Annotated in this window: 210 protein-coding genes, 3 tRNA genes and 3 pseudogenes (2 of these 216 only partly in view); 83 read left to right on the top strand and 133 right to left on the bottom strand. The window is 56.6% G+C overall.

All coding sequences use genetic code 11. The annotated features are described in order from the left end of the window. The 3 genes and pseudogenes from LT85_RS07850 to LT85_RS07840 all read left to right on the top strand — a co-directional run. Positions 1-773 (top strand): annotated as a pseudogene (locus LT85_RS07850) (carotenoid oxygenase family protein); it begins 606 nt to the left of the window's first position. A gap of 884 nt (positions 774-1,657) precedes the next feature. After that, the gene (locus LT85_RS07845; RefSeq protein ID WP_156117465.1) at positions 1,658-2,953 is read left to right on the top strand and encodes a hypothetical protein; all 1,296 of its coding nucleotides are present in this window, start codon (positions 1,658-1,660) and stop codon (positions 2,951-2,953) included. Positions 2,954-3,340: 387 nt separating this feature from the next. Further along, on the top strand, positions 3,341-3,910 hold the full coding sequence (locus LT85_RS07840; protein ID WP_038487212.1) for a DUF4272 domain-containing protein: 570 nt from the start codon (positions 3,341-3,343) through the stop codon (positions 3,908-3,910). A gap of 186 nt (positions 3,911-4,096) precedes the next feature. On the opposite strand, the gene LT85_RS07835 is transcribed toward LT85_RS07840, so the two are convergent. Both LT85_RS07835 and LT85_RS07830 read right to left on the bottom strand, forming a co-directional pair. Further along, positions 4,097-4,173 (bottom strand) — tRNA-Met (locus LT85_RS07835). Positions 4,174-4,255: 82 nt separating this feature from the next. Continuing rightward, positions 4,256-4,332: transfer RNA gene (locus LT85_RS07830), tRNA-Met, on the bottom strand. 185 nt (positions 4,333-4,517) lie between these two features. On the opposite strand from LT85_RS07830, the gene LT85_RS07825 reads away from it, so the two are divergent. From LT85_RS07825 to LT85_RS07810, 4 genes are all read left to right on the top strand, one after another. After that, the gene (locus tag LT85_RS07825; protein ID WP_038487210.1) at positions 4,518-5,102 is read left to right on the top strand and encodes an NUDIX hydrolase; all 585 of its coding nucleotides are present in this window, start codon (positions 4,518-4,520) and stop codon (positions 5,100-5,102) included. Positions 5,103-5,120: 18 nt separating this feature from the next. Beyond that, positions 5,121-5,858, top strand: a complete 738-nt coding sequence (gene aat / locus LT85_RS07820) for a leucyl/phenylalanyl-tRNA--protein transferase (protein WP_038487208.1) — start codon at positions 5,121-5,123, stop codon at positions 5,856-5,858. 135 nt (positions 5,859-5,993) lie between these two features. Next, complete coding sequence (locus LT85_RS07815; RefSeq protein ID WP_038487206.1) at positions 5,994-6,719, top strand: arginyltransferase; 726 nt, start codon at positions 5,994-5,996, stop codon at positions 6,717-6,719. An 87-nt stretch (positions 6,720-6,806) separates the two neighbouring features. Next, positions 6,807-7,850, top strand: coding sequence for a quinone-dependent dihydroorotate dehydrogenase (locus LT85_RS07810; RefSeq protein WP_038487204.1), 1,044 nt, complete (start codon positions 6,807-6,809; stop codon positions 7,848-7,850). A gap of 255 nt (positions 7,851-8,105) precedes the next feature. On the opposite strand, the gene LT85_RS07805 is transcribed toward LT85_RS07810, so the two are convergent. The 4 genes from LT85_RS07805 to cysT are packed head-to-tail and all read right to left on the bottom strand — an operon-like array spanning position 8,106 to position 12,011. Further along, positions 8,106-9,098, bottom strand: a complete 993-nt coding sequence (locus LT85_RS07805) for a CysB family HTH-type transcriptional regulator (RefSeq protein WP_038487202.1) — start codon at positions 9,096-9,098, stop codon at positions 8,106-8,108. Positions 9,099-9,108: 10 nt separating this feature from the next. Then, the gene (locus LT85_RS07800) at positions 9,109-10,188 is read right to left on the bottom strand and encodes a sulfate/molybdate ABC transporter ATP-binding protein (protein ID WP_038487200.1); all 1,080 of its coding nucleotides are present in this window, start codon (positions 10,186-10,188) and stop codon (positions 9,109-9,111) included. Beyond that, positions 10,185-11,126, bottom strand: coding sequence for a sulfate ABC transporter permease subunit CysW (cysW, locus tag LT85_RS07795; protein WP_038487198.1), 942 nt, complete (start codon positions 11,124-11,126; stop codon positions 10,185-10,187). The genes LT85_RS07800 and cysW overlap by 4 nt, the downstream gene beginning before the upstream one ends. 9 nt (positions 11,127-11,135) lie before the next feature. Further along, positions 11,136-12,011 (bottom strand): sulfate ABC transporter permease subunit CysT, encoded by an 876-nt coding sequence (gene cysT, locus LT85_RS07790; protein ID WP_038487196.1) that lies wholly within the window; start codon positions 12,009-12,011, stop codon positions 11,136-11,138. A 388-nt stretch (positions 12,012-12,399) separates the two neighbouring features. Between cysT and LT85_RS07785 the strand changes: the two genes are divergently transcribed. The 5 genes from LT85_RS07785 to LT85_RS07765 all read left to right on the top strand — a co-directional run bounded on the left by LT85_RS07785 (position 12,400) and on the right by LT85_RS07765 (position 16,228). Continuing rightward, positions 12,400-12,723, top strand: a complete 324-nt coding sequence (locus LT85_RS07785; RefSeq protein WP_038487194.1) for a hypothetical protein — start codon at positions 12,400-12,402, stop codon at positions 12,721-12,723. Positions 12,724-12,781: 58 nt separating this feature from the next. Beyond that, positions 12,782-13,066 (top strand): hypothetical protein, encoded by a 285-nt coding sequence (locus tag LT85_RS07780; RefSeq protein ID WP_038487192.1) that lies wholly within the window; start codon positions 12,782-12,784, stop codon positions 13,064-13,066. Between the two features lie 106 nt (positions 13,067-13,172). Continuing rightward, on the top strand, positions 13,173-14,633 hold the full coding sequence (locus LT85_RS07775) for a sensor histidine kinase (RefSeq protein WP_038487190.1): 1,461 nt from the start codon (positions 13,173-13,175) through the stop codon (positions 14,631-14,633). A 105-nt stretch (positions 14,634-14,738) separates the two neighbouring features. Further along, a complete protein-coding gene (locus LT85_RS07770) occupies positions 14,739-15,455 on the top strand; it encodes a head GIN domain-containing protein (RefSeq protein WP_052134838.1) in 717 nt (238 codons plus the stop codon). A 20-nt stretch (positions 15,456-15,475) separates the two neighbouring features. Next, positions 15,476-16,228, top strand: coding sequence for a LytR/AlgR family response regulator transcription factor (locus LT85_RS07765; protein WP_038487188.1), 753 nt, complete (start codon positions 15,476-15,478; stop codon positions 16,226-16,228). Positions 16,229-16,284: 56 nt separating this feature from the next. Here the strand turns inward: LT85_RS07765 and LT85_RS07760 are convergent, their stop codons facing one another. The 3 genes from LT85_RS07760 to LT85_RS07750 form a co-directional block, all read right to left on the bottom strand. After that, positions 16,285-16,515 carry a hypothetical protein gene (locus LT85_RS07760; RefSeq protein ID WP_367379793.1) on the bottom strand — a complete coding sequence of 77 codons (231 nt, stop codon included), beginning with the start codon at positions 16,513-16,515 and terminating at the stop codon, positions 16,285-16,287. A gap of 86 nt (positions 16,516-16,601) precedes the next feature. Further along, on the bottom strand, positions 16,602-17,297 hold the full coding sequence (locus tag LT85_RS07755; RefSeq protein WP_038487186.1) for a GntR family transcriptional regulator: 696 nt from the start codon (positions 17,295-17,297) through the stop codon (positions 16,602-16,604). A 124-nt stretch (positions 17,298-17,421) separates the two neighbouring features. Beyond that, positions 17,422-18,744, bottom strand: coding sequence for a C4-dicarboxylate transporter DctA (locus LT85_RS07750; RefSeq protein WP_038487184.1), 1,323 nt, complete (start codon positions 18,742-18,744; stop codon positions 17,422-17,424). 186 nt (positions 18,745-18,930) lie between these two features. Between LT85_RS07750 and LT85_RS07745 the strand changes: the two genes are divergently transcribed. Then, on the top strand, positions 18,931-20,178 hold the full coding sequence (locus tag LT85_RS07745) for an allantoate amidohydrolase (protein ID WP_038487182.1): 1,248 nt from the start codon (positions 18,931-18,933) through the stop codon (positions 20,176-20,178). Between the two features lie 18 nt (positions 20,179-20,196). Beyond that, a complete protein-coding gene (locus LT85_RS07740; RefSeq protein WP_038487180.1) occupies positions 20,197-21,828 on the top strand; it encodes an HAL/PAL/TAL family ammonia-lyase in 1,632 nt (543 codons plus the stop codon). A 15-nt stretch (positions 21,829-21,843) separates the two neighbouring features. Here LT85_RS07740 and LT85_RS07735 read toward each other — a convergent pair whose 3' ends face one another. The 11 genes from LT85_RS07735 to LT85_RS07685 form a co-directional block, all read right to left on the bottom strand. Further along, positions 21,844-22,419: an RBBP9/YdeN family alpha/beta hydrolase gene (locus LT85_RS07735; protein WP_052134836.1), complete on the bottom strand. Its 576-nt coding sequence runs from the start codon at positions 22,417-22,419 to the stop codon at positions 21,844-21,846. A 2-nt stretch (positions 22,420-22,421) separates the two neighbouring features. Next, entirely contained in the window at positions 22,422-23,321 is a 900-nt protein-coding gene (locus LT85_RS07730) for an EAL domain-containing protein (RefSeq protein ID WP_081992148.1), read from the bottom strand. Between the two features lie 35 nt (positions 23,322-23,356). Next, positions 23,357-23,572, bottom strand: a complete 216-nt coding sequence (locus LT85_RS07725; RefSeq protein ID WP_038487178.1) for a TOBE domain-containing protein — start codon at positions 23,570-23,572, stop codon at positions 23,357-23,359. A gap of 46 nt (positions 23,573-23,618) precedes the next feature. After that, positions 23,619-23,834 carry a TOBE domain-containing protein gene (locus LT85_RS07720; RefSeq protein ID WP_038487176.1) on the bottom strand — a complete coding sequence of 72 codons (216 nt, stop codon included), beginning with the start codon at positions 23,832-23,834 and terminating at the stop codon, positions 23,619-23,621. Positions 23,835-23,984: 150 nt separating this feature from the next. Further along, positions 23,985-24,821, bottom strand: coding sequence for an ATP-binding cassette domain-containing protein (locus tag LT85_RS07715; RefSeq protein ID WP_038487174.1), 837 nt, complete (start codon positions 24,819-24,821; stop codon positions 23,985-23,987). A gap of 44 nt (positions 24,822-24,865) precedes the next feature. Continuing rightward, entirely contained in the window at positions 24,866-25,708 is an 843-nt protein-coding gene (gene ssuC / locus LT85_RS07710) for an aliphatic sulfonate ABC transporter permease SsuC (RefSeq protein WP_038487173.1), read from the bottom strand. Positions 25,709-25,718: 10 nt separating this feature from the next. Then, on the bottom strand, positions 25,719-26,867 hold the full coding sequence (gene ssuD, locus LT85_RS07705; RefSeq protein ID WP_038495418.1) for an FMNH2-dependent alkanesulfonate monooxygenase: 1,149 nt from the start codon (positions 26,865-26,867) through the stop codon (positions 25,719-25,721). 46 nt (positions 26,868-26,913) lie between these two features. Beyond that, positions 26,914-27,927: a sulfonate ABC transporter substrate-binding protein gene (locus LT85_RS07700; RefSeq protein WP_052134834.1), complete on the bottom strand. Its 1,014-nt coding sequence runs from the start codon at positions 27,925-27,927 to the stop codon at positions 26,914-26,916. An 11-nt stretch (positions 27,928-27,938) separates the two neighbouring features. After that, a complete protein-coding gene (locus LT85_RS07695) occupies positions 27,939-28,925 on the bottom strand; it encodes a sulfonate ABC transporter substrate-binding protein (RefSeq protein ID WP_038487169.1) in 987 nt (328 codons plus the stop codon). A 109-nt stretch (positions 28,926-29,034) separates the two neighbouring features. Next, a complete protein-coding gene (gene ssuE / locus LT85_RS07690; RefSeq protein ID WP_038487167.1) occupies positions 29,035-29,625 on the bottom strand; it encodes an NADPH-dependent FMN reductase in 591 nt (196 codons plus the stop codon). A gap of 69 nt (positions 29,626-29,694) precedes the next feature. Then, the gene (locus tag LT85_RS07685) at positions 29,695-30,711 is read right to left on the bottom strand and encodes a sulfate ABC transporter substrate-binding protein (protein ID WP_038487165.1); all 1,017 of its coding nucleotides are present in this window, start codon (positions 30,709-30,711) and stop codon (positions 29,695-29,697) included. Positions 30,712-30,949: 238 nt separating this feature from the next. Between LT85_RS07685 and LT85_RS07680 the strand changes: the two genes are divergently transcribed. Beyond that, complete coding sequence (locus tag LT85_RS07680; protein WP_038487163.1) at positions 30,950-31,423, top strand: DM13 domain-containing protein; 474 nt, start codon at positions 30,950-30,952, stop codon at positions 31,421-31,423. Here the strand turns inward: LT85_RS07680 and LT85_RS07675 are convergent. From LT85_RS07675 to LT85_RS07665, 3 genes are all read right to left on the bottom strand, one after another. Continuing rightward, entirely contained in the window at positions 31,401-32,558 is a 1,158-nt protein-coding gene (locus tag LT85_RS07675; RefSeq protein WP_038487161.1) for an MFS transporter, read from the bottom strand. The genes LT85_RS07680 and LT85_RS07675 overlap by 23 nt on opposite strands. A gap of 22 nt (positions 32,559-32,580) precedes the next feature. Continuing rightward, a complete protein-coding gene (locus LT85_RS07670) occupies positions 32,581-33,357 on the bottom strand; it encodes a DeoR/GlpR family DNA-binding transcription regulator (protein WP_038487159.1) in 777 nt (258 codons plus the stop codon). 110 nt (positions 33,358-33,467) lie between these two features. Further along, on the bottom strand, positions 33,468-33,902 hold the full coding sequence (locus tag LT85_RS07665; RefSeq protein ID WP_052134833.1) for a diacylglycerol kinase: 435 nt from the start codon (positions 33,900-33,902) through the stop codon (positions 33,468-33,470). Positions 33,903-34,140: 238 nt separating this feature from the next. Between LT85_RS07665 and LT85_RS07660 the strand changes: the two genes are divergently transcribed. Continuing rightward, positions 34,141-34,923: an IclR family transcriptional regulator gene (locus tag LT85_RS07660; RefSeq protein WP_038487157.1), complete on the top strand. Its 783-nt coding sequence runs from the start codon at positions 34,141-34,143 to the stop codon at positions 34,921-34,923. A gap of 135 nt (positions 34,924-35,058) precedes the next feature. On the opposite strand, the gene pbpG is transcribed toward LT85_RS07660, so the two are convergent. Next, entirely contained in the window at positions 35,059-36,228 is a 1,170-nt protein-coding gene (gene pbpG / locus LT85_RS07655) for a D-alanyl-D-alanine endopeptidase (RefSeq protein WP_038487155.1), read from the bottom strand. A 168-nt stretch (positions 36,229-36,396) separates the two neighbouring features. Continuing rightward, complete coding sequence (locus LT85_RS07650) at positions 36,397-37,164, bottom strand: class I SAM-dependent methyltransferase (protein ID WP_038487153.1); 768 nt, start codon at positions 37,162-37,164, stop codon at positions 36,397-36,399. A 174-nt stretch (positions 37,165-37,338) separates the two neighbouring features. Here LT85_RS07650 and LT85_RS07645 point away from each other — a divergent pair, with 174 nt between their 5' ends. Next, positions 37,339-38,121 (top strand): helix-turn-helix transcriptional regulator, encoded by a 783-nt coding sequence (locus tag LT85_RS07645; protein WP_038487151.1) that lies wholly within the window; start codon positions 37,339-37,341, stop codon positions 38,119-38,121. A gap of 15 nt (positions 38,122-38,136) precedes the next feature. Here the strand turns inward: LT85_RS07645 and LT85_RS07640 are convergent, their stop codons facing one another. Beyond that, entirely contained in the window at positions 38,137-39,039 is a 903-nt protein-coding gene (locus tag LT85_RS07640) for a DMT family transporter (RefSeq protein WP_038487149.1), read from the bottom strand. Between the two features lie 57 nt (positions 39,040-39,096). After that, the gene (locus LT85_RS07635; protein ID WP_156117651.1) at positions 39,097-39,939 is read right to left on the bottom strand and encodes a histone deacetylase family protein; all 843 of its coding nucleotides are present in this window, start codon (positions 39,937-39,939) and stop codon (positions 39,097-39,099) included. Between the two features lie 367 nt (positions 39,940-40,306). Between LT85_RS07635 and LT85_RS07630 the strand changes: the two genes are divergently transcribed. After that, complete coding sequence (locus tag LT85_RS07630; protein WP_038487145.1) at positions 40,307-40,873, top strand: phasin family protein; 567 nt, start codon at positions 40,307-40,309, stop codon at positions 40,871-40,873. Positions 40,874-41,010: 137 nt separating this feature from the next. Here LT85_RS07630 and LT85_RS07625 read toward each other — a convergent pair whose 3' ends face one another. The 6 genes from LT85_RS07625 to LT85_RS07600 form a co-directional block, all read right to left on the bottom strand. After that, positions 41,011-43,548: a DUF349 domain-containing protein gene (locus tag LT85_RS07625; protein WP_038487144.1), complete on the bottom strand. Its 2,538-nt coding sequence runs from the start codon at positions 43,546-43,548 to the stop codon at positions 41,011-41,013. A 95-nt stretch (positions 43,549-43,643) separates the two neighbouring features. Next, complete coding sequence (locus tag LT85_RS07620) at positions 43,644-44,444, bottom strand: competence/damage-inducible protein A (RefSeq protein ID WP_038487141.1); 801 nt, start codon at positions 44,442-44,444, stop codon at positions 43,644-43,646. A 46-nt stretch (positions 44,445-44,490) separates the two neighbouring features. Further along, positions 44,491-45,363: an EI24 domain-containing protein gene (locus LT85_RS07615; protein WP_038487139.1), complete on the bottom strand. Its 873-nt coding sequence runs from the start codon at positions 45,361-45,363 to the stop codon at positions 44,491-44,493. Beyond that, positions 45,363-46,349: a sterol desaturase family protein gene (locus LT85_RS07610; RefSeq protein ID WP_038487137.1), complete on the bottom strand. Its 987-nt coding sequence runs from the start codon at positions 46,347-46,349 to the stop codon at positions 45,363-45,365. Before LT85_RS07610 ends, LT85_RS07615 begins: the two co-directional genes overlap by 1 nt. Beyond that, a complete protein-coding gene (locus LT85_RS07605) occupies positions 46,346-47,146 on the bottom strand; it encodes a polysaccharide deacetylase family protein (RefSeq protein WP_437177293.1) in 801 nt (266 codons plus the stop codon). Before LT85_RS07605 ends, LT85_RS07610 begins: the two co-directional genes overlap by 4 nt. 59 nt (positions 47,147-47,205) lie before the next feature. Beyond that, positions 47,206-48,216, bottom strand: coding sequence for a beta-propeller fold lactonase family protein (locus tag LT85_RS07600; protein WP_052134830.1), 1,011 nt, complete (start codon positions 48,214-48,216; stop codon positions 47,206-47,208). Between the two features lie 256 nt (positions 48,217-48,472). Here LT85_RS07600 and LT85_RS07595 point away from each other — a divergent pair, with 256 nt between their 5' ends. From LT85_RS07595 to LT85_RS07585, 3 genes are read left to right on the top strand one after another with little or no spacing between them, the layout of a single operon-like run. After that, the gene (locus LT85_RS07595; protein WP_038487135.1) at positions 48,473-48,829 is read left to right on the top strand and encodes an FKBP-type peptidyl-prolyl cis-trans isomerase; all 357 of its coding nucleotides are present in this window, start codon (positions 48,473-48,475) and stop codon (positions 48,827-48,829) included. A gap of 30 nt (positions 48,830-48,859) precedes the next feature. Further along, complete coding sequence (locus tag LT85_RS07590) at positions 48,860-49,084, top strand: hypothetical protein (RefSeq protein WP_038487133.1); 225 nt, start codon at positions 48,860-48,862, stop codon at positions 49,082-49,084. 34 nt (positions 49,085-49,118) lie between these two features. Then, entirely contained in the window at positions 49,119-49,373 is a 255-nt protein-coding gene (locus LT85_RS07585) for an acyl-CoA-binding protein (RefSeq protein WP_038487131.1), read from the top strand. Between the two features lie 70 nt (positions 49,374-49,443). On the opposite strand, the gene LT85_RS07580 is transcribed toward LT85_RS07585, so the two are convergent. The 6 genes from LT85_RS07580 to LT85_RS07555 all read right to left on the bottom strand — a co-directional run bounded on the left by LT85_RS07580 (position 49,444) and on the right by LT85_RS07555 (position 55,362). Continuing rightward, positions 49,444-50,454 (bottom strand): 2-hydroxyacid dehydrogenase, encoded by a 1,011-nt coding sequence (locus LT85_RS07580; RefSeq protein ID WP_038487129.1) that lies wholly within the window; start codon positions 50,452-50,454, stop codon positions 49,444-49,446. Positions 50,455-50,464: 10 nt separating this feature from the next. Further along, complete coding sequence (locus tag LT85_RS07575) at positions 50,465-51,874, bottom strand: sodium:proton antiporter (protein WP_038487127.1); 1,410 nt, start codon at positions 51,872-51,874, stop codon at positions 50,465-50,467. A gap of 97 nt (positions 51,875-51,971) precedes the next feature. Beyond that, entirely contained in the window at positions 51,972-53,168 is a 1,197-nt protein-coding gene (gene pncB / locus LT85_RS07570; protein ID WP_038487125.1) for a nicotinate phosphoribosyltransferase, read from the bottom strand. A 95-nt stretch (positions 53,169-53,263) separates the two neighbouring features. After that, positions 53,264-53,785, bottom strand: a complete 522-nt coding sequence (locus tag LT85_RS07565; protein ID WP_038487123.1) for a hypothetical protein — start codon at positions 53,783-53,785, stop codon at positions 53,264-53,266. 10 nt (positions 53,786-53,795) lie between these two features. Continuing rightward, positions 53,796-54,233, bottom strand: coding sequence for a hypothetical protein (locus LT85_RS07560; protein ID WP_038487121.1), 438 nt, complete (start codon positions 54,231-54,233; stop codon positions 53,796-53,798). Between the two features lie 199 nt (positions 54,234-54,432). Next, positions 54,433-55,362: a cation diffusion facilitator family transporter gene (locus tag LT85_RS07555; protein ID WP_038487120.1), complete on the bottom strand. Its 930-nt coding sequence runs from the start codon at positions 55,360-55,362 to the stop codon at positions 54,433-54,435. Between the two features lie 309 nt (positions 55,363-55,671). On the opposite strand from LT85_RS07555, the gene fdxA reads away from it, so the two are divergent. From fdxA to LT85_RS07540, 3 genes are all read left to right on the top strand, one after another. Beyond that, positions 55,672-55,995 carry a ferredoxin FdxA gene (fdxA, locus tag LT85_RS07550; protein WP_038487119.1) on the top strand — a complete coding sequence of 108 codons (324 nt, stop codon included), beginning with the start codon at positions 55,672-55,674 and terminating at the stop codon, positions 55,993-55,995. Positions 55,996-56,182: 187 nt separating this feature from the next. Further along, positions 56,183-57,268, top strand: coding sequence for an NAD(P)/FAD-dependent oxidoreductase (locus tag LT85_RS07545; RefSeq protein ID WP_038487117.1), 1,086 nt, complete (start codon positions 56,183-56,185; stop codon positions 57,266-57,268). A 179-nt stretch (positions 57,269-57,447) separates the two neighbouring features. Then, entirely contained in the window at positions 57,448-58,584 is a 1,137-nt protein-coding gene (locus LT85_RS07540; protein ID WP_038487115.1) for a Fic family protein, read from the top strand. Positions 58,585-58,673: 89 nt separating this feature from the next. On the opposite strand, the gene pnp is transcribed toward LT85_RS07540, so the two are convergent. Next, positions 58,674-60,821, bottom strand: a complete 2,148-nt coding sequence (gene pnp / locus LT85_RS07535; RefSeq protein ID WP_038495408.1) for a polyribonucleotide nucleotidyltransferase — start codon at positions 60,819-60,821, stop codon at positions 58,674-58,676. 466 nt (positions 60,822-61,287) lie between these two features. Further along, complete coding sequence (gene rpsO / locus LT85_RS07530; RefSeq protein WP_014007042.1) at positions 61,288-61,557, bottom strand: 30S ribosomal protein S15; 270 nt, start codon at positions 61,555-61,557, stop codon at positions 61,288-61,290. A 179-nt stretch (positions 61,558-61,736) separates the two neighbouring features. Between rpsO and LT85_RS07525 the strand changes: the two genes are divergently transcribed. Both LT85_RS07525 and LT85_RS07520 read left to right on the top strand, forming a co-directional pair. Then, positions 61,737-62,234, top strand: coding sequence for an outer membrane protein assembly factor BamE (locus LT85_RS07525; RefSeq protein ID WP_038487113.1), 498 nt, complete (start codon positions 61,737-61,739; stop codon positions 62,232-62,234). Positions 62,235-62,276: 42 nt separating this feature from the next. Further along, a complete protein-coding gene (locus LT85_RS07520; protein WP_038487111.1) occupies positions 62,277-63,176 on the top strand; it encodes a YihY/virulence factor BrkB family protein in 900 nt (299 codons plus the stop codon). Between the two features lie 19 nt (positions 63,177-63,195). Here the strand turns inward: LT85_RS07520 and lolD are convergent, their stop codons facing one another. After that, positions 63,196-63,906, bottom strand: coding sequence for a lipoprotein-releasing ABC transporter ATP-binding protein LolD (gene lolD, locus LT85_RS07515; protein ID WP_038487109.1), 711 nt, complete (start codon positions 63,904-63,906; stop codon positions 63,196-63,198). Then, entirely contained in the window at positions 63,899-65,164 is a 1,266-nt protein-coding gene (locus LT85_RS07510) for a lipoprotein-releasing ABC transporter permease subunit (protein WP_038495405.1), read from the bottom strand. Before LT85_RS07510 ends, lolD begins: the two co-directional genes overlap by 8 nt. Before the next feature lie 260 nt (positions 65,165-65,424). Between LT85_RS07510 and LT85_RS07505 the strand changes: the two genes are divergently transcribed. Continuing rightward, complete coding sequence (locus tag LT85_RS07505) at positions 65,425-65,877, top strand: thioredoxin family protein (RefSeq protein WP_038487108.1); 453 nt, start codon at positions 65,425-65,427, stop codon at positions 65,875-65,877. 133 nt (positions 65,878-66,010) lie between these two features. Here LT85_RS07505 and LT85_RS07500 read toward each other — a convergent pair whose 3' ends face one another. Both LT85_RS07500 and LT85_RS07495 read right to left on the bottom strand, forming a co-directional pair. Next, on the bottom strand, positions 66,011-66,778 hold the full coding sequence (locus LT85_RS07500; protein ID WP_038487106.1) for an SDR family NAD(P)-dependent oxidoreductase: 768 nt from the start codon (positions 66,776-66,778) through the stop codon (positions 66,011-66,013). An 18-nt stretch (positions 66,779-66,796) separates the two neighbouring features. After that, a complete protein-coding gene (locus LT85_RS07495; protein WP_038487104.1) occupies positions 66,797-68,464 on the bottom strand; it encodes an AMP-binding protein in 1,668 nt (555 codons plus the stop codon). A 175-nt stretch (positions 68,465-68,639) separates the two neighbouring features. On the opposite strand from LT85_RS07495, the gene LT85_RS07490 reads away from it, so the two are divergent. Beyond that, entirely contained in the window at positions 68,640-69,653 is a 1,014-nt protein-coding gene (locus LT85_RS07490; protein WP_038487102.1) for an AraC family transcriptional regulator, read from the top strand. 158 nt (positions 69,654-69,811) lie between these two features. Then, positions 69,812-70,030, top strand: coding sequence for a zf-TFIIB domain-containing protein (locus LT85_RS07485; RefSeq protein ID WP_437177306.1), 219 nt, complete (start codon positions 69,812-69,814; stop codon positions 70,028-70,030). A gap of 34 nt (positions 70,031-70,064) precedes the next feature. On the opposite strand, the gene LT85_RS07480 is transcribed toward LT85_RS07485, so the two are convergent. The 9 genes from LT85_RS07480 to LT85_RS07440 all read right to left on the bottom strand — a co-directional run bounded on the left by LT85_RS07480 (position 70,065) and on the right by LT85_RS07440 (position 84,380). Beyond that, complete coding sequence (locus tag LT85_RS07480; RefSeq protein WP_038487100.1) at positions 70,065-72,329, bottom strand: ATP-dependent DNA helicase; 2,265 nt, start codon at positions 72,327-72,329, stop codon at positions 70,065-70,067. After that, positions 72,329-74,002: a VRR-NUC domain-containing protein gene (locus LT85_RS07475; protein WP_038487098.1), complete on the bottom strand. Its 1,674-nt coding sequence runs from the start codon at positions 74,000-74,002 to the stop codon at positions 72,329-72,331. The genes LT85_RS07480 and LT85_RS07475 overlap by 1 nt, the downstream gene beginning before the upstream one ends. A 284-nt stretch (positions 74,003-74,286) precedes the next feature. Then, positions 74,287-76,596, bottom strand: a complete 2,310-nt coding sequence (locus tag LT85_RS07470; RefSeq protein ID WP_038487096.1) for an NADP-dependent malic enzyme — start codon at positions 76,594-76,596, stop codon at positions 74,287-74,289. A 319-nt stretch (positions 76,597-76,915) separates the two neighbouring features. Then, positions 76,916-77,359 carry a dihydroneopterin aldolase gene (locus LT85_RS07465; protein WP_038487094.1) on the bottom strand — a complete coding sequence of 148 codons (444 nt, stop codon included), beginning with the start codon at positions 77,357-77,359 and terminating at the stop codon, positions 76,916-76,918. 238 nt (positions 77,360-77,597) lie between these two features. Next, a complete protein-coding gene (locus LT85_RS07460; RefSeq protein ID WP_038487092.1) occupies positions 77,598-78,203 on the bottom strand; it encodes a sarcosine oxidase subunit gamma in 606 nt (201 codons plus the stop codon). Further along, the gene (locus LT85_RS07455) at positions 78,193-81,198 is read right to left on the bottom strand and encodes a sarcosine oxidase subunit alpha family protein (protein ID WP_038487090.1); all 3,006 of its coding nucleotides are present in this window, start codon (positions 81,196-81,198) and stop codon (positions 78,193-78,195) included. Before LT85_RS07455 ends, LT85_RS07460 begins: the two co-directional genes overlap by 11 nt. Beyond that, the gene (locus tag LT85_RS07450) at positions 81,195-81,497 is read right to left on the bottom strand and encodes a sarcosine oxidase subunit delta (protein ID WP_038487088.1); all 303 of its coding nucleotides are present in this window, start codon (positions 81,495-81,497) and stop codon (positions 81,195-81,197) included. The genes LT85_RS07455 and LT85_RS07450 overlap by 4 nt, the downstream gene beginning before the upstream one ends. A 63-nt stretch (positions 81,498-81,560) precedes the next feature. Then, a complete protein-coding gene (locus tag LT85_RS07445; protein ID WP_038487086.1) occupies positions 81,561-82,805 on the bottom strand; it encodes a sarcosine oxidase subunit beta family protein in 1,245 nt (414 codons plus the stop codon). A gap of 183 nt (positions 82,806-82,988) precedes the next feature. Beyond that, a complete protein-coding gene (locus tag LT85_RS07440) occupies positions 82,989-84,380 on the bottom strand; it encodes an L-serine ammonia-lyase (RefSeq protein ID WP_038495403.1) in 1,392 nt (463 codons plus the stop codon). 514 nt (positions 84,381-84,894) lie between these two features. Here LT85_RS07440 and LT85_RS07435 point away from each other — a divergent pair. After that, positions 84,895-85,983: a threonine aldolase family protein gene (locus LT85_RS07435; RefSeq protein ID WP_038487084.1), complete on the top strand. Its 1,089-nt coding sequence runs from the start codon at positions 84,895-84,897 to the stop codon at positions 85,981-85,983. Positions 85,984-86,040: 57 nt separating this feature from the next. Here the strand turns inward: LT85_RS07435 and fdhA are convergent, their stop codons facing one another. The 5 genes from fdhA to LT85_RS07410 form a co-directional block, all read right to left on the bottom strand. Then, positions 86,041-87,243: a formaldehyde dehydrogenase, glutathione-independent gene (gene fdhA / locus LT85_RS07430; protein WP_038487082.1), complete on the bottom strand. Its 1,203-nt coding sequence runs from the start codon at positions 87,241-87,243 to the stop codon at positions 86,041-86,043. Positions 87,244-87,342: 99 nt separating this feature from the next. After that, entirely contained in the window at positions 87,343-88,251 is a 909-nt protein-coding gene (locus LT85_RS07425) for a choline ABC transporter substrate-binding protein (protein WP_253273734.1), read from the bottom strand. 218 nt (positions 88,252-88,469) lie between these two features. Then, a complete protein-coding gene (locus tag LT85_RS07420) occupies positions 88,470-89,567 on the bottom strand; it encodes a GlxA family transcriptional regulator (protein ID WP_052134825.1) in 1,098 nt (365 codons plus the stop codon). A 97-nt stretch (positions 89,568-89,664) separates the two neighbouring features. Continuing rightward, positions 89,665-90,561, bottom strand: a complete 897-nt coding sequence (choW, locus tag LT85_RS07415; protein ID WP_038487078.1) for a choline ABC transporter permease subunit — start codon at positions 90,559-90,561, stop codon at positions 89,665-89,667. Further along, positions 90,554-91,744 (bottom strand): quaternary amine ABC transporter ATP-binding protein, encoded by a 1,191-nt coding sequence (locus LT85_RS07410; protein ID WP_038487077.1) that lies wholly within the window; start codon positions 91,742-91,744, stop codon positions 90,554-90,556. The genes choW and LT85_RS07410 overlap by 8 nt, the downstream gene beginning before the upstream one ends. Before the next feature lie 589 nt (positions 91,745-92,333). Here LT85_RS07410 and LT85_RS07400 point away from each other — a divergent pair. Next, on the top strand, positions 92,334-93,197 hold the full coding sequence (locus LT85_RS07400; protein ID WP_038487074.1) for a TorF family putative porin: 864 nt from the start codon (positions 92,334-92,336) through the stop codon (positions 93,195-93,197). 129 nt (positions 93,198-93,326) lie between these two features. Here LT85_RS07400 and LT85_RS07395 read toward each other — a convergent pair whose 3' ends face one another. Further along, a complete protein-coding gene (locus tag LT85_RS07395; RefSeq protein ID WP_038487073.1) occupies positions 93,327-94,604 on the bottom strand; it encodes an amidohydrolase family protein in 1,278 nt (425 codons plus the stop codon). Positions 94,605-94,803: 199 nt separating this feature from the next. Here LT85_RS07395 and LT85_RS07390 point away from each other — a divergent pair, with 199 nt between their 5' ends. The 3 genes from LT85_RS07390 to LT85_RS07380 are packed head-to-tail and all read left to right on the top strand — an operon-like array spanning position 94,804 to position 99,493. Beyond that, a complete protein-coding gene (locus tag LT85_RS07390; protein WP_038495397.1) occupies positions 94,804-96,000 on the top strand; it encodes an efflux RND transporter periplasmic adaptor subunit in 1,197 nt (398 codons plus the stop codon). Between the two features lie 2 nt (positions 96,001-96,002). Then, on the top strand, positions 96,003-98,012 hold the full coding sequence (locus LT85_RS07385) for a MacB family efflux pump subunit (RefSeq protein WP_038487072.1): 2,010 nt from the start codon (positions 96,003-96,005) through the stop codon (positions 98,010-98,012). Next, positions 98,009-99,493 (top strand): efflux transporter outer membrane subunit, encoded by a 1,485-nt coding sequence (locus tag LT85_RS07380; protein ID WP_052134823.1) that lies wholly within the window; start codon positions 98,009-98,011, stop codon positions 99,491-99,493. Before LT85_RS07385 ends, LT85_RS07380 begins: the two co-directional genes overlap by 4 nt. Here LT85_RS07380 and LT85_RS07375 read toward each other — a convergent pair. Both LT85_RS07375 and LT85_RS07370 read right to left on the bottom strand, forming a co-directional pair. Continuing rightward, positions 99,487-99,756 (bottom strand): hypothetical protein, encoded by a 270-nt coding sequence (locus LT85_RS07375; RefSeq protein ID WP_156117463.1) that lies wholly within the window; start codon positions 99,754-99,756, stop codon positions 99,487-99,489. The genes LT85_RS07380 and LT85_RS07375 overlap by 7 nt on opposite strands. Positions 99,757-99,798: 42 nt before the next feature. Then, positions 99,799-100,398 (bottom strand): LysE family translocator, encoded by a 600-nt coding sequence (locus LT85_RS07370; protein WP_038487066.1) that lies wholly within the window; start codon positions 100,396-100,398, stop codon positions 99,799-99,801. A gap of 122 nt (positions 100,399-100,520) precedes the next feature. Between LT85_RS07370 and LT85_RS07365 the strand changes: the two genes are divergently transcribed. Continuing rightward, positions 100,521-101,429 carry a transcriptional regulator GcvA gene (locus LT85_RS07365; protein ID WP_253273690.1) on the top strand — a complete coding sequence of 303 codons (909 nt, stop codon included), beginning with the start codon at positions 100,521-100,523 and terminating at the stop codon, positions 101,427-101,429. 22 nt (positions 101,430-101,451) lie between these two features. Here LT85_RS07365 and LT85_RS07360 read toward each other — a convergent pair whose 3' ends face one another. The 10 genes from LT85_RS07360 to LT85_RS07315 form a co-directional block, all read right to left on the bottom strand. Further along, on the bottom strand, positions 101,452-102,309 hold the full coding sequence (locus tag LT85_RS07360) for a glycine betaine ABC transporter substrate-binding protein (protein ID WP_038487062.1): 858 nt from the start codon (positions 102,307-102,309) through the stop codon (positions 101,452-101,454). A gap of 203 nt (positions 102,310-102,512) precedes the next feature. Beyond that, on the bottom strand, positions 102,513-103,634 hold the full coding sequence (locus tag LT85_RS07355; protein ID WP_038495392.1) for a hybrid-cluster NAD(P)-dependent oxidoreductase: 1,122 nt from the start codon (positions 103,632-103,634) through the stop codon (positions 102,513-102,515). 26 nt (positions 103,635-103,660) lie between these two features. After that, positions 103,661-104,968: an aromatic ring-hydroxylating oxygenase subunit alpha gene (locus LT85_RS07350; RefSeq protein ID WP_172656955.1), complete on the bottom strand. Its 1,308-nt coding sequence runs from the start codon at positions 104,966-104,968 to the stop codon at positions 103,661-103,663. A gap of 140 nt (positions 104,969-105,108) precedes the next feature. After that, on the bottom strand, positions 105,109-105,894 hold the full coding sequence (locus LT85_RS07345) for a drug:proton antiporter (protein WP_038487060.1): 786 nt from the start codon (positions 105,892-105,894) through the stop codon (positions 105,109-105,111). Beyond that, the gene (locus LT85_RS07340) at positions 105,891-107,054 is read right to left on the bottom strand and encodes an electron transfer flavoprotein subunit alpha/FixB family protein (RefSeq protein WP_081992141.1); all 1,164 of its coding nucleotides are present in this window, start codon (positions 107,052-107,054) and stop codon (positions 105,891-105,893) included. Before LT85_RS07340 ends, LT85_RS07345 begins: the two co-directional genes overlap by 4 nt. A gap of 2 nt (positions 107,055-107,056) precedes the next feature. Next, the gene (locus tag LT85_RS07335) at positions 107,057-108,973 is read right to left on the bottom strand and encodes a (Fe-S)-binding protein (protein WP_038487058.1); all 1,917 of its coding nucleotides are present in this window, start codon (positions 108,971-108,973) and stop codon (positions 107,057-107,059) included. Positions 108,974-108,975: 2 nt separating this feature from the next. Continuing rightward, positions 108,976-111,039: an NADH:flavin oxidoreductase gene (locus tag LT85_RS07330; protein WP_038487055.1), complete on the bottom strand. Its 2,064-nt coding sequence runs from the start codon at positions 111,037-111,039 to the stop codon at positions 108,976-108,978. Between the two features lie 14 nt (positions 111,040-111,053). Then, positions 111,054-111,578, bottom strand: coding sequence for a DUF5943 domain-containing protein (locus tag LT85_RS07325; RefSeq protein WP_038487053.1), 525 nt, complete (start codon positions 111,576-111,578; stop codon positions 111,054-111,056). Positions 111,579-111,629: 51 nt separating this feature from the next. Beyond that, positions 111,630-112,601: a dipeptidase gene (locus LT85_RS07320; protein ID WP_038487051.1), complete on the bottom strand. Its 972-nt coding sequence runs from the start codon at positions 112,599-112,601 to the stop codon at positions 111,630-111,632. A 10-nt stretch (positions 112,602-112,611) separates the two neighbouring features. Continuing rightward, entirely contained in the window at positions 112,612-113,880 is a 1,269-nt protein-coding gene (locus LT85_RS07315; RefSeq protein ID WP_038487048.1) for a serine hydroxymethyltransferase, read from the bottom strand. A 473-nt stretch (positions 113,881-114,353) separates the two neighbouring features. Here LT85_RS07315 and LT85_RS07310 point away from each other — a divergent pair, with 473 nt between their 5' ends. Then, positions 114,354-115,373 (top strand): GlxA family transcriptional regulator, encoded by a 1,020-nt coding sequence (locus tag LT85_RS07310; protein WP_038487046.1) that lies wholly within the window; start codon positions 114,354-114,356, stop codon positions 115,371-115,373. Between the two features lie 38 nt (positions 115,374-115,411). Here the strand turns inward: LT85_RS07310 and mgrA are convergent, their stop codons facing one another. After that, the gene (mgrA, locus tag LT85_RS07305; RefSeq protein WP_038487044.1) at positions 115,412-116,446 is read right to left on the bottom strand and encodes an L-glyceraldehyde 3-phosphate reductase; all 1,035 of its coding nucleotides are present in this window, start codon (positions 116,444-116,446) and stop codon (positions 115,412-115,414) included. A gap of 194 nt (positions 116,447-116,640) precedes the next feature. Here mgrA and LT85_RS07300 point away from each other — a divergent pair, with 194 nt between their 5' ends. Genes LT85_RS07300 through LT85_RS07290 form a run of 3 tightly spaced genes read left to right on the top strand, consistent with a single transcriptional unit; the run spans position 116,641 to position 120,975 of the window. Next, a complete protein-coding gene (locus LT85_RS07300) occupies positions 116,641-118,845 on the top strand; it encodes a TonB-dependent siderophore receptor (RefSeq protein WP_081992137.1) in 2,205 nt (734 codons plus the stop codon). An 11-nt stretch (positions 118,846-118,856) separates the two neighbouring features. Beyond that, positions 118,857-119,897: a PstS family phosphate ABC transporter substrate-binding protein gene (locus tag LT85_RS07295; protein ID WP_038495380.1), complete on the top strand. Its 1,041-nt coding sequence runs from the start codon at positions 118,857-118,859 to the stop codon at positions 119,895-119,897. A 19-nt stretch (positions 119,898-119,916) separates the two neighbouring features. Next, complete coding sequence (locus LT85_RS07290) at positions 119,917-120,975, top strand: PstS family phosphate ABC transporter substrate-binding protein (protein ID WP_052134821.1); 1,059 nt, start codon at positions 119,917-119,919, stop codon at positions 120,973-120,975. Positions 120,976-121,000: 25 nt separating this feature from the next. On the opposite strand, the gene LT85_RS07285 is transcribed toward LT85_RS07290, so the two are convergent. Both LT85_RS07285 and LT85_RS07280 read right to left on the bottom strand, forming a co-directional pair. Further along, entirely contained in the window at positions 121,001-121,498 is a 498-nt protein-coding gene (locus LT85_RS07285; RefSeq protein ID WP_038487042.1) for a DinB family protein, read from the bottom strand. 233 nt (positions 121,499-121,731) lie between these two features. Continuing rightward, positions 121,732-122,583, bottom strand: coding sequence for a PIG-L deacetylase family protein (locus LT85_RS07280; protein WP_038487040.1), 852 nt, complete (start codon positions 122,581-122,583; stop codon positions 121,732-121,734). A gap of 178 nt (positions 122,584-122,761) precedes the next feature. Between LT85_RS07280 and LT85_RS07275 the strand changes: the two genes are divergently transcribed. Both LT85_RS07275 and recJ read left to right on the top strand, forming a co-directional pair. Further along, positions 122,762-123,835 carry a hypothetical protein gene (locus tag LT85_RS07275; protein WP_038487039.1) on the top strand — a complete coding sequence of 358 codons (1,074 nt, stop codon included), beginning with the start codon at positions 122,762-122,764 and terminating at the stop codon, positions 123,833-123,835. Continuing rightward, positions 123,832-125,526, top strand: a complete 1,695-nt coding sequence (gene recJ, locus LT85_RS07270; protein WP_038487037.1) for a single-stranded-DNA-specific exonuclease RecJ — start codon at positions 123,832-123,834, stop codon at positions 125,524-125,526. The genes LT85_RS07275 and recJ overlap by 4 nt, the downstream gene beginning before the upstream one ends. Before the next feature lie 32 nt (positions 125,527-125,558). On the opposite strand, the gene LT85_RS07265 is transcribed toward recJ, so the two are convergent. Then, a complete protein-coding gene (locus tag LT85_RS07265) occupies positions 125,559-126,566 on the bottom strand; it encodes a GlxA family transcriptional regulator (protein WP_052134819.1) in 1,008 nt (335 codons plus the stop codon). Next, positions 126,554-127,156 carry a DJ-1/PfpI family protein gene (locus tag LT85_RS07260; RefSeq protein WP_038487035.1) on the bottom strand — a complete coding sequence of 201 codons (603 nt, stop codon included), beginning with the start codon at positions 127,154-127,156 and terminating at the stop codon, positions 126,554-126,556. The genes LT85_RS07265 and LT85_RS07260 overlap by 13 nt, the downstream gene beginning before the upstream one ends. 177 nt (positions 127,157-127,333) lie before the next feature. On the opposite strand from LT85_RS07260, the gene LT85_RS07255 reads away from it, so the two are divergent. Continuing rightward, positions 127,334-127,711, top strand: a complete 378-nt coding sequence (locus LT85_RS07255) for a type II toxin-antitoxin system RelE/ParE family toxin (protein ID WP_052134815.1) — start codon at positions 127,334-127,336, stop codon at positions 127,709-127,711. Next, on the top strand, positions 127,708-127,989 hold the full coding sequence (locus LT85_RS07250) for a helix-turn-helix domain-containing protein (RefSeq protein WP_038487032.1): 282 nt from the start codon (positions 127,708-127,710) through the stop codon (positions 127,987-127,989). Before LT85_RS07255 ends, LT85_RS07250 begins: the two co-directional genes overlap by 4 nt. A gap of 24 nt (positions 127,990-128,013) precedes the next feature. Here LT85_RS07250 and LT85_RS07245 read toward each other — a convergent pair whose 3' ends face one another. After that, positions 128,014-128,721 carry a hypothetical protein gene (locus LT85_RS07245; RefSeq protein WP_052134814.1) on the bottom strand — a complete coding sequence of 236 codons (708 nt, stop codon included), beginning with the start codon at positions 128,719-128,721 and terminating at the stop codon, positions 128,014-128,016. A 251-nt stretch (positions 128,722-128,972) separates the two neighbouring features. On the opposite strand from LT85_RS07245, the gene prfB reads away from it, so the two are divergent. Beyond that, positions 128,973-130,077, top strand: a protein-coding gene (gene prfB, locus LT85_RS07240) for a peptide chain release factor 2 (RefSeq protein WP_156117462.1) whose coding sequence is annotated in 2 segments (ribosomal slippage) — positions 128,973-129,053 and positions 129,055-130,077 — 1,104 coding nt in all. Because the reading frame shifts where the segments join, the coding sequence is not laid out codon by codon here. A gap of 87 nt (positions 130,078-130,164) precedes the next feature. Continuing rightward, a complete protein-coding gene (gene lysS / locus LT85_RS07235; protein ID WP_038495368.1) occupies positions 130,165-131,691 on the top strand; it encodes a lysine--tRNA ligase in 1,527 nt (508 codons plus the stop codon). A 195-nt stretch (positions 131,692-131,886) separates the two neighbouring features. Here lysS and LT85_RS07230 read toward each other — a convergent pair whose 3' ends face one another. From LT85_RS07230 to LT85_RS07205, 6 genes are all read right to left on the bottom strand, one after another. Beyond that, positions 131,887-133,512: a GMC family oxidoreductase gene (locus LT85_RS07230; RefSeq protein WP_038487026.1), complete on the bottom strand. Its 1,626-nt coding sequence runs from the start codon at positions 133,510-133,512 to the stop codon at positions 131,887-131,889. After that, positions 133,512-134,756 (bottom strand): mandelate racemase/muconate lactonizing enzyme family protein, encoded by a 1,245-nt coding sequence (locus LT85_RS07225; RefSeq protein ID WP_038487024.1) that lies wholly within the window; start codon positions 134,754-134,756, stop codon positions 133,512-133,514. The genes LT85_RS07230 and LT85_RS07225 overlap by 1 nt, the downstream gene beginning before the upstream one ends. Next, positions 134,753-136,054 carry an MFS transporter gene (locus LT85_RS07220; RefSeq protein ID WP_038487021.1) on the bottom strand — a complete coding sequence of 434 codons (1,302 nt, stop codon included), beginning with the start codon at positions 136,052-136,054 and terminating at the stop codon, positions 134,753-134,755. The genes LT85_RS07225 and LT85_RS07220 overlap by 4 nt, the downstream gene beginning before the upstream one ends. 58 nt (positions 136,055-136,112) lie before the next feature. Continuing rightward, entirely contained in the window at positions 136,113-137,537 is a 1,425-nt protein-coding gene (gene aldA / locus LT85_RS07215) for an aldehyde dehydrogenase (RefSeq protein ID WP_038487019.1), read from the bottom strand. 95 nt (positions 137,538-137,632) lie between these two features. Next, positions 137,633-138,136, bottom strand: a complete 504-nt coding sequence (gene fae, locus LT85_RS07210; RefSeq protein ID WP_038487017.1) for a formaldehyde-activating enzyme — start codon at positions 138,134-138,136, stop codon at positions 137,633-137,635. Positions 138,137-138,175: 39 nt separating this feature from the next. Then, positions 138,176-139,171 (bottom strand): aldo/keto reductase, encoded by a 996-nt coding sequence (locus LT85_RS07205; protein ID WP_038487016.1) that lies wholly within the window; start codon positions 139,169-139,171, stop codon positions 138,176-138,178. A gap of 243 nt (positions 139,172-139,414) precedes the next feature. Here LT85_RS07205 and LT85_RS07200 point away from each other — a divergent pair, with 243 nt between their 5' ends. The 4 genes from LT85_RS07200 to LT85_RS07185 all read left to right on the top strand — a co-directional run bounded on the left by LT85_RS07200 (position 139,415) and on the right by LT85_RS07185 (position 143,879). Next, a complete protein-coding gene (locus LT85_RS07200; protein WP_038487014.1) occupies positions 139,415-140,866 on the top strand; it encodes an NAD-dependent succinate-semialdehyde dehydrogenase in 1,452 nt (483 codons plus the stop codon). A 112-nt stretch (positions 140,867-140,978) separates the two neighbouring features. After that, a complete protein-coding gene (locus LT85_RS07195; protein ID WP_172656954.1) occupies positions 140,979-142,007 on the top strand; it encodes an ABC transporter substrate-binding protein in 1,029 nt (342 codons plus the stop codon). A 144-nt stretch (positions 142,008-142,151) separates the two neighbouring features. After that, entirely contained in the window at positions 142,152-143,024 is an 873-nt protein-coding gene (locus LT85_RS07190) for an ABC transporter permease (RefSeq protein ID WP_038487012.1), read from the top strand. A 3-nt stretch (positions 143,025-143,027) separates the two neighbouring features. Then, on the top strand, positions 143,028-143,879 hold the full coding sequence (locus tag LT85_RS07185; protein WP_052134812.1) for a quaternary amine ABC transporter ATP-binding protein: 852 nt from the start codon (positions 143,028-143,030) through the stop codon (positions 143,877-143,879). Positions 143,880-143,894: 15 nt separating this feature from the next. On the opposite strand, the gene LT85_RS07180 is transcribed toward LT85_RS07185, so the two are convergent. Further along, complete coding sequence (locus LT85_RS07180; RefSeq protein ID WP_172656953.1) at positions 143,895-144,863, bottom strand: LysR substrate-binding domain-containing protein; 969 nt, start codon at positions 144,861-144,863, stop codon at positions 143,895-143,897. Positions 144,864-145,160: 297 nt separating this feature from the next. Here LT85_RS07180 and LT85_RS07175 point away from each other — a divergent pair, with 297 nt between their 5' ends. Then, a complete protein-coding gene (locus LT85_RS07175) occupies positions 145,161-146,168 on the top strand; it encodes a porin (protein ID WP_052134809.1) in 1,008 nt (335 codons plus the stop codon). A gap of 367 nt (positions 146,169-146,535) precedes the next feature. Then, entirely contained in the window at positions 146,536-147,225 is a 690-nt protein-coding gene (locus tag LT85_RS07170) for a glycine zipper 2TM domain-containing protein (protein WP_052134808.1), read from the top strand. Between the two features lie 255 nt (positions 147,226-147,480). Here LT85_RS07170 and iscX read toward each other — a convergent pair whose 3' ends face one another. From iscX to iscR, 9 genes are all read right to left on the bottom strand, one after another. Beyond that, positions 147,481-147,675 (bottom strand): Fe-S cluster assembly protein IscX, encoded by a 195-nt coding sequence (gene iscX, locus LT85_RS07165; RefSeq protein ID WP_038487008.1) that lies wholly within the window; start codon positions 147,673-147,675, stop codon positions 147,481-147,483. 19 nt (positions 147,676-147,694) lie between these two features. Continuing rightward, on the bottom strand, positions 147,695-148,033 hold the full coding sequence (gene fdx, locus LT85_RS07160) for an ISC system 2Fe-2S type ferredoxin (RefSeq protein WP_038487006.1): 339 nt from the start codon (positions 148,031-148,033) through the stop codon (positions 147,695-147,697). Between the two features lie 44 nt (positions 148,034-148,077). Further along, positions 148,078-149,943, bottom strand: a complete 1,866-nt coding sequence (gene hscA, locus LT85_RS07155) for a Fe-S protein assembly chaperone HscA (RefSeq protein ID WP_038487004.1) — start codon at positions 149,941-149,943, stop codon at positions 148,078-148,080. Between the two features lie 28 nt (positions 149,944-149,971). Then, entirely contained in the window at positions 149,972-150,586 is a 615-nt protein-coding gene (locus LT85_RS07150; protein ID WP_038487002.1) for a LysE family translocator, read from the bottom strand. Positions 150,587-150,614: 28 nt separating this feature from the next. Continuing rightward, positions 150,615-151,130 carry a Fe-S protein assembly co-chaperone HscB gene (gene hscB / locus LT85_RS07145; protein ID WP_038487000.1) on the bottom strand — a complete coding sequence of 172 codons (516 nt, stop codon included), beginning with the start codon at positions 151,128-151,130 and terminating at the stop codon, positions 150,615-150,617. 99 nt (positions 151,131-151,229) lie between these two features. Further along, entirely contained in the window at positions 151,230-151,553 is a 324-nt protein-coding gene (gene iscA, locus LT85_RS07140; RefSeq protein ID WP_014007106.1) for an iron-sulfur cluster assembly protein IscA, read from the bottom strand. Between the two features lie 15 nt (positions 151,554-151,568). After that, complete coding sequence (gene iscU / locus LT85_RS07135) at positions 151,569-151,967, bottom strand: Fe-S cluster assembly scaffold IscU (protein WP_038486996.1); 399 nt, start codon at positions 151,965-151,967, stop codon at positions 151,569-151,571. 58 nt (positions 151,968-152,025) lie between these two features. After that, positions 152,026-153,279, bottom strand: coding sequence for an IscS subfamily cysteine desulfurase (locus LT85_RS07130; protein WP_038486994.1), 1,254 nt, complete (start codon positions 153,277-153,279; stop codon positions 152,026-152,028). Between the two features lie 17 nt (positions 153,280-153,296). Further along, positions 153,297-153,779: a Fe-S cluster assembly transcriptional regulator IscR gene (iscR, locus tag LT85_RS07125; RefSeq protein ID WP_038486992.1), complete on the bottom strand. Its 483-nt coding sequence runs from the start codon at positions 153,777-153,779 to the stop codon at positions 153,297-153,299. A gap of 336 nt (positions 153,780-154,115) precedes the next feature. Between iscR and LT85_RS07120 the strand changes: the two genes are divergently transcribed. Next, positions 154,116-154,877, top strand: a complete 762-nt coding sequence (locus LT85_RS07120) for a TetR/AcrR family transcriptional regulator (protein ID WP_038486990.1) — start codon at positions 154,116-154,118, stop codon at positions 154,875-154,877. Here the strand turns inward: LT85_RS07120 and LT85_RS07115 are convergent, their stop codons facing one another. Together LT85_RS07115 and uvrB are read right to left on the bottom strand one after the other, a co-directional pair. Then, positions 154,878-155,669, bottom strand: a complete 792-nt coding sequence (locus LT85_RS07115; RefSeq protein WP_038486987.1) for a uracil-DNA glycosylase — start codon at positions 155,667-155,669, stop codon at positions 154,878-154,880. 100 nt (positions 155,670-155,769) lie between these two features. Then, positions 155,770-157,851, bottom strand: a complete 2,082-nt coding sequence (gene uvrB / locus LT85_RS07110; RefSeq protein WP_038486984.1) for an excinuclease ABC subunit UvrB — start codon at positions 157,849-157,851, stop codon at positions 155,770-155,772. 127 nt (positions 157,852-157,978) lie between these two features. Between uvrB and LT85_RS07105 the strand changes: the two genes are divergently transcribed. The 4 genes from LT85_RS07105 (at position 157,979) to LT85_RS07090 (ending at position 161,149) form a co-directional block, all read left to right on the top strand. Then, the gene (locus LT85_RS07105; protein WP_038486981.1) at positions 157,979-159,196 is read left to right on the top strand and encodes an aromatic amino acid transaminase; all 1,218 of its coding nucleotides are present in this window, start codon (positions 157,979-157,981) and stop codon (positions 159,194-159,196) included. Positions 159,197-159,305: 109 nt separating this feature from the next. Then, positions 159,306-159,381 (top strand) — tRNA-Asn (locus LT85_RS07100). 310 nt (positions 159,382-159,691) lie between these two features. Next, positions 159,692-160,327, top strand: coding sequence for a LysE family translocator (locus LT85_RS07095; protein ID WP_052134806.1), 636 nt, complete (start codon positions 159,692-159,694; stop codon positions 160,325-160,327). 372 nt (positions 160,328-160,699) lie between these two features. Then, positions 160,700-161,149, top strand: a complete 450-nt coding sequence (locus tag LT85_RS07090; protein WP_052134805.1) for a nuclear transport factor 2 family protein — start codon at positions 160,700-160,702, stop codon at positions 161,147-161,149. 87 nt (positions 161,150-161,236) lie between these two features. On the opposite strand, the gene LT85_RS07085 is transcribed toward LT85_RS07090, so the two are convergent. The 4 genes and pseudogenes from LT85_RS07085 to LT85_RS07065 all read right to left on the bottom strand — a co-directional run bounded on the left by LT85_RS07085 (position 161,237) and on the right by LT85_RS07065 (position 163,464). Continuing rightward, positions 161,237-161,458 carry a hypothetical protein gene (locus tag LT85_RS07085; protein WP_038486979.1) on the bottom strand — a complete coding sequence of 74 codons (222 nt, stop codon included), beginning with the start codon at positions 161,456-161,458 and terminating at the stop codon, positions 161,237-161,239. Between the two features lie 37 nt (positions 161,459-161,495). Continuing rightward, positions 161,496-161,924: a pilin gene (locus LT85_RS27295; RefSeq protein ID WP_038486977.1), complete on the bottom strand. Its 429-nt coding sequence runs from the start codon at positions 161,922-161,924 to the stop codon at positions 161,496-161,498. Between the two features lie 310 nt (positions 161,925-162,234). Beyond that, a pseudogene (locus LT85_RS27465) lies at positions 162,235-162,540 on the bottom strand (addiction module antidote protein). Positions 162,541-162,681: 141 nt separating this feature from the next. Continuing rightward, on the bottom strand, positions 162,682-163,464 hold the full coding sequence (locus tag LT85_RS07065; protein WP_038486975.1) for an SDR family NAD(P)-dependent oxidoreductase: 783 nt from the start codon (positions 163,462-163,464) through the stop codon (positions 162,682-162,684). A 96-nt stretch (positions 163,465-163,560) separates the two neighbouring features. On the opposite strand from LT85_RS07065, the gene LT85_RS07060 reads away from it, so the two are divergent. Beyond that, positions 163,561-163,872 carry a helix-turn-helix domain-containing protein gene (locus LT85_RS07060; RefSeq protein ID WP_038486974.1) on the top strand — a complete coding sequence of 104 codons (312 nt, stop codon included), beginning with the start codon at positions 163,561-163,563 and terminating at the stop codon, positions 163,870-163,872. 150 nt (positions 163,873-164,022) lie between these two features. Here LT85_RS07060 and LT85_RS25290 read toward each other — a convergent pair whose 3' ends face one another. The 3 genes from LT85_RS25290 to LT85_RS07045 all read right to left on the bottom strand — a co-directional run bounded on the left by LT85_RS25290 (position 164,023) and on the right by LT85_RS07045 (position 168,777). Continuing rightward, positions 164,023-165,636: a reverse transcriptase domain-containing protein gene (locus LT85_RS25290; protein ID WP_052134803.1), complete on the bottom strand. Its 1,614-nt coding sequence runs from the start codon at positions 165,634-165,636 to the stop codon at positions 164,023-164,025. A gap of 600 nt (positions 165,637-166,236) precedes the next feature. Continuing rightward, positions 166,237-167,994 carry a DUF4236 domain-containing protein gene (locus LT85_RS07050; RefSeq protein ID WP_038486971.1) on the bottom strand — a complete coding sequence of 586 codons (1,758 nt, stop codon included), beginning with the start codon at positions 167,992-167,994 and terminating at the stop codon, positions 166,237-166,239. A gap of 72 nt (positions 167,995-168,066) precedes the next feature. After that, positions 168,067-168,777 carry a hypothetical protein gene (locus LT85_RS07045; RefSeq protein WP_038486969.1) on the bottom strand — a complete coding sequence of 237 codons (711 nt, stop codon included), beginning with the start codon at positions 168,775-168,777 and terminating at the stop codon, positions 168,067-168,069. 325 nt (positions 168,778-169,102) lie between these two features. On the opposite strand from LT85_RS07045, the gene LT85_RS07040 reads away from it, so the two are divergent. The 3 genes from LT85_RS07040 (at position 169,103) to LT85_RS07030 (ending at position 171,814) form a co-directional block, all read left to right on the top strand. Beyond that, positions 169,103-169,999, top strand: a complete 897-nt coding sequence (locus tag LT85_RS07040) for an SPFH domain-containing protein (RefSeq protein ID WP_052134798.1) — start codon at positions 169,103-169,105, stop codon at positions 169,997-169,999. A gap of 446 nt (positions 170,000-170,445) precedes the next feature. Then, positions 170,446-170,733 (top strand): hypothetical protein, encoded by a 288-nt coding sequence (locus LT85_RS07035; protein WP_253273688.1) that lies wholly within the window; start codon positions 170,446-170,448, stop codon positions 170,731-170,733. Positions 170,734-170,998: 265 nt separating this feature from the next. Then, complete coding sequence (locus LT85_RS07030; protein WP_216595048.1) at positions 170,999-171,814, top strand: CVNH domain-containing protein; 816 nt, start codon at positions 170,999-171,001, stop codon at positions 171,812-171,814. A 340-nt stretch (positions 171,815-172,154) separates the two neighbouring features. Here the strand turns inward: LT85_RS07030 and LT85_RS25285 are convergent, their stop codons facing one another. The 6 genes from LT85_RS25285 to LT85_RS07000 form a co-directional block, all read right to left on the bottom strand. Then, positions 172,155-173,258 carry a T6SS immunity protein Tli4 family protein gene (locus LT85_RS25285; RefSeq protein WP_052134793.1) on the bottom strand — a complete coding sequence of 368 codons (1,104 nt, stop codon included), beginning with the start codon at positions 173,256-173,258 and terminating at the stop codon, positions 172,155-172,157. An 85-nt stretch (positions 173,259-173,343) separates the two neighbouring features. After that, the gene (locus tag LT85_RS25280) at positions 173,344-174,450 is read right to left on the bottom strand and encodes a T6SS immunity protein Tli4 family protein (protein ID WP_052134788.1); all 1,107 of its coding nucleotides are present in this window, start codon (positions 174,448-174,450) and stop codon (positions 173,344-173,346) included. Between the two features lie 328 nt (positions 174,451-174,778). Next, a complete protein-coding gene (locus LT85_RS07015; protein WP_038486965.1) occupies positions 174,779-175,165 on the bottom strand; it encodes a hypothetical protein in 387 nt (128 codons plus the stop codon). 15 nt (positions 175,166-175,180) lie between these two features. Then, positions 175,181-176,488 (bottom strand): SEL1-like repeat protein, encoded by a 1,308-nt coding sequence (locus LT85_RS07010; protein WP_253273687.1) that lies wholly within the window; start codon positions 176,486-176,488, stop codon positions 175,181-175,183. Positions 176,489-176,491: 3 nt separating this feature from the next. Next, positions 176,492-178,381: a phospholipase D-like domain-containing protein gene (locus LT85_RS07005; protein ID WP_038486960.1), complete on the bottom strand. Its 1,890-nt coding sequence runs from the start codon at positions 178,379-178,381 to the stop codon at positions 176,492-176,494. 3 nt (positions 178,382-178,384) lie between these two features. Continuing rightward, positions 178,385-181,063, bottom strand: coding sequence for a type VI secretion system Vgr family protein (locus tag LT85_RS07000; protein ID WP_038486957.1), 2,679 nt, complete (start codon positions 181,061-181,063; stop codon positions 178,385-178,387). Positions 181,064-181,977: 914 nt separating this feature from the next. On the opposite strand from LT85_RS07000, the gene LT85_RS06990 reads away from it, so the two are divergent. The 4 genes from LT85_RS06990 to LT85_RS06975 all read left to right on the top strand — a co-directional run bounded on the left by LT85_RS06990 (position 181,978) and on the right by LT85_RS06975 (position 187,080). Continuing rightward, positions 181,978-182,301: a hypothetical protein gene (locus LT85_RS06990; protein WP_038486949.1), complete on the top strand. Its 324-nt coding sequence runs from the start codon at positions 181,978-181,980 to the stop codon at positions 182,299-182,301. 420 nt (positions 182,302-182,721) lie between these two features. Beyond that, positions 182,722-184,947, top strand: a complete 2,226-nt coding sequence (locus tag LT85_RS06985; RefSeq protein WP_253273732.1) for a M9 family metallopeptidase — start codon at positions 182,722-182,724, stop codon at positions 184,945-184,947. A gap of 378 nt (positions 184,948-185,325) precedes the next feature. Continuing rightward, a complete protein-coding gene (locus LT85_RS06980) occupies positions 185,326-186,138 on the top strand; it encodes a class I SAM-dependent methyltransferase (RefSeq protein WP_038486943.1) in 813 nt (270 codons plus the stop codon). A gap of 351 nt (positions 186,139-186,489) precedes the next feature. Continuing rightward, on the top strand, positions 186,490-187,080 hold the full coding sequence (locus LT85_RS06975; RefSeq protein ID WP_038486940.1) for a hypothetical protein: 591 nt from the start codon (positions 186,490-186,492) through the stop codon (positions 187,078-187,080). 115 nt (positions 187,081-187,195) lie between these two features. On the opposite strand, the gene LT85_RS06970 is transcribed toward LT85_RS06975, so the two are convergent. Continuing rightward, the gene (locus LT85_RS06970; protein ID WP_038486937.1) at positions 187,196-187,495 is read right to left on the bottom strand and encodes a hypothetical protein; all 300 of its coding nucleotides are present in this window, start codon (positions 187,493-187,495) and stop codon (positions 187,196-187,198) included. 57 nt (positions 187,496-187,552) lie between these two features. Further along, positions 187,553-187,936 (bottom strand): hypothetical protein, encoded by a 384-nt coding sequence (locus LT85_RS06965; RefSeq protein WP_038486934.1) that lies wholly within the window; start codon positions 187,934-187,936, stop codon positions 187,553-187,555. 315 nt (positions 187,937-188,251) lie between these two features. Here LT85_RS06965 and LT85_RS06960 point away from each other — a divergent pair, with 315 nt between their 5' ends. From LT85_RS06960 to LT85_RS06950, 3 genes are read left to right on the top strand one after another with little or no spacing between them, the layout of a single operon-like run. Continuing rightward, positions 188,252-188,926: a glutathione S-transferase family protein gene (locus LT85_RS06960; RefSeq protein ID WP_038486932.1), complete on the top strand. Its 675-nt coding sequence runs from the start codon at positions 188,252-188,254 to the stop codon at positions 188,924-188,926. Continuing rightward, a complete protein-coding gene (locus LT85_RS06955) occupies positions 188,923-189,261 on the top strand; it encodes an ArsR/SmtB family transcription factor (protein WP_038486929.1) in 339 nt (112 codons plus the stop codon). The genes LT85_RS06960 and LT85_RS06955 overlap by 4 nt, the downstream gene beginning before the upstream one ends. Beyond that, complete coding sequence (locus tag LT85_RS06950; protein ID WP_038486926.1) at positions 189,258-189,725, top strand: SRPBCC family protein; 468 nt, start codon at positions 189,258-189,260, stop codon at positions 189,723-189,725. Before LT85_RS06955 ends, LT85_RS06950 begins: the two co-directional genes overlap by 4 nt. A gap of 20 nt (positions 189,726-189,745) precedes the next feature. Here the strand turns inward: LT85_RS06950 and LT85_RS06945 are convergent, their stop codons facing one another. Continuing rightward, complete coding sequence (locus LT85_RS06945; RefSeq protein WP_216595047.1) at positions 189,746-190,429, bottom strand: hypothetical protein; 684 nt, start codon at positions 190,427-190,429, stop codon at positions 189,746-189,748. A gap of 142 nt (positions 190,430-190,571) precedes the next feature. Here LT85_RS06945 and LT85_RS06940 point away from each other — a divergent pair, with 142 nt between their 5' ends. Next, positions 190,572-190,988: a winged helix-turn-helix transcriptional regulator gene (locus LT85_RS06940; protein ID WP_038486924.1), complete on the top strand. Its 417-nt coding sequence runs from the start codon at positions 190,572-190,574 to the stop codon at positions 190,986-190,988. 136 nt (positions 190,989-191,124) lie between these two features. Here LT85_RS06940 and LT85_RS27660 read toward each other — a convergent pair. After that, positions 191,125-191,415, bottom strand: a pseudogene (locus tag LT85_RS27660) (GlcG/HbpS family heme-binding protein); the annotation flags it as partial. A gap of 546 nt (positions 191,416-191,961) precedes the next feature. On the opposite strand from LT85_RS27660, the gene LT85_RS06930 reads away from it, so the two are divergent. Together LT85_RS06930 and LT85_RS06925 are read left to right on the top strand one after the other, a co-directional pair. Next, a complete protein-coding gene (locus tag LT85_RS06930) occupies positions 191,962-192,330 on the top strand; it encodes a c-type cytochrome (RefSeq protein WP_038486918.1) in 369 nt (122 codons plus the stop codon). A gap of 147 nt (positions 192,331-192,477) precedes the next feature. After that, positions 192,478-193,857: a DUF945 family protein gene (locus LT85_RS06925; RefSeq protein ID WP_038486915.1), complete on the top strand. Its 1,380-nt coding sequence runs from the start codon at positions 192,478-192,480 to the stop codon at positions 193,855-193,857. Between the two features lie 194 nt (positions 193,858-194,051). Here the strand turns inward: LT85_RS06925 and LT85_RS06920 are convergent, their stop codons facing one another. From LT85_RS06920 to LT85_RS06900, 5 genes are all read right to left on the bottom strand, one after another. Then, positions 194,052-194,876, bottom strand: coding sequence for a DUF2182 domain-containing protein (locus LT85_RS06920; RefSeq protein ID WP_038486912.1), 825 nt, complete (start codon positions 194,874-194,876; stop codon positions 194,052-194,054). 8 nt (positions 194,877-194,884) lie between these two features. Beyond that, complete coding sequence (locus LT85_RS06915) at positions 194,885-195,682, bottom strand: DUF899 domain-containing protein (RefSeq protein WP_172656952.1); 798 nt, start codon at positions 195,680-195,682, stop codon at positions 194,885-194,887. Between the two features lie 135 nt (positions 195,683-195,817). Next, positions 195,818-196,489: a Vgb family protein gene (locus LT85_RS06910; RefSeq protein ID WP_052134783.1), complete on the bottom strand. Its 672-nt coding sequence runs from the start codon at positions 196,487-196,489 to the stop codon at positions 195,818-195,820. 47 nt (positions 196,490-196,536) lie between these two features. Then, positions 196,537-197,757: a hypothetical protein gene (locus tag LT85_RS06905; protein WP_038486909.1), complete on the bottom strand. Its 1,221-nt coding sequence runs from the start codon at positions 197,755-197,757 to the stop codon at positions 196,537-196,539. Between the two features lie 71 nt (positions 197,758-197,828). Continuing rightward, positions 197,829-198,722 carry an SDR family oxidoreductase gene (locus tag LT85_RS06900; protein WP_038486906.1) on the bottom strand — a complete coding sequence of 298 codons (894 nt, stop codon included), beginning with the start codon at positions 198,720-198,722 and terminating at the stop codon, positions 197,829-197,831. Positions 198,723-198,862: 140 nt separating this feature from the next. Here LT85_RS06900 and LT85_RS06895 point away from each other — a divergent pair, with 140 nt between their 5' ends. Further along, complete coding sequence (locus LT85_RS06895; protein ID WP_038486903.1) at positions 198,863-199,837, top strand: AraC family transcriptional regulator; 975 nt, start codon at positions 198,863-198,865, stop codon at positions 199,835-199,837. A 54-nt stretch (positions 199,838-199,891) separates the two neighbouring features. Here the strand turns inward: LT85_RS06895 and LT85_RS06890 are convergent, their stop codons facing one another. Continuing rightward, entirely contained in the window at positions 199,892-200,785 is an 894-nt protein-coding gene (locus LT85_RS06890; RefSeq protein WP_038486900.1) for a LysR family transcriptional regulator, read from the bottom strand. Between the two features lie 85 nt (positions 200,786-200,870). Here LT85_RS06890 and LT85_RS06885 point away from each other — a divergent pair, with 85 nt between their 5' ends. From LT85_RS06885 to LT85_RS06875, 3 genes are all read left to right on the top strand, one after another. Then, positions 200,871-201,647, top strand: coding sequence for an NAD(P)H-dependent oxidoreductase (locus LT85_RS06885; protein WP_038486897.1), 777 nt, complete (start codon positions 200,871-200,873; stop codon positions 201,645-201,647). A 179-nt stretch (positions 201,648-201,826) separates the two neighbouring features. Beyond that, positions 201,827-202,306: a hypothetical protein gene (locus LT85_RS06880; protein ID WP_038486894.1), complete on the top strand. Its 480-nt coding sequence runs from the start codon at positions 201,827-201,829 to the stop codon at positions 202,304-202,306. 68 nt (positions 202,307-202,374) lie between these two features. Next, positions 202,375-203,265 carry a sel1 repeat family protein gene (locus LT85_RS06875; RefSeq protein ID WP_156117459.1) on the top strand — a complete coding sequence of 297 codons (891 nt, stop codon included), beginning with the start codon at positions 202,375-202,377 and terminating at the stop codon, positions 203,263-203,265. 51 nt (positions 203,266-203,316) lie between these two features. Here LT85_RS06875 and LT85_RS06870 read toward each other — a convergent pair whose 3' ends face one another. From LT85_RS06870 to LT85_RS06855, 4 genes are all read right to left on the bottom strand, one after another. Continuing rightward, on the bottom strand, positions 203,317-204,051 hold the full coding sequence (locus LT85_RS06870; protein WP_253273686.1) for a formylglycine-generating enzyme family protein: 735 nt from the start codon (positions 204,049-204,051) through the stop codon (positions 203,317-203,319). Positions 204,052-204,093: 42 nt separating this feature from the next. Beyond that, positions 204,094-204,609, bottom strand: coding sequence for an O-acetyl-ADP-ribose deacetylase (locus LT85_RS06865; RefSeq protein ID WP_038486889.1), 516 nt, complete (start codon positions 204,607-204,609; stop codon positions 204,094-204,096). Positions 204,610-204,728: 119 nt separating this feature from the next. Beyond that, positions 204,729-205,853 (bottom strand): agmatine deiminase family protein, encoded by a 1,125-nt coding sequence (locus tag LT85_RS06860; RefSeq protein ID WP_038495312.1) that lies wholly within the window; start codon positions 205,851-205,853, stop codon positions 204,729-204,731. 44 nt (positions 205,854-205,897) lie between these two features. After that, a complete protein-coding gene (locus tag LT85_RS06855; RefSeq protein ID WP_038486886.1) occupies positions 205,898-207,037 on the bottom strand; it encodes an agmatine deiminase family protein in 1,140 nt (379 codons plus the stop codon). A gap of 211 nt (positions 207,038-207,248) precedes the next feature. Here LT85_RS06855 and LT85_RS06850 point away from each other — a divergent pair, with 211 nt between their 5' ends. Then, on the top strand, positions 207,249-208,148 hold the full coding sequence (locus LT85_RS06850) for a LysR family transcriptional regulator (protein WP_038486883.1): 900 nt from the start codon (positions 207,249-207,251) through the stop codon (positions 208,146-208,148). A 124-nt stretch (positions 208,149-208,272) separates the two neighbouring features. On the opposite strand, the gene LT85_RS06845 is transcribed toward LT85_RS06850, so the two are convergent. Beyond that, entirely contained in the window at positions 208,273-209,694 is a 1,422-nt protein-coding gene (locus tag LT85_RS06845; RefSeq protein ID WP_081992126.1) for a cytochrome-c peroxidase, read from the bottom strand. A gap of 76 nt (positions 209,695-209,770) precedes the next feature. Here LT85_RS06845 and LT85_RS26470 point away from each other — a divergent pair, with 76 nt between their 5' ends. The 3 genes from LT85_RS26470 (at position 209,771) to LT85_RS25275 (ending at position 213,963) form a co-directional block, all read left to right on the top strand. After that, the gene (locus tag LT85_RS26470) at positions 209,771-209,923 is read left to right on the top strand and encodes a hypothetical protein (protein ID WP_156117457.1); all 153 of its coding nucleotides are present in this window, start codon (positions 209,771-209,773) and stop codon (positions 209,921-209,923) included. A 183-nt stretch (positions 209,924-210,106) separates the two neighbouring features. Beyond that, complete coding sequence (locus tag LT85_RS06840) at positions 210,107-211,957, top strand: phospholipase C (protein WP_081992123.1); 1,851 nt, start codon at positions 210,107-210,109, stop codon at positions 211,955-211,957. A 92-nt stretch (positions 211,958-212,049) separates the two neighbouring features. Continuing rightward, positions 212,050-213,963 (top strand): alkaline phosphatase family protein, encoded by a 1,914-nt coding sequence (locus LT85_RS25275; RefSeq protein WP_052134781.1) that lies wholly within the window; start codon positions 212,050-212,052, stop codon positions 213,961-213,963. 85 nt (positions 213,964-214,048) lie between these two features. Here LT85_RS25275 and LT85_RS06830 read toward each other — a convergent pair whose 3' ends face one another. From LT85_RS06830 to xylA, 8 genes are all read right to left on the bottom strand, one after another. Next, a complete protein-coding gene (locus tag LT85_RS06830) occupies positions 214,049-215,095 on the bottom strand; it encodes an OmpA family protein (RefSeq protein ID WP_052134780.1) in 1,047 nt (348 codons plus the stop codon). A gap of 542 nt (positions 215,096-215,637) precedes the next feature. Next, positions 215,638-216,753 (bottom strand): alpha/beta hydrolase, encoded by a 1,116-nt coding sequence (locus tag LT85_RS06825; protein ID WP_038486880.1) that lies wholly within the window; start codon positions 216,751-216,753, stop codon positions 215,638-215,640. A gap of 304 nt (positions 216,754-217,057) precedes the next feature. Beyond that, complete coding sequence (locus LT85_RS06820) at positions 217,058-217,699, bottom strand: LysE family translocator (protein WP_038486877.1); 642 nt, start codon at positions 217,697-217,699, stop codon at positions 217,058-217,060. A 192-nt stretch (positions 217,700-217,891) separates the two neighbouring features. Continuing rightward, complete coding sequence (locus tag LT85_RS06815; protein WP_038486874.1) at positions 217,892-219,031, bottom strand: sugar ABC transporter permease; 1,140 nt, start codon at positions 219,029-219,031, stop codon at positions 217,892-217,894. Continuing rightward, positions 219,028-220,608 (bottom strand): D-xylose ABC transporter ATP-binding protein, encoded by a 1,581-nt coding sequence (gene xylG, locus LT85_RS06810; protein ID WP_038486871.1) that lies wholly within the window; start codon positions 220,606-220,608, stop codon positions 219,028-219,030. Before xylG ends, LT85_RS06815 begins: the two co-directional genes overlap by 4 nt. Before the next feature lie 83 nt (positions 220,609-220,691). Continuing rightward, positions 220,692-221,672 (bottom strand): D-xylose ABC transporter substrate-binding protein, encoded by a 981-nt coding sequence (gene xylF / locus LT85_RS06805; protein WP_437177292.1) that lies wholly within the window; start codon positions 221,670-221,672, stop codon positions 220,692-220,694. 146 nt (positions 221,673-221,818) lie between these two features. Further along, the gene (gene xylB, locus LT85_RS06800; protein WP_038486865.1) at positions 221,819-223,321 is read right to left on the bottom strand and encodes a xylulokinase; all 1,503 of its coding nucleotides are present in this window, start codon (positions 223,319-223,321) and stop codon (positions 221,819-221,821) included. 2 nt (positions 223,322-223,323) lie between these two features. Continuing rightward, complete coding sequence (xylA, locus tag LT85_RS06795) at positions 223,324-224,640, bottom strand: xylose isomerase (RefSeq protein WP_038486862.1); 1,317 nt, start codon at positions 224,638-224,640, stop codon at positions 223,324-223,326. 310 nt (positions 224,641-224,950) lie between these two features. Here xylA and LT85_RS06790 point away from each other — a divergent pair, with 310 nt between their 5' ends. The 5 genes from LT85_RS06790 to LT85_RS06770 all read left to right on the top strand — a co-directional run bounded on the left by LT85_RS06790 (position 224,951) and on the right by LT85_RS06770 (position 230,368). Continuing rightward, positions 224,951-226,216: a XylR family transcriptional regulator gene (locus LT85_RS06790; RefSeq protein WP_052134779.1), complete on the top strand. Its 1,266-nt coding sequence runs from the start codon at positions 224,951-224,953 to the stop codon at positions 226,214-226,216. After that, positions 226,213-227,280 carry an aldose epimerase family protein gene (locus LT85_RS06785; RefSeq protein WP_038486857.1) on the top strand — a complete coding sequence of 356 codons (1,068 nt, stop codon included), beginning with the start codon at positions 226,213-226,215 and terminating at the stop codon, positions 227,278-227,280. Before LT85_RS06790 ends, LT85_RS06785 begins: the two co-directional genes overlap by 4 nt. 256 nt (positions 227,281-227,536) lie before the next feature. Further along, on the top strand, positions 227,537-228,352 hold the full coding sequence (locus LT85_RS06780; RefSeq protein ID WP_038486854.1) for a creatininase family protein: 816 nt from the start codon (positions 227,537-227,539) through the stop codon (positions 228,350-228,352). A gap of 57 nt (positions 228,353-228,409) precedes the next feature. After that, entirely contained in the window at positions 228,410-229,627 is a 1,218-nt protein-coding gene (locus LT85_RS06775) for a YncE family protein (RefSeq protein WP_081992120.1), read from the top strand. A 225-nt stretch (positions 229,628-229,852) separates the two neighbouring features. Beyond that, positions 229,853-230,368, top strand: a complete 516-nt coding sequence (locus tag LT85_RS06770; protein WP_038486851.1) for a hypothetical protein — start codon at positions 229,853-229,855, stop codon at positions 230,366-230,368. 7 nt (positions 230,369-230,375) lie between these two features. Here the strand turns inward: LT85_RS06770 and LT85_RS06765 are convergent, their stop codons facing one another. Continuing rightward, positions 230,376-230,686, bottom strand: the 3' portion of a protein-coding gene (locus tag LT85_RS06765; protein WP_038486849.1) for a GNAT family N-acetyltransferase. Its footprint extends 178 nt past the window's final position; only the last 311 of its 489 coding nucleotides appear in the window; the start codon falls outside the window, past its right edge; the stop codon is at positions 230,376-230,378.

The raw sequence follows: 230,686 nt of genomic DNA, 5'->3' as shown, positions 1-230,686 counted from the left end.
ACCGCTACCCGCAGTATCTTGACGTTGCATTTGACTTCTCGATGTTATCCCACGGCTATCGCATGCCCTTACGCTGGCATGACGAGCGCAAGGCGCGGATCGGCGTAACCCCTCGCCATGGCGGCCAGATTCGCTGGTTTGAAGTAATGCCCTGCTTTATCCTGCATGTAGTGAATGCATACGACGCAGATGAATCGACAGTTGTCCTGGATGTCGTTCGGTATCCATGGTATTTGCGCCTCGCGAGCGGCATTGCAGCTTTCGAGGAAAATCCGCCAGGAGTTCTGTGGCGCTACGTCATCGACCTGAAGAGCGGAACCGTAGCCGAAAAGCAGATTGATGATGCAGGTATTGAGCTGCCTCGCATCAACGAAAATCGAACAGGTCGTCCCTATCGCTTTCTCTATGCAGTAGAGCAACCGACAAATATAGAGATGCGAGGCATTGTTCGCTATGATCTCGAATACGGTTCGATGCAGCGATATGCAGTTCCAGCGGGCGACCAGAACAGCGAACCGGTGTTCGTTCCGCGTTCCACTGCCACTGATGAAGATGATGGCTGGCTACTCGTCTGCGTTTATCGCCATGCAACGGACACCACCGATTTGGTGATACTTGACGGCCAGGATATCGAAAAGGACCCGCTCGCGACGGTACGGCTACCCAGACGAATTCCCGCAGGATTTCATGGAGCCTGGCTGCAAAAGACTTCAAGGTCACGACGAAGATGTTCCTGGATTAAGTCCAAGAGGATGAAGTCCAGGTCAAAATGAAAACAGACCGACTGCTAAAGCTAGTAGCTGGTCCGTTTTTTCTGGTTGTGCGGGGACAGGATTTGTACCTTACCTATCTATCCGCCTGAAATAGCGTGTCAAGCAGCAGCAGCTGGTTCGATTGCCGCCGCCTCCACCATTACAAATCACGTCAGACCAGCGCAGATTCCGTAAATACTAGAAATTGCAAAAACCGCAAGGTCTGGCGACGGATGGGAAGGCCTCTCCTTTCACTCAAATTTCACCTATGTTTTACATGGATGATGTCAAAGATATACCTCGCTACGGCATGAGCACGGGCGACACCTGATCTAAAAACTCCCTCCGTTACAACATGGCAGCCAGCTGAGTTTTGCGTTTTACCAATACTCGGTATTAGCGGCGATCGACACGCCAGGCAAGTGTGAGCCAGCGCACTGCTGGCCCCGCTTCAAGCTGGTCAGTGCGGGGGCGTTACACACCGCATTGCCAAGGACCTGCGTCCCAGCCAGACGCAACGCCGGCATGTGCGGGCTGAGGAAACCAACAAGACTACAGCCAAGCGATCGCGCCCGAAAAACGCAGGGCGCACACCCTGAGCGGTGACTGCAAAGTCTCCTAGCTTACAAACACTTACAAATTTTCCCAAGAAAACATGCCCCCTTTTTTCTTCTCGACGGGCATGACTAATAAGAGCACATCAACAGAAGCCAGCTTCATTGGCGTTCTACACACATGAATTTCAGTTATTGGATGCAAGACGCTTTGCATTCGCCGGGGGAAGTCGTTTCCAGTGAACACGACTTCGTTTTACACAAAAATCAGGTGCTGGATTTGCTATCACTGCCATGGCAGTCGTCGCGGTAGTGCAGCCGGAAAGGACAGGTAAGTACAGACGGGCCCATTTGAACTGGATTTCGCTAACGCTCATCGCGGTTGTTTGCCTTCAGCGTCGCCCGCGACACACACATCAAGAACTGTTTGATCAACAATTCCATTTGATAGAGAAAAAAATGCACTCATTTACAAAAAAGAGCACATGTTTTTTTGCGACAGCTTTCGCTATCGCTATTGCGACCAGTCCAGTCACCGCTGTGGCAGCCGAACCCGTCGTTTTGAACAGCGCCGTGCTTTCACCCACGGCAGCCGTCAATGCTAATCCTGAGCTGGTTGCGGAAACACCGGCACTGCAGACCTGGCACGAAAAAATGAAGAAAATTGGTCCGCCTGCAGCGGGTTGTTTTCATGCTTCCTATCCTAGCGCCAACTGGGAGAAAGTAACTTGCGGGCCACGCCCGACCTATCGCTCCAGCAGGCCGGTTCTGCCCTCGCCTGTCCTCCGCTCCTTAAGTAGGGAAGAGGTAAAACCACAGACAGTTGGCAATGGCACCGATTATGCCGCGCAGGCAGCGGGAATCATTCAATCTGCGACGGGCAGCTTTCCGGTGGTAAGCGGCGTGAAATCTGAAAAGGGAGTCAATGTACTGTTCGGTGGCTCAATGTCCAATGGAACCATCGGTGCCAATCAATATACCTTGCAGCTCAATACGGATATAAATGCATCATCGACTGCATGCGCAAAACTTGGCTACGGCTCTTGCAACGTTTGGGAACAGTACCTCTACTCGACGGATGCCTATACGGATGGAACTCATCCCATGGCCTTCATACAAAGCTGGGTGTTCCCTTCGCAGGCTGACTACAACAGCGCCGGCTGCCCAGCCTCCGCTGGCTGGGATGACGCCACGGATAGCAATGGCCCCGCGTGCGTTCATAACAGCAACGGCATCAGCACCCCTCAATTCGCCATCTCTCAGCTAGCCAATATGAAACTGTCCGGCTCCGCGTCGTCGACTGGTAATGACGTGGTGACCCTGACTGTTGGCAAGGATGTCTATGCTGATAGAGTTTCTGACAGCACGGTTTTTGCCGCACTCTGGTGGAAGCAAGCGGAATTCACTCTGGTGGGTAACGGCGGAGGATCCCAGGCATCCTTCAACAAAGGCTCCTCCATCAGCGTGAATCTCGCCATAAACGATGGCGGCACCCATGCACCGACATGTCTTGGCCCAGCCGGACATGGGTCCACTGGAGAGACCAATAATTTGACCTTGGGCAAATGTACCGCCAAAGCCGGAACGGCTGCCAATGGCAGCGTCGCAGCAACGAATCCCTACATTCAATTTACTGCTGCTAACTGAGACAGGCTGAAAAAAGTGGAAACCAACGCCAGTCATTGGGCGTTGGAAGGCCGCTGCTTACAACTTGCAGCGGCAGCTCTACTTGAAGGAGATCAAGGCTAAAACGTTCTGACGAAAGTAGTCCGTCCGGGCTGCTGAAATCATTGATGACTTCGAAATCAGCGGTTACCGCGAAATAACTCCGACTAAACGCAAGACATTCTGGAGATGTAAGCAAAGGCAGAAATGAAAACGGACCAACTACTTAGCAAGTAGCTGGTCCGTTTTTATTGGTTGCGGGGCAGGATTTGTACGTTATATACCTATCCGACTGAAATAGTCGTACCCGCTCTATGGTCACGGCTTCGATTCACGTCAACCGATTAATTAGAATATCAGGGGTCATACATGGATGAGGTTTTTGAAGAGGACGCACATAAGCCACGATCTGCCAAAGATGTGGCTGAAAGACTATTAGCACTAATGGCAATAACAAGCCGCGCATTTGAAGACGTTGCAGAGCAAAGCCTATCCTGGGTTAAGGAAAACAAAATTGATTTGTATTTTTCAAGTGAGGAAAAGAGCTTTTACTTCAGCCAAATCAAGCCGCGCGACAAAGATCGAACTAATTTTAGCTGGCGTCTGGAAGCGGCAATTCCGTTGATATGGGCGCTCGGAGGCATGGAAACACTTCCGCCGTTAACAGAAAGTGCGAAAATTAGCGATTACGAAATTACTAATTTAGCGTACGACAATCCGCAAAAATTTTTAACAAGCGCAGAACTTCGGCCCAATGCCGAAATAGAAGAAGCCGAGTCGGAGCATTACAACCAGCATTGGCGAGTGCGAGATGCCCAGCTTTTTAAGAAACCCATGCCTATGGAGCTTGACCCAAGTATCGTCTATGAGCGTCGTTATGCCTTGAGCTGGCTCGTTGGTTATGGCGATGATTGGGATAACGTACCAACAGACACCTGACGGGTCTCTACAAAAACTGCGTGATCTGGTGATGGCTCAAATTGTCCCCATTTTTGCCCAGGATTACGGCTTGGCGATAAAGCGGCTAGTTTCGGGAAAATTCAAATTGAACTGCGAGGTGACGAAGTCTGAGCCAAAATGAAAACGGACCGGCTACTAAGCTAGTAGCCGGTCCGTCTCTTACATTGGTTGCGGGGGCAGGATTTGAACCTACGACCTTCGGGTTATGAGCCCGACGAGCTGCCAGACTGCTCCACCCCGCGTCTGAATATAAAAAGCCTTAAGCGTTTTGCACTTAAGGCTTGATGCGCAAGAAAACATGCATGCCGGCTTTCTTGCTGTAACTGGTTGCGGGGGCAGGATTTGAACCTACGACCTTCGGGTTATGAGCCCGACGAGCTGCCAGACTGCTCCACCCCGCGTCTGAAGAATGAAAGTATATATCGTATTGCAGTGCAATGCAACCAATACTGACAATTGTATTAAGAAAGCATATCGGGATTAGCCAATGCTAAACTCTTTAGCTACCCTGTTATGCTAGACGTTATTCCCATTCAACACGATCAGGAATGCACTTCCTGGTCATCCAAACTACTTACCGGTGCCTATGAAATTTTGTTCCGAATGTGCGCATCCCGTCAGCCTGCGGATTCCGCCGGACGACAACCGCATGCGTTATGTCTGCAGCAACTGCGGCGCCATTCACTATCAGAATCCTAAAATGGTGATCGGCTCGATTCCGGTCTGGGAAAAGGACGGGGAATTGCGTGTGCTGCTGTGCAAGCGTGCGATCGAGCCGCAATACGGTTTCTGGACCTTGCCGGCCGGCTTCATGGAAAATGGCGAGACCACCAGCGCTGCGGCGCAGCGTGAAACCGAAGAAGAAGCCGGTGCCCGGATTCAATTGCATGAGCTGTTTTCCTTGCTCAACGTACCGCATGTGCATCAGGTCCATCTGTTCTACCGCGCTACCCTGCTGGACATCGATTACGCCGCCGGCGCCGAAAGCCTGGAAGTCGCCATGTTCACGGAAGCGGAAATCCCGTGGGATGAAATTGCTTTCCCGACGGTCGAGATTACTTTGCGTGCATTCTTTGCCGACCTCAAAAAAATTCGCCAGGGAGATGATCACTTCAGCTTGCATACGCAGGACATTTTCAAACCCATGCGCCCTGGCCTGGCGCCCAAATAAAACTGCGCTGGCGCCACAATGATCCCCTGGCTTGAACTGGACAGTCCATTTCCCGACGTCAGCACCGCGCTGACCGAGGAAGACGGCGCAGGCGGTTTATTGGCTGCCGGAGCCGACTTGTCGCCACGGCGGCTGCTGGATGCGTATCGGCATGGCATCTTCCCCTGGTTCTCGGAAAACCAGCCAATCCTGTGGTGGAGCACCGATCCGCGCATGGTGCTGCAAACTGAAAAATTTTCGATCTCGGCCAGCCTCAACAAAACCTTGCGCAAGGTGCATCGCAGCATGCACGCCGCAGACGGCGACCGCCGCTGGCAAGTCCGCTTCGACTTCGCTTTCGAACGCGTCATGCGCGAATGCGCGGCGCCGCGGCGCGATGGCGCCGGCACCTGGATCTCGGAAGATATTGTCGCCGGCTATCGCGCCCTGCATCGGCTCGGCTACGCCCATTCATCGGAGGTCTGGCTGGACGGCAAACTGGTGGGTGGCGCCTACGGCGTCAGCATCGGCCGCATGTTTTATGGCGAATCCATGTTTACCCGGGTCAGCGACGCTTCCAAGATTGCCCTGGCTTACTTGGTGCATTTCTTGCGAAAGCATGGCGTCAGCATGATCGATTGCCAGCAAGAGACCGACCACCTGGCATCGCTGGGCGCACTGCCGATCGCGCGCAGCGAGTTTCTGCAACATCTGCAACAGGCAACCGCGCATCCGCAAATTCATGGCTGGCATCCCTTGCCGCTATTTGCCGATTGATTTCGCGATTTGTCGACAGTAAATCCCGGCGCGCTCGCCTCCCGAAACCAAACGTCGACAAGCCCTTATGCAAACTGAAATTACGGTGTAAATTATCAGTCATATATCTACATCCCCAGATCCGCTGGAATGCACATGACGCACTTAAAAGATCTGCCATTTTCGACCTTGCAGTTTTACGCTACCGCGCCCTATCCGTGCAGCTATCTGGAGCACCGTCAGGCGCGCTCGCAAGTGGCGACGCCGTCGCACCTGATCAATGCCGATGTCTATTCGGAACTGGTGAAGAACGGCTTCCGCCGCAGCGGCATTTTTACCTATCGGCCGTATTGCGACGGTTGCCAGGCATGCACCCCGGTACGCACGCTGGTGGCTTCGTTCCAGCCGAACCGTAGCCAGCGCCGCGCCTGGGACCGGCATAGCCATCTGACCACGCTGGTGACCAACCTGGCGTATGTAAATGAACATTACGATCTGTACCTGCGCTACCAGACTGCACGCCACAGCGGCGGCGGCATGGACCAGGACAGCCGCGACCAATACGCGCAGTTTCTGCTGCAGAGCAAGGTAAATACCCGGCTGGTGGAATTTCGCGATACCGATGGCACATTGCGCATGGTCAGCATTATCGACGTCTTGAATGATGGTTTGTCTTCGGTCTATACCTTTTATGACCCGGATGTGCCAGGCGCGTCCTATGGCACCTACAACGTGTTGTGGCAAATCGGCCAGGCCAAACAGCTCGGCATGCCCTATGTCTACCTTGGCTACTGGATAGAAGAAAGCCCGAAAATGGCTTACAAAGTCAACTTCCAGCCGCTGGAAGCGCTACAGCAAGGGCAATGGAGTGCGTTAGAATAGCCAGCCGCGGATTTATCGGGGTCGCAGCTTCGCTTGCCTGCCCGTTTTTCCGTTTATTTCCTATTATCTTACTCAGCTGCCCTTATCGTGCCCGCCAAACTCCTGTACGCCTTTGCCCGCCCCGCTCTGTTCTCACTCGATCCGGAAACTGCCCACAACCTGACCCTGCCGGCATTGCGCCGCGCCGCCGCACTGGGCCTGACCTCGTTGCTGGGTAAAACACCGGCCGATCCGCGTACCGTGATGGGCATCACCTTCCCCAACCCGGTCGGGCTGGCAGCTGGACTGGACAAGGATGGCGCGTATATCGACGGCCTGGCAGCGCTCGGATTCGGCTCGATTGAAATCGGTACGGTGACAGCGCGCGCGCAACCTGGCAACCCGAAGCCACGCATGTTCCGTCTGCCGGCCGCCAACGCCATCATCAACCGCATGGGCTTTAACAACGGTGGCGTCGATGCCTTCGTCGCCAATGTCCAGGCCTCGCGCTTTTATCAGGAACGCGAAGGCGTACTGGGCCTGAACATCGGCAAGAATGCCGATACGCCGATCGAACGTGCGGCGGAAGACTATCTGCATTGCCTGGAAAAAGTCTATCCCTACGCCAGCTACGTGACGGTGAACATTTCATCGCCCAACACCAAGAATTTGCGGCAATTGCAAGGCGCGTCGGAACTCGACGCCCTGCTCTCGCAGCTCAAGCAAGCGCAGCAACGGCTGGCCGATTTGCATAAGCGCTATGTGCCGGTCGCCCTGAAAATAGCGCCGGATATCGACGCCGAACAAATCAAGACCATCGCCGATGCCTTGCTGCGGCACAAAATCGACGGCGTCATCGCCACCAACACCACCATCAGCCGCGACGCCGTGCGCGGCTTGCAGCACGAGAACGAAGCCGGCGGCTTGTCCGGCGCGCCGGTGCTAACCTTGTCCACCAGAGTGGTGCGGCAATTGCGTGGCGAACTGGGAGATGCTTTGCCGATTATCGGCGTCGGCGGGATCTTCAGCGGCGCCGATGCGCAAGCCAAGATCGCGGCCGGTGCTTCGCTGGTGCAGTTATATAGCGGCCTGATCTATCGCGGTCCGGCGCTGGTGCGTGAATGCGCTGCTGCATTGCGCCAACAATCTTAGGATTTTTCCAGAGTTACCCACAGAAATTGTGGGTAGGCCTGTGGATAACCTCCACAAAATATGGCTAAGCCATTGATCTGCTTGATTTTTTTCGCGCTGGTACGGAAGCATGCAAAGAAAAGCCCGCCAAGCCTTGCGGCGGCGGGCAAAATCCAAATCCCAGGGGATCGGAGGAGACAAACGAATCGTATCGCCGCAATATGACAGCAACGTGACTTATGCGTGGAGAAATCCGGTTTAGAGCAAGTTCTCGACTCAGGCGATTTTCAGGATACGCTGCTCAAAATCCACATTGTGTACGGCACTGCTACCGGCGCTATGCGGCTCCGCATGCAGCGCTTCGATGATATCTTCGCGCTTGAGCTGCGGCGCAAACTGCAAAATGAAGTCATATGTATAAGAACGCAGATAGGCGCCGCGCCTTACCGCCAGCCGCGTCACGTTCGAGGCCAGCAAGTGCGATACCTCGATCGACCGCAAACCGTTCTGGCGGCTATGTTCAGTCGCCATCGACGCCACCAGGCCGATGCCTAGTCCCAGCGCCACATACTGCTGGATCACATCCGAATCCATTGCCGTCAACACAATATCCGGCGCGATGCCGGCCTTACGGAAGGCGTCATCGATATGGCCGCGGCCGGTGAAGCCGATGTCGTAGGTAATCAATGGATAAGCGGCGAGATCAACCAGGCTGATCGGCGCATCGATCGCCAGCAGCGGATGCCCTTCCGGCACGACCAGCACGTGACTCCACTCGTAGCATGGAAAGGAAATCAGCTCCTTGAACTGCGTCAGCCCTTCGGTGGCGATGCCGACATCGGCCTTGCCGGAGATGACCCAGTCGGCGATATGCTCCGGCGAACTCTGTTGCAGAGCGATGCGCACATCCGGAAAACTGGCGCGGAAGCCCTGCACCACACGCGGCAAGGCATAGCGCGCCTGGGTATGCGTAGCAGCGACGGTCAGGGTGCCGCTGGTTTCACCTGAGTATTCCTGGCTGGCCTGGCGCAGGTTTTCTGCTTCCTGCAGCAATCTTTCTACGATCTTCAGGATGCCTTTGCCGGGATCGGTCAGGCCGATCAGGCGCTTGCCGTTGCGGATGAAGATATCGACGCCGAGCTCTTCTTCCAGTTCACGGATCTGGCGGCTGACGCCGGGTTGCGAAGTAAATAACACGTTCGCCACTTCGGTCAGGTTGAAACCGCAACGGGCTGCTTCGCGGATCGAGCGCAATTGCTGAAAATTCATACTGTTCTCCTTAACGTTCTAGAGGTTGATCTACGAATACGTGCAGGCGGCGCGGACGCACCAACAGGGTTTCGCCATCTTTTAAATTGAGCTGCTGGAAGCGTTCGCTGGAAATCACGGCTTCGATCAAGCCAGCATCGGCGTCATCGCTACGCTGCAGTTCCAGCTGCGCCAGCGGGCCGATGGCGTGGGCGCGCTTGAGCTTGACTACGATGCCTTCGGCGCCTGCGCTGTAGCGGTCGATCTCCAGGTCATGCGGCCGCACATAGCCGATGCCTTGCGCGTCTTCGGTTTCGGCATAGTTGGGCGCATCGAAGCGCATGCCGGCGCTATCCAGCACGCCTTGATGCACGCGGCCATGGAACAGGTTGACGTTGCCCAGGAAGCCATAGACAAAAGGCGAAGCCGGATTGTCATAGACTTGCTGCGGCACGCCGATCTGTTCGACATTGCCCTTGTTCATCAGCACGATCTGGTCAGCCACTTCCAGCGCTTCTTCTTGATCATGCGTTACAAAAATACTGGTGACATGCAACTCATCGTGCAAGCGACGCAACCAGCGCCGCAATTCCTTGCGCACTTTGGCGTCGAGCGCACCGAACGGTTCATCGAGCAGCAGTACGCGCGGCTCTACCGCCAGCGCCCGCGCCAGTGCGATCCGCTGGCGCTGGCCACCGGACAATTGCGGCGGATAGCGGTCGGCCAGCCAATCCAGCTGCACCAGCTCCAGCAAGCGCATGACTTTTTCACGGATCACGCTTTCGCTCGGACGCTGGGCACGCGGCTTGACGCGCAGGCCGAAGGCGATGTTCTCAAACACGGTCATGTGCTTGAACAAAGCGTAATGCTGGAACACAAAGCCGACCTGGCGTTCGCGCACGTGGCGCGAGGAGGCATCTTCTCCTTCCAGCAAAACTTGGCCGCTGTCCTGCCCTTCGAGGCCGGCGATAATCCGCAGCAAGGTGGTTTTGCCGCAACCGGACGGACCTAGCAACGCGGTGAGTTCGCCAGTGGGAAATTCCAGCGAGACATTATTGAGGGCGACAAAATCGCCGAAACGCTTGTTGATGTTGCTTACCTGGATGCTCATGCTTGTTCCTGACTTGTATAGTGCGGTGCGACGGTTTCACGCAAACGCCATTCGATGAATGATTTCAGCGCCAGCGTCAGCAACGCCAGGAACGCCAGCAACGACGCCACCGCAAACGCGGCCTGGAAGTTATATTCGTTGTACAGAATCTCGACCTGCAAAGGAATGGTGTTGGTCTCGCCGCGGATATGGCCGGACACCACGGACACCGCGCCGAACTCTCCCATGGCGCGCGCATTGCATAAAATCACGCCGTACAGCAAACCCCACTTGATATTCGGCAACGTCACATGGCGGAAAGTCTTCCAACCGGAAGCACCCAGCACAAGGGCCGCTTCTTCCTCTTCGCTGCCTTGCTCCTGCATCAACGGAATCAGTTCGCGGGCGACAAACGGAAAAGTCACGAATATGGTCGCCAGCACAATGCCCGGTACGGCAAACAGGATCTTTATGTCGTGCTCGCGCAGCCACGGACCAAACCAGCCCTGGGCGCCAAACAGCAATACGTAGATCAGGCCGGAAATCACAGGTGAGACCGAGAACGGTAAATCAATCAGGGTCAGCAAGATATTCTTGCCACGGAATTCAAACTTGGCGATGGTCCAGGAAGCGGCGATGCCGAACACCAGGTTGAGCGGAACAGCTATCGCGGCGGTCAGCAACGTCAGCTTGATGGCGCTAATGGCGTCAGGCTCGATGATTGCCGCCAGATAGGCTTCCCAGCCCTTTTTAAATGCCTCGGCAAACACCGACAACAGGGGCACGACCAGGAACAAGGCGAGAAACAGCAGCGCTACCGTCATTAATAAAGTACGCACCCAAAGCGGCTCCAGCGTCGCATTGGGAACGTGGACCGGCTCGCCTCTGAATTGCGGCCTGGAGACCGCAGTTGCCGAAAGGGCCGCAGAGGGAGTGAAATTGCTGATCGTCGCGCTCATATCCGGTTCCTATGCGTTGGCCGACTGACCGCGTTTGCGAGTCCAGGCTTGCAAGACATTAATAGCTAACAGCAGCAGAAAAGATACTGTCAGCATGACAACGGCAATCGCGGTGGCGCCGGCGTAATCGTATTGTTCAAGCTTGGTAATAATGAACAGCGGGGTAATTTCCGACACCATGGGCATATTGCCGGCAATGAAAATCACCGAGCCGTATTCACCGGTGGCACGCGCAAAGGACAGCGCAAAGCCGGTCAGCAATGCCGGGAACACGGTTGGGAAAATAACCCGGATAAAAGTCTGCCAATGATTGGCCCCGAGACTAGCGGCAGCTTCTTCCAGCTCCTTCTCGGCATCTTCCAGCACCGGCTGCACCGTGCGCACCACGAATGGCAAGCCGATAAAGGTCAGCGCTACTAATATACCCAGCGGCGTAAATGCAACTTTGATCCCTAGCGGCTCCAGGTATTGTCCAATCCAGCCGTTGCCGGAATACAGCGCGGTCAAGGCAATGCCAGCCACTGCCGTTGGCAGCGCAAACGGCAGGTCGACCAGGGCATCGATCAGTTTCTTGCCCGGGAATTGATAGCGCACCAGCACCCACGCCACGATGCCGCCAAAAAAGGCATTGATCAGCGCTGCTAATAAAGATGTGCCGAAAGTCAGGCGGTACGAGGCCATGACCCGTGGCGAAGTAACGGCGGCGACGAAACCGTCCCAGCTTAGCGTGAAGGTCTTGAGGAACACCGCCGACAAGGGGATCAATACGATCAAGGCGAGATAGAACAGCGTAAACCCGAGCGACAAGCGAAACCCCGGCATCACACGAAACGGTGCGGCGGGCTTGCTTGCGAGACTGTGAGCGGGAAGTGCTGCAGCTGTCATACATCGTCCTCTTATTACAAATACGGCTAAAGAACGAAGATAATCTCACTGGTTTGTTATAAAGAGAACGAACTTTTTTGCATGTTCATAGAATCAATTTGCATAAGAGAAATACCGAATATCCCTATACTCATCCAAATTTGGTTGCCATTAAATCAATTCAAGATTACTAAAAATTGATGGAAAAACGGCAGTCTGTGGGGCTAGCCAGGCGCAAACCCGGCAAAAGCAAGATAAATCCGCTGCAGCCCAGGCTCGCTTTTTTGTATTCTGTCCCGCATTTCCTGCAACTTGTCGCAAGCAGCTGGCGACTTGCCCTCCCCCTCCCTAAAGTGACGACATGCAACAACGTCAGACACACAAACAAATCACTCAACGGAGAATACAAATGAACACAACAAACAAAGCACTGATCGCCATCCTGTCCATCGCTACCCTGGCTTGCGGCATCACCACAGCACAAGCAGCACCGCAACAAACCGAAGTCTCGACGCTGCCAACCATCACCATCATCGGCAAGCGCCCAGTCCACACCGAATTGCTGGCAACCGTGACGATCGTCGGCAAACGCCTGACAGCGCAAGAAAAGCTGGCCCTGGCGCAGAAAGACGACTACCTGCCGACCATCACCGTCATCGGCAAACGCCTGAACCGCGAACAAAAAGCCATGCTGGCGCAGCAAGAAGGCAACCACAAGAAAGCAGTCATTTAAGCAGTATCTCTGCAACTTAAGCATCGTTTAGTCGCAGATCCATCCCCGGAGAATGCAAATGAACACATTGTCTAAATCACTGGTCGCAGCAACGCTTTTAGCGACCATGAGCATGAGCGCAGTACCCGCCATGGCCGCCGGCGCTGCCAAGCAAGCCGCCGTCAAACCGGCCGCGAATTCAACCGGCATTCCGCTGCTGATGCCACCTATCGTCATCATCGGCAAACGCCTGACTCCAGAAGAAAAAGCCATGTACGCAGCGCAGGACCGCGCGCAAAACATGAAGAAGATAGCACGCAAGAAAAACGCGAACACCGCGACAGCAGCGCTCAGCGCGCTCTAATACCCGCCGTTCATACGGTATGGCAAAACGACCAGACTGCTGCGTCCGTTCCGTTTAAAATGACGACAACTTTATAAAGTTGCCGCACAACCTGGTTCCCCATTCTATGAATCCTGATACGCTCGCCTCGTTGAAAAAAAATACCGCCACTGCTTCAGGCTACCTGTCACAAAGTTTCGACAAAATAGCGAGCTGGGTTACACAACTCTCATGGTGGAAATTTTTCTTGTTTGCGGTGCTGGTCATGATTGGCGCCAGCATTTTGCAAGACACCTTGTTTTCGTCCAGTGAAGTAGTGCTGATCGACCGCGTCAGCCAGCATCCGAGCAAGGGCACCAAAGTAGTGGTGATCGGCCACGACGGCCGGGATTCGAGCAAGGCCAGCAATCCTGGCAAAGGCAACACCGATATCCGTATCGACGACACTGGCGTACATATCAAGGCCTATACCTATGACGATAGCAACGATGCCGGCAGTACGCCTGCTGCTGCTTCTGCTGCTTCTGCTGCTTCAATTGCCAGCGCAGCGTCCGATGACGACAGCGACAGCGATTCCAGCAAGCCCGTAGCGGCGGCAGCACCGCCCGTATCCGGCGTAAAACCGGAATCAAGCGTCTCGCCAAAACCGCCGTTGCCGCCTGTGCCGCCTGTGCCGCCGGTACCCAACGCCGCCAGCCTGGATCTGAAATTACCGCCTGAAGCGACTGCGGACGTCAACCAGGCGATCAACGATGCAGTTGCAGCCATCCATGAAGCTGCCGCTGAAAAAGCCGAGCAGCAGGTTGCCCGCTACCAGAAAAAATCGTCCGAATGGTTTGTTAATTTTGTCCTGCTGCTGATGCTCGGCCTGTTCGGCACCAAGGCTCTGATGGGCGGCAAGAAACGTGCTGAAGCGCGAGCCCAGGCCGCCAACGCCGCTGCCGAACACGCCAACCTGCAACGCGAAGTATCGGAAGCCAAGATGCAGATGATCCAGGCCCAGGTTGAACCGCATTTCCTGTTCAACACCCTGGCCTCGGTCGAGTATCTGATCGAAACCGATCCGCCGCGCGCCTCGGCCATGCAAAAGCGCTTGATCCAGTATCTGCGTGCGGTCTTGCCGCAAATGCGGGAAACCGCCACCGTCACCACGCTGGGTCGCGAAGTCGATATTGTGAAGGCTTACCTGGATCTGTTGAAGATGCGCATGGAAGAGCGCCTGGTTGTCGATCTCCAGATATCGGACGGGCTGCGTAGCGCCGCGTTCCCGCCGATGATGCTGCAATCGCTGGTGGAGAACGCCATCAAGCACGGCCTGGAAAGCAAGACCGATGGCGGCACCCTGCGCATCAACGCAGAAGTGGCTGACAACAAGCTGCGGGTAAGCGTGACTGACGACGGCCTCGGTTTTGGCGCCGTTCCCAGCAACGGCACCGGGCTGGGATTGCAAAGTATCCGCGATCGCCTCAAACTGTTACATGGCGCCGCTGCACAACTGGTGATTGCTCCCAACAGCCCGAGCGGCGTACGTTCCACGATTGAAGTGCCTTACCAGGTTGTCGGCAACGGTAACGGTAAAAAAACCTAAGAGGCTGTTGCACACACAAATGGCTAGGCGGAGCAACAATGCCAGGTGTGTTTGCAGCAGCCTCCGAGACTCGAACTCGCCACAGAAGTAACAGGAAACACGTATATGAAACCGCTCTCACGCTTTGCCTTCGTTTTTACATTAGCTACCGCCGCAATGATTCCTTTGCTCAGCTGCAGCGCCAGCCTGGCTGCCGATGTGGTCAAGGTTGAGCGGCCGGTAGGCGATTTCCAGCAAGTCGAAATCATGGACGCCGTGAATGTATTTCTGACCCAGGGTCCAGCCAAGCCGGCGATCATCGAAGCGGAAAGCAACGCAGGCTCGCGGGTTGAGTTTGAAACCAGCGGCGGCGTCCTCAAAGTGTTTTTGAAAGGCAGTTCTTTTTTCAGCCATCATGACGTCAATGTCTACCTCACCGCGCCGGATGTAAACGGTTTGAGCATCTTCGGTTCCGGCGATCTCAAAGTACTCGGTAAATTGAGCGGAAAAGATACGATCAAGATCTCCATCGCCGGCTCCGGCAACATCAGCGGTGAACTGAATGCGCCTAACGTCAATGCCTCGATCGCCGGCGCCGGCGATATCAAGGTCAAAGGCAAGACCCGCAATCTGCGCGTCTCGATCGCCGGCAGCGGCGATTACAACGGTTTTGACCTGATGGCGGAAAACACCAATGTATCGATAGTCGGCAGCGGCGACGCCCATGTGTATGCCAGCAAGATACTGTCAGTATCCACAGCCGGCTCCGGTGATGTATCCTACTTGGGAGATCCGCAGGTGCACTCCAGCATCATGGGTTCCGGCTCCGTCAAAAAACGTTAAATTCTTGATAAAACCTGCCTATGCCTACTGCAATCATCGCCGATGACGAACGCCTGATGCGCGACCAGATCCGCCTGCGCCTGAGCCAGGCGTGGCCGGAACTGGAGATCCTCGGCGAAGCCAAGAACGGCGATGAAGCCATCGAACTGGTCGACCAGCTGGAGCCGGATTTCACTTTTCTCGACATCCGCATGCCAGGCAAGACCGGTCTGCAGGCGGCGCAAGAAATCGGCAGCAAAAGCCATATCGTTTTCATCACGGCTTACGACGAATACGCGATTGAAGCATTCGAACAAGGCGCCGTCGACTATATCCTGAAGCCTGCTGAAGCCGAACGCTTGAAGCTGACGGTAACCCGCCTCAAGGCGCGCCTGAGCTCACCGCCGACCGACATGGGCTCGATGCTGACGCAGCTGGCCAAGCAAATGGGTATCGCCACCAAACCGGTCTATCTGCAATGGATACAGGCCAGCATCGGCCAGCAGCTGCGGCTGATTCCTGTGCAGGAAATCCTGTTTTTCCGTTCCGATGAAAAATATACCAGCGTCCAGACTGCCACCTACGAAGCCTTGATCCGCAAGCCGGTGCGCGATCTGGCCGAAGAACTGGATCCGGATTTGTTCTGGCAAATCCACCGCGCCACCTTGGTGAACGTGAGCGCCATCGACGGCATCACGCGCGACATGCGTGGCCGTCACCAAGTGCTGGTCAAGGGACATACTGAAAAACTGGAAGTGAGCCGCAGCTTTATCCATCTGTTCAAACAGATGTAGCGCCAACCCGCCGGACCGTTTTCCTCTGTGGCCGGCGTTACCAATCGAGTGGCTGATCAGTTCATGCGCTTCAGCCGTTGGCCGTGAATACCCCAAATGCAATCGACGCCATTCACGGTGCTGCACAAGGCCCAGCCGGTGCCGATCTTGCGCACCGTCGTTTCGCTGTCGATTTCAGCCGCCAGCCGTTTAGCCCAATGCTCGGCTGCGCCCTTGCCTTTGAACAGTTCGTTTCCTTCAAATATGACGGTGGCGTCGAACACTGGAACTGCAAATAAATCCATCATCGTTTTTCTCGATTCGTTCAATGAGGTGAAAAGAAAAAGCGAACGCAAAGCTGGCTCCGCAGACCGCGGAAAGCTCTCGACGCGTTCTATGCCAGCAGCGCCTTGACGAAATCCTTCTTGGCGCCCGGCGGAGGTATTTCGAACTGCAGCGCGGACTCTACATGGTGCAGATGATGCAGCATCAGCTCAACCGCTTTTTCGGCGTCGCCTGTTTTGGCTGCCTGCAGAAATTCGACGTGTTCGTCCGATGAACAGGCCGCATCCCGGGTGGATTGATAGAGCATGGTAATCAGGGAGCTACGCCCGGCCAGCTTGGTCAGGACATCGGTCAGTACCTGGTTGCCAACGGCGCGCGCCAGCAGGATATGGAAATCGCTCAACAGCCGGGAGCGGATTTGCGGATTTTCTTTGGACAGCGCCTCGCGCTCCTGTTGCAAGTGTTGCTCCAGCAATGCATAGTCGGCGGCGGTGGCCTTGGCGACAAACTCGCGCACCAGCGCCGCTTCTAGCACGCGCCGCACAAAAAATATCTGGCGCGCTTCTTCTTCGGTCGGACGGCTTACGAACGCGCCCTTGTCGGGCACAAGGTCGATCAGCTTGTCTTTTGCCAGCATCACCAGCGCCGCGCGGATCTTGGTGCGGCTGACGGAATACAGGCGCGCCAGGGCTTCTTCCCGTAATTTGGTGCCGGGCGGCAGACGCTGCTCGGCGATCGCCGTCGTGATGTCGGCGGCGATATCGTCAGAACTGTCGGCGCCGGTTGGGCTGGAAGACAGGCTCATGTTGTTGCATTCCTTGAGACATGGTTCTAAAGAGCAAAATTGTACTTGTAAATGCGACACCTTATAGAAAAATAAGAAATCGAACCAGCCAGCGGCAAGCGCCGCCAGCCGTATTGCTTACTACTTACGCCGGCCGGCTGTCGCCCGGTATGTGCAGCACATCCGGCAAGTCATCCTCCACCGGCGGCCGTGCGCCGTTCAATACGGCATGGGCGCGAGCGCGGTCGATATCCTTTTCCCACACCGCCACCACCACGGTCGCCACGCAATTGCCAAGCAGATTGCCGAGCGCGCGGGCAATCCCCATGAACCAGTCGATCGACAACACCAGCACCAGACCCACCACCGGGATCGCCGGAATGGCGGACAAGGTAGCCGCCAGGATCACGATGGCCGAACCCGGCACGCCATGCGCTCCCTTGGAGGTAATCAAGGCCACTGCCAGGATCGCCAGCAAGTCGGTAATCGCCAGTGGCGTATTGGTTGCTTGCGCGATGAATACCGCAGCCAGGGTCAGGTAAATGGAGAAGGCATCGAGGTTGAAGGAATAGCCGGTCGGAATCACCAGGCCGACGGTCGAACCCTTGATACCCATGTATTCCAGCTTGCGCATGATTTGCGGCAATACGCTGTCCGACGAGGCAGTCGCCAGCACCACCAACAATTCAGCGCGCAGATATTTGATCAGCTTGAAGATGCTGAAACCGGCGAGGCGCAAAATCGTACCAAGAATCGCAAAGACAAAGATCACCACAGCAAAGAAATACAGCAGCACCAGGAAACCTAGTTGTTGCAGCGAGCTGACGCCGTATTTGCCGACCGTAAAGGCAATCGCACCGAACACGCCCAGCGGCGCCAGACGGATGATGAAGGACATGCATTTGAAAAATGCCTCCGACATGCTGTGCACGATAGTGACGATAGGCGCCGCCTTTTCACCGATCAGCGACAGGGCCGAACCGAAAATAATGGAGAACAGCAGCACTTGCAGCACATCGCCGGAAGTGAAAGCGCTGACCACGGTGTTAGGAATGATTTGCATGACAAAGTCGGCAAAACCGGCGCCCTTGACCTGCTTGGCAGTCTCAACGTAGCTGGACAAGGCCTTGGCGTCCAAGGTGCTGGCGTCGATATTCATGCCGACCCCGGGATGGAACACAAACGCCAGCAACAGGCCCAGCACCAGGGCGATGGTAGTAACCACTTCAAAATAGATCAACGCCTTCAAACCGACCCGCCCGACCTTCTTCAACTCGCCCGCACCGTAGATTCCGTGCACCACCACGCAGAACACGATCATCGGAATGATCATCTTGACCAGCTTGATAAAGCCATCCCCCAACGGCTTCAAGCTCTCTCCAAATTTGGGGAACAACACCCCAACCGCAATACCTATCACAAGTGCCACCAGCACCTGGCCAAACAGTGATTTAAAAAAGCGCCGCACGTCTGTCTCCTAATTGTTTTGTTTGGTTTATACCAATTGTGTGGGTCGCACCTTGATGAAATAAGTGGCATCCCGGATTCAATATAATGCATTCACTTATTGTATGCAATAATTGAATTCAAATGAATTCGAGCGTATGATCGCAAAAAAACCCATAAACAACGGCCAGTTGGCAAGGAGACAATCATGCAGCGAAATAGCGAATTGTGGAACGGAAGCGGGGACCAGATCATGGCCTGGGCGGACGATCTGGCGCAGCACAGCGACGCCCCGGACATGTTCACCCGCACCTACCTGACCGCAGCGCACCATGCGGCGGCGGCGCAACTGGCGGAATGGATGTGTGCTGCCGGCATGAGCGTGCGGCGCGACATGGCCGGCAATGTGATCGGCCGCTATGACGGCCTGACCGCAGACGCGCCTGCCTTGCTGACCGGCTCGCATTTCGATTCGGTGCGCAATGGCGGCAAATACGATGGCAACCTCGGCATCCTGCTGCCGCTGGCCTGCGTCCAGCAATGGCATGCGGCCGGCAAACGCTTTCCGTTCGCGCTTGAAATCATCGGTTTCGCCGAGGAAGAAGGCGTACGCTTCAAAGCTACCCTGCTCGGCAGCCGCGCCGCCGCCGGTACGTTCGACATGAGCGTGCTGGACAACCTGGATGAAGGCGGACAAAGCATGCGCGACGTCATGGCGGCCTCTGGCTTCCATGCAAGCGGACTGGGCAAAGCCGCCTATGCGCCGGAAACCGTGCTGGCGTTTGTTGAAGTGCATATCGAGCAAGGCCCGGTGTTACTGAACGAGGGGCTGCCGCTGGGCGTGGTGACCGCTATCTCGGGCGCATCGCGGTTCATGGTCGAGGTTGAGGGCCTAGCCGGCCATGCCGGCACTGTGCCGATGGAGATGCGGCGCGATGCTGCCATGGCCGCCGCCGAAATCGGCCTGTATATAGAACAGCGCTGCCACGGTACGCGCGGGCTGGTCGGCACGGTCGGCCAGTTCAATGTGCCGAACGGCGCCGCCAATGTGGTGCCAGGCAAGGCCGTCTTCTCGATCGATATCCGCGCTGAACAAGATGAAATCCGCCTGGCCGCAGTCACCGATGTGCTGAAACAGATCGAACAGATTGCCGCACGCCGCCATGTGGCGATCCAAACCCGCAAGACTCATGAGGCGTCTAGCGTGCCGTGCGCGCCCTGGTTGCAGCAGCAACTGGCCAGCGCCATCGAAGAAAGCGCCCTGCCGGTGCGCCACCTGCCCTCTGGTGCCGGCCACGACGCCATGGCGATGGCGGCCATCACCGACGTCGCGATGCTGTTCGTCCGATGCGGCAACGGCGGTATCAGCCACCACCCGGATGAAATCATGACTGCTGCCGACGCCGCGCTCGGCGCCCAGGCATTCAGCCACTTTGTTGAAAATTTTAAAAACTGACCACCATTGGATTTGAACATGACAACTACAAACATCACCATCGACGGTTTCAACCTGACTGCACAGCAAGTAGTCGACGTCGCCCGCGCTCCGCACCTGCCGGTGACGCTAGCCGAGTCGTCGCGCGCCGCCCTGAAAGAAAGCCGCGACTATATTGAATCGACCTGGATGCACGACGAAGCGCCGATGATGTACAGCTTCAACACCGGCGTCGGCCTGCTGAAAGATACCCGCATCAAGGTCGAACATATCGAACTGTTCCAGACCCAGCTGATCAAGGCCCATTGCGCCGGTATCGGCGAGCCGTTCTCGGAAGAAGTCAGCCGCGCCACCATGCTGCTGCGCGCCAACGCCTTCGCCAGCAATTATTCGGCGCCGCGGGTGGAAGTGGTCGACCGTCTACTGGCCTTCCTGAACGCCGGCATCCATCCGATCATGCCGCAAAAGGGGTCGGTCGGCGCCTCCGGCGACCTGGCGCCTTTGTCCTATCTGGCTGCCGCGATTGCCGGTTTCGATGAAGCCGAAGTCATGTACCAAGGCCAACGCATGAGCGCGCCTGAGGCGATCACCAAGGCCGGCGTCGGTCCGGTCAAGTTCGATCTCAAGGCCAAGGATGCATCGGCCCTGATCAATGGCTGTACCGCGTCGCTGGCGGTGGCTGTGCTGGTAGCGCACGATTCGCGCAACCTGCTGAGCGATGCCTGTTTGTCGCTGGGCCTGACGCTGGAAGCGATGCGCGCTGAAATGGCCGCCTTCGACCACCGTATCCAGCAAGCCCGTCCGCATGCCGGCCAGATCAAGACTGCCGCCATCATCCGCAAGCTGCTCTCCGGTTCGACCCGCACCACGCATGAAGCGCGCGCGGTACAGTTTCCGGAAGAATCGCGCCGTACCGATATCCCGTACAGCTCGCGCATCCAGGACGTGTATTCGCTGCGCTGCTCGCCGCAAGTCTACGGCCCGGTGTTCGATGCGCTTGATTACATCGACAACATCGTCGACAAGGAAATCAACTCGGCCACCGACAATCCGCTGATCTTTGACAAAGAAGGCGGCGGCTTTGAAATCATCTCCGGCGGTAACTTCCACGGCCAGTACCTGGCGCAGGCAATGGATCTGCTGGCGATGGCGATCACCGACCTCGGCAGCATTTGCGAACGGCGCATCGCCCGCCTGATCGACCCGACCTTGTCATGGGGCTTGCCACGCAACCTGATGAGCGGCGTGCGCGGCGTCAACACCGGTTATCCGGTGGTGCAATGTTCGATGAGTTCGCTGGTGATGGAAAACCGCACCCTATGCATGCCGGGCAGCGTCGACAGCATTCCGGCCAAGGGCAACAGCGAAGACCACGTCTCCAACTCGACCTGGTGCGCACGCAAGGCGGCCACTGTGGTGGCCAACACGCAATACATCATCGGCGTGGAAATGCTGCTGGCGGCGCAGGCGCTGACCATGACGGAAGATCTGCTGCCAGGCTTCGTGCTGGGCGAAGGCACGCAGGCGGCCTATCAGGAAATCCGCAGCCAGATTCCAGCTTGCCTGGATGGCGACCGCTGGTTCCACAACGATATCGCGGTGGCGCAATCGTTCGTGGTCAGCGGTTCGGTGCGTGCAGCCGTGGTCAAGAAGATCGGCGAATTTGCCTGATCGTCCAGGCGCCGGCTAACGCGTGGCGATAGGAAGCGCGCGGCCGGCATCGCGCCTGGGTTCGGCAGACAAAGCCACCAGGCGTTGCAATAAAGACTGGCCGTAAAGCCAGTCGCCCAGATTGGATTCGGCGTTGATGTGGCCAAGGGCTCCGGCATCAATGAATTCGGCGCCCCAGATTTTTGCCCAATGACGGGAACGACCGCTTTCCATCCACGGGTCGTTGAGGCTGCCGACCACGATCGCCGGCACAGGCAGGCGCCCGTGGACCGCTGCGCTGACGTCGAACTTATCCGGATCGGCCGGCGCCACCAGCAATGCGCCTGCCAGGTTCGGCGCATCGTTCAAAGCGCTGTGTATGGTCGTCAGGCAGCCGAAACTGTGCGCTATCGCCAGGACCGGTTGCTCCGAGCGCCGCAACTGTTCTTGCAGACGCCCGGACCAGACGTCCAGCACCGGCGCATCCCAGCGTTCCTGCTCGACCCGTTCAAAGTTCGGATACAGACGCTGCCACCGCGATTGCCAATGCTGCGGGCTGCTGTTATACAGCCCCGGCACCACCAGGACACGAAACGATGACAGTGTCGCCATGATCAGCTCCTTTCCGTATCCAGCGTTGCGGCTGGCAATCCGTCGTCCGGCACTTCAGATGTGGTAAAGGCGTGCAACGCTGCCTGCGGCAAATCCCACAGAAAGCCCTGCGCATGCAGGGGCAACACTGCGATTCTTGCCAGTTGCTGCAAAGTTTCCAGGTCGCGCGCTTTTTCAAGACGCTTGAAAATCACCTGTATGCCGCGTGCCGTGCAAACTTCCAGAAAGCGCGTTGTCTGCTCATCATGGGTGACGCCGCGCGCATCGATCTTGATCACGTCCGGCCTTACCCTTTCCAGCAGACTTGCGGCTTGAGTCACATCGTCGGCATTCACCGCCAGCCGGAAATTGTTGCGCCGGTAATTGTCCAGCACATAATTCAGCAGCCAGCCCTGGTTTTCGGTGATGGTCGGCAGTTGCAGCACAATTTTTTCATGCGGCAGCTCCAGCAGATTCAGGATACGCCGAAACGCCATGCCATGGTTGCTGTCGACCGCCGCCAGCAAACGCGCATGCACGCTCAGATACAAGTCGCCAGCCTGCGCCTGTTCCTGCCGATAGAAATTGATCGAGTGCAGCATCCGGCATAGCCGGTCCAGTTCGATCGACTCGTCATCGCTGGCGGCATGATCCAGCAATTTCCATAAATACAGGCCGTTGTCGCTGGATGAGTAACTGTGCGCAAACCCTTCATAGCCGATGATCGCGCCCTTGCGGGCCAGCGCATCTATCTGTCGCACGGGCTGGAACACGCTCGTCAGCGTGGTATTGAAATAACGCCCCTGGGCTCGGCCGTCGGCATCCAGCCAGACCCGGCAATCGCTGCGGACCGCATCGTGAGTGGTGCCGTGGCTGGCATTGTGCAGACGGGCGAGATATTGCTCCAGAGCAGGAAAGGTCATGGCTTCTCCGTGATCGAGACAGGAACGGACGGTGATCAGATCTTGGCGATCGACACTTCGGTGGCCTTCACCAACGCAACCACTTCCGTACCGATCACCAGCCCCAGATCCTTGACGGAACGGGTGGTGATCACAGAGGTTACGATACCGGCCGGCGTCTCGACGTCGACTTCCGACACCACTATGCCTTCGATGATGGCCTTGATCTTGCCCTTGAACTGGTTACGTACATTGATGGCTTGGATAGTCATGATGTTTTCCTGAAAAGATGCAGTGAATAAATAAATGTTGTAAAAATTAAAGCTTGGCGATCGACACTTCGGTGGCTTTTACCAACGCAATCACCTCGGACCCGACCACCAGCCCCAGATCCCGCACCGAGCGCGTGGTAATCACCGACGACACGATGCCGGACGGAGTTTCGATATCTAGCGCGGATAACACGTCATCCTCGGTAATGCTGTGTATCTTGCCGCGGAACTGGTTGCGGACATTAATTGCCTGGATGCTCATGGTTTCTCCTTTGATAATGCGGTTACGGATTTACATCAACGGGACTTACGCAAAATCGTCCTGACAAGGCGCACCGACGAAGACAGTACGAATGGTCGGCTAGGTGATGCAACGCGGTCAGGGCGATTTTGTGTAAGTCCTGATCAAAATTTAAATAGCCCAGCCGACCTGGTTCACCGTGCGCTGCAGCGAAATATCGCCCAGTGCGGAATCCAGCCCTGGCGCCGGATGTTTCAATACGCGCGCCAGTATTCTTTCTTCCAGCTGCGCAAAAGCCAGGTTGCCGCGCGCCCGGGGACGCGGCAGGCTGATCCGTTCATCCAACGTGATTTCGCCGTCTTCGATCAGCAACACCCGATCTGCCAAGGCAATCGCCTCTTGCACGTCATGCGTCACCAGCACCGCGGTAAAGCCACGCGCCTTCCACAACGATTCGATCAGTTGCTGCATCTCTATACGCGTCAAGGCGTCCAGCGCGCCCAGCGGCTCGTCCAGCAATAACAATTCCGGCTCATGCACCAACGCCCGCGCCAGCGCCACCCGCTGCCGCTGGCCGCCGGAAAGCACCGCCGGCCATTCATGAGCGCGGTCTTCCAGCCCGACCTGCGCCAAGGCCTTGACTGAAGCCTGCGAAGCGCGCGGCAGACCGAGGCCGACGTTGCTCAATACCCGCTTCCACGGCAGCAAACGCGAATCCTGGAATATGATGCGAATCTCTGGCTCTTCCGCGCCGAAACCGATGCTGCCGTTGCTGGTTTGCTCCAAACCGGCGATCAGGCGCAACAAGGTGCTTTTGCCGCAACCGCTGCGTCCCACGATGGCGACGAATTCGCCAGCGGCGATATCGACATTCAAGGTCTTCAATACTTCCCTGCCGCCATACGCTTTAGAGACGGATTGCACTCTGACGCCTATGCCGCACGCGCCTGGCGCACCAAGTTGCGCGGCAGCTTCCAGCTCGGCATTTTCAACAGGATCAATTTGCATGTTCAGGTCCACCCTTGTTAAAGCTCGTTCGTAATACATGGCATTCACTGATATCCCGGATGCCAGCGCAACCAATAACGTTCAAGGCCACGCGCCAGCATGTCGGCCAGCTTGCCCAGCAAGGCGTACAGTAATATCCCGACCAGCACCACATCGGTCTGCAAGAACTCTCGCGCATTCATCGTCATGTAGCCGATGCCGGCTTGCGCCGAAATAGTTTCCGCGACGATCAGCAACACCCATACCAGCCCCAGCGCGAAACGCACGCCCACCAGGATCGACGGCAAGGCGCCCGGCAAGATTACGTCACGGTACAAAGGCCAGCCGGACAGGCCGTAGCTCCTGGCCATTTCGATCAATCCTTTGTCGACGGAACGGATGCCGTGAAAAGTATTCAGGTACACCGGAAAGAACACGCCTATCGATACCAAAAAAAGCTTCGACGACTCATCGATGCCGAACCACAGGATCACCAGCGGAATCAACGCCAGCGCAGGAATGTTGCGGATCATCTGGATACTGGTATCGAGCAGGGTTTCCGCCTGCTTGAACGTTCCCGTCAACAGGCCCAATAGCAAACCGAGACCGCCGCCCACCGCAAAGCCCGAAATTGCACGCCAGGCGCTGATGCGGACATGGGTCCACAGTTCGCCGGAGACGGTCAGCGACCAGGCGGCGCGCGCCACCGCCCAAGGCTCCGGCAAGATCCGGCTCGACAGCCAGCCAACCCTGGCAGCGAATTCCCATGCCAGGATCAACGCCACCGGCAACAGCCATGGCAGCAGACGCTCTTTCCAGACCTCCGCGCCGCGGCCTTTCCGCGTCGCAGCGGCCTTCGGCTTATGCGTCGACGCCGTCGCAGCATTGTTTGTAATGATTGCGCTCATACCGCCTCCTTCAGCTTTGCGATACTTTCGGCAGCAAGCCGTTGGCGATGACTTCGCCAAACGGTCCGGTCAACGCCTGTTCGCTGGTCGACGCACGGCCTTTGCCCAACAACGGAAATACCAGTTCGGCGAAGCGATAGGATTCTTCCAGATGCGGATAGCCGGACAGGATGAAAGTATCGATCCCCAGATCGGCATATTCCTGCATCCGCGCCGCGACGGTTTCCGCATCGCCCACCAATGCGGTGCCGGCGCCGCCGCGCACCAGGCCGACACCGGCCCACAGGTTGGGCGAGACTTCCAGCTTGTCGCGCCGGCCGCCATGCAATGCCGCCATGCGCCGCTGGCCCTCCGAATCCATCTTGGAAAAAGCTGCCTGCGCCCGGGCGATGACATCGTCGTCGACATGGCTGATCAGCTCCTCAGCCGCAGCCCAGGCGGCCTGGCTGGTCTCCCGCACAATCACGTGCAGGCGAATTCCGAAGCGTACTGTGCGGCCATGCTTGGCGGCGCGGGCGCGGATATCTGCAATCTTTTCAGCGACCGCCGCCGGAGGTTCTCCCCAGGTCAGATACACATCCACCTGTTCCGCCGCCAACTCATGCGCCGGTTCCGATGAGCCGCCGAAATACAAAGGCGGATACGGTTTCTGTATCGGCGGATAAAGCGTCTTCGCTCCCTTGACCTTGATATGCTTGCCGATGAAATTGTAACCACCCTCGCCGCCTTCACCGGACAAGGCGCCACGCCAGACCTTGAGAAATTCCGAGGAAATCTCATAACGCTCGGCATGTTCCGCAAACAAGCCGTCAGCTTCCAGCTCCGCCTGGTCGCCGCCGGTGACGACATTGATCAGCAGACGGCCGTTGGACAGGCGGTCGAAAGTCGAGGCCATGCGAATGGCCAGCCCTGGGGCGCTCAGGCCGGGGCGGATCGCCACCAGGAACTTCAGGCGCTGGGTGAAGCCAAGCAAGCTCGATGCGACTACCCAGGCGTCTTCGCAGGATCGCCCCGTCGGCAGCAACACGCCGTCATAGCCGAGCGTGTCGGCGGCGACCGCAATCTGCTTCATGTAGTCGAAATTGACCGGACGTGCGCCCTGCGAAGTACCGAGGTAGCGACTGTCGCCGTGGGTCGGGATAAACCAGAAAACGTTCATGGCTGCTTCCATAATGATTGATGATGCTGCTGACTGATTGCGCCTGTTATTGTTTGGCGATGGCTGCGTTCTTCGGATACCAGACGATGTCGGCCACCTTGACGGCACGCGGAATCAGGCCGATCTCCTTGAAATTGTCGGCAACCCGTTGTTGGTCTGCCACCATGGCAGGATCGATCACGGTGGTCGGCGAAGGGTTGGAACGACGGCTCAGGAATAGCTGCACGGTAGTCAGGTTCAAGCCGCTGACATCGGCGATCAGTTGCGCCACTTCCTTGCGGTTCTGTTGCACGTAGCGGTCGGCTTTGGTCAACTCGTCCAGCAAATTCAACACTGTGCCAGGATAGCTTTCGGCAAAATTGCGCGACGCCAGATAGAAAGAATTGTTATTCGACAAACCACGGCCAGTGCTGAGCACACGCGGCTTGAAGCTCAGTTCGGCGGCGCCGTAGTAAGGATCCCAGATAGCCCATGCATCGACGCTGCCACGCTCAAACGCTGCACGTGCATCAGCCGGCGCCAGGTAAATCGGCTGCATATCGGTCCATGCGAGACCGGCTTTTTTCACTGCCTGCACCAGCAGGAAGTGGGCGCTGGAACCTTTTTGCAAGGCGATCCGTTTGCCCTTGAGATCTGCCAGCGTCTTTATCGGGGAAGCGGCTTGCACCAGGATCGCCGAACTTTCCGGCTTCGGCGGCTCCGCGCCGACGTACAGCAAGTCTTTGTTGGCCGCTTGTGCAAATACCGGCGGACTGTCGCCGGTCAGGCCGAAATCCAGGCTGCCGGCCGACAAGGCTTCCAGCAATTGCGGACCGGCGGGAAATTCCAGCCAGACGATCTTGCTGCTTTTGAAGCGTTGCTCCAGCGTGTTGCGTTGCTTCAGCACCACCAGGTTGACTGCACTCTTTTGGAAGCCGATGCGTATCTGCTCCGGCTCTTTTTTATCTGTCTCCGGTTGGGCATGCACATTCTGCAACGGCAAGATAGCGCTCGCTGCCAGCAGCAAGGCCACGCGAATTTTTTTCAGAAAGCGCCGACGGAAAACGATGGTGTTTTTCATGATGTACAGCCTCAAGTCTTGCCAGACAACACTGCATCGTGCGTCGAGATTTTCTTCGGAATCAGCTTCAGCTCATAAAATGTGTCGGCAATTTTTTGTTGCTCATCCAGCACCTTGCTATTGACCGGTTTGTAGATGTGCGCGTAATGCTTTAGGCCGACTTCGATCACTTCCGGATCGAGTCCTTGGATCGGCGCCAACTGAGCCGCCGCGTCCTTGTAGTTGGCGCGTATCCACTGTCCTTCCTTGCCGACTTCCTCAAGAATCGCATCCACCACCGCCTGGTTCTTCTCGGCGTATTTACGCGCACTCAAGAAGAACTGATGATGGCTCACGACTCCAGCGCCGTTCGCCAGAACGCGGGCGTCGATCTGCTTGATCGCCGCGGATTGGAATGGATCCCAGATCGCCCAGCCGTCCACCGCACCGCGCTCGAAAGCAGCGCGCGCATCGGCCGGGGCCAGATAGATAGGCTGGAACTCGTTGTAGCCGACCCCGCCTTTCTTGAGCAGGCTGATCACCAGCCAGTGGACGTCAGAACCTTTGTTAAAGGCGATTTTCTTACCCTTCAATTCGGCCAGCGACTTGATTGGAGAATTCTTCGGCACCAGAATGCTTTCCGCCTCCGGCGTCGGGATTTCATAAGCGCTATAGACAAAGTCGGCGCCGGCGGCCTGCGCCACAATCGGCGGCGCTTCGCCGACATAGCCGAAATCGACTGAGCCGACATTCAACGCTTCCAGCAGTTGCGGCCCGGCGGCAAACTCCGCCCACTTCACTTCAATGCCCTGCGCCGCCAAGCGCTTTTCCAGCGTTCCGTGCGCCTTCAGCAGCACCAGTGTGCTGGCAGCTTTCTGATAGCCGATGCGCAGCACCTGTTTGGTTTGCGCTTGGGCCAGCTGTGGCGCGCCGGTGACAAACGCGCCGGCGGCGACAGCGGACAGCAGAGCCAATACATGGCGTCTTGTATGCAGTTTATGTGTAATCGAATCAATCATTGCTGGCTTTCCGGTTGATGCCTGTTTTTTTGGACAAAGCGCTCCCCGTCCACTGATTACAGCGGCTTTTGAAAAAAATCGGAGCGGGACGTTATTTAGTCAGATGAGGCTATACGCTACATCGCACCTGTGAAAATGGAATCGGGCTGAACTGATGGGTACCGGCCTTTTTCAGCGCCAGCAAGCTGTCAGACAATTGCTGCACACCTTCGCTGATCCGCTGGAAAATATTCTGGTCCAGGCTCAATCCTTCCTGCTCCGACCATTGCACCTGCGCCTCGGTCGCGTATATGCTTGGCAGTACGTGGCGCGCCGCCAACGACGACAAGACCGGCCGCAAGGCATAGTCCAGCGCCAGCATGTGCGACTGGCTGCCGCCGGTCGCCAATGGCAGCACCAGCTTATCGGTCAGGCCGAATTGCGGCAGCAGATCCAGAAACGCCTTCAGCACGCCGCTGTACGCTGCCTTGTAGACCGGCGTCGCCACCACTACCGCGCTGGCCCCGGCTACCTGCGCCAGCGCTGCTTGAATCGCGGGATGGCCGAAGTCTGCGCGCAACAACGCATCGCCGGGTAAATCCCGCACATCCAGCTTGCTGTAGCGATGCCCCAGCAGCGCCAGTTTTTCACCTGTGTAATGCAACAAGCGGGTAGAACGCGAGGGAGCGGATGGGCTACCGGCCAACAACAGAATAGTCATGTATAGCAATCTTGAAACCGGCACCGCAATTCACCTGCGGAGCCGTGAGGGTAAGTACAAGCGGATGGGTTATTTAACGCCAGGCTGATAGATCTTGTCGAACACGCCGCCATCGCTGAAATGCACTTTCTGCGCTTTGCTCCAGCCGCCGAACGTATCGTCGATCGTGAACAGGCTCAGCTTCGGAAACTTGGTTGCATACTTGGCGGCGACTTTAGGATCGATCGGCCGGTAATAATTGTGTGCAGCGATTTCCTGGCCTTCCGGCGAGTACAAATACTCCAGGTAGGCTTGCGCGATCTTGCGGGTGCCACGCTTGTCGACCACCTTGTCGATCACCGCCACCGGCGGCTCCGCCAAGATGCTGAGCGACGGGAACACGGTATCGAACTTGCCTTTGCCGAATTCGGCTTCCACCAGATAGGCTTCGTTTTCCCACGACAGCAAGACATCGCCGACACCGCGTTCAGCGAACGTCACCGTGGAGCCTCGGGCGCCTGAATCGAGCACCGGTACATTTTTGTACAGGCGCGTGATGAAGTCGCGTGCCTTGGCATCGTCGTTATTGTTCTTCTTCAGCGCATAGCCGTAAGCCGCCAGATAAGCCCAGCGCGCACCGCCAGAAGTCTTGGGATTTGCCACCACCACCGAAACACCCGGCTTGACCAGATCGTCCCAATCCTTGATGCCCTTTGGATTACCCTTGCGTACCAGCAGCACAATGGTCGAGGTATACGGTGTGCTGTTATGCGGCAAGCGCTTTTGCCAATCGGCCGGCAGCAGCTTGGCCTTCTCGGAAATCTCGTCGATATCGTAGGCCAGCGCAAGCGTCACCACATCGGCTTCCAGGCCGTCGATCACTGAACGCCCCTGCTTGCCCGAGCCGCCGTGCGACGCCTTCAGCGTCAGATTGTCGCCGGTCTTGTCTTTCCAGTATTTGGCAAAGGCCTTGTTGTACTCCTGGTATAGCTCACGCGTTGGATCATATGACACGTTCAACAGCGAAAAATCTGCGGCATGAACCAGTTGCGCGCTCTGGGCGACCAGAGCGAAAGCGATAACCGACCTGACGATTTTCTTCAACATATTCCTCTTCCCTCGTGAATGATTTTTTGTTTTGAGGAATACAGATTAATGAGACGGGCTGGAAAACAGAACGAATACTTTCTTCTCTCCTTATGCAAAAAACAGATATGCATGGACCCGCGCAATGAATAAGGACAAAGGATATTCCTGCCGAATTAGCATAAAGCCGATAGATAGCATGTAAGGAATCAGGCTCCGGGACGACTAGACGAGATAGCAATGTTCAACAGGAGACCGCATGAAGAAATTCCTCGCCTACCTCGCCTCTCACCTGCTCGCGCTTGCCATCGGTTTTGGGGCCGGGGTTTACTTCTTGCCGATACTGACGGCAGGCGATGGCCCGAGCGCCGCGCAGGTAACCCAAGCGGTCGGCAAGGCAAGATACTCCGCTGTGCTCAAAAAAGATTTACCCGGCAGCGATTTCCTGCACTGGGCGCAAGGGACGGTCGCCATCAGTGAAACAATGATCGCCTTTGAAGGCAAGATCGCACCCGGCCCCGACTACAAGGTCTACCTGACGTCGGAGTACACGGGCAGCAAGGAAGATTTTATGAAAATCAAGGAGCGGGCCTTGCGCGTTGGCGAGGTGAAGACGTTCGAACGTTTCATTGTCGACATGTCGCAGCAGCCAGTCGACCTCTCTAGATACAACACCGTGGTCATCTGGTGCGAGACATACTCGCAATTCATCAGCGCGGCGCAGTTTCGTTAGCGTGGCCGGAGGCGCCCAGATAGGCGCTGGCGGCCACCAGTAACAACGCACAGCCAAGTCCGGAGAAGGCGATATTCAAACTACTGGCGTGTGCCACAAAGCCGATCAAAGCGGGACCTGCTAGGATGCCGGCGTAGCCGATCGTGGTAATGGCGGCAATCGCCAGGCTGGATGGCATCGCCGACTGCTTGCCGGCAGCGCTGAACAGGATCGGTACGATGTTTGATGCCCCCAGGCCGATCAGTACAAAGCCGATCAGCGCCACCGCAGCGTTCGACGCCGAGACGGCGACGAAGAAACCGCCGGCTGCGCACAAGCCGCCAAGCAGCAGCACGCGCTTGCCGCCGAAACGCCGGACGATACGGTCGCCGGTCAGGCGGCCGCATGTCATGGCGATGGCAAACGCTGCATAGCCGAGGCCGCCTTTGCTGGCATCCAGACCGCGCGTAGCAGTCAGGAACAATGCACTCCAGTCAAGGATCGCACCTTCGACCAGGAAGACGATAAAGCACAGCACGCCGATAAAAATCACGGTGCCGTGCGGCAGTACGAACAGCGCGCCGCGCCCGGCCGATTCCGGCTCGCGCAGCAAATGCGGTGCGGCAGTCATCAAGGCCACTGCGACGACAACTGCGGCGATCGCGCTAGACCAAAGCGGACTCAAACCCAGCCACAGCAACAACGCCATGCCGCCGGCGCCGACAAAACCGCCGACGCTGAACATGCCATGAAAACCGGACATCTGCGCGCCGCCGCTGACTTTTTCTACCATTACCGCCTGCACGTTCATGGCCACATCCAGCGAACCGATCGCAGCACCGAAGAAAAACAGGCCAATGCCGAGTTGCGATGGACTCGCCGCCAGCGACAAACAGGGTAGGATCAGGCAAGCCAGCATGCCGGCCGCCAGGATCACGCGGCGGCAACCGAGACGCGCCGCCAGCATGCCGGTCACAGGCATCGCCAGCAGCGAGCCGACGCCGAGGCACAACAGCAACAGGCCGAGCTCGGCCTCACCGACGCCGAGCCGTGCTTTCACATACGGCACCAGCGGCGCCCAGGCTGACATTGCGAGACCGGCAGAGAGAAACGCCAGACGGGTAGCGGTGCGTTGTTTGGAACCGATGTGATTCATGGCATGGCCTTCAGGAACTGCGTTATTTGGAAGCTGCGTACAACAGTTGCACGCCCTGCCGGTCGAATCCGGCGGCCTGGGTGCGGTCGGCGTCATGTTCCAGCACCAGATGCGTCAGATGGGCTGCCGGCAGCACCGCAAACGGCGCGGCAGTGCCGAATTTCTCTTTGGTAGCTGCCACCAGCACCGCCCTGCTCGCGGCAGCCAGGCTGCGCTTGAACTCTGCTTCTTCGTAGTTGAAACAAGTGAGCCCTGCCTCAGCATCGACGCCGCAAGCGCCGAGGAAAAAAATGTCCGGCCGCATGCGCTCGGCATCGCGCAAGGCTACCGCACCCAAATTGGCGCCGCTGCGCGCATCCACGCGGCCGCCGACCATGATCAATTCAATGTGTGGCTGTACCAATAAGGCCAGCGCGACGGTTGCCGCATTGGTGATCACCGTTAGCGGCACTGGCGGCAAGGCTTCGGCAATCGCCAGGTTGGTTGAACCGGCGTCAATAAACAACACGTCGCCGGCATTCACCAGCGTAACCGCCGCTCGCGCCAGGCGCGCCTTGCGCGCAGGGCCTTGCGTACGGCGTTCAGCCAGAGGCGCGGTGGCGGGCGACAAGGGCAACGCGCCGCCATAGACCCGCTTGCACAAGCCGGCTGCGGCCAGGTCGCGCAGGTCGCGCCGGATAGTATCTTCGGAGACATTCAGTTGCTGCGCCAGATCCAGCGCCAGTACCCGGCCGTCGGCCAGTAGCCGCTGCTGGATCAGGGCGTGGCGCTCCTTGAGAAGCAGGTTTGCGGTATTCATATCAGCTCACATCATGCATAAACACGTATAAATATACACAAACGTGCAAACATGGGCAAGCTCAGGCCGCCAGGATTTTCCCCGGCAATATTCAATATTGGATTGTTTGCTTACATCAGGATGGGATAAAGAATCACTGCCCAGGTAGCGACAGCAAGCACGCAGGTCAGCAACACGGCGGCGCTGCCGAAATCCTTGGCGTTCTTGGAGAGAGGATTACGTTCCAGCGAGACCCGGTCCACCACGGCTTCGATCGCCGAATTGATCAGTTCGATGATGATGATCCACACCAGCACCGCGATCAGCATCAGCTTTTGCAGCGCCGATACGGGCAACAGCAACGCGACGATGATGCCAGGAATCACGATGACCAGCTCCTGGCGGAACGCATGCTCGTTTTTCCAGGCCGAACGAAAGCCTTCAGCAGAATAGAAGAATGCGGAAAAAATCCTCTTGAAGCCGCTGGTGCTCTTGAATTCGCTAATCGGCTGCGGTTGTGGTTCCTGCGCTGGCGACGATTGCGTGGATTGCGTTTTTTCGCTCATGCTGTACTGGATCTTGAAGGCAAGGCTGGCTTGCTTTGATGGAAATGCAGGAAGGCGTGCATCTTAACTTTTGCATTTTACCAGTCTTGTTGCACTGCACGCATGCGGTTTTGACTGTGTTTTCTCGGCATTCTGCAATTGATGCGCGTTCGTAGCTGAACTCTAATCGATGACAATAGCGCAGCGCAGCTTTTCACATTATGATATAAACATTCCATTGCAATGCACCATTACTCCAATGAAAACAGCTACTCCCGACGACGCCGACAAGATTTCCATCCAGGTTATCGAACGCATGATTTCGCTGCTGGATACGCTTGCGCTCTACCCAGATCCAGTAAGCCTGAAAGAACTATCGGCAGTGACCGGCTTGCACCCATCGACCGCACACCGGATTCTCAACGACCTGGTTGTCAAACGCTTCGTTGATCGCTCGGAGCCTGGCAGCTATCGGCTGGGGATGCGTCTGCTGGAACTGGGCAATGTAGTTAAGAGCCGCCTCAATGTGCGTGAAGCCGCACTCGACTTCATGCGCGGACTGCACCGCAAGACGAACCAGACCGTGAACCTGTCAGTGCGCCAGAGCGATGAAATCGTGTATATCGACCGCGCGTTTTCTGAGCGTTCAGGGATGCAGGTGGTGCGCGCCATCGGCGGCCGTGCGCCTTTGCATCTGACCTCAACCGGTAAACTGTTTTTATCCATCGACGATCCGAAGATGGTGCGTGCCTACGCCACCCGTACCGGGCTGGCCGGACACAACAAGAACTCCATCACCGATCTCAGCAAGCTGGAGCGCGAGCTGAGCCTGGTGCGAGCGCTCGGTTATGCACGCGACAATGAAGAACTGGAGCTGGGTGTTCGCTGCATGGCGGCAGGCATCCGCGACGATTCCGGCAAGATGATCGCAGGCTTATCGATCTCGGCGCCGGCCGACCGCCTGCAGGAAGAATGGGTCGAGGATCTAATCAGCACCGCGAATCAGATTTCCGCAGTGCTAGGGTACGCCACACAACAGTAATCAGTAATCGCAGCGTTATCCCGCAAAGGCATCAAGCGGAATCAAGAAAAAAGCTGCACATAAAAAAAGAGTTTATTCAGCGATGAATAAACTCTTTTTTCATTTCAACACCGGCCAGGCTGCGACCGGATCTTATCAGGCTCCGCTGCGGCCGTCGGCAACCTTGATGCGCGTCAAAGCAGGCGGATGCGAATCGGCGGCAAGCCACTTACGGACACGGTCGGCATCTGCCTGGCGCGAGTATTTACCACGCCCGTCCAGCAGCACCATAACGATCTGGCGGCCGTCAATCGTCGCCTGCATGACCATGCAGCGTCCTGCTTCATTGATGAAACCAGTCTTTTGCAAACCGATCTGCCACGAAGGGCTGTCGACCAGATGATTGGATGTTGAATACTGCAACGGCCGCCCACCCGGCTCGACCACATATTTGGAATCGGTAGAATATTCGCGAATGACCGGATGCTGGTAGGCCGCAATCACCAGGCGCGACAAATCACGGGCGCTGGCAACATTCAGGTGCGACAAACCGGTTGAATCGACATAGTGCGCTTCGGTCATGCCAAGCGCCTTGGCCTTGGCGTTCATGGCGGCCACAAAGGCCGGCAAGCCGCCTGGATAATTACGGCCAAGCGCAGACGCGGCGCGATTCTCGGAACTCATCAAGGCAATGTGCAGCATGTCGGCGCGCGTCAGTTGCGAACCGATCCGCAAACGTGAGCCACTGTGCTTTTCGCGATCGATGTCATCATCGGTCACGGTCAATACTTCGTTCATATCCTGTTTCGCTTCGACCACCACCATGCTGGTCATCAGCTTGGTGAGCGACGCGATCGGTAACGCAACTTGCGAATTTTTATCCAGCAGAACTTCCGAACTATTCTGATCCAGCACCAGCGCGACGCTGGATTGCAGTTCAAGCGGATCGCGGGTCAGGTTCAGGCCGGCTTGTTCGCCCGCAGACAACACCGGCGGCAAGGCTGGCACAACTGGCGCAAACGCCACGCGCTGATACGTCACTTTGCGGCGGCCATGCACCATCACCACTTTCTTCACCAGTTTTTCATTCTTCAGCGACGCCACACTGCTGCTGCGGCCACGCGCGGCAATCACGGTGTGTTTTCTGGAGCCGGCTTTAGCGACAGTTTTCTTGTGGGAAGACGCAGATGCAGATTTGGCTGCCGCAGCTTTTTTTGCGGTTTTTTTAGCGGTAGTCTGTTTGGTTTGGGCAGAAGCAGGAGCGACGGGCGCAATCGCGAGCACGAGGAAGAGTGACAAAAAAACAATTAACGCGGATTTGCCCATTTGCGGCTCCAATATGCGACGATCTATAACTTTGTGGCAGTGTAGGCAAATATCGGAAAAATCGCAAGAGAATTAGGCAGTTAGCGCACTAAATTAAACAACTTTCGATGTCTGGACGACGATTTGCGACATAGATTTTACCGCAACTCGCCGCCCTGACCTCACGGCCTATTTGTAACATTCAAGAAGTACGGCGTCGATAGAAAATGAATAATCTTTCTGTAAATCGAAGTAAGCCTGCACTTCCGAGGGCGCGCTATTCCACAAAGACTTGATTGCGACCACTCGTTCCTGCGGCGTACGCATGCGCGCTACCCAGGTATCGAATTGCAAGGGCAACTTCCAGCTATGATCGGTAACGCGGCGCAAGCCAGCCTCGTCCAGCAACTGGCGCCAGACCGACATACTGCGATTGCGCACGTGCGACGTGTCGCGCAGCAATTCGATCGACTGGAAATAAGTATCGGTCAATATATCTTCCGGCGAGGCCGTATCGATCACAATGCATTTGCCGCCCGGTTTCAATACACGGGACATCTCGGTCAGTGCCTGCGGCAGGCTTTTCCAGTGATGCGCGCTGTAGCGGGTGCAGACCAGATCGAAAGTAGCGTCGGCAAACGGCAACTGATCGGCGCTACCCTGCTGTACATACAAGTTCTTCAAGTCACGGTCGGCGGCGGCGTCCTGCACTACCGCCAGCATCTCCTCGGATAAATCGTAGGCAATCACGGTGCCGATGTGCGGCGCGATGGCAAACGCCGCGTGTCCGGCGCCGCAGCCGACATCAAGTGCCTTGCCTTGCCGGAACGGCTTGGCGTATTCAGCCAGTTGCTGCAGGTCTGCGCCTTGGGCATGGACGGTACTAGTCAAATAGGCGGCGGCAGTACTGCCGAATTGCTCGGAAACTACCTTGTCATGATTGCGTGCAACGGTCATCAGCTTCTCCTCAGAATGGGTAATAGCGGGGTAACGGGCGTTCATACAAATTGCGGCCAACATCTCAGGGGGAAGTCCCAAAGAAAAGTCCAGGCTGCCAGTGTAATTATTTCTTATCCTGTTACAAGTCTAGTGTTTATACTATTACTTTCAACAACAGGATAAACACACTCCATGGACGATGCAGGCAAACGGAAGGCGCTGGGCGAATTCATTAAAACCCAGCGCAGCCAACTCTCGGCAGCCGAGCTGCGGCTGGGCGGCAGTACGCGCCGCCGCACTCCCGGCTTACGCCGCGAAGAAGTGGCGCAGCTGTGCGACATCAGCGTCACCTGGTATACGTGGATTGAACAAGGGCGCACCGTTTCGGTATCGGCGGCGGCGCTGGCCCGGATCGCCGAGGCTTTGCACTTGTCGCGCGCCAAGCGCGCCTACCTGTTTGAACTGTCCGGCAAAAAGGATCCGCAGGCCCAGGATATGCAAAGTGAAGAAATCCCGGAGGAATTTCTTGCTGTCACCGGCAACATCAAGGCGCCGGCCTATTTGCTAGACCGCCACTGGAATGCGGTTTCCTGGAACCGCGCCGCCAAGACCCTGTTCGTCGGCTGGCTGGATCAAAAGGATGGCAGCAAGAATCTGCTCGAATACACCTACTGCGCACCCGAAGCGACGCGTCTGATCAGCGACTGGGAACAGCGCGCCAGCCGCCTGGCCGCTGAATTTCGCGCCGATTGCGGCATGTATCTCGACGAACCTGACATTGCCCAATTGGTGGCTCGCCTGAACAGCGCCAGCACGGCTTTCCAACGCGCTTGGAATATGCACGACGTAGTGGAAAAAGAAGGCGGCGAACGCCGCTTCACGCATCCGACCCTGGGTCAGCTGGCTTACCGCCAGGTCAATTTGCGGGTCGCCAACCGGCCGGAACTGAAACTGGTGATGTTGCTGCCGGCTTAGGGCCGCTAGGCAGCCCTATTTTTTCATGACGAAAATCACACCCAGTATCGCTACCACCATGCCGGCGATTCCCATCAGATTGAAGACTTCGCCAAACATCAGCCACGCCATCAGCGCCGTGGTGGGTGGCGTCAGATAAAGCAAACTGGTGACACGGGTTGCCGCGCTTTTGCGTATCAACGCAAACAGTAAAAAGATGGCGCCAATCGACAAGGCGAATATCGACCATAGCAAAGCGCCGATAAAGCGCGAGGTCCATTGCACCGCATCCAGCGCCGGCGTCAGGTGCTCGTAAAAAATCGCAAACGGCAACAACACCACAAACGAGGCCGCAAACTGGATGATGGTGCCAGTGCGCAGATCGAAATGCGGACAATAGCGTTTCTGATACAAGGTACCGGCCGTCATCGAAACCAGCGCCATCAGGCATAGTCCGATGCTGGTCCAGGACAAGCCGACCAGGGTGATTTTAGCGGCCACCACCAGCCCCACTCCGCAGATACCCAGCAGCAGCCCCAGCCACTGTCTCGGCCTGACCGTTTCACCGACAAAGGGTGCGGCAAAAGCCGTCAAGATCGGCTGCATGCCGACAATCAGCGCCGACAAGCCCGCTGGCATACCAAGCTTGATGGCGCACCAGACACCGGCCAAATAGCCGCCTTGCAACAGAATGCCAGCGAAAGCAATATGCAGCAGCCGACCGTGCGGCCAGGGAGCGCGCATCAACAGCACCAGAGGCAGCAACACCAGCAGCACGCCGCCAAAGCGCAGCAGCAAAAACGTCAGCGGCGGCGCATACGGCAAGCCGAACTTGGCGACGATAAAGCCGGTGCTCCAAAGTACGACGAACACCATCGGCATAGCTGCGAGCAAGGGATGGGCGGGTTGCACCACCGGTGACGAACTGGCTGTAGACATGAATTATCCGGGTTGGGTAAGCGACGGTAGCAAGGCATCAACGGCATGCCCGGTTGCCTAGCGTTTTGCAAATGTAGCCGCAAGCGCGATAGTTTGCAGGTGTACCGCTACCGTGTCTTGTATATTTTTGCCATAACCGCCAGCCATGCTGATGGCCACAGGTATCGCATGACGGCCGGCAGTCTCGAGCACCATGGCGTCACGCCGGGCCAAGCCATCGAAGCTAAGCTTGAGGCGTCCCAGCCGATCGCCTTCGTGCGGATCGGCGCCAGCCAGGAAAATGATCAGCTGCGGTGTAAAACGCGCCAGCATGGTTGCCATCGCGTCCTGCAATGCGCTGAGGTAAGCAGCGTCGCCGGTGCCATCCTCCAGCGCGACATCGAGATCGCTCTGCTCCTTGCTGAAAGGATAGTTGTGTGCGCCGTGCAACGACAAAGTGAAAATTGAATCGTCATTGGCAAGGATCGAGGCGGTACCGTTGCCTTGGTGAACATCGAGATCGACGATGGCGACTCGCCGCAGCCGCCGTTCGGCCTGCATCAGCCTGGCGGCGATCGCCGCGTCGTTGAACACGCAAAAGCCGGCGCCCTGGTCGGCAAAGGCGTGATGCGTGCCGCCCGCCAGATTGACCGCGATCCGCCCGGGATCATTCAGGGCCGCGCGGCAGGCGGCAATGGTAGCGCCGGCCGAACGCCTGGAACGCTCCACCATCTGCGGCGTCCAGGGAAAGCCGATAGCCTTCTGCACCGCCGGCTCCAGGCTACCGTCGCTGACCTGTGCGATATAACGCGGATGATGCGCCAGCGCCAGCAAACCGTCGCTGGTGGTTGGCGCTTCGTGGAATTCGATGCCCTCTATGGTCGCCAAAGCGCCTTCGTGGATGAGACGATATTTCTGCATGGGGAAGCGATGACCGGCCGGCAGAGGCAACACAAAATGATCGCTGTAGAAGGCTTTCAAGGGAGACGTGGTAGATGCCAAAAAACAACAGTCTAACACTGGTAAATGTAACAGGCAGCATACTAAAAAAACAATGCATTTCCGCTCTAAACAGCAGATTTCATGCGCTTTGGATCAAATTATCTAAAATTTATATTGCAACGCACAAAAATGTACTTGACAGCGTTTCAGGATAATTTACAATCAAATTGTTGCGTCGCACAATGCACATTCAAAAGCACTGCGACGTAGTCAACGGCTAGATGTTAGCCACCCTTAGTTGCCCTACCAATTTCGTTTTTTATAGTATCGAACCCTAGGAGAAGCCATGTCTACCGTTGCAGAACAATTTTCAGCCGCTACCAAAGCCAATTTCGAAGCTAACCTGGCACTGTTTACAGATTTCACTACCAAAGCATTTGCCGGCGTGGAAAAACTGATCGACCTCAACCTGACTGCTGCCAAGGCATCGCTGGAAGATTCGAACGCCACAACCCAGAAATTGTTTGCGGCTAAAGACCCACAAGAATTCTTCGCCCTGAGCGCATCCCTGGCCCAGCCGAACACTGAAAAGGCAATTGCCTACGGCCGTCATTTCGCCAGCATCGCTTCCAGCACACAAGCTGAACTGACCAAGGCTGCTGAAGCCCAAGTCGCAGAAACCAAGCGTAAAGTCATCGAATTCGTTGACCAAGCGTCGAAATCGGTTCCTCCTGGCGCAGAAGGCGCAGTTGCTTTCGTCAAATCGGCCATCGGCAGCGCTAACGCCGGTTACGAGCAGTTTGCAAAAAACACCAAGCAAGCTGTTGAAACATTGGAAACCAATGTCAACAACGCGGTCGACCAACTGTCGCAAGCTGCTAGCAAGACAGCCGCAAAAACTGCCAAGAAGTAATTTTGTAATGCCGGTGCGCTACGGCGCGCCGGCTTTGTATCTCCTCGCTACCCAATAGCTGGTATCGTTGCTTACCCCGGATTACCGGGGTATTTTTTTGCCTGGACGCTTTGTGTCGTCCACGCCTGCATGACAAATTACGAATTGGCCAGAGCAACCAGTTTCAGCAAGCGTTGCAGCGACGCGTCATCCATCAGTGCCGACAAGCCGCAGATATGCAACAACTGCTGATCGACATTTTTCGCCGCCGCGCCGGCCTTGAGCGAGGCTTGCAATACTTCTACCTGTAACTGCAGGCGTTCACGCGACAATTCGGCCGGACTGTCGCCGCCAGCCAGGATTTCAGCACGCAATAACTCTTGCGCCAACAGCGGACGGCCTGCTTCAAGTGCTGCAGCGTAGCCACTAGCATTTTGGACAGCGCGCGCAAAACGCGCAGCAAGGGCTTTCTCAAACGCCGGCGCCAGCGCCGGCAGTGCTTGCCAGTCTTCGGCGCCCAACCCGCCAGCTTCGCCGCTGACAATGCTAGCTTCAGCTTTCTGGCACAGGACCAGCTTGGCGCGCAGTGCATCGGCTTGCGCCAGCGCGGCCTGACGGCGGCTTTGATCGAGTACTGCCTGCGCCGCCATTACCGCAGCCTGGAAACGCGCATCGATTTGCGCCTGGGCAGTACGCGGCACTTGGCCGCCACGCGTCCAATCCTGTTGCGCTTGCTGCAAGATTTTCGCTAGGCCCGCCTCGGGCTGTGTCAGTGCAGCTTCCAGGGCGGCGCATTGTTCTTCGCGCAAACGCAGATTGTCGCGACGTTCGGCATCGGCGCTGGAGGCGGCTTCCTTGCGCTGGGCAAAGATGGCGTCACATGCGGCGCGGAAACGCAGCCATAACTCCTGCTCTTCCTGGCGCGGCAAAGGCAGGGCTTTGGCTTGTTCTTGCCAGCGCGCCTGCAATTCTTTGACGCGATCAGCGGTATCGCGCTGGTTGGCCGGCAATTCCGCGGCTTCGGTGATCAGCTTTTCGCGGCGGGCGACTTCAATCGCTTGTTGTTCTGCCAGTGGTGCCAGCAAGATTTGCAGTGCGGCGGCAAAGGCGCTGTCGAGCAATTTTTTCTCGCTGCGGTTGATCGCTCCCAGTGCTTTCCACGCCTGCTGCTTTTGCTGGCAAAACTGCGCAATCAATTTCCAGTCTGGCGTTACGCCGCTGGCGGTATCTGCGGCCAACGCGCTTTCCGCATGCTGCAACACCTCATCAATCAATGCTCGCGCATTAACTTGATTCGCCTGACGCTGTTCGGCTTGCTGCTGGAAATGCGCGGCTACCGGCGCATAGGCAGCGGTGCAAGCAGCATCAAACCCTTCCCATAAGTTCTTTGGCGCGGATCCGGAACTCACATCCAGGGATTTCCAGCGCGCACGCAAACTGCCGATTTTCTTTGCCAGCTCAGCCGGCGCCAATGCTTGCGCCGGCAGTTCCAGCGCAGCCTTGATCAATTCTTCACGGGATACATTGCCACCCCAGCGCGCCCAGCCTTGCAGGCGGGTCAATTCGCTACGCGCCTGGGTCAGGCGGCTGAGTTGGGCCGTGCTCGGTTTGTGTTGTTTGAAATCAATCGCGCGCAGGGTTTTATCGAAATCCACCGCCAGTTGCAACGAACCGTCTTCCAGCGCTTTTTCGAGACCATCCAGGGCTTCGGCGATGTGCGCACCGTCGCCCGGCTCCGCTACGGTTGCCGTAGCTTGTGGCTTTGCTTGCTTGACCACCACCACGGTATGTTGTTTCAGAAGCGCCTGATAACGTTGTTCCAAGCCGTCATCCAGCAAGGCTGCCGGTAATCTTGGCAACCCTGACCATGCTCCTTTCAAAGCTGCCGGATCCAGCGCATCGGTCGACGCTTCCCAGTTCGCCAGCAATGCACCGCGTGCCTGCAACGCGGATTGATGTTGCTGCAAATCGACAAGCAGTTTGCGCAGAGCTTGCGCTTCCTGCGCAAAATCGGTCGCCAGATGACGTGGCAAGGTCAAGGCTTCGGCATGGCTGACGCACGCCGCCATCTGCGCTTCCAGCGCATCCAAAGCCGACAGATTTTCCGCCTCGCCGTCGAATGCTGTTTTAGCTTGCAGATGCAGAGCCCGGACACTGCCCAGCAAGCCGATGGCATTGTGCTGCAAGCTTGCCTGCGAAGTCAGGCGATCCGCCAGCGCGGCCCGCAATTGCACGAATTGCTGCTGCATCTCCGGCGGCACGTCTTTGCCATCCCAGCTACGATCCAGTTCTGCAACCTGGTTCGGCATCAGCTGCCGCTCTTGCTGCAAACGCTGCGCCTGCGCAATACAGGCGGCCGCCTTGCCGGCAATGACTTGCTGCTGCCGTACGCTATCCAGCCGCGCCTGCATTAATTTGGCAACGCGCCGGTCGGTATTGCGGCAAGCCTGCAGAACCTGCTCCAAAGCCGCTGGCGACTGCACCTGTTGCGCCGCTGCCAGACGGGCGTCGGCAAACGTCGATTGCACAATAAAAGCAACCGCCGCGGCTTCATCGTTCAAGGCTTGCGCCTGTTGCAGCGCTTGCTGCCGCGCCTGATCAGAAACCTGCTTGGCTTCCGCACGCAAAGCGGCCTGAGGAGCGACTACAGGCTGGGGTGCGGCGCGGTCTGCGCGTTTGAAGAGAAATCCGAACATGTGAATTCAATCAGATAGAAGCAGATCGCCGCTAGTCGCTAGCGGCAAACGCAATGGTTGAGATGAAAGGGATAAGTGGTGGTGGATTGAATAGATTAAGCGGGACGGTATTCTGCCTTTAGCTGGTCAAGGCCTGCCAGCATCTTCTTGAACGCCGCAGCGCTTTGCACCGGTTCGCCTTTGACGCCAAGATCGATATGACGACGGATGCCGGCTTCCCCTACGTGCGGCAGGCTGAATACTTTCACCAGGGGAAACTCCGCTTCGATGGCTTCCATCAGCGGTGTCAGGGTCGACTCCATGGCTTCGAATACCAGCACCGATTGTTCCAACTGCGGATTCTGGTGGAACTGGTCAGCGTAATAGGTATCCAGTACCCATTCAAACATGGGCCAGGCCATGACCGGAAAACCTGGGGCGAAATAATGTGCGCCGGCGCCTTTGTGGCGAATCGAAAAACCCGGGATCTTGTTAAAAGGATTAGGAATGATATCCGCGCCCTGAGGGAACTCGCCCATCTTCAAACGGTGCAGGTTGTCGGGCGTATCGTAATCGAGCGTGACGCCGGCATCGCGTGCGGTATCGGCAATCCGCTCACGGATTTTCTCGCGCGCCTCTGGATGCAGTACCAGCGGCACGCCAAGCGCGGCGGCTGCACACTGGCGGGTGTGGTCATCCGGCGTAGCGCCGATGCCGCCGGTGCAAAACACGATGTCGTCGCTATCCAGCGTCCGTTTCAGCGTGGCGGTAATGCGCGCTGGATCATCGCCTATGTATTCTGCCCAGCTCAGCGTCAAACCGCGCACCGTGAGCATTTCCAGTATTTTCGGAAAGTGTTTATCAACCCGCCTGCCTGACAGGATTTCGTCGCCGATGATGATAAGTCCGATTGCCATGGGGATCGCCGTTTAGCTGAAGATGAATGAAATAATGACAAAACCTTTAGGATTGCGAGGTATCGGACAACTGATGAATCACCTGGCCGTCATCGCGCCCGGCCATAATCATAGCAGCCTGCGCCGCCGCCCGATATTTCTCCAGTGCGGCCAGGCAATAATACTCAAACCAGAGGCCGGTGAATACAAACACCAGCACGTACAACCAGATCGATCCGGCCGCCAGCAAGGGAAAGATCACCAGCCAGAGCGCACCGCCCAGCCACAAGATGGTGGGCGCGGCGCCGAGTGCGCCGGTAATCACGCCGATCACCAGCAAAGGCCAACGGTGAATCTTCAAGATAGCCTGCATTTCTTCCTTGTCGGCGTGGGCAGCCAGCGCTTCATAGGCGAACACACGATAAGTCAGCCAGCCCCACAGCACCAGCGGAATCAGGAAAGCAAACGGCGGGATCAACCACAAGGGCAAGGTCAGCAGCCATACCACGCAGAAAATGATAAAGGCCGACAACGAGGTCCAGACACTGCCAAGCAGCGAACCGCCTTTGCGCAGTTCCAGATCTGGAAAATGACGGCGACCGACGTGGCGCGCCGTCGCCGGCAACGCAAATGCACCAACAAACAGCAAGGCGGTCAGGATCATCAACGGCAGCAAGGCCCATAGCGCCAGCCAGGGAATGATCACCGTCTTGAGCGCTCCCAGACCGAGCCAGGCCGGGATGTAGTTGGCGAGGCCCATGCCGTCATTGCCGGCAAAATAATTCTTTTGCAGCCAGTCGATCATCGGTTGCAGTCCCCACCACAGGGCTAGACCCCACAGCAGCACCGACAGCAGGAACGGCAGGAAAGTCAGCATCAGCATGCGGTAATGCAGCTGCGACAAGAGCGCCCGGCCGAAGGCTACCAGTAGCGGGCGCATTAGCGGCTACTCCTTCTGGAAAACTCGACCATGCGCTTCAGACCCAGCCACTGCTGTGCCCAAAAACCGCTGCCATAATCGCGCGCCGGTCTGGTTGCGGTCGGCAACTGGTCGCGGATACCGGTATGTTCGAAGGTCTTGCCGAAATGAGCGCTACGAAACAGGATGTCCCAGAACGAGAACAGGACGCCGAAATTGTGGCCGCCCAGCGTGCCCTTGCCGTTGCTTTCATGACCGATGCCGATAGCGTGGTGCCAGCGGTGAAAGCGCGGCGAAACGACCAGCGCATCGCCCAGCCGGCCGAAATGAATCCGCACATTGGCGTGCTGGAGACTTTGCAACATACGTGTGATCGACACCAGCAGCACATATTGCGCAGGTTCGACGCCGATGACCAGCGCCACCAGCGCCATGACCACGTCATGGATGACGCCGTCCAGCAAGTGGTTGCGGTCGTCACTCCACATGTTCATGTTTTGCTGGCTGTGATGCAAGCTGTGCAAGCCCCATAGCCAGCCGAAACTGTGTTGCGCGCGGTGATACCAATACTCACAGAAATCCAGCACCAGCAGATAAACCAGGAACGTAACCAGCGGTTTGTCGGTAATTCCGGGCAGCAGGTTTTCCAGATTGAACGGGTTAATCCCTTCCAGATGCAACAGCTCGGTAATCTTGGCCATCAGAGGATCGATCAGGAAAAACACCAGTACCGAGAATGCGCCCAGGCGATACAGCACGGTATAGATGAAATCAATCCAGCGCGCCCGCTTGTCATTGAACGCATGCACCGGAATCATAGCTTCCAGCGGGCGCAGGATGAGGAACAGCAGGACCAGTTCGCAAACGCCGATCAGGAACCATTCGGTGCCGTCGAACGCATCTTCCAGGTATTCGCTGAAGCCTGCATGGAACATGAACGGCTGTACCACGACCTGAAACAGCCAGGCCTGGACAGTCGCAAACCAGTTGATCAAGGTATCTGTCATGAGCCCTTATTCGCCTTTGCTGTCTTGTTCAGGATGACCGGCCCGGTCAGCTTGCCCTGGTATGCAGGATGGTCACGCAGAGTGGCGAAGCAAAATCCCTTCTTCTCCAGGCCAGAGATCAACGGATCCAGCACTGCCGGCGCCCACGGATCCTTGCGTGACCAGATACCCAGATGCGCCATGACAATATCACCATCTTTGAGATTTTTCAGGCTGCGCTCCAGTAGCACCTGGTTCGGCCATTTATCACTAGGCAATTCATCGCCGGAAAAACCAGCCTCGGCCCAGGCCACATGTTTGTAGCCGCAGGCCTCCCCTGCCGCCAGCGTATGCGGCGTCAGGTGGCCGCCGGGAGTGCGCCAGAAATGATCGATATGCTTGCCGGTCAGCGTCTGGAAGCGCTGGTCGACACGGTTCAGCTCGTCGCAATATTGCTGCGGAGTCCAGGCCAGCAGTTTGCCGGCATTGGCGCCGAACTGCGGCTTGACTTCAATCTTGCCGTTGGCCAAATCGCGTTTAGCGTATACGTGATCGAAGGTGTGGCTGCCGAAGGCATGGCCATCCGCCACCAATGATTTCCAGAATGGCGCCCAGCTCGGATCCAGCGTGTAGTCACCATTCACGGTTTTTTCATTGGCCATGAAAAAAGTGGCCTTGATATGATGCTTGCGCAAGGTCTGAGCGATGTACTCGGCTTGCGACTGGCTGCCGGTATCGAAACTCAGGTAAACCGTGCCGGCGCTGCAAGACTGTGCCGCAGTTGCCGCCGGCTGCGCCAGCGACAAGCTCGCCGGCATCAGCGCGGCCAGCGCTAACGCAGCTGCCAAGCCCAGCTTGCCGGAAGGGAAAATACGCATCACAGTTCCGAAGCCCGGTTATTGAAATAGATGCCGTGCGGCGAGCGGCCTACCGGGATCGACTTGATCACCTTCCGGGTCGCCAGATCCACCACCGATACCTTCTTGAGCCAGCGCTGGGTGACCCACATGGTCTTGCCGTCGGCAGTGATTTCCATGCAGTCCGGACCGCCCGGAACGCTGATGCTGCCGACGCTTTCCAGGCTGTTCAGATCGAGTATGTTAATGGTGCCGGCGACCCGGTTGGAAACGAATATATGGCGATTGTCGCCTTGCGGACGGAAGTTGTGCGCACCATCGCCGGTCTTGATTTTCTTGACAATTTTCTGCGTACGCCAGTCGATCACTGCAACATAGTCGCTACCCATGACGCCGACCAGCAAATATTTGTTGTCCGGCGTCATGTAGACACCTGCCGGCTGCTTGCCGACCGGCATGATCCATTTGACTTTTTGTGTCGTCAGGTCGACGGCGGCCAGCTCATCACTGCCCTGCAGGCTGATGAACGCCAGCGAACTGTCGGCGGTAAACGCCATGTGGCTTGGCATCGACGGTAATGGCAGGCGTTTCGCCAGCTTCAGGTTCTTGCCGTCGTAACCATAGATATCAATACGATCCAGCCGCAGCCCATTGGAGATAAACCACTTCTGGTTGGGCGAAAAACCAATCTGGTAAGGATCGACGATGTCTTTCACCTGGCTCTGGATCTGGCCGCTTTTCGGGTCCAGGAACAATAGCGAATTGCCGGTCGCGGCAGCCACGATCAGCGATTTGTTGTCCGGCGTCGGCATCAGGTGATGCGGCTCTTTCCCCACCGGGTAAGTACCGATTTCCTGGTAAGTTGCCTGGTCCAGCAATGTAACTGTGGCGTCGCGCGAATTCAGTACGACGACGGTATTGGCGGCAGGTGCCGCGATGGGTGAAGATGGTGCAGCGAAACTGGGAAATGCAGTCAACAAACCACAAGCAGCTACAGCGCTCACAACAGAACGACGAACAAAAACAGACATAAAACCACTCTGAAAAGCGAAAAGGACTATTTTACCGCGCATGAATCATACCTATAGATTTAAATGACCTTGCCTGACATAGCGAGGCTCCCTACTAGTTTGGCGGCGAACACCGCTTGGCTGCCGGATTTTCGATTACACTGCACTACCCGACGCAGCATGGATGCTTGAATGCACCCGGTTAATATTTTTGCGATTTGAATAATGCTCAAATATTTAACATTTTACAACTTTACCAAATTTAAAAAGGATACCCATGTCGACCATCACTACCGTTTCCGGTCTGCAGTACGAGGAAATCACCGTTGGCGACGGCGCCGAAGCAAAAGCCGGTAATCACGTGACCGTGCATTACACCGGCTGGTTGCAAAATTCAGACGGCAGCGCCGGCAAGAAGTTCGACTCCAGCAAGGACCGCGGCGACCCGTTCGAGTTTCCACTGGGCGCCGGCCATGTCATCAAGGGTTGGGACGAAGGCGTACAAGGCATGAAAATCGGCGGCGTACGCAAGCTGGTTATTCCTGCATCGTTGGGTTATGGCCCGCGCGGCGCCGGTGGCGTGATTCCACCGAACGCAACCTTGATTTTCGAAGTTGAACTACTCGGCGTATAACGCCTGTGCAGAACCTGACGCCGCCGACCAATGAACCATTTCAATCTATCTGACCTGTCGCCAATAGCGCGCTGGCCAGCAGCATTGCTGCTGGCCGTACCCCTGCTGGGCGGCTGCACCGTGGTAAGCGTCGCCGGCAGCGTAGTGGGCGCCGGCGTCAGCGTCGGCAGCGCCGCAGTCGGGGTAGCCTCCACCGTGGTGGAAGGCACCGTGAAAGCAGGTTCTGCCGTGGTCGGCGCCGTCACGCCCGACTGATCCGATTTTCTCACTTCATTCCTACGAGACTCTCATGACCCTTCAAGCTCAATTTGCACAAGCGCAGGCCGACTCAAAGACACTCAGCGAGCGCCCTGACAACATGACCATGCTGAAGCTGTACGCGCTGTTCAAGCAAGGCAGCAGCGGCGACGTCGAAGGCGATCGCCCTGGTATGACCGACTTTGTCGGCCGCGCCAAATGGGATGCCTGGAACGAGCTGAAAGGCACTTCCCAGGATGCAGCGCAGCAGCAATACATCGATCTGGTCGAAGGATTGAAAGACTAAGTCCTGCTCGTACAAACAAAAAAGGCGCGAAATAGAAATCTATTTCGCGCCTTTTTTGTTTTGGAAGATTTTATCGACCGGCCAGCGTTATCTTTCCCAGCACTTCAGGATTCAGCAGGTTAGGCGGGAACATCCTGTCCTTCCCGGGCAACAAGGCCGCCAGCAGATTATCCGCCGCGCAGTCCGCCATCGCCCGCCGCGTCGGCTCCGAGGCGCTGGCGATATGCGGCGTCAGCACCACATTCGACAAACCCAGGAAATCAGGATGCAATGCCGGTTCGTTCTCGAACACGTCAAGTCCGGCAGCCGCAATTTTCTTGTCGCGCAAGGCGGCGATCAGCGCCAGGTCGTCGACAATGCCGCCGCGCGCCAGATTCACCAGGGTAGCGCTCGGCTTCATCAGACCCAGCTCGGCGCTGCCGATGGTGTGGTGCGATTCCTTCGAATAAGGGAGCACCAGGATCACATGGTCGGCGGCGCCCAGCAATTCCTCCTTGCTGACATAACGCGCCTGGTTAGCGCGCGCTTCCAGCTCGGGCGCCAGGCGCGAGCGGTTGTGATACAGCACCTGCATGTCGAACCCCATCGAGCGCCGCGCAATCGCCTGGCCGATGCGGCCCATGCCAATGATGCCTAGCGTGGCGCCATGCACATCTGCTCCGAGAAAACTATCGTAGCGCCATTGCTTCCAATGCCCGGCACGCAGCCAGTGTTCGGCTTCCGTCACCCGCCGCGCAGTCGCCATCAACAAGGCCCAGCCGAAATCGGCCGTGGTTTCGTTCAGCACATCCGGCGTATTGGTGACCATCACGCCAGCCTTGGTAGCTGCCGCAATATCGATATTGTTATAACCAACAGCCTGGTTGCAAACCGCTTTCAGGCGAGGACTGGCTTGTAGCAGTTCGGCTGAAATGCGTTCGCTGGCCGTCGCAATCACGCCATCCTTATCGTGCAGTTTTTCAGCCAGCTCGGCCGCGCTGAAAATGCGGTCTTCCTGGTTGCTCTCGACCTCGAAGTACTGCTGCATTCTTGCAATCACTTCGGGAAACACTGCCCTCGCCATCAATATCTTTGGTTTCATCGCTCTGTCATCACCGGAAAAAAATGAAGGCCATCACCACAAACAGCGGCAACAACACCACGCAGGCCCAAGCCATGTAACCGAAGAAGGACGGCATCTGGATGCCGCGCTCTTCAGCGATTGCCTTGACCATCAGGTTGGGCGCATTGCCGATGTAGCTATTAGCGCCCATGAATACAGCGCCGCAGGAAATCGCCGCCAGGGTAGACGCCAGCCGCGTCATCAGCTCGGTCGCATCGCCAGAGGCGGTATTGAAGAACACCAGATAGGTCGGTGCATTGTCGAGGAACGACGACAATATGCCGGTAGCCCAGAAATACATGGCATTGTGGGGTTCCCCATCACTGCGGGTAACCGCGCTCACTATCGCCCCAAACGCACCATGTTCGCCGGCGCGCAACATGGCGATCACCGGTGCGATGGTGACGAATATGCCGGCGAACAGCTTGGCCACCTCAAGGATCGGCCCCCAGCTGAAATCATTGCCTTCACGGGCAACTTTCGGCGTCAGCCAGAGCGAGGCCAGGATCACCAGCACTAGCAGGCCATCACGCAACAGATTCTGCAGCTCGACCACGGTGCCGTAAATGTCATAGCTGATCCCGGGTTTCCAGAAGCCGCTCATCAGCACCAGCGCCACCACTACCGCCAGCAGGACAAAATTGACTTTGCCTTCGAAATGCAAGCTGACGCCCGGCAGCGAAGGGTCCGGCTTCGGCGGCAGTTGCTCGCCTTTGGTGTGGAAATAATAATTATCCAGCAGATAGAAGATCACCAGCAGCGCGCCCCACATGAACATGGTCTGGCCGAAGATGTTTTTAAAGGTCCAGGAAAAATCGACACCCTTCAGAAATCCAAGGAACAGCGGCGGATCGCCCAATGGCGTCAGGGCGCCGCCGGCATTCGCTACCAGGAAAATGAAAAACACGATGATGTGCACGGTGTGCTTGCGGTTTTCATTGGCATTGATGACCGGCCGGATCAGCAGCATCGCGGCGCCGGTGGTGCCCATCAGGCTGGCCAGCACGGTGCCCAGCGCCAGCAAGCCGGTATTCATGGCAGGCGTACCGCGCAAATGGCCGCGCAGGCAGATGCCGCCAGCCACCACGAACAAGGCTGTCAGCAAAATGATGAAGGGGAAATACTCCGCCAGGAAGGCATGCACCACGCCGGCAATCGCAGTCGGCATGCCAAATCCGAACGCACATGGAATCAGGAAAGCCAGCGACCAGACCACTGAAATCTTGCCAAAATGATCGTGCCAGAAAGCCGGAGCCAGCAAGGGACCGAGCGCAATCGACAGCAACAGGCCGATAAACGGCACGCCCCACCAGACTGACAGCTGGGCGCCGTCGAGTTCTGCGGCTTGCGCCATCATCGGTAGGCAGGTGATCAGAATCGCGAGTATTTTTTTATGCAATGTAGTCTTCCGGATAATGTAAATGAAACAAAAACAGGGGTCATTTTAATCGGAAATGCATGCCAAACAAATAACAAACAAACAAACACTACTCGCACTACTGGCCGGCTGCCTTCACCGGCTCGGCAATCTCGAACACTTGCCTGAGGTAATTCAGGTAGGCCTGGTCATCGCACATGTTCTTGGAGGGTGTATCTGACAGCTTCGCCACCGGCTGGCCATTGCACCGTACCATCTTCATGACGATTTGCAAGGGTGTATAGCCGAGGTCGTTGGTCAGGTTGGTGCCAACGCCGAAAGCGACGCGCGCGCGGTCCTTGAAGCGCAGGTAGAGCGCGTTGACCTTGCCGAAATCGAGACTATCGGAAAACACCAGCGTCTTGGTCGAAGGGTCGACACGGTTATCCTGGTAATGCTTGATCAGGCGCTCGCCCCATTCGAACGGATCGCCGGAATCGTGACGCGCGCCGTCGAACAGCTTGCAGAAATACAGGTCGAAATCGCGCAGGAAGGCTGCCATGCCGTAGACATCGGACAAGGCTATCCCGAGATCGCCACGGTACTCCTTGGCCCACATTTCAAAACCGTAGATCTGCGAATCGCGCAGCCGCGGACCGAGCGACTGGCAAGCCTGCAAATATTCGTGGGCCATGGTGCCGAGCGGCGTCAGGTTGTACTTCATGGCGAAATACACGTTGGAGGTGCCGACCAGATGCTGCGTGAAATCACTTTGCAAGGTCTGCACCACTTCTTCGTGCCAGCTGCGGGAAAAACGCCGCCGCGTGCCATAGTCGGCCACTTTGCAGCCGGCCATCGCCGGATCATCGCGGATCAACGCCATCTTGCTTTGCAGGCGATGCCTTCCTTCGGCGTGATCCGGTGCAGTCTGGGTGGCACGAAAATACACTTCGTTGACGATCGCCAGCACCGGCACTTCAAACAGGATGGTATGCAGCCATGGTCCCTTGACCACGATATCGATCTCGCCGTTATCCGCCGCGGACGGCTGCACGCTGATGTATTTTTGCTGCAGGTGGAACAAACTCAGGAAGTCGATGAAATCGTTCTTGATGAAACGCATGCTGCTGAGATAGGCCAGTTCCTGTTCCTGGAACCGCAGACGGCACAGACCGGCGATTTCATCGCGGATTTCATCGACATAGGGCCGCAAATCGACGCCCTTGTTGCGGCATTTGTAGCGATACTCCACTTCAGCCGCCGGAAAATGATGCAAGACCACTTGCATCATCGTGAATTTATACAAATCGGTATCGAGCAGCGAAGTGATGATCATGGTCTTTGAATACAGGGCGGTGATGGAAGGCTGCCAGCGAATCCGGGACTAACTGTAGCGGTCACGTATCTTACAACAGCGTCTGGCTTGCGGTCTCATTTGGCGCATGCGGAGGAATAGCGCGTCCGCAGCCGCTCGCGTTCACTTGGTGGAGCGTGATTCGACCCGAGGAAAAAATCTAGCAATGAGCTGTCGCGCTGAATACTATCCGGATTGCGAACGCCTGGCCTGGGCCCGTTCGGATCGCGATACGGCTCGCCGGGATAGGTTCGCGACAGATCCGCATTCGGATAAAAATCGGGCACGATGATCGGCTCGCGGTACACCACGCCTTTGTATTGCTGCTCCAAGGCCTCGCAATTGCGCTCCTTGCCCCTGTTCCAGTCGCGCCGCGCACGTTGCGGCTGCGATTGTTCTGCCGGCAGCGCCACCAACTCGCTCCGTTCCGCTGCGGACAAACTGTTAAAACCCATGTTGCCGCCAGCAAGGTTGAAATGAATTGGGCCGCCGATATCGGCGGGCTTTTCGGCAGCCAGTGCGGCCCGTCCGAAGATGCCGGCCAAAGCGAATAATGCAATTAACTGCAAACACAGGAACGAAGCGGAACGGAGGTTCATGGCGGGGACCTTATTTATTGCACTCACTGTGATAGCGCGCTTCCAGCTTGCTGCGCTCGTCGTAGACCAACACATTGCCGCCGCTTGCCTGGTACGGCCGGTTCGGATCGTTGCGCGCGATTCCTTGCGGATAGGAATCCGGCACCCCTGCCGGCGCGGAAGTCTGGGCGCGCTTGATTTGCTGCTGCAGCTCGATGCAATGGCGATCGTCTTTCAGGTTCATGCCGTTGCCGGTCGCGTTTGACGGAAAATCGGTTTCCGGCGCCGCCAGCAATTTCTTGCGGTCTTCGGCGGACAAGCTGTTGAAGCTAGTGCCGGCGGCGGCCGCGTTGGACTGGATGACGCCATTGGGAATGGCGAGTGGGCCGGCCGCCTGCGCCGACAATGCCGGCAAGCAGATCAGGGCGATGGAAGCGGAACGAAGAAACAAAGGGAAACGCTGGTTCATGACAATCCTCCGTGAATCAAAAGGGTGGAGTATCGGCCGCGCAATCGTGCTTGAGACACGCGGGACACGCAGATTTGCGTCGCTTGTCGTATAAAAAGATCTTCGTTTGGCGTATGGCTGGCAAAGCTTGGGACAAACATCTCCGGGGAGATGGCAACGTGACAATTCTAGCTTACTCGTCGCGTTGCCAGCACTTTTTTTACCCGCGCTGTAGTACGGACGACGCGTGATCAGGCTCGAAGAAACACCAGTGGACTTGCGGCCAGCGCTGCTGGATCCCTGCCTCGATCCGGTTGATGGCGTCGACTAGCGCCACATCCGACGGCTGCGGTCGCATCACGGCTTGCACCGCGATCATCACCTGCTCGCCCCATTGCATCGAAATCAGGTTCCTGACGCCGGCGACATCGGTATCGGCTTCGATATACGCCTTGATGGCGGCGTGCACTTCCGGCGCCGCCGACTCGCCCGTGACCATCGCCTTCACCTCACGGATCACCGCCACGGCCACAATCATCAGCAAGATACCCACCGCAATCGTACCGCAGGCATCCCACAACGGATTTCCGGTGATGACGGTCAGGGAAACCGCAACAAACGCCAGCGCCAACCCCGCCAGCGCAGCGATATCCTCCCCTGCCACCACCATCAATTCCGACTGCCTGGTTTCGCGAAACCATTGCATAAAGGACTTGCCGGACGAAATCTTGCGTATTTCCACCATGGCGCCACGCAGGGAAAAAGCTTCCAGCACGACCGACACGCCCAGCACGCCCAAGGCAATCCAGGGGGTGCTGATCGCCTGCGGATGCTTCAGATGTTCGATGCCTTCCATCACGGAAAATGCCCCGCCCACAAAAAACAACAGCAAAGCGACCATCATTGCCCAGAAATACACCACCCGGGCGTAGCCCATGGGATGGGCTGCGTTGGCTGGCTTCTTGGCCTCTTTCAAGCCGATCAGCAAAAATACCTGGTTGGTGCAATCCGCCAGCGAATGGATGGCTTCCGCCAACATCGCGCCAGAGCCGGTATAGGTGGCGGCGGCAAATTTCGCCAGCGCGATGCCGCCATTGGCGCCCAAAGCGTAAAAAATGGCCTTAGTGGAGCCTTCATTCGAAGATGACATAATGATTCCGAAGCAACGAAGACAGCTACGATAGCCAGTTTGGCAAGTTCATGCAAGCAACTCTAGCGTAGCGAAAACGCTGGCCGCGAATGTGGTAAAACTGCGGAATGAGCAGATTTACCGCTAATGTGATTTTCACATTTGCTTATATGGATTCTATATAACAGCAGTTTGTGAGAAAACCCGAATTACCTTAAAATACAAGGCTTTGCGACAGGGTAAATATAGAGGCAGGCAATACCCCCTACAGCCCCTGTCGCAGCCTCAAGACCCGCATCAAGACCATTATTTACAGATAGGACTGTTGTTATGACCCACGTTGTGACCGAATCTTGCATTCGCTGCCGCTATACCGACTGCGTGGATGTGTGCCCGGTTGATTGCTTCCGCCAGGGCCCGAATTTCCTGTCGATCGACCCCGATGAGTGCATCGATTGTGCGGTGTGCGTCGCCGAATGTCCGGTCAATGCTATCTACGCAGAAGAAGACGTGCCAGCCGACCAGCAACAATTCATCAAGCTGAATGAAGACCTGTCGCGCCATTGGCCGTCGATTACCAAGACCGTCGCACCTTTGGCCGAAGCCGAAGAATGGAAAGATGTGAAAGATAAATTGGAATTTTTGCAGCGCTGAGCCGTACCAGGCCGCCAGAACAGCGGCGGCCGATGCAACCCCAATTCTCCGATTTAAGCCAGGCCATCGCCCCCAGCCATAGCGCAGCACTTATCGCCGTCAACAACAACGCGAAAAAATTAATCCAATCGCCGTCGCAGCCACGGCGTTTTGGGGGACCCAACTGAAACAGGAATCAGATCGTCGTATGGATACCACCGTCAAGCACGCAACAGCAGTCAACTCCACCAACAATGTTATCGAAACCGATGCAGTCATCGTCGGCGCCGGTCCGGTTGGCCTGTTCCAGGTCTTTGAACTCGGCCTGCTGGAAATCAAGGCTCACGTCATCGACTCGCTGCCTGTAGTCGGCGGCCAGTGCGTAGAACTGTATCCAGACAAGCCGATCTATGACATTCCTGCAGTACCGGTCTGCACAGGCCAGGAACTGACCGACAACCTGCTCAAGCAGATCGAGCCGTTCGAACCGACTTTCCACCTGAATCAGGAAGTTACGCTGGTGGCGCGCCGCGAAGACAACCGCTTCGACCTGGAAACCTCGGCCGGCACCCGTTTCATCACCAAGACCATCTTCATCGCCGCCGGCGTCGGTTCGTTCCAGCCGCGCACCATCAAGGTCGACGGCATCGACCAGTTCGACAACACGCAACTGTTCTACCGCGTCAAGGATCCTGTGCAATTCCACGGCAAGAACCTGGTGATCTGCGGCGGCGGCGATTCCGCGCTGGACTGGGCATTGGATCTGGTCGGCAAGGCCGAGTCCGTGGTCCTGCTGCATCGTCGCGAAGAATTCCGCGCTGCCCCTGCTTCGGTCGCCAAGATGAAAGCCTTGTGCGAAGCCTATGAAATGCAATTCCTGGTCGGCCAGGTCACCGGCCATGAAGTCAAAGACGGCAAGCTGAGCGAAATCAAGGTTACCGGCCCTGACGGCGTCACCCGCCGCCTGCCGCTGGATACCCTGCTGGTGTTCTTCGGCCTCTCGCCAAAACTCGGCCCTATCGCCGAGTGGGGCCTGGATATCGAGCGCAAGCAATTGAAAGTGGTCGATACCGAGAAGTTTGAAACCAACATTCCGGGTATTTTTGCCGTGGGTGACATCAATACCTACCCAGGCAAGAAGAAGCTGATCCTGTCAGGTTTCCACGAAGCGGCGCTGGCTGCCTTCGGCGCTGCGCCGTACATCTTCCCTGACAAGAAAATCCATATGCAGTACACCACTACATCGCCGAAGCTGCATAAGATTCTGGGTGTGGAATCGCCTGTATTTGATTAAACCCAGGCTCGAAACATTAGAAAGCCGTCCGGGAAGCAATCCCCGGACGGCTTTTTTATCGCCGCAAGCCCGGCTTCGGTCCCCTCTGCGCGCTGATGAGTCGATTTCATATAATATTCACCTCATATATTGAGTCGATTATGAGATACAATCAACTCATTATTTGAGTCGATAAAACCATGAAATCACCTCATCTCATCTGGCAAGACCCCAATTGGCCCCGAATGCGCTATGACGACGCACGAGTCAATGCTGAAATCGTCCTCGCCAAACACGCCCAAGGCGTCATTGAAGGAAAGCTGGCCGCGCTCGGATTCGAGCAACGTCAAGAACTGGCAGCAGAGGCCTGGACCCAAGAGGCAGTTTCAACCGCCGCCATCGAAGGCGAGCGCCTAGACCTGCAGGCAGTCCGCTCATCAGTCGGTCGCAGACTCGGCGTCGCCAGCTACAAAGGCCCAAATGCACTGCGGCATATCGATGGCTTGCTGGACATCATGGATGATGCCGTCAGCAATGCCGCCGCGCCGTTAAGCGACGAACGCCTGCAGGCTTGGCAAGCGGCGTTGTTTCCTACCGGTTTTTCCGGCATGAGCAAGATTCGCGTCGGTGCCTACCGCGAACACGTCGAGCCAATGCAAATCGTCAGCGGCCGTCTTGGACATGAGAATATCCATTTCGAAGCGCCGCCATCGGCCCAGGTTCCTGCTGAAATGGGACAATTTCTTGCCTGGTTCAACAGCCGACAGGAATCGGATAGCCTCATCCAGGCTGCGCTGGCCCATCTTTGGTTCGAAACCATACACCCGTTCGAGGACGGCAATGGCCGTGCCGGCCGCGTCGTCGTTGATTTGGTGCTGGCGCGCGACATCGGCGAAACCAGCCGCCTGATTCGCATCTCGCAACGCCTGCTGGAACAACGCGATGACTATTACGAGCAACTGGAACGTGCACAGCATGGCTCGCTGGACGTGAGCAACTGGATCGCATGGTTCGTCACGCAAGTACGGATCGCCTGCGAACAATCCTCGCTGGTCATTGACGAGTCGCTGGAGAAGGCGCGATTCTGGTTCACTCACCGCGACAAAGAACTCGCACCACGCCAACGCAAGCTGTTAAATGCCTTGCTGGACGCCGGGTCCGGTGGATTCGAAGGCGGAATGAGCACGAAGAAATATGAAAGCCTCACCGGCGCCTCGCGGGCGACGTCGTCACGCGACCTGATTGAGCTGGAGCAAATGGGCCTGCTACGCCAAGCCGGCGCCGGCCGCTCAACTCGCTACTATCTCAACATCGACGGATGGGACGCTCAGCAATAGCATTGCGCTTCTATGCTGCCCTTTCCGTCGCGCAAACGTAAAAACGCCCGGGATGCAGATGCATCCCGGGCGTTTTCGTTACAAGCAGATTACTGTGCTGTCGGCTGGGTCGCTGCCGGAGCAGCTTCGCTACCTTCGTCAGCCTGCGCTGCCTTCATCGACAGTTTCAGACGGCCGCGGTCGTCGGTTTCCAGAACCTTGACACGTACTTGCTGGCCTTCTTTCAGGTAGTCGGCAACAGCATTCACTCGCTCATTGGCGATCTGGCTGATGTGCAACAAACCGTCTTTGCCTGGCAATACCTGCACGATCGCACCGAAGTCCAACAACTTCAGTACGGTGCCTTCGTAGACCTTGCCTACTTCAACCGAAGCAGTCAGTTCTTCGATGCGGCGCTTGGCTTCCTGGCCTGCAGCAGCATCCACCGAAGCGATCGTCACGACGCCTTCGTCGCTGATATCGATCTGGGTGCCGGTTTCTTCAGTCAGCGCACGAATCACAGCGCCGCCCTTGCCGATCACATCACGGATTTTTTCCGGATTGATCTTGATGGTGATCAGGCGCGGTGCGAAATCGGACAGCTCGGTTTTACCGTGCGGTACCGCTTCTTGCATCTTGCCGAGGATATGGATACGGCCTTCTTTGGCTTGCGCCAATGCGACCTGCATGATTTCCTTGGTGATGCCTTGGATCTTGATATCCATCTGCAATGCAGTGATACCGTTGGCTGTACCAGCTACCTTGAAATCCATGTCGCCGAGGTGATCTTCATCGCCCAGGATGTCTGTCAGGACTGCGAACTTGCTGCCGTCCTTGATCAGGCCCATGGCGATACCTGCCACGTGCGCTTGCATCGGCACGCCGGCATCCATCAACGCCAGGCAGCCGCCGCAGACCGAAGCCATCGACGACGAACCGTTCGATTCGGTGATTTCCGACACCAGACGCACCGAGTAGCTGAAATCTTCCGGCGCTGGCAATGCAGCTTGCAATGCACGCTTGGCCAGACGGCCATGGCCGATTTCACGGCGCTTTGGCGTACCAACGCGGCCGGTTTCGCCAGTGGCGAACGGTGGCATGTTGTAATGCAGCATGAAGCGGTCAGAATATTCGCCCATCAGCGCATCGATCTTTTGTTCGTCGCGTGCGGTGCCCAGCGTGGCAACTACCAACGCTTGGGTTTCGCCGCGGGTGAACAGTGCCGAACCGTGGGTACGCGGCAAGACGCCGGTACGGATGGTGATCGGACGCACGGTACGTGTATCGCGGCCGTCGATGCGTGGCTCGCCTTCGAGGATCTGCGAACGGACGATCTTGGCTTCCAGATCGAACAGGATGCCGCTGACTTCCGACGAGTCAGGCGCAGTGCCGCCAATCGATGCGGCTTCAGCAGCCAGCGCAGCGTTGACTTCTGCAGTAGCGTCTTTCAGCTTGGCAGTACGAGCTTGCTTGTCTTTGGTTTGATAGGCTTCACGCAACTTGGACTCACCGAAATGCGCAACGCGTGCGATCAGTGCGTCGTTCTTCGGCGCCGGGCTCCATTCGACTTCAGGCTTGCCGCCATCGCGCACCAGTTCATGAATCGCATCGATAACTGCCTTCGATTGCTCGTGGCCGAATACAACTGCGCCCAGCATGATTTCTTCCGACAATTGCTTGGCTTCCGATTCCACCATCAGCACGGCGGTTTCAGTACCAGCCACCACCAGGTCCATGGCCGACTTGGTCAGCTGCGAAGTGGTTGGGTTCAATACATACTGGCCGTCGATATAACCGACGCGCGCAGCGCCGACCGGGCCGGCGAAAGGAATACCGGCAACCGACAGGGCGGCGGATGCGCCGATCATGGCGGCGATGTCTGGATCGATTTCCGGATTGACCGACAGCACGTGGATGATGACCTGCACTTCATTCAGGTAGCCTTCCGGGAACAGCGGGCGGATCGGACGATCGATCAGGCGCGACGTCAGGGTTTCTTTTTCCGAAGGACGGCCTTCGCGCTTGAAGAAACCGCCTGGGATACGGCCGGCAGCGTAAGTTTTTTCAACATAATCAACGGTCAGCGGGAAAAAATCCTGACCTGGCTTGGCATCTTTGCGTGCCACAACGGTAGCCAGCACAACGGTATCTTCGATCGATACCATTACTGCGCCGGAGGCTTGGCGAGCGATCTCGCCGGTTTCCAGCGTGACTTGGTGCTGACCATACTGGAATGTCTTCGTAACTTTATTAAACACAATATATCCTTTCATTTTGCCGACAGATTTTCAGGCGCTGTCGTTCACCTCACCACAGACGATTCATCGCTGGCTGTTGCCAATGAATTGCCGTCTCCTTGCTTGGAACCTATTCGAAATCTTACTGCGAGGCCGTCAGCGTAGCTGAGGCTACAGATTTCGAACAGGTTCTTGGAGGCTGTCGCAAAATTAACCTGGCGTTGTTGCGTCTCCTAGCCGTACTGCTCGTACTGTCTTCGTCGACGCGCCTAGCCATCTTGATTTTGCAACAGCCTCTTGGGACTAACTTCTTGAAACTTGTGCGGGTAAGCCGCAAAAACTGCTGCCAAAAGCAAAAATGCCCGCATCAGAAACTGATACAGGCATTTTTTTCAACTTATCGACGGACCACGGACATCGTTGCGAAATATCGAAACAGGATGTCGCAAAAAATAACGTCGGCCGACGATAAGTCGCGCACTGACTATTACTTACGCAAGCCGAGTTTTTCGATCAGCGAGCGGTAACGGTTCAGGTCCTTACCTTTGAGGTAGGACAGCAGGCTTTTACGACGGTTAACCATCATGATCAGTCCGCGGCGGGAATGGTGATCCTTGGCGTGGGCTTTGAAGTGACCGTTCAGGTCGTTGATACGGGCTGTCAGCAGCGCAACTTGCACTTCCGGGGAGCCGGTGTCGTTTTGACCGCGCGCATTATCAGTGATAATAGCGGCCTTGGCTGTTTTTTCGATAGTCATGCTTTACCTTTCACAAGCGGTGTACAGAGTAAGTAACCCTATGCACCGTGAACAAACAATTAAAAAATCCGGTCAAAACTTGACCAGACGCGCAGTATATAGCAAAAAACCTGCTGATTCAAATACTTAGCGCGCCATTAACAACAATTAAGTACAACAATTAAATTTGGAGTGTAGCCATGAAGAAATTCCCCCTCGCCCTGCTAGCCGGTTTGCTGCTTAGTCTTGGCGGCTGCGCCTCGCTACTGGCGCCGCCGGTCAATCCTGGCGAGCCCGAAGCACAGGTGCTGGCGCGCCTGGGCAAACCCACCGGAACTTATCAAGACGGCAATGATGTATTATTGGAATATGCACGCGGCCCGTTCGGCCAGGCGACCTATATGGCGAAAATCAGCCCTGACCACAAACTAATTTCCTACGAGCAAGTTCTGACATTGGAAAAATTCGCCACCATCAAGGTCAACCAGTTCAACCAGGCCGATGTCTTGCGCACCATAGGCAAGCCCTTCGAAACCGTCTATTACGACCGGGTCAAGCTGAACGGATGGAACTACGCCTATAAGGAAGCCGGCGTCTGGAATTCGGAGATGACCGTGTATTTTGACGACAGCGGCATTGTCCGCAAGCTGGAAAACGGCCCCGATCCGCGCTTCGAGCACAGCCGCTTCGGCAGGTAGGACGGCTGGCAACTCTGAAATCTTTAAAACAAGGCCCCATACATGATCAAACTCCCCGAGCGTCAACGAGTCCAGGCGATGCTGTCCAGCACTCTGCAGGAATGGTTCAAGCAGCGCTCGGGCAGCAAAGGCGCCGCCCTCGCCTTCTATACCCTGTTCTCGATGGCGCCGATGCTGATACTGGTGATCGCGATTGCCGGCGCGGTATTCGGCGAACAGGCGGCACGCGGGGAAATCTTTGGCCAGCTGTCAGGCCTGATTGGGTCGACCGGCGCCGACGCCATTCAGCTGTTGCTGGCAGCGGCGCACAAAAACCAGTCCGGACCGGTAGCAGCACTGATCGCCGTGATCGTGCTGCTGGTCGGCGCCACCACCGTATTTTCCGAACTGAAAGATAGCTTGGACGAGATCTGGTACGTCGAGCGCACCCGCCAGTCCGGCATCATGTCGCTGATACGCACCCGCCTTCTGTCGTTCGGACTGATCCTTGTGCTGGCGTTCCTGCTGTTGACGTCATTGGTGGTAAGCGCGGCGCTAGCGTTGCTGTCCAAATACCTGGGTGGCATATGGGTCAGCGTGACGATGATTTTTTCGCCGCTATCGCAACTGTTTGCGTTTGCAGTGATCGCCAGCCTGTTTGCCTCGATCTACAAGATGCTGCCGCAGACCAAGCTGCCCTGGCGCGATGTCTGGATCGGCTCGATCGGCACTGCCGCCCTGTTCGTGCTGGGCAAATATCTGATCGGCATCTACCTTGGCAACAGCGGCGTCGCCTCCAGCTATGGCGCGGCCGGCTCAGTGATTGCATTGCTGCTGTGGATTTATTATTCGGCGCAGATTTTCTTTTTCGGCGCCCAGTTCACGCGCCAATACGCATTGTTTTTCGGCAGCTTGCAAGACCAGAATAAAAAAGCCGGCAATCTCGCGACGCCGGCCTCCTGACTGCAGCTCAAACCCAGTCTTAGTCCTGATACGGCTCCAGTCCACGATCTGACAGCCGCAGGATGCGGCCGCAGCGACGCGCCAACTCGATGTCATGGGTAACGATCACAAAAGCCGTTCCCAGCGTCTGCGACAGCTCCAGCATCAGGTCGAACGTCATCTGTGCGGTAGCGCGGTCCAGATTGCCGGTCGGCTCATCGGCCAGCACGCAGGCCGGCTTGGTCACCAGCGCCCGCGCCAGCGCTACCCGCTGACGCTCGCCGCCGGACAATTCGCCCGGCACGTGGATCACGCGCTCCGCCAAACCGACCCGCGCCAGGATTTCGCGCGCCAGTTGCTGCGCATCGCTGCGCTTGAGGCGTCGGATCATCAACGGCATGGCGACGTTGTCCAAGGCGGAAAATTCCGGCAACAGGTGATGAAACTGATAAACAAACCCAAGCGCATTGTTGCGCAAATCGCCGCGTGTCTTCTCGCCCAGGGTCGTAAAATCCTTGCCCAGCAGGCTGACATTGCCCGCCGTCGGCGTGTCCAGCCCGCCCAGCAAATGCAGCAAGGTCGACTTGCCGGAGCCGGAAGCGCCGACAATGGCGACCTGCTCGCCCTTGGTGACATCGATATCGATGCCGTTGAGGACCTTGACCGAATAACTGCCCTGAGTAAAAGTCTTACCCAGGCCGCGGCAGGAAAGCACCACCGGATTATTGTTTGAATTAATTGTATTACTCATAACGCAATGCCTCAGCAGGTTTCACCCGGGCAGCCCACCAGCTCGGGTACAAAGTCGCCAGGAAAGCCAGAACCACAGCGACGCCGCCGATGGTCCCGACATCCGGCCAGCGCAAATCTGACGGCAATTCGGTAATGACGTAGACGCTCTTAGGCAAGAACTGCACATGGAACAGGCCTTCGATAAACGGCACGATGACGTCAATATTCAAGGCTACCAACACCCCCGCGCCGACTCCGATGGCCGTGCCGATCAAACCCACCAGCGCGCCCTGGATCATGAAAATCTTCATGATCGAGCCGGGCGATGCGCCCAAGGTGCGCAGGATCGCGATATCAGCCTGCTTGTCGGTCACCGTCATTACCAACGTCGAGACAAGATTGAACGCGGCTACCGCAATGATCAGGGTGAGGATGATGAACATCATGCGTTTCTCGGTCTTGACCGCGGCGAACCAGTTGCTGTTCTGCTGGGTCCAGTCCCGCAGGTACAAGTTCGGCGGCAGCGTAGTCGCCAGCTGCTGCACAATCTGCGGTGCCTCCAGCATGTCGGTTACCTTCAGCCGCACGCCGGAAGGCGAATCCTGGCGGAACATCTTTTCCGCATCTTCCAGCTGGATGAAAGCGAGGGTTGAATCGTATTCAAAGTGACCGGCTTCAAAAATTCCCACGACCGTGAATTGCCTCACGCGCGGAACCACTCCGGCGGGCGTCACCTGCCCTTGCGCCGCCATCATCGTCACCTTGTCGCCAACGCCGACGCTCAATGCATGCGCCAACTCGATCCCCAGCACGATATTGAATTCGCCCGGCTTCAAGTCTCCGAAACTGCCTTGCGTGACTTTCTTGGCGACATCCGACACTTTCGGCTCTTCAGACGGCAGCACACCGCGTATCGCCACGCCGCGCAAGACACCGTCGCGCACCAGCATTGCCTGCGCGTCGACATATGGCGCGGCGCCAATCACTTCCTTGTTCTTGAAGGCCTGCTTGGCGACCTCTTCCCAGTTCGGCATGGAACCGGAAGCGTCGAACACTTCGATATGCGCCAACACCGACAGCATGCGGTCTCGCACATCCTTCTGGAAACCGTTCATCACCGACAGCACCACGATCAGCGCAGCTACCCCCAGGGCGATGCCGGCCATCGAAATCAGCGAGATGAAGGAAATAAAGCTGTTGCGGCCACTACGCTTACCCGCGCGGGTATAACGAATGCCGACCAGCCACTCAAATGGTAAGTTTTTTATGATGCTCAATGCGAGGCTCCCAAAATCAGCCCGCAGTTTGCCATAATTGGCAGATTTACGGGGCTTTGCAGCGGAATGCGCATGCTCTGATCCGAAGAATGCGCTATCGTTCAATAATGAACGGCGCCGCCATCAAGACGGCACCATCAATTGCCAAAACGAAATATACTCTCAGAAACAAGGCCATAAGCCGACAATATTTGCAGACATCCTGCTAATGACGGATGTCTGACCAACCAGAACTAACCAAAACTATTGAGGACTGCATCATGAAAAAATTCTTTGCGTTGTGCCTGGGACTCTTTTTGGCGCAAGCGGTAGCCGCAGCAAATCTGCCTTACGACGAAAAGGCCGACGCCAAGGCGGACGTCAGCCAGGCCTTAAGCCAGGCCCAGGCCAGCCATAAGCAAGTGATCCTGGTATTCGGCGCCAACTGGTGCACCGATTGCCGCGAACTGGACAAAGCCTTGCACGGCAAAAGCGCAACGCTAATCGACGGCAAGTTCATCCTGGTGAAAGTCGACGTCGGCAATTTCGACAAGAATCTCGACGTTGCGCAGTCTTACGGCAACCCGATCAAGAAGGGCATTCCAGCGGCAGTGCTGCTCAGCCCGGACAATAAAATCATCTATTCAACCAAGGCCGGCGAACTGGCCGATGCCCGCCGCATGGGCGAGAACGGCATCTATGATTTCTTCAATAAAGAAATCGTTAAACGGTAGGATTATTTTTTTCCAAAATAATCAAGCTTATTCCGATTTGCATCAGAGCCGAGAACAAGGCACAAAGCCGTAGACAGTGCTTTAGCACGGCAAGGCGAAGCAACGCAGTTATCGGTTCTGATGCAGATCGGAATTATTTCGGCGCCAGCCGGATGCCGCCGTCGAGGCGGATCACTTCCCCGTTCAGGTAAACCGTCTCAACGATGGTCTTCACCAATGCAGCAAATTCCGCCGGCTTACCCAGACGTGGCGGGAACGGCACCATTTTCCCCAGCGCTTCCTGTACGTCACCCGGCATGCCCAGCAACATCGGGGTTTCCATGATGCCCGGCGCAATCGTCATCACACGGATGCCGTGACGCGACAATTCGCGTGCCGCAGGCAAAGTCAATGCCACCACCCCGCCTTTGGACGAAGCATAAGCCGCCTGGCCGATCTGGCCGTCGAATGCGGCCACCGATGCTGTGTTGATGACCACGCCGCGCTCGCCATCGGCGTTCGGCTCACCCTTGCTCATCGCATCCGCAGCCAGGCGCATCATGTTGAACGTGCCGATCAGGTTGATCTGGACCACGCGACTGAAATCTTCCAGCCCATGCGGACCTTCCTTACCGACGATACGCTTGGCCGGCGCTACACCGGCGCAACTGATCAAACCATGCAAGCCGCCAAACACCGTGAGCGCCGTATTCACGGCTTCCTGCGCGCTGGCTTCGCTGCACACATCGGTGGCAACGAAACGGGCATTCGCGCCCAGATGCGTCGCCAGCGCTGCGCCGGCTTCCTGGTTGATGTCGGCGATGACCACCTTGGCCCCGCCCTGCACCAGCATGGCGGCGGTCGCCGCACCTAAACCGGAACCGCCGCCGGAAATCAGGAATACATTATTTTCGATTTGCATATTTCTACTCTTTCTTCTTTACAGTTTAGCTTTAGCGATTTCCTGGTTGCGCAAGATGAAGCGCTGCAGTTTGCCGCTGGGGGTTTTGGGTAATTCTGTTAAAAACTCGATTTCACGCGGATAGGAATGCGCCGCCAGCCGGCGTTTGACGTATTGCTGTAACTCTTCCGTCAACGCGGCGCTAGGCTGATGATCCTTGCTTAAGACGATGAAGGCCTTGACCAGCTCAGTGCGCTCCGGATCCGGCTTGCCGACCACCGCCGCCTCAACCACCGCCGGGTGTTCCAGCAATGCGCTCTCGACATCAAACGGCCCGATGCGATAACCGGAGGAGGTAATGATATCGTCGCCACGGCCGATAAAGCTGATGCTGCCGTCCTGGTTCAATTCCACCGTATCGCCGGTGACGTAGTAAGCGCTTCGGTCGCCTCTGGTGTCCTGCTGCCAGTATCCCTGGAACCAGTAGATCGGCGAGCGCGGACGGTCGACTGCCATCACGCCCGGCTGGCCCACGCCCAGTTCATTTTCATCGTCGTCGATCACCGCCAGCCGATAGCCCGGCATCGCCAGACCAGCCGACCCCATGTGTACGTCATGCTGCAAACCGTGATGGTTGCACAGGACCATGCCGGTTTCGGTCTGACCGTAATGGTCGTTGATCAGGCAGTCCAGATGCTCGCGGAACCAGCGTATCACCTCAGGATTCAATGGCTCGCCAGCGCTGCTGACCGCACGCAGACGGCCTTTGACCGGCGCTGCGGCGGCTGCGCCTGCTGCAATCAACATACGGTACGCAGTCGGCGAACCGGTGAGATTGGTGATACCGTATTTTTCGATAATCCGATAGGTGCTCTCCACCGTGAACGAACCTTCGTAAAGGGTGATGGCATGCCCCATCATCAATGGTCCGGTCACGCAGTAATACAGGCCGTAGGCCCAGCCCGGATCGGCGATATTCCAGAAAGAATCTTCCGGTCGCAGGTCGACCGCGTAGCGGGTATACACATAGAATGACAGCATTGCCCGCAAGGGCACCGCAACGCCTTTGGCCGGACCGGTGGTGCCCGAAGTGAACAACATGATGAAGGCATCATCAGCTTTACGCATTACCGGCTCGAATTCAGCCGGCTGCTTGTCCATTTCGGGCCAGAAAGCAAAGTCACCGGCTTCCAGCGCGCTGTCGCCATGCACCGTCATGATCGGCGGACAATCAGGAACTTCCTTCAGCTTATGGCGATTATCGGCATCGGTAATAATCAGCCTGGCTTCGCTGGCAGCGACGCGGTGTTCAATCGATTTCGAGCCAAACGCCGTGAACAGCGGTTGGTACACCGCACCGGCGCGCCAGGTGCCGAGAATTGCCACCAGCAGTTCTGGCGTGCGCGGCAGCAGGCCCGCGACACGGTCGCCCGGCTGCACACCCTGCGTTTTGAGGAAATTGGCAAAACGACCAGACAACTCTTTGAGCTGGGCGAAGGTATAACTGGCGCTGCGGCCGTCCTTGCCTTCCCAGTTCAAGGCAATGCGGTCCGGAGTAGCGTGGCGGTCGCAACACTCTACGCAGGCATTGACACCGGTTTGCAGGTTTCCGGAAAGTTCGGCGGCCACACTGTCGATGTTGAAATCGGCATAGAACTGCGCATAGTCCGGAACTGCATTGGCTGCGGCTGGGAAACCAGATGACATGAATGTTCTCCTCTAACTTAAAATGACTGGCTGGGCCAGTTCTTGTTATGTTGTTATGAGAAATGGAAATATCCGAACTAAAACTGCAGCTTAGTCTAGGATATTTGGTGACTTGGAGCCATGTTAAAAGCGATCATTGCAGTTGATCGGAATTGCAATAGCATCACTAGGAATTATGGAAGACTGGGAAAAAGGAACAATCGCCATCGGGCTCGTCAGCGAAGCGCTGCACAATATGCACCAGCGCGGCATGGATACCGATGCGCTGTTGCTGCAGGCAGGGATATCGCCGCGCCTGCTGATGGCGCCGCACGCCCGGGTAGCAGCAGCCAATTACGGCCGGCTGTGGTATTTGATCTCGCAAGTCACGGATGATGAATTCTTCGGCATGGATAGCCATCCGATGCGGGTCGGCAGCTTCAACCTGCTATGCCGCAGCGCCCTGCACAGCGCCACTTTGGGCAAAGCCCTGGAACGCATTCTGGATTTCCTGCGGCTGGTGCTGGACGACATGTCCGGCACCTTATCAAAGCAGGATAGATTGACGCATATCGCTATCAATGAAAGCGGCAGTCCGCGCCGCATGTTTACCTACGCCACCTTCCTGCTGTTCGTGCACGGCGTAGGCAGCTGGCTGATCGGCCGCCGCATCAAACTGACGTCAGCCGATTTCCGCTGCAGCGAGCCACTTTCGAGCCTCGACTATAAGATCCGCTTTTGCGACCACGCGCACTTTGAACAGCCTCAGACCAGCATTACCTTCGATGCGGCCTATCTGGATCTGCCGATAGTGCAAAACCAGCGCACGCTGCAATCGTTCCTGCGCGAAGCACCCGGCAATTTGCTGGTCAAATACAGTAATCACGATGGCCTGGCCGCCACCATCCGGCGCCATTTGCGGCAGTTGCCCATGAATGAATGGTCTGACTTTGACAGTTTGTCGGAAGAACTGCAAACGCCGGCCTCAACGCTGCGCCGCAAGCTGAGCCAGGAGGGGCAGTCGTATCAGGCGATCAAGGACAATCTGCGGCGCGACCTTGCCATCAATTACCTGAGCGGCTCTTCCAGAAGCATCGAGGAGATTGCTGTCAGCCTTGGCTTCGCCGACCCGAGCGCCTTCCATCGGGCTTTCAAGAAATGGACCGGCAGCAGCCCGGGAGAACATAGGCGCGCCTCTTCGGCGTCATAGCGTGGCGTCGCAGTTCCCTTTGCGCCGCACCGGGGTACGCATCAGCATCATGCCAGGTCCCTACCAACCCTCACCATATTGGAGAACATCTATGTATGCCCGGTATGTAAAGACAAGGAGCTAGTCATGAGCGAGCGCCAAAGTATTGAAATCGATTATTGCCCCGGCTGCCGCGAGTCTGGCTGGACCGAAGCGAGCTGGACAAGATCATCCAGCAATCGACGCAAGAACTGACCAGCGTGCAGGCGCCGGCATCGATGCGGCAATCGCACCCGGAATTCCGTGCGCCGCAGCATGGTTCGCGCCATGACGAGTACCGGTCCGACTATCGCCGTTCCAAGAAAAAAGAAAGCTTCTGGCAAGAGCTGTTCGACTAAGTAAAGAGCCTACTAATTTGAGTAAAGGACCTACTCATGCAAGTTGCCACCACGCAGGCAGCAACTGCTTGATTTCCGGCCGCGCAAAACGGTCGTCGATCAGGTAGACCACGCCGCGGTCCTGCTGGGTGCGGATCACCCTTCCGGCAGCTTGCACCACTTTTTGCATGCCCGGATAAAGATAAGTGTAGTCATAACCGTTACCGAAAATCTCGCCCATGCGCCGCATGATCTGCTCATTGACCGGGTTGATCTGTGGCAAACCCAGCGTCGCGATGAAAGCGCCGATCAGGCGCGCGCCAGGCAGATCGATGCCTTCGGCGAAGGAGCCGCCCAGCACGGCAAAGCCGACGCCTTGCGAGGTGTCGGTAAAACGCGCCAGGAAATCCTCCCTTTCCTGCTCATTCATGCTGCGCGCCTGCAGCCACAGTGGAATCTCCGGATAGCGCTCGGCGAACAGCGTCGCAACCTTTTGTAAATAGTCGTAACTGCTGAAAAACATCAGATAGTTACCCGCCCGTTGCCGGTATTGAAGCGCAATCAGGTCGGCGATAGGCGCCAGCGAGCGCTCGCGATGCTGGAAGCGGGTCGAGATACCCGTCACCAGCTGCACCTTCAGTTGGTCCGCAGTAAAAGGCGAAGGCACGTCGATCCAGACGGTGTCGGCCGGCATGCCCAGCGTGTCGCTGTAAAAATGCCATGGGTTCAAGGTGGCGGAAAACAACACCGTGGAACGGGCGGCGGCAAAGCGTTGCTCCAGGAAAGGCGCCGGCACGATATTGCGGATGCACAAAGTACTGCCGTGCGCGCCCTGCCGGGTGATATCAAATAGCGAATGACTGCCGAACAGTTCGGCCATGCGTGTGAAATGCAAGGCATCGAAATAGAATTGCTGCAAATGGCTATCCATCGCGGCAGGATGGTCGACCATATAGTCGGTGATATCGGCCACCGCCTTGAGCAGTGCCCCAACAAACGCCTCCGGTATCTCCGGATAATGCTGGTAGTCGCAGTCCTGTTCCTTGCCCAAGGCATTCCATTGCCGGCTGACCCGGTCCAGCCCGCGCTTGAGCGCCGGCGGCGCGGTTTTGCGCAAGCTCTTCAAATGGATGTACGTCATTTCAGCGGAATACATCTTGCGCGCGCGGTCGATCATGTTGTGCGCCTCATCGACCAGTACGCCGACCCGCCACTGGCTGGCGCTGGTCATGCCATACAACATGGCGCTGACGTCGAAGTAATAGTTGTAGTCGCCGACAATCACATCCGACCAGCTGGCCATTTCCTGGCTGAGGTAATACGGGCAAATCTGATGCGAAGCGGCGACCTGGCGCAGGCTTTCCCGGTCCAAGCCGCCGGCTTCGATCGCAGCTTTGCGCGCCTGTGGCAAACGGTCATAGAACCCTTGCGCCAGCGGGCAGGATTCGCCATGACAGGCTTTGTCGGGATGTTCGCAGGCTTTATCGCGCGCCACCAGCTCCAGGACCCGCAGGGGCAACAGCGGCGCGCTTTGTTTAATCCGCGTGACGGCGTCCAGCGCCAACGCCCGGCCGGAAGTCTTCGCCGCCAGGAAAAAAATCTTGTCCATCCCCTGCCCCGGGCTCGCTTTCAACATCGGAAACAAGCTGCCGATAGTCTTGCCGATACCGGTGGGCGCTTGCGCCAGCAAACAACGGCCGCTGGTGGCGCTTTTGTAGACCGCTTCCGCCATGACGCGTTGGCCGGGGCGAAAATCGGCGTGTGGAAATGGCAAAGTGAGTAGCTGTGCATCACGCATCGCACGGTGCGCCATTTCCTGTTCGGCCCAGGCCAGGAAACGCGCGCAGTGGTCTTCAAAGAATTGCTTTAGCAGTCCTGCAGTCAAATGTTCTGTCAGCAGGGTTTCCTTCTGGCTACCGATATCGTAGTACACCAGCGCCAGCTGCAACTCATCCAGTTGCCGGCTCTGGCACAACAAGTGACCGTAGATCCGGACCTGCGCCCAGTGCAGATGGCGATGGTTCTCCGGCATGCGGCCGAGATCGCCGCGGAAAGTCTTGACCTCTTCCAGCCGGTTCAAGCCCGGGTCATAGCCATCGGCGCGCCCGCGCACCAGCAAGTGACCAAATGATCCGCTTAGGCTGACCTCGGATTCATAAGAGGCATTACGGCGCGACGCCACGACGGCATGGCCAGTGATTCCCTCTTGTGCGGTTGGCGACGGCGTGAAGCGCAGGTCGAGATCGCCCTGCTTGGCCGTGAATTCGCACAGGGTGCGCACGGCGACCACATAGCTGGAGCTGGATGCAGCGGCATTCATCACGCCGTCTCCCCGACCCATTGCACGTAGTACACCGCAACCGGGATGTCATGGCTGGCGAAATAATCCAGCCAGCGGATCTGATTGTCTTGCAAGCGGTCGCCAGGCCCCTTGACTTCAATCATCTGGTAACGCCTCTCCGCCGGCCAGAATTGGATCAGGTCCGGCAGACCGGAGCGGTTGCTCTTGATGTCTTGCAGGATCCGCTCAAAACACTTTTCCAGGTGCGGTGCGGGGATGCAATCCAAGGCCAGCGTCAGTAATTCATCATCGATTGCACCCCAGAACACGAACGGCGACTGGGTATTTTCCTTGGCATGGAAACGATGCAAGATGATCTGCTTGTAGCCGCCGTTGCGTAGCATGGCAAAGCCGGCATCAAACTGCGCGGTCCGCCGCAAACGGAAATCGGGGCTGTGCAAATCGGCCGGACCGCTCTGGAACGGATGAAAAAAAGCGCCCGGCACCGGCGTAAAGATCGCATCCCAGAACAACAGGCCGAACAGGGAATTGATCAGCGCGTTTTCGACATAGACTGCGGGCGCATCCTCTCGGGCAAGATACTGGCCGAGCGCGGCCTCGACCGACATGCCAGAATCGGGAGGCATCAATTGAATCTGATGCTGGACGATGCCAACGGCAGCAGCTTTAGCCAGTTTTGGATAGCCAAGCACACGCCGCAGGCGCGGCATCACACGCAGCAACTGTTGTTGTTCGGCTTCGCTTTCCGCCTGCCCTTCAGCCTGCTGCGCCAACGCAAACGCCGCTTCGGGTTCCCCGCAACGTTCCAGCACCCGGATTGCCCGCAGACGCGCTCCGGGCCGGCTGTTATCGGCATACAGGCGCAAAGCCAGCGATAGCTCGCCGATGCGCTCGCAATGTTGCGCGATGTGGAACAGCAGCTTGCTGCGGCGCTCCTCCAGCCAGGTATTGGGATAAGGCTCGGCGCAGATATCGGCCACTATGGCGTGCGGCATTTCGCCGTTGTAAAACCGTTCGCGGCAAGCATGCAGATGCAGGTAATCGTCAAGATCCTGGCGGCAGCTGAAACCTTGCGCAGCGGGAGATAAATCGACCTGTTCATACTTGAAAATACCTAGCTCCGACAGCACGAATTCCGACCAGTCCTGATACAAGTTACCGAAAAACATCAGGCGCAGACGATCGCACAGCGCAACAACCGGCGCACTCAGCTGTAACAGGCTGTCGCTGGCGCTGGGACACCAATCGGTAAAACTGCGCGTGCGCGCAGCGCTACCGTCCACGCCCTCCGCCGCATGCAGCAAGGCCAGCTGTTCACTCTTGCGCGCGCCCTTATTGGTCTGCAACAGCAGGAAAGCTGCGATGATTTCAGTTTTAGTTAACACGCTGAACAACTGATCCAGATCCAGCAAGGGCTGCGGATCGATCCAGCCAGCCGCTACCAGAGCCGCAGCTGCGTTGCCTGCGCAACCGATTTCGTCGTAACGCAGTTTGCTGAGCCGGAACAACCCGCCTTTGCGCATCACCATCCGTACCAGTAACGCCGCCGAAGCTTGAGGCAAACTGCCGAAACCATCGACGAACGCCTGCTCCTGCGGATTCAACAGATGACGATAACGAGTGCGTACCGATTCGACAACGGTGACAAAATTGTCCAGGTAGTAAAAGCGGTTTTCCAGCGGTTTTTTCATGATCCGGATGCAATGACATTCAAGCAATGCGGCTCAAGCGGTGAGCAGTCACTTTAGATGATTTTTACACTGTACAAACGTACAGTTATTCGTAGTATATACGAACGCTCGGTGTTCAATTGATGGGAAACATGCGCAGCCGTCAAAATATGAAAAACTGGCTGAGGAGCGGAGGACGCCAAAATTGAAGATTCTTATAAAAAATCCCCGTCGCTGCAGATGCAGGTACGGGGATTTTTTCAGGCTGGTTTCTACTGATCGCTTACCAAAGCATTACTTGCCGATCAGACTTTCTGTTTTGCAGAAATCGCATTGGCCACGACCAGCGCCGTCATGTTGACGACACGGCGCACCGTGGCGGATGGGTTCAGGATATGCACGGGAGCAGCCGCGCCCAGCAGTACCGGCCCTACCGTCACGCCTTGACCGCCGGTCATCTTCAACACGTTGAACAGGATATTGGCGGAGTCCAGATTCGGCATGACCAGTACATTGGCGTTGCCTGTCAGGGTCGACTTAGGCAAGAACTGCGCACGCAGCTCGGCGCTCAGCGCGGCATCGCCATGCATCTCTCCATCGGCTTCGACATCCGGCATGCGCTTGACGAACAGGTCGCGTGCGGCGCGCATCTTTTTCGCCGATGGACGATTACTGGAACCGAACATCGAATGCGACAGAAAGGCCACTTTGGGCGGCACTCCGAAACGCCGGACTTCTTCCACCGCCATCGCGGCGATATCGGCCAGTTGTTCGGCGTCCGGATCGTCATTGACGAAGGTATCGGCGATGAACAAGGTGTGTTTATCCAGCACCAGGCCGTTCATGGCGGCAAAGCCCTTGGCGCCTTCGCGCAGGCCGATGATGTCGCTGACATGTTCCAGATGGCTGTCGAAACGGCCGACTAGGCCGCACAGCATGCCGTCGGCATCGCCCAGCTTGACCAGCATCGAAGCGATGGTCGTATTCGAACGGCGCAATGTCGATTTCGCCATCTCAGGCGTCACCCCATCGCGCGCCTTGATCTCGTGATAGGCCTCCCAGTACTGGCGGAAACGGCCGTCGTCTTCCGGGTTGACCAATTCGAAATCGCGGCCAGCCTGCAAACGCAAACCGGCGCGTTTGATGCGCGCTTCGATCACCGCCGGACGGCCGATCAGGATTGGCCGCACCAGCTTTTCTTCCAATGCGATCTGTACCGCGCGCAACACGCGTTCATCTTCGCCTTCAGCGTAGACGATGCGCTGCGGCTCACCGCGCGCAGCCAGGAACACCGGACGCATGAACATGCCGGTGTGACTGACGAAACGCATCAGCGACTGGCGATAGGCATCCATGTCCTTGATCGGGCGCGTCGCCACGCCAGACTCTTCGGCGGCGCGCGCCACTGCTGGCGCAATGCGCAAGATCAGGCGCGAATCGAAAGGCTTCGGAATGATGTATTCCGGGCCGAACTGCAGTTCCTGGCCGGCATAGGCGGAAGCCACTTCTTCGCTGATCTCAGCCTTGGTCAGGTCGGCAATCTCGCGCACGCAAGCAACCTTCATGGCTTCGGTGATGCTGGTGGCGCCGCAATCCAGAGCGCCACGGAAAATATAGGGGAAGCACAACACGTTGTTGACCTGGTTCGGATAATCCGAACGGCCGGTGGCGATGATGCAGTCCGGGCGCGCTTCCAGCGCCAGTTCAGGGCGGATTTCCGGTTCCGGGTTGGCCAGCGCCAGGATGATAGGCTGGCTGCCCATGGCCTTCACCATATCCTGCGTCAAGACACCAGGTGCGGAGCAACCGAGGAATACGTCGGCGCCAACAATCGCGTCTGCCAGAGTGCGTGCGTCGGTAACTTGCACATAGCGCTGCTTGGATACGTCGAGCTTGTCTTCGCGCTTGTCATGGATCACGCCGCGCGAATCGCAGACGAAAATGTTTTCGCGCTTGACGCCCAGCTCCACCATCAGGTCGAGGCAGGCAATCGCCGCTGCGCCAGCCCCGGAAGCCACTAGCTTGACTTCACCGATCGCTTTGTTGACCAGTTCCAGGCCGTTCAGCAATGCTGCAGAGGAAATGATGGCGGTACCGTGCTGATCGTCATGGAAGACCGGAATCTTCATGCGCTCGCGCAGTTTCTTCTCGATGTAGAAACATTCCGGCGCCTTGATGTCTTCCAGGTTGATGCCGCCCAGGGTCGGCTCTAGCGCAGCAATGATCTCGACCAGCTTGTCCGGATCGCGCTCTGCCAGTTCGATATCGAACACATCGATGCCGGCGAAATTATGGAACAGGCAGCCCTTGCCTTCCATGACCGGCTTGCCGGCCAGCGGGCCGATATCGCCCAGGCCCAGCACAGCGGTGCCGTTGGTGACCACGCCGACCAGGTTGGCGCGCGAGGTATATTCCACAGCCATTTCTGGATCTTCGTGGATCGCCAGGCAGGCATAGGCTACGCCAGGCGAGTAAGCCAGCGACAGGTCGCGCTGGTTCGACAAAGGCTTGGTCGGCACCACGGCGATCTTGCCGCGCGTCGGGCTGCGGTGGTATTCCAGCGCAGCGTCGCGCAGAGCCTGTTCGGCTGCTGAAAGAGTGGTGGGGGTGCTCATTGATGGTCTCCTGGATACGTAACGAAAATTCTGTGGCAGCGACATTAGCACAATGCCTATCGATTCGGTTTCTCGGTAACCGATACCTCTGCCTATGAAGATGCTTTTGGGAAAGGAAATTATTCTGTAGGATTACCGCTTCAATAGTACTGCCGATACAAATGGTAGACGAATCCGGCGCAATTTGCAGCGCCCCCGTTAAAGAAATCACAAGCAGCAAGCACTGAATCTGGACACATAAAACAAAAAGCCCGCATATGCGAGCTTTTTATCGGTAGATAGAGACATAAATAAATTATTACGGTCATCCACCACCGCGTCAGGCCACCACGCTGCTCTCCGCGGGTTGCTGCAGCAGCAATGTTTCATAACTCCAGCGTGTCCAGCTTGATGCAACTCCCAGCCTGGCGGTATTGGGCCGGATCTTCGGCTTGTGGATCGCCACCCGTATTTCATCCAGCATGGCGAATTCCCGAAACGACAAGCTGGCGACTTCCGAGGCGAGCGTCTCCAGCAAACGCGTATGCGGCTTGCCTTGCAGGAAAGAAGACACTACCGTGCAGTAGTGATCGTAGTCGATGACTGAAGCGGCATCGTCAGCGTGCATGCCGCGGCCGCCGGTCTTGTATGACAACTCGATATCCAGCTCGACGGCTTGCGGCTTTTCATGTTCAAGCGGATACAAGCCGACGCGCGTCATTGCAGACAAACCTTCCACGAAGATCTGCCAGCGCACGCCGCTGGCGATGTTTTCATTCTTCATAATCCTGGAATCCTCAGTTGAACAGGCATGAGTGTGCGCTTTTTCGGTTCTCTGGCTAGGCGCGACGACGACGCGGACTGTAGTCCGCTAGGAGAAGCAACAACGCCAGAGGATCGGGAAAAGGTGCAATCGCGTCTGTAGCGCTGGCCATCCAACTGAATGCGTTCATCGAACGAAAATAAATCAGCATTCATCGGTGCTTCAGACAGATATAAGCGGTCAATTGAGGAATCTAGGATCATAAGTACTCCTGGCAGGCATCCAGCAAGATACGGCCAAAATAGTCGGCAAAACTGCGCCTTACAACCAGCTCATAAGCGCCATCCGCCAACGGTCGCAGCAGGATACCGGCCTTGAAGTAGTGACTTTGTGCACATTGGCCGGATTTAAACACGCTTGCATGAAAATCCAGCGGACAGCCCTTCTGCAATACCTCGCGCGCTTTCGCACCGCTTAGCACTAACGCGGTGTTGCCGCTGCTGACATCCACCATCGACGCAAACTCCCCCGCCAGCGAGGTCGCCAGATCGGCACAAAGCGCCGGCAAGCGCGGCTGTTTGGATTGGATCAGCCATTCATTCGGCGCTAGCCAATAAATGACGAACTGCTCGCTTTCGGCGGTCGTATTCGGCTGCGTCGGCAAACTTGCTCCGGTGAGATGCTTGACCGCCCGCAACAACGCCAGGGAATCCGCTTTACCCTTGAGATTGATCAGTTCGAGAAATGGCTTTTCTTCCAGATTGATCGCCTGGCTGACGCCCGCAGTAAGCGGCGTCAGCAACTGCCCTAGCTCGGAAAACGGCGATTCCTGCTGCACCTGGAAAAGCTGGGTTTCATTCAACATGTTGACGGACTCCTTCTGCATCGTAGAACACCAGGCTGCTGATTTTTGCTGCGATATTGCGTCCGTTTGCCAGCGGAATACTCACCTCCTGCCCCATCTTGCCCAGACCGCCCTTGATCAGCGCGAACGCAATCGAGCGCCGCAGGATCGGACTGAAATAGCTCGATGTCACGTGACCGATCATCGTTGCGGTAGGCCCGCTGCTCGGCTCGGCCACGATCTGGCTGCCTTCCGGCAGTACGAAGTCTTTATCGGCGCTGAGCAAGCCCACCAGCTGCTTGCGGTTTTCCCCAGCCGTATCGGATCGCGACAAGGAACGCTTGCCGAGAAAATCCTTGGACTTGGCGACCAGGCCGCCCATGCCAAGGTCGTAAGGCGTGACCGAGCCGTCGGTATCCTGGCCGACGATGATGTAGCCCTTCTCCGCCCGCAGCACATGCATGGTTTCTGTGCCATAAGGCGTGATGTCGAACTCCTTGCCGGCATCGATGATCGCGTCCCAGATCGCCCGCCCCATATTGGCCGGCACGTTCACCTCATACGACAGTTCGCCAGAGAAGCTGATGCGCATGATGCGGGTGAATACGCTGTTGATGCTGCCCTCGCGGAACGACATGAAGGGGAATTTCTCGTTGGAGAAATCGATATCCTTGCACACCTTTTGCAGCACGCGCCGGGCATTCGGCCCCACCACTGCGAACGTCGCGAAATGGTCGGTGACCGAAGTCAGGTTGACTTTCAGGTGCGGCCATTCGGTTTGCAGCCAGCGCTCCATCCAGTCCAGCACGCGCGCCGCGCCGCCAGTCGTCGTGCTCATCAGGAAATGCTGTTCACCCAGGCGCACCGTGACGCCGTCGTCGAACACCATGCCGTTTTCATCCAGCATCAAGCCATAGCGACACTTGCCGACTTCCAGCTTGTTCCAGGGATTGGTGTACATCCAGTTCAACAAGGTCACGGCGTCGGGTCCTTGCACATCGATCTTGCCCAAGGTAGATGCGTCAAGGATGCCTACGCTGTTGCGCGCTGCCAGGCATTCGCGCGCCACCGCCGCATGCAGGTCTTCCTTGCCGCGCGGGTAGTACCATGGCCGTTTCCAGTTGCCGACGTCCTCAAACAGTGCGCCCTGCTCCTGATGCCATGGATGGATACAGGTCTTGCGGATCGGTGTCAGGAACTCGCCCAACTCGCGCCCGGCCACTGTCCCAAAAGTGACCGGCGTGTAATTCGGGCGAAAGGTAGTGGTGCCGGTTTCCGGGATGCTCTTACCCAGCACTTCGGCCAAGATCGCCATACCGTTGATGTTGCCGAGCTTGCCCTGGTCGGTACCGAAGCCCAGCGCTGTGTAGCGCTTGACGTGTTCTACCGAGTGATAGCCCTCGCGCGCAGCCAGGTAGATATCGGCAGCGGAGACATCATTCTGGTAATCGACGAACTGCTTGGGACCGCGACCGACATGCTTACGCTCGCCTACCAGCCACAGTGGCATGATGGGGGCTTCGGACAATTCCGCTACTTTCCAGTTAGGCAGCTCCACCGGCTTCAAGCCGGCAGAAACAATGGCCTGCTGCGCAGCCAGCGCGCCGTCACGCAAGGCGCCGCTCAGACTGAAGTCGCCATTGGCGGCGCCGGCGCTGGTTTCCTTCTGCATTGCCGAGCCGGGGACAAAACAGGCTTTGTCATTGTTCCAGTGCGCCTTGCCGCCAGATTGGGCGAACAAGTGGATCACCGGATTCCAGCCACCGGACACACCCAGCAAGTCGCAGTCAAGCGAAGTAATGAACTGCCCCGGCACGCCATCCCTGTGGTGCGCTACTTCCACCGCCTTAACATGGCGGCTGCCGCTGGCCGCGACCACCACGGCGTCGTTGATGATATGGACACCTTGCCGTTTGGCGGCAGCCGGCAAACTGCTGTTGCTAGCCGCGCGCGGATCGACCACGGTCACTTCCGCGCCATTGCTCTTCAAGTCAAGCGCTGTCTGGTAGGCATCGTCGTTGTTGGCGAAGACCACCGCTTTGCGTCCGGGCAGCACGCCATAACGATGGATATAGGTCGATACCGCCGAGGCCAGCATGATGCCGGGCAAATCGTTATTGCCGAACACGATAGGCCGCTCGTGCGCGCCGGTGGCCAGGATCACATGTTTGGCGCGCACTTTCCACAGGCGTTCGCGTACCTTGTTGCCGCGCCGTTGCGCCAGCGGCAGATGTTCGCTCAGGCGCTGGGTAATAGTCACCAGATTATGATCCTGGTAGCCGAATGCGGTGCTGCGCGACAGGATCGTGACTTCAGGCAGAGCCCGCAAGTCGGCGCTGATCTTGCTCACCCAGGCCGCTGCCGGCAAGCCATCGATCACGGCCGGACCGGATAGCAGGCTGCCGCCGAGTTCCGACTGATCGTCGACCAACATCACCCGCGCCCCTGAATTCGCCGCCACCCACGCGGCCGCCAGGCCGGCCGGACCGGCACCGGCGATCAGCACGTCGCAATGGGCGTAGGTCTTTTCGTAGCGGTCGGGATCCAGTTCGGTCGGCGCCTTGCCGAAGCCGGCTGCTTCGCGTATCACTTCTTCGTACTTGCCCCACCAGCTGCGCGGCCATTTGAACGTCTTGTAATAGAAGCCGGCAGGGATGAAACGAGCAAACAGCTGGTTCACCGCCATGCGGTCATTCTCGATGCTAGGGCTGGCGTTGACGCTGGTGGCGCTCAAGCCGTGGTAAAGCTCGATTTCAGTGGCGCGAGCGTTCGGCACGGTATAAGCGCCCGCCTCCAGCTGCACCAAGGCATTCGGCTCTTCCACGCCAGCCGTGACGATGCCGCGCGGCCGGTGGTATTTCCAGCTGCGGGCAACGAAATGCACGCCGTTCGCCAGCAGCGCCGAGGCGAGCGTATCGCCCTGGAAACCGTCATAACGCTTACCGTTGAATGTGAAAGTGAGGGGAACGCCGCGGTCAATGCGGCCGCCGCTGCCCAGTCTGTGGTTCTGGCTCATGTTGCACTCCCTGCCTGTGCAGCGGTGTCTGCGACCGGCTTGGCTTCGAACTTGCTGTAGCTGAGGAATTCATAGGTGACTGTGTCGCGCTCTGCCATGAACCAGCGGCGGCAACCCTGGTTATGCACCCATTGCTCGCGGTGTACGCCGCGCGGATTCTTGCGCATGAACAGATAGTCGCCCCAGGCTTCGTCGCTCAGTTTTTCGGTCTCCAGCGGACGTGCGATATCGGCTTCGCCGCCGCAATGGAACTCACTCTCGGCGCGCGGCCCGCACCAAGGGCAGGTGATCAATAACATGGTGGTTCTCCAGACAGGTGGCGGATTGAATCCAGGATCGGTAAGCAGACTAAGCAGATAGACTCAGTGTGCGACAGCGGCTGCGCCGTGTTCGTCAATCAGGTGGCCGTTGTAGAAACGGTCCAGCGCGAACGGTGCGTTCAGGGGGTGCGGACTGTCGTTGGCGATCGTATGCGCGAACACCCAACCCGAACCCGGCGTGGCCTTGAAGCCGCCGGTGCCCCAGCCGCAGTTGAAATACAAACCCTTGACCGGCGTCTTCGATATGATCGGGCAGGCATCCGGCGAAACATCGACGATCCCGCCCCATTGGCGGTTCATGCGGACCCGGCTAAACACCGGGAACATTTCGACAATTGCCTGCAAGGTACCTTCAATCACGTGATAGCTGCCGCGCTGGCCGTAGCCGGTGTATTGATCGACGCCGGCGCCGATCACCAGGTCACCCTTGTCGGACTGGCTGATGTAGGCATGCACCGCATTCGACATCACCACCGTATCGATGACCGGCTTGATCGGTTCCGACACCAGGGCCTGCAGCGGATGGCTTTCCAGCGGCAGGCGGATGCCGGCCATCTCGGCCAACACGCTGGAATGGCCGGCCGCAACCACCGCCACCTTCTTGGCCTTGATAAAACCCTTGACGGTGTCGACGCCGGTGACTGCGCCGTTCTCGCGCCGGATTCCGGTGACGCCGCAATTTTGCAAGATATCCACGCCACGCTCGTCGGCGCCGCGGGCAAAGCCCCATGCCACCGCGTCATGCCGCGCCACGCCGCCACGGCGCTGGAACGAGGCGCCGAGCACCGGATAGTGGCTATTCAGATTGATGATTGGAACGATTTCCTTGACTTGGGCCGGCGTCAGCCATTCGGCGTCGACGCCGTTGAGACGGTTGGCGTTGATGCGGCGATCGGTATCGCGCACGTCTTGCAAGGTATGCGCCAGGTTCATCACGCCGCGCTGGCTGAACATGACGTTGTAGTTCAAATCCTGCGACAAGCCTTCCCATAGCTGCATGGCTTTTTCATACAACATCGCCGATTCGTCCCACAGGTAGTTCGAACGCACGATGGTGGTGTTGCGGGCGGTGTTGCCGCCGCCGATCCAGCCTTTTTCGATGACGGCGATATTGCGCAAGCCGTGCACCTTGGCCAGGTAATAAGCGGTGGCCAGGCCATGGCCGCCGCCACCGACGATCACGATGTCGTACTCTTTTTTCGGTTCCGGGCTTTTCCAGGCTCGCTGCCAGTTTTCATGGTAAGAGAGGCTATTTCGGATCAGGCTGAATATCGAATAATTGCTCATAAAATCCTCAAAAATAAGCTCTCAAACTTCCGGAACCGTTAAGGACAGCTCTCTAAACCTGCTGCGCAACTCCCTTTCTGGCCTGTGATGCTCACTGTGCATCCGCACAGCTGCGCTTCTCGATCAAACAGAAAGTTGCTCGCCACGTTTTTGAGAACTGTCCTTGTTATCGCTGACGACTACTCAGCACTCAATGACATTTACCGCCAAACCACCACGTGATGTTTCCTTGTACTTGGTCTTCATGTCGGCGCCGGTCTGCATCATGGTCTTGATGACTTTGTCCAGCGATACATAATGTTTGCCGTTGCCGCGCAAGGCCATGCGGGCGGCGTTGATCGCCTTGACCGCACCCATTGCATTACGCTCGATGCAAGGAATCTGCACCAACCCGCCGACCGGATCGCAGGTCATGCCGAGATTGTGTTCCATGCCGATTTCGGCCGCATTCTCGATCTGCTCCGTACTGCCGCCGAGCACCGCAGCCAGCGCCCCGGCCGCCATTGAACAAGCGACGCCGACCTCGCCCTGGCAGCCGACTTCGGCGCCTGAGATCGATGCATTTTCCTTGTAGATCAGGCCGATCGCCGCCGCCGTCAGCATGAAGGTCATGACGCCGTCCTTGTTCGAACCCGGAATGAATTTGGTGTAGTAATGCAGCACCGCCGGCAATACCCCTGCCGCGCCATTGGTCGGCGCCGTGACGATCCGTCCGCCGGCGGCGTTTTCTTCATTTACCGCCATGGCATACAGGTTGACCCAGTCCAGCATCGACAAGGGATCGGTCAACGACTCCTCCGAGCGCTCCTTCAGCTGACGGTACAGTTCGGCAGCGCGTCGCTTGACCTTCATCGGACCGGGCAGTTCGCCATCGATGGAACAGCCGCGCTTGACCGCCGCCGCCATCACATCCCAGATACCCAGTAGCTTGGCGCGCACTTCTTCCGCCGAACGCCAGTGCTTTTCGTTTTCCATCATCAGGGCCGCGATGGTCAAACCGCTTTCCGCTGACATGCGTAGCAAATCGTCGCCGGAATGGAAGGGGTAAGGTAATTCATCATCCGACTGCACGCTGCCGGCCTGCACCAGGTTGACGCGCTGGCCTTCCTTGCTGACCACGAAACCGCCTCCGACCGAGTAATACTCTTTTTCCGCAATCACGCTGCCGACACCGTCGAGGGCGACAAAACGCATGCCGTTGGGATGCTGCGGTAACGCTTCGCGGCGGAAAAACAGCACATGCTCTTTTTCCACGCAGCCGATCGGATGGGTACCGTTCAACAGCAGCGTCTTGGAACTGCGAATTTCGGCGAGACGCGGTTCGACATGATCCGGATCGATATTGTCCGGCAGGTTGGCTTCCAGCCCCAACAACACCGCCTTATCGCTACCGTGACCCTTGCCGGTGGCGCCCAGCGAGCCGTACAGCTCGACACGCACCGCGTGTACCGCATCCAGCAAGTTCGCGTCGTGCAAATAGGCAGAAAAACGATTGGCGGCAATCATCGGTCCCACCGTATGCGAACTGGATGGACCGATGCCGACCTTGAATAAATCGAATGTGCTGATCTTCATTTGCTTCTCGATAAACGATGCTGGCAAAACAATGTAAAACCGTTCATTACAACTCCTGGATTGGTTGAAGTACTTTTCCCGGCAAACAACAGCAAAGGCACGAGGTACAACCACGCCAGGGAGCAGTGCAAACTTGCCGGCCAGGCTGCCTGAACAAGGCCCCCATCAACGACAAATTGCAGTGCTATTCCTTGGCATCATTTTGTCCTCGCACCGGACTCGCTATTTTCCGTAGCTGACAAGTGTTTGTCCTTTTCCGACACACACGACAATTTTAATTTTACGGCCAAGTTGCAGCCATGATGCGATGACATTTCCTTGTAGGGCATAAATCAAATGCTGAAATATTATCAATTAGATATTTTTAGATTGATTTCGCAAACTTGCCGGCACTTTGGCCCGCAACGGGAAATTTTCTGTTTCCAAAGAGAGCGCCTGGACGGCGGTAACGTCAAAACGGAGTAGGATAGCAAGCCCTCATTCTCCAACCCAGTCAAAAGAGCCTCCGCAAGATATGCCAAACGCCAATCTACGCAGTCAATGCCACACCTTCTTTTCTGCCACGCCGCCACGCCCCGCCGCCAAGGATTTTGCCGAGATGGCTGCATGGTGCGAAGCACATGATGTCCAGCACGACAGCTACGGCGAAGGCAAGCTGGTCCAGGATTTCGAAAACAAGATCGCAGAGTTGTTGGGCTTTGAGGCTGCCCGCTTTGTGATTACCGGAACGATGACACAGACAGTGGCGCTCAGAATCGCCTGCCAGGACAAGAACAACCGGCTGGTGGCACTTCATCCGACGGCGCATATATTGCGTCACGAAAGCAGCAATTACCAGTTGCTCGACCATTTCACCGCGCTCAACGTCGGCAGCCCGTTCCGGCCATGGACGGTGGACGACCTGAAAGCCTTGCCTGACCGGCTGGGAGCCGCGCTGTATGAATTGCCCATGCGTGAAATTGGCGGCCAGTTGCCTGCATGGGAACAGCTGGAGGCAATCAAGGAATACTGCAGGGAAAAGAATATTCACTTGCATATGGACGGCGCCCGCCTGTGGGAAGCCGCTACCGGCTACGGCCAATCCCTGAAAAGCGTCGCGTCCGGCTTCGACAGCGCCTACGTCTCGCTTTACAAGGGCATAGACGGCTTGGGCGGCGCCATGTTGCTCGGCAAGCGCGACTTCATCGACCGTTCATCCGAATGGATAAAGCGCATGGGCGGCAACGTCTATCAGCGCTCTCCCTACGTAGTGGCGGCGGCGATGCGGATGGATGAAAAACTGGCAAAGATGCCTGCCTACCTGCACCGTACGCGTGAGGTGTATCAATTGCTGACACGTTATCCGCTCTGGCAAGTCAATCCAAAGCAACCGCACTGCAATATGCTGCATCTTTACCTGCCTGTGGATCGCGAAGCCGCGAATGCCGCGCGCGACCAGTTGGCCAGGGAACATGGAGTCTGGCTGTTTGGCCGGGCCAGCGACGCCGCGCTACCGCAGCAATGTTATATCGAGTGGTATGTGGGAGAGGGCCTGCTGTCCTTGTCCGACGAACAGGTCATGACGATTCTGGATCAATTCCAGGTCTTGCTGACAACTGCTTGAAAACTGCCTGCTGCCGGTGCGATAAGCAAGGGCAGCAGACCTTTGTGGCTGGATTGCTCAGGCGGCCTGTTTCAGCAGATGATGCGGATCGATGACGAATTTCTTAGGCGCACCGGCATCGAACTGCTGATAGCCGGCAGGCGCCTGGTCCAGGGTAATCACTTCCACGCCGACGATGTCGGCGATCTTGATGCGATCCCACAGAATCGCTTGCATCAGTTGCCGGTTGTACTTCATCACCGGCGTCTGGCCGGTATGGAAGCTGTGCGACTTGGCCCAGCCAAGCCCCAGACGAATGCTCAGGCTGCCGCGCTTGGCGGCGCTGTCGACTGCGCCCGGATCGTCGGTTACATACAAGCCAGGAATACCGATCTTGCCCGCCACTCGCGTGACTTCCATCAGGGAATTAAGTACGGTGGCCGGCGCTTCCACCTGCGCCCCGGCATGGCCGTGGCCGCGCGCTTCGAAGCCGACGCAATCGATTGCGCAATCGACTTCCGGCACCCCGAGTATCTGGGCGATCTGATCGCTGAGCGGCGCATCGCCGGACAAATCGACCGTCTCGAAACCGACGCTGCGCGCATGGATCAAACGCAAGGGATTGACATCGCCGACAATCACCACCGCCGCACCCAGCAAGCGTGCCGAAGCCGCCGCAGCCAGGCCTACCGGGCCAGCGCCAGCGACATATACCGTCGTTCCGGGGCCAACGCCGGCAGTCACCGCACCGTGATAACCGGTCGGCAAGATATCCGACAAACAAGTCAGGTCGCGGATCTTGGCCATCGCTTGCGCCTTGTCAGGGAAGCGCAGCAGGTTGAAGTCGGCATAAGGCACCATCACATACTCAGCTTGACCGCCGATCCAGCCGCCCATATCGACATAACCATAAGCGCCGCCCGCCCGCGCCGGATTCACCGTTTCGCAAACGCCAGTGTGCTGCTCCTTGCAGGTACGGCAGCGACCGCAGGCGACGTTGAACGGTACCGACACCAGATCGCCCTTTTTGATGGTTTCGACATCGGAACCGACCTCAATGACTTCTCCGGTGATTTCATGGCCGAGCACTAGTCCGGCCTGCGCAGTTGTGCGGCCGCGCACCATGTGCTGGTCGGAGCCGCAGATATTGGTGGATACCACTTTCAGGATGACGCCGTGCTCGATTTTCTTGCCCTGCGGATTATCCAGTTTGGGAAACGGGATCGACTGTATTTCTACCTTGCCCTGCTCGATATAAACCACGCCACGATTTTCAGACATGTTGTCTCCTTGTGTCAGATTATTATGTGGAACTGCTTAACAGTCGGGTGGTATATCCCTGCACTTCGCAGCGCTTGCCACCCGGTTCAATCTTGTCGATCAGATACCGAGTGAAGCCTTGACCGCAGGCAAACCCTCCTTGCCGTCGAACGTCTTGACGCCGGCCAGCAATTTATCGAGGACCTGAGGGTTCTTTTTCAGCCACTCTTTCGCCGCATCCTTGGGGTCTTCCTTGTCCATGATGCGTCCCATCAACTGGTTTTCGATGCCGGTGGAAAATTGCAAATTGGCTGCCAGCTTGTCGGCGTTCGGGCAGCGCGTCGCATAATCGGTCGCTGTCACGGTATAGACCTTGGCTTCGCCATAATTCGGACCGAAGACGTCGTCGCCGCCGCTCAGATAGCTGATTTTCTGCTGCACGTTCATCGGATGCGGTTCCCAACCCAGGATCACGATCCATTTCTTTTGCTTCACCGCACGGCCCAGTTCGATCAGCATGCCGGCCTCGCTGGATTCCACCATCTTGAAATTCTTCAGGTTGAACTGGTTCTTGCTGATCATTCCCTGGATTAGCGCATTGCCGTCATTGCCCGGTTCGATGCCGTAGATCTTGCCATCGAGCTCCTTGGAGTACTTTGCGATATCGGCGAAGGTCTTGAGGCCGGCATCGTAAGCGTAGGTAGGCACCGCGAGCGTATATTTGGCACCGGTCAGGTTTGGCGTGGCCAGCACCTTGACCGAGTTGTCCTTGACGAAGGGCGCAATGATCGGATCCATGGTCGGCGCCCAATAGCCGAGGAACAAGTCGATCTGCTTGTTCTTGACGCCGGCAAACGTGATCGGCACCGAAGCGATGGTTTTGGTGGTGTGATAGCCCAGCCCTTCGTACATGGCGGAAGCGAGGCCGGTGGTGGCGGCAATATCGGTCCAGCCGACATCGGCAAAGCGTACGTTTTTACACGACTGCGGCTCCTGCGCCTGCACCGGCCCCAGCATGCTGCACGCCATGCTGACGCCGATGAGCACTAGCTTGAATGTTTTCATTGCATTTTCTCCTGTGGCAAAGACCAAAGTCCGACGCACTTCGGGGAACTGCATCGGCATAAGTTAAGTGAAAATTTTGCACACCGACGCATCGCCCGCAGCAACCGGAGAAAACCATGCGTACCTGTACAAACAAGAAATTACATTGCATGCGCGCTGCGGCTTAGACCGATTGCGACATGCTATTGCCTGCTGGCGTCAAGTAGCGCGTCCGGCGCCAATGACAACGGCGGTAGCGGCGGTAGCGGCGGCAGCTCATCGACGGCGGACAGGTAGGGATGACGCAGATGCCGCTCGCTGCTGGGAGACCGGCCGAACTGGTTGCGGTAAGCCTTGCTGAAATGGCAGGATGACTGGAAGCCGCAAGCCACGGTAACGCTCATGATCGACATCGTAGTCTGCAACAGCAGTTCACGGGCGCGCCGCAAACGCAGCTGCAAATAATAATGCGTCGGCGTGACGTCCAGGTAATACTTGAACATGCGCTGCAATTGCCGTTGCGACAAGCCCACCAGCCGCGCAATTTCTTCAAACGACAAGGTTTCTTCGATGTGGGTTTCCATCAGCCGCGCCACTTCGATCAACTCCTTGCGGCTGAATCCCAGGCGCGCTGCAATCGGAATGTGCTGCTGATAAGCGCCATCGCGGATCCGCTCCAGGATGAACTGCTCGGAAATTTCTGCCGCCAGCGTCTTGCCATAACGATTGGCGGTCAGGTTGAGCATCAGGTCGATCGGCGCGGTCCCGCCAGAGCAAGTGAGGCGATCGCGGTCAACCGCAAACAAACCCTCGGTAAACAACACCCGCGGAAAATCTTCGCGCAACGCCGATATATTTTCCCAATGGATGGCGCACTGGTAGCCGTTCATCAATCCCGCTTTGACCAAGGCGTAGCTACCGGTGCAAATCCCGCCCAGCATGACATTGCGCCGCGCCAGCTGCGTCAGCATGGCATTGAGCTTGTCGTTGACCGCTTCGTGGATCTTGACGCCGCCGCAGACGAACAGGATGTCGGGTGTTCCGGCCTGCTCCAGTGTCAGCGTCGGGGTGATCGGCAAACCGTTGCTGGCCAACGCGGGCAAGCCATCGACGCTGATCACCGACCAGCGATACAAGGTCTGGCGGCTGATGTAATTGGCCATGCGCAGGACTTCGATGGCGCTGGCAAAGGCGATCATCGAGAAATTCGGCAAGGTGAGGAAACCGAAATAAACCACCGCCGACGGCGCCGCTGGCTGTTGCATCATCGGCTTTAAAACTGATTGCTGCTGCGAAGACATCCTGCCTCCATCTATGGCTACCGGCGATGGCGTTTCATCGCCCGGATCACGTTGCTGCAATATTGCGCAATTCTCTCTTCTGCGTCAGGCCAAGGCGCTAACCAGCGGCCAGCGCCGGGCTCTTCCGAAACCATTTTCGCAGGCGGAAGAAACGCTGCACTTTACCGGCTTCCGGCGTGCGGCCGAAACTTTCGGTAATCCGGTCGAGAATGATCGCCAGCAGCACCACGCTCAGTCCGCTTTCAAAGCCGAGGCCGATATCCAGCCGCTGGATGCTGGCCAGCACGTCGTTACCCAAGCCCCCAGCACCCACCATCGAAGCGATGATCACCATCGACAAGGCCATCATGATGGTCTGGTTGATGCCCGCCATAATCGACGGCAAGGCGTTCGGAAACTGTACCTTGTACAGCAGTTGCCAGCCGGTGCAGCCAAAGGCTTGCCCGGCTTCGACGATTTCATTGTTGACCTGGCGGATGCCGAGCGCGGTCAGGCGCACCGCCGGCGGCATGGCGAAAATCACGGTAGAGATAATGCCCGGTACCCGGCCCAGGCCGAACATCATGGCGGCCGGAATCAGGTAGACGAAGGCTGGCATGGTCTGCATCAGATCGAGGATGGGACGCACCACCATCGCCACCCGCTTGCTCTTGGCGGCCCAGACGCCGACCGGAATCCCCAGCGCCAGACTGATCAGCGTGGATGAAATAGTCAGCCCCAAGGTAACGACAGTCTGGTCCCAGAAACCGGTGTTGTAGATGACGAAGAAAGAGACCACGGTGAACAACGCAAATTTGAAGCCGACGCGCCAGATGCCCAGCACGATGAAGAAGCCCATCAGCAGCCATAACGGCAGCGCTTGCAAACCGTGTTCTATGGATTCGGCAAACCAGCTGATGGCGTTGCCAAAGCTGTCGAAGCTGTTGCCGTGCTTATCGAGTATGTAATGGACGAACTGGTCGACCCAGCGCCCCAGCGGAAGATGCTCAGACATGCGAACCTCGGGATTTTGACAAAGCTTGGAGAACCATGGACTGGCTGATCGCGCCGCAATAACAGCCGTCGCCATCCACCACCGGTAAGGGACTGCGGCTGCCGATCAGCTTGTCCATCACATCTTCCAGATTGCTGCGGTGATGGATCACCTCGATCCGGTCCATGCCGCTGGCCTGGATATTGCCGCCAGCGTCGGCATGACGGCGGGTAGCGACGATGCCCTGCACCTTGCGCCCGGCATCGACCACGAAGGCGTAGTCAGAGCGGCTTCTGTTATACAGATCGCCATTGGCGTGGATCTCGCTGGCGGAGGCTACCAGCGGCACCGCGTTGGCTTGCATCAGGTCGCCGGCGGTCAGGTAGCGGTTGGTGTCGACGCCGTCGAAGAAGGCGCGCACATAGTCTTCGGCCGGATTGTCGATGATTTCCTGGGCGCTGCCGACCTGCACCAGGCGACCGCCTTCCATGATGGCGATGCGACTGCCGATGCGCAGCGCTTCTTCCAGGTCATGCGAGACAAAAATGATCGTACGGCGCTGTTCTTTTTGCAAATCCAGCAACACGTCCTGCATTTCCTTGCGCTTGAGCGGATCGAGCGCGGAGAATGCTTCATCCATGATCATCAGCGAAGGATTAACCGACAAGGCTCGCGCCAGGCCGACCCGCTGTTGCATGCCGCCCGATAGTTCGCACGGCAGCTTGTTTGCAAACGACGCCAGGCCGACTTGCTCCAATACCGTCATGGTGCGCCGTTCGCGCTCCTTCTTGCCGATCCCGGCCACTTCCAAACCAAATGCAGCGTTCGACAATACGGTCCGGTGCGGCATCAGCGCAAACGACTGGAATACCATGCTCATGTCGCGCCGGCGCAGTTTGATCAATTGCGAATTCGTCATCTGCGCCACATTCTGGCCATCGACCAGAACGTTGCCGGCGCTGGGATCCACAAGCCGGTTGATCAGGCGTATCAGCGTCGATTTGCCGGAGCCCGACAGCCCCATCAACACGAATATCTCGCCCTCCTGCACCTCGAACGAGACATTCTGGACGCCGACCACCTGCCCGGTTTCGGCGAATATCTTGTCTTTGGAATGCCCTTTTTCGAGCATGCTCAAGGCCAACTGCGGGTTGTTACCGAAGACCTTGTACAAACGGTCGACTACCACTTTTGCAGACTTCATTACCTGTCTCCTGATAGTGCATGCGGCCTGTTGCCGGTCAGGCAATTCCTGATTGCAACATGTCGCTAGCGTGCGGGTCTAGCCTGACGGTCATTGCCCGCTTTTTTGAAATCCACTGCTGCAGAGTGTATGTGCAGCACAGCAGGAAAGACAAGCAGCAGCGACATCTAGGCGACCATCACGATCATGGGGAATTCACGGAAAACTTCGTCCTCAATTAATTACATAGTCGCGACAATGGTCTTTTATCGAATGACGATATACGACAAGCACTTAATCAAAAACGACGAAGCACGTGTCGTGCCATGACTAGCGCACGCTAGCCAAGATCAGGTATGTCGCAATTCCATCATTTTTAGTCGCAATTGCAGGGAGTTGCGTTTGGACGCCGGGACAATAATTATCGGCAGGTATCGAAGCAAGTGCGCTATCCAAGGCGCCACGGCGATCGTTATCCATCCGGCACGGTAGCCGTTCATCTGGCGCCGCATCCATGCAGTTGCGTTTTCTTTTTTGCCATCGGCGCCGACGGCCACCATACTACGCGGCCGATGTCAAAATAGAAACGCATTAACAGGGAGTAGTAGACATGCTTCAGAATTTCAACAAAATCAAAATTTCTCTATGGCTAGCGGCTACCTTGCTGTCCGGTTTTCAAGTATCAGCCATTTCCCAGACCGTCGATCCGGCCGCCACGGCAACCGCCGCACCTGCTGCGGCCGCGGCAGCGCCCGCATCGCCCTTCACCGCCAACGTCACGATCGCTTCGCAATATGTCTCGCGCGGCTTCCGCCAGACCTGGGGCAAGCCGGCGATCCAGGGCGGCTTTGACTACGCCAATCCGAACGGCCTGTTTGCCGGCACCTGGATGTCCACGGTCAGCGATCACTTTATCGAAGGCGGTTCGGTCGAATGGGATTTGTACGGCGGCTATACCGGCAGTGCAGGCGACCTGACCTACACCGGGCAAATCTATTACTACGTCTATCCCGGCGCCGAAGTGGCTTTCGCCAACACCAAATACAACTATGGCGAAGCAGTCGCTTCGCTCACCTATAAATGGTTCAACGTCAAATACTGGCTGACCTACACGCCGGATTATTTCGGCTACAACAGCGCCACGCTCGGTATCGGCAACGGCCAACACAGCCGCGGTTCCGGCTACCTGGACTTGAACGGCACTTTCGACCTGGGCAGCGGCTACAGCTTGCTGCTGCATTACGGGAATGAACGGGTGCGGAATTTTTCAGCCTATAGTTTCCAGGATGGCAAAGTGGCGCTCTCCAAGGCTTTCGACGGCGGCTGGACCGTGACCGGAGCGGTCACCAAAGGCTGGAACAAGAATGGCGTGTATGACCGTTACACCACCGGCGTCCTGAACTCCGCCGGCGTGGCGGATGTCTCCAATCCGCTTGCCACCACGCTCGTACTGTCGCTGACCAAGACCTTCTAGCAATCCTGCTCTCCTGACGCTTCGCAAAGAATATTGCTCCCCTGGCAAACGCGAAGCGCATTGCCGAAGTCATCTACTGCAGCATGACTTCGGTTCTTTTCAGCGACACGTTTCCCAGCCGGTTTGCGCTCAGGCGGAATGCAAGCGAAAGTCAACCAATGGCGGCCGCCCCGGCAACGTCAATGTCGCCTGCGCCGCCGGTGACTGGCTGATAATCTTGCCGCGCCGGATTACATATCTTCTGCCGGCGCGCAAGCGGATAGCCTCGACCGTGCAACCCGCATCCAGCACCACCAGATCGGCGTTGCAGCCAGGCGTCAAGCCATAACCGCCAAGCCCCAGTATCCGCGCCGGAGTTTCCGTCACTGCCATGAAACACTCGTGCATCGCATCCTGCCCGGTCATCTGCGCTACATGCAGGCCCATGTGCGCCACCTCCAGCATGTCGCCGGAACCCAGGCTGTACCAGGGGTCCATCACGCAATCGTGGCCGAAGGCGACATCGATGCCGGCCGCCAGCATTTCCGGCACGCGCGTCATGCCGCGCCGCTTAGGGTAGCTGTCGTGACGGCCTTGCAAGGTGATGTTGATCAGCGGATTGGCGATCGCCGCCACCCCGGCTTCGCGGATCAGCGGCAGCAGTTTGCTGACATAGTAGTTATCCATCGAATGCATCGAAGTCAGGTGCGAACCGGCAACCAGGCCGTGCAAGCCAAGCCGCTGTGTATGGAACGCCAGGGTTTCGATATGGCGCGACATCGGGTCATCCGATTCATCGCAATGCATGTCGACGCGCAAGCCCTTTTCGGCAGCGAACTCGCATAGCAGGCGGATCGATTCCGCGCCGTCCGCCATGGTCCGTTCAAAATGCGGTATGCCGCCCACCACGTCGACGCCCATGGCGATCGCCCGTTTCAGGTTGGCGAAAGCGCGCGGGCTGCGCAGCAAGCCGTCTTGCGGAAAAGCCACCAACTGCAAATCCAGATACGGCGCCACCCGGCGCTTGACTTGCAACAGGGCTTCCACCGCCAGCAAACGATCGTCGCAAATATCGACATGCGAACGGATCGCCAGCAAACCGCGCGCCACCGCCCAGTCGCAATACTGCATGGCGCGGGCGAACAAGGCTTCCTGCGTCAGCGCCGGCTTCAGCTCGCCCCACAACGCAATGCCTTCCAGCAGCGTGCCGGAACTGTTGACGCGCGGCAGGCCATAGCTCAGGGTCGCATCCATGTGAAAGTGGGCATCGACAAACGGCGGCGTCACCAGATTGCCGCCAGCGTCGATCACTTGGTCGGCATTAACCGCCAGCGCCACGCCGACCGCATTGATGCGCCCCCCGGCAATGGCAATGTCGACACCGGTCCTGCCGCTCGGTAGCGCGGCATTTCGAATTAACAGATCCATAGGCATCCTCTTTTATGCGATACAAACCCGCCTGCCGATACGGTGCCAGCATGGCGATCAGCCATCTTAACGGCAAAAGGAAATCTGGATGTGTAAAAAAATGGGATGTTAAGATGCAAAAAAACTGCCATTTTCTCTACTCTTTATTTCAACAGAGTCTCTGAGGAGATTGCAATCCGGCAATCAATCCACTTTTATCATGCGTTCATTGAAAAAAAAATCCATCGTTTACCTGGTGTCCGCAGCCTTGCTCCTGCTGTTCGTTTTTGGACTCTATCGCCATTTTTTCTCAGGCGGCAAGGAAACCGACTATCTCACCGCAACGGTCGCCAAGAGCGATATTCAGGATACTGTGCTAGCCAGCGGCTCGCTGGAAGCCTTGCAGCAAGTGAGTGTGGGCGCGCAAGCATCCGGCCAGGTAAAATCGTTGAGAGTTTCCCTTGGACAAGATGTTAAAAAGGGCCAGTTAGTGGCCGAGATCGATTCGCTGACGCAACAGAACGCCTTGCAAAACGCCGAGTCCGCACTGACGCAGGTGCGCGCCCAGTTACGCTCGAAACAAGCGGCGCTGGTCCAGGCCCAGCTCAACTTCACGCGCCAGCAACGGTTGCTGGCAGGCGACGCCGGTTCACGCGAGAATTATGAAACCGCGCAAGCGACGCTGCAATCGACGCAAGCCGACATCGATTCCCTCAACGCCCAGATCGAACAAGCCAAGATCACCGTCAGCACCGCCATGCTCAATCTCGGCTACACCAAGATCACCGCGCCTATGGATGGCAAGGTTGTCTCTATCGTGACCAAGGAAGGGCAAACCGTGAATTCCGCCCAGTTGGCGCCGACCATCATCATCCTGGCCGAGTTGCGCACCATGACGGTCAAGGCGCTGGTGTCGGAAGCAGACGTGATCCGCGTCAAGCCGCAACTGCCGGTATTCTTCACCATACTGGGCGATCCGGACCACCGCTACCACGGCACCCTGCGCACGGTCGAGCCGGCGCCGGATTCGATCAGCAGCGACGGCAGCGACAACAAGAGCAAAAGCAATGCCGCTGCGGCGCCGGTGTATTACAACGCCTTGTTCGATGTCCCCAATCCGGACAACAAGCTCCGTATCTCGATGACCGCGCAGGTCTCGATCGTGCTCAATGAAGCCAAGAATGCCTTGGTGATTCCATCTACCGCCCTGGGTGAACGCAGCAAGGACGGCCGCTATCAGGTCAAGGTACTGCAAACCAAGGATGGCAAACAGACAGTCGCCACGCGCCAGGTGCGGATCGGCATCAACAACATACAGGCGCAAGTACTGGACGGCTTGCAGGCAGGCGAAAAAGTGGTCGTCGGCGAAGCCGGCGCCGCTCCTGCGGAGGACCAGGCCGTCATGGTTGCGGGTTAAACATGATGCCTGCCTTGCTAGAACTGAACGGCCTGTACCGGCGATTCCCGTCGGGAGAAGAAACCGTCACCGTCCTCAACAATATCAACCTGAAAATCAACGCTGGTGAAATGGTGGCGCTGGTCGGCCCCTCCGGCTCGGGTAAATCGACGCTGATGAATATCCTCGGCTGCCTCGACCGCCCCAGCAGCGGAAGTTATCTCGTCGCCGGCCAGGCCACCGGCGAGATGCAGCCGGACGCGTTGGCGCAACTGCGGCGCGAGCATTTCGGCTTCATTTTCCAGCGCTATCATTTACTGCCGGATCTGGACGCCCTGAGCAATGTCGAAATCCCGGCGATCTATGCCGGCAAGCCGGCCGCTGTGCGCAGACAGCGCTCACTCGATTTGCTGGCGCGACTGGGCCTGGCCAAGCGCAGCCACCACCGGCCCAGCCAGTTGTCCGGCGGCCAGCAGCAACGCGTCAGCATCGCCCGTTCGCTAATGAATGGCGGCCAGGTGATACTGGCTGATGAACCGACCGGCGCCCTCGACAGCCACAGCGGCCAGGAAGTCATCAAGATCTTGCAGGAGCTGCACGCCGAGGGCCATACCGTGATCATCGTCACGCATGACATGCACGTGGCAGAATATGCCCAGCGCATCATCGAGATCAGCGACGGCGAGATCATTGCCGACCGCCTACGCAGCGACAGCAGTACAGAGGTCTCCACGTCCGATTCAGCACCGGCCGCCGCCAGCGCCATAAGCACTATCAGTCCGCCGCAAATAACCCTGGCGCCGGAGTCTTCGTGGCGCGCCACCGCCGCAAGCCTGCTCGAAGCCTGCCGCATGGCTTCGCTGGCCATGCGCTCGCACCGGCTGCGCAGCTTCCTCACCATGCTCGGCATTATCATCGGCATCGCTTCCGTGGTGTCCGTGGTGGCGCTGGGCGAGGGTTCGCGCCGGCAGATTCTCAAGGACATCAGCTTCCTCGGCACCAACACCATCACGATCTATCCCGGCAAGGGCTGGGGCGATGAAAAAGCAGCCGCCGTGCGCTCGCTGATGTCCGCCGACGCCGACGTTCTGGCGCAGCAAAGCTATGCCGATAGTGCGACCCCTGGCGTCACCACGTCGGCCACGATACGCTATCGCAACATTTCCGCCAGCGCCACGCTGCAGGGCGTCGGCGATCAGCATTTCCGCGTGCACGGCATAGAACTCGCGGAAGGCATGTCGTTCACTCCTGCCAGCGTCAAACACCAGATGCAAGAAGTGGTGATCGACCACAATACCCGCCAAAAACTGTTCGGCAAGACAGATAACCCCATCGGGCAAGTCCTGATGCTAGGGAACATTCCCAGCCGCATTATCGGGGTCGCCAAGAAGGAAAAGAATTCCTTTGGCGGTGGCGGCGGCAGCCTGACCTTGTGGGTGCCCTATACCACCGCCCTGACCCGTATCATCGGCCAGTCCTATCTGCAATCGATCTCCGTGCGCGTCAGCGATAGCGCCTCGCCGGCGGCAGCCGAGCGCAGCATCGCCAAACTGCTCACCCAGCGCCATGGCAGCAAGGATTTCTTTATCCAGAACAGCGACAGTATCCGCAAGGCCATTGAATCAACCACTGCCGTCATGACCCTGCTGGTGTCGACGATTGCGCTGATCTCGCTGGTGGTGGGCGGCATCGGCGTGATGAATATCATGCTGGTGTCCGTGACCGAGCGGATCCAGGAAATCGGCGTACGAATGGCGGTCGGCGCGCGCCAGGGCGACATCATGCGGCAGTTCCTGATCGAAGCGGTCTTGGTCTGCCTGCTCGGCGGCATACTCGGGATTGCGCTGGCGCTCGGTATCGGCGCGCTATTCTCCAGCATCGTCGGCGCCGACGGCAGTTTCCAGATGCATTACTCGCTCACCTCCATCGTAGTGGCTTGCACATGTTCAACCTTGATCGGCATCATCTTCGGTTTCCTCCCTGCCCGCAACGCGGCGCGTCTGGATCCGGTAGAAGCCCTGGCACGAGAATGAAAAATATCACCATGTACCCGACAATCGCCGTGCTTGCCGGTAGCCTGCTGGCAGGCTGTACTGCCTTGCATACGCCCTACCAGCAACCACCGTTAGCCACACCGGCGAACTGGCAGAATCTACCTCCGCAAACTGCTGGCGACGCAACCCTGCACGACCGCTGGTGGCGGCGCTTCAACGATCCTCAATTGAACCAGCTGGTCGAGCTGGCGCTCGCTCGCAACAATGACTTGGCGGCGGCGGCCATCCTGGTGCGCCGCGCGCAATTGCAAGCCGGCTTGGCGGTCACCAATCCGACAGTATCGCTAGGATTCAGCACCAGCAATAGCCGCAACCTGGGCGGTACGTCGAATAACTTGCCGGGCCTCCCCGGCGCCCCGGCCAGCAGCCATAGCCAGTCGTTGAGCGCCAGCGTCGCCTATGAAGTCGACCTGTGGGGCAAGCTGGCCAGCCAGCGCGACGCCGCGCAATGGGAAGCGCTGGCGACTGTGGAAGACCGCGACAGCACGGCCCTGGCGCTGGTCGGCACAACCGCCGGCCTGTACTGGAAAATCGCCAACCTGCAGCAACGCATCGCTCTCAGTGAACAAAGCATCGCTTATGTCGCCAAGATCCTGGAACTGGTCCGTGTGCAATACGATGCGGGTGCGGTATCGTCGCTGGAAGTGCTGGAAGCCGAACGTTCGCTTGCATCGCAACAGGCCAGCCATACCCAGTTGCTGCAAGAACTGGTCGAGACGCGCACAGCATTGGCGATCCTGTTCGACGGCCCACCGGAAACGCTCGACAACCGACAGTACCAGCTTGCTGTCGCCACCGTGCCGGCGGTCGAAGCCGGACTGCCTTCAGAATTGCTGGCGCGGCGGCCGGATTTGCGGGCGGCGGAACTGCGCCTGCGCAAGACGCTGTCTGGCGCAGGCGCAGTTCGCGCCGGCTATTACCCCTCGTTCACCCTGACCGGCACGCTCGGCAGCGGCAGCAGCAGCTTGCAGAACCTGCTGCAAAATCCGCTGGCGACGCTGGCCTCCAGCCTGACTTTTCCATTCCTGCAATGGAACCAGATGCAATTGAATATCGCGGTCTCCAAGACCGACTATGAAAAGGCCTCGATCGATTTCCGCCAGACTTTTTATAAAGCCCTCGGCGACGTTGAAAACGCACTCTCCGCACGCAGCCAGTTCCAGGCGCAAGGGCTCAAGCTGGAGCAATCGCTGGCGGCGGCGAAGCGGATCGAAAACCTGTACCAGGAACGCTATCGCGCCGGTTCAGTGGCGCTCAAGATCTGGCTGGACGCGCAGGAGACCTTGCGTTCCGCCGAAATCGCAGTGGCCGACAATAATCTGAATCTGCTCAACAGCCAGGTCAAGCTGTACCAGGCCCTGGGCGGCGATATGGTCGACACCCAGGCAAGTCCAGCCAACGAGGAGCGGCCGGTTGCTTTGCGGCGCGCCGACAATCCAGCCGACGCGACGCTTCAGTAAGGCTTGTCTTCCTGCGGGTCTGCCGGCGGCGGCAATGCATCGATAAAGCCGATATCGCGCAACACATGGTCACTCAGTTCGCGGGTGCTGGACAGGCGCCGTCGCTGCTCCGTTGCCGGACGCGCCGGGATCTGCCGTTGTCGCCACCAGCCGGCTGCGCGTTCCGTCAGCTTCCCAAACTCTTCCAATAACCGCCGCACGGCCGGCGATGTAGCTAATGCGGATTCAGGCAAGGGTTGGCGAATTGTCGAGATACATATCATGGCGGCCTCATTATCAAATTAAATTCTTTATCGTGGCGAGGACTAAGACAGCGCAACGAACAACGCAACCAGCAGCATGCAAGCAGCAAACACATAACCTTGCACCTGCATTGCCCGCGCAGTCCTGATCCGGCTGAAAATGATCTTTCCCGCAAAAATCCAGGGAAAATGGCAAGCCACGCAGACCAGCATGAACACACTGGAAATTTGCAGCACCTGATCGAATAGCGGCATGGCCGGATTCATGAACTGGGAAAACATCACCAGGATCATCGAATGAATCTTCAGGTTCAGCGATACCGAGACAAAGCCATCGACGGCGTTCAGCCGCTTTACCTCCTTTCCGGCCGGGAGCGGCGCCGACTGCAAAAATCCGTAGGCCAGGTAAAGGAGGTACGCCGTTCCAGCCCATTTCATTGTCTGGTTCAGAAGCGGATGCAGCCGGAAAACCTCGCTCAGGCCCATGCCGTAGATCAGGCACCAGAACAGGTTCGCCGCTTCGAATCCGATCCAGAACGACCGGCTGCCGCGCAAGCCGTACCTGGCGCCGGCAGCCGCCAGCACCGTATTGCCAGGACCGGGGCTGATGACCATCGGCACTACAAATCCCAGCAGCAGCAAGCAAGTCTCCCAAGCTATCATTTCCACGTCCCCTTCTTACGATTTCATCAATGAAATACAGCACCTTGTCCGACGCAAATTAGACCGTATTTACCTATCCCGGCAAAACGAAGTATTCTCATGGCTTCGATAAGAAAAATTGATTGAAGAGAATTGACTGGACCATGCGCCGACTACCTCCCCTCACCTCCTTGAAAGCCTTCGAAGCGGCCGCCCGGCATCGCAATTTCACGCGCGCCGCCGCCGAGCTTTTCGTCACGCAGGCGGCGATCAGCCATCAGGTCAAGCAGCTGGAAGAATGGTTGGGATTGAAACTGTTCGAGCGACGCGGCCATGCATTGACGCTGACCGCGGACGGCAAATCCTATCTGCCGGAGGTGGCGGAGGCGCTCGACCGACTGGTAGCGGCGACTGAGCGCTTGACCAGCAATTTAGCGGCCGGCACTTTGCGCATCACGGTGTTGCCGTCCTTCGCCGCAAAATGGCTGATGCCGCGACTAAGCCGGTTTCACGCCGCCCATCCGGAGATCGAGCTGGATCTGGTCAGCAATGAGGAGAGTTGGGATTTTTCAAGCAAGGATTTCGATCTCGGCATTCGTCTTGGCAACGGCCGCTGGCCCGGTGTGCAAGCCGATCTGATCGCCGATGAGTGGCTGACACCGATGTACAACCAGGCGCTGGATGCGCGCACACCGTTGCAGAAGCCTGCCGACCTGGCGCACCACGCGCTGCTACATGATGCACCGCGCGACAACTGGCCGCGCTGGCTGGAATTGGTCGATGCTCCTGCGGTGGATGCACGCAAAGGCGCCAGCTTTACCGACGCCAGCCTAGCGCTGCAAGCCGCCATCGATGGCCACGGGGTGCTGCTGGGCCGGCTGTTTCTGGCCGCCGACGATATCGCCGCCGGCCGCCTGTTGACGCCCTATCCGCAACGCCTGAAAAACGATTACTCCTATTGGCTCGCCTATCCCAAGGCATCGGCGCTGAAACCAAGAATCGCGGCGTTCCGCTCCTGGTTGCTGAGGGAAGCGGAAGCCTGCCGCAACTGACCCGGTTTAACGTCAGGTGCTTTTACTTCTGCAGCCATTCGCTGACGCGCTGCGGATGCACATCGACCCACTGCTTGGCGGCGACTTCCGGCTTGGCGCCGTTTTCCACCGCCAGCATGACGCTATCGATCTCTCCCGGTTTCCATGAGAAATTCTTCAGCAGATCGTTGACCGGCCTGGCCTTCGCCTCCAGGCCGGGATTGGCGATACTGTCGACATGCTCGGCTTCGCCATAGACTTTCTTCGGATCGTCCAGGAACTTGAGTTTCCACTTGGCGAACATCCAGTGCGGTACCCAGCCGGTGACCGCAATCGCCTTGTTGTTCCTGATCGAGCGCTCAAGCTCGGCCACCATACCGCTGCCGGAACTCGGCAACAGTTTGTAGTCCAGACCGTACTCCTTGATCGCCAGCTCGGTCTTGGTCATGACGCCGGCGCCGGCATCGATACCGACGATGCGGCCATCGAAAGCCTCTTTCTGCGCAGGCAGATCGGCGATGCTGCTAGCGTTGACATACGCCGGCACGATCAGTCCTATCCTCGCGCCCGGAAAATTGACGCCGAGGTTGACCACCTTATCTTTCAGTTTTTCGTAATAGGCGCCCTGGGTAGTCGGCAACCATGCCGACATGGTGGCATCCAGATCGCCACGCGCCACGCCCTGCCACATCAAGCCAGCGGAAACCGGGATCAGCTTCACTTCGTAGCCAAGATCCCGACGAATGATCTGCGCCGCGACATAAGTCGTTGCGACACTATCCGACCAGCCTTCCACGTAACCGATCTTGATGACCGGTTTGCTCTCAGCCGCCGCCACTACGGCATTTGTGAAACAAGCCAGAATTGCAACAAGACAGCATAATGTCCGTATCAATTTCATGTCTAACCCCTATCAACATACCGTGGTTTATCTTGCCAAAAACAATTGGGGTCAGAGGCGCTCGGCTAGAGGCGCTCGGCTAGAGGCGCTCGGCCAGAGTCGAATTATTGGATTGCTTTCTAATTAATTCGACTCTGACCCCGATTATTAATTAATTCGACTCTGGCTCCGATTACTCGATTATTTCCAATTATTGACCCCGACTATTTGTCCACCACCAAATTGCTCAGCGGTTTGCTGCAGCACAGGAGCACCATGCCCTGGTCAATCTCCCGTTGGCGGATACCGCCTTTGTGTTGCATGTCTACCGTACCGGAAATCAGCTTTACCTTGCAGGTGCCGCACATGCCTTGAGCGCAAGACGATGCCAGTCTTACCCCTGCGCTGCGGGCTGCGTCGAGCACATGTTGCTGCGGACCGCAGACGATTTGACGGTTGCTTTTCTGGAAGTTGATTTCGAAGCCGACCGATGCCAGTGATTCTTTATTAGCCGTTGCCGCGCCGTTTACCGCGATAGCCTGCCCTGTCTCTTGCTGCAAAGTCTCGAAGGAAAAACTTTCTTCGTGATAGCGGACGCGATCGAAGCCTGCTTCGTTCAGCATGTTGCGTACCGCTTTCATGTAGGGCGCGGGGCCGCATACAAAAATTTCTCGTTCCATGAAATCCGGCGCCATCAATCTGAGCGCAGCCAGCGACAACATGCCGGTTGGCCCCGACCACTCGCGGCGCTGGCCCAGCTGCTCGCAGATGAAGCGCGTGCGGAAATTCTGCTGGTTGGCAGCGATCAGGCCGAGTTCGCGCTCGAAGATGATGTCATCCGGCGTGCGTGCGCTGTGGATGAAGACGATGTCTCGGTCATCGGAGAGGTCATGATGGGCGCGCGACATCGACATCAACGGCGTGATGCCGGATCCGGCTGACAGGAACAGATATTTTTCCGCCGGATGCGCTGCGCAGGTGAATTCGCCGGCGGGGCGCATTACTCTGACTTTGTCGCCGGCTTTCAGATTATCATGCAGCCAGTTCGATACCGGCCCGCCGGGAACCCGCTTGACTGTGATCGAGATCGTATGCGGCCGCGCAGGCGACGACGAAATTGTATAGCAGCGATTGACCGGCTCGCCATTGATTTCCAACTCCAGCGTGATGAACTGGCCAGGCTGAAAAGCAAACGCGCTGCCATCCGGTGTAGCAAAGAAAAAACTCTTGACGTCGTGCGTCTCGACACGCACCTGGCAGCAATCCAGCGTGTCCTCGCTCTCGCTGTTCCACAGCGATGGCAGCGTATCCCAGAAATTCCGGCGATTCAGTTTATTGGCGTCCATGACCGGCCCCGGCAATATTTCGGATTTCAATCGATTCTCCGCAGCATGGTCACCGGGCTACCCGCCGACTGTTCCGCCAGGCCGGCTGACAAGCGGCCGATATACCAGGTACAGAATTTTTCCACCAAGCCTTCGGTAAATGGCGAATAGGGTCCGGGCTGATAAGCGCTGCTGCGCGCTCCTTGCTGCGACAACTCGACCAGTCGCTTGTCCTGGTCATTGGTCGCGTTCCATACCGCAGTCAGGTTGTCGAGCTGATAGTCGATGCCTTCACGCGCATCTTTATGCACCAGCCACTTTGTGCGTACCAGCGTACGTTCAGCCGACAGGGGCAGGACCGAAAAACTGACGATGTGGTCGCTCATGAAGTGATGCCAGGAATTGGGCTGGGTCCAGAACGACAGCCCTCCCAGGTCGGCGCGTTCGAACTCTCCCAGCAACTTGCCGGAAGCAACCTTGCCGTCCAGCGTTTGCGATTCGCCGGCGCGGTCCAGCGGCAAGCGCTGGGTTCGAAAACCGGTAACAAGTTCGTCCAGCCGTTCTATCTCTGCGGAAGGCAAGCCGCCGCGCTCCCACTCGCCGCAGCGCTCCGCCGCCAAGCGGTTGAATTCCGCGATCTGTTCGGCATTACCAGGCGCGGACTGATAACCGAAACCGAACTCGAACAGCGACGCCGTCAGTTCCGGATGGTTGGTCGCACAGTGATAACACTCGCGGTTATTTTCCATGGTCAGCTTCCAGTTGCCCTCTTCGATCAGGTCAACCTGCTTGGCGATCTTGCAATCCTTCAGCCCGTGCGGCAGCAGATATGGCGCCATGGCGTCGCGCATTACGGAAAAATCCTGCGGTGGTTGTTCCGCCAGGCAGATGAAAATCAGCCCCGCCAGGTTCTCCACATGAACGGATTTGAGACTGTGCTTGGAGCGGTCGAATTTCTCACCCATGTGCTCGGCATAGATCAACTCTCCACCGATGTTGTAGGTCCATTGATGGTAGGGGCAGACCAGGTTACCAACCGAGCCTTTGTGTTCCGAGCACAGGCGCGCGCCGCGATGGCGGCATACATTGTGATAGGCGCGCACCGCCATGTCGTCGTCACGCACCACCACGATGGAATTGAGACCGATCTCAACTGTGACGTAATCGCCCGGCTCGGGAATATCCGGCTCAACTGCGACATGGATCCAATGCTTGCTGAAAATCTCCCGGATATCCAGATCGAAGATTTCCGGGCTAAGGTAAAACGGCGCGTCCAGGCTATGCCCCGGCAGGCGCTCGGCGATCAGTGATTGGATCTCTTTAGACACTTTCAATTTCTTCTCCATGTGATGCATTTATGGAACCACCGCTTGTGCAGCCTTTGAGGCGGCTTCAACATTAAGCTGGCCAGGTGCTCCGGCGAAGACAGTACGAGTGATACAGCCAGGAGAACCAACAACGTTAGATTGATGTTGAATAATGTTGAGACCACCTCTTAATAATCGACCAAATGATGTTCACGTAAATAGGTAAGAACAACTTGCGCCTTGTCGGCGGCGCTGCCTTCATGCACGACCTTGCCGCCGCGGCTTTCTGCCACCGTGGCCGCTTGCATGCGTGCGTGGCCGGAACGCTTCTCCGGCGCGGCCAGCTTGCGCGGCTTGACCTTAGCTGCTTCGACTGTCCACTCTTCGGCGCTCTCGCTGCTCGCGCTGAGAAACGTCCGTTTCGTCATTTGGCCGCTGCGCAAGCTAGCGTAGGCATAACGCAGCCTGCACGGCGCTAATGAATGCACCGTCAGCAAGGCAGGCAATCGCAATCCGACTTCGCGTCGCCGTCCTTTCGGCAGGAATTGTTGGGCGACGATGCCAGTGCTGCCTGGCGTCACGGCGATCACACCGGCCAGCAAAGGCAAATTCAAGCGAGCTGCCAGTTGGTAAGGCAACGTGCCGCTTGCGTCCCCGCTTTCCGCGCGGCTGCCGCATAACACCAGGTCATAAGCTTGCAATTGCTCCAGCAGCGCAGGCAGGACGTCCTGCGCCGTAGTCGTCTCGATCACGTTGATCTTGGTAGCGCCTAAGGCCAGGTACTCCGCCAGCGCTGGGTTGTCGGCCGGGCCGGCATGAATCACGTCGATAGTTGCGCCCGTCGTGCGCTGTATCAATTCGGCCGCCAGTCCCAAGGCAGCAGCATCGTTGCGGCTGTAGCGCGGCACGCCGCTGACCGGATTCCGGCCTATGGAAACCAATACAGCGATACGCTTGATAATTTGCTGGTTCATGCCGCCAACTCCACTGCCCGGGCTTGCCGGACTTGTTCAAGCAATGCCCCCATCAACTCTTGGGCGTCACCGATAATGCTGAGGTCGGCGCGTTTGATCATCGGTGCGCTAGCGTCCAGATTGACCGCGATCACATGGCGGCAATCCTTGATGCCCTGCAAATGCTGGACCGCGCCGGATATACCGAAGGCCAGGTAAGCGCTGGCGCTGACGGTTTTACCGGTGGCGCCGATCTGCTTGTCGCGCTTGAACTTGCCGTCGTCGACCGCAACCCGGCTGGCGCCTACTGCGGCATCGAGCGCATTCGCCAAGGCATTAAACAGCGCAACGTCGCCGACGCCGTTGCCTGCGGAGACGATGAAATCGGCTTCATCCAGTTCCATCTGCGATGCCGCCATGGTTTTGACGCCCATATCCGCAAATGCGCTAACACTATTGGATGCACTGCCGACATTGCCGAGAGTGAGTACCAACTGCTCTGCCTGCTGACCGCGTCCGAGAAAAGGCAAGCGCGCATCCACCGCATCAACTTCCAGCAAGATGATCCTTGCCAGGCTACGTCGCGCCAACAGGCTGCCCTGCTGCCGATAAACAGCCAGGCCCGCATGGCTGATCTCAACCACATTGGCGGCCAGGCTGGCAGCATTCAAGGCTGCGCCCAGACGTCGTCCCAGATCACTGTCGGCCACCCCGTTATCCGGCATGAAAACATGGGCTGGCCGTAATTCTTCAAGCAAGGCAACCACAATCGCCAACTCGGCTTCCGGCGCGAACAGATGATTGCCATATTGCGGCAGCACGACGCACCGGTCGACTCCCAGCGTTGCCGCTTCCTCCTTCAGCTCACCGAACACCAGCAGCACTACTTCGGTGGCGTCGTCGGCGAGCAAGGCTGCGACAGCTACCACCTGGCGCGCGTGTTCATCCAATGTGCCGCGATCGCTATGAGCTATCGCCAACAGGCAACGTGTGACCACTGCATCGACAGCCAGGCGCACAGGTTTTAGCGCCTGATGGAGCAGACTTTGATGTGCTAAAGAAAAATCAACACTGCCGCCACCGATCTGCCCCAGCACGATGCGCTTGAGTCCCTCCGCGTTGACCGTGAACGAACGGCGTGGATCCACCCGCTTGATGCCGCCATGTATCGTCATGTCCATGCTCAAGTCTCCAAGGCTGAGGCAAGCAATTCCGCAATGTCGCGTATCTCGGGCCGGGGTCCTACGACGCCTTCCAGCATCGCCGTGCAATTCGGACACGCCACCACCACTGTATCGGCGCGTACTGCGCGCGCATCGTGGATACGGATATCCGGGATCCGCTGCTTGCCGGGGATATCGGTCAGAGGCGCTCCGCCACCGCCGCCGCAGCAGCGGCCACGCATACCGTTGCGCTCCATTTCATGCAAAGACAGATCCATCAGTTTGAGCAGTTCGCGCGGCGCTTCGATTTCTCCGTTGTAGCGGCCCAGGTAGCAAGGATCGTGATAGGTAAAGCGTTGTTCCTTGTCGGCAGCGGCACGCAATTTGATCTTGCCGGCGCTAACCAGCCCGGCCATGAAGGCGGCGTGATGAAAAACCTGATAATGACCGCCCAATGCAGGATATTCATTGCGCAGGCAATGCATGACATGCGGATCCGCAGTAACGATTCTTTTAAATGTGAATGCTGACAATTGCGCAATCATCTGCTGCGCCATGTTCTGGAAGGTTGCTTCGTCGCCCAGACGACGGGCGACGTCGCCGGTATCCGTTTCCAGCGCGCCAAGCACGGCGAAATCGACATTCGCTGCCTGCAGCACCTTGACCAGCGCACGCAGCGTGCGCTGGTAACGCATGTCGAAGCCGCCCTCGCCAACCACCAGCAATACGTCAACCGCTTGCCCGGCGCTAATCTGCCTGACATCAAGATCGATCGCCCAGTGATAGCGCACACCCAGATCGAAACCGCCCGCGCTGCCGGTCTCGCGCAAATTGGCCAACACTTCCGGTCCTTTACCCGGCACCGCACCAAACTGCAGAGTCTGGTGACGTCGCATGTCGACAATTGCATCCACGTGCTCGATCAGCATCGGGCACTCCTGCACGCAGGCACGGCAGGTAGTGCAGGACCATAGCGTTTCGGGCGAGATCAAGCCTGGCAGGATCGGGGCTTGGGGCTGGCCTTGATGCGCGCCAAGCGGCATTCCTGGATAAGGACTGCCGGCAAAGCTGGCGTCACTGCCACCGGCCATGCCGGTGACCATATCCTGTATCAGTTTCTTCGGATTCAAGGGCTGGCCCGCGGCGAACGCCGGACAGGCCGCTTCGCACTTGCCGCACTGGACGCAGGCATCGAAACTGAGTAATTGATTCCAGCGGAACTCAACCGGCTTACCGACGCCCAGTTCGCCCTGCTCCAGCTTTAGCGGCTTGAGTGCGGTGGTCGGCGTACCGGCTTCAGCGCCAGCTTCCGTCTTGCGGAAACGTTCAGGGCGTGGATGAAAAGCCAGGTGCAACAAACCGGCCAGCGCATGTTTCATCGGCCCGCCGCGGGTAGCGCCTACAGTCAGCGTCCACGCCCCAAGCCCCAGCAAAGCCACGACCACCAAGGCGCTCAAGCCCGAAACGAACTGCAAGGGAATCAAACCCAGCGCCAGCAGGCCGATTGCGAACGCCGCCAGCATCCACGGCAAGCGCATCCAGACGCCACGCGACAGGCGCGCAGGCGGCGTGCGGCGGCGATGCCAGACGAACAACACGCCAACCAGCATTACCAGCGCAAACAGGGCAATCGCCGTATTCAGGAATGAGGCGTACAACATCAAACCGTAATTGACCGCCACCAGCGCCATGGCCGCAATCGCTCCGCCGGCGGTAGCGATGTGTGTGCGCGCAATATAAGGATCACGCGCCACCACATGGTGCAAGTCGACGAAATAGCGTTTGGGAACCGCCAGCAAGCCTAGCCAGGCTATCGGCGCTTCACGGCCGGCGCGCCACAGCGCCGCCCGCCGCAACATGCCGGTCGCCAGTCCCGCCACGGCCAGCCAGAACAGGAAGGTGATGGCCAGATTGAGAGAAGAAGCTGCGGCGCTCATGGTCAGAAATCTTTGCACAGACGCAGCGAATCGTAGATCGCAGCGTGGATGTTATGCATGGAAATGCAGTCGCCAACCCGGAACAGCAGAAAGCGCCCATCGCCCAAGGGTTCCGACAAGGCCGGTTGCGGTTCGGCGGCAAACAGCTTGTTGACATCAATCTGGCCACGGTTCAGTGATTGCGGCTTGAGCGACCAGTACAACTGATCGTTGGGCAGGATGCCGTTTTCAATCACCACCTGGTCGACCACCCGCTCTTCCTGCACCTCGGTATATTCGTTGCGCAACACGGCAACCTTCTTGTCTCCTTCGGCATAGACCCGGTCCAGCCAGTAATTCGGCGTCGGAATCACGCCTTGCGCATACAGGCGGCGATAGAAAATCGGGAAAGTCGTGCCGCCGGTGTCGTCGGCAATTTTGACGTCGGGTGTGACGATTTCCACCAGGCTGCCGCGGCTGGCCAGGAAATCGGCTACGCCGAAGCCGGCGTGGGTGCTGATACCGTCGTACACAAGTACGTTCTTGCCCGGCGCAACGCGTCCTTGCAAGATATCCCAGGAGCTGACCGATAAGCCCTCGGCGATGCCCCATGCCGCAACCTGGCTGGTGTAGTTGCTGCCGCCGGTGGCGAGCACCACGATGTCGGGTTGCTCGGCCAGGATCATGGCTTCGTCGGCATCGACGCCAAGCCGGCGGTCGACGCCGAGGCGCTTGGTTTCCATATCGAACCAGCGCACGATGCCGGCCATTTGCTCGCGCTGCGGCGCCTTGGCTGCCAGGTTGATCTGGCCACCGACCACCTCGCTACGCTCGAACAGCACCACCTCGTGGCCACGTTCGCGCGCCACGCGCGCCGCTTCCAGTCCTGCCGGGCCGGCGCCGACGACAACCACCTTGCGCTTGGCGCCACGGCTCTTGGCAATTTGATGCGGCATGCTTTGCTCGCGCGAGGTGGCGGCGTTCTGCACGCACAGCACGTCGAGACCGTTGTATTGGCGGTCGATGCAGTAGTTGGCGCCGACGCACTGCTTGATTTCATCTTCGCGGCCATCGCGGATCTTGATCACCATGTGCGGATCCGCAATCTGGGCGCGCGTCATGCCGACCAGGTCGACCATGCCAGAAGACAGTATGCGCTCCGCCTGGCCGGCGTCGCGTATGCTTTGCGCGTGCATTACCGGCACCTTGGACACCGCCTTGATGCCCGCCGCCAGATGGACGAACGGCTCCGGCGGCAAGGCCATCGGCGGCATGCAGTTGGCCAGCGTATTGTGGGTATCGGCGCCGGAACCGACCACGCTCAGAAAATCGATCAGGCCGCTGGCCGACATCGCCTGGGCGATCTGCTTGGCGGTTTCGTGGTCCACGCCGTCTTCATGGAACTCATCGCCGCACATGCGCATGCCGACGCAGAAATCGCTGCCCACAGCTTCCCGCACCGCCGTCAAGACTTCGATGCCGAAGCGCATGCGGTTTTCCAGGCTGCCGCCGTATTCATCGGTGCGCTGGTTGACGCGCGGGCTCCAGAACTGGTCGATCAACTGCTGGTGGGCGGCCGATATTTCAATGCCGTCCATGCCCGCCTGCTTGACTCTTTTGGCGGCTGCCGCAAAGTCGGCGACGATGCGGCGGATTTCTTCAATTTCGATGATCTTGGCATTACCACGATGAACCGGCTCGCGAATCCCGGAAGGGCTGACCAGATGCGGCCAGTTTTCACCATGCCATGCCGTGCGCCGCCCCATATGGGTCGCCTGGATCATGATCTTGGCGCCGTGCCGGTGCATCGCTTCCGCCAGACGCGCCAGCGGTTCGATGACTTTGTCGGTAGTCAGGTTGACTGATTTCCACCAGCCTTGCGGGCTGTCGATCGACACCGTGCTGGAGCCGCCGCAAATAGCCAGGCCCAGGCCGCCCTTGGCCTTTTCTTCGTAGTAACGGATATAGCGTTCCCCCGGCAAGCCGCCGGCGTCCGCATAGACTTCGGCGTGTGCGGTGCTGACCACCCGGTTACGCAGGGTTACCTGGTTCAGGGTCAGCGGCGAAAACAAAGTCGGATAGCGCATGACACACCTTGTCTCTAAGCGGAAAGCGATTTGACCGTAAACACACAATGATCGTGGCCTTCACCGCCGCATTGCGTCTCGCTGCACACAGATTTGCGCGGGTTGCCGGTGGTATCAGACACCCAGTCCATGGCGCCGGCGAACCAGCCCGCGAACATGTAGCACAACTTGCCGTGCACTTCCGGTTGCTGCAGCACGAACGAGGAATTGCGCAGCTCGATGCTGGCGCTGGCGTTGGCGGCGTCGACTTCGGTAAAGGAGAACAAGCCCCAGCCGCGCTGCGACAGCCGCTTCAGGTAGTGCTTGTAGACGTCGAGGCCGGACATATCATGCTGTTTAGCTTCCTTCTCGCACCAGTAATAGGCGGACTTGTGGCCGGCGTCGTAAAGGATTTGCGCATATTTTTCGCGCCCCAGCGCCGCTTCCACAGCGGTATGGTTATTGGTGAAAAAATGACGCGGCACGTACAGCATCGGCAGCTTGTCGGTGGTCCAGACACCGCTCTCGGCATCGACTTCAATCGGCAATTGGGGTTGCATCGCTACTCCTCAGTATTTCAACTATGTCACTTGGTCAACCCTGGATTGAAATCAGGCGCCCCAAACCTCACCGAATACCCGCAGCCAGTTCTCACCCAGCACTTTGCGTATCCGGCTTTCTTTCCAGCCTGCCCGCTCCGTCGCAGCGGTAAGGTTCGGGAAATCGCCTATGGTGCGAAAACCTTCCGGATTGATCACCGTACCGAAATCGGTCAGGCGGCGATGGCGGCCCTTGTCGTGCGTCAGCCATTCGAAGAACGGCTTTCCGTAGCCTTGCGTAAAGTCAGTGCCGATACCAACGCAATCGTCGCCAACCAGGTTGATGATGTAGTCGAACGCTTCCACATAGTCGTCGACGTTGGCATTGCTGCCGCGCTTGAGGAAAGGCGGGAACATGGTGACGCCGATGAAGCCGCCATGGTCGGCAATGAATTTCAACTGCTCGTCGCTCTTGTTGCGCGGATGCTGTTTCAGGCCGGATGGCAGGCAGTGTGAATAACAGACCGGCTTGGCCGACGCCAGGATCGCTTCGCTGGAAGTATTGCCGCCGACATGCGACAGATCGACCATGATGCCGACCCGGTTCATTTCTGCAATGACTTCACGGCCGAACCCGGAAAGTCCGCCATCGCGTTCATAACAACCGGTGCCGATCAGATTCTGTGTGTTGTAGCAAAGCTGCACCACCCGCACGCCCAGTTCGGCGAACACTTCGATATAGCCGAGGTTGTCTTCAAACGCATGGGCGTTCTGGAAACCGAGAATGACGCCGGTGCGTCCTTCCTTCTTTGCCCGCTTGATATCCTCGACGCCGCGCACCAGCGTCAGCAGGTCGGCGTTGTCGCGAATCAGGTTTTTCATGTCGACCACATTGCCGACCGTGCCCTGGAAATTCTCCCACACCGAAATGGTGCAGTTGACGGCGCTCAAGCCGCCTTTCTTCATGTCTTCGAATACCAGCCGTTCCCATTTGGAGATATTCAAGCCGTCGATAACCAGGCTTTGCTGATGCAAATTGCTCATGACGATCTCCTTAATAAATCGGGAAGCGCTTGCACAGCGCCTGCACTTCGGCCAACACCTTTTTCTCCACCTCGGTATCGCCTTCAGGTTTGCGCGCCAGGGCATCGAAAATCTCGACAGTCAGGCGGCCGATGGTGCGAAACTCTTCAATGCCGAAACCGCGTGCGGTGCCGGCTGGCGTGCCAAGACGAATCCCCGACGTCACAGTCGGCTTTTCGGTATCGAAAGGGATACCGTTCTTGTTGCAGGTGATGCCTGCGCGTTCCAGCGCATGCTCCACCTGCGTGCCTTTGAGGCCCTTCGGACGCAGATCCACCAGCAGCAGATGGTTTTCAGTACCGCCGGTGACAAGGTCGACGCCGCCGGCCAGCAGCACTTCGCCCAACGCTTTCGCATTGGCGACCACATTGGCGATGTATTGCTTGAATTCCGGTTCCAGCGCTTCACCGAAAGCAACGGCCTTGCCGGCGATCACGTGCATCAGCGGGCCGCCCTGCAAGCCCGGGAACACCGCGGAATTGATTTTCTTGGCGATGTCCTCATCGTTCGTCAGCACGAAGCCGCCGCGCGGGCCGCGCAAGGTCTTGTGCGTGGTAGAGGTAACCACATGCGCATGCGGAACCGGACTTGGATGATGGCCGGTCGCCACCAGTCCTGCGATGTGCGCCATGTCTACCATCAGCAGAGCATCGACGCTATCGGCGATGGCGCGGAAGCGGGCGAAATCCAGCTGGCGCGGATAGGCGGAATAGCCGGCGATGATCAGACGCGGCTTGTGCAACTTCGCCAGCGCTTCGACTTCGTCATAGTCGATCAGGTAAGTATCGCGGTTGACGCCGTATTGCACGGCGTTGAACCATTTTCCAGACATGGCCGGCCGTGCGCCATGCGTCAGGTGGCCGCCGGCGTCGAGCGACATGCCCAGCACGGTCTCGCCCGGCTTGACCAAAGCCAGCATGACCGCGCCATTGGCCTGGGCGCCGGAATGCGGCTGCACATTGGCAAACTTGGCGCCGAACAGTTGTTTGACGCGGTCGAGCGCCAGCGTTTCCACCTGGTCGACAAATTCGCAGCCGCCGTAATAGCGTTTGCCCGGATAGCCCTCCGCATACTTGTTGGTCAGCACCGACCCCTGCGCTTCCAGCACGGCGCGCGAAACGATATTTTCCGAGGCGATCATCTCGATCTGGTTTTGCTGGCGCGCCAGTTCGAGGGCGATGGCTTGCCGGATCGGTGCGTCGCGTTCGGCCAGCGACTGGGAAAATGCAGGAAGTGTCATTTTTGGTGTCCAGGAAAAGGTTGTATGTCAATACGTAGCAAGGCGCCGCTGTTGACATCATTCTTCTCCCAAGCCCCCACCCGCTATTGACTTGATCTGACGGGAACCTTTCAATTTGCGACATTGCTGTCACTTTTAGGCAAGCGCCGGTTTTGCGGCGCTCACGGAACGCCTGCGAGGACGCTTGCGCCGAAATGGATCACGCGCACAAAAACCGGGATCGGTTATGTGGTGTTTTCACAACTTCTGCAATCAAAAACGACAAATTCTCTTGCCCCTTCCTCCGCACTGCATACCTGAATAATCTGCCTCAGATAGTGCTGCGCTCTTCCCAGAGGCGCATATCAGGACCACGTAAATAAATCATCTGGTCGACTTGGCATGCTTATTGCGACGCACAACCGAAAGCGTTTGTGAGTCCGCCATTTCAACGTTACATTGTCCATCGCTGATGTTTGCCAACGGAGCAGGTCATGTCTAAAAGCACTTCTACTTCCTTCACCCACTTTGCTTTCATACCGCTCAACAATTTTACGATGCTGGCGTTTTCAAACGCCATCGAAGTACTGAGAATGGCCAACTATCTCGAAGGAAAAACGATGTATCGCTGGTCGATCATTAGCCCCGAAGGCGGGCCAGTGGCTGCCAGCAATGGTCTTTCCGTCACCACCGTGCGCGCCGACCAATGTGCAGCGGTCGATGCCGCATTCGTTTGCGGCGGCACCGAGATTGCAGCCGCCATCAACACCGCTACGCTGGATTTACTAAAGCATCTGGCAATGCAGGGAATCACGCTGGGTAGTTTATGCACCGGCGCTTTGGCGCTGGCCGAGGCTGGCCTGCTGGATGGCTATACCTGCGCCACGCACTGGGAAAACTTGTCCGCGATGAAGCGTTCCTATCCGTCGATTGCCTTCGCTCCCGACCTGTTTGTCGTGGACCGCGATCGCATCACCTGCACCGGCGGCATTGCGCCGCTGGATATGATGCTGAACCTGATTTCAGGCCAGGTTGGGAAAACCACGATTGCGGCGATTGCCGATCAGTTCATCCTGGAGCACGTGCGCGATCACAAGGATCAGCAACGCGTGCCGTTGACAGTGCGCATGACGTCTGCCCGTCCGGCCATGGTGGAAGTGGTGTCGCTGATGGAAGCGAATATAGAAGAACCGCTGTCGCTGGATGAGCTGGCGCAGTTGTCGAACTCCTCGCCACGCCAGCTGCAGCGCATGTTCAAGGAACACATGGGCATGTCGCCCACCCATTACTACCTGACGCTGCGTTTGCGCAAAGCCAGAGAATTGCTGCGCCAGACCGACATGTCGATACTCAGCATCACGGTCGCCTGCGGCTTCCAGTCGGCCTGCCATTTCAGTAAAACCTATCGCGAGATTTTCAACGTGGCGCCGAGCACGGAACGCCGCCAGCAAGCACCGGTGCCGGCTGCGCTGCTAGCGGCTCAAACGCATCAACCTGCGGCTTTCATTTCGTAGGTCTGGACAAAAGGGAACAGTCCAAACCTGCGGTTTCATCAACCGTTGGAGGATCGTTCCCACAGATTGATGCCGCCTTCTTGCGCCTGCACGTCGATCGCCGCCAGTTCTTCTTTCGAAAAATCCAAACGCTGCAAAGCTTCCACGTTTTCCCGGATTTGCGCCGGACTGCTGGCGCCGATCAAGGTTGTGGTCACGCGCGGATCGCGCAGCACCCAGGCCAGCGCCATCTGCGCCAGGCTCTGCCCGCGGGTCTTGGCAATCTCGTTCAAGGCCCGCACCCGCGCCAGGTTCTCCGGACTCAAATGCGCCTGCTGCAATGACCCGCCGCCTTCGCGATTGATGCGCGCATCTTGCGGAATCCCGTTGAGATATTTATCGCTCAGCAAACCCTGCGCCAGCGCGGTAAACGTAATACAGCCCATGCCTTCCTGCTCCAGCGTATCCAGCAAGCCCTGTTCGATCCAGCGATTCAGCATGTTGTAGGACGGCTGGTGAATCAGGCAAGGCACTTTCCAGTCGCGCAGCAGCTGGGCGGCTTCCGCAGTCTTGGCCGGCGAATAGGAAGAGACGCCGACATACAGCGCCTTACCTTGTTGCACGGCAGTCGCCAACGCACTCATGGTTTCTTCCAGCGGCGTCTCCGGATCGAAGCGATGCGAATAAAAAATATCGACGTAATCCAGACCCAGCCGCTGCAAACTCTGGTCCAGGCTGGCCAGCACATACTTGCGTGAACCGCCGCCCTGTCCGTAGGGGCCCGGCCACATGTCCCAGCCGGCCTTGGTGGAGATAATCAGCTCGTCGCGGTAAGGCCTCAGATCTTCCTTCAGGATGCGGCCGAAATTGGTTTCGGCGCTGCCGTATGGCGGTCCGTAGTTGTTGGCCAGGTCGAAATGGGTAATCCCGAGGTCGAATGCGGTATGCACCATTTCACGCTGGCGCGCCAGCGACGTGGTGTCGCCGAAATTATGCCAAAGCCCCATGGACAGCAGTGGCAGCTTGAGACCGCTACGTCCACAAAATCTGTACTGCATGCTCTCGTAACGCTTGCCTGATGCGTGGTAAGTCATGGTCGAAATAATCCTTTTAATGTCGTAGTTGGTGCAGCCCTCCGATTATAGAAGCAGTGGCGGCAAGCCGCTGCCGCGCACAAAATCCTACCCATCAATAACGATAATGATTCTCATTTATGTATAATGCCGGTATAAATAAATCATGAAATCATAAAATCATAAAATCATCAACAATCGGCGAGGATAACGTTTTGAAGAAGCAGATAGCAGGCATATGTTCGGTCGTGCTGGCCCATGGCGTCATGGCGACAGAGATAGCAAACGACGATACAGCGCGCAAGACGGGGAATCCGACGACGCAGGTTGGCAGCACACCAAAAGCGGCCGTGACCAATGAGAATGTCCTTCCAGTGATTTCAGTCAAAGCGACCGCCGATTCCCGGCCGCAGGCAGAAAACGGCTATCAGCCTAAACGCGCCTCGATTGCCAGCCGCAGCGACGCCGCCCTGATCGACGTACCGCAGGCGGTCAGCGTAGTCACCTCGCAATTCCTGCAAGACCGCCAGCCAGGCAGCCTGGCCGATGCGCTGGATACCGTCTCCGGCGTCCGCATGGGCAACACCCTGGGCGGCACGCTGGACGCAATCATCAAACGCGGCTTCGGCGATAACCGCGACAATTCCATGCTGCGCGACGGCATGCTATCGGTACAGCCGCGCAACTTCACCCCTACCACCGAACGCGTCGAAGTGCTGAAAGGCCCGTCATCGATGCTATACGGCAGCATGGATCCGGGCGGCGTCATCAACGTCATCAGCAAAAAGCCGCTGCTGGAAGCGCAGCATTCGGTCACGTTGAGCGGCTCCAGTTATGGAGGCCTCAACGAACAGATCGATCTCACCGGACCTATCGGCGATTCGGGACTGGCTTACCGGTTAATCGCCGATCACCGGCGCAACAATTACTGGCGCAATTTCGGCGAAATCACCCAATCGGTGGTGGCGCCATCGCTGGCCTGGTATGGCCGTGATACCACCTTGTCGTTCGCCTACGAACACATGAACTATTCGGTGCCGATCGACCGCGGCACCATCATCGATCCTCGCACCGGCAATCCGGTCGCGGTTCCCAAGGAACGTCGCTTCGACGAAAACTACAATGCCTCCGCCGGTCGTTCCGACGCAGTCAACCTGCGCTTCGAGCACCAGATCAACCAGGACTGGACTGTGCGCGGCGGCTACGGCTTCAGCCGTAGCTACTACAACGACTGGCAAGCCCGCGTGCTGTCAGTGAACTACGCCACCGGCATCGCCACCCGCCGCGTCGACGCTACCCAGAACGGCGTGCAGTCCGCGCATACGCTGACCTTGAATGCAGAAGGAAAAATCCGTTGGGGCGGCATCTTGCACGATATCGTCGGCGGCGTTGACTACATGCGCAACTACCGCGTGCTGGGCGACCTCTATCGCGGCCCCAGCAATAGCCAGTTCAATATTTACAATCCGGTCTACGGCCAGCTAACGCAGGCCGGCAGCAAGATCAGCCCGGCCGATAGCGACCAAACCGACAAGCTGATCTCGCGCGGCGTTTTCCTGCAGGATTCGATGCATCTGGATGAGCGTTGGATTGTGCTGGCCGGCCTGCGCTACGAATACTTCAACGAACTGACCGGCAAAGGCCGCCCGTTCAAGGTCGGCAGCGAAGTTGCCGCCGGCCGGACGACGCCGCGCGCCGGCGTGGTCTATAAGCTGGCGCCGGACTGGTCGATGTACGCCAGCTACAGCGAATCCTTCAAGCCCAACACCTCGATCGCCACCCCCATCGGTACCCTGCCGCCGGAACTAGCCAAGGGCTACGAAATCGGCTCCAAGCTGGAGACAGACAATCTGACTGCCACCGTCGCCGTGTTCGATATTCAAAAGCGCAACATCCAGACCACCGAGACCATCGGCGGCATCAACTACACACGCAATGCCGGCAAGGCCCGTTCCCGCGGATTGGAGATGGACGCTAGCGGCCGCCTCACGCAAAATCTGAGCGTGGTGGCCAGTTATGCTTACACCGAAGCACGTTACGCAGATGATCCAAAGCTGGCAGGCAATCCCTTGCCGAATACGCCAAAACACGCAGCGTCCCTGTATCTGACGCGCGATTTCGGCGTCTCCCATGTCGGCCCGGTTGAAGGCCGCATCAGAGCCGGCGTGGGTGCACGCGTGTTCAGCAGCTTACCGGTAGGCGACGGCACCGGCAAGGTCTACCATCTGCCCTACGGGCGCGTGGCTGACGCCTTCGTTTCCTGGGATACCCTGGTCGCCGGCCAGGCTATCGACTGGCAATTCAATGTAAAGAACCTTTTCGATTCGACCTACTACACCGCCAGTTGCTGCAGCGGCACGCCATTCGTCAACATCGGCGCAGGCCGCGAATTGACGCTTAGCGCCAAGCTGAATTTCTGAAGATGATCGAGATGAATCCACTTCAGAAAGTGAAAAAATGCAAAACAGCTGCCCTGCTGGCCGGCGCGCTGTCGCTCCAGGGCAGCGCGGCGCTCGCCGCTGCGCCGGAGTCGCTTCCGGACTATCTGCCGCATGCCGTGCGCCTGCCGCCGCAAGCCAGTTATCTGGACGAGACGGGCGCCATCCGCATTGGCGGCGCCGAACACGCGCAGTTCATCATCGATCGCTTTAACGCCTTGTTCAGCGCCAGTCATCCGGGCCTGCGCTTTACCGATCACATCAAAGGCACAACCGCGACCATCCCATTGCTGACTTACGGCCGGATGCTATTCGGCCCCATGGGACGTACGATCAATAACCTCGAACTGCAAGCCTATGAGAAAGCAGTCGGCGCCGCACCATTGGAAATTCGTATTGCCCACACCTCCGACAATGCGCAACAGGAAATGTCATATTCGCTCGGCATCTACGTCAATCGCGCCAATCCGGTCGAACGCATGAGTGCGTGCCAGGTAGCGCGCATATTCAGCAACGGCAATCCGGAGGGAGACCTGTCGCGCTGGGGTCAGCTAGGCGTCGGCGGTGAATGGAAAGAACGCATCATCCATCCTTTCGGAACGCCAGAATATACCGGCATGGGAACGTATATGCAGTCCGAGCAATTGCAAGGCCGCACTTTCGCATCCACCTACGAACAATGGGGCAGTACCGAAGCCATCTTGAAAAGGCTGGAACAAGATCCGGCCGGCATTGCGTTTGCCGCCATCGGACGCGAGAGCGCGACACTCAAGCAGGTAGTCATCGTCTCTGAAGATGGTCGCACCGAGACGCGCGGCAGTCGTCAGGATGTCTCTTCCAGCATTTATCCTTACGGTCGCTATGTCTATTTTTACTTGCAGCGCGTGCCAGGCCAGCCGCTTGATCCTGTCGCTAAAGAATATCTGCGCATGGTGCTGTCACGGCAAGGCCAGCAGATCATTGCCAGTCAGCCGGACGGGTACATTCCGCTCACCGCTGCCGAAGTCAGCACCGAGCTGCGCAAACTAGACTGAACCGGACTCCACTATCGTCATGCCAACAAAATCACACAAGCATATTCGCGTGCCGTCGCCGCTGTCCGTGCCGCTAATCACCCTACTGGCGCTCTGCGCTTTTACATTTAATGCGAACGCCGGCCCGGCTGCCGCGAACATCCCTGACACCGCTGAAACAAATTTTGGCGATCGCACCGCTAACGAGTCATATCTGCTGCTGGCTGGCGCGGACGACATGAATGATATGCTTAAGCAGTTCAATCTCCGGTTTGCCGCTGCACAGCCAAACGTCAACGTCAAAATGGTGCTCAAGGGTAGCGTGACCGGATTACCGGCACTGACCGCCGGCGCAGCCTCCATGGCGCTTTTGACGCACGATCCCAGTCCGGCTGAGATTTCCGCCTTTCGACAGGTGTGGGGCTATGCACCGCAAGCGATCCGTATCGGCTACGCCGGCTTCGGGCCAGACTCCCGGCACAAGCTGCCGCCCGCCGTGTATATCAACCAGCGTAATCCTTTGACCAGCCTGACTACGCAACAGCTGACGCAGGTATTCACAGTCGGAAGCGTCGCGGGCGATATCAATTTCTGGTCCCAACTGGGACTCAAAGGCGCGTGGGAACAACGGCGCATTCACCTGTATGGTTTGCGCGACAATGGCGGCATCGCCACCGCCCTGCGCAGCGAACATCTAGGCAAACAGCCATTTTCTCCACAGTACGAAGCACTGGCCAGTCCGCAAGCCGTGCTCGATGCGGTCGCCGACGATCCTTACGGCATCGCCCTGCTTGGTCCGGCGACCATCGGCCCAAATGCTGCAGCGCTACGCATATTGCCTCTGGCGTCGGCAAACGGCGCAACACCCATTACCCCTTCTCGCGGAAATGTAGCCGCTGGAAAATACCCACTCTCGGTGTATGTTCGGATCTATGTCAATCGCGCACCTGGCAAGGCACTGGATGCATCGGTCAAAAATTACCTGGAAACGTTGTTGTCTCCCGCAGGACAGGGCTTGATAGCAGATGTAGCAGAAGCTACCGGCTATTTGCCATTGTCTGCCGACGATCTGCTGCAAGAAAAGAAAAAACTGGACTAGCGGATTCAGGGCCAGTACAAACCATTCAGCTGGAATGTTTACCGCTGTGCAAAAAAACAGTGAGCGTATCCCGTTGCGGCGGCACGCCGATTTGCGTCAGGATCCGCCCAACTGCGCCACGATGGTAGTTGCCATGCGTGACCACATGCATCAGCATCTCGGCCCGCGACATCCGTCCAGGCGATCCGTCGACGAATGTGAAATCCACATTTTCAGCAAGTTCTGCTTCGGATACCTCGCTTGCATATGACAACAGCCACCGATCCATCTCGGCGACAGCATCGCGCAGATCGGCAAGTACCGGCGTGGCTTCCGTATTCAAACCCTTGTATGTGTGCCGCTGGCGTTGCAGGTTGGCTTTGAAGATGCAATCCACCACATAGACGTGATTGAGGATGCGGATGACGTCGTGAATTTCACGCTCATGGGCATCCTCGGGCAAGGCGCCGATGGCGGAAAACAAGGTGTCGTTGGCCCAGGTTTTGTATTCAAACAGGGTGGTAAACAGGTTTTGTGCGTTCATGATGGCTAGCGTCGCATAGCTAATTGAAAGATGTACAAACGGATAAAAAAGCAAGTAATATCTACAAGAACCTATTGTGTTTCCCAAATCGTCATATTTCTTTCTCGGCCAACATTTGGCTAAGAAAAACCTCCAAATACACAAGAGTTCGCTGCCCAGTAGCCACGTTCTTCAAAACAGGAAAATAGCAGATAAAATATATTTCTCTGCCAAAGAATTTAATCGATAAGCCACTAGAGATCAAAAAATTCTCTCGGGTCACTATATGCTGCGTCAATCAGCGAAGCGACACTCAAGTAACCTAATCCATATCTTCCTGCATCAGGGTCCCACAATTTGTATTGATCAAGAGCTTTCCGCTTCAATGTCATCCATGCATCTGGAAGATTAACAACATACTGTCCGCCTCTTTGCGAATATGGTTTATTAAATTCATAAATTCTATAAAAACGAAAATCAGAAGAAACGCCTTTGTTTCGTACTATATTCGCAGCCTCCCAGCAAGCTAGATGAGTAGGATTGGCGGGGAACGGTTCAGCGCATGAAGTACAACCATCATTCGCAGCCAATTTATGAGATGCCCCAGGGTACTGCTTCTCGAAAGACTCAATGATTGACGCGACCTTTTGAACAAAGGCGGGATAAGTATTAGCATCATACGCGTTACGATCGTCAAGCCCTTGAGCAAAATTAACAATAAAAACCTTATCAACTCCAAGAGCCAATCCGCTAGCAACAAACTCAGATCGGCGGCCCCACATCATTTGTTCAAGCGTAATTGGGAGCCTCCCGATATTTCCCAACTTCAAATTAACCAGGGTCAAAAGACCATCATTCACTCCATTCGTTAAAAGGACGAGGAAGACCTTGCGGCCGGCAGCCTTGTGTTCTGCTATCGCACCAGCCATGCCAATGGCCTCGTCGTCTTGATGCGGTGAATAAAATATAGCGGGCGAGCTAATCGGTTGTCCTACTACAGAAGTAATTCCGAATGCATAAGTTGCACCTCCTGCTAACAACCCGTTTCCAATTTTCTTCATCAACTGCCTTCTAGATATCGGAATATTTAGGGCTTCAAATTTCATATAGATCTCCGAAATTAAAATATTAATTGTGCACTAAATCTTCCCTTTATCTGATACACAATCTCTTGCTAAAGAAAAAAGTTCTTTACTGACTTTCTGGATATGTAGCTTTGAAGTCTGGCAATCAGATCAAACAAAGGATTTCTCACGCCGAGACTGTTTGCCCTACAATCTCGCCATGAGTCATTTAACTATCCTATTGCCATTTGGCCTGCCGCGGCCGGAACTGGCACGCGATTTACTGCGCGAATTGAAGCTGCCAGCCCTTGCCACTCTGGTGGCACGCGCCAAAAAAGAGGATTCGCGCCGCGAATTCGACGAATTCGCGCGCGCCTTGCCACATGAAATGTGGTTAAGCGCGCAATTTCCCTTGCTTTCGTTTGTTCCAGCGAACCTCTTGCCAGGACAGGATGTGCAAAACAGTCCCGCCCTCGCCTGCGCCGCCATGCGCGCGCTGAGCTTACCTGTGGAACAAGGCAACTGGTTCATGCTGCATCCGGCGCACATCCATATCGCCCGCGACCATCTGGTGCTGACGGACATCCGTCAGATCGACTTGTCCGAGGTAGATGCGCGTGAATTGTTCGATGCTGCGGCGCCGCTGTTTGCCGAGGTGGGCAGAGAGCTGCTGTATGGCGACGCCAACACCTGGTTCATGCGCGCCGATGGCTGGCACGGCTTGCTGACCTCGACGCCGGACGCCACTTGCGGGCACAACATCGATATCTGGATGCCGCAAGGCGAAGGCGCCCGCGACTGGCGCAAGTTGCAGAATGAAGTACAGATGCTGTGGTTTGCCCATCCTTTGAACGAACGTCGCCAGATACAGGGCAAGCAGGCTGTCAACTCCTTGTGGCTGTGGGGTGGCGCGCCAGCTACCGTATCAAGCCCCGGCCAGCGCGAAGTATTCAACCTACCGGACGGCTTCCGCGGCCTTGGCCAATATGCCAGGACGGTGCTGGCCAATGCCAGCGCCGCCGACGTCATCGCGGCCAGGCCGGAAAACGGCCTGCTGACGCTGGATCTGCTGATCCAGCCGGCGCTCACCGGTGAATGGTCAAGCTGGCTGGAACAGCTGCAAACTCTGGAAAGCAATTGGTTCGCGCCTCTTCTGCAAGCCATGCAGCAAGGGCAACTGGATCAGCTCTCGCTAATCGTCACCGATAGCAGCCACGTGCTTGAACTGCACACCAGCCGCTTCTCGCTGAAAAAATTCTGGCGTAAGCCAAGTCTAACCAGATTGCTGCCATGACGCGTATCACTACCCGCCCCTACTCTTTTCGCGACTCTGAACGGCTGCATCAAAGCGGCATTCATCCGGTCCTGGCGCGCGTATATAGCGCGCGTGGTTTGCTTGATGTCAAGGAACTGGAAAGCGAACTGACGGCGCTGATACCGCCTTCAGGGCTGTTGCATATCGACGCCGCCGCCAGTTTCCTGGCCGACGCCATCGCTGCGCAAAAGAAAATGGTGATCGTCGCCGACTACGATTGCGACGGCGCCACGGCATGCGCAGTCGGCCTGCGCGGCCTTCGGCTGCTGGGCGCCAATATCGACTTTATCGTACCGAACCGGTTTGAATATGGCTATGGCCTGACGCCGGAAATCGTCGAACTGACCGCGCGCGAGAAATCGCCCGATATCATCGTCACCGTCGACAACGGTATCGCCAGCATCGATGGCGTCGAGGAAGCCAACCGGCGCGGCATCGAAGTAGTCGTCACCGACCATCACTTGCCTGCAGATACCTTGCCGGCGGCGCGCGTCATCGTCAATCCGAACCAGCCTGAATGCGGCTTTCCAAGCAAAAATCTGGCGGGCGTCGGCGTCATGTTTTATGTCTTGCTGGCGCTGCGCGCCGAAATGCGCAAGCGTGGCGTGTTCGACGCCAAGAGCCAGCCGAAACTGGACGTGCTGCTGGATCTGGTGGCGCTCGGCACCGTGGCCGACGTCGTCAAGCTGGACGCCAACAACCGTATCCTGGTGGCGCAAGGCCTGAAACGCATGCGCGCCGGCCGCATGCATGCAGGCATTGCCGCCCTGTTCCGCGCCGCCGGCCGAGAAGCACGCCGGGCCACTCCTTTCGATCTGGGCTTTGCGCTGGGACCGCGCCTGAACGCCGCCGGCCGCCTGGCCGATATGGCGCTCGGAATCGAATGCCTGACTACCGACGATGAAGGCCGGGCCTGGGCCATCGCTCAGCAACTCGACACCATCAATCGCGAACGGCGCGATATCGAGGCCGGCATGCAGGATACCGCGCTGGCTTTGCTGGACGATTTCAAGCCGCAAGATAGTACGACCATCAGCGTCTTCGACGCTTCCTGGCATCAGGGCGTGATCGGTATCGTCGCTTCACGCCTCAAGGATAAATTCTATCGGCCGACGATTACCTTTGCGCCGGGAGGCGAAGGGCTGATCAAGGGTTCGGGACGCTCGATTCCCGGTTTTCATTTGCGCGATGCGCTGGATCTGGTGTCCAAGCACGCGCCTAGCCTGATCCAGAAATTCGGCGGCCATGCGATGGCCGCGGGACTGACGATTCGCGCAGATGCGTTTGACGCCTTTGCCGAAGCCTTTGAAAAGGTCGGTCGCGAATGGCTCGGAAAAAGCCAGCTGGAGCGCGTGGTGGAAACCGACGGGCCGCTGGAAGACGCTTACTACACGACGCAATTCATCGAACTGATGGATGGACAGGTATGGGGCCAGGGTTTTGCGCCGCCACTGTTCTGCGACGAATTCAGGGTGGTCAGCCAGCGCATCTTGAAGGAGAAGCATTTGAAACTTCAGCTGGAGCGGAACGGCACGCGCTACGACGCGATCTGGTTCGGTCATACTGATGAGCTGGGGAGCAAGGCTAAGGTGGCGTTTCGACTGGATGCCAACGAATATAACGGTGTGACCAAGGTGCAACTGATGGTCGAACATGCCGAGCCAATGTAGTCTCCAGGAGAAGGGAAATTCTCCTACCCTTTTTAAGCGTTCGCCTGCCGTTGCTGGCTGGGTGGGAAATTTTCGAATTTGCTCCACACTCGCCGTAACTGACGGGTTGAATTGAAGCCAGCCTGTTGCGCTACCTGCTCCATGTCCAGCTTGGACTGGGTGAGTAACTCCCGCACCAGCGCAACGCGGATGCGCTGGATGTAATCAACCAGGCTGCTGCCGGTATGTTCGCGGAACAAGCGCGTCAGGTGCCTTTCGCTGGTGCAGGCGATCTCGGCCAGTTGCGGCAAATCCCAGTCGTTGGCGGGATCGCGGATCACGGCATCTTGCACCCTGTGCACCGCAGGATGCAGATGATTGCGGCAAGCGAGCCAAGGCGACAACTGCGGATCACTGCCGGCGCGCCTCATGTACACCACTAGTGAACGGGCTATCGAGGCGCTGCGGGCGTGACCGGTAATTTGCGCCACGACATGCAGGGCCAGGTCGATACCGGTAGTGACGCCGGCGCTGGTGTAGATATTGCCGTCTTCAACAAATATCCGGTTTTCCAGCACATGCGCACGTGGCGCGATACGTCGCAGGTCGTTGCAATGACTGTGATGCGTGGTGCATTGACGGCCATAGAGCAACCCTGCATAACCGGCCAGCAAGGCGCCGGTACAAATGCATAGCAAACGATGCGAGTCCCGCCAGTTGGCGCGCAGCCAGGCTACCGCACGCTGATCGGCAGCGCTGCTGAAATCGTCGTCGCTACCGGTACAGCCGTTCAGTATCAGGATCGCGTTGGCAGGAAGGCTGTCTGGCAAGGGCTCGAACCCGCTCAAACTCAATCCGATGGATGTGCTGATGCTGGGCGCGGCGCTGATATAGCGCACGTCGAAAAAATCGGCCCGCTCTTCACGCTGCGCAATCCGGTTGGCATAGCGCAGCACTTCCGCCGGACCGATCAGGTCAAGCGCCATGGTAGCGTCCCGCAGCAAAAAATAGACCGGAATGGCTGCTGCGGCAGCATGCATGTTGTCGGCTATTGCAGCCATCGATACTCCATCTGTTTGGCGGTGGCTTCGGCGAGCGGACGGCCGGCCAGGCGTTCGACCAGATGCAAACTCATGTCTATACCTGCCGAAATACCGCCGGAAGTCACCACTTTACCGCAATCCATCCAAGGAACGTTACGCTGCACGTTCAAAGCCGGAAAACCGGCTTGCAAGGCATCCTGGTCTTCCCAATGCGTAGCAACATCCAGTCCATTCAACAAACCTGCCTTGGCCAGCAAGAAAGCGCCGGTGCAAACCGACGCCGTGATGACCGTACCAAGCGATTGGGTTGCAATCCAGTGAATTACCGCGTCGTCATTGAGGATTGCAGCAACGTCGCCGCCCGGTACCAGCAGCACGTCAATGTCTGCAGATGGCGCCAGCACGCAGTCGGGTAATACTTTCATCCCGCCTCTTGCACGCACCGGCCGCATGGCTGGCGCTACAAGGAAGCACTTGAACAGGTTTGCCGCTGCGCCGTTGCCGTTGCTCCGGCCATGGACCCTCGCAGCTGTCGAAAACACTTCATACGGCCCTGAAAAATCCAGAATCTCCACATCGTCAAATACTAGTATTCCTACGCTCAACATCTTTTTTCCTCATCTGCTTTACATGCAGCCCGAAGACCGGACTGCCCCCGTTGAGATCGATGTTAGGTCAGCAGCCAATATCCTGAAATGCTCGCTGTAGACATAATGCGGACAAAACCGGACATCCTTGAAACAGCCTGATGGAAGCCGTCAGCGACACTATGAAACGGATACAGCATGTCAATCGATGCCAATTGCAAAACATATCCAGTTCAGTATAATCAACCTGTCAAACCCGTATGTTTTCTTGGAGACTCGCTGAAACGCTTACGCGAATTCCCCGAAGATGCGAGGCAAGATACGGGGTATCAATTGGATAAAGTGCAAAGAGGCAAGCAACCGGACGATTTCAAACCGATGCCGTCCATAGGCAAGGGAGTAGAAGAGATCCGCGTTCGGGATCTGTCCGGCATTTATCGAATCGTGTACACAACCCGGCTTGTCGATACCGTATATGTGTTGCACGCCTTCCAAAAGAAGACGCAAGCCACACCTAAAAGCGATATTGAATTAGCCAGGAGTCGCCTCGCGCATTTGATGAAAGGCAAAAAATGAACAAGACTGAAAACTACGCAAGCATCTGGGACGCAATCGCCGATTCGCCTGAACAGGCTGCGAACCTGCGCACCCGCTCTGAGTTGATGCAAAAAATCGCCGAAATCGTCCGGCAAAGCGCATGGACGCAAACAGAAGCCGCCACTCATTGCGGTATCAGCCAGCCCCGCATCAACGATCTTCTGCGCGGCCGCGTATCGCGTTTTTCTCTTGATGCATTGGTGAACATCGCCACGGCGCTGGGCCGCCGCGTGCATCTCGAACTGGAAGTTGCCTGAAGCCCGCGCCTCCTACTTTCCCCCTTAACGCACCGGCAAGAATTGCAGGAATGTCCCGCCCACCAGATTTTGCAGATAACTGATGCCGGCGCGGCGATACTTCTCGGTGGTCATCTCGGCCAGCAGGTCGATACGGGCAATGATCTTGCCGAACTCCCGCTCGAAACTGATGTTGTGTTCACTCTCGCTGATATCGTTGGAGAGTAACAAGGGCTGGCCCGCCGCATTTTTTCGGCTATTAAGTATCCAAGAGGCAATTTCCATATTGCGCGCTGCGTTGTAGAGATACTGGGCATCGAAACTGTCGATCAGGTAGAACTTGGTCTTGCCGCCGTGGGCAACGATGATCATGTCCGCAGCGCCATAAATGAATGCCGCCGCGCGGTCGCCACTGAAATCCGGCGTCAGCGCCAGTGACAACGCCTGGATATCGTGCTTGCCTTGCAATTCGGGCCAGGGCTGGCGCGATTCGATGGCGTCGCGCACGCGCTTGATCGCCAGTTCCCGGTTGGTAGCCGTTTTTTTCCACTCCGCCGGGTTGCGCCGGTACAACTTATCCAATAAACGATACAAGCTGTCCAGGTTGTCATGCATGCCGAGGGTGGCGATGCGATTGACATCGGACTGCGCCAATTCTGTACCGCTGGTAGACGCACCCTGTACTTCGCCATGCGGCGCAGGCGTCGGCGCCATCAGGCCGCAGGCGCCGAGTGCAAAGCATAGCGGAATCATCCGTATCGACGATGGCAAAAAGGCATTACATCGTAACTTAAGCGGCATAAGCGTCAGAGCCGGGCTTGAGAGTTATCAAGCGCAATCCATTGTAAAGAAGACCCCGCTTCGATTACCGCCATATCGCAATGGTTCACATTCCTTACGATTTGAGACAAAACCAGCCCGTATCCATGCCAAATGGCAAACAGCGGCGCCATCTACCATGCTGCTGGCGTATAATTTAGGGTTTGATTGCAAAAGAGCCAAAAATGGAAGCCGAACGCTTAAATTCCCTGCAAAACCTGCTCGCGGACCTGACCAGCCGCGAAGCCGAACTTCGGAGGTATCTTTGACTTCGATACGAAGTTAGAGAAACTCGACCAGGTCAATGGCGAACTGGAAGATCCGGAAGTCTGGAATGACCAGAAACGCGCCCAGGACCTGGGTAAAGAAAAGAAATCGCTGGAAGCCATCGTCCTGACGCTGACCAAGATCGAAGCCGATCTGCGCGACACCTCGGACCTGTTCCAGATGGCCCGCGAAGAACAGGATGAAGACACGGTAGAGGCTGTCGAAGCCGATACCGAGACATTGCGCAAGCTGGTGGAAGGCATGGAATTCCGCCGCATGTTCAGCAACCCGATGGACCCGAACAACTGCTTCATCGATATCCAGGCAGGCGCTGGCGGTACCGAAGCGCAGGACTGGGCGTCGATGCTGCTGCGCCAATATCTGCGCTATTGCGAACGCAAGGGTTTCAAGGTCGAGATCCTGGAACAGTCCGACGGTGAAGTCGCCGGCATCAAGACCGCAACGCTGAAAGTCGAAGGCGAATATGCCTACGGTTTCCTGCGCACGGAAACCGGCGTCCACCGCTTGGTGCGCAAATCGCCGTTCGATTCCGCCAACGGCCGCCACACTTCGTTTTCCAGCCTGTTTGTGTATCCTGAAGTGGATGATTCGATCGACATCGATGTCAATCCTGCCGACGTTCGCGTTGATACCTACCGCGCGTCCGGTGCAGGTGGGCAGCACATCAATAAAACCGACTCCGCCGTGCGCCTGACGCATATGCCGTCCGGAATCGTGGTGCAATGCCAGAACGACCGCAGCCAGCACCGCAACCGTGCCGAAGCATGGGACATGCTGAAAGCCAAGCTGTACGAACTGGAATTGCGCAAACGCATGAGCGAGCAGCAAAAGCTGGAAGATTCCAAGACCGACGTCGGCTGGGGTCACCAGATTCGTTCCTACGTGCTGGACCAGTCGCGCATCAAGGATTTGCGTACCAACTTTGAGAGCGGCAATACCAAGGCCATTCTCGACGGCGACCTGGATGACTTCATCGCGGCATCGCTTAAGCAAGGCGTTTAATTTATCCATGCAGCCACGGGCCATGCCCGTGGTATGCAACGCATTGCTCCACAGACGTTTCACTGCATCACTTATAAAGACACTGACATGACGACAGACAATCAGCAACCACCTGTCCCGCAAGACGAAAATAAAATCATTGCGGAACGCCGCACCAAGCTCGGCGCTTTGCGCGGCCAGGGCGTGGCCTTCCCGAACGACTTCCGCCCTACGCATAAGGCTGACGCTATCCAGGCTGAATACGCCGCTCAGGATAACGAGACGCTGGACGCCGCCGCAGTCAAGGTCGTCGTAGCGGGCCGGATGATGCTGAAACGGGTGATGGGCAAAGCGTCCTTCGCTACCTTGCAAGATGCCTCCGGCAGCAAGGCCGACGGCCGCATCCAGCTGTTCATCACCAAGGAAAACATCGGCGAAGCCGACTACGACAGCTTCAAGCACTACGACCTGGGCGACATTCTCGGCGCTGAAGGCACGCTGTTCAAGACCAAGACCGGCGAACTGTCGATCAAGGTAACGACCCTGCGCCTGCTAACCAAGTCGCTGCGCCCGCTGCCGGACAAATTCCATGGCCTGGCCGACCAGGAAACCAAGTATCGCCAGCGTTATGTCGACCTGATCATGAACGAAGACACGCGCCGCACTTTCAAGGCGCGCACCGCCGCGATGTCGTCGATCCGCCGCTTCATGGAAAAGAACGACTTCATGGAAGTCGAAACGCCGATGCTGCACGCCATTCCCGGCGGCGCAGCGGCCAAGCCGTTTATCACGCATCACAACGCACTGGACATGCAAATGTTCATGCGTATCGCGCCTGAGCTGTATCTGAAGCGCCTGGTGGTCGGCGGTTTCGAACGCGTGTTTGAAGTCAATCGCAACTTCCGCAACGAAGGTGTGTCGCCGCGCCACAATCCAGAATTCACGATGATGGAATTCTATGCGGCTTACGTCGACTATCAATGGCTGATGACCTTCACTGAACAAGTGATTCGCCAGGCAGCGGAAGATGCGCACGGCACCGCCACCCTGACCTACCAAGGCCGCGAGCTGGACCTGAGCAAGCCGTTCCAGCGCCTGACCATCGTCGGCGCGATCAACAAATATGCACCGCAATACCAGGATGCACAGTTGCAAGACGCCGAGTTCATCAAGGCTGAACTGAAGAAATTCGGTGTCAAGCCGCACGCTCACGCGGGTCTCGGCGCGCTGCAACTGGCGTTGTTTGAAGAAACCGCAGAATCGCAGTTGTGGGATCCGACCTACATCGTCGACTATCCGGTTGAAGTATCGCCATTGGCGCGTGCTTCCGACACAGTGCCAGGCATCACCGAGCGCTTCGAACTGTTCATCACCGGCCGCGAAATCGCCAACGGCTTCTCCGAGTTGAATGACTCGGAAGACCAGGCCGCCCGCTTTCAGGCGCAGGTTGCCGCCAAAGACGCCGGCGACGAAGAAGCCATGTATTACGACGCCGACTACATCCGCGCGCTGGAATACGGCATGCCACCGACCGGCGGCTGCGGCATCGGCATCGACCGCCTGATGATGCTGATCACCGACTCGCCAAACATCCGCGACGTGATCCTGTTCCCGCACCTGCGCCGCGAGGACTGATATGCAGCATATGCGCTAGCGGCTTTCTCGCCACCATGCGCAGTTTAAATGGGGCCCGAGTAATTTACGACAGACTTTACCGTCGTAAATTACTCGGGCCCCATTTCACGTCCCACAGAGCAAAAATCTTGATAATCAGTAAAATTAATCCGACTCTGACCCCAATTGTTTTATTGGGGTCAGAGTCGAATTGTTTTACACTGCGCGCTGGCGGTGATCGGCCAATATCTGCTCTGCGCCCTTTTCCGCCACCATCATCACCGCGGCATTGATATTGCCGGACGTGATGTTGGGGAAGATCGACGCATCGATCACGCGCAGGGCTTTGACGCCATGCACTTTCAGCTGGTTCGATACAACAGACTTCTGCTGGTCCGGCCCCATCGCGCATGAGCCGCACAGATGATAGATCGATCCGGCCTGCTCCCTGAAAAATTGCAGCATGCTGGCGTCATCGCTTACCGCAGTCGCGGGCGATACCTCTTCCACGATGATTTTCTTGAAGGCCGGCGCCTCGATCAGCTTGCGTATCAAGGCGCCGCCCTGTATCGCCTCGTCTATGTCCTTTTGCGTGCTCAGGTAATTCGGCATGATCCTGGCTGGCACGCCGACATCTTTATCCGCAATCTCGATGGCGCCGCGGCTGCTGGGACGGCATGGATTGAAGAACAGCAGGAAGCCGGAATACGGGTCCGGCTTCAGTTTCGCCTTCGGATTCTTGGGAATCTGGTAGGACAAGGGATTGAAGTATAGCTGCAGGTTCGGATGCTGCTCCTGCATGCTGCCTTTGAAAAAACCGCCGGCCTGGTTGACGCTCATCGCCAGCGGACCGCTGCGCTTGAACAGGTATTGGATCCCCGCCCGCGCCTGTCCGAACAGCGATCCCAATTCGTCATTCAAGGTCTTTTTATTCGCCTTGAAATAAAACGATACGCACAGATGATCCTGTAAATTCTTCCCCACTGCGGGCAGATGCTGGACCAAGGGAATCTCATGCCTAGCAAGTAATTCGGCATCGGCAACGCCGGACAGTTGCAGCAGTTTAGGCGAATCGACCGCACCCGCCGCCAGGATCACTTCCTTATTGGCAGTAAATACCCTGCGCAGACCGTTTTGTAACACTGCGACGCCGACTGCGCGCTTGTCCGGATCAAACAGGATCTGTTCAGCCTGGGCGCGGCATTCCAGCGTCAGGTTAGGCCGCTTCAAGGCCGGATGCAGGTAAGCGTAGCTACTGGAATCGCGTCTGCCTTTACGTATATTGGCTTCGTAGATACCCGCACCCTCGAAGCTGGCGCCGTTGAAATCATCATTCAACGGATAGCCGAGTTCCTTACAAGCCTGGAGGTAGTCCTGACAGATGGGATGCGCATCGTGCTTCATCTGGGTGATGCCGATCAAACCCTTGGCATTGTGATAGGCGGTATCGCCGAGCGGATGCGCTTCCAGTTTCTTAAAGTAAGGCAGCACATCTTTATAACCCCACCCCGGATTCCCGGCAGCTTCCCAATCGTCAAAATCACAAGCCTGGCCGCGCACATAAATCATCGCATTGATATTGCCTGACCCACCCTGCACCTTGCCACGCGGCGCATACAGGCGACGCCCTGCCATCTGCGCTTCCGGTTCGCTGTAGTACATCCAGTTGTATTCCGGGTTGTAGTATGTCCGGGCGAAACCGACCGGTATCTTCAGCCAGTAGGAATTATCCCTGCCCCCCGCTTCCAGCAGCAACACACTGTACTTGCCCGATTCGCTCAGGCGATTCGCCAGAATGCAGCCAGCTGAACCAGCGCCGACAATGATGAAATCGAAAGCCATTATTTACTCTCTGCGCGCCAACGGTTTTTCCAGCTATCGGAAGATTGATGCTTGACGTCAAACGGCTTGGGGTCCATCGAAATATGCAATTTATCGCCGGTGTAGGGCGAATTGGCCGCCACGACATCCATATTCAACTCTACCCCAAGACCGGGCTCGGCCGAAGGAATAATGAAACCGTCTTCCCAGACTATCGGCTTCTTCAGGATCTCTGAATGGAAACCGTCCCAGTTGCGGATGCTTTCCTGAATCAGGAAATTCGGCGTCGCCGTGGCCAGCTGGATGCTGGCGGCGGCGCCGATCGGGCCGTTGTACAGATGCGGGGCAATCTGCGCGTAATACACTTCGGCGATGGCAGCGATTTTCTTGGCTTCCAGGATACCGCCGACGCGGCCCAGGTTCATTTGCAGGATCGAAGCGCCGCCACGGTTCAACAGATCGAAGAATTCATACTTGGTAGTCAGCCGTTCGCCGGTGGCGATCGGGATGCTGGTCTTGCCGGCCACCACTGCCATCGCATCCGACTGCCCGGGCGGCACCGGCTCTTCAAACCACAGCGGATCGTATTTTTCCAGCCGCTTGGCGAGACGCACCGCCGATGCCGGTGACATCTGTCCATGCGTACCGAACAACAGGTCGCATTTGCTGCCGACTGCATCGCGAATCTTGCGGCAAAACTCTTCCGATTTGTCCATCACTTCCAACGACAAGTGATGACCGGAGTAAGCGCTATATGGCCCGGCCGGGTCGAACTTCACCGCGGTAAAACCCTGCTTCATCATATCCACCGCGCACTCCGCCGCCAGGTCGACATCATCGTAGTCGTACTCTCCCTTGCCGTTCTTCGGGTACAAGTAAGTATAAGAGCGCAGGCGCTCATGCACCTTGCCGCCAATCAGTTCGTAGACCGGCTTGTTGGCGGCTTTGCCGATGATGTCCCAGCAGGCCATTTCCAGGCCGCTGACGATACCCATCATGGTCAGGTCCGGACGTTGGGTAAAGCCGCTCGAATAGGCCGAGCGGAAAAAGCGTTCGATATGGTGCGGATCATGATTCAGCAGGTGGCGTTCGAAGGCGTCATCTATCGCCGGCACCATGACCTTGGGGTGGAAGGTCGATGCATATATCTCGCCGACGCCTTCGATGCCGCAATCAGTCTTCAACGTCACGAAGATCCAGTACATGCCGCCGAAATACGGCGGCGGCACAGCGACGATATGAGATTGCATTGATACGATTTTCATGACGATGCCTTTTCCTTCTTTATAGATTTTTTAAAATAGAACACGCCGGCCGCGCCTAGCAAGCCGCACAGGGCGATATAGCCGTAATACACCTTGAAACCTGCCATGCCTGGATACATGCCAAGCAATGCAGAATTAATTTCCGGCAGGAAGACATCCGGCAAGTAGCCGATCATGGACACCAGGCCGATCGCCAGGCCGATAACCCGCGCCGGCACCTGGCACTTATCCAGTAGTGCCCAATACAAACCGCGCACGGTGTAGCTCATGGTGCCTACCAACAATACGAATACCAGCAGCACATAGGTATTGATGTATTGCGGCAAAATCATCAGGCCAACCAGGCCGGCTGCAGCCAGTAGCATGGCGCCGGCCAGCACGCCTTCGTTCGAATATTTATTGCCGAGAAAACCGCCGCCGATACCGCCGATAGGCCGCATCCATAATTTGATGACGGTAATGGTGCCGGCGGCGACGGCGTCCATGCCATGTCCCTGCCGCAAGAACGATGAGAACGAATAAGTCACCCAGAACAGCTGGTAGCCGGTAAATATGATGAAAGCCATCAGCCACAACTGAGGGATCCTGAGCAGGATGCGCAAACCGGCAATCAAGCCGATCTTGACTTCGCTGCCAAGGCTGGATGTCTCCGCGTCGTCGCGTTTATCCAGAAAGATAAAAATCATCATGGAAACCAGGAGGCAGCCGATCGAATACATATATACGATGGGTTGCATGGCTTGCTGGCTAGAAGCCGCATTGTGCGTCATGTAGGCAAAGATGCTCAAGGCTGCGGTCGCCAGCAACGCCTCGATCAACCCCCGGCCGCCATCAAGAATCCCGAAAAAACGCCCCTGTTCTTCCCGCTTGGCCAATAGCTTGACGCTCTTGATCAGCGCCGCCCAGAACGTCAGCCCTGCGCCTATGCCCCAACCGGCAAAGATCAGCGGCAAGAATTGCTTGTCCGGGAAGCTGGCAAACCACAACCCTAAAAATCCCACCAAAGCCAGAGAAAACGGAAGCAGGATCCGCGCCGAAATCTTGTCTGCCAGCCATCCACTGGGGCCGTAGGAAATCACATAGATAATGCCGAGTAATGCGTAACTGTTCTCAAGTTCGTCCTTGCTAATGCGGAAGGCATCAAGGATCGTGAGTTCGTAGTTTTGCCGCAGGTATAGCATCGGATAAATAATGCCGGCGGCCAGCAGCAATAATGCAAACTGAAAATAACGCTTCAAATCTTGTTTTTTCTGGCTTGCTACAGACGCGGGTGGTGCTACTGCCAAGGTATCTATCATGTCTCCATCCTGTGAGCCTGACGCGCCTTCTGGGTACGCTATGCCGGCAAAAACACTTCTAATATTTCATGACTACCAGGCGGGTCTGGGTGAATTCCAGCATGCCGTGCTTGCCGTCATCGCCACCCAGGCCGGAACGTTTCCAGCCAGCGTGATATCCCTGGTAGGGATCGGCCGGAGTCCGGTTGATGTACAACTCGCCGGCTTCAATGTTGTTGGCTACCTGCATGGCGGTACGGTAATCGGCGGTGTAGATGATCGACGACAAGCCGAACTGATGATCGTTGGCCATTTCCAAGGCTTGCTCCACCGTGTCGTATTCGACCACGCACAGCACCGGACCGAACACTTCCTCCTGCACGATTTCCATCTCTTGCCGGCAGTTGCTGAGCAAAGTCGCCGGATAGAAAAACCCTTTGCCGTCGGGAATCACACCACCGGCTTCCAGCGTCGCGCCATCGGCAATCGCCCGCACTACCATTCGATGCGCATTGTTGCGCGCCTCCGCATTGATCAACGGCCCCATATGCGTAGGATGTTGCGCACGGTTACCGCATTGCCGGCTGCCGAATTTCTGCTTGAGCAGGGCAATCAGCTTTGCCGCCACCTTGCGGTTGACATAGACCCGCTCCACCGCCGTGCAGAGTTGGCCGCAGTTAGTGGTTTTGGAACTGGTGATTTCTGTCGCCGCCAGTTCCAGATCCGCATCCGCTTCGACAATCACCGGCGTCTTGCCACCCAGCTCCAGCGAAGATTTGGCGATATTCGCCTTGGAATACTCCAGCACCTTGCGCCCCGCGCCGACGCTGCCGGTGAGAGTGATCATGCCCACTTTGGGATGGGTGCAGACAGTTTCCGCCACCTCGTGCTGCATGCTGACGATATTGACGACGCCAGCAGGAAAGCCTGCATCCAGCACCGCTTGCGCCACCTCGAAAGCCGAACAAGGCGTGTTGTTGCTTGGACGGACCACGACGGTATTGCCAGCGATCAGCGCCGGTGCGATCTTGCGCAACAAGGTATATACCGGATAGTTAAACGGGATCAGGCAAGCGACGACGCCAATCGGCTCACGCATCAGCAGCAGGTTTTCCGACGGCGAATCGCTGGGAATAATCTCGCCCTCGATACGGCGCGCCCACTCAGCGTGGTAACGCGTGATTTCGGCAGCGTAGATTGCTTCATTGCTGGCGTCGTTCAAGCTCTTGCCCGATTCGGCCGCCAGCGCCAGGCCGATTTCCGGGGCGCGCGCCAGCAAGGCATCGGCCAGCTTATGCAGGTATTTCGCCCTCTCCACGCCCGGCAATTTACGCCACGATTTCTGCGCGGCGGCGGCCGCATCCACCGCACTGCGCGCCTGCTCCGCAGTGGCGGCGGAAACCTGTCCGACCAGTTGCTCGGTGGCCGGATCGTACACGGCAATAAGGTCTGCATTTTTCGGCTCGACGAATCGATTACCGATGAAATTCTTATAGATGCGCATGACAAACTCTCAGAAATTGAATGGACCAGACCAAGATAGCAGCTTCTTAACCTGGCCGGACCAGCTATGCAGGCATGCGTTGCAGCCGAAGAAGGTTATTTTTTCGGTGTATAGAACGGATTGGAAATACTTCCCAGCGCCTCGGCCAGTTCCTTGCGGCTAGGCCAGCCTTTGGCCAGCGCACGCTGCGCCGCCAGATAGGTTGCCTCGCAATTATTGGCATACACCTGGTCCGCATCATCGGCCTGCGGGTTGACCCACACCGCCGCCACAGCGATCCATTCGTCTTCCGCTTCCGGCGGCAGCACGCCATCCAGCAGCGCCTTGGTCACGCCGTAGGCGACGCCTGCCTGCGCCGGCCCCCATGTCATGTTTTCATGATTGGGTGTGGTCAACACCGCCTTGCCGATGAATACCGTGGTCGGCTTGACCGGCATGTTCGGCTTCAATACCGCCTGGAACGGGATGTGTCCCGGGCCTGGGCTGCTGGCGGCGGTTACTGTTGCCGTTCCCATGGGGCCGTTTTTAGGGCCGAGGAACAAATTAATGTGCGCCGCATTCGGACCGCTGCCGCAAAAACCTTCGCCAATCTTGATCATGTAAATTCCTTGTCGCGTGATGTGTGTGTAAATATTTAATTAGGATTTGTAACTGCGCGGACGACGTATGTAGTTGTAATCATTGATCATGTCGCGCGGCCGGTAGGCTTGCTCGAGGTACTGGCATTCCTCTGCGCTCAGCACAATCTCGCCGGCTTCCACCGCCAGGCGCAACTGCTCAGGGCTGTCGGCGCCGATCATCGGCACGGTCGAATTGCTGTTCTGCGCCACCCAGGCCATGGCGATCTGCCCCGGCTGCACCGCCCTGTCGCTGGCGATCTTGACCACACGGTTAGCGATCTCGACGTCGATCTCATCGCCGAAGAATTGCGACAGGAAAGGATCGTGCTCCGTGCGCGCGCTCTTTTGCACACCGGTCAGGTAGCCGCGCGCCAGCGGGCTGAAGGTCGAGACCGCGATGCCCTTATCCTGGCAATACGGCATCATTTCCCGCTCTTCTTCGCGATACAGCAAGCTATATTGGCATTGCATGTTGACGAACTCGGTCCAGTTGTTTTGCCGCGCAATCGCATTCATCTCGGCAAATTGCCAGGAATACATGGTGCAGGCGCCGATATAGCGCGCCTTGCCGGACTTGACGATATCGTGCAAGGCTTCCATGGTCTCGGCCATCGGCGTGTGCGGATCAAATGCGTGCAACAGGTAGAGGTCGATGTAGTCGGTGCCGATGCGCCGCAGCGAACGGTCGATGGACGCCATCAGGTGCTTGCGCGACGACCCCTGGTCGTTGGCGTCGTCGCTCATGGCGTAAAAGGCCTTGGTCGCCAGCACCAGGCTGTCGCGTTGCTTCAACTTCAACAGCGTGCGGCCCACCACTTCCTCATTGGCGCCGTTGGAATACCAGTCCGCCATGTCGAAAAAATTGATGCCGAGATCCAGTGCGCTCTTGAGAATCGGCGCAGTCTTGTCCTCATCCAGCACCCAGCCTTTCCACTTCGATGATCCCATCGACATGGTGCCAAGACAGAAACGCGATACTTTAAGGCCGGTGCGGCCGAAGCGGACAGTTTGCATGAGAGAGGTGTTTTAAAATGGGTGGATGAGCAGCCATCGTAGGAGCAGGCGCAGGTTGCCGACAAACACAAAATACAGATTGCGCCATCTAAAAAATGCATGGGTGCAAAACCGGATACCTGAATATATTTAGGACAACTTCTCATGCATCACAAATTTCGATAGCACCATCTAATTATTGTGCTGGGCGGGATTGGCCTTTGCGCCGAATATATGCACAGATCAACGCACCTCAGGAAATCTATGCAATTGCAGAACCCCCAGCTTTTAAGGCAACAAGCCCTGATCGGCAACGAATGGCAAGACGCAGACAATCAATCCCGTTTCGATGTCGCCAACCCGGCCAGTGGCGCTGTGATCGGCAGCGTGCCGAACATGGGCGCAGCCGAGACGCGCCGTGCGATCGCCTCGGCCGACGCTGCCTGGCCGGCCTGGCGCCAACGCACAGCCAAGGAACGAAGCGTGATCCTGCGCAAATGGTTCGACCTGGTAATGGCGAACCAGGAAGACCTAGCGCAATTGATGACGGCGGAACAAGGTAAGCCGTTGGCCGAAGCCCGTGGCGAAGTTGCCTACGCCGCATCATTCATTGAATGGTTTGCCGAAGAAGCAAGGCGCAGCTATGGCGACGTGGTGCCGTCACCAGCCAATGACCGCCGCATCGTAGTGATCAAGCAAGCGGTCGGCGTAACTGCCGCAATCACGCCATGGAATTTTCCGCTGGCGATGATCACCCGCAAAGCGGCGCCTGCACTCGCGGCCGGTTGCACCATGATTCTCAAGCCAGCCGAGCAAACTCCCCTGTCCGCCCTGGCCCTGGCCTATCTGGCGCAACAGGCCGGCGTACCGGGCGGCGTGTTGAATGTCGTCACCGGCGATGCGGTACAGATCGGCGGTGAACTGACTTCCAGCGACGTCGTGCGCAAACTATCGTTCACCGGTTCAACCGCTGTGGGCCGTCTGTTGGCGAGTCAATCAGCAAATTCCCTGAAGAAACTTTCCCTGGAACTGGGAGGAAATGCACCTTTCGTCGTTTTTGACGACGCCGATCTGGATGCCGCCGCCGATGGCGCAATGGCCTCGAAATTCCGCAATACCGGCCAGACTTGCGTCTGCGCCAACCGGATCCTGGTGCAAGCGAGCGTCTACGACGCTTTCGCAGCCAAGCTTACGGCGCGCGTAGCAGCGCTGAAAGTTGCCGCCGGCACCGAAGACGGCGCTACCCAAGGACCGTTGATCGATAGCGACGCACTGCACAAAGTAGAAGAACATGTGGCCGATGCCTTGGCCAAGGGCGCCAAGCTCGCCACAGGCGGCGCACGGCATGCGCTCGGCGGCACTTTCTACGAACCGACCGTATTGCTCAATGCAACCCCGGATATGCAACTGGCGCAGGAAGAGACCTTCGGTCCTGTGGCCGGCCTGTTCCGCTTCAACACTGAAGAAGAAGCGATCGCGCTGGCCAACGCCACCGAGTTCGGCCTGTCCGCCTATTTTTACAGCCGCGATGTGGCCCGTGTGTGGCGTGTGGCCGAGGCGCTGGAAGTCGGCATGGTGGGCATCAACACCGGCGTCATTTCGCATGCGGAAGCGCCGTTCGGCGGCGTCAAGCAATCCGGACTGGGCCGCGAAGGCGGCAAATATGGCATCGATGAGTACCTGGAGTTGAAGTACCTGTGCATGGGCGGTTTGTAATCCTCCTGCACAAGCGCTAAAGCGCAAACCTGCGCTTTAGCGAACCGCAGTACCTAAGTCCACGGCTGGCGACAGATACAGTGGACATGATAAAAAATCAAAGGAGAACATATTGAAAAAAATCATCATCAAGACCGGCGGCGCCCTGCTGCTGACTTTGGCGGCGACGGCAGCACAAGCCACCGCAACCCCGCAATGGTGCGCCGAGGGAAAACCGGTCAAATTCGCCGGCGTGACCTGGGAAAGCGCGCAGTTCTTTACCGAAATCGCCAACTTCATCGTCGAAAACGGTTACGGCTGCAAGACCGAAAGCGTAACCGGCAGCACCGCCGTCACGGAAACCGCGCTGGTGTCGAACGATCTGCAAGTCTGGGTCGAGCAATGGGACCGCACCAACGTGATCAAGAAGGGCCGCACCGACGGCAAGATCGATTTGGTCGGCAACATCCTGGCCGGCGGTACCCGTGAAGGCTGGTTCGTCCCGGACTATGTGGTCAACGGCGACGCCAAGCGTGGCATCAAGGCAATTGCGCCCGGTCTGAAATCCGTGGCCGACCTGCCGAAATACAAGGATTTGTTCACCGATGACGAGGATCCGGCCAAGGGGCGTTTCTTGAATTGTCCAAGCGGCTGGGATTGCGAGCGCATCAACAACCAGAAATTCAAGGCGTACAAACTGGCCGCCACTTACACCAATTTCCGTCCTGGCACCGGCGGCGCACTGGACGCCACCATTTCGTCGGCTTATGAGCGCGGCAAACCTATCCTGTTTTACTACTGGTCGCCGGCTGGCCTGATGGGCAAGTACAAATTCGTCCAGCTGCAGGAACCGGAGTTCACGGAAAAATGCTGGAAGACCGTGCAGAACTCCACCACCGACGATGTCTGCGGCACAGTCACGCCGTCATTCAAGCTGACAATCGGTGTCTCTACACCGTTCATCAAGGGCGCGCCAGACGTCATCGCCTTCTTTAACAAACTCTCGGTGCCAGCCGATATCGTCAATCATGCCATTACCGAGATGGGTGAACGCAAGGTCGGCGGCTCGGTGCTTGCTAAAGAATTTCTACAAAAAAACAAAGCGTTATGGACGCAATGGGTTCCTGCCGACGTCGCTCAGAAAGTCGAGCTGAAGCTGTAATTCCCCTACCCTGAGGCCCGCTGCCGCACTATCGCCGGCGCGGGCTCTATCCTGTTTTTGTGGACTTACCGTATCAATCGATAGCAAAGAGCTTATCCGTGGGCGGATACTCTTGGAACGTCGTGTCTTCAGAAGGAAATCAGCATGTCTTTCGAATTCTTTATTCCGATTTCGTTTTCGGAAGTCTTAAATTCCGGTATCAACAACATCGTCCAGAAGTATGGCGACGGCCTGCATGATATTTCCACCTTCATGCTGCGTTACCTGATGGTTCCGCTGGAAGGTTTCCTGCAGTCGATCCCACCGTGGCTGGTGCTGGTGGCCGTCGGCCTGATCAGCTATCACGCCTTGCGCCGGGTACGCTTGAGCATCGTTTTCGTACTGGCGCTGTACTTCATCGGCTGCATGGGCTTATGGGAAAAAACGATCCAGACGCTCAGCATCATGCTGGTTTCCATCATCATCTGCCTGGTTATCGGCGTCCCTATCGGTATCCTGATGGCGCGTAGCAAGCTGCTGTCGCGCCTGCTGCTGCCGCTACTGGATGTGATGCAAACCTTCCCCATGTTCGTCTACATGCTGCCGGCTGTGATGTTGTTCAGCATCGGTAAAGTACCTGCAGTGCTGGCCACCGTCATCTATGCTTTGCCGCCGCTGATCCGCCTGACCGAACTCGGTATCCGCCAGGTCGACCAGGAAACCCGTGACGCTGCCTGGTCCTTCGGCACTACCAAATTCCAGCTATTGATGTGGGTGCAACTGCCGCTGGCGCGCCCCAGCATCATGGCCGGCATCAACCAGACCACCATGCTGGCCCTGGCCATGGTGGTGGTGGCGTCGATGATCGGCGCCCGCGGCCTGGGCGAGGATATTTTGCAAGGGCTGACCAACCTGGATTTTGGCAAAGGCGCGCATGCCGGAGTGGCGGTCGTCATCCTGGCAATCGTGATCGATCGGATTACCCAGGCCTACGGCATGAATCGCCGCCAGCGCTCGCAACTGACCAAGCCGGAGTAAGCCATGACAACTACAAACACAAGCACAAGCACAAGCAAAATTTCGGTACGCAATATCTACAAGGTATTCGGCGCGCAATGCGAATCGGCGCTGGATATGCTGAAGCAGGAAAAAAGCAAGGCGGAAGTCTTGCAGCAGACCGGCTGCAATGTCGGCTTGCGTGATATTTCCCTGGAAATTCCGGAGGCGAAAATCTCCGTCATCATGGGGCTCTCCGGTTCGGGTAAATCGACTCTGGTGCGGCACTTCAACCGCCTGATCGATCCTACCCAGGGCGAAATCCTGATCGACGGCGAAAACATCCTGTCGCTCGATGCGCACGGCCTGCGCCAGCTACGCCGCGACAAGATCAGCATGGTGTTCCAAAGCTTCGGCCTGTTGCCGCACTGGTCGGTGCTGGACAATACCGCCTTTGCCCTGCTAACGCGCGGCGTGAAAAAGAAGGAAGCGCATGAACGCGCGCAGGAATGGCTGGAACGGGTTGGATTGAAGGGTTACTCGAAGGCCTATCCGGACCAGCTGTCCGGCGGCATGCGCCAGCGTGTGGGCCTTGCGCGGGCGCTCGCAGCCGATACCGACATCATCCTGATGGATGAAGCCTTCAGTGCGCTTGATCCGTTGATACGCGCTGAAATGCAAGACCAGCTGCTGGTGCTGCAGGAACGCTTCAACAAGACCATTGTTTTCATCACGCACGATCTGGATGAGGCAATCCACATCGGCGCGCAAATCGCCATCTTGCGCGATGGCGTGCTGGTGCAGGCTGGTACCGCCGACGACATCCTGACTCGCCCTGCCGATGATTACGTCAGGCGCTTTGTCGAAAAACGTTCGAGCGGCTCCAGCCCGCACTGATCCAATGGCATCGGATCAAGCGTCGGGCAGGACTGCGGCAGAAACACCGGTCCGGCGCACCAGGTTTTGCAGCTCCAGTGAAGAGTTGGCGAAGCGCTGGATCATCCATGACCGGAACGATGCAATCGTTTCATCCAGCAGGTCATCGGAATGGGTCAGCAGATAGTAGCCATAACCGTCATCGACCCAGGCGTCGAAGGGCTGCACCAGCGTGCCGTTACGCAGCTCGTCCTGGAACAGCAAGGGATCGAGCAAGGCGATGCCGGTGCCGCTCATCGCATATTGCGCAGCCAGATTGGCGGTCTCGAACACCAGGCCGCGATCCACCGTTACCTTGGGCAATTCCGCTTGCCGTACAAACCTGTCCCACAAACGGTGGCGCGGCTGCCCTTCCAAAATGACATGCACAATCTCGTTGCCAGCGACAAAATCGGCCAGGCTGGCAGCATTGGCGGCTTCTAGCAGGCAAGGATGACACAGCGGTGTCAAGCGCACATGCCACAGCAGGTCCGCAATCAGATCGTTGACTTCGGGTTTTGAATACACCACCGCGATATCGCTATTGATATCAGGCATGCCGACCTTGTTGGGGATCACCAGATCCAGCATCACGTCCGGGAAAATATTCCTGAATTCGCGCAAGATCGGCACCGCCAGGTTATGTGCAAAGGTCGACGGCATCTGAATGTGCAGCACCCGGCGGGATTCTGCGCCGTCCTTGAGAATGTCTTTCAGCACATGCTCGATGCGGTCGAATGATTTGTTCACGACGGGCAGCAACGCACGTCCGGCTTCCGTCAGCTCCAGATGTTGATGCTTGCGCTCAAACAACTTTACGCCTAACAGAGCTTCCAGCGTCAGGATGTGCCGGCTGACGGCGCTTTGCGAGACGAACAGGCTGTTGGCGGCGGCAGTCACGCTCAGGTGCTTGCCGGCGGCTTCGAAAGCGCGCAATGCATTTAATGGCAGACATCGACGGTCCATAGGGTCTCCTAGCCTAGTTATCCTGGCGGCGCATTTTTCATGATTTTTTTGCGCCGCTGTGGCAGACATTCTACCGGCAAATCCGCCTCAAATTTCGTTCTTCGCATCGACCATGCGCGGCACGCCGTCGCCCTTCCTGTGTGCCACGCAAGCAAATGAGCACGTATCTGAATATGCGATGGGCCCATCTAATTATTGCGTTGGGAAACAAACGATTAATCACAGAAGATAAGCCAGCTCGCGGTATGCGCGCACATAAAAATCTATAACAAATCTAAAACGACAAGGAGACAAAACATGCAAAATCTGAATCGCAGCAGCAGCTTCCAACTTCCAGGCAAGGCAATCAAATTGGGACTGCTCCTGCTCGCGGCAACGGCTTCTCAGGCGCATGCCCAAACCAGCGTCACCATGTACGGCAACCTGGATGTATCTATCGGCAAGGAAAGCGGTGGCGCAGTCATCATGGGGCGCGGCTACAACAACTGGCTGGGCTTCAAAGGACAAGAAGATTTGGGCGATGGCTTATCCGCGATCTTCAATCTGCAAACCCGCTTCATTCCCGCCACCGGTGCACAAGAGCGCCCTACCACTTTCTTACAAGGCGAAAGCACGGTCGGCCTGAAAAGCAACACTGTCGGTAGCTTGCGCATCGGACGCGCTGTAACGCCTTTGTGGAACAATATCTGGCTGTTTGAGCCTTGGTACAACAGTGGCTTCAACGGCTCGCTGGCCAGCTACCAGACCGGCAGCTACAGCAGTGACGGCATCAACGATGTAGCGCTCGGTTATGCCAATTTTGCGCGGATCAGCAATGGCGTGTTTTACGATTCCCCGGACTTTTCAGGTTTCAGGTTTGCCGTGGCTGGCGAGGTTGAAAGGAATCCCTTGGCTAAAACGCGCAACGTCGGCATTTCGCTCAACTATGGCAAAGGCCCGGTGGGCGCCATGGCGTCGTATGAGCGCAACGACAACAACGATAATATCTATTTCCTCGGCGGCTCCTATGCTTTCGGTGGGCTAGTGATCATGGGCTCCTACGCGCATACCAAACTGGTTGGCGTGAATGCCGCGGCAGCTGGTCGCAGCAGCGAACGGCTGATGGTGCTGGCTGCCACCTATGCAGTCGGTGCGGATACCATCAAGGCCGGTTATGGACGCAATCAGGATAGCGGCAATCACAAGGTCAGCCTTGGATACAGTCACCCGCTTTCCAAGCGCACCGCGTTATACGCAGACCTGTATCGGGAAAAGATCGTTGTGAACACCACCGGTTACGCAGTGGGCATGAGCCACACGTTCTAGTTTTGCGATGCCAGGCTCCATGTCCGCTTTTTCATAAAATCGAAGGCATGCGAATTTAAAAGGAGGAGAGCTTTTTTACGACAAATCCCGCTGTCGTAAAAACTCTGCCTCTTTTGGCGCTTTAGGTAGTGCGGGCGTGGGCACCCGCAACAATTAATCCCACTCTGACCCCAATTGTTTTATCCGCCTGCACGCCTCTTTTACCAACTTGCCATTTCGGCAAATTAATTTCCTCCAGAAAAATATTTTCGTTATCCGTGAACTCGTTACATAAGGATACATCTGACACATTATCAATCTAGTGTTCCGGCTTTGAACCTTTGATAATTACATTACTCGACAAACAAAAAAATTTCTGGAGGTCAAAATGGATAACCCAAAACCAAACAATCGCATTCATCCGTTAGTTGCTGCGGCAGCGGTTGCCGTTACTCTTGCCAGCCTGGTTGGTGTAGCTGCAATGACTGGCTTGTTCCCTAGCTCGCAATCGACACCCGCACCTGTCGCCGCGATGTCACCTGATTACAACAGCCAGCAACAGCCGTCAGGTCAGGCAATGAATAACGGCGCGCCGCAAGCCGGCCAGAATGGTTACTACGCGCAGCAACAGCCGACGCAGGCGCAACAATCGCAGCAAGCGCCACGTCCGGAATATGCGCAAGCGCCACGCTCTGAATACGCACAGGCGCCGCGCCAGCCGGCTCCAGCGCCACAGCCGGCGATCTGCCACAGCTGCGGTCGGGTCGAGTCGATCCAGGCTATCCAGCATGCAGCCCCGCCTAGCGGTTTGGGGATTGCCGCAGGCGCGGTTTTGGGTGGCGTCCTGGGTCACCAGGTCGGCCATGGTAACGGCAACACCCTGGCGACAGTAGCCGGCGCGGTAGGCGGCGGTTTTGCCGGTAACGAAGTTGAAAAACGCACCCGCACCAATACGACTTACCAGGTGATGGTGCGGATGGAAGACGGCAAGCTGCGCAGCTTCCCGCAGTCCGGCCAGGGCTGGCAAGTCGGCGATCCGGTCCGTGTAGTCAACGGCCACCTGGAAGGCCGCGGCTAAAACCTGTTCCACCAATAAAAAACCCGCTGTTGCTACGAATGTAGCGACAGCGGGTTTTTTATTTAAGAGGCTATTGCAAACACAGATGGCTAGGCGCTCCGACGAAGACAGTACGAGTAGTACGGCCAGGATGGTGTAGCAGGGGTTTCAGACGACATTGTCGTCTGCCTTCGGAACAACCCGGGCTTGCAAGCCCGGGCTCGCCCTGCAAGGACAACAACGCCAGGCGTGTTTGCAACAGCCTTTAAGTAACGATTATCTGGCTTCTTCTATCCAGGCAGCTTGTATCGCTTCCAGGATTTTTTCGCCGGTACGCTTTGGATCATCATCGAAGCCGTCCAGTTCAAGCACCCAGTTATGCAAATCGGTAAAACGGATTTTCTCCGGATCGACATCCGGGAATTTGTCGTACAAGGCTTCTGCAATTTCCAGTGTATCTATCCATTTCATGAGACGGCTCCCCTTTCGCTTAGTGGTTTTCGCTGGCGTGGTTGATGGTGTACTTGGGAATTTCGACCACCAGGTCTTCTTCGCCGAGGATAGCCTGGCATGACAGGCGAGAAGTCGCTTCCAGGCCCCAGGCCATGTCCAGCAAGTCTTCTTCCTTGTCATCCAGCTCGCCTAATGAGGCAAAGCCTTCGCGCACCACCACGTGGCATGTCGTGCAAGCGCAGGATTTTTCACAGGCGTGCTCGATCTCGATGTCATGGTCCAGCAAGGCATCGCAGACCGATTGTCCGCGCGGGGCTTCAATCACGACGCCCTCGGGGCAGTAGGTAGGATGGGGCAATACGACGATTTGGGGCACTTGGTTTACCTCGGGAATAGGTTGATACTTTTTTGTGAAATGAGTTACGACACTTGGTCCAGTGTCTTGCCGGTCAGTGCATCATGCACGCTGCGATCCATGCGGCGCGCAGCGAAATCTTCGGTGCCATGCGCCAGCGCCTCGACTGCCGCCTTGATCGCCAGATGGTCGGCGCCTTGCGTCTGCGTACGGACAACGGCAATCAACGCCGTAATCGCAGCCTGCTCTTCGGCGGACAACAACGCAGCATCGCTTTGCAAGGCCGATTCGGTCGCCAGCACGATGCGCTCCGCTTCTACCTGCTCTTCTCTTAACGCACGCGCCTGCATGTCGACGTCGGCCGAGGCAAACGACTCCTGCAACATGCGCGAAATGTCGTCATCCGCCAATCCATAGGATGGCTTGACGCTGATCGACGCTTCCACGCCGGAACGCAGTTCACGCGCCGAGACTGACAGCAAGCCGTCGGCATCAACCTGATAGGTCACGCGAATCCGCGCCGCACCGGCCGCCATCGGCGGAATACCGCGCAGTTCAAACTTGGCCAGTGAACGACAATCGCTGACCAGTTCGCGCTCGCCTTGCAGGATCTGGATCGCCATCGCGGTCTGGCCATCCTTGAAGGTAGTGAATTCCTGCGCACGGGCGCAAGGAATGGTCGAATTGCGCGGGATGACTTTTTCCACCAGGCCGCCCATGGTTTCTATACCCAACGATAAGGGAATCACATCCAGCAGCAGCCAGTCGTCGCCGGCGGCACGGTTGCCAGCCAGCAGGTTGGCCTGGATCGCAGCGCCCAGCGCCACTACCTTGTCGGGATCGATGTTCGCCAGCGGCGTAGTATGGAAATACGCACCGACCGCCTTGCGGATGCTTGGCATGCGGGTAGCGCCGCCGACCAGCACCACGCCATCGACATCGTCGGCGCTCAATTCGGCATCGCGCAATGCCTTGCGTGTCGGCGTCAACGTTTTGGCCACCAGATGCTGGGTAATCTCATCGAAAATTTCGGCGGTCAGCAGCAGGTGCACGCGCTCGCCGGAGTTCAACACAGCATCAATGGTGACTTCCGCTTTGGTCGACAGCAGTTCCTTGGCTTCGCGCGCCTTCACCATCAGCACTCGCGTGTCTTCGTCGGACAACGGCGCCAGCGCGGCTTCCTTGCTGATCCAGCAAAATAGCCGGTGATCGAAATCATCGCCGCCGAGGGCCGAGTCGCCACCGGTCGCCAGCACTTCGAACACACCCTTGGTCAGCTTCAGAATCGAGATATCGAAAGTGCCGCCGCCCAGGTCATAGACCACGTAGACGCCTTCCGAGGCGTTATCCAGGCCGTAGGCGATCGCCGCCGCCGTAGGCTCATTGAGCAGGCGAAGCACGTTGAGGCCGGCCAGCTTGGCCGCGTCCTTGGTGGCCTGGCGCTGCGCATCGTCGAAATAGGCTGGTACGGTAATCACCGCACCGACCAGGTCGTCGCCCAGCGCATCTTCCGCTTGCTGGCGCAAGGTCGCCAGGATTTCCGCTGAAATTTCCACCGGGCTCTTGACGCCAGCCACTGTCTTCAACTGCACCATGCCTGGCGCATCGAGAAAATCGTAGGGCAGGTTCTCAGCGTAGGCGATGTCCTTGAGGCCGCGGCCCATGAAGCGCTTGACCGACAAGATCGTGTTCTTCGGGTCAGTCGTCTGTGCAGCTTGCGCCTTATAGCCGATATGAGCATTGCCGTTCGGCAGATAGCGCACGATGGACGGCATCAGCGGCCGCCCTGCTTCGTCGTTCAGCACTTCAGGAATACTGTTACGCACCGTAGCGACCAGTGAATTGGTGGTGCCCAGGTCTATCCCTACCGCCAACCGGTGTTGATGCGGAGCGGTGGACATGCCTGGTTCTGAGATTTGCAAAAGTGCCATGGGGGTGTCTTGCTTTCCGTTTATTGCTTTATTGTGGCAGGGCGATGCGGATACCGAGACCGATAAACGCAGTGCCCGCCAAGCGGTTCATGATGGTGGCGGCCGATTTCTTGCGCTGGAAGAATGCGCCGACCATGCCTGAAAACAGGGCGACCACGCTAAAAATGGCCAGCGCCTGCAGGATAAATACCGCTGCCAGCAGCAACATCTGCGCCGGGATATGGCCGGCGCTTGCGTTCACGAACTGCGGCAGGAATGCGATAAAGAACAGCGTCACTTTCGGATTCAGCATATTGGCGATCACGCTCTGCCAATAGATGCGGGACAGCTTCATCGGCGCAACATTGCCTTGCAGATGAATCGCCGAATGCGAACGCAAGGTGCGGACGCCGATGTACACCAGATAGCCAGCGCCAGCATAGCGCAGCAGCGAATACGCCAGCGGCGAAGCCTTGATCAGCGCGGCGAAACCGAGCACCGCCAGCATCGTATGAAAAATCAGGCCCGAGCTGAAACCAAGTGCGGAGACCAGCCCGGCCTTGCGGCCCTGGGCGATGCCGCGCGTCAGTACATAAATATTATCCGGCCCCGGCGCCAGGGTCAGGGTTATCGCGGCGATCAGGAATAACCAGATATCGGGCATGCCAGTACTCAGTCAATAATTTGGTTAATCAAGATTCGAGGATAGCGAAAGCATTGCTGATCTCTTCGCCGAACTTTTCCAGGAACATCAATTGCCGCACAAATTGCGCCGCTTTCTCGAAATCCCCGGCATCCAGCAATGCGCCGATGTGTTGCAGATCCGCTCTACGGGCCGCACGCAATTCGCGATCCAGCTGCTCCAGCGCTTCCAGGTTTTTACCGGCGCGCGCATCGTCCAGCATTTCGCGCCACTCCATCTGCTGCATCAGGAAAGCCGCCGGCATCGCCGTATTCGACTCCGCCTGCAACGCGACGCCGTTCAGCTCGCACATATAGGCGGCGCGCTTGAACGGGCTCTTGAGGATCTGGTAGGCCTCGTTGGCGCGTGTGGTCCATTGCATCGCCACGCGCTTTTCAGCCGCGGTGGCGTTGACGAAACGGTCGGGGTGCGTCTGGTTCTGCACCTCGTGATAAGCCTGGTCCAGCGCCGTCGTATCGAGTGTGAAGCGTTGCGGCAACTGGAACAGTTCAAAGTGATTTTGCATGTTTACTCTGGCAGATCAGGGGACCCACAAAACAAAAGCCTGTTGTGGTTCAACAGGCTTGGCAGTTCAACCGTAGTTCAAACCAGCGAAAAATCCGGATCAGATCCGGAAACTTTCGCCGCAGCCGCATTCGTCCTTGACGTTCGGGTTGTAGAACTTGAAGCCTTCGTTCAAGCCTTCACGGGCGAAATCAAGTTCGGTGCCATCGATATACGGCAAGCTCTTGGGATCGACAAACACCTGGATACCGTGCGATTCGAACACTGCATCTTCGTCAGTCTTCTCATCCACGTATTCCAGCTTGTAGGCCAGCCCCGAGCAACCGGTCGTACGCACGCCGAAGCGCAGGCCGATGCCCTTGCCGCGACGTTCGATATAGCGGTTGATATGCTTCGCCGCTTTTTCTGTCAGTGTGATTGCCATAACCGTCAGCGCCTTTTATGCTGCTTGTTTCTGCTCGCCGTGCTTGGCTTTGTAATCTTCAACTGCGGCCTTGATTGCATCTTCGGCCAGGATCGAGCAGTGGATCTTCACTGGCGGCAGCGCCAGTTCTTCGGCGATCTGGGTGTTCTTGATCGACATTGCCTGGTCCAGGGTCTTGCCCTTGACCCATTCAGTCACCAGCGACGATGAAGCAATCGCCGAGCCGCAACCGTAGGTCTTGAACTTGGCGTCCTGGATGACGCCATCCGCGCCGACCTTGATCTGCAACTTCATGACGTCGCCGCAAGCTGGCGCGCCAACCATACCGGTACCGACAGTCTCGTCGCCTTTTTCAAAAGCGCCGACATTGCGTGGATTTTCGTAGTGATCCAAAACTTTTGCTGAGTAAGACATTTTACTGCTCCTTGTTTAATGCTGCGGCGCTGAAAATTCAATCAGCCGCAGAGAATTTCTAGTGCGCCGCCCATTGGATCGTACTGATATCGATCCCGTCTTTATACATATCCCACAGTGGCGACAACTCGCGCAGTTTCGCTACCTTGGTCTTGATCAGTTCGATCGTGAAGTCGATGTCTTCTTCGGTCGTGAAGCGGCCGATGGTGAAGCGGATCGAGCTGTGCGCCAGTTCGTCGCTGCGCCCCAGTGCGCGCAATACGTACGATGGCTCCAGGCTGGCCGACGTGCAGGCCGAGCCGGACGACACCGCGATATCCTTGATCGCCATGATCAGCGATTCGCCTTCAACATAGTTGAAGCTGACATTCAGGTTATGCGGCACACGGTGCGCCATGTCGCCATTCACATACACTTCTTCAATTGTTTGCAGGCCGGTCGCCAGGCGGTCGCGCAATGCCTTGATACGAACGATCTCTTCATCCATTTCTTCACGGGCGATTTCAAACGCCGCGCCCATGCCGACGATCTGGTGCGTAGGCAAGGTGCCCGAACGCAAGCCGCGCTCGTGACCGCCGCCGTGCATTTGCGCTTCCAGGCGTACGCGCGGTTTGCGGCGTACGTACAGGGCGCCAACGCCCTTCGGACCATACGTCTTGTGCGCGGTGAAAGTCATCAGGTCGACTTTCCATTTTTCCAGGTCGATCACGACCTTGCCGGTGGCTTGCGCCGCGTCGCAATGAAAAATGATGCCCTTTTGGCGGCACAGTTCGCCGATTTCTTCAATCGGCTGGATCACGCCGATTTCATTGTTCACCAGCATGACCGAGATCAAAATCGTGTCTGGGCGGATCGCCGCTTCCAGCTGCTCGATGGTGATCAGGCCGTTGTCTTGCGGTTGCAGGTAAGTCGCTTCAAAACCCTGGCGCTCCAGTTCGCGCACCACGTCCAGCACCGCTTTATGTTCGGTCTTGACGGTGATGATGTGCTTACCCTTGGTCTTGTAGAAATTGGCTGCGCCCTTGATCGCCAGATTGTTGCCTTCGGTGGCGCCGGAAGTCCAGATGATCTCGCGTGAATCGGCGTTGACCAGCTTGGCGACTTGCTCGCGCGCATCTTCCACGGCTTTTTCAGCGGACCAGCCATACATGTGGCTACGCGAGGCCGGATTGCCGAACTGCTCGCGCAGGTAAGGAATCATCTTGTCGGCAACACGCGGATCGATCGGCGTGGTTGCCGAATAATCCATGTAAATCGGGAAGTGAGGCGCCTTCAATGTGTCTATCAGGCTTTTTTCCAAGGGTGCGTTCATACTATTTTGAGCTCCAATCAAGCAACCAGGTGGGACCGATGCATCACCACCACGTTTTGTTCCAGGGTCTTCTTTTGCTGCGCGTGCTGCTGTTCTACCAAATCCTTCAACGACACCGAATCCAGATATTCGACCATCTTCGAATTCAGGGTCGACCACAGGTCGTGCGTCATGCAGCGGCCGCCGCCTTCGTGATCCGGGCTGTGGCAATTTTCCTTGCCGCCGCACTGGGTCGCATCCAGCGGTTCGTCGACCGCAATGATGATATCGGCCACAGTGACGTCCTCTGCTTTGCGCGCCAGGTTGTATCCGCCGCCTGGCCCGCGTACGGATTCAACAATCTGGTGACGGCGCAACTTACCGAACAATTGTTCGAGATACGAAAGAGAAATCTCTTGCCGTTCGCTGATGGCGGACAAAGTCACCGGACCCTTGCCCTGGCGCAATGCCAAATCGATCATCGCAGTTACCGCAAACCGGCCTTTTGTAGTCAGACGCATGTAATCTCCGCTCTTAAAGCTATCTATCCGCGCATCCGTACTCCGAATCGCGCAGTGTGACGACAGTATACCAAACTTGAGTGAATCCGTCAGGTATTACCCAATTCCTGGAATCCCGCGCCAGTCTTGGGTTTCAGGGTAGTTAACATTTAATCAACCACAGAAAAACAGGGTATACCGAAAAGCGGATGTTTCGAGGAAAAAAAGCAACATACTTATAGGATGGACCCGGCAGAAAAGCGTTTCCTGCAAAAAATTTATGCAAGGATGCGGCGCTTAAACCTATAATACTGACCCTCCCGCACAGTCCTCTTTTGAGCAGCACTTACACTTAGCATGGCCATCCGCAAATCCAAGACACCGCAATCACCGACACAGAGAGCCGACCAGAAACGCGTCGACATCCTGAAGTCCGCCGGCAAGTGCTTCCGCAAGAACGGCTTTCACCAGACCTCGATGCAGGAGATCTGCACCGAAGTGGGCCTGGGACCGGGCGCGGTGTATCGCTATTTCACCAGCAAGGACGCCATCATCGCGGCCATGGCCGAGGATGAACGCCGCCAGGCGCGCACCATGTTGTCGGAGTTTCATGACACCGACGACCTGCCGCAAGCCTTGTCTGCCATCACCCGCGCCTTCGCTGATCGCTACGCTGCGATCAGCGATGCCGGCCTGATGACGGAAATCTATGCAGAGGGATTGCGCAACAAGCGGGTTGGCGCGGTCATCAAGAAGGCGGAGACGGAATGGGTGGACGGCCTGGCAGACATGCTGCGCACCGCCCAGGAACGCGGCCAGATCGATGCTGCGCTGAATGCCCAGCAAGCAGCGCTGTTGCTGACCGCAATGTGGGATGGCATCGTGATCCGCCAGGCCTACACGCAAGAAGTGCCGGAAGCCATGATGAACTTGTTTGACGACATGCTGAAGCGCTGGCTGTCGACCGCAGCGGTGAGCACCAAGCGCGTCAAGCCGGCGCCAGCGCCGAAGCCGGTTATAGCCGCACCGGAATTCGACTTTGCGCCGGAACCAGAGCCTGCCGCGGAAAAGACCCCGACGCAAGCCGAGACCGACCTGCGGCAGATGAGCCTGATCTAATTACGCGCTTCGTTTCAATAGCTGCATCGGGCCGAACAAGGCTTGCATGCCGGCATTACCGATAAAGCTGAGATTGTAAGGATGCTCGGCGACCGCTTTCGGAAAGCGCGCAGTGACCGGGTAGGCATGCAACTGCTCGGCGATTTTCCCCCACAGCACCAGCGTCGGCAAAGGCTCGCCGCGCCCTTCTGCGGCATCGGCCAACCCTTGCAGCACCGCCTGCATGAACGGCTGCCAGGCCTTGGCGTCTTTCACCGGCGCCACGTCGGAACGAAACACCAACGACGCATTCAGCAACAGGAATCCCTGCCCCACCATATTGTCCTGCAAATCCGCCAGCAACTGGATCGCCGGCGAACCCGCCGCTTGCGCTTGCTGCGCCACGCCAGACATGGCGTCGCCGGTAGTGCTTTCAATCGCCAGCTGGCCATCAGCCACCAGCAACATTTTCATGAAATTGCGCAGCGACGTAGCACGATTGACCTGCTTGGACAAACCCTTCTCAGACCACAGCGAACCCACCGCGCCATCCATGAAACAGACGCCTGTAGCGCTGGCTGCGCGCGGATAAGGCCCCTCGCCTACCAGCACGTAACGCACAGCGTCCAGCGGTTGAGTAAAGGCAGCGAACATACGGCCTTCGGTCGGCAAATACTCAGTCGCGGCCAGGTCTTTCAAGTAGACTGGATTGGCCTGCGCGACTGCGCGCAAACCGTTCTCCAGAATGACGAGCCAGGAAGCGTGCACGCCACGTAAAGCATCACGAATTGAAGCAGGAAGAAAGTCAGTCATAAACCAGTTAAAACGCTTTAAAAACAGAGTGGATAAAGATGCAGGCCGGGTTAGTGCAACGCAACCCGGCCTGCAAAATACGGGTACGAAATAACTACAATTAAATAGCGATACTGTCCGCTCCAGGCGCACCAAACAACTGCTGCTTCAGCACATGCAACTGATCGCGCACCTGCGCGGCTTTTTCGAATTCCAGGTTCTTGGCGTGATCGACCATCAATTTTTCCAGGCGCTTGATTTCCTTGCTGACCTGCTTCTCGCTCATCGCCTCGTACTTGGCCTGGTCCTGCGCCGCATGTAACTCCTCACGCGCTTCTTGCGGGCTGTAGACGCCGTCGATCAACTCCTTGATCTGCTTGCTGATGCCGACCGGCGTGATGCCATTCGCGGTATTGAAAGCGATCTGCTTGTTGCGGCGGCGCTCGGTCTCGTCGATTGCACGGCGCATGGAATCGGTCATGCGGTCGGCATACAGGATCGCGGTGCCGTTCAGGTTACGCGCGGCACGGCCGATGGTTTGAATCAGGCTGCGCTCGGAACGCAGGAAGCCTTCCTTGTCCGCATCCAGGATCGCTACCAGCGACACCTCGGGAATATCCAAACCCTCACGCAGCAGGTTGATCCCGACCAGCACGTCAAACGTTCCCAGACGCAGATCGCGGATGATTTCAACCCGTTCGACGGTTTCGATATCACTGTGCAAATAACGCACCTTGATGCCGTTATCGCTGAGGAATTCGGTCAGCTGTTCCGCCATGCGTTTGGTCAGTGTGGTGACCAGCACGCGCTCGTTTTTCTTGATGCGCGCATTCGCCTCGGACATCAGGTCATCCACCTGGCTCAAGGCTGGTCGCACTTCAATCGCCGGATCGATCAGCCCCGTCGGCCGCACCACCTGCTCCACCACTTGGTCGGCATGCTGGTTTTCATAATCGGCCGGCGTCGCCGATACGAAAATCGTCTGCCGCATCTTGCCTTCGAATTCATCGAAACGCAGCGGCCGGTTATCCAGCGCCGACGGCAGCCGGAAACCGTAATCCACCAGATTCACCTTACGCGCACGGTCGCCGTTGTACATGCCGTTCAACTGGCCGATCAGCACGTGCGATTCATCCAGGAACATCAGCGCATCCGGCGGCAAATAATCGACCAATGTCGGCGGCGGTTCGCCCGCCTTGGCGCCGCTCAGATGGCGTGAATAGTTTTCGATGCCCTTGGTGAAGCCGATTTCCTGCATCATTTCCAGATCGAAACGGGTGCGCTGCTCAATGCGCTGTTCTTCGATCAATTTATTTTCCTTACGGAAAAACTCCAACCGGTCGCGCAACTCTTCCTTGATGGTATCGATGGCGCGCAGCACCGTGGCGCGCGGCGTCACGTAGTGCGAACCGGGATAGACCGTAAAGCGCGGAATTTTCTGCCGTACGCGGCCGGTCAGCGGATCGAACAGCTGCAGGCTGTCGATCTCATCGTCAAACATCTCGATACGCACAGCCAGTTCGGCATGCTCTGCAGGAAACACGTCGATCGTATCGCCGCGCACACGGAAGGTGCCACGGCCGAAATCGATTTCATTGCGCGTGTATTGCATCTGGATCAAGCGTGCGATCACATCGCGCTGGCTGACCTTGTCCTTGGCGCGCAAGGTCAGGATCATCTGATGGTACTCATTGGGATTACCGATACCGTAGATCGCCGACACCGTTGCCACAATAACCACGTCGCGCCGCTCCATCAGCGACTTGGTGCAAGACAGGCGCATCTGCTCGATATGCTCGTTGATCGACGAATCTTTCTCAATGAACAAGTCGCGCTGCGGCACATACGCTTCAGGCTGGTAGTAATCGTAGTAACTGACGAAATACTCCACCGCGTTATGCGGGAAAAACTCGCGAAACTCGCTGTACAGCTGGGCCGCCAGGGTTTTATTCGGCGCAAACACGATCGCCGGCCGCCCCATGCGGGCGATGACGTTAGCCATCGTATAAGTCTTGCCCGAGCCGGTCACCCCCAGCAAAGTCTGGTAAAACAAGCCATCTTCCACGCCCTCAGCCAACTTGGCGATGGCCGCAGGCTGGTCGCCGGCCGGCTCGAACGGCTGAAACAGCTTATAGGGCGAATTGGGAAAAGTGACGATTTTAGACTCGTCGACGGTACTGGAAACCTGTGATATGTCAGCCATGGGCCTCGACCTTTGGTAAAATAGACGGTAGTAAATCCGCGCCGACCAGCGATGTATTCGTGACCCGGCACAGCATTCAACCCGGCTACAAGATGCAACTTTGCAGCCAACTTTTTATGTTATCACGATGAACGCACCTCTTTCAGCCTCCCTCTTCACCGCCATCGAAATGGCGCCACGCGATCCTATCCTCGGTATTACAGAAGGCTTCAATGCGGATCAAAATCCAGGCAAAACCAACCTCGGCGTCGGCGTTTATTACGATGATAACGGCAAGGTGCCGCTGCTGGAGTGCGTGCAAAAAGCGGAAGCGCAACTGATTGCAAAACTGTCGCCACGCACCTATCTGCCGATCGAAGGCCTGGCCGCTTACGACAAGGCAGTGCAAGAACTGGTATTTGGCGCCGACAGCGCCGTAGTGCAAGAGAAGCGTGCGATCACCGTGCAATCCATCGGCGGCACCGGCGCGCTGAAACTGGGCGCCGATTTCCTCAAGCGCTTCGCCACCGCCGATGCGCAAGTCTGGATCAGCGATCCAAGCTGGGAAAACCACCGCGCACTGTTTGAATCGGCCGGCTTCACCGTCAACAACTATCCGTACTACGACCCTGCTACCCGCGGCGTCAACTTCAGCGGCATGCTCAATGCGCTCAAGAGCATGCCAAGCGGCTCCGTGGTCGTCCTCCACGCCTGCTGCCACAACCCGACCGGCGCCGACCTGAGCGACGCCGAATGGACCCAGGTCATCGAAGTCGTCATCCAGCGCGGCCTGGTGCCGTTCCTCGACATGGCCTACCAAGGCTTTGGCGACGGCATCGAAGCCGACGGCCAGGTAGTGCGCCGCTTCACAGAAGCAGGCGGCCCGCTGTTCGTTTCCAACTCGTTCTCGAAATCGTTCTCGCTGTACGGCGAGCGCGTAGGCGCACTGAGCATCGTCGCCGCCAGCAAGGAAGAAGCCGGCCGCGTACTGTCGCAACTCAAGCGCGTGGTGCGCACCAACTACTCCAACCCGCCAATCCACGGCGGCCAGGTAGTCGCCACCGCCCTGTCGTCGCCGGAACTGCGCGCATTGTGGGAAGAAGAACTGGCCGGCATGCGCGTGCGCATCCGCGAAATGCGCCACCTGCTGGTTAAGAAACTGAAAGAACAGGCGCCAGGCCACGACTTCGATTTCGTCACCAAGCAACGCGGCATGTTTTCTTACTCGGGTTTGACCAAGGCACAAGTCGACCGCCTGCGCGACGAGTTCTCGATTTACGCCGTAGACACAGGCCGTATCTGTGTTGCCGCGCTGAATTCAAAAAATATTGATAATGTTGTCGCCGCAATCGCAAAAGTCCTGTAATATTCGGGTCCCGATGCAGTAGCAACACTTGCATCGGGAGATGTAGAAAAGTTTAGAAAAAGCTTTGACACCACAGCAAATTCAAGACTATAATTCTGCTTCTTTCAATTCCCTGATAGCTCAGTTGGTAGAGCGACGGACTGTTAATCCGCAGGTCCCTGGTTCGAGTCCAGGTCGGGGAGCCAAGATTCTAAGGGGTCACATGCAAATGTGACCCCTTTTCTTTTGCCTTCAGATTTTTCATCCAATCCCCCTCCCCCAGTGCTTGTAAAGGCTGAGTCAAAGCGTTCCCGCGAGAACTCGCTTTGCAGACTGACGGCTGCGCGGCATTGATGGCGGCGTTGCACTAGACTAGATATCCCTTGATCAAGGCTTGGCAGCTACGCTAAGGTATGACGGGTAGCGTCTTGCGTTGGCCGTCTGCCCAATGCAACAGGAGCATTTTCAGAGGAAATGCATGCCACAAAGGCTAACCGAGTAACGCGAAAGGTCATCATGAATACAGCGATTACCGTTTTCAGTATCGGCAGCGCCATCGCCATCGGCGCGATGAGCCCCGGCCCCAGCTTCGTCATGGTCGCCAAGACTGCCGTGGCGTCGACCCGATCGCATGGCCTGGCAGCCGCGCTTGGCATGGGAACCGGCGGCATCATGTTTGCCACCGCAGCGCTATTGGGGTTGCAGGCGCTGCTGGCTTCCGTGCCTTGGCTCTATCTCGCATTAAAAATCGGAGGCGGAGCATATCTGGCCTACCTCGGGTATCGCATCTGGAAAGGCGCCAAATCGCCGTTGATGCTGGGGGCGAATTTCGGACAAGAGGCAATGCCGACATTAAAAAAATCGTTCATGCTCGGATTGGTTACTCAATTGAGCAATCCGAAGACATCCATTTTCTACGCCAGTATTTTTGCTTCGCTTCTGCCCCCGGCCTTCCCGGCCTGGCTCAACCTTGCCCTGCTGATCGTCGTTTTCTGTATTGAAACAGGCTGGTACAGCATTGTTGCGCTATTGCTTTCCTCGGCCTCCCCGCGCGACGCCTACTTGCGCTACAAAAGCTGGATCGACCGCGTTGCCGGCGGCGTGATGATCCTGTTCGGCTTGCGGCTGATTGCGACGGCAACGAAGAACTGAATTTCCCTTGATGGAAGAGCCGGATCTTGCGATGACACATCCAATGAAACGACGTTGCATTGGGCTGACAAAAACGAAGGAAGATCAGCACCTTCAATGCGGCAATGTGTCATTGCAAGACCAGGTCTAGAACTTTCTGCTTTGCGCCTGGCCTCGATATATCAATCAGATTTAGGTTATTTAGAATCCAGGCGCTTTCCCGCCCTGCCCTGATAAACCATCGTGGTAAAACCTCCTGGCCCCACGCGATGAGTTGCGTACTGTTCATCGAATTCCCGGGCGGGCCGCGATTTAATCATCTCCTCAAGGCCTACAGGCTGGCGACAACAAAGCCCATGTTGATAGTTAACTTAGCTAAAGAAAGAATACGGCATGAAAGATATATTCAAATCAGTCATCTGCGCCCCATTGTTTTTCCGCGCTTTGCCTATGTCTGAATCCGCATCGGCTGTCGAGACAAACTCTGCCGAGGAGATCGTCCAGAAGCAGTTCGATGCCTACAATGCGCGCGATATGGATGCCTTCCTTGCCACCTATGCGGACAACGCCGAGCTTTTTGGATTTCCGAACACTCCCTCAAGAAAGGGCAAGGAGGAAATGCGCAAGAGCTATGCGGTACGGTTCAGCGATACGATTTTGCATGGCGTCGTCGTCAAGCGCATTGTGATGGGAAATACCGTCATCGACCATGAGCGCGTTCGCGTCACGCTGCCCGAAGGACCGGGTGTCATGGAGGCGATTGCAATTTATGAAGTTCAGGATGGAAAAATCGCCAAAGTAACATTTATTCACGGGAAGAAAACACCGGGTGAAACGTTGTAAGCGAACAAATAGCCGAGGCATCGCGATGCTTCGTTCTATGTATCCTCACATTAATCGCAAGCCGGTGTGGAGCCGCTCTCAGAAGTATCAGCCAGCCGCCGGACCGGCTTCGTCTGGCTGCCGCTCAGTCAAGCTCTCTTGCCAGTCCCCCATATAGCCAAACGTCGGCGCATGGAGTTCTTGCGTATACCAGAAATGCGCCCGGGATTTTATATGCGGCTCCATGAACCAATGAGCGTGTCCGCTGCCATCCATCGCCCACCATCGCGCGCCTTTCGGCGCATGCTTCCAATCAACGCTACCGTACATGCTGTCCTCTCAATGCTAAAACAATGCCCTGGGCTGATTACCTGCAGAGGGTTGTAGCAACACAACCGCTGCCGGCACTTGACCATTGCAACGGCGTTCCGGCGACTGGCGTCAGCACGTAGGTATCCGTTGCGAGAATGCCGTCCTTTTCTTGCGGAACGGCCTTGATGACGCCGCCCTTGACGCTCAGCGAGGCGATATATTTTCCTGCATCTCCAGTGCGGTCGGCAGGAATGCCGTTGGCGCCGCCATCGCAAGCGGCCAGGCCACCCGTATGCTGTGCGCAGCTTTCAACTACCGGCTTGAGCGCCATAGCCGCTGCGGTCACTTCCGCAAATTTTTCTTTCTTCAGGTGATTTTGATAGGCCGGGATTGCCACTGCCGCCAATATGCCAATGAGCGCCACGACGATCATCAGTTCAATCACGGTGAAACCTCTTTGCATCGCAGGATATACATTTTTCATTTTCTGCTCCTCTGCCGAACTTGCAAAAGATTAGATAGCCGGAACCTGGTTTTGTTCTGGCTTTCATTGCCCTGCGGCAGACGTGATATCTGAGCGGCTTCTGTTTAGGCGAGATATAAGCTATGGCTATGGAGACTAGCAAACACTACAACGGCCTGCATGATTTCACGAGATATGGACACAACAGGAAACAACATTTATCCAAACACGCCAACGCAAGAAAGTGTTTCTATCTTGCGCTAAACAACGGAGAAAACGATTATTTTCAGGATCATCATCTTGGCGGCAATATGGGTAAATAAGTCCGACATCAATCCGTTTTAAGCGTTAGCCGACGCGGAGTTGTCGTCAGCTCGATGCCTAATGTTTTCATTACGGCGAGCGTGTTTTTTAGAGTCAGATTGCCGTTCTCGCTGAAAGAGCGGTAAAGTTGCTCCCGTGACAGTCCGGTTTCAACTGCAATTTACGCCATACCCTTGGCACGCGCCACAACACCAAGTGCGTGCGCAATGTATGCGGCATCGCCCGTTTCAAAAGCGGCGGTCATGAAAGCAGCCATTGCTTCGCCTGAAGACAAATCTTCTGCAGGATCGTAGCCAGTCAGTTTTTCAGGCATTTTCTTCGCTCCACGTTGCTGCAAGGCGTTTTGCCGCTTTAATGTCTTTCACTTGCCATCTGCAACAGAGGCAGAAAGCTGAAATCAGTCGCATGAAATCTGTTATCGGAAAGCGTTAGGTAAAGGACGCCACTGTGACTGTCAGCGACAGCCGTAGCCCGCCTCAATCACCAGCTCCGTCCCGCTGACAAACCGGCTCGCATCCGACGCCAGATACAGAATCCCCGCCGCCACATCCGTCGCTGAACCCCGGCCCGTCAACATCTGTACTTCCGCCAGATCAACCAACCTCTGCGTCAGGTCGCCCTGCTTGCGCAAAGCCTCCACCTGCGCCGGTGGCCGTGAAAAGCCCGGATGAATCGTATTGACGCGGATATTGCGCGCCGCATAGCGCATCGCATTCATGTTGGCCATCCGCAGCGCCGCCTTCGCGGCATGGTCAGCCGCTTCATGCCGCTCATCCTCCAGCGCGCACAAAGACAGTACATTGACGATAGAACCGCCACCGGCCCGCTCCATCGCCGCGATCACATGCTTGGAGCACAAGATGCTGCCGTTGACGTTGGCCGACATAGCCTTCTCCCACTGCGCCAGCGAGAGCCCCTGCGCTGACGGATTGTCGGCATCGATGCCGGCGCTGTTGACCAGAATATCGATACGACCGAAATGGCCCTCCACTGCCGCCATCACTTGTTGCACCGCTTTGCGGTCGCTGACATCAAGCGACCAGAACCTGGCCCGGCCCTGCGCGCTGCCAAGCAGCCAGGCGACAACCTGCCCCTCCTGCTCGCGCACGTCCAGGATCGCCAGCCGGGCGCCGGCGGTGGAGAGCGCACAGGCGATGTGGAGCGCGATGCCGCGTGCGGCGCCGGTGACCAGGGCGACTTTGTTTTTGAGGGAGAAGTAGGCGTTGAGTTGGCTCATGGGGCTTCAGGTCCGGAATGTACACAATCAAATACTAAGCATTCCTTAGTGTAGCACCAATCAAAAACTAAGAATATCTTAGTTTTTGGGGTAACTATGTCACTTGCGAAAAGGCTTAAAGAAGCTCGATTAGAGGCTGGCTTGTCTCAGGAACGACTGGGCGTACTTGCGGGGATTGATGAGATGTCTGCCAGCGCCAGGATGAATCAGTATGAGCGTGGGAAGCACGTGCCTGATCTCACTATGGTCGAGCGGCTTGCCTCTGTTTTGAATGTACCCGCGGCATATTTCTATACTGCGGATGATGATCTAGCTAGATTGCTAATGACATTTCATCGCCTTAAACAGTCGGAAAAAAAGCGTGTACTAATGATCATTGGAGATATGTATAGCAATCAGTCCGGATAAATCCATAGAGCTAACACATGAAATTCAGCTAAATTTTCGGTGCTAGGTGATTTGAATGCGACTTAGAGACTGGGTATCGCCACGTTCCGCTATCAATTTTTGTAAGGGGAAGTCGTATGACGTATCCTCAAAAAAACGCTAAGTAAGACTCTAAGCAGGACCATTTAAGCACTGAATTGGAATATAGCCGCTGTTGATTGGATCACCACCGCCGGAAAGATTTGTTGCGCCATAAGCGACAATTCCTATCACCTTCATCTCGCTATTAAGAACAGGCCCACCACTACTTCCTGCGACAATATTTGTATTCACTCGAAACCATTTTTGTCCTGCTGCATTGTATCGCGATTGAACTATTACACCATCTTCGTAGGCCACCGAGGCAGTTCCGTCATGAGCGGGGAAACCAATAGTCCTCACCTGCCCACCTAACTGATGGTTAAAATCCAAGTCTGCTATTAAAGATACTTCTTCGACGCCACCAATGACTTTTATTATGGCGTAATCGAGAGCGTCATTTCGCTCCACTATTTCAATATTTAAGGACTCTAAATGATTATAAATCCTACGTGCTTTAGTTCCCGGCTTAAGAACGTGAGCACAAGTGACAATACCAATTCCGTCAAGACAAAATCCAGTACCTTGATAGTAATCATCCTCGAAAAGATCAGACTCCAAAATCCAAAGTGCTCTGTTAATTTGCTTTGGAAACCCAAATTTAGTTAATCTTCTTAGATCTGCAACCAGCGAATATCGACCAAGCAATTTTTGATAAATATCATCGTTTGGACCTCTGACAGAGCGTAGAAAAGTTAGCTTTCCATGAAGAACCTGCTTAAAAGAAACTGGCGGAAGAAAGGGCGCTCGATGTTTCGAAACGTATTTTTCCCTGAATTCGCTCTCCGCTTTATCGAGACCAAATTTTTCCCACGCATGAAGCATTGCTCGTAAATTACGAACATACTTTCTTGATACGTTAGCAAATTCATTTACTTTAAGCCCCGTGACAACTTGAGACTGTCTGGGAGTGCTAAAACGCGTCTTGGCATTATTAATCGTAAAACCATTTTGCTCAATTTTGGTTGTCAAAATTTCGCTAATAACCGCACTGTATGGATCGTGTTTTACATTAGCTATTTCAGTTGGAAAATTCTCCCGATTAGTAGAAATAGATATGTCGTCTGCGTATCTTGTATATGTACACCCGAGCTGATAGCAAAATTTTCGCAAATAGTTATCCAACCCCCAGCACATAAAATTAGAAATAACAGGTGACGACGGCGCTCCTTGTGGCAAACTATTTTCTTTTGTAGAAATCCTAGCCAGCGCCGTTGCGACCTCTTGAGGAAAATTAAACGGATGATTAAGAAATAGACCGCGAACACGGCCAAAATTTATGCTTGTGAAAAAATCTGCTAAGTCAAAATTTAAAAGATAACGTTTTCGCAAATGCATTTTTGCGTTCGAAACAATACTTTTATCCTTTAGATAACCATGCACACTTTGCTTTGGCTTGTATAGTTCAAGCAAGGAATCGGCCAATTTCCTTTGAATTTTTTTAAGAAGCGGATGAGGCTCAGAAATCTGCCTTGTTCCGCCAGTTTTTTTGGGGACATTGAACGACTTATATTTGTCGCTATCTTGCAAAGCATAAAGAAGATACCCAAGCTTATTCGAAGGAATACCAAAGAATAAAGCAAGATCTGAGAAGGACTTCAAATCCAGAAAGTTGGGAGGTGTCAAAGCGCTTAAGGTAATCAGCATAGTGTGTGAAGCAAGGGCCGTATTTCAATTCTACTTTACCGTTATAGGTACCAGATAGATATCATCAGGGAAAGTTAAGTATATATATAGCTAGGCAAGCATCAACCTAGTAAAAATGCCGCAGGAACACAGCACCGGTCAATTGGGAACCCTCACTTCACCGTTCAAATATTAGCATTAAACTCAGTTTTCCAGACAGAAATAGTAAAGCCATGAATGAAGCCGTAAGATAAGGAGTCCAGTGCCTAGTCTTGCAATGACACACCCTCAATATAAAATATGACACAGATTTCCTCGAACACACTGGCAGACCAGGGGCTACTCCTGCTATCGAGCCACGATAAGTAAAGCTCCACAGCGTTACCGAGATTGAAGGTCACGATGCAGACCGAAGAGAGTAGCTCGGACTGTGGCAGAAATGATCAATGTTCGGATCACACTATAGACCCCTCATCTAGTGTTAGGCTGAATCAGCGACGGATCGACAAGGAGGTGCTGGGATCAAATCTTGTAATAGCATATTTTTGAAAATCAACCCCGAAAATATGTCACAGATTCGTATCTCCATTTACATCATGCCAAGCCTTCCGCCGAACTTTTTTAATTAGCCGGATAGTTTTCTGCGACATTCCCAGTCTCAGCTATTTGCCTAAGCGCGGCCTTCTGAACAGCGTACCAGCTGATAAGGCAGTCCCTGTCATGACAATTCTTTTCACGATAATTCCATTCCTTCCGGCTGCGTTCTTTGAAAGCAACCTGGTCAACGGCTGCAGCCTTTGCTTTGGCAAACGCACCCGCCAGCTCAATGTCGTCCGCCGCCAGTTCTTGATCACCACAGATCAGTTGTTCAGCATCGGAGCGTGCTTTGGCACAATTAAAGCTGGTCTGGAACGTGGGATGAGAAATCGCGTCCGATACAAATGCTTCGGCAGTATTAATTTCCATACCATTTGACCTGGCCCAAGCGGCCAAGGGAGTCGAGGTAATTGGCATGTCGCTCCACGCGAACCTGTTGGCAACCGCCTTGTAATCGTTTGTTTCCTTATAGATCAGATCGCCCTTCCCTGTTGCTGCATTAATTGCAAAAGCCGCGTCATCCGTGCCACAAAAATGTGCCTTGCAACCGGTACCAAAGTAGTACCCGTCCATTGATTGAATTCCAGCCGCATTGGTGACCACAAGGCGATCAGCAATCTTTCGCCATTCATTCGGTGAAACATTATTAAACGCGTGTCTGAATCGACGATCATTAATCACGTCCTGAGGATATTTTCCAATCAGCCAACTGAAATCGACCTGTGATTGATGAGGCTGTGAAGAATTCGCGGTAGTAGATATCGAAGCCTGCGACGTGGGACTTCCCCCGTTTTGCGATTCCCTCTCAACCGGAGGCAAATTTTCTGCCGAAGCTACCTCCGTACGTTCAGTGTTTTGCGGTTGATAGAGGACTGCAACCAATGCAAGCATCAGTGTGATTCCCGTATACATCAATGCCATACCAAGGGGATTCTCCTTAGAATTCGGCACAGCCGGGCGAGGCGAAATTTCGTTCGTGACCAATGCATCAAACTTGGCATTTTCGTCTGCAATCTCCTCCGACACTGAAATCTTCACTTTTTCGAAATATTTCAGCACGTAGAAGCCGTACAAGGCAGAACCCGCCACCAGAATCAATCCCATGCTGAAATACCTCAGTGAAATAAATATGCAACCGAGAAGACTAACCAAAAATGGCCCGATGAAATTTGGTGCTCTTGGCCATGCCAGCACTGTGTTCCGCAACGAAGTTGCGGCTTCCTTTAATGCACCACGCTCGCCTTGATGATCTGCGCACCTCTCCTCTATCGTATAAAGTGCCGATATCGCTTTTTCTTTTTCGGCCAGCGATATCGAGCCGATATCTACGGCGAGCTTAATTGCCTTGGTAGTTATCCCGAATTCCCGGTTAAGGGTCTCAAGAAACTCCTGATGATCTTCAAGTGTTACGGCGACCGCGAGATCTTCAGCGAGGACATAGACGCCGTGCGAAATGAAATAATGACGGAGCGCCTTTGTCGTTCGATCTTGTAACAGCATCACAAAATCGCGCGTTGCCTGTTCCCGCTTTGAGAGTCGTTCTGTGCCTGCAGAATCAATACGGCCGCTGGCCTCAACTGCAGAGCGAATCGGCGTTGCCGTTCTGCGAGCCTTCAGATTCTGGGTATAGTGAATCCCAGTTCCAGGAATGCTTGTGGTGAGACGTCCTCGGGTATTGTAGGTAAACCCCTTTCCGCCAATTGAGGTACTCACGCCGCTTTTGCTCAAATTTATCCGCACGCCGGGTGCAATTTTTATTGTTCTCCTGAAGCTCCAGCCCATATCCCGTCTCCTTTATTTTTGTTTCCTAGAGAGATTGCCGTCGATTCGAAATTTTCCTGCCGCTGCGACCCATTACCCTGTGACCCTGTCGAACATCGGGAGACTTAGCGTCTTCAACGAAGGCGGAGATTTCCTGATCAAAAACTGCCTGGCTGAACCAAATCTTTCTTCTAGCAACAAGAACACAAAAGCAGCTAGCACGGAGCAACTACCCAAGACGAAAAGCAATACAAATGCCCAACTCAGAAAATCTTTGTTATGGTCAGCAAAAGACGTCAAGGCTATCAACAAAAGCGATCCGAAAAGCGCTGAAAAAAAATAGAACACGAGAAGGCGCCATCTTGTTTTATAAAACGTGAGCTTCCAGCGAAGAATTTTTAAACGATATCTTTTTTGTTTTTCCCGAAAACGGAATTTCCCCGGTACGCCATTTTTTATCTCCAATTTGAGAAACGGCTTGGTTTGCAGATATTCCCGGATCGAGTCGCTTGGGTCCGTTGCGGACACCAGTTTTCTTATTTCATGATGCACCAGCCGCTTCTTGTAATAGAAGTCAAACGTCTGCTCAAGTTGATAGTTCAAGAATTCCGGCGCATATCCCGGCGCGGAAATGAGATAGTTATTCATCGCGGCAAACAAGGCTGCTTGCCGGTCTTTCTTGACCGTGTGCGAACCGGTTCTCATATCGGCCCAGTTTTTAAGAATGGGAACGATAATGACGATTAACGCGACAATGATGAGCCACGGATTGTGCGTGCCGACGACCTCGATGAAATTGCCCATTCTCTACATCCTACGGTAATAAGCTGTACTCCAAGAACGTTGAAGTTGCCTGCACCGCTGAAGCGGGTACAACGGCATATCGTCGCCAATTCATTGCCAATATACAATAAATATCCTTTATGCAATAGAGCTTCAATTGCAATAATCGTAAATCCTCTCACCATGATTGCGCTTGATGGCCAAGATCACTGGGGTCCTGGGTTCAAGTTACCCATATCAAGATCAAAGCAAATAAATTCCCGAAAAGCATTTGTCACTTACAATTCCAGCACGGATTCATCCGAGTCCGCCGCACGCCGGGCACTGGCGCAGGGATAATAAGAATATGCAAGGTACTTCATTCCGTAAGTGGATCGCCATCATCATCGGCGTTCTGATTTTGATGAGTATGCTGTCTCATACATTCATCGCTTCCGTTCCAGCCAACCACGTCGGCGTGGAATTCAGCAGGGTTGATGGCCGTGTAGAGCCGATACCGCTGCCCAGTGGCTGGCATCTGATTGGATTCGGCACCACGGTCGTGGACTTCCCTACCTTCACGCAAACCTATGCGTGGACAAAATCCATGACCGAGGGTCGCGCTGAAAATGAGTCAGTGAATTTTCAGGTGGCTTCTGGCGTGGTGATCAATGCGGATGTGAGCATCTCCTACGGTATTGACCCAAGCAAAGCGCCGGCGCTGTATCAAAAATACAAACGAGGCTATGAGGAAATCACCTCGCAAATCATCCGCAACGCCATCCGAAATTCCCTGAACGCTTACGGCTCTGCTTATGATGCCGAGGGCCTGCTCTCCGGCGGCAAGATCAAATTGGCGGAACAGGTGCGCACTGAAATAAACCACGAACTCGGGCCTTACGGCGTGCTGGCTGAGCAGTTCGGTTTCATCAATGAACTCCGGTTGCCGACCAATATCCAAAACGCGATCAATGCCAAGATTCAGGCAACGCAAGAGGCATTGCAGTCCGAAGCTTTGTTGCGCAAGAACCAGGCTGATGCAGCCAACGCCGTCGCCATTGCGAAGGGCAAGGCAGACGCCAAAATTGCCGAAGCCGAGGGGGATGCACGCTCGCTGGAGGTCGTCGGGGAAGCCATGAAACGCTACGGGTCAGAGGCGGCTCAGATTAAAAACCAATCACGTTGGATTGAAAAATGGGATGGAAAACTTCCGACCACCACCACCGGCGCCAATACCGCGACGATGATCGGAATCGGGAAATAAAGAAATTTTGATTGCCATGGAAGCTGGGAAGCAGGAACAAGGTCTAGCAAGACCAGACTCCGAGCTCCCCGGCGAACCTTCATTTGATGGAGGTTTTGGCGAATGCTCTGGCTGGATGAACTGCCCTGATATTTCCCGAAACGCGAAGCCGGGGTCTGCTCTTGCAATGACGCATTGGGTGAATAATGCTGCTCTATCTTTCGTCAAAAAAGCTCGTGCTGCGGGTGGTCTTACAGCACCATGACAGAGCCAACAAATTTGATGCGAAAAACATTCAATAAAAAAATCGTCTACCTCGCTAATGCCGTTCAGTTAAGGCAAAAAAGGCCACTCCGAAACGATTTGGAGCGGCCTTTTTCCTTTGTTTCGAGGCGATTTAATTCATCATTTCGAACAAAACTCTCCTTAACTGAACGGCATTAATCTACCTCGCCGCTTTTATCTTCGTGCTGTTGATTGCCGGGTTGTTTGTAGGATATGTACGCTCGTATCTGGATGACGAGCAGCAAACTACATTTTTCATCAAGAAATTTCCCGCCTTTCAGGTGGAGTTTGTCGATCCCTTTGCTAGCGAGGGTGACAGTCCGGATATCTCTGACCTTTCGACGATAGATAGAAAATCACTTGTTGATTACTGCAAGTATCGCTTTGGGGTAACGGCCGATAGTGATGAGGCGCTGGATGAATGTGCTCATCATATTCCTGCTTATATTCCTGCTTACTTAAAACAGTGACGGCATCCAGCCGGGCCTTTGCAGAGTTTTAGTGCGATCAATCAGGCGCTGATTCGCGATTCTCTCTTGCCGCATCTGTAGTACTGGCACCGACGGACATATATATAAATAGTGTTTTGTTATCTATAATTAAACTATGAGGGGATTTCTGATCATCATCGGGACATGGCTACGTGTCTCGGGTCAGCGTCGGAGCCCCGGAAATGTTCATTTTCTTCATTTTCAATAGCAGGTATCCGAGCTCTGATGGAGCTAAGACGGTTATTTGATTGAATATGATAAGCAAGATGAAAAGCATTATTTTTTGTTAAATAGGAATGAAATGACAATCAAATCTGCCTTCGCGGCAATCGTGTGCACTGCGCTGACGGCTTGTGCAGCCGGTCCTTATAACAGTAGCTATAGCCAATCTTATGGCGGGGGTAACTACGGCTATTCTCCCGCACCTGCATACGGTGGTGGTTTTAACTATGCGCCCTCAAATGGTGATGGTTACCGCGACGACAGTTGGGTGCCGCCCGGCAGTTACCGCCAATCCTGCAGCAATATTGTTGTCAGCCGGGGTGTGCTGGAGGCGACATGCGGCGGCGGCAATGGCAGGCGCACATCGATCTCCTTGTATTCATGCAGGAGCGGGAATTTTGAAAACATCAACGGCAACCTGCAATGCTCCGGCAGCGGAGGCAGGCGTGACAGCGATCGCAACAGCAGAGATTTGCCTCCCGGCAGTTACCGTCAATCCTGTGGCAATATTATTGTCAGCCGAGATGTGCTGGAAGCCACATGCGGCGGCGGCAACGGCAGACGCACGTCGATCTCCCTAAATTCGTGCAAGAGTGGGAATTTTGAAAACATCAACGGCAACCTGCAATGCGCTGGCGGTGAAAGCGGGCGTGATGGCAGAGATTTGCCGCCGGGGAGTTACTTGCAGTCCTGTAGCGATATCAGCCTGCGAGGCGGTATATTGGCGGCCAGCTGTGGCGGCAACAACAACCGCAGAGTGCAGTCATCAGTTTCGGTATCTTCCTGCGCAAGCCGCAGTTTTAGCAATATCAATGGTTACCTGCAATGCGACAGATAATATCGCTATCCGGCCCGGTCTTTGCCGGGTTTTAGTGCGACCGATCGGGCTTGATTGGCGACGCACTGCTGTTGCATTTGGCTGAACAAAATCATTGAGCGACTGCCCTCCAGAAGACGGATGTCGCTTAATGATGCTGTTCAGTTGACATGGCCTTCTCAACACTCTCTGAGAGACCTTACCAAGAAAATCGCGCAATATTTTTATCATATTGTGCCAAGTCCTCGTGGCGCTGATGCCGAATAATTTGCTCCAGATCTGCTTGCGTAACTCATGGGCGAAGACCAACAGCGATATGCCAACCTGACCTGCCGCTCCGGTAATCAAGCCACGCCTGCACTTATTGAGTCGGTCGTCGCTGCACACTCGCAGCAATAGTTTCTGCTATCTTCAGAAATTCTTCCTTCCCAATGGGCTCGATGCCTTTCGCTTTGGCCTTGCTACCCTCTTGAATAACATAAAGGCGCAAGTCTGGTGTATCCGCTTTTGCTTTCGGATCGCCGCGTACCGTTGCGAAATAACCGTAATCAATATTTCCGTCACGGGTGATTTTGACAAATGAGGCGAGACCTTTTTGACCAGCTAGGGTGACTGAACGTTTAATGGGGAAATCCCATACTGATCTGATGCTTGTATCTGGACCGCGATATTGTGTCCAGAAATCATCGATTACATAATCCGGTTGAGCAATTTTTTCGAGTTTTTCTGAGTCGTATTTCCTGGCGCTCGCATCTTTTAGCATGATTGTGACATCAGGATGTGCCTTGAGACGGTAGGTCATACCGATGCTCCGGTAGCGCTGATTGTCGCCATCGTCCTGAATAAACTCAAATGGCAGACAAACGCCCATGACGTGTGGCACGCTGTAAGGAGCGCGGTAGGAAAGACCATGCAAAATCGTCGCCAATGTGTGACGTTCAGACTCTTCATCAGTAGGTCCATCACCTGATTCTTTCCACCACAGAACATGATTGTTCGTCTTTAGAAAAGCCCTGTATGAACTGTTGACACGCCATGCATATCCCGCCAGAGGATCGGTGGGTAAAATATCGAATTGTCGGGAGCTGCCATCTTTGCGTTTTTCTTTTTTTGCAAAATTTGGTGGAATATTTATGTATTTTTTTATGGAATCGGTCAATACAACGTACTGCTCTTGATTCAATGGGTGGCTAACGTAGATCTTTCCGCCGTACCATAAAGCACTCCAGTCTGCGGATTGTCCGTCTTCAAAGTGAAATTGTTGTTCCGTTTCAATATTAATTTCTTCATTTAGTCTTTTGGCACTATAGGCTGCGATATCGGCCTCAGTCGGTAAATCGAGTTGCAATCTTCCGACACATTCCGATTTCCAGTTTGTGGGCATTTCTTTTGCAACACATACCGAAAGACTGATGCCTAGAATTGACGTACCTACCACTTGCGCAAACATCGTGAAGTTCATCATCACATCTCTTCTTTAAGTGCTGGATCGCTGGGAGATTGCATCGCTAACCTGACTTACTGCTCTGGTAATCAAGCCACGCCTGCGCTTATTGAGTCGGTCGTCGCTGTACACTCGCAGCAATTGTTTCCGCCATCTTCAGAAATTCTTCCTTGCCAATGGGCTCGATGCCTTTGGCTTTGGCCTTGCTGCCCTCTTGAATGACATAAAGGCGCAAGTCTGGTGTATCCGTTTTTGCTTTCGGATCACCGCGCACCGTTGCGAAATAACCGTAATCAATATTTCCTTCTCGGGTGATTTTGACAAATGAGGCGAGACCTTTTTGTCCGGCCAGGGTGACGGAACGTTTAATGGGAAATTCCCAGAGCGAACGAATACTTGCATCAGGGCTCCGGTACTGCGTCCAGAAATCATCGATTACATAATCTGGTTCAGAAATTTTTTCGCGTTTCTCAGAGTCGAATTGATCAGCGGTTGCATCTTCCAGCATGATCGTGACGTCAGGGTGAGACTTAAGACGGTAGGTCATGGCAATAACTCTGGATAAATTTTTATCAAGATCGTTGTCGCGAATGAAAAAAAATGGCAGGCACACACCCGCTGTTCTTGGAACCGCATATAACGAGCGATAAGACAAGCCATTAACAATAGTCGATAGGTTTGAACGCTCAGGCTCTTGATTTTTACTGCTTCGCCCCGTGACGTTCCATAAAAAAACATGATCTCGAATGCTCAAAAAAGCCCTATATCTTTCATCGACATGCCACGCCATTCCGGTTTGTGGATTCGTAGCTAATATCTCAAACTGACGATTTTTTGCATCTTCGTTTTTTCTATTTAAAGATGACAAACGTGAGTTTTCCATCCATTTTTTCATATGTATTTCTAGCTCAGAATATTCTTTTTTTTCTAATGAGTTACTGGTGTATATCAAACCTCCATATTGCAGAGAACTCCAATTCGCCGCACTACCGTCTTGAAATTGAAATTGCGGCTCCCCACCGCCATCAATTTGTTCTTCCAATTTCTTAAACGTGTATCCGGCAACATCAACCTCACTTGGAAAACTAAGTTGCAACCGTCCGACGCATTCCATTTTCCAATCGGCAGGTATTTCTTGAGCTGAACATACTGACAGGCTGATGCCAAAGATTGAAGTAACAATTATCTGTGAAAATATGTCGAATTTCATCATCACACGTCCTCTTTAGATAATGGACTGCTGGTCCGCTGTTTTGCAATGCTGACTGTCGAGATAACTATGGCAAGGAACAATCGGCATTGCGGCGCGCCGAGCGTTAGGCGTGACATAGATTGCTCGGTCTGGGGACTAATGCGGAATTTCTGACGACGATCTTTCATCAGCGCACGCAGCTCGCCGAACGCAAGCCGCTGTTGATGCCGAATAACTTGCTCCAGATCTGCTTGCGCAACTCATGAGCGAAGATACGCACAGGCTGGTTGCTGCCATTGGCAGGGACCTTTGATTGCGGCAGGGGCAATTGTGATTATTATATTTTCAGTCAAGTTTCTTTTCTCGCATCCAACGGCAGCGATTCGGAACTCTTGTTTTCTGGTGCGACTTGCGGGTCATAGCCAATAATGGCGAAAATTGCGACAACACCAAAGAACAAGTAAACAATGCTCCAGCCCAATAAAAAATTTTCCAACAATGGGCTTGTCCCGGCAGCGCCCCCAGGACTGCCAAGATCTATCAGCATCGAAAGTAACCACAAAAACAATGCCCCGAGCAAATAGGACAGTGCTATCCAAATAAGCTTCTTCCGAGTCAGCCAAAACCAACCACTCTGTCCCTTATCTCGCATCATTACGAACTTGATTGGAATGTAAATCAACCAGAAAAGACCTAGCAGCACATTGGCATACAGCAAAAATGCAAAAAGTTGCATATAAACTCCGAGTAATTACACTTTTTTGTCGTCATAAGAAACGAGTTTCCACGCAACTTCCACGCTTTGCCGGCGTGGACCGATTAATTGTTCGAGCCATGCAGCGCGGTCCAGGTACACGACCAGCAGGGGCATGAGGTCGCCTTTCCTAAAATTTTCCTTGGCATTATTTCCCCGACTTGCGTCAAGCTGGCTACACCATACGCCGTTTTCTGGGCAACGTTCGCCAGTTCGCACAATGGCGCCTAGCGGCAGCCGTGCAGCCACGTTTGACGCTTGCTTGCCCTGCGGGGTTTTACTTGCCGATGGCGACAGCGGCAGGCCGGTGGCCGGATCGAGATTTTTGGCTTTGCTTAAGCGCTCGATGAGGTCGTCCGACGGCTTCGGCGGAGGCACTGCAGCATCCTGCTCCTTTTTCCACTGGAATGTTCCGTCCCATGCCGGCAGCTTGGCGGGGGGAAGAGGTACGATCTTGTCAATGTCTGGGACCTTTGGGTTGCGACCATCGTTGGCATCAATGAATTTACCAATCAGGTTGTAGCGCTGCGAGCGTTCGGGATCGTTGGAGACGGCAAGATAATACAATAGCTCGGTTGATGGAGGCCCCTTGAAACCATTCTCTAAAAAGGATGCCGATTGCGAATCCCCAGACACTACACCTTTCTGGAAAGCTTGAACGGCTTCCGGAAACAAAGAGTTATTTTGATAATTGATTCCTAAAGCACTTGCTGCTTGACCATGCCCCTGATCAGCTGCGCAGCGACGCATCTGTTTGGCAATCGCTGGCGCGTTGTCTGCAGGCGCAAGCAGATTGCTGACATAATACTGTGCATCCGCATTGCCCAGATCAGCCGCCTTGCGGATGAAACGCCGAGCCATCTCCTCGTCCAGCTTGAAACCATAGCCGTTCAACAAGTAGTGTCCTATATCGTAATAGCCACTGGGTACGCCCGCCTTGATCAACTGGTCGGCCAGTGCAACGCTTTCCTTCTCAGGATCTGGGGACGAAGCGGAACCTTCCGACACCAACAGCTGCAGATTGTGATTGGCCTTGTAGTGGCCGTGCGCTGCGGCGATCCGGTAATAACGGGCGACCTCATTGAAATTCTTCGGTCCTTCTTTCTTTTCTAGCGAGCGCCCGTACTGGAAGATACTATCGACTTCGGGATCGAGCGGCGGTAAATGGTCCGCTTCGTGGGTACAGGTAAAGGCGAGATTGGCGCGCACGGCGCTCATGTCGGGTAAATCGGCCAAGGGATTTTCCTTATTTGAACAAGAACAAAGGAGGCATGCAAGCGAAAGGATGAAAACGGTTCGGTTCATAGTTCAGTCCAATCGACTGCGTTTTGTTGAGGCACGATAAAAGCCGACCAACGAGGCGTATGGAGATTGAACTTTGCTTGCTTGGCGGTCGGAATTTTTCTGAATAATATCTCTCCAGGTCTTAAAAGCATCCACCGCCTTATCCTGCGCCCCCAGTCCTTTGGTATGAATATTCCACAATCGTCGTCGTAACGGATGCGTCACCGCCGCATTCTCATGGCAAATATTCAGTTCACTATCGACTTCCATACTGCGTACATTGATATTCGCCGAACCGTGCGTCAGAAAAACATCGTCGACAATCATAATCTTGCTGTGCACGTACACCGGCATCCAGGCATCTGCGGGCGAATCAGGTGCAACCAAAGTACACACATGGACTTTCAGGCCGGGAATTTCCATTGGAATGATCGCCTTCTTGTTTTCACTGAGCTGCTGATTGACCGTATCCAGTTTTTGCTGCGCCATTTGCACCTGCTTGTCGCTGTCAACATATTGTCGCGTCATTTGCGCGCGCTCCAGTTGCTGCTGGGCGGCATCGCGTTGCGCCAGCAATTGATCGTCGCGCTCGAGTCTTGCCACACCGGGTATCACGTCTGCACGTCCAAGACTGTTGAGCATGTTGTAGGTGCTTACCGTGCCGTCACCCATACCCTCATCACTCGAATTGGTCACGACAAACAGATGGATGGGTCCGTCCTGGCCGGGATCGCGTCCCCATTCAACATGGCGCTTGGCAATCGCCTTGATTTGCGTGGCCAGCGCGCTCCACCTGAAATACTGGTTCTCGATGTAAATAAACTGCGTCGCGTTGTTTGCGGCTTGCAGGTACAGCGTCTTGATATCCTGCTTACCTTCTTGCGACTGGGTGCGGGTGATTTGCGCCATGACAGCGGTTCCCATGTCGCGACGCACTTTCAGGGCAGACGCAAGCGGTTTGCGCTTGGACAGCAAGTCAACGTTGGTGGTGCGCTTCCAGGCTTGACAGAAATTCTCATTCAGATACGCCAGCACCGGCCCTGTGACGAGGCTGGACATGTCCTGGCGCGGCGTCTCGCCGTTACGCCCGAAGTTTGGATGCATGCGTGCATAACCATGGGCATCGTTGTCCCAGTAGGTGTCGAGCGTATTGTGGCCCATGACAAAACCCAGTGCTTGCTCCGGCGCCTCATAGTCCACCAGAATCATTTTCTGATGATGTGATGGTTCTAAACCAAAACTACCTACGACAGCTATTTTGCTCAGATCTTTGTCCGAGCGATGCATTAATTCCCGGTAGACAATCTCCGCACGGTCAGAGAGAGAAAAATCCCGGGTGCCCACTTGAATGTTCTTCAAGGGCGGCACGGTTAACTGAGGCCGCGCGCTTACATCCTGTGAATGTGCTGTCGTAGTCGCCCTGAGATTACCAATAAATTCTTGTTGCTCCGGCGACCCTGCTGCGCGAGCCTGGTAGTACCAGTTGCGGTCGTATTCGCGCTGCGTGTTATTTTCATTCTGAGTAGAAAGGCTTCGCCAGAAGCCGTCACCGGGCGTGGAGTTTTCCGACGCTTGCGCAAGGTGCAGAAAATCTGCCCAGCACAGCAAACGGATTTTCACGCCTTCCCGCCCCTTTTTGATGAGCAGGTCACCGATGCATAGAGCGCTTACCCCGGGACCGCGTTTGAACTGCATCGAAGGCTGGAAGCCCCAGCAAATGATATCCACCGTATGCTGCGCCGCGAGGATCGCGTCGTAGACAGCACCGAAAGCTTCCTCGCCGTTGACGAGCGGCTTATACGTTGCCGGGGCAGGCAGGTATTCAGTGCGCTGCACGAACCACGGCAAAGTGAGCGTCGCGGTGTTGGTACGCGACAGTGCGATGGGAACGACAATTGACTGTTGCTGTGTCATCTCTTAGCTTTCCTCGTCGGAATTGAGCAAATCGTTGTATGCCTGCCGGTGATGCGCCCGATCTATGGCATCGGCGCCCGGTGTCGCTTCATGAAAATGAAATCCGGCATTTGCCTGCGCGCCATTATCCGCATCGCCACGGTATGCGTCAGACACCGGTAGTTTGTAAGTGGTACCGTTTGCCAACTCCAGGCTGTACTGCTTGGTCGGGGCACGGTGAGTAACCGGAATCTGGCCGGTTGCATCGATCTTTCCTTGTTTTACCTGTTCGCCATCGGCAAACAATTTGTACGGCATTCCAGCTGGCAGGTAGCTTATTGATGCCGGCGAGGCCGCAGTACCAAACAATAAGGAACTCACCGGCAAAATGTCCTTGACGCCGGCTGTCATGTTCGCCGCGATTTGCATCGACGCAGCGCCTTCCTTGCTCCATACCGCACATTTTTCGTAGATATCGCCCGGTGTACCGTTCTCGATCCCTTCCGGCATGATCTTGATATAGGAGCCGCCGGCGCCGATCCAGACTTCCTTGTCAGCAGAAAGAACCAGCTTACCGTTAACGGAGGTGATTTTCAGATCCTTCAATGCGGTCAGCAGCATTTCATCGCTTTGCGCCTGAATCTCGACCTTGCCCTTGGCGGCAAAGATTTTGATGCCGAGCTTTTGTGCAAACAGGGAAATCGCTTCGCTAGCGGCCACCGTGAATTTTTTCATCACACTGATATCGGCATTTCCGCCAGCGGTAGCGATCAGATTTTGTGAGGCGCTCAGCTGCAGATTGCCGCCCGATGCAAGGCCGATGCCGGCGGGTGCGCTCATCACGATGCACGCTTTTTTCAACTGCTTCAGCGTGTCATTGAATAATGCCTTTTGCTTTTCGTATTCGGCCACACTGGCGTGCGCAGCTTTCGCTGTCTCGGCCAATGCTTGCGTCTGTGCCAGCGCCTGCTCCAGTTGCGCCTCAGTTGCCAGCATGTCGAGTTGTTGCCCGTTGGCCTTCGGTTGCGCATCGGCAGAGAGAAATAGCCCCTTGGCGGCACGGATGCTTCCCCAAAAATCGGTCCGGATTTCCATCCCTTCGCCACGCTTCTGCTTCTTTGCGTCGACCAGGTGACCTAAATTGAGTTGGCTCTTGCCGAGCTCGGTCGCCAGCTTGACGTGTTCCTCACCCTCCCAGTCTTCCATCCGCAACTTGTTGTTGCTCTGGGTGCGGATTTCATTGCGGCTCATCCACCGGTTTTCATTGGTGATCAGGTCTGTGTTTTGGCTGTCGTGCAATGCATGGGCAATATAGGGGCGGTCCGGATCGCCGTTGTGAAAGGCGACGGCGACTTCAACTCCATCGATCAGCGGGAAGTGAAACCCGGTCTGCAAGGGACCGGCAAATGGTTTGGCGAGGCGCATCCAGCAGCTATTCAATCCGGCTTGACGCGGATCGCGGTCAAAGTCGAACTGCACCATATAGTCGCCAGCCTTGTTCATGTAGGCATAGGGGTAACGATCCGGCGAGGCGATCCTGGCGCTCACCGTGCTATCGACTTTGGGCCATGCGTCCTCATGGAGTGGCAAACGATAGATACGGTCGGACGGAATCGCTGTATAGCTATTGTGGTAGGCGGTATCGCGTGCGCCGTGATGAGTAATTTTGGTAATCAGTTGGCCGTATTCGGCGTCCGGCAAGGCTCTGTTGGTGAAGCGGAACACAGCGCCTGGAACCAGTCCGAGGACGTTGCCTTTGCCTTGATAGACGACTTGTTCGCACAGGCCTGCTTCATGACGCAAGCGCCCTTCCCATTCGGCCTGTTCTTTGCTCAGGTGCATTGAGCCAAAAGCATACGCATTGCCGAAAGTGGTCTTGTCGTTGCGAGCAAGGTTGACTTCGGTTTCTATCGGGGCCGGTGCGGCAAGGCGGTTGTAGTCTCTGACAATGTAGGATTGCGGGATCTGCCTGGCATGGGTTTCGAATGCCCGTACGGTTTCGCTGCCGACGCTTTCCAGTCCGGCGTCCTGGCTGAACGGCGCGGATAATGCCGGACTGCGCCGGTAATGCGTGAAGTCGTCGCCGAAGTGAACAATCTCCCCATACTCGCCGGCATCAATCCGAAACCAGATCCCGCTGCGGCGGCACAGGCGTTGAATGAAGGCCAGATCCGATTCGTGCCATTGCGTGACGATCGGACGCTTCTCGTAGTCGCGTCGCAGCGTAAAACTGAAATGGCTGTTGTCGCCAGCAAAGCCATGCTCCCGCAGGATGGTTTCAATAATCTTGGGAAATGTTTGTTCCAAAAACAGGCGGCAGCGCGTGACGTTGCGCAACTGCGCAATGCGCGATTCCAGCACCACCTCGTAGGTGGCGACATCTGGATTGCTATCGAGCTGTTGAAAGCCGGTGATCACGCCTTGGGTCTTGCGCCCTGTTCCCAGTGCAGGTACGCCGGGCAAGGCGGGAGGGGTGATAGTAAAGGTTGCCGGCATGCCGACAAAGGAGGAACGAGGTAAATCAGACTGAGGATGCGTCAGGCGAATCACAAAGCGGTTTGGTTCGCCAAGCTCTTCCACGCCATCGAAGCTGACGACACTGAACGCTTTGCCACTGACGCCGGCACGAGGGACATGAAGGTGATAAGCCTGCTGGACGCCGATACCAAGCGCTAACATCCAATCGTTTGCATCCTGTGCCATACGCTGCCTCTGATGATTTTTCGTAGACAAAGAAATATCAAAGAATGGCTCATCTGTAAATGAAATTAGCGCTGAAGACGCAATGATTTACAGTTATGGTCTCTTAAGTGATGTGCGCCAATGTTAATAAATGTCACTATTTAAAAACTCCAAAACAATAAGAGCAAAGAATGGCGATGAACCATCCATAAAACTGAACAGCTTCGTCCCCAACAGCAGTTACAACACATCTGACATCTGTCCAGCCATTCCGAAGCATTTATTCGCTCCACATCGAAATATTGTGAACGATTGCAAACTGTGATCTATTTAACTTTTTTTGGCTATTTGTTTGCGACATGGCTGGCTACAATCTATTCATCGGAATATCGAAAAGAGATGCAACGAGATGAATACACACCCGCAAGCAGTAGAAGCATTTCGTCGGACGACAAACGGCACTACCTGGATCAATCACACCCAACAGCGATGCAAGGGGCCATGCAAGCGGACTCGCAGCAAAGGGCAATTTTTATCGGGTGATTCCCTCTGCATGATCTGCCGCAAGCGTGCTTGAAACCAGGCAAGCGACGGTGAATTCATATTCTATTTAAAGAAAAACATGAACGAGATGATATGCCCGCACTGCGACGAAACATTGCGCTTCGGAGAAAACGTCTGCATTGGATGCAAAGCAGAAATTGAATATGGGGCGCCTCGAATGGCCTACCTTGCACTAGTCATAGTGAGTATTTTTTTGGGGGTGCAGGTATCAAGAATTCCCGTCTTTGATTTCTCATTGCTAGCTTGGTTTTTCGGGATGACGACATTTGTAGTCGGTAGCATGTGCCTGGAGAGATTTTTCATCGAACGGGTCATTTTCAAGCGTCCCTGACAGAGATGGCCTGATATTGCCAATCATAGGCGGATTAATAATGACCGTTCACACCGCTTTTGATGCTGCCTCAAACAGCAAGTCAGATGAAGAAGCAGCGTCATATGATCCAGATCGCTTGCTGGATACATTGATCGCAAAGTTGAAATTGAAAACCGATACTGCGCTCAGTCAGGCGCTGGGAGTTGCGCCGCCAGTGATAAGCAATATACGCCATCGTCGTTTGTCTGTAGGCGCTACGCTGTTAATCAGTATGCACGAAGTGACAGGTCTATCTATTGGAGAATTACGGACTCTGATGGGAGACCGCCGAAAAAAAATCAGGACGAGCGGTACGCAGTCTGGCCCTGAGAGTTGTGCTTGAGCCTATTTCGTCGGCGCAGCAACCCATAAAAAACTGAAATTTGCAGCGACCGGCCTGGTTTCGACCGTGCGGCTTTCCATGCTGACTTTAACGCCAAGGTGCTTGCGTTCTTCAGGCAGCATCTCGGATCTGGCCGGCCTCGCCTGCATCACTCGCACGCTAAACGCCATCAATGCTTGCAGGGGCAGAAAGCTTGCCCCGAGCAAGTTATCGCCACCGGCTGGACGGCGCTCCTGTTGTCGGACCCAGTCTCTCAGTGCTGTCAGTTCTGACAGTTACTTGTCTCAATTTAATTGTTGTACCTTGCCACTCCGGTGACGCTTGCTCACAACTTCTTGTGAGGAGACATGCCGATTCAATTCATTGTGGGGTGACAATTAGATGCTGATTTCAAAAAAGGTATTGTGGTTTGCAGGTTTAATGCTTCTCGGTGCGTTACCGTTCGACTATGCGAGAGCTGAATCAGGAAAAGGCGCTTCAGAGGAACCCGCCATACCGCATCAGGCGCCGATGCCGCGCGCGAGACAATCGCTGCCGCCATCGCCAGAGCAGTCGAAATACAATCTACCGCCCAGCAACAAGCCACGCACAGATTTGAACGATGCCAAGACTCGCCCGGGAGCAGGCAATCGTGTGAAAAGAATGGCCACTACTCCGGACTGCAAAGACATGGACATACTGGCGGCTTACGACGGTAGCGCGCTGGCCGACTATATCGCCAACCTGCCTGACTACGAATGCCATTACGGCCTGTTTTCGCTGAATGCGACCCAGGCTGCGAAGGTATATTCCGCCAGCAATTTCAACGCTGTCGCCAACCGGTTCAGCCAGGAAGCAGGGATTTACAATGCCAGCAATCGCGCAATGGTCAACCTGCTGATTTATCTGCGCGCCGGATATTATCTGGCCAGCGGCAATGTCATTCCTAATCCATCCGCGTCGTTGGTGAGCGTCCTGCGCCCGCCGATCAAACAGCTGGTCGATGGCAATGTTTTGTTCAAGACCAACAGCGTCGCCCCATCCACCGCAGGCGAAACGATGAAGCTCATTACGAATATGAGCGACGAAGCCTATTACCTGAGCACCATGAAAAACCTGGTGCTGCGCTACACCAATACCGCCAGCAACCCGGATGCCGCGCAAGCGTTGCGCCAGCCTAGCGCTGCGGGTGGCTTTACCGGCGTGTTGACCGTTATTTTCTACGCACATGGCCGCAGCGACGGCAGGCCGCTTCTGCAAAATGATGTGTCGTATCCGACAGCGTTGAACAATTTCGTCGTCAACAATAAAAGTGCCTTGCAGGCCACTGAAACCGCCTATCAGCTTACCGATGCCGCTAACGAGGCATTCCGCTTCTTTCAATACCCGGCACAAAAAGCCGGCGTCAAGGCCATGATCCAAAATCTGCTGGCCACGACTACCATGACCGGCGCCGATAGCGACTTATGGCTGGCTGCAGCGATCGCCGTCAAATACAACGACAATGCCAATTGCGCCGAATACGGCACCTGCGATTTCGAGGCCAGGCTCGCCAATGCGGTACTGAAAAACAAATACACCTGCAGTCCCACCATCAGCATTCGCGCCCAGGAAATGAACCCCGCGCAGATGCAAGCGTCGTGCGCACTGTTGAAGACGGAGGAGTCTTACTTCCACGATATGCTGCAAACCAATCGGACGCCAGTGGCAAACGATAGAAATGCTTCATTGGAAGTCGTGGTCTTCGATGACTACAGCAACTACAACAAATATGCGGCTGCGATATACGGCATCAGCACCAATAACGGCGGCATGTATCTGGAAGGGAGCCCCGATGTTCCGGGTAACCAGGCGCGCTTTATTGCCCACGAAGCATCCTGGATGCGTCCGGAATTCAAGATATGGAATCTGGAACACGAATATATCCATTATCTGGATGGGCGCTTCGACATGTTTGGCGACTTTAACGCCAGCACCATGAAACCCACTGTCTGGTGGATTGAGGGCATCGCAGAATACCTATCGAGGAAGAACGATAATCAAGAAGCGATCGATGTCGCTCACAGCGGTACTTACCGGCTGAGCCAGATTTTCGGGAATACCTATTCGATGACGGATTACCAGACGCGGGCGTATCGCTGGGGATATATGGCGACGCGTTTCATGGTCGAACGTCACCGGAATGATGTCGATACAGTTGTGTCGAAATTCCGTGTCGGCGACTACGACGGCTATCAAAATACGATGGCTTACATCGGCGCTCGCTACGACAACGAATTTGCCAACTGGGCCAAGACCGCAAGCACTATCGGCGAGCCGCCGCTACCCGAAGGCCCGGCACTGCCGAGCTGCCCGTCATCAAGCAATTTAGGCAGGAATTGTGCGATCAAGGGATTGTCTTCATCTGGCAGTGCATACGCTTATATATTGCTGCCCAGCGGAGCAAAAAACCTCACATTACGGACTAGCGGCGGAAGCGGCGATGTAGATTTGTATATTGCTCTTGATCGTTACCCGACTATCGGCTCTTACGATACTGCCTCCATCAACATTGGAAACAGAGAAAATATCTCGCTAGCAAGTCCGGCTGCTGGCCGCTGGTATTACATTTTGCTCAATGCCAAGCAAGCATTCAGCGACGTGACATTGAGCGCCACCTACGATTAGCAAACCTAACCTGGCATTACAGCGATCATCTCCTGCCGGGACGTTTCCGCTTTTGATCGAATGCACCTGTTATGCCAGGTATATTTACCAGCTATCTTCTCTGTTTTTCAGACCTAGAATCATACTTGTACATATCACACGATATACAGCCTGTCGTCGCACGAGGCCATGGCTGCCGTTGGAGTGACATAAGAATCGGAAAACACGGCTGACATGCGTTTCACATGCGGCTCACATGCGGCTCACATGCGGCTGACTATCGGATCTTGACTGGCAACGGACAACGCAATGACGTTGTTCGCCTCGGGACGTGAAGATGGGTGTCCGAAGCATTTCATCGCTCCTTGAATGTGCATTTTTATTCAATCGAGGAAAACTATGTCCAAGAACATGCCATCTTATTTGCTCAATGTCGGTGCGGCCGATCAGGAGCGCCTTAACATTCTGGCCAATCTCTATAACCCCGGTAGCCAGACGTTTCTACGGGCGCAAGCTGCAGTGCAAGCGCTGGATGTGCTGGATATCGGATGCGGGCATGGCCATATGGCATTCTGGCTCGCGCAGCAGTTGCAATCGCGTGGCGGCAAGGTTCTCGGTATCGACACTTCAGATGCGCAATTGAACATATGCCAGGAAAAGAAGGAAAAAGCCGTCGTCGCGAATGTGCAATTTCTGCATCACGACATGGGAGTGACCCCACTTGAACTTCAATCGTTCGACGTCGCATATTGCCGCTTCCTGCTGATGCACGTCAAGGAATGGTCCCCCTTCTTCCACAACGTCCTGGCATCGTGCCGGCGTGGCGGATCAATGATCATTGAAGAACCGGTGTTTCCTTTCTTTTGTTACCCCGAGCACGAGTCCGTCAAGCGAGCGAGTGCGCTGTTTACGTCACTTAGCGCGGCGACAGGTTTCCACTACGATTGCAGCGCCCGACTGTGGCAATACGCGCAACTTCTTGACGTGGAGGTTGCAGGAGTCGCATTTAATCAACCAGCGTTGATTACGCCTCAAGAAAAGAGCTTGCTTTGGCGGACGTTTGAGCAAATCAAGCAACCCGTTCTGGCCGCCAAGCTGGCGACCGAAAGTGAATTAAACGACATTACGACTGATCTCGAAACGCTTGCTCATGATCCTCATTGCCTCATCGGAGGCTTGCGCGTCATGCAATTGAATTTACGGAAGTGCTGATCTGTCTCTCTGGCGTTGCAGCGCTTCGATGACATTGCATCTCAACAAATACCGGAACCGGAAAAACATCAATTCTTCCTCATGTCGCCGGTAAGCTTAAAAAAGCGGCCAATACCTTGGCGTGGCCGATTGCCGGAAGGACATCGAGGGCAAACAAGCACAGCTCCAAAAGCTTGCCGGACGCCAGCCTCATTCTCAAGTTTGCAGCAGCGGCAAGAATGATTTACTGACACAGTTGACAGTGGAGGAATCGGCGTCCACGTTTTACCATCATCTTTGAGGGAGACATTGCTATCTCTCAACAGCAAGTACTGAAATCTTGTTGACCTAATGATGTAAAAGGAGAGTCGAGTGAGTAAGTTTTACGAAATCATTGAGGAACATCGTACACATTGCAAAAAATGGATTGGCAGGCCAAGGGGATTCTCCTTTGTTCCGTCGGCGAAGCTGGCAGCGCATTTTTACTTTCTTCAACGCGATAAATCGTCTCCTTCGGCGAAAAAAAATTATCTGCTTATGTCGTTGGAAATCAATGCACAGGACTCGGTACGTGCTGCGGTAAATTCGATTCAAATGATGGTTGAGGACGCAACGGTAAAACTTCACCAAAATGACGCCCACCAGACCGAACTGGCGGTTTTCAGAAACAGCATGCAGCGAATCCATGAGCGTGTCCAGGGCGATCTAACGGTCGTCATCGATATGCTTTACGACGAGGCTGCGTCTCTGGGTACCGCGCACCCTGGCGTTCAAAGCGATATCGTCGATTTATTGGATAGGATTGGCGCGTATGTCACTGACTTGATACTCAACTTGACCGCATTCATCGTGCAGATAGTCAATGATGTCGTGGCATGGTTACCGAATGCCTGGACGAGTATTAGAAACACTTTTAACGCCCTGAAAACCTGGATAGAGGGATGGTTCTATCCCGGCGAGTGAAATCCAGATCAGTTCGGATTATTGGAATGTGAAATCGGAAAGTGCGTTTGAAACAAAGGTAAACACGAAAATAATATGCTGCTGTGAGATCTAGCCCTCTCTTTCGCAGCCATATTTATCCCCTGCGGCCAAGTTTGAACTGAACACGATCGTAAAATATTTTTTCCAGGAAGACGCAACCGGCCGCGAATGCGCCCATCGCGATCAGCCAGGGAATAAAAAATGATACTTCGTGGGAAAATTTTGACGCCATCAAACCGGCAATAGTACTCTCCAAGGCAAGCACAGGAAATGCCCATGATGGCGGGCCGTACTGAATTGTCGCGTGGCATCCATGGCATTCAGAGGCCCCACGTGAAGTCTTTTTCCTGCAATGCGGACAGACCATTTCATTCATTTCATTATTTTTTTTCATTTTTTATTCTCCACTATGTAGGCCTGGAAAAGATTTTCCAATACAGATTCGAGTCAGTTAGGATCTGTCATCTCCGATGTCGATACAGCGTTTGTAAACACCTGGCCGCAAATACTTTGCCTCGCCAAGCAATTCGAAAACGCCGCCGATGGTGTGGAAGTTGCCTGAGTTCTCCTTGTCGCATCTTCGCAAATTTACTTGAAACCAGGCGCGACAGAATTCTCCGGATGCTTGCAGCTCGGCGAACGCCTTCTCAAATTCGGATTCGGCGACACCGCGGGCAATCCGATTTTCTGGATGCTGATGATTCGGAATGTAATAGATCAGCGCCGCTTCGCCCCTTCTACGGCCCCATGTTTTGACAACATAACCGGTCTTCGCAACGGGTCTTGGCAGTATCGTTCCTGCAGAAATAGTTTGCCGAATGCGTTCCACAATCATCAATTTCCTTCGTTAATTTTTGGCGAGTGATCGCATCGCAGACGGCAACCGAATTGCCTGGCCTTCTTGCGTAGCACATTGATGTCGAGTCATGACCATACCGCAAATTTTATGTTCCCGAACCCGGCAACGTTGACAGTCGAGCACTAGATCGCCGTCAAATACGGCGAAGCTTTCCCATTTTTTGGGGAGTAGCGACGGCAGCCCCCCTGAAATAACGATCAGCAGGCTTGCGCATCAAGCGCAGACGCGGTGCTTGCAATACTTTCACAAATGTGAAAGTATTGCATTTACCAATCACTCACGGAGCGGAATATGGCCTTAACCCTCTATTACCATCCTCTTTCTTCGTTTTGCCACAAAGTGCTGATCGCGCTTTACGAAAACAATATCGCCTTCGAAAAGCGCTTCATCGACCTTGGGAATGAGGCCGACCGCAGCGAGTTGCGTGCCATCTGGCCATTCACAAAATTCCCGGTTCTCCACGATCATGTGCGCCATCGCGATGTACCTGAGAGCACGATCATCATCGAATACCTGGACCATTTCTTTGCCGGCGAAATGCCCTTGATTCCAGCCGATTGGGATGCAGCGCTGGACGTGCGGCTATGGGATCGCTTCTTTGACATTTACGTCCATATCCCGATGCAACAGATCGTAGCCAATCGCCATACCGGTGCGCAGGGCGCCATGGGCAAAGAGCATGCTACGCTGGATCTGGCGTACGGCATGCTGGAAGAACGCATGGCTTCACGCACCTGGGTCGCAGGGTCTCATTTCACCATGGCGGATTGCGCTGCCGTCCCCGCGCTCTTTTACGCCAGCACCCTGCAGCGCTTCCCCAGCGAGTACGCACATCTGCATGCCTATTTTGAACGGCTGATGGAGAGGCCTTCCGTGAAACGGGTCATACAGGAGGCTCAGCCCTATTTCCATCTCTATCCCTTCGCCGATGCGATTCCTGCACGGTTTAGAACGGGCGAGCAATGACGGCGCAACAGACACAACAGACTCTTGACGCGAAGTTTCACGCTTTGTCGGATGCAACGCGACGCGCACTGGTTGAGCGATTGAGCCACGAACCGTCTTCCGTCAAAGAGCTGGCGCAGCCGATACCGATGTCGTTACCAACGGTGCTTAAGCATCTGGTGGTACTCGAGAACAGCGGCATTGTTCTCTCCGAAAAATCGGGACGCGTTCGTACTTACAAGCTTGCGCCGAATGCGTTCGAAGACCTGGAACGCTGGGTGGAAGAGCGCAAGCGCAGCTGGCACCGGGCGTTCGACCGGCTTGAGCAGTATTTGAATGATGAGGAAGAACCATGAGCAACCTATCCGCTTTGCACTCTACCTTCGTTATCGAACGCGCCTTCTCGGTGCCGCCATCGAAAGTATTTCGGGCATGGGCAAGCGCCGACGTAAAAAAGGCGTGGATGAAATGCGACGATGCAATGATCACCGAAGAAATGACGCTGGATTTCCGCCCCGGAGGGCAAGAAACGAACCGCGTGATGGCGCCGGACGGGACGGTGCATCGGTTTGAGGGCTACTACCTCGACATCGTGGAAAATGCGCGCATCATCTACGCGTTCAACATGTATCTGAGCGAGAAGCGGATTTCCACATCGCTGGCGACAGTGGAGTTTCAACCTTCCGCCACCGGATCGAAAATGGTGTTCACCGAGCAGATTGTTTTTCTGGACGGCTATGAAGACCGGCAAGACAGGATCCGCGGTACGGAAATTGGCTTGGATAACCTGGTGGCCTATTTACGCGTCGGGGGGCATTGAAACCCTGCCCCGCCCCCGCGTCACCCTTGATCTGAACCGCTCCCAGCCTGGATGGCGGCAAGGCGTCGCGCCTGAAGCAGCGCGGCCGCATGCAGCATCGCAAGAAAAGGCACCAGGTAGGCGGTGATCAGCACCAGCGGCAACTGCACCATCGGGTCGATCCTCGCTTCTCCGGCGACGTTGGCAGCAAATATTGCATTGAGTGCTCCTGCGGCCATGGCCGCCACCAGATCGATTATCCCGAGCACATTCCACACTACGAAGGTTTTGCTGGCGGCAAAAGCGGGCTGGCGGATGAGTGCGGCCAGCATCCATGGCGCGGTCACACCGATTGCCATATCGCCAAGCCCTGCGGGTAAGGCGAAGCTGCCAGGCAAGATGCCGTATGTGTACAGGGCCAGAAAACTCAAACCGGCAAAGCGCCAGGCGTGTATCCCGACCATGACTTGAAGATCGGCCGCCAGAACCAGTCGGCGAAATGGCTGCACAAGCCAGTATCCTGCAAAGAACGCCGTGAGCGGCAGCACCACACTGATCAGGATCGGCAGTGGCGGCGCGCCCGCCGGCGTGACGAATGCCCCGGTTGCGCCTAACCATGTCACGACGACAAGCCACACTGCAAGCACACTTGCGACGACCAGCTTTGTCCCCGGGACGGCGGCCAATCCCGGTTGGGTGGAATGCGACAAAAGAGTGTTCGACATGATGTATCCTTTGGCTATAGTCACTTGCACTTTGCAAGTATAATCCACTGTAGGATAGCAACTTGCATTTTGCAAGTATCATGTATAGCGTAATGTATAGTTTGATGTGTAGCGTGAATAGAGTGGATAGCGGAGGCAATGCATGGCTACGAAGATCAAAGACCTGGATGGACTTCGGCGCTCCCGCTGTGCGGCTGCGAACACGCTCGATTTGATTGGCGACAAATGGTCACTGCTGGTGATTCGGGACATGCTGTACGGTAAGCGCACCTATGGGGAGTTGCTGGATTCGCCGGAGGGCATTCCCACCAACATACTCGCCGAACGCCTGAAGCGCCTGGAACAGGCCGGCATTATCGTCAGCACAGCCTACCAGGAGCGCCCTGTGCGCTACGCCTATACGCTCAGCGCCAAGGGCGCAGCCATGGGGGACATTCTGCTGGCGTTGGTGCGATGGGGTAAAGAACACATACCGGGAACGCTGGTTCTTAAGGCAACAAAGCCAGGTGCGACGCAAAGCAAGCCAGCCCGGCGTGCAAAAGCGCCACGGGCCGATTAGGCCCCGGCTTACCGCCCTTCACTTCCAGGCCTCTTTAGAGCAAGGCCACCGTTCACTTCAACTGATCGGCCACGCGGGCGATGCCGGCATTGGCGCAGACTTCGTCCTTCTCGCCGCCCGGCGAACCGGAAACGCCAACTGCGCCGATCGTGACGTTGCCGACTTTGATCGGGACACCGCCGCCGACGGCGACGACGTCGGGAATCTGGCGCAGATAAGCTTTGGCCGGGTCGTCGGTCAGCTTCATGAATTCAAGCGAAGTCTGACCGCGCGCACGGGCCGTGTAAGCTTTCTTGCGTGCGAATTCCATGGTGTGCGGGCTGGTGCCGTCTCCGCGAAGCGATGCACGCACCAGCCCGGCATTGTCCACGATCACCACAGACACCTTATTTCCGTCCTTCGTGCATTGGGCGATCGCCCCTTCCATGATGACCAGCGCCATTTTCATCGATACATTCTTTTCGATGAGCGGAGCCTGTGCGCTAACCGGTGCGATCGACGCCACCGTCAGCGCCACGCCCGCCAGAACTTGCCTTTTGAACGCCATGGTTTTCTCCTGGTTTGGCCGGTCCGCAAGCGGAACCAATTGCCGGGACTTCACAGCGGCTGTCACCGCTTGTCCTTAGAGGCTGTTGCGAACACAGATGGCTAGGCGCGCCGACGAAGACAGTACGAGCAGTACGGCTAGGAGCGGATGGCCGCCCCGACGCAACAACGCCAGGTGTGTTCGCAACAGCCTCTAAATCTACTGGAAATTCAGTTTAGTCCATCCGACGGGCGACGTGACATTTTCCAGGCGCGCTCACGCATGCCGTTGAAATATTGCTCAACATAAAATATTCTCCTACAAGGGCCGCAATCGTTTTTGCTGCTATCGCCGGGTGTCTGGCGTGCTCTAATCGCTGCGCTCCTTCGGCGGCGTCACACATTACAATTGGCGTCTAACTTCAACAGACAGCCCTTCCGATTTTCAATGAATAAACTGGCACTACTCATCGCGTGGTCGTTCGCAAGCGGATCTTATGCTTACGCTGCAGGCGACGTTGCGGCTGGCAAAGTGGCATTCAATAAATGCGCGTCTTGCCATCATGTTGGCCCTTCCGCCAGAGGCGGCTTCGGGCCGCAATTGAACGGCATCTTTGGCAGGCCCGCTGCGGCAACCAAGGATTACAACTACTCTACAGCAATGAAAAATTCCGGGATTGTGTGGTCGGATAAAAACCTGGCGGCATTCATCAGGTCCCCGAACGATGTCGTCCCTGGCACCAAGATGCGGTTTTGGGGCATCGGCGATGAAAAACAAATCGCCGATCTGCTGGCCTACCTGCATACTTTCCAGTAAATCGGCTTACCATCCCTGACCGGGCTGCGCCGGTCCAGAGGCCAGGCAATGGCGCATGGCAAACCCAGCGATAGCATCGAAGAAATATTTACTTCAATGCAATACTTAAGTTAATATCAACGTTTCCTCCATTTCAATGAAGATGACATGAAACGTTCCCAATTAGCCATCGCCGTCGGCGCCGTACTCGTCGTTGCCTGGGTCGCCGTCGTTCCTGGCATAATCGGCATGAACGCCGAAGCGGAGATGAACAAGAATGCCGGCGATGCCTTGAGCACATCTTCCTTTCCCGTCACCGCAAAACTGGAGTCCTTCCAGCGCGGCTGGTTCTCTTCGACGGCAAAGGTCGACTACAATTTTCTTTCAGCACCCCAACCGATCCACCTGGTGGTTGAACATCACATCAATCAATTCGCGATCCCGTTTTATCGCTGGGCCAAGATCACGCACACCATCACCATGCTGGATGACAAGGGCGTAGCCACTCCGCTGCCTTTCAATATCGACGCCAGCACGGACAAATTGTTCTTCGGCGGTTTTTCCAGCAAGTTCTCGGCTGCGGACGTCGACTGGAAAAGCAAGGATGGCCTGCACATCGCCGGAAAGCAGCTCGCGCTCAAGATCGGCGGCAAGACCGGCGAGGAACTGCAATACGAAATCAACGTTCCCTCGCTGACGGCGACTGTCACCGACGGCCTTCTCAACATCAACCTGGCTGGCCTCAACCTCGACGGCAATTATAAAGACGAGAAATCGGCCGCAGACACCTGGAAACAGTACGGCCATATCAAGCTGGACAATATCGACGCTACCAAAAATGGCGTCACTCTCCTGAAGCTGCGGGACCTGGCGATAGACACCGACTTGAAGGACCACGGTGAAAGCTTCGATCTGCTCTACCAGGCCAAGGCCGACAAGAGCACCTTCGGCGACGCCTTTAGCGCCGACGATATTCGGGTTGATTTTTCCTATCTCAACCTGAACAAGGATGCGTTGCTGAAATTACAGACCGCCTCCAAGGCGTTCTACCTGGAAGCATCGAAAACACCGGTCGCTGCAACAGCGGGCGCCGTCACCGACGAGGCGAACATGAATGCGCAGCTAGCCAAACAAAAAGCCTACATGAGCGCCATGATGAAACAGGTCGGTGGTTTCATCACCAGTTCGCCCGGCTTCAAGGTCGACCGGTTTAGCTTGAAGACCCCGAACGGCGACGTTGCCGGAACCCTGGAAGCCCATCTGGACGGCAAGGATTTTCCGCTTGAGGCGCTGGGCGGCGATAATGTCATGGCATTGCTGAAGGAGCGTTTTTCCGGCAAGGGCTCGCTGAATGCCGCCCGCGACGTATTTGTGAATGCAGTCGACAAGAAAAATACGATACCGGAAGCGCAGCAACGGCAAATGAAGGAAAGCCAGCTGAAAATGCTTGTCGACAAAGGATTCGTCAAGGACGACGGTAAGCGTTTGTCGCTGGAATCGACCTTCGGCCCGCAAGGCGTTGCGATCAATGGCAAACGCGTCATGTAAGCGTCATGTAAATGATTCGCGCCTGACCCTGGAGAAACTGGGGTTGGGCCGAGATTATCCGGCGTTTCGCGCGTCGGCAAATATGTAGAAAAAACCTCGCTTCTCTCCTGACCTTATCACCCTGCGCACGGACATGCCGGACGGTTTCGGCGGCATCTCCGACTTCGCGCAGTCCCTTCAGATAGTCAGTCGCCTCATCCGATCCCGACTGCTCGCACAATCAGGAACGCCCCTGCCATGACGATGACGGCGCCGATGAAGCGCGCGACGCGCTCACCGCCCGGCGCCAAGCGTTCGGCGGTGATGGCTGCCGTGATGGCCGCCATCACATACAGGTCCATGACGCCGATGACGAGGAGAACCGCCGTCAGTCCGGCGCAACAGTACCCGCAGTGGAGGCCAAGGCGCAGGCCATGACGCCAGGCTGCGCCAGCGCTCCTCCGCAAAGCGCCTGCGTGCTCCGGCGCTCGCAGGCAACAGGCAAGCTGACGCGCCTTCCACCCGCTGAACTGAAGCGCGCCGGCGACCAGGACGACCATACCGCTTGCTAGCGGAACTGCGCGTGCCAGCGCTGGCAGCTGCATCTCCAGCGCGGCCAGTCCTGCACCCAAGGCAAAGACAGCCATACCGAGCACGATCCACACAAAGAAATATCCCGCGCTCACCAATACGGTCAGCAGATCCAGACGCGCCACCCCCGCCCTGCCGATTGCCTGGCGGTAGCGCCATAGCGCAGGCGTCAGGGATGGCAGCATCATCGCTGTCATCATCACGATCCACATGCCGACGAACGACGCCACAGCGCCGAGCCAGCTCTGCCCGCACATCCGCGTCCACGCCATCGACAACGACCAGCCGCCGGGCATCGGCATCTCCCCCATTGCCGACATGGACGCACACAAGACGATGGTCGCTGCCGCGCTGACGGCGAAGAGTAACGCTGAGACGCCGAAGAAGGCGTGCCGGGAAATCGCGCCTCTCAAGGCCGCGGCTCCCGTACTGGTACCGGCAGCGCTCATGGCTTGACTCAGCCGCAACAGCTGTTCGCGGCCTGCAGCTGACCGGCCTGCTGGTATTCGTCGTGGCGACGCCACCAGACGCCGGTCTCGTTACGCCCTTTGGGCGCGCGGTCCAGCCATTGGTACATGCCCCAGAGGCCGTCCAGTCCGCGCGAATAGGTGGAATAGCTGTGGTAGACCACCCCGTCTTCAAGCACGAATGCACTCAGACCCGGCCTGTCACGGGTATAGGTAGCGGCATCGGTTCCGGTCGAGGCCGCTTGCTGGATGACAGGCTCAGGGAAGGTTGTTGCATCCATCGCGTTGCCGCTGCGCCGGTAATTGTATTCAACGCCGCCAGCGCGCTGTTGCTCTTCGGTGATTGAAACATTGACGTCGAAATTGAAATCGCTGCCGAGCGAAGACGCCCAGGGAAACGTCCATCCCATTCGCTGCTTGTATGCCTGCAACTTCGCCAGCGGCGCCCGCGATACCGCTGCAAGTGTGACGTCGTGGCTCGCCAGATGGGCGACGACGCCATTGAAGCCGTCTGCAATCGCCGAGCAGGATGGGCATCCTGCCGTGTAGTCGGGACCGAACATGAAATGGTAGACCAGCAGCTGCGAGCGTCCTCTGAAGAGATCTGCCAACGTGGCGCGTCCTTCATCGGTGTCGAAGTGGTATTCCTTGTCGATCCGGACCCACGGCAACTCCTGCCGCCGCCGCGCTAGCTCGTCGCTGCGCCGGGTCAGTTCCTTTTCCGCTTCCAGCAACCCGATGCGGGCTGCAAGCCATTCTTCGCGTGTTGCGGTTGTGTGCATGGTCATGATTAATTCTCCTTGGTTTTGCTACATGAGGGCGTGAGTCCGCCCACCGGGTTGAGAACGGTCTTTATTTCTACAGCTTCGTGAAAATCTCAGGCGTCAGGTTGGACGACGCCGAGACAACCTAGCGGTGCGTGATCATGCCGCCACGCGCTTCGGACGCCGCACAGCGCGCACCTTGCCGCTCGGGCCGCCACCGCAATAAAAGAGATCGGCGCCATCGGATTCGAGCCCGCTGACAAAGGCGCCGGGCGGCATCTCCAGCCGTTCAAGTACAGCACCGCTTTCCGGATGGATGCGACGGATTTCACTCTCGTCCCCTTCCCAGGTTGCGTGCCACAACTCACCGTCGACCCAGGTCACGCCGGTGACAAAGCGGTTGGACTCGATGGTGCGGATGAGTGCGCCGGTCTGGGGATTTATCTGGTGAATCTTGCGATCGCGGTACTGCCCCACCCACAAGCTGCCCTCGGCCCAGGTGAGGCCGGAATCGCCCCCGCCGCTGGGCGCCGGGATCGACGCCACCACTTCACCGCTGGCAGGATCGATCTTGTCGATGCGCGCTTCGGCAATTTGATACAAGTAGGTGCCGTCGAAGGCGGTGCCAGCGTCGCAGGCGCAGTCCAGCGTGCGGGTGGTTTCGCCGCTGTCGGGATCGAAGGCGACCAGCTTGGCTCCGGTGGCGGCCCAGACACGATGGCCGTCATGGGTGACGCCGGCTATTTGATCCGCCATAGGCCCGTACTCGCGCACGATCTCGGCGGCTCGCGCCGTTGCCTGGCTTTTGTCTTTCGCTGCTTTGCTGGTCATCGACGCGCTCCTTGCGGCGCAGCTCGGATCGGCGCCGTAAGACAATTCTATGCGAACGGGAGCGCTGCGGGGAGTAACAAGATTGTCGTGAATCCAGTCAACGGCGGCGACAGCCAGCGGCGCGCCCGCGCCTGTCCTATCGCACGCACCCTGCCGGCAGCTTCGAGCTCGGCGAGCGCACGCTGGACGGTGCGCTGGCTGGCGCCCAGGGCCAGCGCCAGCGCCGAGGTCGACCAGGCTGCGCCATCGGCGAGTAATGCCACCAGTGAGGCCTGCTCGCCGTCGATGGGCGGCGCCAATACGACGACGCTACGCCCATCGCGCGGTTTGATGACAAAGCCGTCTGTGCTCGCCTCGATGTGCGCCAGTGTGGCGACCAGCGCACGTAGACGCCCTATCTCGACCCGCAGGCGCGCCCGGTGCGTCTCGTTGGGACGACGGACACCGAACGCGGCAGCGATCAAGGTTTTCCGGTCAACATCGCCAGGCCAGGCCTCGGCCAGCGCCCGCGCCAACGCGAACAGCACCGGCCGGCGCGCCAGCGACTGCCATGCGCCATCGGCGCGCACTCCGCGACGGCAGGCATCGACGACCAGCGCGCCAGAATCCAGGAGTGCTGCCACTTCGTCAAGACGCAGCAGCTGTTCGCGGCCGGCGAATAGCTTCCTGGCGGCGGGTCGATCGAGCGCAGCGCGCACTTCCGCCACTTCAGCCAGTAGCGCCGGCACGCTGGCGCGCTCTGCCGCCTTGCGCGCACGGGCGAGCGCAGTCAGCGCTGGACCGATATGCAACGAGCGCAACGCCAGCTCGGCAGAACTTAACTCGGCCAGCGCCGCCAGCGATGGCGGCAAGCCACGCGCATCGAGGTGAGCCAGTGCAGCCGCTGCATCTTCCAGGTGGCCGAGCAGCAATAGCCGGCGCGCCGAAATCAATCGTGCTTGCAGCGCGTTTGCGTAATCGGCGTGCGCATCGAGCGTGGCCGCCGCCGCTATCAGCGAGCGCGGAGAACCGCCAAGATCACGCATGGCAAGCGCCACCTCAGCCTCGGCGACAACGCAACGCGCACGCGCCAGCTCCTCGTGGCTGCCGAAGCCGCGGGCAGCGCGTCGCAGGAGTTCGCGGGCGCGCGGGTGCTCACCCAACTGGGCCATGGCGATACCGCGCAAGGCCAACGCGGGCGGGTCGTCGCGCAAGGCGACGCGTTTAAGGGCGCCGAGCGCATCGCCGGTGGCGAGCGCACGCGCGGCAGCGGCGATCAGGGAATCCATGCCGACAGGATACTCCGCCGGGCCGATTTTGCGCCGGGCTTGTTGCTCACTGGCGCGTCAGCTTGCGTTTCTCAGGTTTCGAAATAGCGCGGGCGGTCTAGATCGGCAATCAATCCGGGCTGCTGCGGCCGCCATCCCAGCCCTTCCTGCGTATGCGCACTTGAAGCGGGGCAATCCATGCCAAAGAAGAAGCCGAGAAAGCCAAAATGCTCGGCGGCCTCCTCACGGGATTTGGCGATCACCGGCAGGTTCAGGCGGCGGCCGATGACCTCGGCGATTTCACGCGTCGGCACGCCGCCGTCGGCAACCCCGTGATATCTGGCGCCCGTGGCGCCCTTCTCAAGCGCCAGCCTGAACAGATGGGCGGCATCGAGCCGGTGCACCGCAGGCCAGCGGTTGAGGCCGTCGCCGACATACGCCGAAACGCCCTTTTCGCGGGCGATGGCGATCAGGCGCGGCACGAAGCCGTGGTCGCCGTCGCCATGGACCGACGGCGACAAGCGCACCACCGATGCCCGCACGCCGCGTGCTGCCAGCAAGGCGGCCGCCGCTTCCGACGCGCGGGGAAACGAAGCAGAGGTAGGAGGATGCGCATCTTCCTCTGTCGCGATTCGGTCCGGCGTCAGCAGCGCGACCCCGGAGGTGATCACCATGGGGCGCTTGGAGCCTTCCAGCACAGCGCCGAGCGCCTCGATGGCGCGGCGGTCGGTCTCGCAATTTTCTACGAACTTAGAGAAATCGTGGTTGAAGGCGGTATGGATGACGCCATCCGCCATGGCGGCGCCACGACGCAGGTTTTCCAGGTCTTCCAGATCGCCGCGATGCACCTCGGCGCCGGTGGCGGCGAGAGACGCGGCCGCCGCATCCGAACGGGCCAGGCCAAGCACCTGATGTCCGGCGTTGATGAGTTCCTGCACTATGGCAGAACCGATAAATCCTGTAGCACCAGTGACAAAGACACGCATGACAATTCTCCTTTACATTTCGTTCAGTAACCACATTCGTGACTGCATTCGCAGTTCTATGCTGGTCATGATAATTAATTGAGCAAGGACAATCTATGCTGTAAAGTCCGCATTATCTTTGCAATCGTCCGAGGTAGCCCATGGATCCGCTCTCAGATGTCTTGTCGTTGCTGAAACCGCGCAGTTATATGTCCGGTGGCTTTGATATCGGCGGAGATTGGTCGATCCAGTTCCCCCGGCACGAAGGTATCAAATGCTACGCCGTGATTAGCGGCCAGTGCTGGCTGCTGGTGGATGGGATTGCCGATGCAGTGTGCATCCAGGCGGGCGACTGCCTGGTGCTGCCGAGCGGCCGACCGTTCCGCCTTGCCAGCGATATGGCGTTGACGCCCGTCGGCTTCCGTGAGGTTTTTTCCAGCGCGCTGAATGGCGGCATCTCCTCCGTCAACGGCGGTGGAGACCTCTTCCTGGCCGGCAGCCACTTCATTCTCGGCGGCGGCCATGCCGATATCTTGCTACGAGTTCTGCCGCCGATTGTACATATCCGCAAAGAGGCTGATAAAGCGGCGCTGCGCTGGGCTATGGAACAAATGCGGCAAGAGCTGCGCGAACCACAGCCGGGCGGCTTGCTGGTCGGCCAGCATCTGGCCCACATGATGCTGGTGCAAGCCCTACGGCTGCACTTGGCGGAGGGCCTGCAAGGCGGCGTCGGCTGGCTGTTCGCCTTGGCAGACAAACAAATGGGGGCTGCGATCAGCGCGATCCATGACGCCCCGGCCTATCCCTGGACCTTGCAAGTGCTGGCAGAACGTGCTGCCATGTCACGCTCGACCTTTGCACTGAAATTTAAAAAAACGGTTGGAACCTCACCGATGGAATACCTGACGCGCTGGCGCATGCTGCTGGCCGGAGACAGGCTGGCGAATACCCACGATCCCGTTTCCGCCATTGCCATGTCGCTCGGCTATGAATCGGAAAGCGCCTTCAGCACCGCCTTCAAACGGGTCATGGGTTGCTCGCCACGGCAATATAGTCGTGATCAGAACTTCGCCTCACCGTCACATAGCCATGATGAAAACAGCCGCGTCAATCATCTTGAGCCTATCGCCGGCTGATATGCAAGAAGGCTCAGGTAAGGTTTGTTTTGCTTTCCATTACGCTAGCACGACTTATACCGAAGCTGCGATGTGCTCACGCAACCATTGATGGGCTGGATCGCGATGCGAGCGCTCGTGCCAGAGCATGGCCATCTCGTATCCCGGCACGTCGACCGGCGATTCGACAACCTGCAATGCACTGGCGTCGCGCACCAGACGTGCAGGAACCATCGCGACCAGGTCGGTACTGGTTAATACAGATATGACAAACAGGAAATGAGGAACGGAAAGCACAACCCTGCGCGTCAATCCCGCCTCCGCGAGCGCTTGATCCGTGACGCCTCGGAAACCGCCGCCATCCGGCGATACGATCACATGATCGAGTGCACAGAACTGTGCAAGCGTTGGCCGTCTTTTCAGGCGCGGGTGACCGGCGCGGCCGGCGAGGACATAGCGTTCCTTGAAGAGCACCCGATGGCGCATGCCAGACGGCGCTCCCTCGCTGGTATGAAAAGCCAGATCGATATCCCCCTGCTCCGCTTGCCTGGCGATACGCGGCGGAACGAGCTCAAGGACAGCTAGCCGCGTGCCTGGAGCTGCCAAACGTAATCCGCTCAAAGCTGGCTGCAAGATCGTCGATTCACCGTAGTCGGTAGCAGCAACGCGCCAGGTATGGTTAGCCTGCGCAGGATCGAAGGGACTGGCAGGCGACACCGCTTGTTCAAGCGCTTCAAGCGCCAGACGCAAAGGTTCGCGCAATTCTTCGGCCCGTGCGGTAGGCCGCATTCCTCGGGGGCCCGGCAGCAGCAGCGGATCGCCAAATATGTCCCTCAGCTTGGCGAGATGGACGCTGATTGACGGCTGCGAGAAGTTCAGGCGCTCTGCGGCACGGGTCACATTGTGTTCCGAGAGCAGGACATCCAGTGTTACCAGGAGGTTGAGATCCAATCTTCTTAAATTATTCATGACTATACCTACAATATTGGAAATTCATTTCCAATATACCTGACAAAAACCTATCCTGCCTTCTTCTACTTATGGAGGCTCAATCATGAATATTCTTCTCGTCTATGCCCATCCCGAACCCGTCTCATTGAATGGCTCCCTGAAGGACTTTGCCGTCAAGCGCCTTGAAGACGCCGGACATATCGTCCAGGTGTCAGATTTATATGCCATGCAATGGAAGGCGACGCTTGACGCCGCCGACAGCACGAACAGGCAGGCTGGTGTGCGCTTTAATCCATCTCTTGATTCCAAACATGCCTTCGAGAATGGCTTGCAAAGCAAAGACATCGCTATCGAGCAGGAAAAGCTGCTGTGGGCGGATGCCGTCATCCTGCAATTTCCCCTGTGGTGGTTCTCGATGCCGGCGATTCTGAAAGGCTGGGTGGAGCGGGTCTATGCGTATGGCTTCGCCTATGGTGTAGGAGAACACTCCGACGCTCGCTGGGGCGACCGCTATGGCGAAGGTATGCTGGCGGGTAAGCGGGCAATGCTGGTCGTGACCACAGGCGGATGGGAATCGCATTACAGTCCGCGAGGCATCAACGGCCCGATCAACGACATATTGTTTCCTATCCAGCACGGAATTTTGTATTACCCCGGATTTGATGTCTTGCCGCCGTTCGTGGTTTACCGGACCGGCAAGATTGACGACGCAGGTTTTGCGAATACCTGCGATGCGCTTGGGCAGCGACTGGATTCGCTTTGGCAGACCGCTCCAATGCCGTTTCGCCGGCAAAATGCAGGGGATTATGATATTCCCGAACTCACGTTACGGTCCGATATCGCTCCGGATGCATCAGGATTTTCAGTGCACATTGCTTAACAATATGCGCATTTGATGCGCAAAAATATTTCTCTAAGTCATCATTTGGTAACAAGTCAGTGTTATTTTTATAAGATGCCAGAACGCGTTTTTGGCGTACAGCTGCAAAAAACCATCATCCGCTCTAATCCGCTCTATTAACCGCTGGATCTTATAGAAATATGAAGGAGAGAAGGTAAATGAAGAAATTACTGGTTTCCCTATGCCTGATGACCCAGGCAATGTACGCCATGGCCGACGGCCAGGCTGATTGCGATGCCGGCGCAGGCAGCTATCTCAGTGGCACCGTCAACGGCAAACCGACATTTGCGAACGGCAAAGCGCTCCAGGGCGTCAAGCTTTCGCACACCCATATCACCGTCAAGGCAGATACGGACGGCCGTACCTACGACGTTGCCATAGACAATGTGTACGCTGCCGATTATCAAAAAAATTCCACCTCGATTCCTAAGTCGCTGGCAGCTTTCAAACTGGGCGACAGAGTGGAAATGTGCGGCCAGATGTATACCAGCGGCTACGGCATTCACTGGGTGCATGACAATTGCAACGTCACGCCGACCAGCGCGCAGCCAAATGGATTCATCAAGAAGTTGCTGGCAAATGGCGACGAAGGCGACAACCTGGAAGCCAGCGAGGCTTACTGCTATTTGTGGAACTGATTGTCGTCTGTTGAATACCTGATGCCGGTTGACGTTACATCGGCATCAGATTCATAGCGAGCTGTTTTGTGAACCCAATCGTCCGTTATTCGCTGCTGGCCGCTACGGCTGGCGTATGCCTCGGAATGTATCTGTCATCGACAGGGAGTTTCGGCGATCCGCCGAGCGTAACCGCCACCACCAGCGACACCAGGCATTCTCCTTCCCGCAGCGAATTGGCATCGCCTTTCGGGTCAGGCGAGACGGCTGAGGGCATTGGCGATGCTGCGCTGGTCTCGCACCTGCCACCTGACCCCGTCTATGGCCGCAACGGCCGCCAGATAGATTTGGGCGGGCTGAAGGCGGTGGACTACATCGCCAAATGGAATAGCCTTGCAAGAGCCGGCGACAAGAACGCTGCCTATAACGTATATCAGGCGACATCGCTCTGCGCCAATAATGACGAGCCAGTCCCTGATTACAATAGTGCGGCGGAACTCGCGCAGTTTTTAACTGAGCGCAAAAAAATAGCCGCCGTGTGCGAAGGGGTCAACGCAGCACAGCTTCAGGAGCGGCTTTCCTTTCTGGCGCTTGCCGCACGCGCGGGGAAAGTCGAAGCGCAAATTGATTACTTCATTGAAGGCCCCTACGGCCGCACTATCGACCTGGAAAAAAGCGCCGATGATCCTGTCGTACAACAGTGGAAAGCCGAAGCCGTCACGCAATTGAAAGCCGCCGCCGGCCAGGGAGAACCATTTGCCCTGGCGCTGCTGGCGCAAGTCTACGAGGCCGGCGAATTGCTGCCGCGCGATGCCAAACTCTCGCTGGCCTACAAAGTCGCCGAGGCGGATGCGAGAAACAGCGTTTTATCGGTAGAGCAGCTACGACGCAATGTCGGCACGCAAATGTCCGATGCGGATTTTGCGAACGCCCTGCAAACAGGCAAGCAAATCGCAAACGCGTGCTGCAAGAGCAGATGAGTTCTCGAAGCGCAATGCAATCGATTCGGCGGCAACGCCAAGTATCCGGGATCAGCAGCGAGTAGCGTCTAGCGATCTGGCAATCCGAAAGCCAAGGTCGTCGATGGCAAACGTCGGATGGCTACGGCGGCGATTCGTAGCCAGGCAGCCTCTCTCAACGTCTGACCAGCCGCCGCCGCGAAATACACGATACGAACCATAGACTTCCGGGTCGTATTGATCTGCGCACCATTCCCATACGTTGCCTAGCGTATCGTGGAGTCCCCAGTCGTTTGCTTGCTTCTGGCCGACCGCTTGCGTACGCCCTCCGGAATTTTCCCGATACCAGGCGATAGCGTCGAGCTGGCCATAGCGCGGGCCGTTTGTTCCGGCGCGGCAGGCATACTCCCATTCAGCTTCAGTAGGCAACCGATAGCCGTCACCTCCAGCAACAAGAGAGGCGCCCGTTGCATCTTCATGAATGTCGTAACAGGTGGAAAGGCCGCAGGCCTTGGACAGCAGGTTGCAGAAGCGGACGGCATCGATCCAGGAGACGTTCTCGACCGGAGATTGCGCGGCAACCCATGAGGACGGCGACAATCCGGTTAGCGCCGCGTATTGCGCCTGGGTGACGGGATAGCGGCCGATCGCAAAGCGTTGCAATTCGACGCACCATGCACGGCCTGTCCTGTCGTCCCGCAAGGCGATGACACCGGCGGGAATAGTTTGCATATCGGGAATTTCATGCAGATTTTCCATTTTCTCCATCATCGTGACAGTTGCCAGCGGCGATCTGCCGTCGCTCAATACGGGGCGTCGCTCTCCGCATCGCTCCTTACCGCTATTTAGCTATTTATTTTCCGCGAGTATCTTCTCATAGACTGCGAGGTCCATGGCGGAGAAACAACAGAACAGGACTTGCTGAACCTCTGGGAATTCTTCGAGTGCTGCGCGTACCGTGCCAACGGCGGTCTCCGCCGCCAGCCCGATTGGATAGCCGAAGATTCCGGTACTGATGCTGGGAAAAGCGATGGAAGCAATGCCCTTCGCGGCGGCTATCTCAATGCAGCGGCGGTAGCAGGAGGCCAGCAGTTCGTGCTCGCCATGGGCGCCGCCTTGCCACACCGGTCCGACGGTATGGATGACGTATTTTGCCGGGAGCCGATAGCCCTTTGTCAGTTTTGCGTCGCCGGTCTTGCAGCCGCTCAGAAGCCGGCATTCGTGGACCAGCTCAGCTCCTGCAGCGCGATGAATCGCACCGTCGACGCCGCCACCGCCCAAGAGAGAGGAGTTGGCGGCGTTGACGATGGCGTCTACCGCCAGCCTGGTGATGTCGGCCTGTATGGCCGTCAGCTGTGTAAGCATGGTCAGTCTTTCCTGTCGGTTTTATTCATCCCTGCCTACGAATATACGCCGTTGCCAGGCATCACTCCGGACATCGGCACGCTCGCCGAATTTTCAAGCTCTTTTCCTCAACGCCTTGCTCATGCCGGCTGTTGCTGGGTTGTACAGTGAATGCCGCCACCTCCGGCTGCAATCGCGTCGATATTCAACTGGATAATGTCACGCTTTGGGAACAACTCGCGCAAGATGGATTTGGTGTTGCGGTCGCTCTTGTTATCGCCGAATTCAGGGCAGATCACCGCACCGTTACAGACATAGAAATTGATATATCCGGCAGCAAAGTCTTTGTTTTCATACTGGCTGCGTACACTGTCCGGCCCTGGCAACGTCACCACTTGCAAGGCGCGGCCGCGGGCATCGCTAGCCTTGCGCAGAATATCCAGATGGCGTTGCGTTACCGCCCGTTCGGCCGATGCCGGATCCGTTTCATAACCGGCTACCACTACGCCCGGGCGGCAAAAGCGGGCGTAAAAATCAGTGTGTCCATCGGTAATGTCGTGCCCGGCTATACCTGGCAGCCAGATAATTTTCTCCAGGCCGAGCAAGCGCCGCAACTCGGCTTCGCATTGCGCCTTGCTGACGCCAGGGTTACGGTTAGGATTCAACACACAGCTTTCGGTGATGATGGCCGTGCCTTGGCCGTCGACTTCGATGCCGCCGCCTTCCAGTACCAGTGTGCTGTCCAGCATCTTCACCCCCGCGTGCTGTCCGACAAAGCCAGCGACCAGTGCATCGCTATCGTAATCCTGCTTCTCGCCCCAGCCGTTGAAATTGAAGTTGACCGCGGCCAGTCCGCCTTGCCGGTTTTTGACGAATACCGGACCGCTATCACGCATCCACAAATCATCGATGGGCTGCACCACCAGCTTGACCGCATTGCCGCACAGACGCGCGGCGTGCTCATAGTCTTCTTCCCGCACCAGCATATTGACCGGTTCCGAGGCGGAGATGGTGCGAGCGATCAGCGCCAGGTTGGCTTGCGCGCCGGACTTCAGTTTCTGTCCCCAGACTTCGTCACTCGGACCGAACGCCATCCAGGTCGCCGCGTGCGGCTCGCCCTCGTCCGGCATGTGCCAGTCTGCGGCCTGGCTTGTCGCCAAACCGGCGCCGGCGGCCTGCGACCAGCCGGCGCCCAGGTAAGCGGCCAGCCCCAATGCGCTAGCGCCGCGCAGTCCGTGCTTCAGGTAGTCACGTCGATTCACCAGCGTTCTCCTTGCCGTCATGGCTGTTGAGCAGATTCTGGAACGCTTCAGAGCGGTTCCTGCTGCGTGGTGCAGTGGATGCCGCCACCGCCGGCTGCAATCGGGTCTATATTAATCTGAACCACGGTGCGCCCGGGAAATAGCTGCTCATATTGCGATTTGGCCTTGGCGTCTGCCGCCGCATCGCCAAATTCTGGCATGAACACCGCGCCCTTGGTCACATAAAAATTGATATATCCGGCGGCGAAGGTATTCCGGTCATTTCCGGGCCGTATATTGCCAGGCGCATCTACCGTCACTACCTGCAGAGGCAGGTTATCGGCATCGGTGGCGCTCTGCAAAATCTCCAGATGCCGTTTGGTCAGCGCATTTTCGTAGGAGTACGGATCGGGTTCGTTATGCGCCACCACCACTCCCGGCCGCACAAAGCGGGCGTAGAAATCGGTATGGGCGTCGGTAATGTCTTTGTTGACGATACCCGGTAACCAGATCACCTTGCGTATGCCCAGCAGCCGTTTCAGTTCGGCTTCGCAATCCGCCTTGCTCAATCCCGGATTGCGGTTGGCGTTGAGGACGCAGCTTTCGGTGATGATCGCCGTCCCCTTGCCGTCTACTTCCATGCCTCCTCCCTCCAGCACCAGTTTGGTCGCTAGCATGGGAACGGCTGCCTGCCGGGTCACCACATCGGCGACCTTGCTGTCATTCGAAAATACCTGTTTGTTGCCCCAGCCGTTGAAATTGAACTTGACGCCAGCCTTGTCGCCCTTGGCGTTCTTGACGAAGACCGGCCCGGTGTCGCGCATCCAGAGATCGTCGAGCGCCGCCACGACGAGATTAATGCGCGGATCGAGAATGCGCCGGGCATTATCCACATCATCTTGCCGCACCAGCATGTTGACAGGTTCATAAGCGACGATCGCATTCGCAATGCGCGCCAGCGCCTGCTGCACCTGCGGTACCTGGGTTGCAGTCCAGATGGCTGGCGATGCGCCGTACGCCATCCAGGTCGCCTTGTGCGGCCCCGTCTCGTCGGGCATCAGCCAGGCATCTGTGCCGGGCGTGGTCCCGCCGCCGGTATTGTCGCCAGCATTGCCGGCCGGGGCGACCGCGCCGCCGGCGGCTTTGTTGCCTGACGGAGCGTTATCCTCGCCACCCCCGCCGCAAGCACCAAGCAAACCGCTGAACATTACCGCGCTGCTGCCTGCGGCACATTTACGTAAGAAAAATCGACGCGAACTCATTACCGTCCCTAATTTGATTGGTATTCCAAGCCACGACTGTTTTCGCGGCAGGTTTGACGTCATTGCCATGAGGACAATCACTATGGGACGCATTTTGGCTTGCTTTAAATATGAGCACAAATGATAATATTTACTCAAATACATTAGGTTTTCTCATATGTCAGAACATCGCATCCCTTCCCTCAAATTACTGATGGGCTTTGAAGCGGCGGCGCGCCACGGCAATTTCTCCCGCGCGGCAGACGAATTGCATGTCACGCAATCGGCTATCAGCCATCAGGTCCAGCAGCTTGAAGAACAAATCAAGCAACCGCTGTTCCGTCGCGCCGGACGTGGCGTAGAACTGACCGTTGCGGGCGAAGTCTTGCAACGCAGCGTGCAGCGCACGCTGACGATCATGCGCAGCGGGCTGGGACGCATCGCCAGCTACCTGGACCCCGGACTGGTGGTGCTGGTATGCCCCGCCAATCTGTCGCATGGCTGGCTGCAACCTCGGCTCCGGCAATTGGAAGAGCAATTCCCGGAACTCTGCCTGTTGCTGTCGATCGACGAGACAGCCAGATTCGTCGATGAGATCGACGTCGACATCGCCATCAGCGACCGGCCTATCCTGCAGGCAGGATTGCTGGAACTGCCATTGCTGCAAGACGAGTGGGTAATGATCGGCAATCGCGAGCTGGCGGCAAGGCTTGCCCAGGTGCCGCAGGAGCAGCATCATCTGCATGCAGACCTGGTTTGCCTGGAGGAGAGTTTGACAGGCGACGCTACCGCGCAGCTGTTTCTGGAAGAGCTGGCTTCGTTTCGCAAACGCGCCATCTACGACGATTCACGCCTGTTGCTGGATGCCACATTAGGCGGCCGGGGCATCGCTTGCCTGCCGCGCCTGCTGGTGGCGGACAACTTGTCCAACGGGCAACTGCTGATCCTGCCCGGCTATCCGCGCTTGCCTGGCGCTACCTGGTGGCTGTCGGGCGTAGCGGCGCAGCCTCGCTCGGAAATGGTGCTGCATGTGTTCGAGTGGCTGCGTGCGCAGGGTGACAATATCGGAAGGGAATAAACGGCGCGCCTGGCGGTCTGTGTTTGCGACAGCCTGTGAAGCATGGCGGATCAACCAGGACTGGCAACCTGCAATGATGCATCCGGGCCTGGGCCCGGAGGACAGATTGTTTTAGGCAGACTGTTTATTTACTGGCGACTTTTCCATCCTCAGGACGATAGCCGTCATTCAGCGTTTTCAGGAACGCGACGACATCCTTGATTTCATCGTCCGTCAGCGCAGGCGGCATGCCCGGCTTGCTGTCAAACGGCGCATCGGTCACGTCCACATTGGCATGATAGGCCGCAGGAAGATCGTCATACTTGTTAAACTTGCCGTCCTTGCCCCGGGGGTACCATTTCTCTGGCTTGGTTTCACGCTCCATATAAAAATGCACGACGTCTTCCAGCGAGTGAAGCGCCCCATTATGGAAATAGACCTGGCGGGTAGCGACATTGCGCAAGGTCGGGGTTTTGAAGTAACCGCAATAATTGACCTGTTTGGCCGCATCCTTGCGCCACGGACCGCACATGCCGAGATCAAAATACCGCGGGTCGCGGTTGGCTGCAATCGCCTTGTTGCGCGGGACGCCAAGCGCTTCGAACTGATAGTCGGTAAATACCGGCGGGAAGCGGCCGTCGTGCGATGCCTTCTCGATATGGCAGGTTGCGCAGTTACCCTTTTTCGGATCTTTGAACAGTTTCAGACCGCGGCTTTCCTGTTCGCTTAGCTGCACCTTCTCTGCCAGGTAGTAATCGTACTTGCTGTCATAAGGATGGAAGCTGCGATCCTCTTTCTGGTACAGAGCCAATGCGTAATAAGCTTCACCAAGCGCCAGGTTGGGCGAGGTGAATACGCCCGGACCGAACAATTGCAGCATGTCGTGCGCATAAGGAGCCGCTTTGAGTTTTGCCAGCAGTTCAGCCGCATTCTTGTTCGCCATTTCATTCGCTGCGAGCAAAGGACCGCCGGCCTGATCGGTAAGATTCGTCGCCCGCCCGTCCCAGTCGAAACCGCCCTGCGGCACCATTTCCTGCACTGCCGCTGCCGGCTGCAAGCTGGCCTTGGCTACCACCGGAGCCGGAGCGGCTACCCCGCTCTGGACCGCAGCCGCGAGTTGCACAGCGCCTTTGTCGTCTTCATCTGGTTTGGTGTCGGGACCGATGGAAAACGCCGGCGCATGCTCGTGATAGCGCAAGGATGGCACGGCGCGGCCGCCCTGGCTTCGCAGGTTGCTGCCGCCAAGCTGCACTGCCAGATCGTTGGCTGGCGCATGGGCATTATCCGGGTTGTGACAAGACGCACAGGCGAGCTTGCCGGACCCTGATAGAGACTTATCATAGAAAATCTTTCGCCCAAGCTCGGCCACGGCGCTTAATGGGACAACCGGCGCATTCAGGCGCGCCTGCGCTGCTTGCACATCGGGCGACAACGCGGGTTTCGCGAGTGCCTGCGCCACCGCAGCAGATGCAGCGGATGCAGCCGATGCAACTTGTGCGCCGGGAGCTTGCTGGCGATCGCATCCGCTCAGGAGAAACAACAGTGTTGCACATGTAACTATGGCCATGCGTGGCGATGCTGGTGCTGCAACGACTGGATGCGGCTGAGACCGAGTATGCATACGTGCTTAAAGATATCCGACGGTGAAAAAATCGAACGCCAAAACCGAGCGCGATTCAGGAACGAGAAACGAACAACGCCCGAAAGCATTGATGCGCATCTGGATCAAAACAATAACCCGCCACAATAGCGCTGAATTATTTCAACTTGATGAAATGAAGCTCCCCGCACACTGAATCCATGAATCCGATGATGGAAACTACATGTCATCAAGTAGTCATCATGCGGTCATAAGGCGATCCTACAATCCACCCCCGAATGTTTCCCGCAAGCATTTACAGAAAGTTATTTTCGGTCAAACGCACGCTGCATTCATCTATAAAAAAATCACTAAAACACCATCAGGCTCAGGAGAATCAATGAAACTGTACCCAACCCTGGCAGGGCAACGCTTTGCCAAGCCAGCGCTAGCGCTGGCCATCACCGCCGGTTTGCTCGGCGGCTGCAATTCCGGCAGTTCGTCATCGTCGCTCAACAACGGTCCGACAGCGCCAGTCGTGGCGAAAGCCGTCACACCGATTCAACACGTGGTTGTTATTTTCCAGGAAAACGTCTCGTTCGATCACTACTTCGGCACTTACCCGAACGCCGCCAATCCTAACGGCGAACCGGCATTCACTGCGGCCGCCAATACGCCGGTCGTCAATAACCTGCAAACGCCATTGGACGTCACCAACAAGTTCGCCACACTCAGAATTCCTAGCCTGCTGACAGCCAATCCGACGACGTTGAATACTGCTAACGGCGTCAACGCGATCAATCCTTTCCGCCTTGACCGCTCGCAAGTCGTCATCGCGGACCAGGACCACGATTACCAAGCAGAGCAAATGGGCTTCAACGGCGGTGCGATGGACCTGTTCCCTCTCTCGCTGGGCGCCGGCAACTCGGCGGCACCGCAAGTGCTGACGCCGCCGCTGAACACCAACGGCTTGACCATGGGCTACTTCGACGGCAATACCGTGACGGCGATGTGGAATTATGCGCAGCATTATGCAATGAACGACAACTCGTTCGGCACTACGTTCGGCCCATCGGCGCCAGGCGCGATCAACCTGATTTCCGGCCAGACCAACGGCGTCATCGCCACTAACCTGTCGGCCAGCCAGGTCGACAACTATGCTGCCGGCGGCGGCTATTATGGCGAATTGTCCAACGACGGCGCGGGCGGCATCAACCTGGCCGGCGACGCCCAGCCTTTGAACGACGCCTGCATGACGCGCGATGCGGCGCAGTTGAGCGGCAAGAACGTCGGCGACATGCTTAACGCGTCGAACGTCAGCTGGGGATTTTTCCAGGGTGGATTTGACCTGACCGTGACCAATCCAAACGGCACGACAGGCTGCAAGCGTTCCACCACATCGGCAGTGACAGGCGTCACCAAGAGCGATTACATTCCGCATCACCAACCATTCCAGTACTACGCCAGCACGCAGAATCTGAAGCATGCCCGTCCGAGCGCTATATCGGCCATTGGCAATACCTTCCAGGCAGATGGCAAAACAGTGGATCCGGCCAACCACCAGTACGACATCCATGACTTTTTCGATGCGGTATCGGCTGGCAATTACCCAGCAGTCAGCTTCCTGAAAGCCCCGGGTTACCAGGACGGCCACGCCGGCTACTCGGATCCGCTCGACGAGCAAGCCTTCGTCACGCAAGTGGTCAACTTTTTGCAACAGCAACCAGGCTGGAGCAACACGCTGGTCGTGATCGCCTATGACGATTCGGACGGCTTCTACGATCACCAGGCCAGCCCTATCCTGAATCCTTCGGCCAACACCACTGCCGCAGCTGCATTCACCAGCAACGGCCTGACCGCGCCAGGCGTGGCAGACATGCTGAATGGTCCAGGCGTGTGCAAATCCAATGGCGCTGGTTCCTTGCAAGGCACGCCAACCGCGTTGTCTGGTGCATCCGGCAAGTCCGGCGCGCAAGGCCGCTGCGGCTATGGTCCGCGCCTGCCGCTGCTGGTGATCTCGCCGTATGCGAAGACCAACTATGTCGACCACACGCTGACCGACCAGACTTCGATCCTGCGCTTCATCGAAGACAACTGGCTGTCGGGTCAACGCATCGCGGGTTCGTACGACGCTATTGCCGGCACGTTGAACAACATGCTGAACCTGAGCGGCACGCCGAGCACATCGCAACTGTTCCTCGATCCGTCGAGCGGCCAGCCGACTGCCTGCACGAGCTGTAAAAAACAGTAACCCAGGCTGAATCAACCACCGCCCGCTCTTTGCCCGCCATGCCGGCTCAGAGCGGGCTTTTTTACGCATATCGAAACTGAACAGACACTTTCATGACTTACGCCCTCTACCGCTGTAGACTGCTGAGCAGCAGCTTGCGCAAGGGCGATCAACCACGACTGGACTATGTGATGAGCTTGAATAACAACAATTTCCCGGCTAATTTTTCCCGCCGCATGCGTATCTTGAAAACCGCGCTTGGCTGCCTTGCCAGCATGGCGCTGCTCGCTTCCGCGGGTTCTGTCCATGCCGCCGGCAGCGGCAATCTGATCGTCAACGGCGGCGGCGAGACCGGTCTCTGCGCTACCGATTGGACGGCTGTCAAAACCGTACCAGGCTGGAAAGTATTGCTGGGCAACCCTACTCTGGTTTGCTACTCGGTCGCCAGCTTCAGCACGCCGTCGTCACCGGCAGCCGGCAATGCGTTTATCGCTGACGGCCCTTATGGCGATTCGGCATTGATGCAAACCGTCGACGTCTCGTCCGCCAGCAGCACGATCGATACTGGCGCCGTGACTTACTCGCTGTCCGGCTGGTTGGGCGGCTATACCGTGTATGCAGGCCAGGCCGTGGTAACCGCGACTTTCCTCGACGCTTCGGGAAAAGTGCTGGGTAATCCCGGCGAACTGTCCGGCGTCACCGCCAGCGCACGCGGCAACGCCAACGCGTTCATCGCCAAATCGAACAGCGGCGCAGTACCGGCCGGCACTCGCTCGATCGCGGTGCAGCTACAGTTCATCAATACCTCGAGCTCCACCAACGTGGGCTACGCCGACAATCTGTCGCTGACTTTGTCGACACCTGTAACGGCGCCTGCCCTGGTAGCGCCTACGTCCACGGTGCCGGCCTTCGACCACGTATTCTTCGTCATGATGGAAAATACCGATTACTCGCAAGTGATCGGCGACACCACCAATGCCCCGTTCATCAACTCGCTGGCGCAGGGAGGCACCTTGCTGACCAACTATAGCGGCGTCTATCACCCTAGCGACGAGAACTACATGGCGGTCTCGGGCGGCGACACGTTCGTCAACGGCGCCATCTATTTTCCGAACATCAAGGTGGGCGCCAGCCACATAGGCGACCGGCTGGAAGCCATCGGCAAAACCTGGAAGGCATACGAACAGGGCATGGGAACGCCGTGCAACACCAAGAATAACGTCGACAGCTACTACCAGCCGGACGACGCGCCTTTCATCAACTACACCAACATCTCCGGCAATCCTGCGCGTTGCGCTGCGCATCTGTTCGATACCACGCAACTCACCGCCGACTTGCAAGCATCCGCCACTACGCCGAATTTTTCGTGGATTGCCGCCGACGACAACGCCGACGGCGAGGCATCCGGCAATGGCTCCGCCAACAGTTTGCAGGTACAGGATGGATGGCTGAAACAAACCTTGCAACCGATTTTCGCTTCACCGGCATGGACCAGCCAGCGTTCGCTGCTGATACTGACCTGGGATGAATCGTCGGGAAGCGCCGCCAACCACGTCGCCGGCATCGTGTACGGTTCGCAAGGGCTGACAGGAAGCGGCGCCCTCAGCACGGCAAGCTACAACCATTACAGTGCCGGCCGCACCATCGAAAGCGCGCTGGGATTGAGCCGACTGACAGCCAACGACACTTACGCCCAGCCTATCAACGACGCCTTCACGCCAAACGCAACGGCCGCCACCTCCAAGCTGAGCGCCGCCATGCCCAATGTGCAGCAAGGGGAAAATATCGCCCTGAATTTCAGCACCACGCTGGCCAATACCAACTCATCCAACTGGATCGGCATCTACGCAGCCGGCAATAACCCTGGCACCAACAACTCGACCCTGTGGCAATACGTGGCGACCCAAGGCGGAGTGACTTCGTTTAGCACGTCGTCACTGCCGCCCGGGACTTATACGGCATGGTATTTGTACAATGGCGGTTATACCAAGCTAGCAGGGCCGGCTACGTTTGTGGTTAGCCAGTAAACCCATTTTTAGCAGCATGGAAATTAAGCACTTCGAGCAATCGAAGTGCTTTTTTTTGTACCCAGACAAATTCCGGCCTTGAAATTTATCGCACCTGCTTTTCAATCGTAATTTGTTCCACCTCAACCCGGCGGTTCGGCTCCAGGCATTTAATCAGCTCGGCCCGCCGCTTCTGATTGCACTCGACGACAGGATTGGCTTTACCTTTGCCGACAGCGCTCAAACGTTCTCCGGCAACGCCTTGTCCGGTCAGATATTTTTTGACAGCTTCAGCGCGCCGCTGCGATAGTCCCTGATTGTAGCGGTCGGAACCGAGCCTGTCGGTATAGCCGGTGACTGTGACGCTGTTGATTTGCGGATTGGCGGACAGTGTGCTGGCGATCTCGTCGAGTTTCGGCTGAGGCAAGCGCAACACCGCACTATCGAAAGCAAACAGCTGGGTTGACGACAGCGTAATTTTCTCAAAGCGTGGCGGCGGCGGTGGCGGCGGAGCGACTATCGGCGCCGGTTCCGGCTGCATCGGCGCAGCAGCCACTGGTGCGGCGACCTTGCCGAAAGTGTAGACCAGGCCAAGGCCGACCGTGGTGGTGTTGCCATGCTTGAAGTTGAAATCGCCGCTGCTTCGCAAGAAATCGACAGAGCGCCGTACTTCTGCTTGCAAGCCCCATTGATCGCTCAGCGCGTAACGCAAACCGGCGCCAATATTCAGGTATGGCGAGGTCTTCGACGCATTAGCGCCTCCACTGCCATTGACCTTGTCGTACTCGGCGCCCAGGCCACCTAGCAAGTAGGGTTGAAACGTGCCGCGCGAAAACATGTACAAGGCATCGACTCCCAGCATGCCTTGTTTATAGGTCAGGCCCATGCCGTTGCTCTTTGCCCGTGCATAGCTGCCGCCCAGCTCCACATCCCAGTCCTGCGAAATGGCCCGGCCGAAACGCAAGCCGACACCGGGACCGTTCTTGTCGTCGCCACCCAGGAAACGCCGGTCAGGGTCGACGAAATTGATAGTGGGAGCGACGTACCAGGAAGGGTTGTAGGTCTGCGCCGAAGTGGTTTGCGCAGATGCGTGAAGTGCGGACGCACTCAACAGGATAAAAATCGCCGTTCCGGCTTTTCTTAGATTCATCATGATCTCTCCGTAGTATGAAAATAAATTTTCTACAAACAACGAGTTGATGAAGCCAGTGATTTAATAAAACCCCTGCAACGCGATAGGGCCTTTTGAATAAAACGAGGCAATCCAGCTGCCGACTTGATCGCTGGCTACGAAAAATCAGTATGCGTCATTTGCAATCCGGTCCGCAATACTTTCGTCTTCAACCGTTGCGCGGAGGGTAAATTGCCAGTTCGCCATGCGTATCATTTACTGTTTGCCATCTGTTACCCGGTTTTCAGCGACCAATAATTTTCATATTGACAATGCAATTGCGCACAGACACCGCGTATAGCGAATTGCCCTATGATGCTCGCGCGCTCCGCCCTTCCTTTGCTGCCGTGAAATTCACTGCGCCACCGGGCGCTGAGAAGGAGTATCTCAATGACCTCGCTGAAACCTGCTGCGGAACTCGCCGCAGCGCGCCAACCTTATCCGAACAAAAGCGCCGAGGGCGGCAAGCCGCGGTACAGACTGGTATCCGAAGCTTGCCTACTAACGCGCGCTCTGCAAGGAGACTATTTTGGCAAATCGGCGACATTGCCTGTTGCAAGCGGACGCACATAAGTCAGCAAACTGACCAAGGTCTTTCCCGGTTCCTCGAACTGGACCAAATGCGCTGCATGCTCGAACCAGATACCTTTCTTATAGGGAGCATCCAGTTTCTTGAGCCATTCGTCGGTGGGCTCTGATGGCGTGGTGTAGTCTTGCCGTCCCATGAACATGATGACCGGTATCGGGAATTTGACGACAGGTTTCATATCGACTTCAAGAAACTCGGGAAGCACACGCCCCAATGTCAGCATGCTGCCTTTATCAATGGCTGCAGCTGCCTGCTGGTCATACTCCGGCGATAAGAGCGGCGCATTGAAGTAGTAGCCAAAATCGCTTCTGAAGGCAGCCAGGCCGCCATAATACTGCGCCCATTTACGGGCAGTAATGATGCGTTCCCGCGTCAGTGGCTGCGTACCAGGATAAGGAGCGATTGCCTCCAGTTCCTTTACTGCCGCCTGGTTCCCCGCCTTCTTGGCTTGCGCTAGCCCATAATCAAAGCTGAGACGTTCATTCTCCCGGCTGTTGATCACCTGGCCGATCCCCACGTAGGCATAAAACAGATCGGGCCGCGCCAAGGCGGCTTTCATGCCAATTACCGTGCCCCAGCTATGACCGATCAGGATGACTTTTTTCTTGCCATAGCGATTGGAGACGTACTTGGCGATATCGATCGCATCGTTCACATACTGGTCGATACGCAAGCTGTCCCGTACCGTGTCGGGATCGGTTTCCAGATAGGTTTTACCGGCGCCGCGCTGATCGTAATTGACAACGGTGAAGTATTCTTCGATTGGACGCTGGTACATCCACATGGTTGGCGCGCTTGGCGATGCCGGGCCGCCGTGGATGAACAGGATGATGGGATTGTCGCGGTCCTGGCCTCTTGCATATATCCATTGATCGACGCCGCCGATGCGCACCTTGTAGTTCTCTTGCACGCCCTGCGGATTAACTATTTTCCCTAGGTCGGCAACGATTTCGCGGCCGTCCGGGTCCTTCGCTGAGCTGCTGGTGGCAGCGGTTGCCAGAACAAGAAACAGCACAAACAATTTCGCATAGAATTTTACAGGCGCGTTCATATTACCTCTCGTTCCAGGTCGTCGATCAATGCTATTTTTCCCAGTCACCATACGGCGCTGGCCGTGATTTTCGATGCCTGCCTGCGAAAAAATCTTTGACCGGCGTGGCGTGAAATCGCAAATTAAACAGGATGGTAAATTCGGCAGCAAAGACCGTCAATTGACGAGGTTTTGATTTGCAGTTTTCTATGCATGAACTGCGCCTGAGGACGACGAACTGCATTTGAGCCGGCCCGGCATTTTTATCGTACCGCGAACGCCGGGGCCAGAAACGCCAACCCCGGGTCTGGTCGACGAAGGAGTATTAAACCGCTTGCCGCCGCAAAGTCAGCAATAGCGAACCGAACGCAATGAAGGCCGCGCCGACGAAACGGCTTAGCCACTTGGCGAACAAAGGCTTGAGCAGCAAACCGCGGGCGCGCGAGGCGATCAGGGCGTAGCTCAGGTGGGTGGAGTACGACAGCGTCATGAAAATCGCCATCAGGATCAGGAATTGCGGCAGCAACGCCGCTTTTGCACTGATAAATTGCGGGAACAGCGCAGTGAAAAACAGTACCGCCTTGGGATTGGTTGCCGCAGTGAGGAAAGCCTCGCCATATAACTTGCGGCGTTGTGGCGCGGCTTCTTCCTTGCCGGTTTCAGGTTCGACAGCGAGCACCGTGCCGCGGCCGAACAAATGACGGACGCCGATATAAAAAAGATAACAGGCGCCGATCAGCTTTACTACGCCGAACACCAGGGCGGAGGATTTGAGCAGTACGCCGAGCCCAAGTATCGCCGCCGTCGACAGGCAAAACACCCCGGATATATTACCCAACCCCGACCACATCACCGAACGCGGACCGTAGGTAGCGCCATTACGCAAGGTGAGCAGGATCGACGGCCCCGGACTCAGAATCGACAAGGCTGCCATGGCAGTGAATGTGAGGATGGTCTGGGTGTTCATTGCGTTCGCTTTCAAGGCAGGGCCGGTGCAAATTGAATGATGGAGTCTCGTTTAAACGGGATTCATCAATGTGCAAGCCTATCATGCGCACGCCGGATGCGTCAGGGCTCCCTCATACAAACAGGCCAGGTCGATTTGACGCCAACTGTACTGTACATACCGTTGACGCCTGCAACAGGTTGGCCAGCGTTGTCAACGGCTGGAGCGTGTGCTGACATCCACCCACACCGCCAGCATCAGGATGCTGCCCTTGACGATCATCTGCCAGTAGGTGTCGACATCCAGCATTGACATGCCATTGTCAAGACTAGCCATCACCAGCGCCCCGATCAGCGCACCGTAGACAGTGCCGGAACCGCCGCGCATCGAGGTGCCGCCGATGAAGCAGGCGGCGATTGCGTCCAGCTCGCCCATATTGCCGGCGGACGGCGAGCCGGCCGCAAGACGTGCGGTATTGACCAGGCCGGCCAGCGCGCACATCACGCCCATGATGCCAAAGATCCATAGCTTCACTGCTTGCACATTGACGCCCGACAGGCGGGTCGCCTCCATGTTGCTGCCGACCGAATAGATGCGGCGGCCGAACACCGTTTGCGTGGTGATGTAGCTAAACAGGCCGAGCAAGACCAGCAGCAGCAAGACCGGCACCGGGATGCCGTCATACGTGTTGAGCGTGCGCACGAAGGCCAGCAAGATTGCAGCAATCATTGCTACGCGCAAGGCGTCGCGCCACAACGGCGGCACCGGCAAGGCATGTTGCTGGCGGTTGCTGCGTTGACGCCAGGTCAATCCCACCGCCAGCGCAAACAGGCCGAAGCCGAGCGCAATGCCTAGTTGCGGCGGCAAATAGCCCTGCCCCAGATACACCATGTCGCTGGAAACCGGGGCGATGGTGAGACCGCCGGTGACGCCCAGCAGAATCCCTCGAAACGCCAACATGCCGCCGAGACCGACGATGAACGATGGAATCCGCATATAAGCTGTGAGGTAGCCGTTGAACAGGCCAAAGCACAGCCCTAGCACCAATACCAGCGCCAGGTTGAGCGGCAACGGCAAATGATGGGTAACGTCAAGCACCGCGGCGATCCCGCCCAGCAGCCCGAGCATGGAGCCGACCGACAGGTCGATTTCGCCGCCGATGATCACCAGCACCATGCCGCAGGCGAGGATGCCGGTAATCGACATCTGCCGCAACAGGTTGGACAGGTTACGCGGCGTGACGAAGCCGCCTTCGGTTTTCCAGCTGAAGAAGGCCCAGATGATGGCGATGGCAATCAGCAAGGCCATGATTTTGTACTGCCGGAACAATTGCTTGATATTGATTGCACTCATAGTGATTCCTGAAGATTGCCGGCGCTTGCCGCCAGCTGTAACGCTTGGTATTGCGACGACTGGTCTATGGCTGCAGCCAGCACGGTTTCCTGGCTCAGGTCGTGGTTGATGAAATTGCCGCGCAGCTTGCCTTCGCCGATCACCAGCACGCGATCGGAGACGCCGAGCACTTCGGCGAGTTCGGAAGAAACCATGATGATCGCTACGCCCTGCCGCGCCAGTTCCGCCATCAGCCGGTAGATCTCTGCCTTGGCGCCGACATCGACGCCGCGCGTCGGTTCGTCCAGGATCAGCACCTTGGGCCGTGCTAGCAGCATCTTTGCCAGCACCGCCTTTTGCTGGTTGCCGCCAGACAGGCTGGTGATGGGCAGGAACGGACTGGCTGTCTTTAACTGCAGGCGGGATATTTCGCCATGGATGGTTTTCAGTTCCGCTTCGGCGTCGATACGGCTATGGCGAGAAAAATCCTTGAGTATGGTCAATGTGATGTTCTGCCCGACATTCAAATCCGGCACAATGCCATGCTGCTTGCGGTCTTCAGGCACCATGCAAAGGCCAAGCCGGATCGATTTCAGCGGCGTGCTGGTATCGACCTTGACACCGTCCAGCCAGACTTCCCCATGGCTGCGTCCAGGATAAGCACCGAACAGGGCTGAGACCAGCTCGGTGCGGCCGGCGCCGACCAGCCCGGCGACGCCCAGGATTTCTCCGCGCCGCAAAGTAAAGGAGATATCGTCCACCCTTTTCCGCTTTGGATTGTCGGCGTCGTAGCAGGTGACATGGCGCGCTTCAAACATCACATCGCCAATCTCATGCTCCTGGTCCGGATACATGGCGGTGATTTCCCGCCCTACCATCTGAGTGATGATCTGGTCGACGTTGAGCGCGTGCATGGGCGTAGTGGCGATGTGCTTGCCGTCGCGGATGACGGCCACCGTATCGCATACGGCAGCGACCTCATCGAGCTTGTGCGAGATATAGACGCAGGCGACGCCCTTGGCCTTAAGGTCGCGGATGATATCCAGCAGCACCGCGATCTCCGATGAGGTCAGCGACGACGATGGCTCGTCCAGGATCAACAATTTGGCTTGCTTGTTGAGCGCCTTGGCGATTTCCACCAGTTGCTGATGGCCGCCGCCGTATTGCATCACCGGCAGCGCCACATTCATGTCCGGCATTTTCAGTTCACGCATGAGTTCGCCGGCGCGCTTGTACATTGCGGGATAATTCATGCGGCCACCCGGCAGCGTTATCTCATGCCCCATAAAAATATTTTCTGCCACCGACAGTTCCTGCACCAGCATCAGTTCCTGATGGATGATGATGATGCCGGCCGCTTCGGTATCGCGCATCGATTGCGATTTCAAGGGCTGGCCTTGCCACAGGATCTCTCCCTGCCAGGTATCGTGCGGATAAACACCTGACAGCACTTTCATCAAGGTGGATTTTCCTGCGCCGTTTTCACCGCAAAGCCCCAGGCACTCGCCGGCCCGTACTTTGATGTCGATGCCGTCAAGTGCGCGGACGCCGCCGAAATCCTTGACGATTCCCTGCATTTCCAGCAGATAGTCGGACATGTAAATCTCTCGCAGTCGTTGAATGGACGCGCAGCGCAGGATCCTGCGTCGCGCGTTCTGTCAGTGTATGCAGCTGCGAAACCTTACTTGCTGCTGATCTGCGCCTGCGTATAGAAGCCGTCGCTGACCAGCAGGTTGACGTTGGCGCTGGTCAGCGTGGTTGGTTTGAGCAGAATGGTGTCGACCTTCTTGGCGCCGTTTTCATACTGGGCGTTGTAGACAGGTTTTTCGTTGCGGGCCAGCTGCACCGACAATTTTGCCGCCTCCGAAGCAATCAGCTTGAGCGGCTTGTAGACAGTCATGGATTGCGTCCCGGCGATCACGCGCTTGACTGCCGCGAGGTCGGCATCCTGTCCAGAGACAGGCACTTTGCCGGCCATTTTTTGCGAGGCCAGCGCCTGGATCGCACCGCCGGCGGTGCCGTCGTTGGAAGCAACGATAGCGTCGATCTTGTTGTTGTTTGCAGTCAAGGCGTTTTCAACGATGGACAAAGCTTCTGTCGCGCTCCAGTCCTTGACCCATTGCTGGCCGACGATCTTGATATCGCCCTTGTCGATCGACGGCTTGAGCACTTTCATCTGGCCTTCGCGCAGCATCTTGGCGTTATTGTCGGTGGGCGAGCCGCCGAGCAGATAGTAATTGCCTTTAGGCGCGGCCTTGAGCACGCCCTCGGCCTGCATCTCGCCGACTTTTTCATTGTCGAAAGATATGTAGGCGTCGATATCGGCATTGAGAATCAGGCGGTCGTACGAGACCACCTTGATGCCGGCTTTCTTTGCTTCCTTGATGGTGTTGCTCAGCACGGTAGCGTTGAACGGTACGATCACAATGACATCGACGCCGCGTGAAATCAGGTTTTCTATCTGTGAAATCTGCCGTTGCTCGCTGGCGTCGGCCGATTGTACGAACACTTTGGCGCCCAGCTTGTCGGCAGCGGCGATGAAGAAATCGCGGTCACGGGCCCAGCGCTCGACCCGCAGGTCGTCGATCGAAAAGCCGATCTTGGGATTCTTGGCGTCAGCCATCGCGGCCGAACTGGTGAGTGAAAACACGGCTACCGACATCAACGCCAACACGCTCTTTTTCATGATTTTGTTCATTACATGGTCTCCAATCATTCGTTTTTAGTTAACTTCGTATAGTGCTGCCAGGTGGACTACGGGTGCTACGGATTGCGATCAACTTCTCATGCTGTAAATCAAACTGAAAATCAAGCTGAAAACACAGGCAGCAACTGCTGGTACAACAACGCAAATTTCTCTCTACGCCGTACGAACTGCGCATGACGCTGGAGATTGGGGTCATACGCGGCGATCTGTTGCGGCACTGGACAGATTTCATTCAGGGAAGCGCCATCGCCGCTGTCGGCGGCCACGCCAATCCGTGCCAGCCGCGCCGCGCCCAGCGCCGGGCCGACATCGCCGCCTTGTCGCCGCACCAGCCGCCGGCCGCTTATATCTGCCAGCATCTGCGCCCAGAAAGCGCTGCGTGAACCACCGCCGATGAGCGTGATTTCTTCAGCGGTAACGCCGCAACTGTCAACCGCATCTATCCCTTGGCTAAGGCCGAATCCAACGCCTTCCAGCGTCGCCAGCGCCAGGTCGGCGCGTGTGGTGCCGGCGCGCATGCCGAAAAACACGCCCTGCGCGTTAGGATTATTGTGCGGCGTGCGCTCGCCGTTCAGGTAAGGCAGGAACAGGGGCGCATCGATGGCGATATCTCCTGCGCCGCGCTGCTCGGCATCTGCCAGCAGCGCTGCAACGTCGGCATAGCCGGTCAGTTGAGCGCTGAATTCAAGACAGGCAGCGGCCGACAACATGACCGACATCAAATGCCAGGTTGCAGGCAAGGCATGACAGAAACTATGGACGGCGCGTTCAGGATTGGCGTGAAAGCCATCGCAGGCAGCGAAATACACACCCGACGTACCTAGTGAAAGCATGGCTTGCCCTGGCTGAACGATACCGACACCGACCGCGCCGGCTGCGTTGTCGCCGGCGCCGGCGACTACCGGTATCTGCCGCAATCCCCAGCGCTGGGCCAATTCCGCCTTGAGTACGCCGGTGATTTGCTGGCCTTCGTACAGTGCGGGCATATGGGCGCGACTGAGACCGGTTGCCCACAGCAACTCTTCGTTCCAGTCACGCTTGCCAACGTCCAGCCACATGGTGCCTGCGGCGTCCGACATGTCGCTGGCGTAGTCGTCGGTAAGCTGGTAGCGCAGCCAGTCCTTAGGCAACAGCACCTTGGCGATCTGTTCGAATAACTGCGATTCATGCACCGACAGCCACAACAGCTTGGGTGCGGTAAAGCCGGGCATCATCAGGTTGCCGGTAATCTGCCTGGCAGCCGGCACACGTCGTTCCAACTCGGCGCATTCGGCAAACGAACGGCCGTCGTTCCATAGAATCGCAGGTCGCAAGACACGGCCTGCGCGATCCAATACTGTAGCGCCATGCATCTGGCCGGTAAGGCCGATGGCCTCGATCGCATCGGCGGCAATTCCCTGCTCTTTTGCCGCCAGCAGCAACGCCGCCACGGCCTGCTCGCAAGCCACCCACCAGTCCGCCGGATCCTGTTCGCGCCACAAGATGTTTTGCGGCGCTTGCCGCAACAGCGATAAGGGCTGGCTGGCGCTTGCCAGCACCCGGTCCTGACGGTCCAGCAGGATTGCCTTGAGGCCGGATGTGCCTAGATCAATGCCGATGAACATGATCAGCCGAAAATGGCGCGGTTGACCAGGTTTTCCAGCATTTCCTGGCGGCCGCTAACGGCCTGCGGATTGAGTTGTTTGGCAAAGGCGTGTTCGGCGATCTCGCTCAGGCTCAGTTTTCCGCTCAGCATTTCCTGTCCAAAAGCGCTGTCCCATCCGGCGTAGCGCTCAGCCTTGAATTTTTCCAGCAGGTCGTTTTCGATCATGCCTGCGGCGCGTTCCAGCGACAGCGCCAGCACATCCATGGCGCCGACGTGGCCGTGGAACAGATCGACTTCGTCCAGGCTCTGGCGACGTACCTTGGAGTCGAAGTTATAGCCACCGTTGTTGAAGCCGCCCGCCTTCAGGATTTCATAAGTGGCCAGGGTCAGTTCTTCGACACTGTTGGGAAACTGGTCGGTATCCCAGCCGTTCTGCGGATCGCCGCGATTGGCGTCGATGCTGCCGAGGATGCCGAGCGATGCCGCGGTGGCGATTTCGTGGTGGAAGCTATGACCGGCCAGGGTTGCATGATTGGCTTCGATATTCACCTTGATCTCGCGTTCCAGGCCGTACTGCTTGAGGAAGCCGTACACCGTAGCGCTGTCGTAATCGTATTGGTGCTTGGTCGGCTCCTGCGGCTTGGGTTCAATCAGCAATGTGCCTTTGAAGCCGATCTTGTGCTTGTGCTCAACCACCAGGCTCATAAAGCGGCCCAGCTGTTCGCGTTCGCGTTTGAGATCGGTGTTGAGCAGCGTTTCATACCCTTCGCGGCCGCCCCACAACACATAGTTGGCGCCGCCAAGGCGCTGGGTTGCATTCATCGCGGTGAACACCTGCGCCGCGGCATAGGCAAACAATTCCGGATTGGGATTGCTGGCAGCGCCGGAAGCGAAGCGTGGATTGCTGAAGCAGTTGGCGGTGCCCCACAGCAGCCGGACGCCGGTCTGTTCTTGCTTGCGTTCCAGCACATCCAGCATCTGTGCAAAATTGTTACGGTATTCCGCCAGGCTGGCGCCTTCCGGCGCGACATCGGTATCGTGGAATGTGTAGTAGTCGATGCCTAGCTTTGTGAAAAATTCGAAGGCGGCGTCAGCTTTCTTGTGCGCCATTTCCATCGCATTGCCGCCTTCATGCCAAGGGCGGCGGAAAGTGCCGGCGCCAAATACGTCGGAGCCGGGCCAGACGAAGCTGTGCCAGTAACAGGCCGCCATGCGCAAGTGCTGGCGCATCGGCTTGCCCAGCACTAGCTTGTTGGCGTCGTAATGGCGAAAAGCCAACGGCGTTTGTGCTTGCTTTCCCTCAAACATGATAGGTGCAACGGCAGGGAAATAGCTCATCGGTAGTCTCCAGTCAGATAGTGGCGCGGGCTCCGCTGCTAAGGCAGGGTCTCGCTGTGGTGGTGTGGCGCCATACTAGCAACCGGCCCGAGCGCTTCACAATTACGAAATCCACCAAGCGCGATAGCGATTCTTTCTATTGCAGGTGCACAAAACGGCGATTGGACTGACGCTGTGGGCCGTGCTCGGTACAATCAGGGCAAGCGGGCCGTTAGCCAAAGAAGGAAGCATGCCAGTAACAAATTGACAAGCACAGCGAGATGACTGGACCCACGCTTGCAATAGTCAAGAAACGCCAGGAGAAAGCAGGATGACAAAAATACCCGCCGTGCACCGTATCGCCCTGCTGTTCAACGGCAACAAGATTTTCGACCGCGACATCATTGCCGGCATCGGCGAGTACCTGAGCAGCACGCGCGCTTCGTGGGATCTGTTCCTGGAAGAAGATTTCCGCTGCCGCCTGCAAGGCATAGAGCGCTGGCAGGGCCATGGCATCATCGCCGACTTCGACGATCCGGCCGCTTGCGAAGCATTGGCGCGGGTCAGCCTGCCGGTGGTGGCGGTGGGCGGATCGTATGCCGATGAGAGCGACTATCCACCGGATACGCCCTATGTCGCGACCGATAATTTCAAGCTGGTCAAGCTGGCCTACGATCATTTGATTGAAGCCGGCTTGCGCCGTTTTGCCTGCTTCAGCCTGCCGGAAGCGACGGTCAACCGCTGGGCCCAGGAACGCGAGAAGGCCTTCACCACGCTGATGCAGCGCGACGGCATGCAGGGCGAGATCTATCGCGGCGTCGGCACCAGCGCGCCGTCTTGGGATACCGCCGTGGAACAGCAGATTGCCTGGCTGCAGACGCTACCCAAGCCGGTCGGCATCATCGCCGTCAGCGATGCCCGTGCGCGCCAGTTGCTGCAGGCTTGCCTGTGCGCCGGCATCGCGGTGCCGGAACAGGTGGCGCTGATCGGCATCGACAACGATCCGCTGGCGCGCATCCTGACCCGTGTACCGCTCAGTTCGGTGATCCAGGGCACGCGGGAAATGGGCCGCAGCGCCGCCCACCTGCTGCACCAGATGCTGCATGGCGCACGGCTGGCCGGCACGCGCATCCTGGTGCCGCCGGCCGGCATCAACGTGTTGGCGTCGAGCCGCCATGAAGCGCTCAATCATCCGCATGTGATGCAAGCCATGCATTTCATCCGCCAGTACGCCTGCCAGGGCATCAAGACGGAACAAGTGGCCGATTATGTCGGCGTCTCGCGCTCATCGCTGGAGTGGTATTTCCGCCGTGAGCTGGGGCGCAGCGTGCATGACGAAATCTTGCGTTTCAAGCTGGACGCCGCCAAGCGCATGCTGGCGAATCATCAGGACAATCAGGACAACCAGCCTGACGATAAACAGGAGGCGCGCAGCATCGCCGAAATCGCCGTCAGCTGCGGCTTTACCTCGGTGCAGTACATGCATGCTGTGTTCAAGCGCGAACTGGCTTGCACCCCGCGTGAATACCAGGACCGGATGACTGCCGCCAAGCACACAGACGACACAGACAACACAGAAAAGAACCACACCATATGACCCACGCTTCGATCACCAGCACCGCCGCCGACCACGGCGTCACTCTCTACACCCTGCGCAACGCTCATGACATGCGGGTCACCATCAGCGACCGCGGCGCCACGCTGGTCTCTTGGTGGGCGCCAGACCGTTACGGCCGCGTGGCCGACATCCTGCTGGGTTATCCGGACTGCGAGGGCTACCAAAGCAACCCGCCCTACTTCGGCGGCCTGATCGGGCGCTGGGGTAACCGCATCGCCAACGGCCGCTTTACGCTGGATGGCGCCGACTATCTGGTCGACCGCAACGAAGGAAATAATCATTTGCACGGCGGCGACGCCGGGTTTCATCTCGCGCCCTGGCGGGCCAGCGTCGAGCCGGAAGGTTTACGGCTGACGCTGGAATCGGCGGAAGGCGATGCCGGTTATCCCGGCAACGTCCAGGTATCGGTGTTGTATAGCCTGGACGACGACGGCCGCCTCAGTATCGACTACAGCGCCAGCAGCGATGCGCCGACGCCGCTTAACCTGACCTCGCATGGCTACTTCAACCTGAACGGCGGCAGCGCCGATATCTACGACCACATCCTGGCTATCGCTGCCGATCAGTATCTGCAGATCGATACCCAGTTGATTCCGATCGATGCCGCCACAGTCGCCGGCAGCGCCTTCGATTTCCGCCAGCCGGCACCTATCGGGCCGCGCCTGGCCTGGCCCGATCTACAACTTAAGGTGGCTGGCGGCTTCGACCATTGCTATTGCTTGCGCCCGCAACATCCAGGCCTGCCTGTGCCGGGCCAGATCCGCAATGCGCAACCCTTGAGAGAGGTGGCGACAGTCTACGATCCTGGTTCCGGTCGCCTGCTGTCGGTATCTACGACCGAGAATGGCTTGCAGTTCTATAGCGGAAATTTCCTGGCGGGAGTACAGGGCCGGGGCGCTGGCGCCTATGCGAAACATGACGGCTTTTGCCTGGAAGCGCAGGCTTATCCCAACCAGATCAACGGCCCCGACGCGGAGGCGGTGATACTGCGACCGGGCCAGCTGTATCGCCAAACCACGACGTACCAGCTGACGGTGCGATAATCGTCGTCCGCGCTAATGAACCAACTGAACCAACTGTATCGGCCTGTGTCTCATCAGCGTCGGAAAATCGGCAGCAGCGGATTGCCCTTGATAAGAGCGGGATTGACGGTCATGCGCTAAACTATTGCCGGATTACTATCGAATATCAGATTAACAACCCTCTTTCCTGCAAGGGCTGACGCCAAACCGCTGCTAACGTTTTAGTTTTCGTCTTTCAAACACACAGGCATCATCAATCAGGACCTCAAGATCATTCATGCGCCCCCTCTTACGACATCTTTTTGCTTCCGCCCTGCTTGTCACCGCCAGCCACGCGGTCATGGCGCAAACCCCTAAAACCGTCTTCCTGGAAGACCTGACATGGACTGAGCTGCGCGACCAGGTCCAGGCCGGCAAGAGCACCATCATCATCCCTATCGGCGGCACCGAGCAAAGCGGCCCGGATGTCGCGGTCGGCAAGCACAATGCGCGGGTCAAGGTACTATCGCAACGCATCGCCGAAGGACTCGGCAATGCTCTGGTGGCGCCGGTCATCGCCTATGTGCCGGAGGGCGGCTATGCGCCGCCGACATCGCACATGCGTTTTCCCGGCACCATCACGGTGAGCGACGATGTGTTTGAAAAGACGCTAGTGTCCGCCGCCAACAGCTTCAAGATCCATGGTTTCAATAATGTGGTTTTCCTGGGCGATCACGGCGGCTACCAGAATGACGTCAAACTGGTCGTGGCGCAGCTGAACAAAGCCTGGTCGGGCTCGTCTGCGCGCGCCTTCGTGCCGCCGGAATATTATGACGCCAGCTCCGACGGCTACGCCAAAATCCTGCGCCAGCGCGGCATCCGCGACGACGAGATCGGCACGCATGCAGGCCTGGCGGATACTTCGCTGCAACTGGCGGTAGCGCCGCAGATGGTACGCCAGGAACGCTTGAAGAATGCGCCGAAACTCGGCCTGGCGGATGGCGTCTACGGTGGCGATCCGCGCCGCTCTAGCGCAGAACTCGGCCAGCTCGGCATCGATGCGATCATCTCGCGCACCATCGCCGCGATCAAAAAAGATACTGCAGGACGCTGATGCATTTGCATCTTGCCGCCTTCATTCATTACGCTCCACTTAATAAAAGGAACAGTCATGCAATTCCAGTCTCATCACCGGTCTAAATTCTTGCGCAATCGCCTGTCGCGCATGGCCCTGGCCGTCGGCATCGCCGGCGCCTGTTGCGCCGGCATTGTCTCTGCCGCGCCAGCGACGCCAGCAACGTCAGCAACGTCAGCTATCACCACTGTGGCCGGCATGCCGCCGGTGGTCAATCCCGCCAACCTTTACAGCGAAGCTGCCGCCGGCCATTTCAGCCCAGCCGTGGCGGGTGCATTGCAGCGCGTGTACGTACCGAACCTGCGTTCGAATGAAGTGTATGTGATCGATCCGGCGACGCTCAAGGTGGTCGACAAATACAAGGTCGGCTACAGCCCGCAACACGTGGTGCCGTCCTGGGATCTGAAAACCCTGTGGGTGGCGAATAACGCCGAAGGCCGGCCCGACGGCAGCCTGACGCCAATCGATCCGAAGACCGGCAAGCCGGGCAAGGAAGTGATGGTCGACGATCCTTACAATATGTACTTCACGCCCGACGGCAAGGAAGCCATCGTCGTGGTTGAAGCGCATGCGCGGCTGGATTTCCGCGATGCGCATACCATGACGCTGAAATCGAGCATTGAAGTACCGCAATGCAAAGGGATCAACCATGCGGACTTCTCGATAGACGGCAAGTATGCGCTGTTCACCTGCGAGTTCGAAGGCAGCCTGGCCAAGATCGACATGGTCAACCGCAAGGTGGTCGGTTATCTGCAACTGGCCAAGAAAGGCATGCCGCAGGATATCCGCATTTCGCCGGACGGCAAGGTGTTCTATGTCGCCGACATGATGGCTGACGGCGTGTACGTGGTGGATGGCGAAAGCTTCACCAAGATCGATTTCATCAAAACCGGCATCGGCACCCACGGCCTGTATCCAAGCCGTGACGGCAGCAAGCTGTATGTCGCCAATCGCGGCTCCAACAAGGTGCACGGCCCGCGTCGCGGCAAAGGCAGCGTGTCGGTGATCGATTTTGCTACGCGCAAGGTGCTGAACACCTGGCCTATCCCTGGCGGCGGTAGTCCGGACATGGGCAATGTCAGCGCCGACGGCAAGATGCTGTGGTTGTCGGGGCGCTTTGACGATGTCGTCTACGCCATCGACACTACCAGCGGCGAAGTCAAATCGATCCCGGTCGGCATGGAGCCGCATGGCCTCACCGTCTGGCCGCAACCGGGCCGCTATTCGCTGGGGCATACCGGCAACATGCGTTAAACGTCCGCAGTGCAAGCCGGCGCGCCATGACGGTGCGCCGGCACTCCCGCCCCTTTCCGCCTCTCCGCAAGACCTGCCTCATACCACCCGTCCCGCAGCTCGATATCCTGGTTTATTGTCAGGCAAGTCAACCTGCTTGCGCTAATTCGCGTTTATTCCACTTGCAGCCGCAAAATTATCAGCGGAGACGTCGAATTTCAAAAAAACAGCGGAAAGCAACATTCTATGGAAATTCAGAAAGCACGCGACTGGGTCGACTTTCTCCTTAAATCCGTAACGATCATTGCCATTATTGCCGGTGGCGCGTGGGCTGTTTACCAGTTTACAGTGATTGGCAGCACCGATACCAATATCCAGGTACTGGTGTCGGCCGAGACACAAGCGTATTCAGATACGCAAAGCTTGCTGGTGATTCATGTCAAGCCGAAGAACATCGGGAAAGTAATGGTCAGGCCGGGTCAAGACGGTTTGCTGGTCACTGTCAGGAAGATTCCTGGCGACGCCAAGGACGGCATCATGCGGCTGGACGCCTTGCCGCTGACGTATAGCACCGATCTCTTGAAACGCTATCTGGACGGTTACGAGATAGAGCCGGGGGCCGAGTACGATGAAATCCTGACCATCGTCGTGCCCAAGGGTTCCATGTATGCCGTCAGGGCCGAGCTTGATCTCGGCAACGAAGATGAAGTCGACCACACCACCGTGGTGCGCGCCGAACCCACCGGCAACGGCGTCAAATAAAGCCGTCTCAACTAAAGTCGAGACGATAAAAATCCGTCATTTCATGCTTGGGATTCGGCCCCATCCGATACCAGCCGAGTCGCTCATAAGCCTTTAGCGCGCGCAGATTGGTTTTGCTGGCGGCTAGTACGGCGCCACTGCAGCCGACATTGATCAAGGTGTCTTCGACGAAGCGATGCAACTGGTCGAAGACGCCGATCCCGCGGTATTCCGGGATCAGATAAAACAGCTGCACATAACCCAGCTTTTCCCATTCTGAGAAGCCGCGGAATTCCAGCTGGCCGACGATACGCCCGGCGTGCCAAACGTGGAAGTAGA

The organism is Collimonas arenae, from assembly GCF_000786695.1.
GTDB lineage: Bacteria > Pseudomonadota > Gammaproteobacteria > Burkholderiales > Burkholderiaceae_D > Collimonas > Collimonas arenae_A.
The sequence above is the reverse complement of the archived record's forward strand: the minus strand, read 5'-3'. Positions and strand labels throughout refer to the sequence as shown.

Bases quoted from the DNA above. Each gene is read 5' to 3' on its own strand.
- LT85_RS06825 (WP_038486880.1), bottom strand. From the start codon at position 216,753: ATGAACGCGCCTGTAAAATTCTATGCGAAATTGTTTGTGCTGTTTCTT.
- LT85_RS07540 (WP_038487115.1), top strand. From the start codon at position 57,448: ATGAAATCACCTCATCTCATCTGGCAAGACCCCAATTGGCCCCGAATG.
- ssuD (WP_038495418.1), bottom strand. From the start codon at position 26,867: ATGAACGTTTTCTGGTTTATCCCGACCCACGGCGACAGTCGCTACCTC.
- LT85_RS07330 (WP_038487055.1), bottom strand. From the start codon at position 111,039: ATGCGCTATCCGACTTTGTTTTCGCCGCTGACCCTGAACCAGGTAACC.
- LT85_RS06970 (WP_038486937.1), bottom strand. From the start codon at position 187,495: ATGAAAAAAAATAATGAAATGAATGAAATGGTCTGTCCGCATTGCAGG.
- LT85_RS07115 (WP_038486987.1), bottom strand. From the start codon at position 155,669: ATGACTGACTTTCTTCCTGCTTCAATTCGTGATGCTTTACGTGGCGTG.
- LT85_RS07480 (WP_038487100.1), bottom strand. From the start codon at position 72,329: ATGAATGCCGCTGCATCCAGCTCCAGCTATGTGGTCGCCGTGCGCACC.
- LT85_RS07010 (WP_253273687.1), bottom strand. From the start codon at position 176,488: ATGAACCGAACCGTTTTCATCCTTTCGCTTGCATGCCTCCTTTGTTCT.
- LT85_RS07280 (WP_038487040.1), bottom strand. From the start codon at position 122,583: ATGAAATTTGAAGCCCTAAATATTCCGATATCTAGAAGGCAGTTGATG.
- LT85_RS07390 (WP_038495397.1), top strand. From the start codon at position 94,804: ATGCGTTCATTGAAAAAAAAATCCATCGTTTACCTGGTGTCCGCAGCC.
- LT85_RS07355 (WP_038495392.1), bottom strand. From the start codon at position 103,634: ATGGACGCCAATAAACTGAATCGCCGGAATTTCTGGGATACGCTGCCA.
- LT85_RS07600 (WP_052134830.1), bottom strand. From the start codon at position 48,216: ATGTCTGTTTTTGTTCGTCGTTCTGTTGTGAGCGCTGTAGCTGCTTGT.
- LT85_RS07395 (WP_038487073.1), bottom strand. From the start codon at position 94,604: ATGGATCTGTTAATTCGAAATGCCGCGCTACCGAGCGGCAGGACCGGT.
- LT85_RS06940 (WP_038486924.1), top strand. From the start codon at position 190,572: ATGGCTACGAAGATCAAAGACCTGGATGGACTTCGGCGCTCCCGCTGT.
- LT85_RS07410 (WP_038487077.1), bottom strand. From the start codon at position 91,744: ATGAAGTCTGCAAAAGTGGTAGTCGACCGTTTGTACAAGGTCTTCGGT.
- LT85_RS07090 (WP_052134805.1), top strand. From the start codon at position 160,700: ATGAAAGATATATTCAAATCAGTCATCTGCGCCCCATTGTTTTTCCGC.
- LT85_RS25275 (WP_052134781.1), top strand. From the start codon at position 212,050: ATGACTTACGCCCTCTACCGCTGTAGACTGCTGAGCAGCAGCTTGCGC.
- LT85_RS06950 (WP_038486926.1), top strand. From the start codon at position 189,258: ATGAGCAACCTATCCGCTTTGCACTCTACCTTCGTTATCGAACGCGCC.
- LT85_RS07130 (WP_038486994.1), bottom strand. From the start codon at position 153,279: ATGAACGCACCCTTGGAAAAAAGCCTGATAGACACATTGAAGGCGCCT.
- LT85_RS07340 (WP_081992141.1), bottom strand. From the start codon at position 107,054: ATGGACATGACGATACATGGCGGCATCAAGCGGGTGGATCCACGCCGT.
- LT85_RS25280 (WP_052134788.1), bottom strand. From the start codon at position 174,450: ATGATGAAATTCGACATATTTTCACAGATAATTGTTACTTCAATCTTT.
- LT85_RS07650 (WP_038487153.1), bottom strand. From the start codon at position 37,164: ATGACCGTTGCACGCAATCATGACAAGGTAGTTTCCGAGCAATTCGGC.
- LT85_RS07635 (WP_156117651.1), bottom strand. From the start codon at position 39,939: ATGCAGAAATATCGTCTCATCCACGAAGGCGCTTTGGCGACCATAGAG.
- LT85_RS07185 (WP_052134812.1), top strand. From the start codon at position 143,028: ATGACAACTACAAACACAAGCACAAGCACAAGCAAAATTTCGGTACGC.
- LT85_RS07320 (WP_038487051.1), bottom strand. From the start codon at position 112,601: ATGAGCAATTTGCATCAGCAAAGCCTGGTTATCGACGGCTTGAATATC.
- LT85_RS07105 (WP_038486981.1), top strand. From the start codon at position 157,979: ATGAACGCACCTCTTTCAGCCTCCCTCTTCACCGCCATCGAAATGGCG.
- LT85_RS07065 (WP_038486975.1), bottom strand. From the start codon at position 163,464: ATGAGCCAACTCAACGCCTACTTCTCCCTCAAAAACAAAGTCGCCCTG.
- LT85_RS07785 (WP_038487194.1), top strand. From the start codon at position 12,400: ATGAACACAACAAACAAAGCACTGATCGCCATCCTGTCCATCGCTACC.
- LT85_RS06910 (WP_052134783.1), bottom strand. From the start codon at position 196,489: ATGACCAGCAAAGCAGCGAAAGACAAAAGCCAGGCAACGGCGCGAGCC.
- LT85_RS06830 (WP_052134780.1), bottom strand. From the start codon at position 215,095: ATGATGAATCTAAGAAAAGCCGGAACGGCGATTTTTATCCTGTTGAGT.
- LT85_RS07490 (WP_038487102.1), top strand. From the start codon at position 68,640: ATGGAAGACTGGGAAAAAGGAACAATCGCCATCGGGCTCGTCAGCGAA.
- LT85_RS07630 (WP_038487145.1), top strand. From the start codon at position 40,307: ATGTCTACCGTTGCAGAACAATTTTCAGCCGCTACCAAAGCCAATTTC.
- LT85_RS06845 (WP_081992126.1), bottom strand. From the start codon at position 209,694: ATGGCCATAGTTACATGTGCAACACTGTTGTTTCTCCTGAGCGGATGC.
- LT85_RS07000 (WP_038486957.1), bottom strand. From the start codon at position 181,063: ATGGCACAGGATGCAAACGATTGGATGTTAGCGCTTGGTATCGGCGTC.
- rpsO (WP_014007042.1), bottom strand. From the start codon at position 61,557: ATGACTATCGAAAAAACAGCCAAGGCCGCTATTATCACTGATAATGCG.
- LT85_RS07015 (WP_038486965.1), bottom strand. From the start codon at position 175,165: ATGCAACTTTTTGCATTTTTGCTGTATGCCAATGTGCTGCTAGGTCTT.
- LT85_RS06820 (WP_038486877.1), bottom strand. From the start codon at position 217,699: ATGAACACCCAGACCATCCTCACATTCACTGCCATGGCAGCCTTGTCG.
- LT85_RS06930 (WP_038486918.1), top strand. From the start codon at position 191,962: ATGAATAAACTGGCACTACTCATCGCGTGGTCGTTCGCAAGCGGATCT.
- LT85_RS06850 (WP_038486883.1), top strand. From the start codon at position 207,249: ATGTCAGAACATCGCATCCCTTCCCTCAAATTACTGATGGGCTTTGAA.
- LT85_RS07095 (WP_052134806.1), top strand. From the start codon at position 159,692: ATGAATACAGCGATTACCGTTTTCAGTATCGGCAGCGCCATCGCCATC.
- LT85_RS07230 (WP_038487026.1), bottom strand. From the start codon at position 133,512: ATGGCTTTCGATTTCATCATTGTCGGCGCTGGTTCAGCTGGCTGCATT.
- LT85_RS06965 (WP_038486934.1), bottom strand. From the start codon at position 187,936: ATGATTGTGGAACGCATTCGGCAAACTATTTCTGCAGGAACGATACTG.
- LT85_RS06775 (WP_081992120.1), top strand. From the start codon at position 228,410: ATGCAATTCCAGTCTCATCACCGGTCTAAATTCTTGCGCAATCGCCTG.
- LT85_RS07730 (WP_081992148.1), bottom strand. From the start codon at position 23,321: ATGACCTTTCCTGCTCTGGAGCAATATCTCGCCCGTCTGCACAATGCC.
- fdxA (WP_038487119.1), top strand. From the start codon at position 55,672: ATGACCCACGTTGTGACCGAATCTTGCATTCGCTGCCGCTATACCGAC.
- LT85_RS07735 (WP_052134836.1), bottom strand. From the start codon at position 22,419: ATGGCGACACTGTCATCGTTTCGTGTCCTGGTGGTGCCGGGGCTGTAT.
- LT85_RS07770 (WP_052134838.1), top strand. From the start codon at position 14,739: ATGAAACCGCTCTCACGCTTTGCCTTCGTTTTTACATTAGCTACCGCC.
- LT85_RS07295 (WP_038495380.1), top strand. From the start codon at position 118,857: ATGAATCCACTTCAGAAAGTGAAAAAATGCAAAACAGCTGCCCTGCTG.
- ssuE (WP_038487167.1), bottom strand. From the start codon at position 29,625: ATGACTATTCTGTTGTTGGCCGGTAGCCCATCCGCTCCCTCGCGTTCT.
- LT85_RS07740 (WP_038487180.1), top strand. From the start codon at position 20,197: ATGACAACTACAAACATCACCATCGACGGTTTCAACCTGACTGCACAG.
- LT85_RS07465 (WP_038487094.1), bottom strand. From the start codon at position 77,359: ATGAAGAATGAAAACATCGCCAGCGGCGTGCGCTGGCAGATCTTCGTG.
- LT85_RS07220 (WP_038487021.1), bottom strand. From the start codon at position 136,054: ATGATAGATACCTTGGCAGTAGCACCACCCGCGTCTGTAGCAAGCCAG.
- LT85_RS07380 (WP_052134823.1), top strand. From the start codon at position 98,009: ATGAAAAATATCACCATGTACCCGACAATCGCCGTGCTTGCCGGTAGC.
- LT85_RS07640 (WP_038487149.1), bottom strand. From the start codon at position 39,039: ATGTCTACAGCCAGTTCGTCACCGGTGGTGCAACCCGCCCATCCCTTG.
- LT85_RS07455 (WP_038487090.1), bottom strand. From the start codon at position 81,198: ATGAGCCAGAACCACAGACTGGGCAGCGGCGGCCGCATTGACCGCGGC.
- LT85_RS07545 (WP_038487117.1), top strand. From the start codon at position 56,183: ATGGATACCACCGTCAAGCACGCAACAGCAGTCAACTCCACCAACAAT.
- LT85_RS07620 (WP_038487141.1), bottom strand. From the start codon at position 44,444: ATGGCAATCGGACTTATCATCATCGGCGACGAAATCCTGTCAGGCAGG.
- lolD (WP_038487109.1), bottom strand. From the start codon at position 63,906: ATGAGTAATACAATTAATTCAAACAATAATCCGGTGGTGCTTTCCTGC.
- LT85_RS25285 (WP_052134793.1), bottom strand. From the start codon at position 173,258: ATGATGAACTTCACGATGTTTGCGCAAGTGGTAGGTACGTCAATTCTA.
- recJ (WP_038487037.1), top strand. From the start codon at position 123,832: ATGACGCGTATCACTACCCGCCCCTACTCTTTTCGCGACTCTGAACGG.
- LT85_RS06770 (WP_038486851.1), top strand. From the start codon at position 229,853: ATGGAAATTCAGAAAGCACGCGACTGGGTCGACTTTCTCCTTAAATCC.
- LT85_RS07805 (WP_038487202.1), bottom strand. From the start codon at position 9,098: ATGAATTTTCAGCAATTGCGCTCGATCCGCGAAGCAGCCCGTTGCGGT.
- LT85_RS07605 (WP_437177293.1), bottom strand. From the start codon at position 47,146: ATGCCGGCGAGCTTGTCGCTGGCGCAGCCGGCGGCAACTGCGGCACAG.
- LT85_RS07645 (WP_038487151.1), top strand. From the start codon at position 37,339: ATGGACGATGCAGGCAAACGGAAGGCGCTGGGCGAATTCATTAAAACC.
- LT85_RS07565 (WP_038487123.1), bottom strand. From the start codon at position 53,785: ATGAACCTCCGTTCCGCTTCGTTCCTGTGTTTGCAGTTAATTGCATTA.
- iscR (WP_038486992.1), bottom strand. From the start codon at position 153,779: ATGCGTCTGACTACAAAAGGCCGGTTTGCGGTAACTGCGATGATCGAT.
- LT85_RS07445 (WP_038487086.1), bottom strand. From the start codon at position 82,805: ATGAGCAATTATTCGATATTCAGCCTGATCCGAAATAGCCTCTCTTAC.
- cysW (WP_038487198.1), bottom strand. From the start codon at position 11,126: ATGAGCGCGACGATCAGCAATTTCACTCCCTCTGCGGCCCTTTCGGCA.
- LT85_RS07495 (WP_038487104.1), bottom strand. From the start codon at position 68,464: ATGTCATCTGGTTTCCCAGCCGCAGCCAATGCAGTTCCGGACTATGCG.
- LT85_RS07435 (WP_038487084.1), top strand. From the start codon at position 84,895: ATGCCAAACGCCAATCTACGCAGTCAATGCCACACCTTCTTTTCTGCC.
- LT85_RS07275 (WP_038487039.1), top strand. From the start codon at position 122,762: ATGAGTCATTTAACTATCCTATTGCCATTTGGCCTGCCGCGGCCGGAA.
- LT85_RS07190 (WP_038487012.1), top strand. From the start codon at position 142,152: ATGTCTTTCGAATTCTTTATTCCGATTTCGTTTTCGGAAGTCTTAAAT.
- LT85_RS07045 (WP_038486969.1), bottom strand. From the start codon at position 168,777: ATGGGCAATTTCATCGAGGTCGTCGGCACGCACAATCCGTGGCTCATC.
- pncB (WP_038487125.1), bottom strand. From the start codon at position 53,168: ATGATCATCACTTCGCTGCTCGATACCGATTTGTATAAATTCACGATG.
- LT85_RS07615 (WP_038487139.1), bottom strand. From the start codon at position 45,363: ATGCGCCCGCTACTGGTAGCCTTCGGCCGGGCGCTCTTGTCGCAGCTG.
- LT85_RS07665 (WP_052134833.1), bottom strand. From the start codon at position 33,902: ATGAGCGAAAAAACGCAATCCACGCAATCGTCGCCAGCGCAGGAACCA.
- mgrA (WP_038487044.1), bottom strand. From the start codon at position 116,446: ATGACTTACCACGCATCAGGCAAGCGTTACGAGAGCATGCAGTACAGA.
- LT85_RS07350 (WP_172656955.1), bottom strand. From the start codon at position 104,968: ATGCATCACATGGAGAAGAAATTGAAAGTGTCTAAAGAGATCCAATCA.
- LT85_RS07120 (WP_038486990.1), top strand. From the start codon at position 154,116: ATGGCCATCCGCAAATCCAAGACACCGCAATCACCGACACAGAGAGCC.
- LT85_RS07475 (WP_038487098.1), bottom strand. From the start codon at position 74,002: ATGAAAAAACCGCTGGAAAACCGCTTTTACTACCTGGACAATTTTGTC.
- iscA (WP_014007106.1), bottom strand. From the start codon at position 151,553: ATGGCAATCACACTGACAGAAAAAGCGGCGAAGCATATCAACCGCTAT.
- LT85_RS07680 (WP_038487163.1), top strand. From the start codon at position 30,950: ATGAAGAAATTCCTCGCCTACCTCGCCTCTCACCTGCTCGCGCTTGCC.
- LT85_RS07720 (WP_038487176.1), bottom strand. From the start codon at position 23,834: ATGAGCATCCAGGCAATTAATGTCCGCAACCAGTTCCGCGGCAAGATA.
- LT85_RS07265 (WP_052134819.1), bottom strand. From the start codon at position 126,566: ATGGCTGCAATAGCCGACAACATGCATGCTGCCGCAGCAGCCATTCCG.
- LT85_RS06890 (WP_038486900.1), bottom strand. From the start codon at position 200,785: ATGAATAATTTAAGAAGATTGGATCTCAACCTCCTGGTAACACTGGAT.
- LT85_RS07840 (WP_038487212.1), top strand. From the start codon at position 3,341: ATGGATGAGGTTTTTGAAGAGGACGCACATAAGCCACGATCTGCCAAA.
- LT85_RS07595 (WP_038487135.1), top strand. From the start codon at position 48,473: ATGTCGACCATCACTACCGTTTCCGGTCTGCAGTACGAGGAAATCACC.
- LT85_RS07470 (WP_038487096.1), bottom strand. From the start codon at position 76,596: ATGAGCACCCCCACCACTCTTTCAGCAGCCGAACAGGCTCTGCGCGAC.
- hscB (WP_038487000.1), bottom strand. From the start codon at position 151,130: ATGCAAAATCACTTTGAACTGTTCCAGTTGCCGCAACGCTTCACACTC.
- iscX (WP_038487008.1), bottom strand. From the start codon at position 147,675: ATGAAATGGATAGATACACTGGAAATTGCAGAAGCCTTGTACGACAAA.
- LT85_RS07825 (WP_038487210.1), top strand. From the start codon at position 4,518: ATGAAATTTTGTTCCGAATGTGCGCATCCCGTCAGCCTGCGGATTCCG.
- LT85_RS06925 (WP_038486915.1), top strand. From the start codon at position 192,478: ATGAAACGTTCCCAATTAGCCATCGCCGTCGGCGCCGTACTCGTCGTT.
- LT85_RS07560 (WP_038487121.1), bottom strand. From the start codon at position 54,233: ATGAACCAGCGTTTCCCTTTGTTTCTTCGTTCCGCTTCCATCGCCCTG.
- LT85_RS07450 (WP_038487088.1), bottom strand. From the start codon at position 81,497: ATGTTATTGATCACCTGCCCTTGGTGCGGGCCGCGCGCCGAGAGTGAG.
- LT85_RS07150 (WP_038487002.1), bottom strand. From the start codon at position 150,586: ATGCCCGATATCTGGTTATTCCTGATCGCCGCGATAACCCTGACCCTG.
- LT85_RS07400 (WP_038487074.1), top strand. From the start codon at position 92,334: ATGCTTCAGAATTTCAACAAAATCAAAATTTCTCTATGGCTAGCGGCT.
- LT85_RS07385 (WP_038487072.1), top strand. From the start codon at position 96,003: ATGATGCCTGCCTTGCTAGAACTGAACGGCCTGTACCGGCGATTCCCG.
- hscA (WP_038487004.1), bottom strand. From the start codon at position 149,943: ATGGCACTTTTGCAAATCTCAGAACCAGGCATGTCCACCGCTCCGCAT.
- LT85_RS07440 (WP_038495403.1), bottom strand. From the start codon at position 84,380: ATGAAGATCAGCACATTCGATTTATTCAAGGTCGGCATCGGTCCATCC.
- choW (WP_038487078.1), bottom strand. From the start codon at position 90,561: ATGTCTGAGCATCTTCCGCTGGGGCGCTGGGTCGACCAGTTCGTCCAT.
- LT85_RS07725 (WP_038487178.1), bottom strand. From the start codon at position 23,572: ATGACTATCCAAGCCATCAATGTACGTAACCAGTTCAAGGGCAAGATC.
- LT85_RS06785 (WP_038486857.1), top strand. From the start codon at position 226,213: ATGACCCACGCTTCGATCACCAGCACCGCCGCCGACCACGGCGTCACT.
- LT85_RS07700 (WP_052134834.1), bottom strand. From the start codon at position 27,927: ATGAAAAACACCATCGTTTTCCGTCGGCGCTTTCTGAAAAAAATTCGC.
- LT85_RS07245 (WP_052134814.1), bottom strand. From the start codon at position 128,721: ATGATTCCGCTATGCTTTGCACTCGGCGCCTGCGGCCTGATGGCGCCG.
- LT85_RS07325 (WP_038487053.1), bottom strand. From the start codon at position 111,578: ATGCAACCCCAATTGCCGATTGAAGTCGATGCCGAGAGCGGTGTCTGG.
- LT85_RS07360 (WP_038487062.1), bottom strand. From the start codon at position 102,309: ATGAAATTGATACGGACATTATGCTGTCTTGTTGCAATTCTGGCTTGT.
- LT85_RS07580 (WP_038487129.1), bottom strand. From the start codon at position 50,454: ATGAAACCAAAGATATTGATGGCGAGGGCAGTGTTTCCCGAAGTGATT.
- LT85_RS07500 (WP_038487106.1), bottom strand. From the start codon at position 66,778: ATGCAAATCGAAAATAATGTATTCCTGATTTCCGGCGGCGGTTCCGGT.
- LT85_RS06915 (WP_172656952.1), bottom strand. From the start codon at position 195,682: ATGACCATGCACACAACCGCAACACGCGAAGAATGGCTTGCAGCCCGC.
- LT85_RS06885 (WP_038486897.1), top strand. From the start codon at position 200,871: ATGAATATTCTTCTCGTCTATGCCCATCCCGAACCCGTCTCATTGAAT.
- LT85_RS07590 (WP_038487133.1), top strand. From the start codon at position 48,860: ATGAACCATTTCAATCTATCTGACCTGTCGCCAATAGCGCGCTGGCCA.
- LT85_RS07260 (WP_038487035.1), bottom strand. From the start codon at position 127,156: ATGTTGAGCGTAGGAATACTAGTATTTGACGATGTGGAGATTCTGGAT.
- LT85_RS07505 (WP_038487108.1), top strand. From the start codon at position 65,425: ATGAAAAAATTCTTTGCGTTGTGCCTGGGACTCTTTTTGGCGCAAGCG.
- LT85_RS07290 (WP_052134821.1), top strand. From the start codon at position 119,917: ATGCCAACAAAATCACACAAGCATATTCGCGTGCCGTCGCCGCTGTCC.
- LT85_RS07775 (WP_038487190.1), top strand. From the start codon at position 13,173: ATGAATCCTGATACGCTCGCCTCGTTGAAAAAAAATACCGCCACTGCT.
- aat (WP_038487208.1), top strand. From the start codon at position 5,121: ATGATCCCCTGGCTTGAACTGGACAGTCCATTTCCCGACGTCAGCACC.
- LT85_RS06840 (WP_081992123.1), top strand. From the start codon at position 210,107: ATGAAACTGTACCCAACCCTGGCAGGGCAACGCTTTGCCAAGCCAGCG.
- aldA (WP_038487019.1), bottom strand. From the start codon at position 137,537: ATGCGCATCTATAAGAATTTCATCGGTAATCGATTCGTCGAGCCGAAA.
- fdhA (WP_038487082.1), bottom strand. From the start codon at position 87,243: ATGTCTGAAAATCGTGGCGTGGTTTATATCGAGCAGGGCAAGGTAGAA.
- LT85_RS07765 (WP_038487188.1), top strand. From the start codon at position 15,476: ATGCCTACTGCAATCATCGCCGATGACGAACGCCTGATGCGCGACCAG.
- LT85_RS25290 (WP_052134803.1), bottom strand. From the start codon at position 165,636: ATGCTGATTACCTTAAGCGCTTTGACACCTCCCAACTTTCTGGATTTG.
- LT85_RS07285 (WP_038487042.1), bottom strand. From the start codon at position 121,498: ATGAACGCACAAAACCTGTTTACCACCCTGTTTGAATACAAAACCTGG.
- LT85_RS07200 (WP_038487014.1), top strand. From the start codon at position 139,415: ATGCAATTGCAGAACCCCCAGCTTTTAAGGCAACAAGCCCTGATCGGC.
- LT85_RS07310 (WP_038487046.1), top strand. From the start codon at position 114,354: ATGTCTAAAAGCACTTCTACTTCCTTCACCCACTTTGCTTTCATACCG.
- LT85_RS06855 (WP_038486886.1), bottom strand. From the start codon at position 207,037: ATGTTCAGCGGTTTGCTTGGTGCTTGCGGCGGGGGTGGCGAGGATAAC.
- LT85_RS07585 (WP_038487131.1), top strand. From the start codon at position 49,119: ATGACCCTTCAAGCTCAATTTGCACAAGCGCAGGCCGACTCAAAGACA.
- LT85_RS06960 (WP_038486932.1), top strand. From the start codon at position 188,252: ATGGCCTTAACCCTCTATTACCATCCTCTTTCTTCGTTTTGCCACAAA.
- LT85_RS07170 (WP_052134808.1), top strand. From the start codon at position 146,536: ATGGATAACCCAAAACCAAACAATCGCATTCATCCGTTAGTTGCTGCG.
- LT85_RS07745 (WP_038487182.1), top strand. From the start codon at position 18,931: ATGCAGCGAAATAGCGAATTGTGGAACGGAAGCGGGGACCAGATCATG.
- LT85_RS07040 (WP_052134798.1), top strand. From the start codon at position 169,103: ATGCAAGGTACTTCATTCCGTAAGTGGATCGCCATCATCATCGGCGTT.
- LT85_RS06980 (WP_038486943.1), top strand. From the start codon at position 185,326: ATGTCCAAGAACATGCCATCTTATTTGCTCAATGTCGGTGCGGCCGAT.
- LT85_RS07420 (WP_052134825.1), bottom strand. From the start codon at position 89,567: ATGTCTTCGCAGCAGCAATCAGTTTTAAAGCCGATGATGCAACAGCCA.
- xylG (WP_038486871.1), bottom strand. From the start codon at position 220,608: ATGTCCGACTATCTGCTGGAAATGCAGGGAATCGTCAAGGATTTCGGC.
- LT85_RS06865 (WP_038486889.1), bottom strand. From the start codon at position 204,609: ATGCTTACACAGCTGACGGCCATACAGGCCGACATCACCAGGCTGGCG.
- uvrB (WP_038486984.1), bottom strand. From the start codon at position 157,851: ATGGCTGACATATCACAGGTTTCCAGTACCGTCGACGAGTCTAAAATC.
- xylB (WP_038486865.1), bottom strand. From the start codon at position 223,321: ATGTTCATCGGCATTGATCTAGGCACATCCGGCCTCAAGGCAATCCTG.
- LT85_RS07625 (WP_038487144.1), bottom strand. From the start codon at position 43,548: ATGTTCGGATTTCTCTTCAAACGCGCAGACCGCGCCGCACCCCAGCCT.
- LT85_RS07225 (WP_038487024.1), bottom strand. From the start codon at position 134,756: ATGAAAATCGTATCAATGCAATCTCATATCGTCGCTGTGCCGCCGCCG.
- LT85_RS07375 (WP_156117463.1), bottom strand. From the start codon at position 99,756: ATGATATGTATCTCGACAATTCGCCAACCCTTGCCTGAATCCGCATTA.
- LT85_RS07715 (WP_038487174.1), bottom strand. From the start codon at position 24,821: ATGCAAATTGATCCTGTTGAAAATGCCGAGCTGGAAGCTGCCGCGCAA.
- LT85_RS06990 (WP_038486949.1), top strand. From the start codon at position 181,978: ATGACCGTTCACACCGCTTTTGATGCTGCCTCAAACAGCAAGTCAGAT.
- LT85_RS07760 (WP_367379793.1), bottom strand. From the start codon at position 16,515: ATGATGGATTTATTTGCAGTTCCAGTGTTCGACGCCACCGTCATATTT.
- LT85_RS07695 (WP_038487169.1), bottom strand. From the start codon at position 28,925: ATGATTGATTCGATTACACATAAACTGCATACAAGACGCCATGTATTG.
- LT85_RS07815 (WP_038487206.1), top strand. From the start codon at position 5,994: ATGACGCACTTAAAAGATCTGCCATTTTCGACCTTGCAGTTTTACGCT.
- LT85_RS07315 (WP_038487048.1), bottom strand. From the start codon at position 113,880: ATGACACTTCCTGCATTTTCCCAGTCGCTGGCCGAACGCGACGCACCG.
- fae (WP_038487017.1), bottom strand. From the start codon at position 138,136: ATGATCAAGATTGGCGAAGGTTTTTGCGGCAGCGGTCCGAATGCGGCG.
- LT85_RS07460 (WP_038487092.1), bottom strand. From the start codon at position 78,203: ATGTTGAATGAAACCCAGCTTTTCCAGGTGCAGCAGGAATCGCCGTTT.
- LT85_RS06815 (WP_038486874.1), bottom strand. From the start codon at position 219,031: ATGAGTGCAATCAATATCAAGCAATTGTTCCGGCAGTACAAAATCATG.
- LT85_RS07610 (WP_038487137.1), bottom strand. From the start codon at position 46,349: ATGACAGATACCTTGATCAACTGGTTTGCGACTGTCCAGGCCTGGCTG.
- LT85_RS07755 (WP_038487186.1), bottom strand. From the start codon at position 17,297: ATGAGCCTGTCTTCCAGCCCAACCGGCGCCGACAGTTCTGACGATATC.
- xylA (WP_038486862.1), bottom strand. From the start codon at position 224,640: ATGAGCTATTTCCCTGCCGTTGCACCTATCATGTTTGAGGGAAAGCAA.
- LT85_RS06780 (WP_038486854.1), top strand. From the start codon at position 227,537: ATGCGCCCCCTCTTACGACATCTTTTTGCTTCCGCCCTGCTTGTCACC.
- LT85_RS07060 (WP_038486974.1), top strand. From the start codon at position 163,561: ATGTCACTTGCGAAAAGGCTTAAAGAAGCTCGATTAGAGGCTGGCTTG.
- LT85_RS07005 (WP_038486960.1), bottom strand. From the start codon at position 178,381: ATGACACAGCAACAGTCAATTGTCGTTCCCATCGCACTGTCGCGTACC.
- LT85_RS07675 (WP_038487161.1), bottom strand. From the start codon at position 32,558: ATGAATCACATCGGTTCCAAACAACGCACCGCTACCCGTCTGGCGTTT.
- cysT (WP_038487196.1), bottom strand. From the start codon at position 12,011: ATGACAGCTGCAGCACTTCCCGCTCACAGTCTCGCAAGCAAGCCCGCC.
- LT85_RS07345 (WP_038487060.1), bottom strand. From the start codon at position 105,894: ATGAACCAGCAAATTATCAAGCGTATCGCTGTATTGGTTTCCATAGGC.
- LT85_RS07205 (WP_038487016.1), bottom strand. From the start codon at position 139,171: ATGCAAACTGTCCGCTTCGGCCGCACCGGCCTTAAAGTATCGCGTTTC.
- ssuC (WP_038487173.1), bottom strand. From the start codon at position 25,708: ATGAGCGCAATCATTACAAACAATGCTGCGACGGCGTCGACGCATAAG.
- iscU (WP_038486996.1), bottom strand. From the start codon at position 151,967: ATGTCTTACTCAGCAAAAGTTTTGGATCACTACGAAAATCCACGCAAT.
- LT85_RS07255 (WP_052134815.1), top strand. From the start codon at position 127,334: ATGTCAATCGATGCCAATTGCAAAACATATCCAGTTCAGTATAATCAA.
- LT85_RS07180 (WP_172656953.1), bottom strand. From the start codon at position 144,863: ATGGACCGTCGATGTCTGCCATTAAATGCATTGCGCGCTTTCGAAGCC.
- LT85_RS06895 (WP_038486903.1), top strand. From the start codon at position 198,863: ATGGATCCGCTCTCAGATGTCTTGTCGTTGCTGAAACCGCGCAGTTAT.
- LT85_RS06790 (WP_052134779.1), top strand. From the start codon at position 224,951: ATGACAAAAATACCCGCCGTGCACCGTATCGCCCTGCTGTTCAACGGC.
- LT85_RS07660 (WP_038487157.1), top strand. From the start codon at position 34,141: ATGAAAACAGCTACTCCCGACGACGCCGACAAGATTTCCATCCAGGTT.
- LT85_RS06900 (WP_038486906.1), bottom strand. From the start codon at position 198,722: ATGCGTGTCTTTGTCACTGGTGCTACAGGATTTATCGGTTCTGCCATA.
- LT85_RS07085 (WP_038486979.1), bottom strand. From the start codon at position 161,458: ATGTACGGTAGCGTTGATTGGAAGCATGCGCCGAAAGGCGCGCGATGG.
- LT85_RS07670 (WP_038487159.1), bottom strand. From the start codon at position 33,357: ATGAATACCGCAAACCTGCTTCTCAAGGAGCGCCACGCCCTGATCCAG.
- LT85_RS07525 (WP_038487113.1), top strand. From the start codon at position 61,737: ATGAAGAAATTCCCCCTCGCCCTGCTAGCCGGTTTGCTGCTTAGTCTT.
- LT85_RS06985 (WP_253273732.1), top strand. From the start codon at position 182,722: ATGCTTCTCGGTGCGTTACCGTTCGACTATGCGAGAGCTGAATCAGGA.
- LT85_RS07555 (WP_038487120.1), bottom strand. From the start codon at position 55,362: ATGTCATCTTCGAATGAAGGCTCCACTAAGGCCATTTTTTACGCTTTG.
- LT85_RS07175 (WP_052134809.1), top strand. From the start codon at position 145,161: ATGCAAAATCTGAATCGCAGCAGCAGCTTCCAACTTCCAGGCAAGGCA.
- LT85_RS06955 (WP_038486929.1), top strand. From the start codon at position 188,923: ATGACGGCGCAACAGACACAACAGACTCTTGACGCGAAGTTTCACGCT.
- LT85_RS07370 (WP_038487066.1), bottom strand. From the start codon at position 100,398: ATGATAGCTTGGGAGACTTGCTTGCTGCTGCTGGGATTTGTAGTGCCG.
- LT85_RS07800 (WP_038487200.1), bottom strand. From the start codon at position 10,188: ATGAGCATCCAGGTAAGCAACATCAACAAGCGTTTCGGCGATTTTGTC.
- xylF (WP_437177292.1), bottom strand. From the start codon at position 221,672: ATGTCGGTAGCCGTGTTTTCACTCACCAGTTCGGCCGCGATGGCTGAC.
- LT85_RS27295 (WP_038486977.1), bottom strand. From the start codon at position 161,924: ATGAAAAATGTATATCCTGCGATGCAAAGAGGTTTCACCGTGATTGAA.
- LT85_RS07250 (WP_038487032.1), top strand. From the start codon at position 127,708: ATGAACAAGACTGAAAACTACGCAAGCATCTGGGACGCAATCGCCGAT.
- LT85_RS06880 (WP_038486894.1), top strand. From the start codon at position 201,827: ATGAAGAAATTACTGGTTTCCCTATGCCTGATGACCCAGGCAATGTAC.
- LT85_RS07335 (WP_038487058.1), bottom strand. From the start codon at position 108,973: ATGAGCGCCGCAGCTTCTTCTCTCAATCTGGCCATCACCTTCCTGTTC.
- LT85_RS06905 (WP_038486909.1), bottom strand. From the start codon at position 197,757: ATGGATTCCCTGATCGCCGCTGCCGCGCGTGCGCTCGCCACCGGCGAT.
- pbpG (WP_038487155.1), bottom strand. From the start codon at position 36,228: ATGGGCAAATCCGCGTTAATTGTTTTTTTGTCACTCTTCCTCGTGCTC.
- LT85_RS06920 (WP_038486912.1), bottom strand. From the start codon at position 194,876: ATGAGCGCTGCCGGTACCAGTACGGGAGCCGCGGCCTTGAGAGGCGCG.
- LT85_RS07425 (WP_253273734.1), bottom strand. From the start codon at position 88,251: ATGGCGTGCAGCATGCTGGGGCCGGTGCAGGCGCAGGAGCCGCAGTCG.
- LT85_RS07685 (WP_038487165.1), bottom strand. From the start codon at position 30,711: ATGTTGAAGAAAATCGTCAGGTCGGTTATCGCTTTCGCTCTGGTCGCC.
- LT85_RS06945 (WP_216595047.1), bottom strand. From the start codon at position 190,429: ATGTCGAACACTCTTTTGTCGCATTCCACCCAACCGGGATTGGCCGCC.
- LT85_RS07780 (WP_038487192.1), top strand. From the start codon at position 12,782: ATGAACACATTGTCTAAATCACTGGTCGCAGCAACGCTTTTAGCGACC.
- LT85_RS07520 (WP_038487111.1), top strand. From the start codon at position 62,277: ATGATCAAACTCCCCGAGCGTCAACGAGTCCAGGCGATGCTGTCCAGC.
- LT85_RS07050 (WP_038486971.1), bottom strand. From the start codon at position 167,994: ATGGGCTGGAGCTTCAGGAGAACAATAAAAATTGCACCCGGCGTGCGG.
- lysS (WP_038495368.1), top strand. From the start codon at position 130,165: ATGACGACAGACAATCAGCAACCACCTGTCCCGCAAGACGAAAATAAA.